Here is a 230,686-nt window from a genome sequence, read left to right on the forward strand (position 1 = left end):
CTGGGTATCTCGACTACGAGCAGGTGAAGTACGGTTGTTCTTTGCCGAACCACTACCTACTGAAGAAATTACACTTACTGCTACGAGTATTACTGATCTGCGAGGAAATCGTCAGCCAGAACCGTTAAGAACAACAATTAATAATACTCAAACCACACTTGGTCAGATTATCGTACTATCTCCTACTGATTTACAGCTAAGTTTTACCCAAGGTATTGATGAAACGGTGATGCTAAACTTCACTCAGTATTTGGTTAACGAGGTGTATTCGCCCACTGAAGTAACTGCGATTGGTCGACGACCTTACGCAGTGCATCTGACATTTGACCGCCCTCTTCAAGCTGATGTCAACTACCAACTAACCATCAGTGAACTGGTAAATGATGAAGGGCAGCGCGTAATTGGCGTTCAGGATTCTTTTATTTACCAAACCCAGATAGAACATATTGAAGCGGAAGAACGGGCATTACTGCTGCATTTTCAAGTTCCGCTGGATTCAAGTTTAGCGGTGCAGTTAATGCATTATCAATTAGGACAAACCCATCCGGCAGCGGCCATTTGGGTAGGTGAGCAAACTATTCGATTAGTATTTGAAGAATCGCTTGAGCCCCTGACTCGTTACGAGTTTTTGCTATCCGGTTTGAAAGACATTGATGGAGATGTGATTCCAGCATCAACGCACACGGTGGGGCTAGGCCGTACGCCCAATTTCAACGAACTGCTGATTACCGAGATTATGGCCGACCCCACTCCCGCCGTGGGCTTACCGGAAGTAGAGTACCTGGAATTGTACAATGCCTCGGATGAGTTACTTAGCACTAACGGACTGCGCTTAGCGGATGCTATGTCTTCTACCTTGTTACGATCAGCGTTATTACTTCCGGGTGAATACTTAATCGTTAGTGCCAATGCTGACCAGCCCAAGCTAGCCTCCCGGGGGCGCACAATGGGTATCACTAGCTTTCCTTCGCTGAATAGTAGTGGCGACCAGCTTAGCATTACTGATGCCTACGGAAGTGAGGTTTTCTCAGTATCATATTCGGATGACTGGTACAACGATGCGGAGAAAAAGCAAGGTGGCTGGTCGTTAGAAATGATTGACTATACGCATCCCTGCGGTGAGCAGGATAATTGGACTGCTTCCGTAGATGAAAACGGTGGTACTCCCGGCCGGGTAAATTCGGTAAACCAATCCAATCCCGATAATCAAGCCCCGGTATTGCAAACCGCCTTTGCTGAATCAGCTACCGAGGTAGCTCTTCTGTTCAGCGAAAAATTAGATCCTTCGTCTTTTGAAGATGGACAAATAAGCATCAGTAGCGAGGTAACAGTTGATACTATAGTGTGGAAATCTGACCGAAAATCGGCTACTGCCCACTTGATTGATTCACTGCAAACCCAAGTAGCGTATACCATTCGGGCGAACCAACTGTACGATTGCAGTGGAAACTTGATAGACGATCAAGCAGTGTCGCTAGTATTATCCGAAGAGGCTACTATGGGTGATGTTCTGCTGAGCGAATTACTATTTTACCCTCGTTCGGGTGGAGTGCGTTTCGTAGAAATTTATAACCATTCGGATAAGCCGATCAATCTCAAAGATTGGCAGCTGGCTAATTCAGAAGGCGACTCCCTAGCAAATCTTTCAGTTATTACTACAGAAAATTATCAGTTGAACCCCCAGCAGTACTTAGCCCTTACCGAAGATGCCACTACGCTGGTTGGTGATTATCCATCGGCATCGGAAGGAAATATTCTGGTAGTGGATGCCTTGCCGAGTTTACCTTCTGGTGCCGGAAATGTAGCTTTGCATTCGCTCAGTGGTGAGCGAATGCAGTTTTTGATCTACGACGAAGATTGGCACCATCCGATACTGGAAGATAAGCGGGGAGTTTCTCTGGAACGTATTCAGTGGAGTGCTCCGGTTAACGACCGTAATAACTGGCAGTCGGCGGCTCAGACGGTAGGTTTTGCCACTCCAGGTTACGTCAATTCGCAGTTGTCAACGGTCAGTCCGATACCGGCCGCACTATCAGTAGAGCCCCGAGTGTTTACTCCCGACCAAGACGGTTTTCAAGACTACACCCAAATTCTTTATCGTTGGCCCAATGCGGGTAACGTAGCTAATGTGATTGTCTTTGACAGTCAGGGGCAAAAAGTGAAACATTTGGCTCGGAACACTACTTTAGCTGAAGAAGGCTTTCTACGGTGGGATGGCACCGATGATGCTGGGCAGCAACTTGCTACCGGGTATTATATCATTTATTTTGAGGTGTTTCATACCAATGGGCAGGTTTCCGGGTTAAAAGAACGAGTAGTGCTGGGTAGACCTTTTTAATGATTAGTGAATGATGACTAATGAATAATGGCATATTCTGTAGTTATTATTCACCAATCATTATTCATTAATCATTGGTTTAAGCTATGAAGAAACTTAAGAAGCTGATTCATCAAGGTGAGGGAGAGCGGTTGGATTTCAAGCAAAAGATTACTGATCCTTATAAAATTGCTAAAACCATCGCATCATTCGCCAATACCAAGGGTGGTAAAATTCTGGTGGGGGTGCGGGACGATAAAACCATTATGGGCGTTGATCCCGAAGAAGAAAAATATACGCTAGAAACGGCAGCTCAATTCTACTGCGACCCACCGATAACTCTTCAATTCAAAGAAGTAGAAGATGAGGAAGAGGACATTACGGTACTGGAGGTAACGATTCCCGAAAGTTGGGAGAAACCGCATTTTGTGCGGGACAAAAACGAGCGACGGCTAGTGTACATCCGCCAGCGTGACAAAAGTATTCCCGCCGGAAAAACGATGGTTGACCTCATGCGAAAAGGGGAGCTGCCTGATAACCAAGTCAACCTAGCGCATTTAGACCATAACGAGCGCAAACTACTGTCTTTTCTAGAACGCCATGAACGAGTGACGCTTAAACAGTTTATGCAGATTGTGAACATCTCCCGTCGTCGGGCTTTACGAATTCTACATCACCTCACTCGAGAAGGTGCAATTCGTATGCACGAGCAAGAGAAAGAACCGTATTATACTTTGTGAGTCAGGACGAAACGCAGGTTTTTGCGTATCTCGTAAAGCAATAAATACGTCATATGGATTTTTAGAAACAGTTTGACCAATTTCAGCAAAACATAAATGCCCGTTTCTGGTGAATAGATAAAAAATTAGGAATTGTTGATAAGCGAGTGGGGCAAGCCGAGACCAGTATAGTTGAACTAAAAGCTCAAATATCACTAATGCGAGAAGGGGGCAATGACTTTCGGGATGAGCTACAAGAGTAAGGTGATGAAATGGCGGATTTTATGTCGTACATGGCAGAATTTAGCCGAAATCAGGGGCAGTATTACGTATAATTTACTACCAATATGCTCGAGATAGCTAAAAATATTCAGGTCAGTGTCTCTTCCGATCAAGCATTCCATAAGTTCTTACACGAATTTAATAATTGGTGGCCTAGAGAGTACACCTGGTCACGGGATAAGCTTATTGAGATTCGGATAGATGCGCGAGTAGGCGGACTGTGTACCGAAGTTGGCCCTTACGAGTTTCGTTGCGATTGGGGTAGGGTAACCGAGTTAGTTACCAATCAGAAAATTGGTTTAAAGTGGCAGATAAGCCCAAAGCGTGAACCAGTACCTGACCCTGAGCAAGCGAGTACTATAGAAATAAAGTTTGCTGAGAATCAGGGAGGAACGCTTATGGAACTTGTGCACCAAGATTTTGAGAGGCACGGGGCTGGGATAGAAGAATATCGGGATGCTATGGACAGTGAATACGGTTGGGATTATATCTTGAAATGCTATCAGACCTACTGCAAGCAAAGTTCCTGAAAGCTCCGGCATACGGTCGCTGAACAATTTACCTCTTCCACTTCCCCAAAAATTATGTAACTTAGAGGGATAACCTAAAACACTTTCCTTCATATGAGCGATAATTTCCTCCCCCCTGAAAATCTTCCTAAAAACGAATCTCGTCGGCAATTTATTAAAACCACTAGTTCGGCAGTGGTCGGTGGCAGCTTAGTCATTCCCATGATTAATACTATTCCCGCGTTTGCCAAAGGTAATGCCGATACGCTCAAAGTTGGCCTGATTGGTTGCGGAGGCCGAGGTACGGGAGCCGCTAACCAAGCAATGAAGGCCGACCCTAACGTGAAATTAGTAGCTATGGCTGATGCCTTTGAAGATCGATTGCAATCCAGCTTAGGAAATCTAAAGAAAGGACACGGCGATAAAGTGCAGGTTGATCCCGAACATCAGTTCGTTGGGTTTGATGCTTACCAAAAACTGATTGATAGTGACGTAGACGTAGTACTGCTAGCCACTCCTCCGGGTTTTCGTCCTCAACACTTAACAGCGGCAGTAGAGGCGAAGAAGCATGTTTTTGCGGAGAAGCCAATGGCGGTAGATGGACCTGGCATCCGTCAGGTAATGGCTGCGGCTAAAAAAGCTAAGGAAAACGATACCGCGATAATGTCAGGTTTTTGCTGGCGCTACCACGAACCTAAGCGGGCTATATTCGGTAAAATTCTGGACGGTGCGGTCGGTGATATTGGAACGATCTACAATACCTATAATACGGGAGTGCTGTGGTCTAAAGATCGGCAGCCCGAATGGACGGCGATGGAGTATCAGCTACGCAATTGGCTGTACTATAAATGGCTATCGGGTGACCATATTGCTGAGCAGGCGGTGCATAGTTTAGACATGATGGCGTGGGCACTGGGCGATAAACCACCGCTCAGTGCAGTAGGAACTGGTGGTCGACAAGTACGTACCGACGATAAATTCGGTCACGTGTACGACCACTTTGCAATTGTGTACGACTATGGCGACGGGCAGAAAGGCATCCATATGAGTCGGCAGCAGTTTAACTGTGCGAATAGCTACTCAGTGGAAGTCTCGGGCGACCAGGGGCACGCCTTAGTGGATTGTATCAAAGGGGTACACAAGATTAAAGGGAAGAATGACAAGTGGCGGTACCGAGGCGAAGAAAACGATATGTATCAAACCGAGCACGATGAGCTATTTGCCTCTATCCGCAACGGATCGCCGGTAAACGATGGTGATTTTATGGCGCAAAGTACCCTACTCGCCATTATGGGGCGCATGGCGGCTTACACTGGGCAAGTAGTCACTTACGATGAAGCCCTTAACTCTCAGGAAAAACTAGGGCCCGAAGAGTATAGCTGGGATTTAGAATATCCGGTAGCGGCTGTACCCATGCCCGGTATTCAAGATGGAGTAGGACGCTAAATGGTGAAGGGTTACAGGTTAAGAGGTTGAAAGTTTCTTAAGCAAATTAACTTTCAACCTTCTAACCTATAACTTTTAAACTTTTTCACCTTTAACCTCTCTACCCTTCACCTTCCCACCCTCTATCTTTTAGACCTATGCTTCGAAGAGACTTTATCAAAATTAGTGGTGCTACCTTAGCATCGGCTCCCCTAACTTCTGTGCCCTTACATTTTAATGCGGCACCCCAACTTAATATCAAAAAATCCCTGAAATACAGTATGGTCGATGCGCCTGGTTCGGTGCTTGATCACTTCCGAATGTTGAAGGAGGTTGGCTTCGACGGGGTAGAGATGGATTCACCTAGCGATATTAATATTGATGAGGTACTGGAAGCGAAAGAAGAAACCGGACTGGAAATACCAGGGGTAATTAACTCCGCTCACTGGAAGATGCCGCTCTCTGACCCGGATGCTAGCGTGCGGGCGAAATGTGTAGAGGCTTCCAAAACGGCTCTGCAAGATTGTAAGCGCTACGGTGGAACCACAATGCTACTCGTTCCCGGGGTAGTGAATGATAAAATTAGCTACGCCGATGCCTACCGCCGTTCGCAGGAAGAAATTCGGAAACTGCTGCCCGTAGCCGAAGAAACCGGAGTGAAAATCGCTATTGAAAACGTTTGGAACAATATGCTGATTAGTCCCCTGGAAGCAGCCCGATTTATCGATGAGTTCGAGAATTCAATGATCGGCTGGTACTTTGACGTAGGCAATATTGTTCGCTACGGCTGGCCCGAGCACTGGATTGAAGCATTGGGTGATCGTATCATGAAGCTAGATATTAAAGAGTACAGCCGGAAAAAGCAGCAGGACGAAGGCATCTGGAAAGGCTTTGACGTAGAATTAATGGAGGGTGACTGCAATTGGCCGAAAGTGAACAAAGCCCTAGATAAAATCGGCTACGAAGGCTGGGCATCCGCCGAAGTAAAAGGCGGCGACCGCGACCGCTTACAAACAATTTCTCAGAAAATGGATGCTATTTTTGGATTGGCTTAACATCTGGAGTTTTTTAAAGATATACTCGAGTAAACTTTAAAACTATTTAACTATGGATGCTGCAATCTTTAAGAGTTTTTTATCTTTTTCCTCTGTAGGATGGGAGACGTTAGCAATTTATATCTTTGGGGTAGGTGCAATGGAGGTAGTAATCTTAACTGCCCATTTTTCCCACTAAAAACACCGGACTAGCATTAGCGCACAGATTTTACATGATGTTCGGTTTTGCACAAAACGTTTCAGTAAAATTTACTGGGGAAGCATTGCTTTCACTATCTTAGAGCGTGTTTGAACTTTATTCTTTAGTTTTCTGATGGCTGTTTTCCGCCCATACTTCGCCTTTTTTTCGGACGATAGCTTAGGCTATCCTCCTCAAAAAGAGTCTCGTCTGTCCGAAAAACACCTCATAATAAATTCTAAAAATAAAATCCAAACACGCTCTTACTAGCAGAAAGTTTTAAAGCAGTGCTTTAATGTCTTTTCAATACTTAAGAAAGTACTCTCAATTCAGTTGGGAAGCGTCTGCTCAATAAACTGATCTACCTGCTGCTTCATCTTCACGAGCGAAGGCTGGTGGATGTACATCATGTGGCTCGATTCGTAGAATGACATACTGACGTTATTGGTCAGTTTCTCGTCTAAGAACATATGATTGAAGGTGTAGTCGGTGGCGAAGTAAGGCGTAGCCAGATCGTAGTATCCGTTGAAGACGTGTATTTTTAGAAACGGATTCTTAGACATGGCGCTACGTAGGGTTTCGGCTACATTTAGAAACTCATTTTCTACATTACTATAGCTCCAAGGCCGTACTCGCCCGGTCAGTATTTCGTAGGGGAGATCATTTTCGTAGTCTAGTTCAGCTTTCAGATAAGAATTGATCGCAGTGGTGTAAGGCCCGTAGATAGTGGCACTGTAGCTAGGGTCAAACTCGTAGAACTCTCCGGCATCGTCGTAATCCACTCCGGTCATCCGCCCGTCGAGCCGGCCAACCGTTATTCCTTCATCGCGCCGTAGCTCCTTCACGAAGCGGGAGATATGAATGCGGTAGTGGATACGTTCCAGGTATTCTTTGGATAGTCCGGTGTACTGGTGGAGCTTATTAATAATTTGGTTTTTCTGGTCTTCCGGTAGCTGATCGCCTAGCATGAGAGCCGAGGCGTAGTCGCCCATCGCAAACTCTTCTACCTCTCGCAAAAAAGGTTCGAGCGCATCCGGGCGATTGGGCAGTTGGTCATGGTACCAAGCAATAGCGGCGTAAGTTGGTAAAAACAGAATGTAGGGCAGATCATTACCTTTGGTGAAGCGAGCCGTTTGGAAATTCAGGATAGACGAAATTAACATCAATCCGTTAAGGTACATGCCGTGGCGGTCTTGCAGGTAGCCCGACAGTCCGGCAGCGCGGGTGGTACCGTAGCTCTCTCCCGCCAGAAATTTGGGCGAGCTCCACCGACTGTTGCGGGTAGTATACAACCGAATAAAATCGCCTACGCTGGAAATATCTTCCTCAAAACCAGTGAATTCGCTTTTCTCTACTCCTTCTGCCGGACGGCTAAAGCCAGTTTCTACCGGATCAATAAATACTAAGTCGGTTTTATCCAGCCAGGTATATTCATTGTCTACTAACTCGTAGGGTGGGGGTAATGACTCTCCCTTTTCACTCATCTTAATACGGCGTGGTCCCAGCCCACCCATATGCAGCCATACCGACGAAGAACCCGGCCCACCATTGAAGGTGTAGGTGATGGGGCGCTTTGATACATCCTCTACTCCGTTTTGGGTATAAGCAATAAAAAACATCTTAGCCCGGGCATCACCGTTTTCTTTTCGTAATACCAAATATCCGGTAGTCGTTGTATAGTTGATCGTCTGTCCGCCTACCCGAACGTTATGCTGGGTTACTGACAGTGGTGGGTCTTCCTTTAGGTTGGAGGAATCAGAAGATTGAGCGGTAGTTGCTGTTGATATAAGCAGGCAGACAATAAGAAGGTATAGGTTTTTGTTCATGGGGTTGATGTATTCTTGTATTCAAGTTAGTCTTACCATCATAGATGAGTACCATTTAGTATTTTTGAATGAATGTATATAGGAAAGCCTATCGATCTGGTATTAATTGATGCCTAAATCACTGGTGATAGAGTGGTGTTGCTCAATTTCATTTACTGGTATACCCATTTTATCGCTAATAATACCGACGATTATCCGCTCAACTTCGTATTTGCTAGAAATCTTCTCAAGATCTATCAACTCATTAAAGTTCAGTGAAATAATCCAGCCGATTAGTTTCTCAACCGAACTCTTCGTAAGAGCCTCAATTCTCGTAAAGATACGAATACCAAGCAACCTAACATCACGGTTCAGCTCACGGTCTATATCCATTCTCACCAGTTTAGGGAACTTGAGTTGAACCTGAGACTCAAGAAATTCCCACCCTACCTTGACACTGTTGTCATCAAGTAAATCAATAATCTTTGAAGCAGGGCGTACCTCAACTTCTTCTCCTCTCAATAGCATAAAGGCTTCTCTAATCCTGTAGAATACGATTTGGGTGAGGCATTTTTCACCGGGTACTAGTCTAACTTTACTAAATACAGCGTTCACAAAGTCGCCAACCGTTGCAATATTACCTGCTTCTTGATCAGAAATCTCTATTCCGAAAGCCTGTTCCACTTCAACCAACAACTCAACAGAATCTAATCCCATAGCTCTTGTCATCTACGTGTTACCTTCGCTCATCTGAAGCAACAAGTTGGCTGTTTTCAGTGCTGGTTAGAATCGTTGAACTGCCATAAGACATTAACAATTTGCCATTTTTCGTTTAGCTTCACAATGTGCATATAATCGACCCAGTCATCCGCAATAAGCTTGACAGAAGCTGTTTTGTCAAAAATATCAAGTATTACTACTTCCTTTTTAGGGTTTTCAGGAAACTGATCCCCAGCTTGGTTATACGTCTCGGCTAATAAGATCATAGCATCGGTAAAGGTCTCTCTCAAATATTCTTTCTGCGTTTCTTTATCAGTCCAAAAAGTTCTTTTAACCATTCTGGGGTGAGCAGCTCGCTCAAACTGTTCGGGTTTCACATTATGTTGCGATTCAATGTAGTCCAGTGCCGCTTGTCTGATAGCTAAAGAATCTTGTTGCGTTTGGGCATGGGCGTACTGGGTCAAGACAAGGGCAAGGGATACCAAAAGGAAAGCATACTGCTTCATGTTTGAAATATTAGGTTAGGTTCAACGCAATACAATGAGCTAAAATAAGAGAAGGTGTAAATTCTCATGCATTTGCTCACCGATATAGAACGACACCTAGCAGTATTGTTGTGCACAAAGAAGTATTCTTCTCCGATTGTAAATTGCACCCTGCACCCTGCACCCTGCTATTTCCCTCCAGCCTCAGTTTCTCCGTCACTATCAATACCCACAACTTCGTAATCTTCAAAGAAGGAAACATTCGCTTGCTCTACCGCTTGGCGGAACTGCATCCAGTCGGTAGCGAAGAACTGGTTAATGGTTTCTAGCGGCTCGCCCAAACTGGCTTTAGCCTGCTCTAGCACCGTCTTCTGGGTTTCGTTAGCCGAGTGATAGAATGACCAGAGGTAGGATGCTGCCGAACCCAGCTTGCCACTCACAATGTGGGGGTCACGTAGAATACCTTGTACCTCTTTCTGAGCAATCAGTTCTTTATGCCCCTTGATAGAATCTTTCAGGGCTTTACCCCGCTCTTTTAATTCCTCAGCAGTATCATCTTCCCGGTCACTAAGTTGGCCTATAATGAGTTCAATAGTGTTATTGGCTTCATCCAGTTGGTCAACGGCCTGGGTAGCCAGCGAAACGTACTGTACGTACTGCTCGGCAAGGGTATTACGTGCTGCAATCTCCGCTTCCGGTAGTTTGATACGCGGGTCGAGGTGGACATCCACCTCAGTAGAGTCTTGGTAGTCACCGTAGGTGAGGCGAACGGTGTAGGTGCCGGGCAGTACCGGAAAACCGGACGGCTCGGGGGCATCCTTCTGTTTAGGTTTAGCGGTATTGGGGCCACGTTGCCCTTTGCGTGATAAATCCCAGTTAAATCGGTTCAGGCCGGGTTTAGCTTCCGCTTTCAGGGTGCGGATCACTGCGCTTTGATTCAAAACTTCTACCAGTAGCGTATCAGTTTTAGCCTGGGTGCTGTCGCCTTCTTTCGGTAGAATTTCTTTGATAGAGAACGTCAGCATAGCTCCTGCCGGACGATTTTCACCATCGTAAATTGCATCGCCTTGGAAGCGGGTTCCGGCAGCTTGCTTATAGCCTGCCAAGAAAGCATCCGGGGCATCAAATACGTGCAGTGGTTCATCCGTAATAGAGGGTTCTTTCGCAAGTTCCCGTAGCGGACGAAGATCATCCAGCACAAAGGCAGCTCGTCCGAAGGTTCCGATGATTAGATCGTGCTCACGCGGATGAATTTTCAGGTCAACAGTAGAAACCGATGGATAGCTTTTGCCCCATTTATTCCAGTTTTCGCCCCCGTTTAGGCTAACGTATAGCCCGGTTTCAGTACCTAAAAACATCAGGTTAGGTTCTTCAATATCCTGTACAAACGATAGCGCAAAGCCATAGACCGAATCCTCCGGCTGCACCATATTCTTCCAACTTTTGCCATCGTTGGTAGAATGATACAGATAGGGATTCCAATCGTTGCGACGGTGGTTATCTAGTACCACAAATATTTCTTCGGGGTTGTGAGGCGACACGTGGACTTGAGGCACCCAGGTTCCTTCGGGCACGTCCTTCAGTCGGTCGGCTACGTTCTCCCAGTTCTGCCCGCCATCGCGAGTGACTTGAACGTTACCGTCGTCGGTGCCGACCCAAAGTACACCTTCTTGGTGCGGACTAGGGGTGATGGATACAATGGTGGTAAAGTTTTCGGCTTGGGTAGCATCGTAGGTAAGTCCACCACTTTCCAATTGCTTTTGCTTCTCGGGATCATCGGTCGTAAGGTCGGGAGAGATAATCTCCCAGGTTTCACCGCGGTCGGTGCTTTTATGTACGAATTGGCTGCCGTAGTAGATAGTTTGGTCATCGAACGGATCGTGGGCGATAGCCGCATTCCAGTTGAAGCGCAGAAATTTACCGTCGGGATGCTGGGGTTTGATGTAGGCGTTGCTACCTGTCTCTAAATCGACCCGCTGCAAATTACCACCCTGCCACATAGCGTAGAGGTAGCGACTGTCACTGGAGTCAGGCACCACATCGAAGCCATCGCCAAAGGCCACTTCTTCCCAGTAGGCGTTCCGAATACCTCCGGCTCGCCAGACGTAAGCCGGACCGCGCCACGAACCATTATCTTGCATTCCGCCCATCACGTGGTAGGGCTGCTCCATATCATAGTTGATGTGGTAGAATTGCGCCAACGGTAGGTTCTCCACAAACCGCCAGCTTTCGCCTCGGTCGCGGGAGATGGTCATACCACCGTCATTACCGTCCATCATCAGGCTGCCGTCTTCGGGATGAATCCACCAAGCGTGGTGGTCAACGTGTACTTTGTCAAAGCCCAGCAGCACTTCAAAATTCTTACCCCCATCTATACTGCGGTGGACGCTGGATTCCACAATATACACCCGGTTCTCGTTTTCGGGGTCAACCGCCACATCGGCGTAGTAGAAGGGGCGACCGCCAATATTGTCAGTAGCAGTCTGCTTCCAGCTAAACCCTCCGTCATTAGAACGGTAAAAGGCATTGTCTTTAGACTCTACGTAGGCGTACATCACCTGCGGATTATTGTGGGCGATACCCAGTCCAATCCGACCTAGCTCACCTTCGGGCAGTCCGCTATCGCTGCTGCGCTTCTGCCAGGTTTTTCCGCCATCAAACGTCACGTGCAAACCAGAACCCGCACCACCCGATTTGAAGAACCAGGGCCAGCGACGAAATTCCCACATGGCGGCAATCAGCTTATCGGGATTGCTAGGGTCGATAATCATATCGGCAATGCCCGTACGCTCGTTCACATAGAGTATCTTCTCAAAGGTCTGTCCGCCGTCGGTACTTTTGTACACGCCCCGGTCAGGAGTGTCTTGCCAGGCCGAACCCTGCGCCCCCACGTACACAATGTCTGGGTTTTCGGGGTGTACAATCACCCGATGGATGTTACGGGTGGCTTCTAGCCCTAGGTGCTGCCAGCTTTTTCCTCCATCAATCGTTTTGTACAAACCATTCCCTGCCGACTGGCTGTTACGGGGATTTCCTTCGCCCGTACCCACGTAAATGATGTTGGGGTTTTTCTGATAAATAGCAATATCGCCAATAGAGAGTACGGACTGGTCGTCAAAGATAGGTTCCCAGGCTACGCCACCACCCTCTGATTTCCACAGCCCACCCGAGGCGGTTCCGGCGTAAATAATATTGGGATTACTTTCTACCGCTTCAATAGCAGTAACGCGCCCGCTCATACCCGCCGGCCCAATACTACGGGGCTTCAGGGCCTGACTGATCTTATCCACATCTGGCTGCTGAGCGTGCGCCGAAATCAGCCAACTACTCGCCAGTAAGCAGGTTAGCGTGAGGATAGTGTATAAATTTCTCATAGGTTAGATAAATTTTCAAACGGTGAATATACGGATTACCAATGGACAATTGACAGTGGATAGTGGAAAATGCGTGTAACTTTAGTTAAATGGAAGACGGAAGAAAGGAGGGCGGAAAACGGAAAATGTTTAGAGGGCCGTTCTCCGTTTTTCCTTTTCCGTTCTCCGATCAACGAAAATCTACTACTTTAGCACCACAATCCCCCCGACCATGTGGACCTGTCCCCGCTGTGAGCGAAAGTTTAAAACTCAGAATCAATCGCACTCTTGTGAGAAGAAAGATATTGGCGAGCTTTTTCTGGACAAATCGGATGAACTGGTGCTGGCATTTGATGAGATTATGAGCCGAGTAATGGAGTGGCAGCCCAGTAGCGTAGGGGCAGCTAAGCACGCGGTGGTATTTACTAATAAAAAAGCTTGGTTGATTATCAAACCAATGACCAAGGAACTAGATGTGAAGTTTTACTACCCAGAGCGATTAGAAAGTGATATGCTCAAGAAAGTAGCCCCGTTTGGTAAAAAATTTGCCCACCACATCCGCATTAAAAGCGAGTTTGAGATAGACAGTGAAGTGATGCAGTTGCTACGATTGGGATACGATTATGCGATGGAGGAATGAATTGGTTGTTAAGTTAATACAGCAGGTTATAATCTAGCTATTACCAGACAGCTTTCCGATAGTACGCCCGAGATCAAAAAAAGCTGAACTCAATCAAAACTCAATTCTCGCGAGGCTTCTCGGCCGAACCCCTGCACTTCCAAATGATTGGGGTGAATGTGTATTACGGCAAAGGTATTCTTGTCGGGCGTGTCTACCATTCCTTTAAAGTTTAGGTAGTGAATGTCCTTTTTTCGTCCGTAGTTTCCGGCGTGGTTGTGGCCGTTGAAATACGCTACTACGTTACCACTTTGCTCTAAAGCAGTAATCACTTCTTCAGCATTCCATAGGTTGTGGGGGTCTTCAGGGTAGAGCGGATAGTGTCCCATCACGATTACTCTCTGGTTGGCTCTTCGGGCTTCTTTTAACTGTTGTTCCAACCAACGAATTTGCTGGTTGCTTATTCCTGCATTCCAGGGTTGCGCTTGCGGTCTATTTTCTTTTTGTAGCTGAGTAAGCAGGCTTTCCGCCCGCTGATGTGCTTCTGTACCGGGTGCGTGAGCGTAAGTACTAACTTCTGTACCATTGAGGACGATGAATCGCCACCCTTGGTGGATAAAACTGTAGTAGCCAGAAGCGTTTAGTCCTACTCGAGCCGGAACATCCGCTAGAAGTTTCGGGGCTACCGAATAGTCGTGGTTGCCCAGAGTGCGGTAGATGCGGGCACTGGCCTGTTGATATTCCTGAAGGATAATATCAAAACTAGCATAATCCCGTTCGATCAGGTCGCCTACATCTAATGTAAAGGCTAAGTCTTGCTGATTGAGCGTAGTGAGACACTCCGTCAGTTTATCGATTGACTTACGGTAAAAACGCACTTCAGTAGGGGGACAATCGCAGTACTGCACATCGGCAACAACTCCAAATGAGAATGAAGGTTCTGTCACAGGTTTGTTGATAATTGATGACGGATGAAGGTAGTGAATAATAATTGATGAATGCAGTGCAGTAGCAAGGTTTCTGCTGCTGATAAGAGGTTGCCACTCCTATTTCCCCCGATGGCAGTTGGGCAAGGTTGATTTCTGGTTCAGTTGAGAAGTACTACTGCTTTATGAGCGAGGTCTGATACGTCTCTCCACGTTGGGTGAAGATCACTACCGAATACATCCCGCTGGGTAAAGAAGCTACGGAAAGACGGAGGCTACTTGTCGGTAGCACTGTTCGGGTGTACAATTCCTGACCCTGACTATTGTATATTTTGATAGCCCGAACCTCGGCATAGTCTACCGTGACCCAGTTAACGGCCGGATTCGGGTAAATGCGGAACCCTTCGTCTACCGGAAGAGATAGCGTGGAAGTAACTTGATCAACTTTTAAATTGAATGTTAATGTAACGGAGTCTCCCGCTTGATCTTGGGCCTGTATTTGAATTGCTGTTTCGCCAAGCGACTGGGCTGTTATCCGCAGTGAGTCCGCACTAAGCTCCACCTGAGCCACGTTTGGATCGTCGGTCATTGCCTGAAACGTAAGTGTATCTCCGTCAGGATCGCTAAAAATAGTTGAAAGGCTAACTGCCCACTGCTGGAACTCTACCAAATGCTGATTATCGATTTCCTGCGTCACTAGTGGAGGTTGGTTGGGAGGTAGCACCGAAATAATTAGTGTGACGCTAGAATATTCACCTACCGGATCGTAGGCATACAGCACTACTTTCTGTTCGCCCAAAGCATTAGCCTGCCCAATCAGTAGCTTATCTTCAATTCGGAGATCGACCACAGTACTTTTTAGTATATTCAAGTCGTCGGCAGAGAACGAAGGACGAGTAAAACTATACGTCATAGAATCCTGATCAGGATCAAAAAACAGTGAATCCAATTGTAGTCTAGCCGATTCACCTTCTAACCGTATTGCTACCAGCAGCGTGTCCTGAATGGGTTGAGGCGATCGGTTTTCCGGTAGAATGGTTAGCACCAAAGTAGCCTGCGCCTTATTGTCTGCCTCATCAGTAACATTAATAATTCCTTTAGATATTCCCTCTTGCTGAGACTTTATTAATAATATGCTATCCGTCACACTCGCTGAGGCGCGAGCACTGCCTTCCCACTGAAAATTAAAGCGCAGCGAGTCACCTTCCGGGTCGGTCACAAAGTTAGCTAGATTAAAGCGAGATTCTGCCCGATTAATGACTACCGAAAGGTTAATTATTGAATCAGACCAAACGGGCGGCTGGTTTGGTTCAATAACGGTCATCGTGACAGGAAGCACCTCCGACTCATCAGCTCCATACAGCAAGCGAATATCGGTACGGTACTGGCCTAACTCCTGGCCTGCTGTCTGTAGTTTAATATTAATACTACCCGCTTCCCGAGGTGGCAACGTTCCTACGGGGGCTGACAGAACTAACCAATCAGGTAATACTTCATTGACTGACCAGCGTAGCGTATCGGTGAAACTGGTATTTTGCAGACGAATTGTTTGGGTGAGGCTATCCCCTTGAACTATCTCTGTCACTATCTCCGCCGGAGTAAGCAGCAACGGTGGAGGTTCTACTCCTACTCCTTCCAATAATACTATCGTGCTAGGTTGTTGCGGATCATTACTACTTACTGTGAGCTTTCCTTCCTGTTGATCTAAATTTTCAGGCGAGAATGTTACTTGTATTGTGTATCTTCCACGGGGGGGGATTACTACCTTCTCCTTTTCTACTGCGAATAAATCGTTATCTGATATTATGTTATCTACTATGAGTGTATCGGTTCCTGTATTGCGGGCGATCAGCTTTCTATCTCTTGAAAACGTACGGTAAACCTCGCCGAACAGTAAGCGACTACTAGACAAGTGCAGTTCAGGAGTTCCTGTAACGGTTAACTGTACCGGAATATTTACCGTTGGGTTGTCTGGATCATTACTGTCTATTCTCAGTTCAGCCTTTAAGTTACTGGCGTACAGTGAGCGGGCATTCCAGGAAATTCTTATTTCCTGAACTGATCCAGCCGCTACAGTTCCCGAATCGGTGGTCAACTGCAACCACTTGCCTAAAACTGCGGCACTATCCAGCGATAGCTGAAATGTAAGCGGACTCTTTCCTAGCGTATTGTCAATAACCAGCGTATCTACCCGTAATTGCCCGGCTTCTACTGTAGCAGTTAATGCTTCAGGCTGTACTTTGATGCGAGGCGGCTCGTCGGTAGTTGCTCGGATTGCTTTCGACCAGAGCGAAGCGTTTCCTAGTAGGTCAACCGCGCGAAGAGAAAAGTAGTACGGTGTAGTGTGCTGCAACTTAGCAATGGTAACGGTATCCGCTGTTCCGGCTACACGAGGTAGTTCGGTTAACTGGCGGTAAGCACTTCCTATCTCATTAGGCTTGATTGGTTTTTTCGATAGGTAAACCTCATAATAAGCCGCTGTCCCTTGCTGTCCATCAGTTCCGGGAGCCGTAAAATTCAGCTTGACTGAATTAAAAGTAATTGCACCTGCTGATAGGTTGGTGATGGTTGCCGGAGGCTGTTCGGTATCGACTGATAAGGCCCGATACGCATTTATGCGCCCCACACCCAGTTTAGCTTGATACGACGGATTGATGGAATCAACATTATCAGCTGAGACGAGTAGTATTTGGCTAAGGTGCTTGCGGGTGAATCCCTGGCGTTGAAACCGCGAGATGGCTAAGGCGGCTACCCCCGTCACGTGTGGAGCGGCCATAGATGTACCCGATAAATAACCGTAACTGTTTCCTGGAAATGTGCTTAGCACTTCCGAACCGGGAGCTGCAATATCTACCCAATCGCCGTAGTTAGAAAAATCAGATTTTTTATCGTTATGGTCAAGGGACGCTACCGCCATAACGGTTGCCAACGAAGCAGGATATGCTGATTCTGCCTTATTAGTCTTATTGTTACCGGCAGCAAACACCACCAGGCCTCCGGCCATTGGGCCTACTTGAATATTCTGATCAAATTTCTCATCTGTGTTATCGTAACCCGCTCGCTCGTTAAAGTAGCGGATGGCAGATTCTAGCACCTCGCTTTTGCCCCCACCTCCCCAACTGTTTTGGGCGATTACGGCTCCGTTGTCGGCAGCATAGACAAAAGCCGCGGGAAAGCCCCCTTGCTTCGACCGACCGAAGACTACACAACTCATCAGTTGTACGCCTGCGTTCTCGCCATCGCCTCCGGCTACTCCGGCTACTCCAATCCCATTATTGGTTACCGCCCCGACAGTACCCGCCACATGAGTACCGTGCTTGTCTGAATAAACCCTTCCTCTACTGGCACTGAAGTCGTAGCCGTATACATCATCTACGTAGCCGTTGCCATCGTCATCTACTCCAAATTCACCCGTTTTTTCTAACGGGTTTACCCACAAAGCTGGTTGCAAATCTTCGTGGTCGGTATCAATACCGCCGTCTATCACTGCCACAATTACCCGGCTATCGCCACTATTGAAAAAACGGCCCGCAGCTAGGCGTATATCGGATCCAGCACTTCCTCCACTTTGTCCGGTATTGTTAAAGTGCCATTGGTCTTCATACCGGGGGTCATTCGTCAAAACTAACGTATCAGAATCGTCAGTAGTAAAAAGCGTTTGTACCGGAATGGCTTCGGCAGTACTTACCCAGGTGTTCTTACAGAATAATGCGGCTAGTTCATTTTCTGGAGTAGATAAAGTGTCGGCGAACTCTACTTCGTACCACTGGTGTAACCCGTATTTCTGATGAGCTTTTTCAAACTTATGGGTGCGAGGAAAAACGCGACGGATGCCAGTCACACTGCAATTTTTACTGAGTTTATCTAGGGAGGGCTTTCCAGTAGTGATTGTCTCTGGTGCGCCGCAGTGTTCGGGAACGGCCTCTTTGAGCTTTACCCAGATCTTATGTTTGGCTACTTCATTTGTCTGAGCTAATACTACGGGTGCTGCCCACACCATAAAAATGGTGAGCAGAACAACACAATAAGCCTGATTTAAATAAAAACGTACTGATAAATGCATAAAAATCAGTGATATAGTACATGCCAAACAAGCCTATTCTCTCTTTAAATAATTGATGAAAGAGCAATTAAAAAGCTATATTTTTCTTACTAAAATTCTAAAATATGGAAAAAGTTACATTTAACCTAGAAATAAATTATAAAGGCTGCTGAGAAAAGAAGCTGCAGAATTGACAAAAGAAGAGAAAAAGCACATCTCGGTAGGATTTGGATTTTTCGGACTTTGTAGGCAAATTATGAGTTCCCGTTTACCATTTAATTCTTGACGTTATGCGGATTTTAGTCCTGATTTTTTTTCTATTCGGCACCGCTGCTTTTAGCCAGTCAAAAAAGGCGACCCGCCAGTTTGAGGAGATTCTTTCGTTGCGTAGTGCCTTCAATCCGCAAATTTCTCCCGACGGGAGTATGATTGCCTACCAAGTTCGGAGCACCGACTGGAAAGAAAATCGTTACGATGAGGAGATCTGGCTCTACAAAGAAGGATATAGTCCGTTTCAACTCACGTACACTGAGAAAGGGAGCAGCATCCAGCCGCAGTGGTCGTACGATAGCCAATGGATTGCTTTCTTGGCGGATCGGGACGGAGAAAACCAAGTATACATGATTCGGGCTGCGGGGGGAGAGGCCCAGCAAGTGACTTCGGTGGAGGGTGGTATTCAGCAGTTTTTGTGGTCACCTACGGAGCTACGGATTGCGTTCACCCAGGCCGATAAAGACCAAGAGCAGGAGAAAGAACGAAAAGAACGCTTCGGAGAATTTGCGGTAGAAGACGAAGAATACGATCAGTACCACTTGTGGACGTTGGCGGTGCAGCCCGACATGTGGCCCCGTCCCGAAGAAATGCCTTGTACCAGTGATTCTACCGATAATCAAGATTGCATTCAACATCCTAAGCCTGAACAGCTTACCAAAGGGAAATACTTTTCGGTAAGCCAGTTTTCTTGGTCGCCCGATGGTCAGCAAATAGCTTTTCAGCGGCAAGAGACATCACAATTGCTCTCATTTTTCTCCGCCGACATTGCGGTTATTCACCTAAAGGATCAGCAGGTTCGTACACTGGTAAACACGCCTGGCTACGATGGAAACCCGGTTTGGTCGCCCGATGGAGCGTGGATTGCCTATCAGTCGAGCGGTGAGGATACACTATCCAACTTCTATAAAAACGGTAAAATTCTCAAGATTTCGGCCAATGGCAAAGGGCAACCTCAACCCATTGCTACTGATATTGACGAGGAGGTTTTCAACCTGCACTGGAACCCGAACGGCATGTACGCTCTGGCTCGGCAGCGCACACAGCAGTACGTATACAAAATTGATCCTGAAACCGGAAAGTCTAGAACAGTATTAGAGAATCCCGATAATGTATACGCTCTCAGCTTTTCACACAACGGTGAAGACTTAGCCCTGCAAGGAAGATCAGCGACGCAGCTTACTGAGATATACACCACCAACACACAACAGTGGGAACCGATAGCCGTCTCCAACATGACTCAGCAAATTCAGAGTATGAAATTGGGCAGCAGTGAAGTAATTCAGTGGGATAGTCGTGATGGAACAACCATTGAAGGCGTACTCCACAAACCTGCTAATTATGATCCTGCTAAACAATATCCTTTACTGGTGGTCATTCACGGTGGCCCAACGGGAGTGGACACCCCAACTCCCGTTTTATCTTCGGTATATCCTGTTCACCAGTGGCTAGCAAAAGGGGCATTGGTACTACGACCCAACTACCGAGGGTCTGCCGGATACGGGGAGGCATTTCGTTCGTTGAATGTTCGTAATCTGGGGGTGGGCGATATGTGGGATGTAATGTCAGGAGTGGATTATTTGGCTGAACAAAATATGATCGACACTACCCGGATGGGGGCTATGGGTTGGAGCCAGGGTGGCTACATTTCCGCTTTTTTAACGACCAATACCAACCGCTTTAAAGCAATTAGTGTAGGGGCGGGTATCTCTGACTGGACAACCTACTACGTTAGCACCGATATTCACCCGTTCACTCGGCAATATCTACAAGCCACTCCCTGGGATGACCCGGAGGTTTACGCTAAAACCTCGCCCATGACCAATATTCGCCAAGCCCGTACTCCTACCTTAATTCAACACGGTGAAAATGACCGGCGGGTGCCTATTTCCAATGCGTATAAACTGTACCAAGGGCTGAACGATGTAGAAGTAGCCACTAAGCTTATTGTATACAAAGGTTTCGGACATGGTATTGATAAACCCAAGGAGCGATTGGCGGCGGTGTGGCATAACTGGGAGTGGTTTAACCAGTACCTATGGGAAGAGTCGGATGAAGATATTGTAGAGGCTACGGTAGAGAAACCGGAGAAAAATATGAATAAACCCGAACGTTGATTGACCTCTGTTTATACCGTTCAAATTCGCAGTAGCATTTCCTTTCATCCTTACCGCTTTTCTACTATATTGACTAGGGCGTGTTGACATTCATGCTAACGAGGGATTTCGGAGGTAGTTTTCGTCCGATTTAGGCCATCGTGGCGCGACACTTGAGAAGGCCAATGTCGCGCCACGATGGCCTAAGCATTGGCCGCCGAAAGTCGCCGGGGTCCGGTAACGAAAAGCAGGCGAAAAATAACCCGAAATTGCTGTTTAAGTTTGGATGTCAACACGCCCTAGAGACCCAATTGGCAACAGTTATGCTTATTTTCAGAGCCTATCCGTACTCGACCGTCATTACCCATTTTTCACATAAATTTTATGCTTATGGATCAGATGATTGCAGAATCTCAGCCAATGTCGATGGAACGCAACATTGATGAAATGTACCACAACAGCCTAGACTGGCAGTCGGAGGTATCATTATGGAAACAGGAACTAAAGTTCTTTCAAAAGATGCTCGATACCTATACTAGGAAATGCCTTTCGGTGCAGCAAAAACAGCGGCTGAGCCACCTTCAAAACTTACTTATCTACTATAACGGTGAACTACTTGACCAATTCAAACAACAAACCCGCCGTCATGTAAAATACCTCTCCCACCAAATGGAAGAGGAAAGCTCCCTAAACCTTAATGAGTATCAGCAAAAATTTGGTGGATTGAGCAACCACCTAGCAGCATTTGCTACTGAGTACCGCCGCTATAAGAAAGACTTCTTTACCTTGATGAGCGAACTTATTGACCAGTCGAGCGAGAAAGAAGCGTTGGCTGAACCCATTGGCACCGATTAAGTATTTTCTAGTACCAGAATAACCCGTACGTAAAGTGGACTTCTATCAAGTCCACTTTTTTTTTGCCTATTCAACGGCTATGTCGTCTGGCTTACACCTCACGTGCGAGCGTAGTGTCTACTTTGCACCAAGTAAAACATATGTTTAACCTAACCTATCACAACGCTATGGTATTATTTCGAACGTTAAAACTCGCCCTGGTTGCAGTATTGCTCAGTAGCACCTTCGGCTGTCGGGAAATTCTCCATGAGATTCTGGACGATATCCACAACGATGAAGAAGAACCTACCACTTTTGTAGTAACAATTGAGAACGTCTCCGAACCCGGGTTAATTGACACGGATCGGGCTAACGGCATTGTGCCACTATCGCCGGGAGTATTTGCGCTCTACAAAACTATTACCGGGGAAAAAGCGGTTTTTGCTCCGCATATGCCCGCTGACGAAGGTACAGAACTAATTGCCGAAGACGGAATGGCAATGGTAAAAGCTGACCAATTGGCTGGAGAAGAAAGTATCGGGATGAGCGGTATCATCAGTCCGGATGGCCCCATTCTTCCTGGTGAACCCTACTCATTCGAGGTAACCGCTTTGCCGGGCTACTATCTACAAATTGAAACCATGTTCGTACAGTCTAATGATTGGTTCTACGGATTTAATAATGGCGGACTACCGCTGTTTGACGGTGATAAGGCTATCTATGGTGACGTTACTAAGTACATATCGCTCTATGATGCCGGAACCGAAGAGGACACCGCTCCCGGCACGGGTCCTAACCAAGTGCTAGCCCAAGAGCCCGGCACTAGCAATATTGGTCCACACGACTCAGTAGATGTAATTAAGCCAGTTGCCGAGCGCGATTTTGATTTCCACGTTCCTGAAAACGCTTCGGTCATTAAGATCACCGTTAAGCCTAAATAGCTCTGTTGATTTTTTCCTCTTGCCCCTTGAGATGTTTTTCACAAGAGAAATTCCACGGGGCTTTTTTTTAGCTGACAGACAACCACACCTCTCCTCACTTCTTACCGATCAAATCGAGGAGTAAAATATTGCTTAACAAGCGGTCTACGCCTTAGTATATCAAGTCTCTCTGTAGATGTGCTATCTTCTTTTGAAGGAGAAACCTTGTCCAATAGGGGTACATCATAATTATGCGAAAGATTCCGAAAGGCTTTGATCAGCCCTCCGGTCGGCCCTGAAGAGAATAGTGTAATTCCTCGGGGTTCCTGAATATGCCAACGGTAGTTATCTTCGCTATTCATGGTAGGGACATAACCCGAAAGAAACAACTGATGGGAGTAGGCAAAATTAGTGCGGGCATGTATTTCTTCGGTAGTAATTGTAGGGCGAGTGCGTAATAACTGTCGCTTAAACCGTTCTTCGGAAGGTAGTCCAAGTACGGTTACCTCTTTTAGCAAAAAGTCATTTGTCTGGAGAAATACCCGTATTGTATCCGAGGAAGAATCAGCTAACACAGTATGTGTCTGATAGTTGATATGGGAAAACCGAAGGGTATCCGTAGGAAAAGTATGAATAAGAAAATAGCCATTTTGGTCAGAGAACGTTCCCTCTCGAGCGCCTATCACGTGAACAGAAGATACTGGTTCCAGCGTTAGCTGATCCTTAACAATGCCACAAACTACGCGCTCTTGCGACTGGGCAGTTAGCGCACTCATTACAAAGCAACTACTTATCAGAAGTTTACGGATCATACTATTGGCCATTTTGTCTGCTCATTGATCTATTCGTACCGAAGAGAATCAGTTGGGTTAGTCGCTGCTGCTTTTAGTGTGTGATAACTTAATGTGATGAGTGCCAGCAAGGCAACACCACCAATCGCCCACAAAAAGACCGGTGCTCCAATAGTCGTTCGGTAGGCAAAATCTTGCAACCAGTATCGCATGGCTAACCAAGCAACCGGAGTGGCTACGACTGCGGCAATCAGCAGAAGTACGGCAAACTCGCGGGACAGCAAGTACATAATGGCTCTTCGGTTGGCCCCTAGCACTTTACGAATACCAATTTCTTTCGTCTTTTGCTGCACGGTGAAGGCAGTGAGTCCAAGCAGACCGAGGCAGGCCACAAAGATACTAAGACCCGAAAAGTAGTTGAACAGAGTGAGCAAACGTTGCTCGGTACGGTACCGACTGTCAAGGGCTTGATCTAAAAACTCAAACTCCAGGGGAGCATTCGGAAAAAAGTTAGGCCAGATTGCTTTTATGGCTTCCAGGTCGCTCGGGGCAATATTGACTAGCAGATTAATTCCTACGCTGGTATCGTGGAATAAGATGAGTGGCTCGATATGTTCGTGCAGTGGAGCAAAATGAAAATCTTTGACAACTCCGATTACCTCCTTTTTATCGGTTTCTGAGAAGACTACTTCCTGCCCTACCGGATCATCCCAACTGGCCTGTTTGACAAAGGCTTCATTCACGATAACTTGTTGAGGTTGAATAGGAGTGAAGTTTTGTCCCGCTACGAGGGGAAGTTGTAAGACCTGGAGGTAGTCTTCGTCAACGTTGATTCCGTTGGCGGCCATCGTTTTGGTCTGCCCTTGGGCAGTTACAGAAACACTGCTCCACGACCAAAGGCCATCCGGGCGGCTTCCGATAGCCACTCCTTCTATACGACTATCTTGCTGTAACTGCTGTTTAAAAGCAAAAGCTTTTTGCGAGCCATCCGTATCATACGGAATAGTGACGGCCGCAATTTCTTGCTGTTGAAATCCCAGATCTTTGTGCCGCATGTAGAACACTTGTTCTCGAACGATAAGAGCACCCGCCACCAGACTAATTGCTACCGTAAACTGAAAAGCAATGAACACTTTTCGTAATCTTCCCCGGGAGCGATGAAGAAAACTGGGGCCTTTTAGTGCTACTACGGCCCGAGAAGAAGCCAGCACCAAGGCTGGATAGCTCCCGGCGAGAATACTAATTAGCAAGACTAAACTAAGCAGTATCCCTACTGTATCGCTCTGCAAAAATGTCTGCCAGACGATAGGCGTTCCTAGTAGATTAGCAAAAATTTGCCCCGCCAGCAGCACAATAGCTAATGCCAATATCAGTGCCAATAAGGTGATAATAAAGCACTCACTAATGTACTGCCACCCCAGTTGCCATTGGCTGGCCCCCATCGCCTTGGCAACGCCTACTTCTACATTACGACGGGTGACTTGAGCGATAAACAGATTTACGTAGTTAACCCCCGCTACGATCAGTATGATTAAAGCAATGAATGAGAAGATGTATACGTAGCTTTTATTACCTTTTTCTTCGGTATCGCCTAATAAGTTGGTAGTATAATGAAGTTCGGTTAAGGGATACAGATGATGGCGCACTGTTATGGTAGAGGTGCCCCAATCTTGCGCTACGCGAGGCGCAACGATTTTCTGGTCGAAGGCTTCCAACTTTTGGGCAAACGCCTCTGGCTTTATATCAGGTTTCAATAACAGATAGGTAAAGCTACCCACCTCTAGCCATTCATCGGGATTATATTCCCATGAGAGCAATGCATCAAAGCGCAGGTCGGAGTTTTTGGGTACATCTTCTATGATTCCCGTCAACTCGTACGTTTGCCTGTCAATAACCAAATGACTACCGATGAGCGAGGTGGGGGGAGCGTTTCCTAAATATTTTTTCGCCATCGACTGACTCAAAACAACCGAATTTGGACGCTGCAAAGCCTTGTTCGGATCGCCGGCTAACATCGGGTGGGTGAACACCTGAAATATTTCCGGGTCGGCCAAGAAAAAGTAATCTTCGCTGGCTACCGTGCCATCTTTTTGCTGGATAATCGCAGTAGTAGGTACTAAACGAACGGCTGCTTCTACCTCATCATAATTCGCTTGCAAAGTCGGAGCAAGACCGTAAACCGCCGGAGCAACCTTTTCTTCTGAGCCATCAGAGTAAATGTTGGTACTAACCCGATAGATTCGTTGAGCGTGGACGTGCGACGTATCGTACCCTAGTTCGAAGCGAACGTAGTGCATGATGGCTAAGCAAGTGGCTATTCCTAGCGCAAGTCCTAACACGTTAATTAGTAAAAAAGCTTTATGCTTGAGTAAGTAGCGAGCCGACAGCCGGGTGTATGTCCAGAAAAGCTCTCCGCGGGAAGCAGGTGGGTGATGTACTCGCAAGTGCGTTTGGGAGGCCGGACGTAAAAAAGCTAAAGTTTCCCAAACGTATCGCCATCGAGCGTACGTAATGCCACGATGGTTTACACGATCAATAAATGATTCGTACAGGTCGCCTTGTATTTCTTCGACCAGCTCGGGGTTACCGTAGCGACGAAGCAGACGTAATGGCCACTGAGGTGGTTGAGGTGAAGGATGACTCATAGTATTTTTATTAGTTACTTTCCCAAACAATGGTAGGTACCAAGTTCCACATGCGCTGGCGTACCTGCCGGGCTTCGTGCAACGCCGATTTTCCAGCAGTTGTCATAGCAAAAAAGCGTCGTCGTTTGCCACCCCTTTGCGTAGTGGCTCCGGCCAATTGTGAGGCCAGAAACCCTTTCTTTTCCAATCGGTGCAGTGATGAATGTACAGCACTCAGGCTCACTTGCCGTCCGGTTTGGACTCCGATGGTTTGGCTAATAGCGTAACCATAGGCTTCGGGATGCAGCATGGCCACTGATAACAGCACAAGTTCCTCAAATTCACCGAGATATGATCCTTTCATAATATTTACAATTACGTATTACGTAAATGTAGAAAAAATAATTTTACTTTTATTACAATCCTGAAATAAAAATTGGATATAAGAAATTGGGAAGGTATTATTTGAAACAGGCGAAGCCAACTGAAATGGTGCTATACCTTCAAGCTTCTCATTCAACAAATGCTTTCATTTTCGTAGTAGCGTGCTACTGAATTGTTGCTTATCTTTGAGGAATAACCCAAGTTGAAACTCACACCTTAACCCATGTATCGCATACATCTTCTCCTCCTATCTCTGCCATTTTTAGCAGTTAGTCAAGATTACGAAAACCCGCTTTGGATGCGCTATCCGGCACTTTCTCCCGATGGGCAAACTATTGTACTGAGCTATCAAGGCGATTTATACTCCGTGCCCAGCTCCGGGGGAGAGGCGGTTCCGCTCACCCTACACGAAGCGCACGACTATCATCCGGTTTGGTCGCCCGATGGGCAGCAGGTTGCTTTTGCTTCCGATCGTTTTGGTAACTTTGATGTTTATCTGATGCCGGCTCGGGGCGGCAGAGCGGAGCGACTTACTTACCATTCGGCTCACGATCACCCTTCAGGTTTCGGGTCTGATAGCCAAAGTGTACTCTTCACTTCTTCTCGTACTCCTAGTGCCGAAAGTGCGTTGTTTCCCTACGGACGGTTCAACCAACTGTACCAGATTCCCACTACCGGCGGGCAACCTACGCAAAAACTTTCGTTGCCAATGAATCACGCTCACCCGTCTTCTTCAGGTGACAGAATATTATATCAGGATTTGAAGGGTTACGAAGATATTTGGCGTAAACACCACACCTCCTCCATTGCCCGCGACATCTGGTTGTACGATGCTAACTCCGGTGAGCATACGCAGCTTACTACGTTTACCGGAGAAGATCGTAATGCCTGGTGGAGTGCTGACGAACAATCGGCGTATTATCTGAGCGAAGAAAGTGGCAGCTTCAATGTTTGGAAGATGAATGTGGATAATCCGGCACAGAAAACGCAGCTAACTAATTTTGATCTGCATCCGGTACGTTTTCTGTCGGTTGCCGATGACGGCACGCTTTGCTTTGGCTACCACGGAGAAATTTATACCATGAATGAGGGCGAGCAGCCTCAAAAAGTGAGTATCAACATTCGTACCGATGATAAGTACAATGCCCGCCGACTAGAAACTTTTACCAGCAAAGCCACCGAAATGGCTCTTTCACCCAACGGCGAAGAGATTGCCTTGGTGGTGCGCGGTGAGATATTTGTGACGGATGTAGAAAGTGGACTGACCAAACGAGTGACCAACACTCCTGAGCAGGAGCGATCTATCAGCTTTAGCCCCGACGGACAAAAAATTCTCTACGCCAGCGAGCGCGACAGTAGCTGGAACCTCTACGAAACCCGTATTGCCCGTGATGAAGAACCGTATTTCTACGCGGCTACGGTGCTGGAAGAAACCCCTATTCTAGAAACTAAGGCCGAAACATTTCAACCAGCTTACTCACCCGACGGTAAAGAGGTCGCTTTTCTGGAAGAGCGCACTACGCTGAAAGTAATCAACCTAGAAAGCAAAGGTGTGCGGACCATTCTGCCCGGTGATAAAAATTATTCCTACTCTGATGGCGATCAGTGGTACCAATGGTCGCCGGATGGTAAGTGGTTTTTGGCGCAGTTTTTAGACCGGGGACGCTGGATTCCTGAAGTAGGATTAATAGCTGCTTCGGGCGAAAGCGAAATAACGAACCTTACCAATAGCGGTTATGCCGATGTATTACCCAAGTGGCAAATGGACGGAGAAGTAGCTGTCTGGTTTACTGATCGGAGCGGTATGCGTAGTCACGGTAGCTGGGGCTCGCAGGATGATGTGTACGCTATGTTTTTTGACCCGGCAGCTTGGGAAAAGTTTAATCTGAGTAAAGAAGAATATGCACTACTAAAAGAGAAGGAAAAAGAAAAAAAAGAGGATTCTGAAGAAAAAGATGAGAAGGACAAAAAAGAGAAGGAGGTAACTGATCCGATTAATATCAAATTAGAAGATATTGAAGACCGTACCGCCCGACTGACGATTCATTCCTCCAGTTTAGCCGACGCATTACTTTCGCCTGACGGAGAAAAGCTGTACTACATGAGCAGCTTTGAAAAAGGCCACGACGTATGGGTGACTGATCTCCGAGAACGTTCTACCGAAATTCTGGTAAAGCTCAACCAGCGCGGGGGGCAGCTAGCGATGGATAAAGAAGGGAAGAACCTGTTCGTGCTGAACGGGGGCAAAATCACTAAAGTAGATATTGAGAAGAAGAACAAAAAGCCAGTAACCTTTAAGGCTGATATGCAGCTAAAACCGCTAGCCGAGCGGGAGTATCTTTACGAGCATATGTGGCGACAGGTACTAAAGAAATTCTACGTGAAAGACCTGCACAATGTCGGTTGGGATAGTCTGAAAGTAGCCTACGCTCAGTTTCTACCCCACATCAACAACAACTACGATTTTGCAGAGATGATGAGTGAGTTGCTCGGTGAACTCAATGCTTCCCACACCGGTTGCCGTTATTATCCCGACACCGAAGGAGCCGACGAAACCGCTTCTCTAGCTGTTTTCTACGATGAAGCCTACGAAGGCGATGGGCTAAAAATTCAGGAGATTATGGACAAAAGCCCGCTAGCTGATCCTGAGTATAACATTCAGGCCGGACATGTTATTGAAAAAATTGACGGTGAAACTATTTCGGCTGGCATGAACATAGCTCCGCTGCTCAATCACAAAAAAGATCAGTTTACCTTGCTTTCTATGTACAATCCTGATGAGAACCAACGCTGGGATGTGCGAGTAAAACCCGTGAGTACGGGACGAGAGAGCGAACTGCTGTACGAACGTTGGGTAAAACAACGTCGGACGGAAACCGAACAGCTATCTGACGGCAAGATTGGCTACGTACACGTGCGGGGCATGAACGATGCTAGTTTCCGAGAGGTATTTAGTGAGCTACTGGGCCGGTATTCCGATAAAGAATCTGTAGTGATTGATACCCGCTTTAACGGTGGCGGGTGGTTGCACGATGATTTGGTGACGTTTCTGAACGGACGAGAGTACATGACCTTCTTACCCCGAGGTCAAAAGATAGGAGCTGAACCGCAGTTTAAGTGGACACGGCCCTCTTCGGTAATTATGGGCGAAGGTAACTACTCCGATGCCCACATGTTTCCCTTCGCCTACAAAGCCCTCGGTATTGGCGAAACCGTTGGAATGCCGGTGCCTGGCACTGGAACTGCGGTATGGTGGGAACGACAAATTGATCCCAGTCTGGTATTTGGCATTCCCCAAGTAGGGATGGTAGATACGGACGGCAACTTCCTGGAAAATCAGCAACTGGAACCCGACCATTTGGTTAAGAATGATCCGAAGCCAGTATTGGAAGGCGAAGACCAGCAACTGAAAAAAGCCGTAGAAATTCTCTATCAACCTACTGACATTCCGATGGGGAAGTAGCAATCAAAAGAGGCAATGATTCTAATATTCCTTTTGTCTTACACCGTTTGAGTCTAGAACAGTAAGGGTTTGGGCAAAATTTAGTTCAGTATTATTAACGATATTCTCTACGATATGAGCAGTTTCGGTAGGAGTAGTAGGTTGTTTCCGAATGTAAATTACGCCCACAGCAGGGTGATAGCCGTGCTTAAATATTAATTCTCCGTAGTCACTATCGTGGGTAACAATAGTTCGGTTCTCCTCAATGGCAATATCCATTACTTCTTCATCGGAAATGCCAAGGTGGTCTATTCCAATTGACTTGATATCAAATCCTTGTGATCGAAGATAGATTACACTGGCTAGCGGGATATTTTCGTTGGCTAAAAGTTCCAAGAAAGATATTATTGAATATTAGTGTACAGCACCCCGTCTTTCATACAGTCTTGGACGTATGAAAATACAGCCCGTAATGACTCTTTAGAGAGACGAGGATAGTTTTCCAGAATCTGCTGTTCGTCCCATCCTTCAGCTAATAGACCAACAATATGCTCTACCAAAAGTCGAGTGCCTTTAACGGTAGGGTTCTCTAATAAAACCTTATTATCTGATACAATATGGTCTTTCCAATTCATATTTTAATAAACGAATAACTATTGTGTAAAATACAAATATCTATTGTCATAGTGATCGTGCATAAATTCATCTTGATACTACGGAGTGTCTCTGAATTTCGGTGGAGTTGTAGTATGTAAAGAATTTTAAAACAAAATTAGAGCATTATAATGAACAAGGTAATGAGAAGGTTACATTATTCATTGCCAACTTCGCCTGATACTCAGTTCACTACAGATTACTACGCAAATAGCTCATGCTCTGGTTGATGCTGGCCACAGGGTTAGGCGATTGGTCTTGTTCTACAAAACATTGTTCTACACCAATCTCCTTGGCCAGTTGCATAATCTTGGTAATCTCTACCACCCCATCGCCCAATTCCTGAAAAGTATCGTGGGGCACTTGGTTATGGTCAAACATGGTGGGGGTATTTGGCTTTTTGTCTTTCAGATGAAGCAATTTAATGCGTTTCGGCATTTCCTTCATTAGTCCAATGGGATCATGTCCGGCCAAACTAGCCCAGAATACATCCAGTTCAAAGAATACGGTACTCGGTTCAAACTCTTCCATCAGAATTCGGAAAGGTACTTGTCCTTCCATTGGCTCAAATTCAAAAGCGTGGTTGTGGTAGCAAAGGTCAATGCCTGCCTTCTGGCAAAGCTCACCCGCCCTATTTAATTGCTCGGCTACTTTCCGATAATCATCCAGCGTTTCTCGCTCTCCTTCTACCATGTAGCCAAATACTAAGTACTTAAAGTTGTACTTTACTGCATCATCTACCATCTTTTCAAACGAGTAATTTTTAGGCTTTTCTTGTTCTACTAAATCCCACCGTCCGGTAATAAATGACCAGGGGAAGAAGGTGCTACTGGAAGTAAGGCCTAGGTCTTGCATTATGGGAGTAAGCTCCTGATAAGCACGAACATCTCCTCCCTCAATCTGGGCGTAACCGGCTTCTTTAATTGCTTTTAGAGTGGCTACCGGATCATTCTCCATCTGATCGCGAACGGTATACAATTGTACACCCATCTGGGCTACGTAAGGATTGTTAATAGTCAATGCAGCCGAACTTAAAAAGGGGATACTTACACTAGCAGCCGCAGTAGTTTTTAGGAAGTTACGCCGTTTCATCATTGTTAGGTTATATATGTTAATGTAGCAAGATAGTATTTTTTCTATATATGAGATAAATAGCGTAGTGTAGTAAAGGGTTTTCTCGATTGTTAGATTCATATTTTAAAGCGCGCTACATCTTGCCATACTCCTTGGTAAAGTACACGCACTTGCTCGTAGCCTATGGCGCTCAATCGCGCGGTTACTTCGGCAAAATGACTACTGATTTCCCTCGGGTGGTGAGCGTCTGAATTAAGCATAATCGGAATATTACGTTCGCGCATTCGTTCTAAAATCCAGTAGCTGGGATAGGGTTCAGGGGTAAGTTGTTTGTATATGCCACGGGTATTCACTTCCATAATCAGTCCAACCTCGGCAATGCTGTCTAATGTTTTTTCTACCTCGGCTTCGTACCAAGTAGCGCGTTCGTTGAAAAGTTTACTCCCTTCGCTTTGTATTTTGATTTTGTCCAGGTGACCAACAATATCGGGTGGGTCTTCTCGCACCATTTGCCGAACGAGAGCATAATACCGACAAATGGCAGCTTCAATATTGTTGGCGAAAATTTCTTGCAGGCCTTGCAGAAATACCTGATGCCTACCATCAATCTCCCAGGGGAAGCCATTGGTAAAAAAGTCTACAAAATGCACCGAGCCTATCGTATAATCTAGGGAGAACGTATCTTTTACCCAGCTTGGCCCCACCACCCCGGGAATAAAGTCTACTTCCAATCCCCGGTACACTTCAATCTGATTTGTGTACTTTTCTTTTAGCCGCTCTATTTCCCGTACGTAGCTTTCTCGGTCAGCCTCTTTCATTGGCCACGAAAGCTCGTAGGGCAACGGAGCATGAGAAGAAATACCGTAAGCGGGCATTCCTAGCTGAATTGCCCGCTGAAGATAAACTTCCGGAGTATCTTTGCCATCGCAAAAATAGCAGTGGCTGTGATAGTTAGTGTAGGTCACTGATCTATTGTTTTCTTGTTTGGTAGAGATTCAAGTTCAGATTAATAAATCTATCAATTTAGCTGAAACTTCGGTACTCAAACTCGTTAACTCTACATTAATAATTAGCTGCAAAAGCAACATAGGGCAATGATGGTGCCCTCAACAGCTTTTCGCTAGCTTTTTCATAAAAAGATCAGTTCTCTGTAACCTTTTACCCCCCGATACCTACTAGGGTAATAAACGCACCTGGGATTTAAACTGAGCCAGTGAATTCATCATTAGAACGAGAGTACGTAGATCAGGCAACGCAAGGAGACAAGCGGGCATTTAATCAGCTAGCCGAACTTTACTATAACGACTGCTTTCAGAAAGCAAAAGCAATTTTAAAGGATGAAGTGCTATCGCAAGATGTAGTTCAAATCTCACTATTGCAGGCGTACCGTAGTCTGCATAAACTTCATTCTCCTGCCCGATTCAAATATTGGCTGCTCGGAATTGTCCGCAACATAAGCCTCAATTACACGAAGGAAAAAAGTCGGTTATTCTTCTCATTAGACAGTGTTCTAACAACATCTCAGTATTCAGAAGAAAGGCCCCATCAGATCAGCGAGCTAATACGCTCTTCGGTACAATCGTTAGATGAGCATTATCGGGCTGTGATTCTGGCCTACTACTACGATGGTTTGAGCCAAGCGGAGATTGCATTACAACAAAAGCTTACTCTTTCTACCGTAAAGGTTAGACTGCACCGGGGGCGACAGTTACTTAAGCAAAAGCTCGCCACCCAAAAGGATTTATTCTACTATTATCAACAATCAATAAAGCCAGCAGCTATGAAAAAAATGACTATTGCTGACCTTTACGTGAAAAAAAGCGGGGGGGCGACCCTATTGCTTCAGACGGAAGAAGGAGAATACTTTTTGCCCATCGTTATCGGAATTTTTGAGGCAGATGCCATATTTCTCGGACTAGAAGGTTTTAAGCAGGGTCGTCCATTCACGCATGATTTAACGGCTTCTATTATTGAGGCTGCTCAAGTTACACTAGTGAATGTTTGTATTCATCAAATTACCAATGGCGTATTTATTGCTGATCTTACGGTGAAGCATGGAAAAGAAGAGCTAAAAATAGATGCTCGTCCGAGCGATGCCATTGCTTTGGCCGTGCGATTCAACGCGCCCGTACTCGTTACAGATGAAGTATTGGAGAAGGCGGGCGTTCCGGTTCCAGAAATGTATCGGCAAACCGTTCCGCAGGCAAAAGGGCTTAATCAAATTGCCCGCTACTTTGCCCAAGATAAAATAGGCCAAATTGTGCGTGAATCTGTTCAGCAGAAGGAAAGTAAAGTGGAAGAAAAGCAGGCCGCCAAAGAGCTAGGTGAGCGGCAGAAATGGTTAGTGGATCTAGTGTTTGGCGATGGCGATCTACCCAAAGCAGATTTAAGCTGGCAACCGCATCGGTACACTACCTGGAGCGATGCTTTGAGCAACCCGGATCAAGTGGATTGGTTAGACATAAAGAATCAAGATCTCACTGACTTTTCCGAAAAGATTAAGTTTCTCCCGCAAATTGAAGTATTGGAATTGGCTGGACACGAACTAGCCGAGTTGCCCTCAGGAATTGAACAACTAGCGAAGCTTCGCCAATTAAATCTGGCTGATAATCAGCTTCGCAGCCTGCCCGATACTATGGAGCAACTGCCGCAGTTAAAGGGCTTGAACCTACGAAATAATGCGTTCAAGGAGTTACCGGAAGTAGTTAGTCGGTTGCCCGCACTGCGGCAAATGGATTTATCTAAGAACCCTACTTTAGATATGTCGCAAGCCTTTAGTGTTTTAGGTCACGCCAAATTTTTGCATCACCTTGAACTCCGAGAAAGTAATCTGACTAATCTGCCGGAAGAAATTACTCGTTTGCGCGGTTTAGTAATTCTAGATTTGGGAAATGACCCAGCACTAAACCTATCACAAGCGTTTCCGGTTTTGAGTCGGCTGCCTTCGCTAAACATGTTAGAAATGAAAGCATTCCAGCTAAATGCTCTGCCGGAAGAGGTTACCTTGCTGCAACAGCTTACCGGGCTTAGCTTAAATGATAATCCGCAGCTAGACCTGGAGCTTCTCTGCCATCAACTTAGCCAGCTTAAAAATTTAAGAATACTAGCGTTGATGTGCTGTAATTTGTCCGCACTTCCTTCAGAAATACAGCTACTCAATAAACTGGAAGTGCTTGAGCTAGGTAATAATACTATTCCAAAAGAAGAACAGCAGCGAATCAAGGAACTACTGCCCAATACCACCGTTATTTTCTAGCTAGCTAGAGCTGTAGTAGAAGTAGCAATGTATTTTTGGCAAATTGGCAACTACTTACTGGCAAGCAATCGTTCTGAAGTGGAAAAATGCATATTTTAAATAAGCTGCCAGGCTCACCGCCTCACCAACCATCGATTAAACGTTTAAGCGACGGATAAACGCGCGAACAATTTTCGTATTTGCCAACTAAGTACGTATCTTACCCATTTAGCAGTCCATATTATAGAAATGATTGAATAGATATTGCATAGTTGACCCCAATTGGCATTTGAAACCAGTGAATTGTATTCAAAACGCCCTGAAACCCTCCGGACTAAGACAAAGAAGGCTAAAGATATATGACAAATAAACGCAATAGTACGTATGTATAGTTGTTCTATGCCATTGAAATGAATGAAAGGATTGAGAATAGAGATAAAAGAAATTCCACTTCCCCAGAAGAGTTCAAAAATAGAAAACCTATTCGGAGGAGGACTATTGATTTTGATAGGTATCCTGTCACTTCCCCTGATTTTAATTTTTTGGATTGGTGCAATGATTATCAATCTCTTACCCTCAAGAAAAGCAGTTACTATTGCCAATGAATGGCAAACGATCGTTTCTGATAATCATTGGATATTAAAATTCAGATGGATTAACGCGGATGATCTAACAGATTATTTACACGGCTACTTCGATATTCAACCCTTGATTGAATATAGGTCTGATCCTGAAATAGATTTCTTCCAAGGTTACTTTACGGATTTCAGATTAGAAAGAACCGACGGTATCTTCGTTCAAAAAGTCAACCATGATCCAATCAAGGAAGAAGTAACCTCATTGCCTCTTTGCTTTTTCAACTATCAGACAAAAGAAGTTGAAGAAATCAAGGATTTAAAAGATTATGAACTTGATACCAAAGGAAATCCAGATGACTTCATGATTTCAGCCATTGGAGACGGACACGAACTACAGATTCGATTGAAAAGAAAGTGAAAACAGCATAGAACATCGTGCAGCCCTCAGCCTAGCGAAAATAAACTAGAACGTCAGTTGCACCAAGCACGGAAGTTGATGAAAGAAAGTAAAACAGCCAGCAAGCCGGCCGAGGGCTAGCACTTGGCGTTGTGCCTCATTAAATTAAACAGGAAGTAGTGAAATATTATTTGGTAATTTTTGGACTAATAATCTCTGGTTGTAAACATTCAGAAAATGGAACCTTAATCGAGGTTAATACAATTGAAGCTGAGAATTTAGCAAGCGATATTCAGAGAGGTTTGGAAGAGGTAGATTTTTTGATCAAATTCTATAATAATCCTTCACCCTATGTAGATCTTGGTCAAAAATTAAGAGCAGCGTTAGACTATATTGACTCAAGTAGTCCTAGTTCATTTGATTACGATATGGTAATGAAAACAATGAAGAGGACATCTAACAAACTTGAGGAACAAGCAGAGTTGATTCAAAAGCTTAGCGAAGCCGAAAGCAGTGCATTAGTGGAATCATCGCTAACCTTAGAATTCAATAAACTGAAACAGCGATTAGTGGAAGAATCACTACTTGAATTTGAATTACTAACTTTTAGGTTAGATGAACCGATGATTATGATTGAAACAGATAAAGACGCTTATGACATAGGCGAAGTAATTACTGGGGAAGTAAGAATGGTATTTGGAAGCAGTAATGTGGGAAGGTCAATCGACTATATCAAAGTTAATGGGGAATTTATCAAGATAAACAAAGAAGGCATAGGTCAAATTCAAACCCAAGTTACCAGGAGTAATCTCAATCTGGCTGTAGAGATGAAATTGAAGGACCCGATTGAAGGAAAATTCGTCTTTGAGAAGAATAAAAATGTTATAATGAAGTGAAAACGAGGCGCAACAATACATAAGCGCTATGCTTCGGCTAAAAGCCTCGCCAGTGCCTGGAGTTTCCCCTCATTGAAAACCCTTTCATAGGTATGGCTTCGCTGAATTAGTAAATTCGTATCTTTAACCCAAAAAGATAGCTATGGAAGAGCGAAGAGAGAAATATATCAACCCTTTCACTGATTACGGCTTCAAGCGACTGTTTGGCGAAGAGCCAAACAAAGATTTATTACTGGACTTTCTCAATGAACTGCTCAAGCACGAGCAAGGTAGAATCACCGCACTGACCTACCTGAAGTCTGACAAACTAGGTACTAGCGAAGAAGACCGGAAGGCGGTTTTTGATCTGTATTGTCAGAACGAACGAGGTGAGAAATTCATTGTAGAATTACAGAAGACCAAACAGAAATTCTTCAAGGATAGGACTATATATTATTCAACGTTTCCGATCCGAGAACAGGCTCAGCGAGGCTCGGACTGGACATTTGAATTGAAAGCAGTATATACGGTTGCTATCCTAGATTTCGTGTTTGATGCTGATAAGGATGAACCGAATAAGTTCAGATATGATGTGAAACTAACGGACATTGATACTTGCAAGATATTCTACGATAAACTGACCTTCATTTACTTAGAAATGCCTAAGTTCAATAAATCTGTAGAACTACTGGAATCACGATTTGACAAATGGATGTACGTTATTCGTAACCTGAACGAATTAGACAGAATACCGAACGAATTACGTGAGGGGGTTTTTGAGCGCTTGTTTGAAGTGGCTGAGATAGCCAAGTTCAGCAAAGAGGAAGCGAAGGCTTATGAAGATAGTTTGAAGTCGTATAGAGATTTGAAAAACTCGCTAGATACTGCGTTTGAGGAAGGGATAGAAAAGGGAATAGAGAAAGAGAGAAAGGTGGTGGTTCGGAATTCATTAAATGCAGGATTGTCACTTGAAATGATAGCTAGCATTACTAGATTGAGCCAAGAGGAAATTAGGAGGATAAAAAACGAGGGTAACAACAGCTAAATTTCATGTCCGCCCTGTGAGACAGCCACACCATTTAGCTAAACCGTGAGCAGGCATAGAGTAAATGAAAGAAAAATAGGTTCTAAATGATTTTATGTGGATGGTTTATCTTTGCGGAAAAAGCCGTATGCAACTTAGCGAGATATTAGAAGAACTACTGCCTTTGGCTGATCCTCTACAGGTTCAACGAGTAGAAAAAGACGAAACATTGCAAGAGGTGCATATCCATCTGGAAGTAGATGCTACGCACCAGCCACCCACTGGTCAAGTAGTGCATCAGTATTATGATCGGAAATGGGAACACCTGCCCTTGTTTCAGTACCGTTGCTTCATTCACTGCCGCCTGCCGGTCTATCAAGATACGCAAACCGGCAAAACTCGTGCTTTGCAGGTAAGTTTCAGTCGGGAGCAGTCCCGCTTTACGCTACTCTACGAACGCTATGTGATGGATTTGTTGCAGCTATATCACAATGTTACTAAAGTAGCCGAGCAGTTAGGGGTATATCCGCAACGCATTGCCAATATCTATCATCACTCTACCGAAGCTGCTTACCAATCTCATAGCGTGTCAGTCTGCCCGCAGGTAGGTATTGACGAAACATCTACGCGCAAGGGCCATGATTATATCACTGCGTTTGTAGACTTGGATACTCATCAGATTTTAGCCCTAGAAGATGGTAAAGGGGCTGATACCATTGAGCGGTTCTTCCAAAATCATCCCAACCCGGAGGTAGTACAAAACATCTCCTCTGACATGTCCCCAGCCTTTGCTAAGGGGGTGCAGAGCTACTTCCCCTGGGCTAAGGTGACCTACGACAAATGGCATGTGTTCAAACTACTAAGCAAGCACTTGGACAAACTTGCCGACCGACACCCTGCCAAATGTGCTTACGTGATGCTACTGCAAGGTATCCCTACGGTGAAACGGACTTGATAAACAGCCGAGTGCGCCATTATCTTTGAAGAAAAAAGGTTATGGCACATTTTCGTACTGAGCAAAAGATGTTTCCTGTAGTGGAAGCTTGGCAGAGCAGTGGACAAACGCAAAAAGCGTTCTGCGCTGCGCATAATATTTCTGTTTCGGTGTTGGCCTACTGGCTACGGCGTTACCGCGATCACCACGTTGATGAGAGCGATGAGTCCGTTGGTTTTGTTCCCGTCCGTATGGATGTATCCGGTCCGGCAGCCCTGGAAGTGAGTTTACCTTCGGGGGCGGTGTTGCGTTTTGCACAAGTAGTACCGGTGGGGTATCTGAAAGCTTTGCTGTAGATGTTGATGAGCTTAGCCAAGCGAATATTCTTGTATTCGCACAGCGTGGACATGCGCAAAGGGTTTGATGGGCTATCGGGCATCGTATCTCAACAGATGGGTGCGGATGTACTGTCGGGGGATGCCTACGTGTTTGTGGGGCGCCGGAAAGACCGTTTAAAGTTACTGGTATGGGAGTCTTCGGGCTTCGTATTATACTACAAACGCCTAGAGGCGGGTACGTTTCGTTTACCTAACGGTAAGCAGTCTGCCGTAGAGCTGTCTTCGGCTGAACTGTGGGCGTTATTGGAAGGGCTGGACGTAGAGGTGAAGCAGCGACGAAAACGCTACAAACTATCGGCCTGAGTGTTTGCATTTACCATGCACCTACTTATGTTTGCTGCTATGGATTATGCCGCCCTACAAACTGAGAATCAAGCTTTGCGTGAACAGAACAAACTGTTGCGACAAGAACTGGCTGAACTGAAGCGGCTGGTCTATGGCCTAGGCGGCCCCGCAGCAAAAGGGAACGTTTCGTAGGAACCGCTACGCCGGGGCAACTTAGCTTGCTCTCTAATGAAGAGGTCGTAGCGAAGGACGGTGTTGAAAAGCAAACGTATCAACGAACGATAGCCAAACCTGCCGCATCCATTGCCCCTTCACGCAAACTGCTACCGGCTCACTTGCCGCGTATAGAGGTAGTGCTGGAACCCGAAGAGGATACCTCAGCGATGAAGAAGATTGGTGAGCAGGTGAGCGAAGAACTGGATTATGAACCGGCTAAGTTGTTTGTGCGCCGTTACGTCCGACCGCGCTACGTGAGTGCCGAAGAAGACTTTTATGTAGCTGCTTTGCCCAACCGGCCCATTGATAATCATTCCATGACGGAGGCATCCCTGGAGCCGGACTACTGGCTCAGATTCTCATGGATAAGTTCTGCGATCATTTGCCCGTCTACCGGCAAGTACAGTGCTACCAACGATTGGGTATCAGCCTCTCAGAAAGCACATTGGGCGGTTGGTTGAGTAGCGCTTGTGAACTAATCAACCCCCTCTACGCGGCTTTGCGCAAATGTGTACTCGGTCAGGCATACTTGCAAGCTGATGAAAGTCCAATACCGGTGCTGGATAAAAAGAAAAAAGGCAAGACTCACCGAGGCTATCAGTGGCCGGCACCCCGGTGGGCCTACCATAGTCCGGAGATTAGACTGGTGTTCTTCGACTACCAGTCCGGACGAGGCAGAGAGGGACCCAAAGAATGTCTGAAAGCCTTTTCCGGTTACTTACAAGCCGATGGCTACGAAGCCTACGAATGGCTCAACGCCCAGCGCAATGACATTACCCTACTGCATTGTATGGCGCACGCCCGCCGTTACTTTGAAAAAGCCCTGGACAGCGATGCCGAACGGGCCACCTATGCCCTGTCCGAAATACAGAAGCTCTATGCAGTGGAACGTCACGGCCGACAAGAGGATCTCTCAGATGAACAACGCTACGTGTTGCGGCAAGAACAGGCGGTGCCCATTCTGGAAGAGCTACATGCTTGGTTGCTCGAACAAGCGGCCAATGTATTGCCTAAAAGTCTGATCGGTAAAGCCGTTGCTTACTCACTGCGCCGTATCAAAACTTTATCGTTGTATACCACTGACGGGCGGCTGGAGATCGATAATAACCTGATTGAAAATACCATCCGACCTATTGCCCTGGGCAGAAAAAACTACCTGTTCGCCGGGAGCCACGCGGCCGCCCAACGTATTGCTGTCTTCTACAGCCTGTTGGGCAGCTGTAAACTGCACGGCATTGAACCTTACAGCTATCTGAAAGACATCCTGGAACGACTACCCGATCATCCCATCAATGAAATAGAAGACTTGCTACCCCACCGATGGAAACCCCGGCAAGCTGACCAAAAAACTGAGCCGATCACCGTCGCCGTCTAGTTCACCGGAGGGATACACTGCAAGAACACTTGACAGACTTCTATCAACAGTGCCACTTTGATACTGCCCGAGCGCAGCTATGCTTTGTGGCTGATCTGGCCGAAGACGTATTCGGAAAAAACAGCTTTTCTAAGTCTATCCGTAAACACTTTACCGGTATTGTGGAACATATCCGCTCGCAACTGACCAACGGTATTTTGGAGGGTATCAATTCCAAAATTCAGACTATCAAGCGGGTAGCGAAGGGCTTTCGCTACACTGATAACTTCAAAAAAATGATCTTATTTGTCTTCGGAGCTATCAAACCCCAGTGTAATACCACATAAAATCATTTAGAACCGAAAAATAGGACTTAATGAAAAACGATGAATTTAAAAACCGTTCAGATGAAGAAGTTTTTGAGCTCATTTGGAAAGCCAATCAACTTGAGGATGAATTTGATCCCACGTTTAATCATTTACCAATTTTGGATAATTCCATATGGGCAGCCTGTCATATATCAATTGACGAAACAACCGATGCATGGTTGATTACAATGATTGAAGAAAATGATGAATTAAAATTGATATGGAAGGGCTGGCGAAACCCCTGTCCTGAAGAGAGAATAGGTAAACTATATGCTGTTAGCATAGACAAAGAACTTGCTGTAAAGACGATCAAAGAGTGTATTGATCAAATTGAAAATGATTATAGACATTATCCTGAAAAGGGATGAATACGCCTGCTAACATCAGCTAGCCCCGACTGGGCAGGAAAACGAACGTGATCACTTGTCGCACCAACTAAAGAAAATTGTAAATTGAAAAGAAAGCGCCCATAAGGCTCGGTATGATGGTTAGCCTTGGTGTTAAGGTAGCGCTAAGTGCGGCCTATATCAGGTAAAAGCCTGATATTTGAACACAACTAACATACATTTTGGCACATACGTTTCGCTGTTTTCACTGAGTTTTATAAAACAATTCAGAAATTAAAAACAGCGAAAAATGAAAATCACACTGACAGGTTCACTAGGACGTATTGGAAAACCATTGGTACAAAAGTTAATGAGTGAAGGCCATACGGTTACGGTTATTAGTAGTAATTCGGCCAGAAGTAAGGAGATTGAAGCATTAGGAGCCATTCCGGCTATTGGTGCCCTACAAGATACTGACTTTTTAGCTTCTACTTTCACCGGTGCCGACGTTATCTACGCAATGGCACCCCCCGCCAATTACTTCGACCAAAGCTTGAACCTGTTTGAGTATTTTAAAGAACTCGGAAATAGCTTTGACGAAGCTGTTCAGAAATCGGGAGTGAAACGAGTTATTAATCTAAGCAGTATTGGGGCGCACCTAGAGAAAGGTAACGGTATTTTGGAAGGTACCTACTACGTAGAAAATAGCCTAAACAGCCTACCGGAGGATGTGGCAGTCACGCACATACGCCCCACCGAAATTTACTATAACCTATTTCAGTTTATTGACTTGATTAAAAACCAGGGAATTATGGGCAGTAACTTAAATAAAAATGGCGTGAACGTGTGGGTATCTACTGAGGATATTGCCGCTGCTGTTGTGGAGGAAATTAGCAACCCATTCTCAGGACGCAAAGTACGGTACGTAGCTAGTGAAGAGTTGACCTACCAAGAAGTGGCCGCTACTTTAGGTTCAGCCATTGGAAAACCCGATCTAAAATGGGTTACGATTACCGATAACCAACTGTATGAGAGTTTAAAAAGCGTGGGGATGCAACCCGCAATAGCGGAGAAAATGGTGGAAATGTATGCGGCCATCCGCAGCGGATTATTATATGAAGATTATAACTTGCATAAGCCTGAAACACTTGGTCAGGTTAAAATGAAAGATTTTGCTCAAGAGTTCGCCGCAGTTTATCATCAGAAATAGAAAATAGCATGCAGCCCTACCGATTAAAAACCATTAGTCAATATCATAAGTTTAGAGGATTATCCGGGCCCGCTCATCCTTTAATTAGTGTTTTTCCTATTGGAGATATTTCTCAACTGAGGGACGATGAACCGGATCATATCATACAGGATTTCTATTCGGTGGCATTGAAAAAAAATGTGAACGCCACGCTGCATTACGGACAGCATGAATATGATTTTGATGGGGGGAGGATGATTTTTATCGCCCCCAATCAAGTTTATTCTCTTCGGGCGAAAAAGAATTTGACCCATTCGGGATGGATGCTACTGATTCATCCTGACTTTTTTTGGAATACTTCCTTACTCAAGAAAATCAAGCAATACGAGTATTTTGGGTACTCAGTACACGAAGCACTAACTTTATCAGAGAAAGAGGAGGAAATTGTAATTAGTGTTTTGCGAAGCATTGAGAGAGAATGCCATTACAATATCGATAAATTCAGTAAACCCGTAATTATTTCTCAGGTTGAATTGCTACTGAATTATGCCGATCGGTTTTATCATCGGCAATTTATCACGCGGGAAAAGGAGCACCATCAAATTCTAGTCCGGTTAGAGCAACTACTGGCTGACTATTTCAACGATAAAAACTTAATTGACAGGGGCTTACCCTCAGTTGTGGATATAGCTAATTCGTTGCATGTATCACCCAACTACTTAAGTGGTTTACTTAATGTGTTAACTGGAAAAAGCACTCAGCAACATATTCACGACAAGCTGATTGAAAAAGCAAAAGAAAAATTATCAATCAGCGAATTATCTATTAGCGAAGTCGCTTACGAGTTGGGCTTTGAGTATTCCCAGTCATTCAGTAAATTGTTTAAGTCAAAAACGGGTCAAACGCCTTCAGCATTTAAGCGATCTTTCAAACTGTAAAATACGATTGCTTATACTTTTGTATATCACTAAGTAAGCAGTAGGACAGAATTAAATTGATAATAACCATTTAGATAGAGGGGAAACATAAATGCTGAAAATCCCCTAGCCCCCTTTTCCAAAGGGGGAACGTATAATGTATTTTTGTCTTAGTGCTTACCCAGTCAAATTAAAGTATAACTTTTACCGTCACCGCGCCACGCGGTGGGCGAGGCTCTGCGAAGTGGCCGACACCCGTCGGTCTCCCGCAGCATGAGATCGTCGAGCACCGAGCGCTTCGTTGCGGGCAACCCTTGCTTCGCGCCCCGCGAGGGTCGCCCCGCGAGGGTCGCCCCGCGAGGGTCGCCCCGCGAGGGTCGCCCCGCGAGGGTCGCCCCGCGAGGGTCGCCCCGCGAGGGTCGCCCCGCGAGGGTCGCCCTGCGATGACGCATTTGTTATCATTAATTTTGGCCTAGTACTTATTTTCTAAAGATACGCCCGCTCAAAAACCTACGCGATATACAGTTATCAGAAACATTGGTACGGCAGCAAAAGCTTAGCTAGAACGGTAAGTTAACCTACTTAGCTGATTTATTTCAATGAGATTGATACGTATCCACTGTGGTGAGTATACGTACCAATCTCACTGTTTTATATTGGAGTAGATTATCTAGGAGGAGTTTTTAAACGGCTTTTGGGGGGAATAGCTTGAGGTTCAATATCGTCGGATTCACAGGCTACTTGAAACAGGGGCAGTACAACAATACAAGCGATCATAGCGATGGATTTCATCTTTTTCATAAGGTAGTTTATTTGTTTTTGTTGCTTCAAAACTAATAGAACTTACCCCAATATTAAAAATGACTATTTGCTATTTGAACAGCTAATTGTGTAGTAAAAATGTCACTTTGTTAGGAAATAAATATAATGTATAGTATTTAATAAATATGGCTTAATACCTATAAAAGACAAAATGAGTAAATGTGCAATAGTTGAATTTTTGAGTTACATTACTAGCCATGTAGTGTCTTTGCTAAATTTGCGAGCAGTTAGCGCGAGTTTACTGAAGCTCTTCGTATTTTCTTGCAACATGTTCTACTGATCGTTTTAAGTCTTCTAGCTCTTGAAGAGCATGATCTCTATACGGTTCTTTCATATCTGAGATTTGTATTAGCCCTTCAATCCGGCAGATAGAGCCTAAGAAACGACTGTGGTGCAGATCGTGAATAATGTCTTCGCACTCAGCTTTATAATCGTATCCGGGCCTTACGTAGTTTTGTATATAAAAAAGGAAAGCGGCCAGCAGCATGGTTATAATAGCAGTCACCAATATTTCAAAACTAAGTGGAGTTGTATCGGTCAGGGGAAGTGTACCAAACGACATAAAAACCCCGTAAGCTACTAATGTTAAAGCTAAAAGCTGAAGACCTAAGTCTTTTCGCCCTACAATTAAAAACCAGGCTACTCCAATCATTACAAAAATGAACTGGGTAGCAAATGTAAAGATAAATACATCCAGGTATTCGTAGTGTCGAAATGGAATATCCGCCGGTATTACCTTCCATAGGTTACCCACTACCGGAATCATAGCTACCAAAAGAAAGGCGGCACGCTTTCTTTTATCATTGAAAGTAAACTTAAGACTAGCCTGAACATAGGTCCAGGGAAACAATACGGTTCGTGCGGTTTTAACTTCCATAATTTTACCGATTAATTAAATCACTAAATTACTCACATTAACTGCCTGATGGATAATAAAAATAGAAAAAAAATATTAATAATTTCACTAAAACACCAAAATTGGAATCTACTAAAATAGTATTTGTACTAATATTGAATCACTATAGTGCTTTTAGTAGGCAGGCACTGGACAATCCTCCTGTGGAGAAGGGAATAGGGGGGCGAATCTTTCTAAGAAAGTGGACTAATCAACCAATATTGGTATTGTATTAACTGTTCCGTACAAGAGTGGAGAGTCTTAACCGACACTCTAGACTATTCTTTAGCAGAAGATGTATTCGTTCTATTAAATTCATGCTAAGAAGCTGTTTTGAAACTTCTCACTGACCGAAAATACCACTTCTACTTATTTTTCTTTTCTAGCCACCAGTCAAGTCGGGTTTCGGGTTTGTAATTGGTTGGCTTAGGTTTGCTTTCTGCCCGTTCAATCTTTAGTTCGTTCAGATTGGCAACGACCGACCAAATTGTGCCAAACTTTTCCTTTTTCAGATCTAGGCAAACGCATTTGTCTGATAATATTTCTTTGGCTTGGGATAAATCCATTGTTTGAGTAGCTGCTAAACGATCTTGCAGGCTACTATATCTTTCCGCACTTTTGCTCCATTCTACGCCACCTCGGTCAAAGGCTTTCATGTCGGGAGTAATGAACTGATTGGTGATGTAAATGAAACGTTCGTCTTTCGTTGGCCGCCTAACTACTTTCTTTTGCGGTGCCGATTCTACTACGGCAATGTCACCCGATTGGTCAGCAAGTAGAAAGTTATTGGCTGACGACACCTTGGCCTGCTGGATAATTTCTATTGCCTGTTCGGTAGTGCTACAGTTTTCCAATACCTTTCTTACCACAAAGTGGAATCCCACGCCGGGTTGTACTTTCGTTCCGTTGACAAACGACATGGCTACGGAAAGGCCCTTCTCATTTATTCCGTCGGAGCGACCGATGAAAACATCTGATTGACTGATGTAGGCGTATTTATCTTGGGGGGCGATGAGGCTGCTTTCGGTAAACTTTTTGAAATCAAAAAGCATATCGTAATTTCTTCCGACGATTGTGGTGTCATCGTTGCGGAAAGCGAGTACGCTACATTGCCCAGTAGTATCAAAAATACCGATGCTCAGGAGAAAGGCTCCTAGTTTTTCAGGTGTATCGTTAATTCCTTTGGCAAATCCTTTAATTTCTTCAACTACTTCGGGATAGAATGATTGCAGCTCATAGTAGGATTCTATTCCGAAGTCCTTTTTTTCTTTAGATATTTTCGGGATTACAAAACCAGCTTTATCGTAGAGCAGCTTTCCGTACTTTAATCCCATTTCGTGAAACTCTCCGTATAGTCTTGGGTGGTACATGCTAAGTTGTTTTAGTTTGAAGGTTAAGGTTAAAAATTGACACCTAGTACTAGCTCTACTCCTATATCTCTTCGGTATACTTTAGACGTCTCAATTTGCTGAAAGAAGTCTGCCCCAAACACAATACCTCGTCTTTCCCACGGAATAATTCGCAGCCCCTGACTGGCTCCAACCCCAATCACGAAGTTGAAAGAATTACCTCCGTCAAGGTTCTCCAGTAATTCGTAACCCACAGGGACGTTAGCACTCAGCGATACATAAACGCCTTGAATTATCCTTTTATAGAAAAAGTACAATTCTGGTCTGAATACAAATGACTCCATATCTCGGTAGCCATTATCAGCGGCAACTCCTGGTCGGGCCCAAGTCACTTCAAATGAGGTCTCGTAAGGTCTTATAAATCCTTTTTTGCTATCGACAAAACCCGTATAGCTTATGGCGTATCCTTCAAAGTAAGTACTACGCATTCCTTTGACAGTCACTAAGTTAAACCATTGTCCTAGTCGGGGATCTACTCGGTAGCCTCCTTTTGGTACATTGAAATGGGTGGCTAAAGTATCAGGCTCACTTTCTTGGTAGTTATCTAGAAATGCTAGCATGCAATACTCCAAGGCAGCTCTGATTCTTCTTTCGTGTGTGGCATATAGGCCTATCTTATCGTACAGTCCGAAAACCTGATCTTCATTATGTTGAATACTAAATATTTCAACTAACTCGCCCTGACGTTGCTCCAGAAACGCTAGTTCTACGTGCGCCCTAGCCGCTCGGGCAATAAAGCTATTCATTCTTCTCTTAGACTCTTGAACATTGAGTGCTTTGATCTTGATGACGATCGGACGCTGACCCGCTTGCTGAGGTAGTGAGGTTTCGTAGAAATTCTTAACGGCTTGCTCAGCCCCTTTGTCCAGATGCAGCTTTACTTTATCGCCCGCCAGGTTTTTATGAGTTCCCAGATGTTTATTTGGTCGCTCATCGTAAACGTTGGCGATATATACTCCTTTGGAAGGAACATCAAACGGCACAGAGCGTAGAGCAATAACTTCCTGGCTGAAAACATTAGTGAAAGCAAAGACGGGGAATATAAACGAGAATAAAAAAAGTAGTTTCATCTTCAACGACTTAGTTACACGATACATAATGAGCTTCCCAGATTCGGTACTCGTCTACATCGTACGTAAAGACCATCGATTGAGTCGAGAGGAAGTATAGGTACAATTTTTCGGCTTCAGCTCCTTCGCTCTTTAGTTCTAGGTAATTGCCGTTGGTGTTAAGCATCCAAGTGCCTGAATCTAGTTCTCCTTCTGATTTCACCTCGTAGGTCATGTCTTTTTTCAGGCTGATATAGTCTCCTACTTCCTTTTTAGAGGGTTCATAGTACGCCTCTTCATCCGAATATTTGTCTAAGCACCAAGTTCGATAAAGGTCTTCTTTTTCAAATTTTTGAGCGTGTAAGTGGTTGGTTATCAAAAAGGCAGATAATACGAAAAGTCTTTTCATATTATTATTTAATTATGCTAGCTAATTATGTCATTCACACAATCCTGGGCTGATTCTACGGCATTATGAACATTGCCCCAGTCCTTACCGGAGGTGTAACAATCACCGGCAAAGTAGATTTTGTCATCTATCGGCTTTTGTAGTTGGCGCACTGTTTTTACCTCAGAATAGTCGCTGATATACGCACTTTCTATGTACGGCTCTTCCGACCAGTTTTGCACAACGTGTCGCAGATAGTTCGGAGTGGCCCGGTTAGAAAAAATTTCGTCTAATTCGGTCAAGATGTAACTCTTCAACTCGTCGTTATTCAGCTCTCCGCGTTCTTTGGCGGGTTTTCCTACCGCGAACATTCCGAGCACATTGCTTTTGGTGTTTTGCCCGAATGATGCGTCGTAGTACGATACCTGCCCATCAGTTTCAGGGTTGATCATTAAGTCTACAAAGGCTGGGTAGAACTTTTCCTGAAACTCAATGAATACTTTCAGTCCATCCCAAACTACCGCACTATCAATCACTTTCAGTTTCTTGCTTGGCAGTGCCGGATTGAATTGTATCTTCTTATCCTGAAGTATTTTTAACGGCACAGTCACAATTACCTGATCGGCAGTAAACGCTTCGTCGGCCGTATTCGCCATAATCTCTTTGCTAGAGTAGTCTATGGAATGTACCACGCTTTGGCAGCTAATCTTGTCGGCTACGGAAGGGAGAATAAACTCCTCGAAGAAATCCAGCCAAGAGCTATTGATAAACTTTCGGTAGAGCAGGGTTCCTAAATCGCCTCTCACCAACTTGCCATCGTTCCACACTCCGTATTCATCATCTTGAGTATACCCAACGGTGTGGATTTTCTCAGAAGCAGAATTATTACCTGCTATTAGATTGAAGGGAAGCGTACTGGAGGTAATCCACTCAGCTCCTAAAAGTATCGGGTAGTCAACGAAATCATTAAGTGTCTTCATTCTTCCGCCGTATCCGGTGCTAGCTTCCAGAATCTGGAAATCAATACCCCGCTGCTTCAATAAGTGTCCGGCTGAAAGTCCAGCGGCCCCCGCTCCGATAATGAGGACTTTCTTAGAAGAATTGCGTTTGGTGAAATTGGATTGGTATTTACTATAAGCAGGAAAAGCAGATAGGTGAACTCCTAGAATAGAGGCTATCTTCAGAAATTTCTTTCTGTTCATATTGATGAATTGATTTGTGGTTAGTTATTCTCGTTCTAAAAACTACAACGATTACTCTGGTGGTACTTAACGCTAAGTAATGGTCATGGTTTAGTGTTTTGCCTCTTTAATTTGCGCGGTATAAACGGAAGGAATATCCCATGCTTCGGTAATTTTACCGTTAACTATACGCCACACAACCACCACGTCAATTTCTATCGGTTGGTCTTCCATTACCATCGTATTTTTACTATGCACAACAACAAGTTCATCGCCAATAGCAGTAGCAGAAACCGGATTAACTTTAAAGGTGCCATCAGTACGTCCACCTATTCTTTCGAAGAATTCTTGAAAACCCTTCAAACCAATGTAGTCTCCCTGAACATCAGGTAGTAGTGGATTGAAAAAATGCCAGATCGCATCTTCGGCCAGTATATCCGACGCCTCGGCCACATTTGCCGGGTTGAATTTATTTAAGATAGCGATATTCGGATGCTCTTGATTCATGGTATAAGTATTATATGGTTGGTTGATAATTTTTTTGCCTGGAAACGCTTTGACCATTTCATAGACGGTTTCATCTCAACGATGCTGGTTTTTGCTAAATCGAGGTATTAGCGTAAGAGGATGCTTCGCAAAAAAAGCCAAACACGCGCTATTTAAAAGCCTCTTGTAACCGAAGGTGTCTAGCAATAACATATCATCTTCCTAGACACCCCAATGATCGCTTTGGTTGTACTCAGTAGTGTTAATTTTATTACTGGCTGGAGTTAGTACCTTCAAAAGTATCCAGCCGTAAATCAGCCTTCCGATTGCTAGAATCGGAGCTGTGGCCAAGGAAACAATTCTTAACTAAAATGGGGTGGAATGAAAGTTAACGTCAATCGTTTGAGGCAGAGTAATTGAGGAAGGTTCGGAATACTAGGGTTACTGTCAGCAAGAACCAGATTGTTCCGTTGGCTTTTATACAGGTAGATAGGGTTAGTAGCGTTTCTCTGCTATTGCTATGATGATATTGCAACCTGGTTACAAACTGAATTAGCTAATGGCTAAGAGATCATCTCCAGACATTTATCTACTAAGTTAGCCGAACCAATAAAGAGTGGAGTACGCTGGTGAAAATCTTCGGGCTGAATATCCAGAATACGTTGTTTTCCATCGCTGGCTTTACCACCCGATTGCTCTACAATCATGGCGAGGGCATTGGCTTCGTACATTAACCGTAGCTTACCGTTGGGGTACTTAGGGAACGGAGGATATATGTAAATACCACCTTTTAGCAAGTTGCGGTGCACATCGGCCACCAGCGAGCCAATATAGCGCGATGTTAGTTTCTTACTACGGCAGTTTTCTATAAACGAATGTAGTTTTCCGGACATTTGATCCCAGTAGCCATCATTGATAGAGTATATTTTACCGTCAGGAATGCATTGAATATTAGGGTGGGAGAGGAAGAACTCACCAATGGTAGGGCCGTGGGTAAAACCATACACTCCCCGTCCGGTGGTATATACTAAAATAGTAGACGAACCGTATAAGACATAGCCTGCTGCAACTTGAGCACTGCCGGGCTGCAAAACATCTTCTTTGGTTACTTGACTACCTTTCTCACTTTTACGACGATAGATGGAAAAGATGGTGCCAATTGACACGTTAACATCAATATTACTGCTACCATCTAGCGGATCCATCGCTACCAAGTAACTAGCATCAGGGTTAATAGTGATTACTTCTTGTTCTTCCTCGCTAATGAGGGCACAAACTTGTCCGCCATTTGTTAAGGCACGCTTGAAACGGATATTCGCTACCACATCAAGCTTTTGCTGGGCTTCCCCCTGTACATTTTGCGTGCCGAAAGCTCCTTCTAAGTCTAACAGCCCAGAGCGGGTGATTTCCCGGTTCAGAATCTTAGCTGCCAAGCCAATGTCGCGCAGTAGCTGGGAAAGCTCGCCTGTAGCGTAAGGAAAGGAATCTTGTTTCCGTTTAATGAAACGGTCGAGGGTGACCCCAACGGGCTTACCCAGATCAGTAGATGATGCCATAGGTTGTATTCGTGTGTTTATGTAATCTTGAGCAGTCATGAACACCGCACGACGGTCATCTGGACGCATCAATACATTTTAGACATAGTTACTCAACATAACGGGCATTACCAACATGAGTACTTCTTCGTTTTCGCCTCCCTCGCTAGGAACAATTAGTCCGGCTCGGTTAGGTTGGGAAAACTTGAAAGTTACTTCTTCTGAGTCAATGTTATTGAGCATCTCAATCAGAAATTTAGCATTGAACCCAATTTCTAAATCTTCGCCCGGATGATCGCAGGCTAGGGTTTCATTGGCTTCATTAGAGAAATCTAAATCTTCTGCCGAAATGTGTAGCTTATTTCCGTCTAGCTTTAGGCGAACTTGATGGGTAGTCTTATTGGCGTAGATAGCAATTCGCTTAAGAGAACTCAGAAAATCCTGACGGTTAATCGTCATCTCATTCTGGTTATCTTGCGGAATCACATTTTCGTAGTCGGGATACCGCTCATCTATGAGGCGGCATACCATCTGGATGTTGGCTCCGCCGGTTCCGGAGAATTGGAAAAAGGCATTAGAAGCATTGTATCGCATACTCACCTCCGTGTTTTCTGAGGGTAATACGCTCTTCAGCAAATTTAGTGCTTTGCGAGGTACAATAATCGATGATTTTCCGTCTATACCTCCCGAAACATCGGTGCGACGGTAGCGAACTAGTCGATGACCGTCGGTAGCTACAAAGGTGCTGCCTTGTCCGTTTAAGTTGATAAAAACCCCGGTCATGGCCGGACGCAACTCATCGGCACTGGTAGCAAAAAGCGTATTGCTTACGGCGTGAGCCAGCACATCGGCTGGTACGTCTACTGTATTACCATCTTCCACAGCTGGTACTTTCGGGAAGTCGGTAGCATTTTCGCCTGACAGGCGGTAATGCCCATTTTCCGAATGGATTTCAATATTGTAAGAAGACTCATCGATGGTAAAAGTGACCGGTTGCTCAGGCAGGTTTCGCAGGGTTTCAATAAGAATTTTAGCTGGCACGGCAATGCTCCCTCGTTCCTGGGCATCTACTGCCAATTCAGTCATTACGGTGGTTTGCAAATCGGAGGCCGTTATTTTCAGGGAGCCGTTCTGGATTTCACATAAAAAATTCTCCAGAATAGGAACGACTGGGTTAGAGGCAATTACGCCATTGATAGCGGAAAGCTGCTTGAGTAAAGTAGAAGAAGAGACAACAAATTTCATAGGACAGTTGCACTTAATGTGAGTATTCAGAGAAGCATGTTGTATGCGTTTCCCGAAACAATTTTTTGAGAAGTTCGGAGAGTAAATATAAAAATTTATCCGACAACCTAGCGGACTGAATCCTTATTTTATTCCCAATAAGAAACAAAAAGCCCAACCGGGTGAGGCTGGGCTGTAAATAGCTAAAATAAGCAGTGAAGAAAGTGCTTACGCACTCACTGAAACGCGCTTAAATTTAGACACTTTCATGCCTTTATTCACACTATCCAGGTACTGAGAAACATTCATACTTGAATCTTTCACAAATGCCTGGTGTACCAAAGTATTGTCTTTAAAGAACTTCTTCAATTTTCCCTGGGCGATTTTATCCAGAATATTCTCAGGCTTGCCTTCGGCTTTGGCTTGTTCGCGACCAATTTCCAACTCACGGTCAATAGTAGCTTGGTCTACTTCACTCTCATCTAGGGCAACCGGGCTCATGGCCGCAATTTGCATGGCTACGTCTTTCCCGGCTTCTTCACCTTTGCCATCGGTATTCTCCAGAGCAACTAGCACACCTAGCTTTTTATTAGCGTGGATGTAGGGAACAACAATTTCTCCGCTCATTATTTCGTAAGCACCAATGTCAATTTTCTCTCCAATCTTTCCTACCAGCTCAGTCAGCTTTTCCGCTACGGTCAAGTCATCCAGTTTGAGTCCTTTCAACTCTTCGGCTGAAGCGGGTTTCTCGCGGAAAGCCAAATCGACGATGCTATCTCCGATGCTTAAAAACTCTTCGTTTTTAGCCACAAAGTCAGTCTCGCAGTTTAATGATACCAGCACCGCTTCGGTCTGGTCGTCGCTAGTTTTTATAAATACTACGCCTTCGCTAGTTTCTCGGTCGGAGCGAGAGGCGGATACTTTCTGTCCTTTTTTTCTTAGTATTTCAATTGCTTTATCAAAATCTCCGTCGGCTTCTACCAGTGCCTTTTTGCAGTCCATCATGCCGGCTCCGGTCATTTGGCGAAGTTTGTTCACTTCTTGTGCAGTAATTGCCATAGTTATATAGAATTTAATTGAAAAGTGATAAGTGAAAATTAATAATGGAAAGCTCTTGACGATCCAGTTAACAGTAAGTTGTCGTAAGGCAGTATGCTACTTCAGTGTATTCTGCAACACGCAACTTTTAAACGAAAAGAACATTGACCAGCCTCGCCCGCGAAGAGCCGACAACGATCAATGTTCTGGACGTATATAAATTTGTTGTTTTACTATTGCTTAGGAAGCAGATTCTTCGCTCTTAGCTTCCTCCGGCTTTTCGTCGGCTTCGCGCTTCTTGGCTTCTTCTTCTTTCAGCTTGGCTTCTTCTTTCTGCTGCTTACGCTCTAACAAGCCTTCTTCAATAGATTTGCCAATGTGCTTCACAATCAGCGAGATTGACTTAAATGCATCATCATTTGCCGGAATCGGGTGCTCAACTTGCGTAGGATCCGAGTTGGTATCTACCATCGCAATAACCGGAATATTCAGCTTGTGTGCTTCTTTAATCGCAATATGCTCGCGCTTGATATCTACCACGAACAATGCTGCCGGTAGGCGGGATAAATCAGCAATTCCGCCCAGAACGCGCTCTAGCTTCTCCTTCTCACGGGTAAGCATCAGTCGTTCCCGCTTCGCTAAGTTTTGGTAGGCTTCTTCTTTCATCATTTTGTCAATAGAAGAAAGCTTACGTAGCGATTTGCGGATGGTAGAAAAGTTGGTGAGCATACCACCCAGCCAGCGGTGGGTCACGTAGGGCATTCGCAGTCGCTTGGCTTCTTCCGAAACCACTTCTTGCGCCTGCTTCTTGGTAGCCACAAACATAATTTTCCGACCAGAACGCACAATGTTTTTCACTGCGTTAGAAGCTTCGTCTAGCGAGGCTAGCGTTTTATTCAGGTCAATAATGTGAATGCCATTGCGCTCCATAAATACGTAAGGAGCAATCTTCGGATTCCACTTGCGGGTAAGGTGACCGAAGTGGACTCCGGCATCCAATAAGTCTTTATATTCTATATTTTCCATGAATGTCGATGTTAAAGATGGTGAAGAAATTATCGTTTACTGAACTGGAAGGCGCGACGAGCTTTACGACGTCCGTATTTCTTCCGCTCCACCATACGCGGGTCGCGGGTAAGAAAACCTTCTTTCTTCAGCGGGCTGCGGTGCTCTTCGTTTACTTTAACGAGTGCCCGCGAAACCGCCAGGCGAATAGCTTCGGCCTGCCCTTTGGGGCCACCTCCACCGACATTGACACTAACATCGTAGTTGCTAACTTCTTCTACCAGGGTAAGCGGTTGCTTTACAATGGTTTGCAATATTTCTGAAGGGAAGTACGCTGCAATATCTTTCTTATTGACCGTAACTGCTCCGCTGCCAGGTTTCATATAGATTCGGGCAACTGAGGTTTTGCGTCTTCCGATGGTGTTAATTATATCCATAATTTGTTAGTCAATGTTATTTAGTGATGCTGATTTTCTCAGGCTGCTGAGCCTCGTGCGGGTGCTCGCTACCTTCGTACACGAACAAGCTTTTAAAGACCTTGCGACCTAAGCGGTTTTTAGGCAACATGCCGCGTACTGCTGATTCAATTACGCGAGTAGAAGATTTCTGAATCTCCTGCCGAGGAGTAGAAAATCGCTGTCCTCCCGGGTAACCGGTGTGGCGGATGTACTGCTTCTGATCCATTTTTTTGCCGGTCAGAATTAAGTTGTCCGCATTAATCACAATAACATTGTCTCCGCAGTCTACGTGAGGTGTGAAGCTGGTTTTGTGTTTGCCACGTAAGATACGTGCCACTTCGCTGCACACCCGGCCTAACGGGGCGTCGCCCGCATCAACCACATACCACTGCTTTTCGATGGTCGATTTGTTGGCCGATTGAGTTTTGTAACTTAAAATATCCAATTGTATAATAATTAAAATAGGTAAAACACCTCTCTTGCTAAAGAGGCGACAAAATTAGAAACTATTTATCTTTTTAGCAACTCCTTTTTCAGACTAATCAGAGCTTTTTTTGAATTTGATAACTCGATTGTTCAATGGCTAAATTATTAGTTGCAAAAAGCAGGGGGTTTGGCATAGGGGTATGAACATTTGCTCCCAGCACCGCCCCTCCAGCCGAACCACGGTGACCCTTAGCTTTTCACCTTTCATATCCCATATCTTTTCCTGTTATCCATTATCAGATTTCCATTGTCAACTATCAGTAGCGGTTTTTTTCTAACTGTTTCAGTAGTACGGTAAAGTCCTTGGGGTAGGGAGCCTCTACACCAACCCGTTCCTGGTTTAAAAGTTCGATTTCCAGAGCCTGGGCGTGCAATGCCACCCGTTTGATGAGTGGAAGCTCTTCGGTATCCCGTTTCAGATTGAATTTTCGCTTGACAGATGATAGGTAAAAGGGTTTACCTCCGTACTGCTCATCGCCCACAATAGAAGCATTTAAGCTAGCCAGGTGAACTCGAATCTGATGCATTCGGCCAGTGATGGGTTGGCACTCTACTAGCGTATGCTGTTTATACACTTCTAACGTATTAACTTCCGTTTGGGCCGCCTTTCCACCCCGGTGACTGATACGAACACTCCCTTTGCTATTGGCGTAAATGGGTAAGTCTACCTGGATGTTTTGGAAATTATGAATTCCATCGCATACCGCATGGTAGACTTTCTTCACTTTGCGGTGTTCAAACTGCATGGCTAGTGCCCGGTATGCTTCGGGGTGCTTGGCAATGGCTAAGGCACCGGAAGTTTCCTTATCCAACCGATGACCCACTTGGGCATCTTCAACATAGCCACGAGCCATCTCAATAATACTAAACGGATCGTTACGATCCTCTAGCGTAGATAAGTGCGAAGGCTTATTGATGATAATGTAATCCTGATCTTCGTACAGAATTAGATCTTTAAATTGAATTTTTGCCATAGTGTCCTTCTAACACCCGAGAGTGGGAAATAGTTGAGTAGCTTAGTGCTATAGTTCATGGTGTTACGGTGTTAGAGTATTTGGGTGTTCATGCTCTGATTTTCTCAGTTCAAAATTCTGAGTTTTGCAATTTTGAACACCGTACGATGGTGGGCGGTACGCGATCGCCTGAACATCATCCTACGACGACAGGAACACATTAACACCATAACACTTTAATACTCAAACACTCAAATCACTCCACTTCCTCTGATTCGGGTTGGGAAATTTCTAGAGCGGGTTGGATAGGTTTTTCGCCTCGGGGCAACATAAAGGAAAAGGTAGAACCTTCTCCTACTTTACTTTTAACCTGAACCTCTGATTTATGCGCCTCTACAATGTGTTTGACAATAGCCAATCCTAGCCCAGTACCCCCTTTATTGCGAGCCCGGCTTTTCTCTACCCGGTAGAAACGCTCAAAAATACGCTTAATATCTCCGGTCGGAATACCCCGGCCTTCATCTTGTACTACAATATCGACTCCTGTATCACTCTCGGTAAATAAGATAGTAACAATTTTGCCATCTTGCTTAGTATATTTGATGGCATTTCCTACCAAGTTGATCATCACTTGGTAGATACGTTGCCGGTCGGCGTACACGAAGGTAGCCGGTTGCGTGTTCTCTAATTTTAACGTGATTCCTTTCTTCTCAGCTTCTGACTCTAACTGGTCAAATACTTCCTGTACCGTTTCTTGGATATTGAAATGCTCGTAGTGCATTTTAATACCGCCCGTTTCCATTTGCGATAAAGTGAGCAAGTCTTGCACCAACAGGTCTAATCCATCGAGGCTACGGGCCGCTTTCTTTAAAAATTTCTTACGGAGCTTAGGCTGTTCAGCCGCTCCATCTAGCAACGTATAGACAAAACCTTGCGCGGCAAAAATGGGGGTTTTAAGCTCGTGCGATACATTGGCAACAAACTCCCGCCGAAACTCCTCCATTTTTTTAAGATCGTTAATTTCTTTTTGCTTATGGGCCGCGTAGTCCAGAATCTCCCGATTAATCCGGCGCAGCGGGTTTACGGAACTTTCCAGCTTTTCTTCTTCTACAAAAGATAAATCTTTACGCCTCAATTTATTAATCATTGTGTAGATTTTTTTGATCTCCCGAAAAACCAGAAAATCTAAGGCAACCTGAATAAGGATATAGGAAGAGGAAAAAGCCAGTAGCGAGCCTACCAGTAGTGCTTGGGTAGAGACTCCTTCTACTAGCGATAAAAAAGCGGTGGTAACCAGCGCGATAGAAAACCCCAACAACAGAGCAACTCTTTTTGAACTAAAAAACATGCAGTGTTAACGTGTTATTCTTCCCCACCAAACTTATACCCAACCCCTTTGACCGTAACAATATAGTTGCTTCCGATTTTTTCCCGCACTTTCCGAATGTGAACATCTACGGTGCGTGCTAGTACGTATACGTCTGATCCCCAGATATTTTGGAGTAGCTCATCGCGGCTGTGTACTTTATCAGGGTTTTGAGCTAAGTAGTACAGTAGCTCAAACTCTTTCTTCGGTAAGCTAATCTGCTCATCTTGTACAATGACCATATAGCTAGATCGGTCAATGGAAAGACCATTGACATTAATTTTATTATTTTTCTTCCGTTTTTTCGCTTCCCGACGAAACAGGGCACTAATCCGACTCATCAGTGCCCGAGGTTTAATCGGCTTAGTGATATAGTCATCAGCGCCGGTATCAAAGGCGGCCACTTCGGAGTATTCCTCCGAGCGGGCGGTCAGGAAAACAATAAAAGTGTTGTATAGATCGGGATTTTCGCGCAGCTGCCGACAGGTTTCTACCCCATCTTGGTGGGGCATCATAATATCTAGCAAAATTAGATCGGGAGCAAATTTGGCGGCAATATTAACTGCTTTTCTACCGTCTAGGGCGGTTTTCACTTTGTAGCCTTCCTTAGACAAATTATACTCCAGTAGATCAAGAATATCGGGTTCATCATCTACTACCAGTATCTTATGCTGTTTGGCTGACATAGATTTTTATAATTGGTTATTCAAAGATACAACAAAATTGGATAATGAAAATGCTGCTAGCTACAGCCACAACGTAACTAGTTTGATACGAAACTAGCTGTATAGCAATTTATGTTTGCTCAGTAGATGATTTAGCCTATCAAGCATGAGCCACATTATCTGGTTTATCTTACAAATTTCTATCTTTGCACTATGGCGATCAAAGAGCGGTATATTGATCCTTTCACAGATTTTGGGTTTAAGAAGTTATTTGGTTCTGAACCTAATAAGGAATTACTCATTGATTTTCTAAATGAACTACTTCGGGGTAAAAAGAAAATCAAAAATCTCACGTACGCAAAGAATGAGCAGCTGGGTCATACTTCTGATTACCGGCAGGCCATCTTCGATCTGTACTGCGAAGGTGAACATGGTGAGAAATTTATCATTGAGCTTCAGCGGATTAATCAGCTTTTCTTTAAGGATCGAAGCGTTTACTACTCTACCTTTCCGATTCAGGAGCAAGCTCCAAAAGGCCAGGGCTGGAATTACCGGCTACCGGAGATATTCATGATCGGCATTATGGATTTTGCTCTTGACGATACTCCGTCTGAGCAGTTTCATCACGAGGTAAAACTCATGGAAACCAGTACTAAAGAGGTTTTCTATGAAAAGTTGACATTCATTTATCTAGAAATGCCGAAATTCGAGAAAGATGAAAGTGCAGTACAAACTCACTACGAGAAATGGTTGTTCTTATTAAAAAACTTGAATCGTTTCACTGAAATACCTACCGTACTTCAAGAACGTATATTTAGAAAAGTGTTTGAAATTGCCGAAGTAGCTAACTTAAATGAAAAAGATATGGAAATATACGAAGCAAGCCTGAAACAACGTCGTGATTGGCAGAATACGATGGATTATGCTATACGGGAAGCTGAAGAGAAAGGAGTAGAAAAGGGAATGGAAAAGGGAATGGAAAAGGGAATGGAAAAGGGAATGGAAAAGGGAATGGAAAAGGGAATGGAAAAGGGAATGGAAAAGGGAATGGAAAAAATGAGGGAAAAGCAGCGGGAAATTGCTGCTAATCTAAAAAAAGTAGGAGTATCGGTGGAGATAATTGCCCAATCTACTGGACTAAGTGCTGAGGAAATAAATCGATTGTAATAAATACTCGCAACAGAAAAAGAATAATTCACTACATAAATTGCAAAGTTTCCTCCATGGCCTTGTCCAGTAAATATAATCCACGCGAAGTAGAAGATAAATGGTACCAGCAGTGGCTGGATAAGAAGTTCTTCCATTCCGAGCCGTATCCCGATAAAGAAGCCTACACCATCGTCATTCCTCCGCCTAACGTAACCGGAGTGTTGCATATGGGGCATATGCTGAATAACACTATTCAGGATGTGCTGATCCGCAAGGCTCGGATGGAGAGGAAAGCAGCTTGCTGGGTGCCAGGTTACGATCATGCTTCCATTGCTACTGAAGCTAAAGTAGTAGCAATGCTGAAAGAACGTGGTATCAATAAGTATGACTTGAGTCGCGAAGAGTTTTTAGAGCATGCCTGGGAGTGGAAGGAAAAATACGGTGGAATCATTCTGGAACAGCTAAAAAAGCTGGGAGCTTCCTGTGATTGGGATCGGACTCGTTTCACGATGGAAGGTCATATGACGGAGTCCGTCATTAAAGTCTTTGTTGATTTGTACAACAAGGGGCACATCTACCGAGGCTACCGAATGATTAACTGGGATCCGCAGGCCAAGACATCTCTATCTGATGAGGAGGTTTTGTATAAAGAAGTACAGTCTAAATTGTACTATGTCAACTATCCTATTGAAGGTGAAGACGGTCACGTCACCATTGCTACCACTCGCCCCGAAACCATTTTGGGCGATACGGCCGTTTGCGTGAACCCCAATGATGAACGGTATCAGCATTTGCGAGGGAAGCGAGTTCGAGTTCCCCTGATTGACCGCTCTATTCCAATTATTGAAGATGAGTACGTGACAATGGAATTTGGAACAGGTTGCTTGAAAGTAACCCCGGCTCACGACGTGAATGACTACGAACTAGGGAAAAAGCACGATCTAGAAACCGTAGATGTAATTGCGGATGATGGCACCATGAGCCAGGCCGCACAACTGTACGTGGGTGAGGATCGCTTTGTAGTTCGGAAGAAGATTGGTAAGCAACTGGAAGCCGAAGGGTTTATTCACAAAATTGAAGACTATCAAAATAAGGTTGGCTACTCGGAGCGAACCAGCGCAGTGATTGAGCCCAAGCTTTCGGTACAGTGGTTTGTCCGAATGGATGAACTAGTAAAACCTGCTTTAGAAAATGTGTTGAATGACAACGTTCAGTTTTATCCGGCTAAGTTCAAAAATATGTACCGCACCTGGATGGAGAACATCCAGAACTGGAACATCTCCCGCCAACTTTGGTGGGGGCAGCGCATTCCGGCTTACTATCTTCCCGATGGTGAGATTGTGGTAGCTGAAACGGCTGAAGAGGCGTTGAAACTAGCCCAAGAAAAATCTGGTAATACGTCGCTGGCGATGGATGACTTGAAGCAGGACGAGGATGTGTTGGACACTTGGTTTTCGTCGGGGTTGTGGCCCATCACCGTTTTTGACGGAATCCGTAATCCCAATAATGAGGAAATCAAATTCTACTATCCGACCAATGTACTAGTGACTGCTCCCGAGATTATCTTTTTCTGGGTAGCCCGGATGATTTTATACGGCTACGAATACCGGCAAGAAAAACCCTTCCACGATGTGTACTTCACTGGAATTGTACGCGACCAGCAGCGGAGGAAGATGTCCAAGTCGCTCGGAAATTCTCCCGACCCGCTCAAGCTGATTGAAGAATACGGTGCCGACGGAGTACGCACCGGGATGTTGTTTAGCTCCCCCGCAGGGAATGATCTGCTGTTTGATATCAAACTGTGTGAACAAGGCCGAAACTTTGCCAACAAAATCTGGAACGCCTTCCGGCTAGTAAAAAGCTGGCAGGTAGACGAACAGAAGAAAGATCAAACTAATGCTACGGCTATCGCTTGGTTTGAGGCAAGTTTTAATCAGTCGCTGGTGGAGTTGAAAGATCATTTCGCTAAGTACCGCATGTCGGATGCGCTACAAACGGTCTATAAGTTGACTTGGACGGATTTCTGTTCTTGGTATCTGGAAATGGTAAAGCCAGCTTACGGTGAGGCAGTTGACGCGATGACTTACGAAGCTACCATCGGTTACTTCGAAAAACTAGTCAAAGTGCTGCATCCGTTTATGCCGTTTATCACTGAAGAGCTGTGGCACCAACTGGCCGATCGGGACGAAGACGATTATGTAATTGTTGCCGAATGGCCGCAAGCGGATAAGCAGAAGGATCGAAGGCAGACCGATAAAGTATTACTGCAAGGTGGCGCAGCCGTATTTGAGGTCGTTGGTAACATTCGTAATACTCGTAACACACGGAAAATTGCTCAGAAGGAAGCCCTATCGCTGTTCATCAAAACGGATACCTCGGAGGTTTATCAGCAATTTGATAGTACGATCAGAAAGCTGGCTAATTTGTCCTCTATCGAGTTTGTTAACGATAAGGTAGAAGGTGCTGACAGTTTTCTGGTAACTACTGCAATGGGACAGCCCGATACTTTTTTCATTCCACTGGGTGATGCTATTGATATAGATGCTGAGATAGACAAGCTGGAGAAGGATTTAGAATATCAGTTAGGTTTTAAAGCTTCGGTAGATAAAAAGCTAGGTAATGCCCGCTTCGTAGAGAATGCCCCCCAGTCGGTAGTAGATGCCGAACGTAAAAAACAAGCCGATGCCGAAGCTCGCATTCAGGCCATTCGGGAGCAGTTGAAGAGTTTGCGGGGAGAATCGTAATTATTACATACCATAGCAATAACTAATCACTTGCAATTGGGTAATATTTACAACAACGCCAATGAGAACAGGCTGCCGGTGAGTAAAATCGGCAGCCCTATCTCAGAGTAAGCAAAAGATGCAGGCCCCCCCCGGGGGATTATTGGTCGGGTGATATTATCGCTTTGAAATATTCTACTCTATCCTTCGTAGTTATTCGAATCATATAAACACCACGATCTAACGTACTGGTATCCCAGGAATACTGCTGCTTACCTGCCGTTTGTTTCTCATCAACCAGCATTTGCAATAATGTTCCATCTGTGGAGTAGACCCCCAATTGTACGTAGCTTTGGTTGGCTAATAGGTATTGTATTTTGGCTTGTTGCCTTATTGGGTTTGGAAAGCAGGTCAATGGGTATATTGTCTGATTTTCTTCACCCAACCCAAGTACAGTTTCTACCTTCACATTAAAATTCAATGGCACTATTTTTCCGTATTCGTTGGCAATACTTACTTGAACATTAGTCTGACCGGGATTTCTGGCCTTTAGTACCAGAGAGGCATCGCTGATAGAGGCACTAACGACAAAAGAATCTTCTACCGCGCTATGAAAAAACAACCGTTGATCTGTTGGTTCTACGATAGTCTCCTTTAAGTTAATAGAGTAAGTTTGATTGTAGATCAGTGAGATGTCTTCTAGCTTTCCAGATAGCTCTATTGATGGTACCACTATGATTTTGATACCGAGTGCCCTACTCGTTTCAAGTGAATCGGAAGCGGTTAGTGTGAAGGTTACGTCGCCTATAGTCACTGTCTCAATAAGCAATACGTCTTCCGTAATATTACCCTTAGCTACAGCACTATCACTATTTGTGATATAGTAATGCAAAAGATCACCATCCGGATCGGTAAAGAGTGAATCCAAACTTAGAGTGAGCAGTTGACCTCTTTCTAACAAATGTATTAGCGATTCGCCACTGGCTAATGGAGCTTGGTTAGCAATTGGTGACTCATCTGAGCCTTCGGGAGTGACAATTACCTCAACACTGTATTTTAGCTGTTGACCTAAAATATCTTCAACTACTAACTCAAGGGAGGTAGTACCTATTTCTTTAGTAATTAGTTCTAATAGACTACCCTTTACGTTAACAAACGCTATATCGGTATCTTGAATATACCCCGTGAATTTTAGAGGAAACCCTTCGGGATCCGCAAAATGCTTCGCTAGGTTAATCTGATAGGGTTCACCATGAAGCGACAGATGCTGATTTTGTAGGGAGTCTTCAACGGTAGGAGGCTGATCCTTGGCAACATCCTTACTAGACACATCAAAGAAAATAGGTAATTGCTTTTGAGGTTCTTTTGGGTCATTAGTAGTAAAGTTTATAACCGCAGCATACTTTCCTTCTGTCAATTTATTTCCCTCAATAGACATGGATAAATTGACACTTTCTGATTTTGCAATAGTACCACCATTTGGATCTATGGTAAGCCAGTGTACATGAGGCCTTGTTCTAAATTGAGCAAAAGTGTTACCATTTGAGAAGTATACCCCAGTATATTTATCCTTTCCTAGGTATGTAAAGTTTGTGTAATTATAACGGTTTCCCAAGGGGTTTTGCGCTATGTACCATTTGTCCTTTTGGATATCATATAAATTCCAAGTAGCGCCGGAAGCAACGTACACTAGTTGAGCGTAGGGCTCTACCGTAGACTCGGACGAAAGATTATTAGGAGGCCTTTCTAATGAAGTCCACCGGTTGTCATCGATATTGTACTCCAGAAAAGTGTTTGATGTATGCACAAACAGTCGCCGATTGAAATGAGTCATGCCCAAGTAATTTTGCCAACCATTAATGCTGGTCGCTAAGACAAGCCGCTTATTTTGAGCAGGGTCATAGCGAACTAATTCTCCTTTCGTGTATAATACGTACAAATACGTGCCATCAGAGGCTATTTTACTAGGATAATCACCTGGTTGGCTATTGCCTATATTTAGTTCTGACCATTGATCTTTTGCTATGTTGTATACTGAGATGTTGTTGTTTCGCGGGAAAGTGAAATAGATTAGTTTCTTCAGATACGTGCCATCACTGTGTGACGAAGATGAATAATAAGGTGCATCGGCTACCTTCTCCCAAATGCCGGCTGAAACATCGAATTTATAGAAATTTGCGCTCCTGGTCTCTTTCGCAAAAATGACCCCATCGTTAGGTGCGGCAACGATAGTAGCTGCCTCCTGAAAAGGAGATGATTTAGCTATAAAATTTTCTTTATTTCCAAAAGAATAGTCAGTACTATCGGGGTGAGCTGGTTTGTACTTAGTGTACGTGATGTACGAATCCCAGGATAATGTACTTCCCCCTTTATTTAGAAGCTGTATGGTTCTATTTGCTTCTTGCCCTTCTAATAGTTTTAATCGGATTGAATCTTCGGATAGCTTAACTACTGGTGGGTCTATTCCCTGCCCGGTAAGAAGTATTTTGATGGCTGAACCATCTTTACTATTAGATTTTACTACGATTTCACCATCTATGTTTCCTGCTTGGTTCGGCGCAAAGTTGATAATTACGGATTGCTTAGTAAGCGGTAAAAGTGCAAACTGAGTAGTATTTGTCGAATAGGCATCGTCGGTGCTAGATAATGAACTAACCTTTAGTGTATCGGTGCCTCTATTGTGTATCCACACCGTATCACTTTTACTTAGCCCAGTGTATAGTCCACCAAAGTCTAGCGAGTCTTTAGATACTTCTAGCTTAGGTACTCCTTTTACTTTTATTGTGATAGGTACGGTTATCTCGGAATTTTTAGGGTCATTGGAAGAGATGACTAGTTGCCGATAGTAGGTTCCCGAAAAGAGCTTTTGCGATGTTATAATTAGTGGTATTTCTACTGAAGATCCTTCTGCTATCGTGCCACCCGCCGAATGTTCTATTTGAAGTTGGGATTTAGAAGCGTGTAAAGCGTAGTTCGTAGCATTGTAAAGAAACGGTCTTCCGTTCGTATTTTTGTTCTTATAGAAATTTTCCCAGTACATAGTACTAGCAATAATTTCTCCCTGACCTATGGAGTAAACTGCTGTAGTAGAATGGTTATTTCCCACGGCTGATGTTAAAATCTGGCTAGTGGAAGGTAAATTTAGGATCCTTCCACTACTGGTACGGTTGTTAACATGAGTGACTACATCAGGTATTTCTTGGGTAATAATGTGCTCGAGTAATTTTCGGTCGGCAGAACTGTAGAACCCATTATCCAGTAGTACTCCGCTAGGAGCTTGCACATCATATCGGCCTACGATCATGTACTGAACTACTCCGCCCTGAGCTACATAAGTTTCAAACTTATCCTTATGGGTATTTAGTAAATTGCTGTTGGTGTAGTTTTGCCCACCGGTGACCATAATCAAGTCATAGATAGAGAAATCCCGCTGACTAATTTGCTGATGGCTGATTACATCTGGGGTGACTCTGAATTCTTTCTGTAAAAAATCTTTCAATGAAACCCCCCAATTGAATTGCGCCTGAATCACCAGCACTTTAGAGGTAGTATCCGAAGTATGATAGGTTAGAGAGTCTGGTGTAATTCTAGTACTCATGTTAAAGACGAGCGTACTTTTCCCTTGACTATTGTCTATGGCCACTTTCTTTTCCAAACTTTCACCGTCTGACATGGAAACAAACAGTGAATCGGGAGTTACCTGAATATAGGGTGGCTCCAAAGTGGTAGAATCAGCGATATTAGAAAGAGATGAAACCAGTCCGTGATAGTCAATCACTTTAATAGCCCAATAAAGTTTCGTGCTATATGGTAAATCTGGAAAGGTATGCACTTCCTTCTCCCCGGATGCTTTGGGATTTATGGACTGAGAGACCGGAGTTGCCTCGTCAAAGTTTTTTTCGGTAATTGCCTGGGTAGAGTACCGGATATCGTAAGCTCTAGCCACTCCTTTCTGACCATCAGCTCCACTAGCTGTCCACCGTAAGGTCATGCTTTCTACCGCTACCGAGCCAACAGTTAGATTAGTGATAGCCGCTGGAGCCACCTGACTGTCATCTAAATTGATGGCTCTAAAAGCATTTAGTCGACCAGCCCCCTAGCTGTCCTACGTAAGTAGGGTTTTGTTCGTCAATATTATCAGCTGACGATAGCAAAAGCGTTTTTACTTGGTCGGGTTTAAAACCTTCTTTACCAAAGTGAGAAACCAGCAATGCTGCCACTCCGGATACATGGGGTGCGGCCATAGAAGTTCCCGATAGATAATTGTACGAATTATTAGTATAGGTGCTCAAGACCGAAGATCCCGGAGCAGAAATTTCTACCCAATCCCCGTAGTTTGAGAAATCCGACTTTTTGTCGTGATGATCGGTAGAAGCCACCGCAAAACAAGATTCGTAAGAACTAGGGTATCGAGGGTTAGATGATCGGTTATTGCCCGCAGAAAATACGACCAATCCACCGGCCATTGGTCCGATTTGAATATTCTTATCGTAATTTTCGGTAGTATTATCGTAGCCCGCCCGTTTCACAAAGTAGTCAATTGCATCTTCCAGCACTTTACTTGGTAATCCACCGCTCCAGCTATTCTGGGCAATTACGGCCCCATTATCAGCCGCATATATAAATGACTCTGGAAAACCACCCTGTCCTCTACTTCCGAATACCGCACACGACATTAACCTTACGCCAGCATCTGCATCGGTTCCACCCGCAATTCCAGATACTCCTTTTCCATTATTATTAGTGGCTCCTACTGTTCCACCCACGTGTATTCCGTGATAATGAGGAAAAAAATCACCTCGTTGATCGCCAAAGCCGTACCCATGAATATCATCAATGTACCCATTGTTATCATCATCCACCCCGGGTTTGCCCTGCTGTTCTTGTGTATTTACCCACATACCACCTTGAAGGTCTTCATGGTTGATGTCCATACCACCGTCAATAATGGCTACCACTACTTCACTGTCTCCTGTTTCTACGCTCCAAGCTGAAGTAAGCTTAATATCGGCTCCTTTCGTACCACCCGACTGCCCCGTATTTTCGTAGTGCCACTGATCCTTAAATCGGGGATCGTTCATAGTGGCTTCTGGTAATTTAGTAACTTCCAAGCTCATTTCGTAAACAGGCTCAGCCCACTGAACTGAATTAATCTGCTTATACGCCTGAATCAACTGCTGAATATCTTGCCTCACCGTATCCTGAAATACAACCTCGTACCACTGATGAAGCTGATGCGAACGATGAGCGTACTCGTATTTTCCGGCGGAAGGAAAAACGCGCCTAATAATGCTCACACCAAACAGTTGATTGAGCTGATCTAGTTTAGCTTCTTGGGTAAGCGTAATATCTTTTTTGGATAGGTTCTCCAACCTATTAGCGAGTTCTTCTTCCAGTTGTATATAAAGCCTGGTAGGATTTACCGTGGTTTCCTGAGCATATAAAGTCAAGTTGAGATGTACTAGTGGGAGAGCGAAACACACGATAAATACGGCACGTAATATTTTTTTCATTTATAGCGATTTTCTAATAAAAAAGTACATTGACACAATTAGTGAAATAGTAATAAATAGCTATATTATATAGGTAATAGTTATATAAAAAGTTATTTATTACAATAATATGCAATTTTATAAATTATAAATATAAATAAAAGGTACATTAACTATATTGAGAAAAAATATTATTTTTATGATTTTATTTTTATCTTGCTAGGTTTGTTTACGGCTATGGATGATATTGATCAGTTGGGAAGGTGACTGCTAAACACCTTACTTAGTAGTGTATCTCTAGATTGCTGCTTCTATCTCAGAAAGAAACATAAGACAGAAATTAGGCGAGGAAAGCTGCTCGATAGAACATGATTTGGAGAAGGGTTATGGTTTCAGTCAATGAAAGCTTAGGTGGCCAGTAGCATACGAAGAGTTATTCTTAGCAGATAGTGTAGGCGGAATAGAAGATGTAAACAGATACTGAAACTCGCATATGAGCCATTCAGGAGCAATCGAGCAGATTACTAGGCGAATTGTAGTACGATTGAATAGTATTCATACTACCCAATTGTACAGACACTTTGTCTTGAGATAGAATTTCTCCGGGTGAGCGATAGCAAATTCCGGGGTCTTTGTGGGAGGTACCGGAATTTGCCGAGCATTAGTTGCTATTGCTTACCTACTCAATTTTCATTGTACCCAAATGTTTTGGATCCAAGTACCTTCTTCCACCAAGATTCTCTTTTGATTATAATATTGTCTTCGATTGTAGATTTATAAATGTCTAGTATTGAATAGTAAAAATTGCTTTTTATATGATCGAAGCTCAACTTTTTTAGCCCCTCATTCCCTCCATGACCATTATTCAAATATTGTGACCATCTCCCGTGTAGCATGTTAGTTCCGTAGGCAGAGCCAACGTACATCTTACCATTGCTGCTATCCGTTATCAAGTAAACACCTTTCTGATTTTCTAAAGCAGTTTTCCACACATTCTTATGTAGTACCCTTTTTAAGTCCTGCCAAGACAGATACACGTTTTCATAACCTGGGAAGAGGTCATCGTCAAAGGTGCTTTCCAATATTTGGACAACTTTGCACTTATCAATTACACTTTCAGCTTTTCTGATTACTTGTCTAGTATTCTCCTTAAATTCAATAACAATTCTGCCAAAATACTTTTCATACTCACGAATTGTCTGGTATTCGTAACCAACTTGGTTGAACTTGTTCAAGTCCTTTGTGATCCGACTGATGTCAAATAATAGCCATTTGTAATTCTCGATAAGTACGAATCCGATCGTGACTTGACCTTCGTAATACGACCGTTTGGATGAGTTCCAAAATTGCCACTGCAAAAGCTCTTCTCTGTTCTCTTTAAAAATATCTATTGGATCTTTAACCCCATTTGATACGTTAAATTTGACTTTGGTATTCTCGATTTCGCTTAATTGCAATATGTCGTTTAGTAGAATATCCATTGGGAAGTATAGGTTACTATTAAACTGAAATTTTAAATTTCATTAAGGTACAGAAGATAAATAGGATATTAAAATTTGTTGCGATTGCTGCCGGAGAAACTAAGTTATCATTCGTCAGCACTTGATTCGGCAAGTGTATCCTTAAACCCTGGTGTTCTGCGGTGCCGGGTAGCTTGCTCGAAGGCGTAAGCAATTTGAATAAGCTGCGGTTCCTGATAAGCCGAAGCAAAGAACGATATGCCCACGGGCAACCCGTGAACAAACCCTGCCGGAACCGTAACGCTAGGGTAACCCGCCATCGCTGCCGGAGAAGAGCTTCCTCCTAGAAAATGATCTCCGTTTACCACATCAATGGGCCAGGCAGCACTGCCACTGGGAGCAGCGATAGCATCTAAATTATGTTCATTCATTACTTTATCGATACCATCCTGGCGGGATACGCGCTGAACCTTGGCTAAGGCTTCCTGATAGGCACCTTCGTCCAACCCACCTTTTTCTTGGGCTGACTCAAATATTTCCTGCTGAAAATAAGGCATCTCATCGCTCGAGTGTTCCTTGTTGTAGCGAATTAAGTCTTCCAAGGTTTTTATGGTGGGGTGATTACGTTCGGCTAGGTACTGATTCAGATCGTATTTGAATTCATAGAGTAGTACTTCATAGCCAGCTCCGCTGAGTTCGCTTTGAGGCATTACCGTTTCTAGATCTATTAAGGTAGCACCCTGTTCTTTCATCGCTGCTAGAGCTGCTTCCAGTCGCTTGTCTACCACTTCGTGAAAACCGAAGTAAGATCGTCCAACTCCGATTCGTTTACCTTGCAATCCGTCTGCGTCTAAAAATTGCGTATAATCCTGGTAAACCTTTCCTTCACTTTCTTGGGTGATGGGATCACGAGCGTCAGTTCCAGTAAGTGCACTCAGCAAGATAGCTGCATCAGTTACGGTGCGGGTCATCGGCCCGGCGGTATCTTGGCTGTGGGAGATAGGAATAATTCCTGAGCGACTGACTAATCCAACCGTAGGTTTGATACCCACAATTCCGTTAGCCTGAGAAGGACATACGATAGAGCCATTGGTTTCGGTGCCAATCGCGACTGTGCATAAATTAGCCGATACGGCTACACCGGAACCAGAGCTAGAGCCGCAGGGGTTACGATCTAAAACATACGGATTTTTTACCTGTCCGCCCCGCCCACTCCAACCACTAGACGAACGGGTAGAACGAAAATTCGCCCACTCACTGAGATTGGTTTTTCCCAGCAATACTGCTCCGGCTTCTCGTAACTGTTGTACCAAAAAGGCATCTTGAATAGGTTTTGAACCTACCAACGCTAGCGATCCAGCAGTGGTTTCCATTTGGTCGGCAGTGTCAATATTGTCTTTAATCATTACCGGAATGCCGTGCAATGGGCCACGAACTTGTCCCTGTTTCCGCTCTTCGTCCCGTTGGTCGGCAATAGATAGAGCCTCAGAATTTACTTCAATCACTGAACGTAGGGTTGGGCCTTGCTGGTCAACTTCTTCAATGCGCTGAAGATAGCTTTCTACGATAGCACGGGAAGTAAACTCTCCAGACTCCATCCCAGCTTGTAAATCAGCGATGGTAACTTCTACCACATCAATAGTATGGGGAGTGGTTTCTGAGGAGCAAGCGAGCGGTAAGTAAGCTAACGTGGCAGCAGCACTGCTTCGTTGAATAAAAGTGCGTCGATTCATGTGAGCAAGATATTGCAGAGAGGGCGTAATGCCAAACTCACTCGATCAGGAGACGACGCTGAAGAACCCGCTGAGCAGTCTGAATCTCCAGTAAGTAAAGTCCGGCAGGCAGTGCAGCTACATCAATACGACTTTTGTTTTGGTTCGGTAGAGATTGATTCCGTATTGTGTTTCCCTGCGGGGCGAGCAAACGATAGGCAATCGGGCGTTCGGCGGTAGCTTCGCTCTCTAGAAACAACGTCTGGGAAGCCGGAATGGGGTACAGACGAATATCATCAATCAAATCATCGTCCAAGCTGGTAACGGTTTTACCAGCGTCTATAGTGAGTACAAACTCATCACTCACGTTGGCTGCCGAAGTGTCGGTAGCGGTTACTTTAATTGTTAGTTCTCCGGCTTCAGAAGACGTACCACTCAACGTATTGGTAGACACATCAAAAGCAAGCCAATCGGGTAGGGGAGTGTCATCGGCGAGGGTAGCAGTTAAGATAAGTGTATCTCCGGGGTTAGCATCCTGAAATGTGCCCGCCGGAATCACGAAACTGAACGCAGAGTCTACTGTAGATTGCTGATCGTCGATGGGTTGCGCTACGGTGGGGGGAGTGTTTTCTACGGGCTCGGTAGTCTCACTTTGGAGAGCATTATTGCGGTACCAAGCTAGTTCAGTATCATTCAATACCACCAAGTCTGTATCGGTGTCCCGATCAATATCGTGCTTGAATAGTAATACATCGGCACTAGTGAATTGCTCAATCACGGTATACTCTCCGAATCTGGTACTGCCGTTTAGATTTTTCAGATAAGCCAACTCTTGCTCCCCCTCAGTATCATTCACTAGTACCAAATCTTGATCTAGGTCATCATCAATATTGAGAAAGAGCCAGGGAATGGCGGTAAAATCGTAGCTATCGTCAAATGTTAAGGTCTGTTCTTGGTAAGTGCCATCATTGTTGGCAAGATACAGCGTGATTTCAGCTTCAGAAGCTAGTAGAAAGTCAGCCAAGCCATCGCCATTGATATCTTCAATACGATCGAAGGGAAAATCAGGATTTTGCAGTACATCAAAGCCACCTTCCGAAGATTGGGTGTAGATGATACCATCAACAACCAAATCGGTGATTCCGTCTCGGTTCAAATCGTAGACCTCTTCTAAGATTCCAATAATTTGCGTCTCAACCAATTCGTACGCGCCGTCAAGTTGGCCTGCCAGCAAAAACACTTCACCATCTACACTAAGCGAACGATCGGTAAAGGCTACATCTGGGCGAGCGTCACCGTTGAAGTCGCCAGCGTAGTACGTAGCATCCAACGTTCCGCTGTACAGTGTATCTTTCGCACCTACGCTACCGTCTTCTTGGAGTGTATAGCGAAAAATACTTTGTCCTTCGCGGGCATCGCCCCCCATCAGTAGTAAATCGGTACGCTCGGGTGTTTCTAATATGGCTGCATCGCCGGGAATGAGGGTATTGAGGGCGAGTAGCTTGGGCAGAGCGGTTAGTGTACTATCTTGGTTCGCAAAGCTTAGCACCCGGTTGCTACTACCTTCGGTCACCATCATTTCGGGGAAACCATCCTGATTGAGATCGCCAAAATTAACGAAAGTGCCCACTTCGCCGGAAGACGCTAAGGGCAACGCTCGGCTATCGGTCAAGTACCGGGGAGTAGAGAAATTGGCTTGCCCCAGATTTTCTTGCCACACTAACTCGCTAGGAGTACGCAACAAAATGTCTAACTGCTGATCGTTATTGAAATCAACGTAGGAGCCGGTAAGAAGCGCGTCATTTAGCAGGCGAGGAGTAAATTGAAGATCGCCAGTATTTTCGTACCAACCCACGTATTGATCGAAATCAGACTCTGCACGAGCGAATGCCAGTGCAAATGTAAAACTGGCGAGTATATCCAAATCCCCATCTTGGTCAATATCGTTGATTTGTACGTTCTGAGGCGAGAGGTCAAACGCTTCCAATTCAACCAAGCTGCCTTCCAGTACAAATTCATTACTTGCGTTAAACGAGTAGAGCTTAGGCGTAATAATACCGTCGTCTCCAGCGGTGGCGTAAGAGATTACTAATTCGTTGGTATCATCTCCGCCCAGATTACCTACTGTTATATCGGGAATAGAAAGGGAAGTTTCGTTAGTAATAGCCGTGGTATCAGAAAAAAACGTGCCGTTTCCGGTATTGCGTAGCCACACCACTCGGTTGTCGGTCACGTTAGTGGTAAACAAATCGTTTTGCCCATCTTGGTCAAAATCGGTAATCTGGATTAGCTCACCTAAGGCTATCAGAGCAGATTCTGCAAAATTAAGCTCACCCTCGTTGCTGATTAAAAATAGCTGATTCTCAGTATCAAATGCCGAATAAACGAAATCAACCAGCCCATCACCCGTAAGGTCAGCCACTTCAAACGTTTCACCAGTGTATTCGGTAATGAGCGGTGCTACCGCCGAAAATCCATCAGCCCCCTGGTTCTGGTACCAACTAATAGTGTTATTTGCTGCTTGGAGAATCACGATGTCTAGGTTACCATCGTTGTTGATATCGCTCACCCGAGTATTCTCCCATTCTTCTACGTTCGTGGCTACGTCAATTGATTGAGCAAAGTTACCACTACCCTCGTTGAGGAGTACGCGGTAATTACCAGTGCAGCATTCCTCGCCTTCGTTAGATTGAAAGGTTAGCAAATCGGGAGCGGTATCTCCGTTAAAATCAGCAGTGAGCACTACGTTTTGTTGGTCGCTACTGCTGATTAAGCTCACTTTGGGTTGAAAGGTGTTCTGGGCTAGTGTTCCAAAATGAGATAATAAAACAATAGCTATAATATAAATAGTGATACGTCGCATACAGGTCAGTGTTAAAAATGCAGTAAGTAAACCGCAAAAATATACAAATTTTGAATTACGTCATGTTTTTCTAAAACTGTCAGTTTTAGAAAACACAGAGTACTCTTACTGATCTGATAAGCGGAAATATGCTGCAAAACATACTTTGCAGAAAAAAATAACCCTCACTCCTAAGAATAAGGAGTGAGGGTAAATTAGTGAAATAATCCAATACTGCCAAAAAGCCTGGGAGTAAGTTAGTTTTAGTTACTCGATCAGAATCCGGGTTTGGTGCAATTTTCGGTTAGTTTGTAATTCTAGCAAGTACATGCCTCCGGTCAGGGCCGATACATCAATGCGAACATCATTACTCACTCCCGGGCGAAGCTGTTGGGTAGCTACCACTTTTCCCTGTACATTAATAAGTCGGTACGATTGGAGCTGCATCATATCCACTTTGCCTTGAATGAAAAGGGTGCGGCGGGCTGGTATTGGATAGATATTCCACTGGCGGGATATGTCATCTCCAAGAGCTGTAACTCCCTCTACTGATAGCACAAACTCATCACTAACACTTTCTCCCGCAGTATTGGTAGCCGTGATGCTAAGCGTAAGCGACTCATCATTGGGTGGAGTGCCACTGAGGGTATTCGTCTCCGTATTAAAAGTAAGCCACTCCGGCAGTGCTGTGCCATCAGCCTGAGTAACCGTGATCTGCAAATCGTCTCCACGAAACACATCATTCGGGATTTCTAAGGTGAATGCTTCATTAATCGCTGCTTGCTGATCGTTAACGGGGTTAATTACCCCGAGCACGTCGATACTACCTGCCGGAGCCACCGAAATGGCTAGGGTTCTAACGTACACTCCACCCTGGCCGTCGTCGGATTGTACTTCGACAAGATAACTGTTCTGAGCAGCAACATCGAGGCTAGCTGTACTCACTAATGTATCTCCGTCAATTGAAAAGGGAACCTGTCCGTTACGGTTCAGCACCTGATACTGGTGCTCGTTGTCTGTATCGGGGTCAGTGGTGCTTAATACTCCTACCGGGGTTCCCGAAGGTTGACCTTCTTCAATGCTAGCGTTACTAATCACAATATTGGTGGGTACCCGGTTAGGCTGATCTTCTAGATTGTTGATGACTACGGTAAACTCTTTGCTAAAAGTACCGCCTCGGCCATCGTCGGACCGGATACGAATGCTGCGCTGGCTTAGCGTTTCGTAGTCGAAGCTGATTGCCGACCGCAACTCATTCCCCTGGATGAAGAATGAGCTATTATCGGTGCTACCGCTACCATCAACTAATTGGTAGGTAAAGATCGCGTTATCGGGGTCTTCCGTGAGCAGGGTGCCTACCAGGGTACCCGCTGGCCGGTTCTCGTCAATGGTATTTGCATTTAGGATAATATCGGTGGGGGGCTGGTTGGGGTTATCAGCTTGATTGATTACTTCAATAGCAAAGACACTAACGAATTCACCACCTTTTCCATCGTCGGTTTTTACCCGAATAGAGTATTCCTGCTGCTCTTCATAATCCAAACTTTTTACGGTTTGTAACTGGTCATCTTTAATCTGAAATAAGCCATTACCGGTATCACCTTCCCCTTCTACTAACATGTACGTATGCTCATCTTCAGCATCGGTATCGGTGGTAGTGAAGGTGCCCACTACAGTATTGGCTGGTTGATTCTCTTCTATTTCAGTTTCATTAAGCTCGATCGCTGTAGGGGTACTGTTCGTGCTTTCGTCCAGATCGTTAACGGTAATGGTGAAGGCTTTCGACAATCTACCACCGTTGCTATCATCAGCCTGAATGCGAATTTCATACTCGCTTTGCGCTTCGTAGTCAAATGCTTCGCGGGCAATGAGCTCTTGACTACTGCCAATTGCAAAAGCATCATTGTCATCACTGCCTTCACCACCCACAAACGAAAGCGTATGATTATCTTCGGGATCAGCATCAGTAATAGTAAATTCACCTATCACCACACTCGATCCGCTATTTTCGTCTACGCTAGTAGCCGAAAGTGTAATGTCGGTAGGGGAGTTATTCGTATCGTCTACATTGCCTATTTTAATGGTGAAAATTTTAGCGAACGTCTTTCCTCGGGTATCCGTGGTTTGCACTCGGATGCTGTATACCGAATCAGTCTCGTAGTCAAAAGTAGCCTGGGTGATTAGGGAATTGCCATCAATGCTAAATGAGCTGTTGTCATTATCGCCTTCCCCATCTACGAGTGCGTACACAAAGCTATCACTAATGTCGTCATCATCCGTATTGAATTTTCCCACTTCGGTACCCACCGCCTGATTTTCGTCTACAATATTCTCAGTCAAACTAATGTCGCTGGGAGCTTGGCTGGGGTTAATGGTAATTTGGGTGTTTTTGGTAGTAAGCGGAATGGTCTGCCCTTCGGCGTTCGCGGAAGCTTGCCCTACCGGATCGCTAGTGAAGGAAACATCGGTGCCACTTTCTTCATTCCCGACCAGTACCAGCTGGAGCGAAAGCAAGGTGCTACCATCGGCTTTGGAGGCTCCGCCCGGATTGTTCCAAGTGATACCTATTTTTCCGTTTTCAGTACTGTTAAGTTCTAGCGTAAAGTTTTCATTACTTTCTATATCAGCATAAGTGGCTATTTCGGAGTCCCACGCCAGGGAAAATGAAAGAGAAGCAAGTTCAGCAAAACCACTTTCAACTTTTAGCGGAATAGCAATAGTGTCTTGCTGTAAGCCCTCCTTACCCTCTAAGGCAAGCGATAACTCGGTAGGGGCTGTGTCAGTGAATTGGTTTTCATACTCATAAATAAAGCCATCCCCGCCTACTACCAAATCACGATCGCCATCATCATCCATATCGGCTGAGCGAATAACGGTGGTGGATATAGCTTCAATAAGCTGATCGGCGGAGAAAGTGCCCTGCCCGTCGGTATTTTCTTTCCAAACTAGGTTCCCCACATTGTTGTACACAAAGTCGGCATCACCATCGTTATCTATATCGGTAAAATGATAGGCATTTTGGGGAGAAAGGTCTAAGGCTTGCTGCTCTCCAAATGTGCCCTCACCCAAGTTCTGGTACCAGTACGAAGTACCTGAAGTAACGGAAAGAATATCATCCCGCCCATCTCCGTTCAAATCAAGTACTTGGTTACCCCCAATGCTGAGTACCTGTTCTACCGTTCCATCACCTAAGCTTCGGTAAGTGGCATTGCTACTAATGAAATCATCAATTCCATCGTTATCGTAGTTGATGATTGCATTGAATACTGGGATTTCACCTTCTCGCGTGTAGCTGCCGTTACCATCATTGGTGTACCACTGATTATACCTAGAATCTGACAATATCACATCTATGTCATTATCCGAATCAAAATCGGTGAGCAGTAGGTCGAGGGGAAGTGGTTCGCCGAGGTAGGCAAGGGTATTATTTTCTTGATAATAGTTTGATGTCTGATTGTACCAGGAAAAATATACATAAGAAAGTTGTTCGTGGGTTACAAATAAATCTCGAGTACCATCACCGTCAGCATCAGCTGAGTTTAATCTCGAGCTCCCTTCATAGTCGTATTCATAATACTTGACAGTTGTGGCAGCGTATGTACCCTCACTCTTGGCATGGTTCATTACTTTGGCACCACTCGTAGATACAATGCTGATACCGTTCCCATCTAAGTCATCTATCAGTAAATCGCTAATTGGTAGCTTAATATCCTGGTCAATAGACTGGTAGTTATGCACCAACGTTTCTTTATTATTCAATACACCTGCTTCAATCCAGATAAAATCGCTATCGAAGTTATTCTCTTCCAGTGAGGAGGAGGAACCTCCAAACCACCAAGGGGCTATGAAAAAATCTACTTTGTTATCTGAGTTGAAGTGAGCAAACCTGACGGTATGATGCTCAATGAGTCTGCGAGCCGCAGTTTCCGCCCAGTTATTTATATTTTCAATCCATAGCAATGTTTCATTACCGCCAAGATCAGCGCAAGCTCCGTACTCTGAGCTTATGTACAGATCCAGATCACCATCGCCGTCAATATCTTCCGGATAATATTCATCTATGTAGTCAACATCTAAGAAGGTTCCTTCATTAAATCCAGTAATGTAATTTGGTGAAGGGGAAAATTGATTACCCGTATTTTTGTAGAACCACAAGTTGGAAGAAGCACAGCCCCAACTATCCGTTAAAACCAAGTCTTCCGTACCATCGCCATCCATATCCGCGAACTGCGGTTCCCGTATCTCATCAAAATACTCTGCTTCTAACTTCTGAAATGTATAAGTGCCATCGGTTTCTCTTCGGTAAACACTCACAAAATTACCTAGTAAGAAAATATCTTCGTCGCCGTCCTGATCAAAGTCATAAGTAAAGATAGAAGTAAGGTTTTCATCTTCTGGGTTTAGTAGGGCAGTAGGTGAGCTAAAGGGGTCGCCAAAATTATTTTTACCCCACAGCACCCCAGTTTCGGTTAATATCAACAGGTCAGCGTACTGATCATTATCTACTCGGCTTAGTGTGTAGTCAACCACCCCGTAAGAATCAAAGTTGTTTAGTATGTTCGCTTCCCATTTAAACGAGGCCCCCTGATTTCTTAACCACCCCAGTTTGTTCGCCTCTTCCTGGCGTAGTGTTAGATCAATTCGTCCGTCACCGTCAATATCTTGAGCTCGTAAATCTAACCAAGGTTCCTTTTTCTCTTCTTTTATTAACTGCCCAGTATTGAAGTTTCCGCTTCCATCGTTGGAACGGATAAGGTAGCGAAGCAGGGTTGAGCCAGATGTGCTTTCATCTTCTACTACGATGACATCACTTACTCCGTCTTGATTGAAATCGGCTACCAGAACAGGGGCTTGTACTTCTTGCTGAGAAGAGACTACCTGCCGTCCTCCAAACTGAGCCACCGCTGGAAGGGTAAACAGAAAAAGTAAAAAACAGAATAGTGAACAGGTAAAATTGTGTATCATAAGGTTAGTTAGTAAAAAAGTTAAATTCTATTTTGAATTAAATATATAAGTAACTTTATCTCGAACAAAGTGTACGTCAAAATTTCCCTGAAAATACGGTGAAGAAAAAGATAGTAGAGATTTGAGCCAAACATTTAGGAAAAGTTTTTTCAGTAAAACTACGAGGCGTAGGGCGATTGAAGCAACCTTGCAGCTGATGTTATTAGTACCATCAGACTAATAAGTTGTAACCTCTTCAAGCTTGGTGAAGAGCTTTTTTTGCGAGATAAGTTGATTCCTCATCTACCGGAGTGTATCAGTAGCTATCTTTAAAGACCTCGCCGTCCGGATGATAATCAAAGAAGCCTCGAGGAGCGTAGAACTAAATTGTAGCAAGTCAACCTAACTTATTAGCAATTCGCAGCAGGGTATTCCAGTTACGAGTTGTGATGTTTTTACCAAATAGTTGCTCCAATGCTCCCATTCCCTTGGTAGTTTGGGTAACAGATAGATCTAGCAGGCTGCAAACTGTTCTATCTCTTATATCAAAAATGCGGTACGAGTCATCTTCCGTAGTCCAAGGTAACGTCAGATCATTGGAAGGTTCCTCTTTCAGAAAAGAAACATATTGCCGAATGTTCTTCGTCACTTCAATATTTTGAAATGGATTTGCTTCTAGCAGATGGGTAATTACTGCGGCACTTCTGACCAATACTGGAACAGGAAACCCAAAAGATTGCTTTAAATCCTCGGCAATCATTTTCTCTAAGGTGTCTTCCTTGCTTTCGGCAGTGGAGAAAATGACGTTGCCCGAATTAAGAATCGTGACTACTTGGGTAAAGCCTAAAGCTTCCACTTGTTTCCGAAGATCAGCCATAGGTACTTTTTTGTGTCCGCCCACGTTGATACCTCGCAGAAAGGCAATATATTGGTTAGTATGGTTCATTTAATTCAGCAGTTTTTGGATAAAATGATTGAGTCGGTAATACAAGCTTACTATTTTCGGATGAAAAATGGTATTTGCGTATCAAATTCCAATTTTTAACAGATAACTCAATTAATCCTCTGTCCATTTTCAACGGTCATGCCTTTACTATTCTTATTAGCAAGCCTGGGTGTGATAAACGGTAGCTTGGTAGGACTGTATCTCATTGTTAAAAGGCCAAGAGCAGTAGTAGACAGCTATTTTGGGGGACTACTGTTGGCACTGAGTATCCGTATTGGCAAGTCAGTATTTTTCTATTTCAGCTCTGAGGTAGATCAACTAATTCTGCAAATTGGTCTTTCAGTCTGCGTATTCATTGGTCCCTTTTTCTATCTCTACTCCAGAGCACTGCAACGGCAGGAGCAAAGCTTCCAGCGAAAAGACATACTGTTATTGCTATTTTTAGTATTAAGTGTCCTGATGGTAGGGCTAGTTTATCCTTATCGTACCTATCCTGAAATCTGGAACGGATACATCATCTACGGAATTTATACAGTCTGGCTGTCTTTCACTTTGTTAGGTTTATACTACAACGGAAAGATGCTGCACAGATTGATTTTCCAGCCTTGGGTTATGAGCCATAACCAGCAGTATATTGCGGCTATCGCTCTGGCAATGCTATTAATTACAGCTACTTATCAGACGGCTTTATTCGTAGGGTTTACCTACATTTGGGGATCTCTCATCTTTTCATTTACCTTTTATTATCTGATGGGCCGGGTTTTTATTTCCCGCAAATCGGTGACACCGCAAGTCCCGGCTCGTCCGCTGGAGAATGGCTCGGCACTATTAAATCAAGTAGATAAGCTGATGGAATTAGAGAAGCCATATACAAATCAGAAACTAAAGCTGGATGAACTGGCTGCCCAGGTTGCTATTCCTAAGCACACACTCTCGCGAGTACTTAATGAAGTGTACACAAATGGTTTTTCCCACTACATTAAAGAGTATCGGGTAAAGGAAGCTCAGCGACTCATTGCCACTCGTCATGATTTATCCCTCGAAGGAATTGGGTACGAAGCTGGGTTTAATTCTAAGTCAGCTTTCTTTGAAGCCTTTAAGAAAGTAGCTAATTGCACTCCTGCTGAGTATAAAAAATCAAGATAATGATTGCCGAAGATCGGGAAAGTTGTCCAGAATGATCGTTCAGGACTTCTTGGCCACCCAATCGCCTGGCTAAGAAAGGTCTGGTCCGTATTCTTGGGTGAATTTTAACTCAATACATCCATGAAACGAGCAACCTTCTCAAGTATCTTACTTTTATTATTCAGTCTATCTGCTTTAGGACAAACTGATCAGGATTTGATAAAGGAGGTCATAAACAAATTTATTGACGGCACTACCTACAACTATCCTGATACTATTACATCGGCATTTCATCCGGGCACCTCTATGTTTCTGTACAATGGCAGCGACACAGTTTGGTCAGTTACCTCTGAAGAATACGCCTCTTGGTATTCCCGAAGAGCCCCCGGCACTCCCAATGACCGAATTGGTAGTATCAGTAGTATCGATGTGGTGCTCGATGTAGCCTTTGCTAAAGTACAATTTATCATTCCTTCTTTTGGTAACCGTTACTATGACCTACTACTACTGAAGAAAATCCAGGGCGAATGGAAGATTGTGGCTAAGTGTACTTCGGCAGAGCCTATCCCTCAAACCCCACAAGAAATGAGGGCTCAGCCTGTGAAAGAAACAGTCATGGATGGCTTCGATAGACCTTGGAGTATGGCCCTTTTATCGGAAGAGGAAGCAATTATTGCTGAAAAGGATGGTGATTTGCTAAAAGTTAATACAACTACCAAGAGGCGACAGAAGATTAGTGGCTTGCCTGATGATGTAGGGCGGGAAATACTGATTGATACGACTATGCACCAGCCAGGAGTGTTTCCGTCTAGCACCCACGGGCAGCACCATAGTTTTAATGCCGGATGGTTTCAGGTACTGCTTGATCCTGATTTTGCGGAGAATAGCTACATCTATCTATCCTACGCTGCTGAAAACGAGGAACGGGCTAGCACTACTAAGGTAATCAGAGGCAGATTATCAGGAACCCAGCTTACCGATGTGGAAACGTTATTTCTAGCTGAACCGTATTCACACGGATTGTTTCACTACGGGGGTGGAATGATATTTGGATCCGACGGAAAGCTCTACATCACCATTGGTGAGCGAAATTTCTACGAGCACCTCAACCCGGTGCCTCCACTCTCGCAAGATATTACTGATAAGCGAGGTAAGATTATCCGAATCAACCCCGACGGAAGCATTCCCGAGGATAACCCTGAATTTGGGCCGAATGCCATTCCCGGATTATACGCTACTGGAATACGGGCATCGCAGGGATTAGCCATCAATCCGGCTACGGAGAAGATCTGGTTTAGCGAGCACGGCACTATTCAGGGTGATGAACTCAACATACTGACTGCGGGGGCCAATTACGGTTGGCCGCACCGTACCACCGGGAGCTACCGAACCGAAAATTATAGCCCACCAATTATTCCTGGCACCGATTTTACTAATCCGGTATATTTCTGGGATCAAACCGTTGCTCCTACAGGGCTTACTTTTTACACCGGGCGGGAGTTTCCTCAGTGGGAGGGTAACCTGATTGTACCTGCACTAAGTAAGGGCAGCCTATGGCGGATTACCGTAGAAGGTGATACCGTCATTAGTGCCGAAGAACTGTTTATTGATGACCGGGTACGCCTCAGAAAAGCGGTGGTAAGTCCCCAAGGGCAACTCTATCTACTAACTGATGAAGAGAATGGTAAGCTAATACGAGTAAAGAATGCTAAACGGTAGATCGTGTTATTCCAAGGTGGCTATATCGGTCGCAATTCTTTGTGTTTTTTTTAGCAGTAGAGGGTAAGCAGGTTCCATCGTGCAGTGGCCTTAGAACATATTTGAACTTTACCCTTTAGTTTTCTGCCAGGTCACCCGGCGATGGCTTAGACTATCCTAGTTCCACTGCAACCCTCAGAAAGAGTCCCGTTTGGTCAAAAAATGGGGCTTGGGCCTTTACTCTAGTTTTTTTTCTATATTTTTTGTCGAATAAGCTGTGGATAAGCTATTGAACCTGTTATTCTATCAAGTAAATTAATGAATTGCAGGACGACGTTGATATTGTAGTTGTCAAGTTTAACGATATGCATCTGGTCAACGAACTAGAGAGGAGGGGAAAAGACCAGGGGGTTGTCAGCGAAGTAGCGCGAAAACTTGCTTAAAATACTGTGCACCAGTTGGAGGATTTTCTCTTGGCTGTAGATACCACTGTCTAGTTTCTTCAATGTATCGGCCAGTAAATCTTCTAAGTTAACAGTTCTTAAATCAGGGCCTGATAAGTAGCGCATATGCCAGTTGACCAAGTATTGCTGGGGCTGGTCGGGAAGTTCGATCAGTTTAACTACCGTATGTCTACTGTCTTGCCGGATAGTATTCATCAAACTAATTACGGTCTTTTCTTCACCTTCCAGATACTGGAGAAACTGACCATCCTTGTAAGTAAGAAACCCGGTGATTGAAAGTAGCTTATTGCGCCAATTGGCCCGCTTGGCTAGCGTCCGCAGCTCGGCCATGCTGAAGGATTGGTTAGCCTCGCTGATGTAAACTAGAGCGTACATAAGGAATATTTCTCGACAATTCTTTAATTAACGGTAACACCAAGGAGAATGTTGTTTATGGTTTTTATGAGTTACAGCTACTTCATCAGTTGCTTGGCAACCAAGCGGCTTACCTTCAACACCGTACCGTGGCGCATACCTTCCGGATGCACTAGCTGCTCGGATTGATCGATCCACTTCACTAAATCGGGTGAGGTCATTAGTCCGTACTCCTGCTTGCGGTAGCGGTCAAAATACAAGTGCCACAGTGTATCCACCTGAATAACTGTGGGGCCTTCCACCCAATCGCGACCACTAATTGCGTTGGTCGGGTGGGAGTAGGGGCCTTCGGCCGCGGTGCTAAAGGCCAAACGAATATTTTTCTGCGGACTGAAGGGACGATTGGTCTCATCCTTTAAAAACATCACGTATTGGCCCCGGTTTTCTATTAGGGTAGCATCAATCACATTGAAGCCTCGCTCGTAGAATAGCTTCGTATCAGCAAAGGTGGTAAAATCTTGGGTGGTGGTGTAGTACATCCGATGGTTGTTACCCGGAGCGGGCGGACCCTCGTTGCTTTGATTGTCGGTGTCAGGAAACCGCCCCGGAATGGTGGTAGCCCAGAAAATCAAATACTGCTGAGTAGCTTCATCGTAAAACAGTTCGGGAGCCCAGCAGTTTTTCGCGTCCGGCTCGTGCTCCATCACCGGAATATACTGCTGCTCTGACCAATTTACTAAATCGGGAGAATGCGCGTAGCCAATGCCTTTTTCGTTCCAGCTAACCGTCCACACCATATGAAACTTACCATCTGGCCCGGCAATAATGCAAGGGTCGCGCATAAGTTTATCTTCTCCTACCTCCGGCTGCAAAAATGGTTTACCATCGTTGAGCGTTGTCCAAGTAAAACCGTCTTCACTGTAAGCTAAGTGCAACCCATCTTCTCCATTTCTGGTGAAATAAGAGAATAAATACACTGAATCTGAAGCGGGGGCTATTTGAGCGTAAGAGTGTTCAGAAGCCGACCAAACAATTAGTAAAACAAACGCTAATAAAGCGGGTAATTTATGCATAGCTAGTGAAGATTGATGGTAAACCTTACGTTCTTTCGGGTAAAGCATCAAATTTGATAGTTTGTAATAGAATTTCATACGTTAAATTCGTATTATTCACGGTGTGTTTAAGTGTTACGTAACTCTGTGCTGACTATTTTAACCAAGTTTATGCCGCGAAGTATCCGGGGGCTGTTGGTGCTCCTGCTGTTGTTGCCTTCCCTCGTTAGTGCTTTCAATGATGAACATTTTACAATTGTGGAGAAAGACCACAAGAAAGGGCTGTTTGATGAAAACGGCAAGGTAATTATTCCGGTTGCCTACGAAGATTTGGGCTGGACCGAAGGTCTTCCGCAGGTTTATCATAAGGTAATTGGCTACCGCGAAGCTGGTTTGTGGGGGCTAATCAGTACCAAAAACAAGAAACTATGCGAAGCCCGCTATTCAGTGCTAATTCCTCATCAGGATAAGCTGCTGATTGCTGCGAAGGCTACTCCCGAGTCTAAGGGAAACACTCGCTACGGGCTGATTGATACGAAGGGCGAAACCGAACTATCATTCCGTTACTATTCTCTGGAAAAACACCAGAGTCAACTCATCGCCTCCGTGCTCCGAAACCATAAACCTTACTACGGCTTGCTCGATGCTGATGGTGATGCGATTGTTGGGTTTGAGTACCAAAGCATCTCGGTTCGGGCTACTGACCGCTATGAGGTGATGGACTTCGCTGGTAATGCGGCGTTGTTCTCAGCCGAAGGGGAAGCACTTTCGGCATTTAGCTATGATAGTATTTCTACTTTTTCTCATCAATTGGCGGTTATTTATCGGGGTGGTAAGCAAGGCATTATTCGGCAAGATGGTACTGAACTAGTTTCTCCGCAGTACTACCGAATTAAGATCGATGGTGCCCAGCAAGTTAGTGTGCTACCGTTTAATACTTGGCACGTATATTCGGCCGAGAACCAGTGGATGCGCGATTATACGTTTGAGCACATTCAACCGATGGGCACTAATCTGTACCAAATATCTCTGGGTAAGACTAAGACATTTGTAAACCAAGAAGGCGAGCCCATCATACCTCCGCACTGGCGAGTAGAAAAGCTGGTAGGAGAATTTGCGGTTCTGTCCGAAGACAACCAATACGGAGTGCTACGCAGTAGTAAGTCATCCGAACCCCGGCACAGCGTTGTTCTTCCACCCGAATTTGATTCTTTGCTCATTGATGGGCGGTTTATTCTAGCCGCTCGGCAGCTCGGCGAACAAGATGATAACCTAGCCTGGTCGTTGTTCAACAATCAAGGTACAAGCCTTACTTCCTTTACGTATCAGGCTATGCTACCTCAGCAGGAGGGACTATTTTTGGTAAAGCGTAAAGATCATTGGGGCTATATTGACACTACCGGATTGGAGGTAATTCCTTGCCGTTATGTGAAGGCCACTTCGTTTAGTGGGGGAGTTGCTAGTGTAGATTTTATTGAAGGTCAAGGCGTAATTGATCGGAGAGGGCGGTGGAAGATTCGTCCGTTTAGCTACAAAGGAGCCAGACTATCGCTGGAGCGGGTACACGATGATCTGTATATTTTTAAAACCGAGGCCCGTCACTACGAGCCGGTGCGCTACGGGCTAATGAATAGTCAGGGGGAAACTTTATTTACCTCTTTCAACAAACTAATTAATAACGGGCATAGCATTTGGGAGCGCGATGAACAGGGAAAATACGGCTTGGTGAGTTTTGAGGGTAAGCGAATGATGAAGGTACAGTACGATACTATTTCTCCGCTTCAGGAAGAAATGGTGTACGTATTTCAAAAAGAAGGCAAATACGGCATTCTCAGCCGGGATGGTCAGCAACTGCTGGGGCTGGATAATGAATTGGAAGAATTGCACCCTATGAGCGATGGTTTTTTGGGAGTGATGATTCATGGGAAGTACGGGTTTGTGGATGAATTAGGACGATTGCGGATTGCAAATCGGTACGATTCTATTACACATTTTCAGAATAATATGGCCGCAGTGAAGCTGCTGGGGCGTTGGGGTTATATTAACAAAAGCGAAAAACTGATTGTGCAGCCTCACTTCGACCGGGCTAGCCCCTTTCAGGGTAAGCTGGCGGTAGTGCAGAAAGACGATCGCTTAGGGATGGTAGATCGGCGGGGTAAGGAAGTGATTCCGGTGGCGTACAATCGCATTGCTCCGGCTCAGCAGTCCCGCTTTACGTTGGAAGAGAATCGGGAGGTACGGGGAAAGAAGATGCCTCAAGTAGGTTTGGTGAGTGCCAACGGTAAAATTCTAATTCACCCTAAGTACGATGCCTTAGAAGATTTAGGCAACGGCTACGTTATCATCCGCCGAGGAAAGCGCCACGGATTGGTTACGCTGAACGGACGAAGTACTATTCCGCTCAAGCACGATGATTTGATCTACGATTCTTTCAACGATGTGTATCTGGCTCTGGAGAAACCCACTTGGCAGTCGCTTGATCTGCCGTAGTAGTTTTTGATAGCGCGTGTGTCTATTGATCGGAAGAAGTAGTTCCGGGGGCGTCGTATTCCTCACTATCAATAACCAACACCCAGTCGTGCGCTTTACCCGAAGTGGGTGCTTCTATTTCAACCCGACCGGCTTTCTCTAACTCTTCGCCCGGAAAGCTATTACCCGTTCGCGGATCGTACCACCACGTAGACAACTTCTCGCCAGACAAGGCGGTTAAATCCAGAAATCTACTGCTTCCGTGGGGCAAGTAAATCATCGCGTAGCGGCCTCCCTCATCGCGGGTAGCACTCGCGTATTCGGTGTAATCCGTTTGGGTTCCAACAACCATTGCTTGATCCGGCACTCGGGTTAGAAAGGGGCGAGAGAGCATCAGATTTTTCAGATGCTTTACTTGGTTGGCCATAGGCAGATCAAGTGAAGCAGACCACGGACCTAGTGGCTGGTTGATGGGTTCGCGCTCTGGTTTCCACATTTGCCATACAGCGTGGCAACCGTAGGTTTGTCCGAATGCTCCCGCAAACACATTCCAGTACATTGTTCGGCGGATATCATCGTGGGTGCTGTATCCCCTTTCCTTAGCATTGAAGCAGTGGGGGTGATTTTCGTACAGTGGCTCTCCGTCTAGTACGGGCTTGGTAGGGGAAAGAGCGTAGTCGTGTTCAATGTGCTTATAGGTGCCTTTATTGGCGCAGTGCCCCGTTTGATGCATGTTAAAATCCAGCCACTCTTCGTTATGAAACCAGGTAGAAGAACCGCCTTCTCCCTCTTCAGTGGGCTGAGGGTGAAACGTCATTAAGGTATTGTCGTAACCACCGGCGGTAGCGGCAATCCCTTCGGCCATACTGTTCCAGATAGCCACGTCATCCGAATTCTCGCGCGGATTTCTATCACCGCCAATCACCCACACAATGTTATCGTAGTCTTGGTAGCGATCACCCATCCACTCGCCAAATGCCCGAGCATTGTCAGGATTAAAAACTACGGGGCCAACGCCCCAGCTCTTAGTGTTTACTTTATCTCCCCAAGTAGGAAGCAGCGCAATATAAATCCCTAACTCATCTGCTTTACTGATAATAAAATCTACGTGCTCGAAGTACGCATCGTTAGGTTTATTGGGATCATTATTCAGTAGTGGCTTATTGCCGTAAGGGTTTGGGGTATTAAGTCCATCAATCTCGGCCAGGGCGACCGCCTGTACTACATTGAATCCTTGGGAAGCTCTTTTCTCTAAATAGGTGGTAGCTTCCTCTCTATCGCAGCGATGGAATAGCTCCCAGGCAGTATCGGCTAGCCAAAAAAATGGTTCACCATCTTCTGTTACCAGATAACGCCCGTTTTCGTGAACCATCAGCCGCTGAGCGTTGAGGTGAAATGCATTAAACAAGAAAAAAGCTAGTACGAGAAAGCGGTTCATTGTTATTTGAAAGGTTTAGGTTGCTTTTAAAAGTTAATAAGATTGATAACGAAATAGGCTCTTTTAATCTAATCCGGAGAGGGCAAGTATTGGTATTTTCCTAGTGATAATACTTGTATTGTGAATAACCCATTTATTTAATTTTCGCCAACGCTTCTCAGTATTTGTTCTTGAAGCTTTGTGCCAATCCAAACTCCCTTATGGCGCAACTCTTCGAGTAGTGGCTTAAGTTCGTTAATGAACCCTTTCGTCTTAGCCTTCATAAGTACACCGATAGTACCAGTAACTTTCAAATTGGCATGTTTAGCGTGAAAACGCCCGAGAGTTTCATCAAGAATAATAAGGTCGGCGTTCATTTCGGTAGCCAGTATTATTGCTTCTGACTCTCCCGCATCTAAGTCGAGGAAATATTTAACTGCTTGCTCGTCTTGAATCCGACGGATATTTACCTAATTCACTTTTGCTAGATCTCGATAGTAACCTTTTGCCTTACCAGCTTCAATTTCATTGTATACAGCGAAGGGAACATAAATTTCCCGATACAGCTGTTGCAATAGATCTAGCCTATCAAGTTTAAGTAAAGATATGATAGGGGTTGTATTTGATACAACATTAAGCATTCAACATATCTTCGTTCAGACTTTGCGCGCTACCGTCACCAAAAAACGTCACTTGATATTTCCCTAATAGCTCTAGAAAATCGATTCTTGATAGCTCCAATGCTTTGGCCGCAGTGCCAGAAGATACTTTTCCCAGTTCATAGAGCTTTATCAATGCACTGATTTTTATCTCCGACTCAAAATCTTTATTACTAAGTCGCAATGAGTTAGCTAGAAATTCGGGATATTCTACATTTATAACTTTTTCCATTTACGCTTTCTTTCAAATACCAAAATGGTTATGCCTATTTGGTACGTAAACTACCGAATGTACGTTTACAGCACTGAGCAATAATTACCTCTTACTTACTAGATTTGCCACTATCGCCCTGACCGGAAATGGATTCTCGCATGTCGGTATCAGCCTGGATATTCTGCATTTTGTAGTAGTCCATCACTCCCAAGTTTCCACTTCGGAACGCATCCGCGAGGGCTTTGGGTACATCCGCCTCGGCTAAGATTACTTTGGCTCGGGCTTCCTGCGACTTAGCGCGCATTTCTTGCTCTTCGGCCACAGCCATCGCCCGCCGCTCTTCTGCTTTGGCTTCGGCTACTTTCAAATCAGCGTTAGCCTGATCGATCTGTAACTTAGCTCCAATATTTTCGCCTACGTTTACATCGGCAATATCAATAGACAGAATCTCAAAGGCGGTTCCGGCATCCAATCCCCGTTGAAGCACAAGCTTAGAGATCTTATCAGGATTCTCCAGCACATCGGTGTGCATCGCTGCCGAACCGATAGAAGTTACAATTCCTTCTCCAACGCGCGCCAAAATAGTTTCTTCCCCTGCTCCACCTACCAGTTGAGCAATGTTAGCTCGCACGGTCACCCGGGCTTTGGCCATAAGCTGAATTCCGTCGGCCGCTACGGCGGCTACTTCAGGAGTGTTAATCACTTTCGGGTTTACTGAAATCTGAACCGCTTCAAAAACATCCCGACCAGCCAGGTCAATCGCCGTAGCCTGCTTGAATGTTAGCCGGATATTGGCTTTATCGGCCGAGATAAGTGCTTTAATTACCGTAGGGACATTTCCTCCCGCCAGATAGTGAGTTTCCAGGTCGGAAGTAGTAATATCCAGTCCAGCTTTAGTGGCGGTAATCAGCGAGTTAACCACGATGCTCGGCGGTACTTTTCGAAGCCGCATAAACATCAGCTCAAACAAGCCTACCCGTACCCCAGAAAATTGAGCCGTAATCCATAGGTTTACCGGAATAAAGTAGAGAATGGTAAAAAACAGAATAACTCCGGCAATAATGATAACAATAAGTGCAAGTCCTTCCATGAAAATGTGTTATGGTGTTAGTGTGTTAAGGTTCTAGGAGAATATATGGGTAATATTGAACTGCTGATGATAAAAATCAACAATTGTACATTGTACACTGTTCATTGCTAATTTTTGACCGGTTCTACTACAATTTTGTTGGGTTGTACATCAACAACTTGTACCTCAGTACCGGCATCTACGTACTGACCTAACGTGCTGACTTCTACCGTAGTTTCTTTAAATTCTACTTTCCCGGATGGACGTAAAGTAGAAAGTGCCACACCCCGGTCGCCTTTCCAGATATTATGCTTCACCTCTTCATTCACCCGGCTTTGATTAGAGCTTTTTAGCGATAATTTATCCCAGGCTCCGGTTCGCAAGCTGAAGAATAAAGTAATACCCAGCAGAGCAAAAGCAATCCCTAGTACGCCAAATCCTAGTGCATTACCGTAACCGACAAAACTAATAATTACCGCCGCGGCAGTAAGCAGTAAGCCGATAATGCCGAAGATGGTGGTACCCGGAATAAAGATAAGCTCTACCACAATCAGCACAATGCCTACCACCAATAAAATGACTATCGAGAACCAATCAAGCATAGTTGAAAGGTAGGAATAATCTAACAATTAGTGCTACAGTGCGAGGTGTTAATGTGTTATGGTAGGCAAAATTTGGAATCCGTAAGGGCAGTAGCCATAACACTAAGCACCGTAATACTATAACACTAAAGTTAATACGCCTTCGCAAATAAAACTCTACGGGTAGACGGTTTACCAGAGTAGATGCACTGACCTTCTTCCGCCTCAGCATTGAGTGGAATACAGCGGATGGTTGCTTTGGTTTCTTCTTTGATTTTAGTTTCGGTCTCTTCGGTACCATCCCAGTGAGCGTACACAAAGCCACCGGGTTGCTCAATTACCTTTTTAAACGCTTCGTAGTCATCAACTCTTTGCGAATTCTCCTGCTGAAATGTGTGCGCTTTCTGGTAGATACTATCCTGCATTTCGGTGAGTAAGTCCTGAATCTTCTGAGGAAACTGCTCATCCATCGCCATCGTCTGCTTCTCCAGCGTATCGCGACGAGCCACTTCTGCGGTATTGTTTTCTAAATCGCGAGGGCCAATAGCCAAGCGAACGGGGACCCCTTTCAGTTCGTATTCAGCAAACTTCCAACCGGGCTTATGCGTATCTCGGCTATCAAATTTTACCGAAATGCCCAGTTGCTGTAGTTCAGCTTTGAGCAAATTCACTTTCTGGGAGATAGCATTAAATTGCTCTTCGGTTCGGAAGATCGGAACAATCACTACCTGGATAGGAGCGAGTTTAGGGGGGAGAACCAAACCGTTATCATCGCTATGCGCCATAATTAGCGCGCCCATTAGGCGAGTACTTACGCCCCAAGAAGTTCCCCAAACGTGTTCTAAGCCACCTTCTTTGGTCGCAAATTTCACATCGAAGGCTTTAGCGAAGTTCTGTCCTAAAAAGTGAGATGTGCCCGCTTGCAGGGCTTTACCATCTTGCATGAGCGCTTCAATACAGTAAGTTTCTTCCGCCCCGGCAAAGCGTTCGCTGGGAGTTTTTAGTCCTCGAATAACCGGAATGGCCATAAATTGCTCCACAAAGGTAGCGTACACTTCCAGCATTTGTTCGGTTTCATCAACAGCTTCTTGGCGGGTAGCGTGCGCGGTGTGGCCTTCCTGCCACAGAAACTCAGTGGTGCGTAAAAACAAACGCGTTCGCATTTCCCATCGCACTACATTCGCCCACTGATTAATTAACAGCGGTAAATCGCGATATGACTGGATCCAGTTGCGGTAGGAGTTCCAGATAACGGTTTCGGAGGTAGGGCGAACAATGAGTTCTTCCTCAAGTTTGGCGGCTGGGTCAACCACTACGCCGCTACCATCTTCAGCATTTTTGAGCCGATGGTGGGTCACTACTGCACACTCTTTAGCAAAACCTTCTACATGCTCGGCTTCTTTGCTCAAGTAGGATTTTGGGATAAACAGCGGAAAGTAGGCGTTGGTATGCCCGGTTTCTTTAAACATTCGGTCCAGCTCCGCTTGCATCTTTTCCCAAATAGAGAAGCCGTAGGGTTTAATTACCATACAGCCCCGCACATCTGAGGGCTCTGCAAGGTCAGCTTTTTTCACTAATTCGTTGTACCAGGCCGAATAGTCCTCCTGGCGGGATGGAATTCCTTTCCCCATAAATCTGTTATGTTGGTATAGTAATTGCTATTTTTTGTGTAGATTTGGTTAGTTTCTTACGTGCAAAGATATTGATAAGAAATCTTTTTCGGTGGTTTTGCCGTATAAAATTAGACATGCAACCAGAAATTGAAGGAGGATATTTATGAAAAACTTACTTGCCACATTAACGCTCGGACTTAGCGGTGCAGTACTGTTCACGGCTTGCGCCCCCGACCAGTACGCCCAGCAGGGTGAATATGATCCAATGTATCGTACGGCAGCTGACCGTGTTTCAGTACCAATGACAGATACTGACCCCGGAGTGAAAGCTGCTTATGATAAAGATGGTTCTTACGTTTATCAGGAGGAAGTAGCTTCTAGAAACTTTAACCCAGATGCAGTAGATGTCAACCGCTATACTAGCGATAATAATATTGAAGAACCCCAGAACGAATATTACCGAACTGAGCAAGAACGAGCTCTAGATAATAACCAATTCAACGGAGCGCGCGCCAATAACGCTTCATTCGGTAATCCGGCCTTTAATCAGGCTCGGATGTGGAACGATCCATTCTTTAACCCTATGTGGGGTGGAGCTGGCTTTGGCCGTATGGGAATGGGTGGTTTCGGCAATCCCTACTGGAACAGTATGGCTTTCTACGACCCGTTCTTTGATCCCTTTATGATGGGTGGGCCCATGGGCTTCTACGATCCTTTTTGGGGACCCGGATGGGGAATGCGTCCCGGATTTAATGTTAGCGTAGGTTTTGGCTTCGGCTTCGGAAATGCTTTCGCCTTTGGGAACCCTTGGGGCTTCAATCGCTGGAATAGATGGAACCGATTTGGAGGCTTTGGTGGTTTTGGAGGCTACAATGCTGGTTTCTACGATGGCCTCGCCTTCAATCCTTATTTTAACCGATTTGGTTTCTGCCCGCCAGCAGTGGTAGCAGTGCGTAACGATTTTGTTGCGGCTAATCAGCGTAGAGTAACCCGAGGTACAACTGCAAGGAGTTCTCGAGCAACCCGAAGCACTGGTCGCCAACTTGATACTCGTACTCGTAACAGTTATACGGCTAACAGGACTACTCGAGACGCCTACAGTGCTCGTAGTAGAAATAGTCTTTATCAAGATCAGGGACGAGCAAGAAGCAGAGTTGCTACTCCTACCAACCGTTCGCGTGTAGCTCCTTCTGCTACAAGAAGCAACCGAGGGTACGATCCTAATCGAGTACAACGGCAAAGAAGTAATAACTATAGTACGCGGCAACGTAGCACTACTACAGCGCCTAGTAGAAGTAATTCTACCTACAACCGTTCAAGTAGCCGCTCCCGATCATACGGAAATAGTAATAGTCGTGGTTCTTCTTATGGTAACAGCCGAAGTAGAAGTTACGGAAGTTCTTCTCCTAGTAGAAGTTATTCTTCTGGAAGCTCAAGCCGCTCTAGTAGTTATAGCCGAGGTAGTAGTAGCCGTAGTTCTTCTTCTCGCTCATCAGGTAGCCGAAGCAGAAGACCATAATTTTGGCAAACAAGCTTAGCTTAATTTAGTACTAAGAGTGTAGTGAGAGCGTTTTCTCATTACACTCTTTTTTTTATCTATCCTATTATAATGAAAACTGTATTTCGTAAATACTTTGTCATGATCGGACTACTGGTAGTAGTTAGTCCGGTGTTCTCTCAGATTGCTGAAGATGCTATACTATTTGGTCAATACTCTCCTATCGGTACGGCTCGCATTCAAGCTATTGGTGGTGCTGGATTTGCTCTGGGGGGGGATGCTAGTGCTGCTGCCCTAAACCCAGCAGGGTTGGGCTTTTATAATCGCTCGTCAATAGTAGTGACTCCCAATGCTTATGTGCGTACCACCAATACTAATTATTTAGGAGCTTCATCAGAAGTATTCGGCAATCAGTTCAATATTGCCAACTTCGGAATTGTGATTAACAATACTAAAGATGATCTTATTCCGGCAGACTGGCGAGGTGGTTCCTTTGCGGTTACTTACAATCAGATTAACTCACTAAATTTTGAAGCTGAGTATGGCTCGGCAACTACCGGCGCTTCTATTCTGGATGCGTTTGCAGGGGAAGCTAATTTTCTGGTAGATGAATTTGGGGAAAACTTCGGCACTATCCAGCAGCGAGTAAATAACGGAGACATTATTGGCTTTGCCGAAGCTGCGTTGCAAAACTTTCTGATTAGGCCTGATGATACTGGGCGAAACTTCTTCCGATCTACTCCCGATGATGCTACCACCAATCAGGCAGGAACTATTTCTGCCACAGGTAACCTCTCGCAATGGAACTTCGCCTACGGGGGAAATTATAAAGATAAAATCTACGTAGGAGTTAGTGTCGGTTTCCGTGGGTTTAGCTATGAGCTTGAAAAAGAATACCGCGAGACTTACAATTATACGCAGCAGTATCAAGACTTTATCGATGGAGATAACTTCTTCTATCCGGGTGGGGAAGGACGTGATAACGTGTCGGTTGACTTCGTTGACTACAATCAACTGAATGAAGTTATAAATATTAGCGGTACTGGTATAAATGCTAATTTAGGAGTCATCTATCGCCCGCTTACCGAGCTAACAGTGGGGCTATCGTACCAAACTCCAACATACTATAGTGTACGTGCTGAAGAATTCTTCGACTTATATTCAGAGGTAGTGGGTATTTTGGAGGTAGATGACGTAGACCAAATTTTTAATATTGGCGATGGAACTGGTAATTCTGGGTTAGTACAAGGAAATCAAGTGATAAGCGAATATAACCTTTCTACTCCTTCCCGAACTGGTATTGGCTTATCTTATTTCTTTGAGAAATCTGGTTTCATCACATTAGATGCTGAATACGTGAATTATGAGGCAAATCGGTTTTCAACGAACGAAAACTTTTCAGTAAACGAAGTGAATAATGATGTAGAAAATCTGTTTAAGTCGGTTTTTAACTTCCGTGCGGGGGGCGAGTTTCGGTATAAAATTTTGCGGTTTCGGGCGGGATACGCTTTTTACGATGACCCAACTCTCTTTCCCGACGACCGGCTGAACCGGGATCGTACTATCCTATCGGGTGGAGTAGGGATTGGTTTGCCTTCTTTTTTCGTTGATCTTACAGTAAGTCGCACCAGTTTTGATTCAGATTTCTCTCCTTACCGAGGTGCTGCGTTCATCCCTCAAGAAAATACCCAGACTCGGGCTTTACTTACTCTTGGCTTCAACTTTTAAGTTGATCTAAAATAGAATCCAAGTCATCTTCAGCGGTAACGATAAGCTTCGCTTGTCGATAGTACGGTAACCGATGGGCAAATTTATGGTAGTAGGCATTCGCAAAATTGTCAGTATCTAATTCGTGTAATAGAGGGCGAACGGCTACGCCTTCTTTTTCCATTCTCTCCGTAATCACCTCAACGGGAATATCCATAAAAATGGTCGTCCCTGCTTGGTTCATGTGGTACATATTATCAAAGAAGCAGGGAGCACCTCCTCCGGTAGCCATTACAAAATCTGATTTCTGGGAAATAGTATCTACTAATGTTTTTTGTTCTAGCGAACGGAAGTAATCTTCGCCCTGCTGAGCAAATATTTCCCGGATTGGTTGCTTGGCTTCTGCTTCAATGGCATCGTCCAGGTCAATAAATGGTAGTTCAAGCTGCTCCGCTAATTGCTTCCCCAACGTACTTTTCCCCGAACCAGGCAGGCCAATTAGAAAGAGTTTCATACTACTGGGCAACTGCTAAACCAGAATTTAAACGCTGCTGTAAATCGTCAGCCGAAGGAGTATCATTGTAATGCCACTTGCCTTGAACCACCCCATCGGATAATAAGACTATCCCCGGATTAGCCCGGATAATTGTTTTGAGAACGGTAGTGTAAGTGAAGCAGTGCGTAGTCGTAAAATCAAGATAGAAACGCCCTAAAATCATCATATCTCTATTCATCCTGATTTTTATTTGACACCTTCCAGGTATTCTCTGTGTACAATCACTAGCTTGTAAGTATATATCATTTCTTTTACTTCATCCCAACAACTATTTATTAAGCGATGAAAATCCTTCATACTCATATTGCCAGTACGAATGTGAATAATTTTAGGAGGTGGTTCGGTAACTATAATTCGATTATAAAAATCACTGTCTTTAGTAATGATGATGAGATGGTTGTCAATAGCATATTGCCATATATCTTTGTCTTTGGCCTGAGGTTCAATATCTATCTGATGAACGTATTCCTTGTTGTTCCAAAGACTGAAATAATAAGGAAGGTTCACATCAATTAAATACTTAGGCATACTACGCAGCAAGGTCGCGAATGGTGAAACTGCGCTCCATCATGCGATTAGTAAACTGCCGACAGGCTTCAATATCTTCCTTCTCTAATATAGGATATTGATGTAACAGTTCTTTTTCGCTGGTTCCAGCTAGTAGAAACCCCACAATGGTCTGTACCGTGATTCTCATGCCCCGAATAATTGGCTTACCATTGCAAATTTCATCATCAATAGTAATTCTTTCTAATAGCCTACTCATATTGCTAAGTCTTTCTATACGTACTTATTTCTAATCTAGACGATAAGTCCCCTCAGGTAGTTACGTAGATTGCTACACCAGTTATTATTCATTGTAAATCGTCAACCGAAGGAGTATCATTGTAATGCCACTTGCCTTGAACTACCCCATCGGATAATAAGACTATCCCCGGATTAGCCCGGATAATTGTTTTGAGAACGGTGGCGTCGGCGTAGTAGTGCGGAGTGGTAAAATCAGGATGCGTTGCTAGAAACTCACTGTATACCTCCTCTCCAGAAGCTGTGAGTATGATCGGTTCTACATTGTCGGGTAAGGTAGCAATTAGCTGCTGAATTTCAGCAATAGCCTCTTGGTTGGCTTTATTCACATCGTACATTACAATCGCCAGCTTATTTTCTTCAAAGGTGCCTTGGGTAAACTCGCCTTCATCGTTCCACACGCTATAGTCGGTAATTTTGGGCTGGGCTTCAGGGTTGAGCAATACCATTTCCTTGAACTCGTAACCGCCTTCGGTAGGGTATTCGGTAAACTCGGCAGTTTCCCCATCTTTTTCCATGATGTATTTATAGCGTAGAGCTTCGGAAGGCTGCATTAGTTGGGGAATATTAGCTCCGACGTAATACGCCCGAAAATCAAAGTAAGGAAGGTGTCGAATGGCGTAGATGCCTAGAAAAGTGCAAACTACTGCGGTAATCGCCACAGTAAGGTGGCTGGCCTTTAATGAAAATACTTCGTTAAAACGGTTTCGGTTAACGAACAAGATGAGGATAAGCACTAACAGAATAATATCTTTAGTAAACGATTCCCAAGGCGTGAGTTTGATAAAATCGCCGAAGCAGCCGCAGTCGGTTACTTTGTTAAAGAACGCTGAGTAGAACGTTAGGAAAGTAAAGAAGACGATTAATCCTAGCAACACCCAGGTGGTGATTTTCATGCGATAGTTAATCAGCACGGCTACGCCCAACGCTACTTCTAGTACGCTTAGAAATACCGAAAGTCCCAGTGCCAGCGGTACAAACGCACTGAAAAAAGAGGCAAAGTCCACAGCGAACACTTCAAAGTATTCTTCCAGCTTAATCGCCGTACCTACCGGGTCGTTCAGCTTCACCAAGCCGGAGAATATAAACAATCCGCCGACCAATATTCTAGCAATGTGCTTCACCATAACGATTTAATGATTAATGACTGATGAATAATGATGAATGAGTAGTTTTGCATTACTCATTCGTCATTATTCACTAATCATTACTTTTCAACTTTATAAGTGAAAAAACCGAGTAATTTATCATATCCTGATAGTTGGCTTTTACTCCTTCGGAAATCAACGTTTTGCCGTCGTTATCTTCAATTTGTTTGGTACGCAACAACTTCATTAGAATAATATCAGTCATGGAGCTTACGCGCATATCGCGCCAGGCCTCGTCGTAGTCGTGATTTTTACTTTTTAGCAGATCTAGTGTTTCTTTAGACATACGGTCGTAGAGCGGTTCAAGTTCCGCTACCGATATGTTGAGGGAAGTATCTTGCGGGAGTTCTAGCTGGATTAATGCCATAATGCAGTAGTTAATAATCCCGATAAACTCATCAGCTACCGGGTCTTGTACCTGCTGGGTGCCCTTTTCTTGAATAGACCGGATGCGCTGCGCTTTGATAAAAATCTGGTCGGTGAGCGACGGCAGACGAAGAATTCGCCAGGCCGTGCCATAATCTCGGGTTTTCTTTATGAAAATCGCTTTACAACGGTCAATTACTTGACTATATTCGCGATAGGTTTGCTCTTTCAAGATTTTTTTCTATTTATTCTTACTTGGGTACGGTAATTGAATTGGAAGCAGAAAGTAACATCTTTTTTAAGAAATTAACACTCAATCTGCGGGGAAAATTGGTAGACCTGCGTCAGCCCCACGTGATGGGGATTCTCAATGTCACTCCTGATTCGTTTTACGACGGTGGAAAATACCACCGAAGTGAACAAAAGCTACTCAGCCAAGCTGAGCAAATGTTGCAGGAAGGGGCAACAATACTAGATGTAGGAGGCTACTCTTCCCGACCGGGTGCCACTGATATTACGTTAGAAGAAGAGAAGTCGAGGGTTATTACCGCTATTGAACTGATTGCAAACCAACTGCCGGAGGCCAATATATCGGTCGATACGTTTCGAGCTGAGGTGGCCGAAGAAGCACTGCTGGCCGGAGCTTGCATGGTAAATGATATTTCGGGCGGAGAGCTTGATCCGAAAATGTTTGAAGTAGTCGCCCGGTATCGGGTTCCCTACGTGCTGATGCATATGCGGGGAACACCCCAAACAATGAAGCAGTTGACCGATTATGATAATGTAGTTGTTGAACTGCTAGATTATTTTCAGCGGAAAATCGCGCAACTGCGGCAACGTAACGTAGCTGACATTATTCTTGATCTGGGTTTTGGTTTTGCTAAAAACATTGACCAAAATTACTTTCTGTTGAAGAACTTGCGTGCGTTTCAGGAGTTAGGGCTTCCGTTACTGGCTGGCTTGTCGCGTAAATCAATGATTTACAAGCGGTTGGGAGGTAGCCCCAACGAAGCCTTGAACGGCACCACCGTGCTAAACACAATAGCCTTGATGAAGGGGGCTTCTATTCTGCGAGTGCACGATGTGAAAGAAGCAAAAGAGGCTATTCAATTGGTAGAATATATGAAGAACGAATAAAAGAAATTGATTTATCTTTTTTACATAGGGTTTTTAGAAGTTAACTGGAACGATATCTTCGATATACTGCTGGTAAGCGTACTGTTGTACCAAGTATACAAGCTGATGCGCGGCAGTGTGGCTCTAAGTATATTCTTCGGATTTTTAACCTTGTACCTTTTTTACCTAGTAGTAAGAGCCGCTCAGATGGAGTTGCTATCTACTATTTTGGGTCAGTTTATGGAAGTTGGGGTGTTGGCCGCCATTATTCTGTTTCAGCAGGAGATTCGGAAATTTTTATTGCTGCTGGGAAAAACAACGACTATTAACCGCGACAATTTTTTTAATACCTTTTGGCGAAGAAAAGAAGAGCAAGGCAAGCTAAATCTCACTCCGATTGTTGATGCTGCTAAAAGCCTGAGTGGTTCCAATACCGGAGCACTGATCGTTTTCTCTAAAAATTCTCCTCTAAAATTTTACGCTAAGTCTGGCGATGAAATTGATGCAACGGTATCAAAACGCTTGTTGCTGTCTATTTTTAACAAGTACAGTCCGTTGCACGATGGAGCTGTTATCATTTTTGAAGGAAAGATTAAAGCGGCTCGCTGCATACTACCGGTTACGGAGCAGGAAAACCTCCCAGCCGAACTGGGACTGCGCCACCGAGCCGCTATTGGCATGACAGAAATAACCGATTCACTGGTGCTGGTAGTTTCGGAAGAAACCGGGCAGATGTCGATAGTGGTGAACGGGGAGATTTACCGCAACCTTTCTACCAAAGAACTACGGCAGCGTATTAATCAGTACATGCTGGAAGAGCGCGATGAGGAAGAGTTCATCATCGATCAGGCCAAAGCGGAAGAGGAAGCGTTCATTCAGAAGAAAGAAGAAAAGCTGGAGAAGAAAGACAAGAAAGCCAAGACTGATACCAAGGTAAAGGTAGATGATAGTATAGAAGCTGAGACCACTAGCTCTTCGTAACTTCTTGCGGAAAACGCCGCCGAATTTTATTGATTAGAAATAACTTTTGAGCAGTAAAACTATTGGGGTGCATGGTTTGAAATAGTGTTTCCCATTCTTGCCACAAACCTTCTTCATCCCGCCTAAACGCCTCATGATCTATCTTTTTCTTAGCTAAATATTCTTCAAAAGTGTCCATAGCGTGGTGTTAAAGTGCATGATGCAAAGTGTTATGGTGCCTAAATAAATCTGTGATTATGTATTGTGAGCTGTAAACGAGAAGCACGCTATATCAAATACGATAACACTATGACACCTAGTATCATAACACTAAGCGACAAGAAAGGTAAAGTTTTTGCAGTAATTAAGAAAAAGGCTGGAATGGAAGTAGCTTCAAATATCTCGTTAAAAGACTATAATACCTTTGGAATAGACGCTGTTGCCCGTCATTTGGTGAAAGTTAGCTCCGTAGAAAAACTACAGGATGTACTGAAGCAAGATCGGTGGAAAGAAACTCCTAAGCTGATTTTGGGAGGTGGGAGCAATGTGCTGTTTACTTCGCCTGAGGTGGAATTAGTCGTGAAGATGGATATTCGAGGTATTGAGGTAATAGAGGAAAACGATGACTTTGTGTGGATTAAAGTTGGAGCCGGAGAAAACTGGCACGAGTTGGTGATGTATTGCATCGATCAGGGATGGGGTGGGGTAGAAAACCTCTCGCTAATTCCGGGAACGGTAGGAGCGGCTCCCATGCAGAATATTGGTGCCTACGGAGTAGAAATTAAAGATGTTTTCACTCAATTGGAAGCCGTGGATATTGAAACGGCTACCCTAAGAACCTTTAATCCTGAAGAATGTAAGTTTGGTTATCGGGAGAGCGTGTTCAAAAATATTTACAAAGAAAAGTACATTATCGCCTCAGTGAACTTTCGCTTGAATAAACGCCCTCAAATCAACACATCCTACGGAGCAATTGAGGAAGTACTCACCGAACGACTAGGGTCAACCGGAGCAAAGTCAGCGAGTATTCGCGATGTGAGCGAAGCGGTAATTCATATCCGCCAGAGTAAGTTGCCCGATCCTAACAAAATTGGTAATGCCGGAAGCTTCTTCAAGAATCCGGTTGTTCCTCGAGCTAAATTCGAGGGCTTGCAGCAACAATTTACTAGTGTTCCTGGCTATCCAGTATCGGAAAGCAAAGTGAAGGTTCCGGCGGGTTGGTTGATTGAGCAAGCGGGGTGGAAAGGAAAACGGTTCGGCAATGTAGGAGTCCACAACCGCCAAGCACTAGTGCTGGTAAACTTCGGATCGGCCCAAGGAGAAGAAATCAAAAAATTGGCCTACGACATTCAGCAGTCAGTACAAGAAAAGTTTGGTATTCTAATTCAGCCGGAGGTGAATATTGTATGAGAGAACGGAGACCGGAATTTAAAACCGATCGTTGATGGAACCAAAGAACGGATGAATAATATCCGAAACTTTGTAACCTTCAACCTATCAAACCGTGCGACGGCCGCTTGTAACTCAATGACCATTAAACAGCGAACACATGAAACAAACTACAACCCTAAGACGATAAAATACACTTGAACAAGCTTATATTTACTTTGTTCTAAGTTCATAACTTAATCAATTAATAATGAAACTAAATTCTCTTTACATTGCTCTTTCCCTCACTCTCTGTTGTTTTCTTAGCCAAACAGCATTTTCTCAAAAAGCGTTAGAAGCCAAGCCTAGTCCGTTAAATGTAGCGGCCATGAAGCAAGGTGACACCTACGTTAAAGTAGTATACTCTCGTCCGCATAAGCGCGACCGTAAAGTGTTTGGTGGTTTAGTGCCCTACGGCGATGTTTGGCGATTGGGTGCTAACGAAGCTACTGAAATTACACTTACTCAAGATTTAACCCTCGGTGGGCAAAAGCTGGCAGCCGGAACATACTCAATGTATGCTATTCCGGAAGAAGATAAGTGGACGGTGATTTTTAATAACGCTCTTGGTGAGTGGGGACACTACAATTACGACGAAAAGAAGGATGCCCTTCGGATAGAAGCTCCTACTTCTAAAACCGAGGAAACCTACGAGCCATTCACCATCATGTTTAATGAGGCCGGCACCGAAATGATTATGGCTTGGGAAGATACCAAAGTAGTTGTTCCGGTTAGTGTTGCTGCTTAACTTCTTAGGTGAAGGGTAGAAGGTAAAGGGGTAGCGAAAATACACTTGCCAAAAAGTACCCTCAACCTTGTACCCTTCACCCTTATTTTATTCTACCGTTACTGATTTGGCTAAATTTCGGGGTTGATCTACGTTGCAATTGCGTAACACGGCGATGTGGTACGAAAGCAATTGAAGCGGAATCACTGATACCAGTGGTGTAAGCAACTGATTTGTAGCTGGGATTTCTAACACATGATCGGCCATGTTGGCAATCAAACTATCTCCTTCCGTAACTACGGCAATTACCTGTCCCTTACGAGCTTTCACTTCCTGAATGTTGGAAACCACTTTTTCGTAGGAGCTATCTTGGGTAGCGACTACTACTACGGGCATTTCTTTGTCAATTAAAGCAATGGGACCATGCTTCATTTCTGCTGCCGGATACCCTTCGGCGTGGATATAGCTAATCTCTTTTAATTTTAGAGCTCCTTCCAGTGCTACCGGAAAGTTATGCCCTCTTCCCAAATAAATAGCGTTAGTAGCATCTTTATAGATGTCTGAGATATATTTGATGTGGGCGTTTAATTCGAGAGCTTTTTCTACTTTTTCCGGTATTTCATCCATCTCCTGCAACAGCGTCTGATAAAATGCTTCATCTAAGGTTCCTTTCTTACGACCAACCAGCAGGGCAAACATAGTAAGTACAGTGAGCTGAGCAGTAAACGCCTTCGTACTGGCAACGCCAATTTCAGGGCCGGCGTGGGTGTACGAACCAGCGTGAGATGCCCGAGCAATGGATGAACCTACCACATTGCAAACTCCTAGCACAATGGCTCCCTGGGCTTTCGCTAACTCAATGGCCGCCAGGGTATCCGCAGTTTCTCCTGACTGAGAAATAGCAATCACTACGTCGCCCGGATTGATAACCGGATTGCGGTAACGGAACTCCGAGGCGTACTCTACTTCTACCGGAATGCGGCACAGGTCTTCAAAAATATACTCAGCTACCAGTCCGGCGTGCCAAGAAGTTCCGCAGCCGATGATGATAATGCGGTTGGCATCCACCATATTATCAATGTACTCGCGAATGCCCCCCAGCATCATAGTACTGGTTTCGGCATTTAATCGCCCGCGCATACAATCGCTAATGGATTTGGGCTGCTCGTAGATCTCCTTGAGCATAAAGTGCTCAAAACCACCTTTCTCAATCGCCTCCAGTTCAATATCTAACGTTTGAATATACGGAGCAGTCTCCAATTCGGTGTGAATGTCTTTGATAGTAAACTTCTCGTTCTTGATGACACAAACTTCATTATCATTCAAATACACTACATCGCTGGTGTACTCTACAATCGGGGTGGCATCCGAAGCCAGAAAGAACTCACCTTTTTCTTTTCCCAGTCCGAGCACAAGGGGACTGCCTTTCCGGGCGGCAATCAGCGTATTGGGTTCCGAGGCAGAAACTATACAGATGGCATAAGCTCCAATCACTCGGGTTAAGGCTACCCGCACAGATTCTTCCAACGAAAGATTTTCGTGTTTTTTGATGTCTTCAATAAAGTGGATGAGTACTTCGGTATCCGTCTCACTTTCAAACTGATGGCCTTTATTAATAAGCTCCGTTCGTAGCGAATCGTAGTTTTCAATAATGCCATTGTGGATAATAGCCAACTCTTTATTGCCGGAGTAGTGAGGGTGGGCATTTACATCATTAGGCTCGCCGTGGGTAGCCCAGCGGGTGTGCCCAATACCAAGCGAGGCGTGCAACGTATCTTGCCCTACCTCATGTAGGTAATTCTCTAAATCTGATACTTTTCCCTGCTTTTTGTATACCGATAAGTTTCCGTTCATCAGAGCAAGGCCGGCACTATCGTACCCGCGGTATTCTAGGCGTTTTAAGCCTTTTAGTATAACTGAATGAGCGTGTCGGGATCCAATATAGGCTACAATTCCACACATAGACAATAAAATTTAAGTGGCTTGGGAAGTTATTTCTACCAAAATCAGTGCTACAAATCAATAAAGAGCTAGATTAATTCAATAAGTTATGTGAATAAATTATGAGAATTGACTAGCCAATGAGCGCGCTCACTGATCTACGAACCTACTCGGGTTCGGCTAAAAAAAAGGAAGAGCTAACAGGTAAATACTACACATGTACTATTTACCTCATAAAACGTAACTAAAAGATTTATATTGGAGATTGCGCTACAACGTGATCAACTCGTTCTCACCTGACATTACCACGAAAAATCAATCACAATGCCTATTGTTGGCAATGTAGCACTGTTATCAGTTTCATCTACCTCTACCAGGTTGCGAGGTTGAGCAATTTGCCCGGCATCAGTACGAGCCAATACATAAGAAGGAGGTTGAGGTAAATTACTTCCTAGCACATTCTGAATTTCAAAAAATAAGTTGAGTGTCCAACGGGTAAAGTTCCACTTTTTATCTACTCTAATATCAGTCTGGTTAAATGCACCTAAACGCGTATCGCCAAGCAGATCGTAGTCAAAAAAGAAAATAGGGTACGTATCGGTAGAAGTTTCTATATCAACCGGAGCGAAGGGAGCAGGTCCTAAGTAGCGAACCCGTAAACCAATTTCCCAGTTGCGCGGTAGCTTATACCCTCCGGTGAAGGTCAGTAAGTGACGGTTGTCCCAAAGCGACGGGCGAAAAATTCCATCTACCCCAGTGAACTCGCTCCAGTAGAGGGTGTAGGCTAGAATACCGTAAAAGTTGCGAGCTAGCTTTTGCTGTAGTAAAAATTCCAGTCCGTAAGTTCGTCCCTGACCATCGGTGGTTATTTCTTCGTTGCCCAGTACCGAAAAATCTCCGCCAAGGTTAGCCAGTGAAACGCCGTCTCGTACCGATACCGGATAATTGGCGTAATCTTTATAGAAGCCTTCCAGGGTTAAGCGAGTAGATCGGCGGGGTAAAAACTCTAAACCGGCTACGTAGTGGTCGCTTCGGGTGTAATCTCCGTCGCGGTTAGCAAATTCACCGTCTTGGTTCTGAAACCCTAATACGGTGTAGGGCAAAATTTTGTAGTACCGCCCCCAAGAAGCATTAAGTGTCCACCGAGAAGAAGCATTGTACGCCAGCGAAACGCGGGGCGAGAAGGTATTTAGCACGTTATTGCCGTCGTCAGTAAACGTATTACCGTCTACCCGAAAGCCAAACGATGGGGTAAAACGCTCATTGAAAAACGAGCGAGAAGCCTGAGCAAATACTCCGTAGCGAAAGAAGTCCAGATTGGTTTCGAAGGATACATCGTTTGTCACGTCGGTGGTAGTATTTTCGTAGCGAGAGTATTGCGCCAGAAAACCGCTGTTAAGCGTCCAGTCGTTAAGAAAATTGGTTAGCTCAAAACGCAACTTGTTTTCATCTTCTACCGATTCATTCCTGAAAACCAAATCCGTTTCATTCACATTATCGGCAAACTGCCGGAAGTTATTGTTCAAAATATTCCCGCTTAGGGTAGCTCGGAAGAACCCTTTGCCTTCTCGGAACCGTTTGCGCCAGCTTACTCCAATTGTACTAGTCCACTGCTGAATGACGGGCACTTGATCTAGCGTAGCCTGTTGATCCTGCGTAATGTCATCGGGAGGGTTAATCCGAAAATCGTCCAGCGAACCAACTCCAATCAGGTTGATTTCGTTGCGGTCATCAATTTTATGATTGATTTTGTACTGATAATCCCAGTAATCGGGTAAAAAAGGTAAGTCAATGAGTTGAAACAGAAACTGAAGGTAGGAGCGACGCACCGAAAAAATGAAAGTAGTATTCGCTAAAGAATCTTCGGCCGGTTTCTTAAACAGTGGCCCTTCTAACGTGAGAGCGGCTTCGCTAGCTCCTAACCGAAAGTTCAGCCGTCGATTCTGAGGATCACCATTCCGCTGATCGAACTGGAGCACTCCCGATAGCACATTATCGTACTGAGCGGGGAAGGAACTGGTACTCAAAGTCACTCCTTCAATGAAAGAAACGTTGAGCAAACCGACAGGGCCTCCGGCACTGCCCTGAGTAGCAAAGTGGTTAATATTGGGAATTTCCACCCCGTCGAGGTAATACACATTTTCGTTGGGAGCCCCGCCCCGAATAATCACATCATTCCGAAAACCTACCGACCCTGATACGCCCGGAAGCGACTGTACTACCCTGGCAATATCATTGTTACCTCCCGGATACGTAGCGATTTCCTCCTGCGATAGCCGCTGAATAGAATTTGGAGTTTCTTGGCGTTTTTCAAACGGGCTGGCTTGCACCACCACTTCGCTTAGCTCATCCACGGCTTCTTCTAGCGTAAAGTTTAAGTTGGGGTTTCCACCCGACCGTACTACCACGTTGTAGCGGGTACTCGACTGATAACCTACGTAAGAAGCCGTAATATTGAACGATTGCGTAGGAATATCTTTAATTGTGTAGAAACCATTGATGTCAGTGGTGCTTCCTAGCGTGCTGCTTTCCAAACGCACGGTTACCCCAATAAGCGGTTCTTCGGTTCGGGCATCGCGCACAAACCCGCTAATCTCTCCGGTATTTTGAGAAAATACTGAACTAGATACCGTTGCTAGCACAGAGCAAATGAGAATAAAAATAAAACGTTGAGTCATAGGAGTCAATCCTGCAAAAGTGTGGGTGTTACGAAATTATTCAGACTACTAAAATTAGCTTAGGATTGTTAGGGAGAAGTAATGTTAAATGAAAAGAAGTAGTGTGAGTTGTTGTTTTTTGGGAATCAACCTTTGCTAAAGTTGCCATAGAGTAATAATATCAGTGCGGTTCATTCCGGTCTTAATCTCTTCACTGAGTTGCCAGCGAATAAGTTGTTCATCAATATCAGCGTACCGAGGAGTGCATGTCCACGGCTGATAGAAAATACTGGCAAGAAAATCATTTGTATCCTGCATTAACCCTAGCGATTGGGTTAGCTCTTCTCGAAGTAAATGCTTTTGACAGACAAGTGATTCGGTTCGCTCAGTATCTACGTACATGCTGCCCCGATTAATACTGTAACCTGCGTTCCAGTAAATCCAAAAAATACCCCAGTTTTCTTCCACCAATGGGGCTGCTGCCGGTTCGTATTCAGTAGCGTAGGTTTGGGCATCGCCGAAGTAGATAAGGTAATTAGACTCAGTGCGTGTTGCTACCAGATTTAGTGAGATTGTAGTGCTTAAATCGTTAATTTCGGCTATTATCTGGTTCAACTCTTGCATTAATTCGGTATACGTGGTATCAACCACAAATATTCGAATATCCTGATTCCACTTTTTAACCACTGGAGGAATATTCGCTAGTTCACCACCCAAACTGATCTTTAAAAAATATTGCTGCTCTGCCGTTAGTTGAGGTTTTTTAATAGATGATTGGGGGGAAGCATCATCATCTGAATCGCATCCAACGATGACTAGAAAAATGAAACACGTGTAAACCCACCCAGTGGATTTGAATTGGATAAGCTCCTTCATTATCAAGGTACCAAAATACTTGTATTAAGTTAATAAGATATCTTGCCGTTACTAGCACTTAACTAAGAAAACTCGGAAGAACGATGCTGCGATATATGTTTCAGAATATCCAAATCGTTCGGGTCAGGCCGTTGATTGCGGCGACCTAGTACCCGTTCTAGTACCTCTACCGCTTTTGCAAACCGAAATTCTACCAACGATTCGCTACCACCCCAGGAGAATGAAGGAACAAATTTGGGCAAAAAGCCCCCACCAAATAAGTTAGCGAACACTCCTACGGTAGTACCGGTGTTGAACATGGTATTGATCCCACATTTGCTATGATCGCCCATCATCAGTCCGCAGAAAGTCTGCCCACTATCGACAAGTTCACGGGTACGATAATCCCACAGTTGCACTGGTTGGTAATTATTCTTCAAGTTTGAGGTATTAGAATCAGCCCCAAAATTGCACCACTCACCGATGACTGAATTGCCTACAAAGCCTTCGTGCCCCTTATTGCTATTGGCCTGCACCACAATATTTTTCACCTCGCCACCAATTTTGGAGCTGGGACCGATAGTAGTAGCCTCCCGTACTTTAGCCCCCATATTTACGTGGGCTCCCTCTAGCATAGCAAATGGCCCTTTGATGACTGCATTTTCGTGAATAGTTGTATTCTTGCCTAAATACACCGGGCCACTTTCGGCGTTGATGATGGCGGCTTTAATATTCGCTCCTTCCTCCACAAATATTTGAGAGTCGCCGTAGGTGCGCGTGTATTTATCGGTAATCGTTGCGGAAGAGCGGTTTTGGGTTAGGTGCGCGTAATCCGCTTCAATCTGGCTACCGTTCTGCTGGAATATATCCCACACCTGCTGTATTTTGACTATTGACTGAGCGTAGGTAATACTCCGATAATCAGAAAGCAGTGCAGGTAAATTACCTAGCTGAAGGTTACTACTACTGAGTGACTGTAAATCTTCACCGGGCACCCGGGCGGCAATAAAGCAATCACCCTGAAAAAGAACGGTGCGAGACTCTAGTATCTTAGCACGCTGAATGAGATCGGTATTTGGACAAACCGCTGGGTTTACTAGTAAGTTATCTTCCTCAATAATCAGCGAATACTTGGATTGCAGATAATCCACGGTGAGATAAGAAGGATTAGTCAACACCATTTCTTCCGCTAGATACATCTGCCACTTCTCACCCAAAGTGCGAATACCCACTCGCAGCGTAGCCACCGGACGGGTAAGCGTAAACGGCTTCAGCGAGTCCCGAAAGTTGGGCAGGTCAACAAAAACTAGCTGCATAATTCTAAAGGGTAAAAGGTAGAGTATAAAGGGTTAAAGGCAATACTGGTTGATAATTTAAACTAACTCTATGAGAAACTCTTGAACAACGATACCCTTCAACCATCCACCCTTCACCCGCGCCGCGTCGGCTTCTACCTTTTCAAAAGATGTGTCGGACAAACGCCTCAATGGCTTCGTATTCGGCTAGGCCCAGGTCGTCGTAGGCATTAGCGGTAGCTTGGTTACGATCTTCGGCACGTTGCCAGAACTCCCGTGGATCAGAACCAGGAAATAGCGGACGGTCTTTTTGCGATTGGTGCTTAAAGATAGCACGGCGCTTTCGCATCAGTTCCACCGGACTGATCGGTACGGCCATCTCAATCTGATGAATATCCCACTCTTGCCAAGCCCCCCGATAGAGCCATACGTAGCAATCATCTAGCCAAGCTTCGCCCTTTAATCGATCCAGCGCCGCAAAAATGGCGTTTAGGCATACCCGGTGCGTACCGTGCGGATCAGAAAGGTCACCCGCAGCGTAGATCTGATGAGGCTTAATCTTTTGTAGTAAGTCTACAGTTAGCTGAATATCTTCTTCCCCTAAGGGCTTTTTACGTACTTTACCCGTTTCATAGAACGGCATATCCATAAAGTGAGCGTTCTCATCGGGAATACCACAGTAACGACAAGCGGCCTTTGCTTCACCCCTTCGAATGAGTCCTTTAATTAATTGAACCGGGCGCGGGTCAGACTGACCAGGCTCTTTGCTCTCCATAGCCTCAAATACTTCATCAAATAGTGAATCAATACGTTCGTTCTGCAAGCTGAAGACTTCTTTAAAATCTTTAGCAAAATCGGCAAAGCGTAGCGCGTCATCGTCAAATACCGCGATATTACCCGAGGTCTGGTAAGCTACATGAACCTCATGGCCTTGATCTACCAGCCGAAGCAAGGTGCCTCCCATAGAAATTACGTCATCGTCGGGATGGGGACTAAAAATAAGTGCCCGCTTAGGGAAAGGTTGCGCCCGTTCGGGACGTTGACTGTCATCGGCATTAGGTTTGCCACCTGGCCAACCGGTAATGGTATGCTGTAGTTCGTTAAATACTCGGATGTTAATATCGTAAGCCGGACCGTGGTCGGCAATAAGATCGCTCATACCATTCTCGTTGTAGTGTTCTGGAGTGAGCTTAAGAATGGGTTTATCCACGCGGCCACAGAGCCACACCACTGCTTTACGAGTCAGTGCTTGAGTCCAGTCGCAAGGGCCTACCAGCCACGGGGTTTTTATGCGGGTAAGCTCGGCGGCGGCTCCTTCGTCTACAATAATTTCAGCATCAGCATGGTTCTGGAGAAAAGTGGCGGGCACCTGATCGGTGATAGGGCCTTCAATTGCCTTTTGAATAACCACGGCTTTTCCTTCGCCCCAAGCCATGAGAATAACCTTACGAGCCTCCATAATGGACTTTACCCCCATAGTAATGGCTCGGCGGGGAACAAATTCTTCCCCAAAAAAGTCGCTGGCAGCGGCGATACGAGTGGTCTTATCCAGGTTAATAAGGCGAGTACGAGAGGCTTCACGGGAACCAGGTTCGTTAAAGCCAATATGTCCGGTACGCCCAATCCCCAGCAGTTGAATATCAATTCCTCCGGCATCTTGTATCATTTGTTCATACTGAGCGCAGTACTCACCAATCTGCTCAATAGAAACAGTACCATCGGGCACGTGTACATTACTTTTGTCAATGTCTACGTGGTCGAAGAGGTACTCATTCATGAAGCGTACGTAGCTTTGCAGCTTATCAGGCTCCATAGGATAGTACTCATCCAAATTGAATGTGATTACATTCTTAAAGCTCAGCCCTTCTTCTTCGTGCATTCGCACCAGCTCATCGTATACTCGGGTAGGTGAGGAGCCGGTAGCCAAGCCTAGTACACAATTTTCACCTGCCTGCTGCTTCTCTTTAATTGATTGCTGAATGTTTTTAGCAATCTCTAAAGAAGCCGCGCCAGCGTCTTCATAAATGGTAGTCGGTATTTTCTCAAACTGTCTCTCCAGCGTAGTAGCAGGGTTCATAGAAGGTAGAATTAGGTGTTAACAAGTACCCTGCAAAATTAGGCAGGATTTTATCAATCTGCAACGCGCTTTTGCCAACTGTCTATTTTAGGGCGTTAACTAATTGAGGCAGTTCGCCATTGGCGAAGGGTACGGTAATCTCTCGCTATTCTCCGTGAATAATTCTCTCTACCGTAGTCACTAATCATTAGCGCGCCAGATAGTCCTTTTAAAACAAGTGTTATATAATAAACCTTATTCTGATAATTATTTACTCCGAGGTTCGTGACATCACGAACCTTAGGAGTTTATCGGAATACCCTCTAATATTTTAGGCAGGAAGTCTTAGAGTTGATAGCGCATCGTCTAAGAAAATATCTCAAAGCCACCAGGTGTTGTGCAACAAAAAAGCTGACGGTTGTCTAATAAGACAGCCATCAGCTTCCAGCTAACAATAGCTATTTGTAGAATACTGCTAAAGCTAAAGTGATTCAATATCTGGGGGAACCACAAACCATACATCATTCACTCCCTGACCATTGATCGCTCCCCGGTTCATATTATCGTTCACAAAGAAATAAAGAGGGCGGTGGCGGTACATGGTAATATCGCCTTCTTCGGTAGTGGTTGTGCCAAAGTCATCACCAGATAATAATGAGGGTACGGTAACTCCATCAATCAAAAAGGGAGGCCAAGCATCCAGGCAACCACCTGTACAGTTAGATTGCTCAGCAGAATCTACGGTAAACAAATACAGGGTTAGCCCATCTTCATTCACCAAATAATCGGTCATTTCACCGTCTATCTCCTGTCTTCCTAAGAATACGGTGTAATCTTTGGCAACAAACCATACATCGCCTAAACCATCTCCTTCAACATCTCCGGGTGCAGTATCATTTTGAAAGAAGTATAAAGGCCAACCTTTGTAGGTAGTCTGCGGGCTTCCATCCTCTCGGGTAATAGTACCAAAGTCGGTGGTGTTTAATCCTGAACCTACCGTAAGTTCTTCAGCGTAAAATACTGGCCAACGTTCAACACAGCCTCCGGTGCAAGCACTTTCTCCGTTAACGTCGGGGGTAAACAAGTAAAGCGTATTGCCTTCTGCGTCTACGAGGATTTCACCAAAAGTATCATTTTGACTAAGTTGAACGGCTGGGGTACTGGTAGTGGGTGGTAGCAATACTCCTTCAATAGTGTGAACAATACCGTTGGAGGCCTCCAAGTCAGTATCCAGCACTTTAATATTGTTGATAAATATGTACCAATCGTCTAGCGTAACGGTTACGTTCTGTCCCTGGAGGGTTTCCAGCATAAGGCCATTATCAAGTGTAGCTCGGGTAGCTCGTAGGTTTACTACATGATACAGTAGTACGTTGGTAAGCACATCCTTATCAATCTCTTCTAGCCCGCTCACTCCGAGCTGCTCAAATAAATCTTTGAAAGCTTTGTTAGTGGGAGCAAATACCGTAAATGGTCCACGTTCGTTCAAGGCATCAACTAAATCAGCTCGCTTCAGTGCATCTACCAATATTGAAAGGTCTGGTGACTCTTGAGCAAGTTCAACAATGGTAACCTCAGTGTTATCTCTATCATCAATTTCATCAATAATATCTTCAAGAATTCGCCTACAGCTACTAAACGAAAAGAGAACGGTTAGCAGAATAAGTGATGCCAAGGTGGGGTGTGCAATGCGTTTCATATCAGAATGTTAGTTAGGGTGTAGATCGAGAACTTAACTTAAACAGATATGTTTTTAGGGCATTTAAGAATATGTTAAACAATTGTTAAGTAATATGACAAAATTAATTTAACAAGATATATCTTTACACTATGAAAGGTAAGAAAAGATATATTACTTTGGATGAGAAGCAACGCAAAGAATTACTGGCGGGCTTCAAAACTGGCAAAAAACCCGTCTTCAGAATGCGTTGCCATTTGATTCTGCTCAGTGATCAGGGGCATGGTGTCCAGCAGATTGCCGAGCTATATCAACTAAGTCGGCAAAGCGTGGCGAACTGGTTCACACGCTACGAGCAAGGAGGCATTACGGCTTTGCATACAATACAAGGTAGAGGTAGACGGCCTATTTTACGTATTGACAATGCGGTAGAAGTCCAGCAGGTTGAACAGTTGGTTGATCGGCATCCACAAACACTTCGGCCGGTCTTAGTTGCTTTGAGTCAACAAGGGAAGGTGCTATCTAAGCGAACGTTGCAGCGATTTTTAAAAAGATTGGACGGAAATGGAAGCGGTTCCGAAGAAGTCCGTTAGGCCAACCCGATCAGAAAATATATGAACAGAAGTGTCAACAACTCGTGATATTACACACGTTAGCTGCCTTGGGCTATATTGATTTGCGATTTGGCGATGAAACTGGCTTTTCCATGGCTCCCTCCGTTCCTTATGGTTGGCTGCCAGTAGGAAGCCAACGGGCGATCCGTTCCGACAGTGAGCGGGTCACCAATGTGTTTGGTCTGATGAACAGGCGCCAGCAATTGAGCAGCTATCCTACCCAAGGGCATATCAATGCAGAATTTATCATTCAGTGCCTAGACAATTTCTGCACCACAATCCCCCAACTGACAGTTGTGGTACTAGACAACGCTTCATGGCATACGGCCCGAGCTATTCAAGCTAGAAGAGAAGCATGGCAAGAGCAAGGGCTTTTTCTGTTTTATTTGCCTACGTATAGTCCGCACCTGAACCCCATTGAGATACTATGGCGAAAGATCAAGTATGAGTGGCTAAAGCCTGAAGCCTATAGCTCCAAAGAACAGCTACAGCAAGCGATCTTCAATATCCTGAGACAGTTTGGAACCGAGTTTCAAATCAACTTCTCACTCACCTAAATGTTGTTACACTAATTATGTTACACTACTTAGTGTAGTCTGCCTTACATTTCTGAGATTAATCTTGCGTCCTCAGGAGCCTCAAAATAAGTGTTGGTGATGTCTGGCGTAAATTCTACTCGGCTAACCGCTATCTTGGTAATATGCTCAGCCGGTTGTTCGCCCTTCCACCAGTAAGTATCAAATCCAGTAGCTAAAGTAATGCCGTCAACAGTTTGGTGCCCGATCCAGGCCATAAACTTTTCCGGTAAATGACCACCATCGGGAAAGTAGCCAGGGTAAGAGACAATGTAGCGAGTCACATCTACCCGTTTAGTTTCCCGATCAATATACACCACGTAGTAGTCATCGGGGGCATCACCCACGTTCTCGCCAAAGGTGATTTTTACAGCATCGTAAACACGGTCTTGGTAGGTTTGCTCACCCAAGAGTTCAAAGTTAGTGCCTTCATCTGCCAGTACGAAGGGAATACCCACAAAGTAATAGGGGGTGAGTGACCAAAAACGGGTATTGTAGGGCATTTCCGTATCAGCCGGATGTATCCAGGCTTGCGTGCCCGTCCAGCCGTATTCTCCAGTAGTATCTATTCGCTGGTGGCGCGTGCGAGCCGACCAGTAATCGGCCACTTCGTAAGTATTACGAGGAGTGCTGCCATCCAGTGGTTGATAGTTAAACTGAAAAGCCAGTGGCCCATTGCTAAACCACTGGGTTAGTCCCCCGTGAGCTTCGATAGCCTGCCACACGAAAGTACCAGCATTAGAAGAATTCAGTCGCTGCTGGGCTTTAGCTACTCGCTCATCAATCCACGAAGATGGTACACGAGCCAGTGAATCCAGTGCAGCACTTTCAGTCTCGGCGGGGGGCGAGGGAGTGGCGCAGTTGGTTAGTATTAGTATAATTACTGTAAAAAGGAGAAGCGGTAATTTCATGAAATATGAGTTTAGTTAATTGTCGCTTACGGCAAAAGTCGGTTATTGAGCGACAACTACCTCAAACATATGGTGCTCATTATCGGCGTAAGGCTCCCAGTAGGGTCGGTCACCAAACGTATTGTTTTCACTAAATACTTCAAACCCCTCTTCGGTATTCCAGATTCCAAACAAAGAAATAGTAGAACTATCCGTACTGTTGAGGGTCATAATAAAGTCTAGGGTAGGTTCCGATCGTACCATTGCGGTAGTCATGCCTTTAGCAATGGTAGATAAGGTGTCTACTGCTGATTTTCGTTTCATTAAGAACTCAGAGTACTGAACGGAACTGGTAGTATCTAGCGCGGCAAGCTTAGCGTCTTTAGATCCGTGATTTACAACTTTAGAGGTAAGTATCTTGTAGCTGTCGTCAGGCATTGCATCCGTAGCGTACTCTTCAGCCGCCGCTTCCGAATTCCAGGTAGTAATTTGTACTACTCGTCCCTCGTTACGAGCTTTAAGTACCATACGGCTTGCTAAATCAGGTTTATTAATGACAGCTGTACTAGCGGATAGCGTGCTATCGACCGTAGTCGCGTCAGTATCCCATACCTCGAAAACATATAATTGGTTAATAGTGGTGTCTACGGTAACCGAAGCTGACGACGATTCTGACTTTTCTGCCGTTTGATCTTCAGTAGTTTCTGATGCGCCACAAGCCGACAATAGCAGAGCAGTTATTGAAGCTAATAAAAAAGTGAACTTCATAGCAAATAGGGTAGGTTACAGGTTAATTTCTAGTGTCCTATACTTCTCGCCTACGGCAAAAAACTTGGAAAAGTTAGGGTAAAATAACGTAAACCTTATCAAGTTTAAGTTGGTGTAGTATAGTCTTACTATCCCTAGTCAAAATTGTAAGCAGCTTGCTTAAAACATAACACTCAAACTCAAATAAATGAAGTTAAAGCACTTAATAACAGTACGGAATACAAAATGACCATTAGGAGATTGAAATTGATGGTTAACCAAACCGCTTAAAACAAAATGTACGTAATTGGATAAAGCAGGTAACGGCTATTAATTACATTGACTTGCTTCTACAGTATCATCATAAGAATCTCCGTCATCTATTCGGGAGCTTCCGGCACTTATCACCTGATAAGTGGTAATAGTCAGACAAGAACGAAAGTAAAGTAGGGCTTACTTGCATACTCATTCATAAAGTTTCAACCCAAAAGGTAAACGTTTTGGTATGCTGCGTTAGCTAAATTGTAGCCGATCACTCTCTTTACTAAAGTTTATTCTAGCAGAAACACCAATTGAATAGTACCACTAAAAGGCAGAGCCAGTGTAAAACGATAGGGTTCCTTGGCTTACCAATAGCAAAGAATAGTCGAAACAACGGAAGTAAATAGCTCCTCACCCTGAAAATAACAAAATTTACTACTGAGAAGTGACTTACCACGCTTGTAACCACCGTAAAACGTCATTGGTTAGCGGTACTGACCGACAAAATTAAAAGAAGATATGATTGAGGAGCCACTCCTCAATACATTGTATAAAATAATCAGTACGTAGGATACGAATAAACTTACCAAAATAACAGCATAATACTGCTTGCTTGGTATAGCATCTGGCTAGTTGAATGTACGTTTAAAGTAAGAAAAGCTAGTGATACTTAGTAACAATTAAGCAAAACAAAGGAGACGGCAGTAAAAATTACTTAATAAACTAACTAGGCTTTTTAGCGTGGTGCCAGTAGAAACTGGGTACTACCTTTACAGCAAAGAGATTACTATGAAGATTGAAGATTTGCTACGGAAGTCAGACAAGGCCATTGACGGGGTACTGAAAAATAATGCTTGGCAGAAAAAAGTGAATCCTTTAGGGTTTACCACTGCCGAGCTACAGAAGGGAAAAGCGATGAGGGCGGAGCTACAGCTACTGTCGGTAGCTCAGCAAAAAGAGTACGGTGAGCAGTACTCGGCTACCGATGCGCTACACCAAGCCCGGCAAGCAGCCTGGAAAATATATAAGCATCACCTACAGGTAGCTCGCTTAGCTCTGGCAGATGATCGAGGACAGTACAAAGCATTGCAGTTAGACGGAACGCGGGAAAAAGGACTACTAAAATGGGTAAAGCAAGCGCGGACCTTTTATGCTAACGCGCAATTGGCGTCTACCAAACTTAAAGCCTATGGCATCAAATCTGAAGATTTAGCGCAGGGGGCATCCTTAATTGAAGCCGTATATGAAGCTTACGATCGCCGCGATAAAGAACAAGACGAAGCCCGGCAGAGCACTCACGCTCGCCGTCAAAAAGAAATGCAGCTTACTCGTTGGATGCGTCGCTACGTGCGGGCGTTAAATTTTGCCTTCGAAAACCAACCGGAGGTGCTTCAGGAACTGGGGCTAAAGGTAAAAGAGGAAACTAACGCGTAACAATATAGTAGCGGGAAAATGGCGTGCTATAAATAGCTACCGTAACGATGCATAATTTGAAGTATTTAGTTCTGCTAGGAATTTTGAGTATTGGATTAAATCAGCCTCTTCATTCTCAAGATACTCTGTACTTAAACGCTAACTGGCAGGTAGTAACGAATTATAATTTAGCCAAATATAAACGTGTACTTCAGAAGGAGGGTAATGGCTGGTATGTAGAAGATTACTACTATCCTGCCAATACTTTGCAAATGAAAGGTCACTTATCTTCTCTTTCTCCCGATGTGTTAGAAGGCTCAGTTGTATTTTACTATAAGAACGGAAACATAGAGAAGCAAGGCAGTTACGTAAAAGATCGGCGGATGGGCGTGCACAAGGAGTATTACGAGAGTGGTCAGATTCAGTCGGAGATAGACTATCGTTCTGAGGGACTACATTTTATTCAGATGTGGAATGAAAAGGGTGAGCCTCAGTTGAGTAATGGTACTGGCTCTTACCAAAACGTGACTTCTAACGGAGATATTCAGTTTGCTTTTATTGAAGATTATAAGATGGTAAAGAACTATACAGTACGCCAGCAACAGCAGGATACAGTGTATAGCATGGTAGAAGTATTACCGGAATACCGGGGAGGGATGGAGAAATTCTACCGAATCATTCAAAAACAACTAAAGTATCCGAAATCGGCTCGGCGCAAAGATATTGAGGGCGTGGTCTACGTTCAGTTTACAGTTGACAGACAAGGGCAGGTAACTGAGGTGAAGACACTTAAAGGAATTGGCAATGGCTGTGATCAAGAATCGGAACGAGTGGTGCAGCAAAGTAAACGATGGTCGCCAGGTTTGGTAAACAATAATCCGGTGAAATGCCGAATGGTACTCCCCATTACTTTTAAGTTGCGCTAATAGAAACACCTCGAGCAGTAGGTAAAAGCTGGCACTCCTTGTGTACACCTGAGCTAACCTATTCTATCTGAGGATCCTGATCCGTATTTTTCTTATTTTAGGTGCGTAATCATGATCCTACATGAAGTATTTATTTGTATTTGGATTATGCATCGCAAATAACCTATCATCCTGGGCGCAGGATACCGTTTACTTCAATAAAGATTGGCAAGAAGTAAGCGATTGGAAAGATGCTGCTTACAAACGCTTAATGAAGCGGACGGCTGTAGGGTGGTATATTAATGACTTTTATTACCCTAGCGACAGATTGCAGATGGAGGGAGAAGTGTCTTCCTTAACCCCTCCTATTCTAGAGGGCTATTGTGTTCACTATTACCATAATGGAAATAAGAAAAGAGAAGGAGGGTATAAAGGTGGAAGACCAATAGGATTGCATAAGGAATATCACCCTTCCGGACAAACTAAAACAGAAATTGATTACCAAACTGATGGTTTATATGTTGACCAAGTATGGGCAGAGACGGGAGAACCGTTGCTTCAGGAAGGTAACGGAGAGTACGAAGACGTAAACGCAGATGGGGATAAGGTCTACCAGAAAATTCGTAAGCACGGCGTAGCATTGAGTTATACTGTACGAACTCAAGAGCTGGATACTTTATACTCTGTGGCTGAACAGATGCCTGAGTATCCGGGTGGGTACGATCGTCTCTACCGGTTCGTTCGAAAAAAGTTAAAGTACCCCAAAGTAGCACTCAGAGCTAGAATACAGGGGGTAGTTTATGTACACCTTATTGTAAACAAAACTGGAGAAATCACTGAAGTAAACGTAATAGAGAATATTGGAGCTGGCTGCGGCAAAGAAGCAAAACGGATAATTGAAAGGCTGAAAACCTGGAAACCCGGAGAGGTAAACGGTAAGCCAGTAAAAACTCCAATAGTGCTGCCTATCGCTTTCAAGTTAAAGCAAAAGCGTATATTTTTTGTAGGTAACATTTAAGACTACTGATTCACAGGGGAGAGTGATGCTCATCGAGCGCTTGAGCTATTTTCTACTCTGCTCATCTGTTATCATCATGAAAAAGTGATAGCTGTTATTTCAACTCAACTTGAATAGCAGCGATAAACAAGACGGTTAGAGTGGAAGTGACCTTAGATTAGCTACATTGATCGTGATCGGTTAAAAGCCCAATTTCAGGAGTGTAAGCCCTCACTCTTAGCACTTGCACAATAAAGAGCAACTATCACGTACCTGTTCATAAAGTGTCTTTAGTGAAGGTTGCCAAATCGATAAACAATCCCTACCTGCGCTGGAATAAAGAAAATGTTATCTTCAATAAGCTCCCCAACCAATGGTAGGGAATCACCTCGGGTAAAAATACCTTGTACGCGGACATCAGCTTGTATTCCCCAGTGGTCGGTAATGGGCCACTCAGCCCCCACCAAAGGAGCCACTCCCCAGTAACGGCGTGCGAAGCTTAGTCCTAATCCTTCAGCATTGATACGGTTAGTACTTACCGTAAATCCAAAGTAGGGAGCAATCCGCTGGGCAGGGATTTGGTAGCGTATGCCTCCACTCCAGGTATCTACCTGAAGGTCAAATAAGAGGGCTTCGGGTAGGTTCAGAAAATCCAGGAGTTCCTGGCGGATATTAAGATCATCTAAGCCCGCAACCAACTCCAAGTGATACTGACCGTAGGCAGCTCTTACCGACCAAGAATCAGACAAATCATAACCAATTTCTAATCCGTAGCCCACATCAGGATTAGTATACTCGTTGATAGAACCTAGTGGTATACTAGTATTGAATTGGGGTACAACCGAGAACTGGGCAAAAGCTGGTAACGCCAACCCAACTATTAGGCTAATAGTTAGTGTGTATCTTAAAAGTGATAGCATAGCTATCGTATAACGAGGTTGAGTCGTATGTGTTATGTTAAGCGTTAGATTTCGAGGATGAGTAATGCTTAATATTTATCTATCAGTCATTTACTGTTACGGATTTCGGTATGGCGAATTTCACCGCCACTGCTGCCAACACGGAACATCAGGCCAAGTACTACTATGCCGAGTACAAAAGTGACAATACTTAACAGCCGACCAGGACCATAGATTGTTTTACGAGTAAAGAAAAAGCTGGCTAATGCCAGTAGACCTAAACCATCCATAAACCAAACAGCAGTTTCGGCAATCTCTTCGTGCCGGTGAATAATGTCGTGGTCAATCCCAAGTTCTTCTACAATCTCTTCGGCTCCTTCCCCGCTTAAGTACACCGGAATAGTAACAAGAGTCATCAAAATCAAAATAATGAGTCCAGTATTGAGTAAGCTTTTATTTTTACCGAACACTCCAATACCTAGTAGCACCGTGCCAAACAATGTACCAATAATTGGGAAGTGGTTAAGCGCAAGGTGGATTTGGGCGTCGTTCATATATTAGGGATTGGGTTTTAAATCACCGGAGACCGAAATTAGTAATCATTTTTCAGTACAGATAAGGTTAAGTCTAATTTTTGTGTGCGGTCGCTAACGATTTATGATTCGTTGATGTTGTGTAATTGAAAAGCAGTAACCAGCTTATGGCAGAAGAGCATTCGCATGATTGTAAGCACGATCATGATCATCACCATCACGGGGGCACTCACGTGCATCCGGTGACTAGCAATCTGAAGGTAGCTTTTTTTCTGAATCTGCTCTTTACCATTATTGAATTTATTGGTGGGGCACTTACCAATTCGGTGGCTATTTTGGCCGATGCCGTGCATGATCTGGGAGATACGTTTGCTATTGGCTCCGCTCTGTTTCTAGAAAATTACTCAGAAAAAGGGCGTAGCAACACATTCTCGTTTGGTTACAAGCGGTTCTCCCCCCTTAGTGCGCTTATTAACTCTATCATTCTGTTGGTAGGCTCTATCATTATTGCGTACGAAAGCATTCCCCGGCTACTCAATCCTGAACCAGTGGCCTCCGAAGGAATGCTGTACTTAGCCATACTGGGTATACTAATGAATGGGGCCGCTGTGCTTCGGTTGAAGAAGGGAGGCAACTCTATTAATCAGCGTACTGTAATGTTGCACCTGATGGAAGATGCCTTGGGTTGGGTAGCGGTGCTCATTGGCAGCGGAGTGATGCTATTGACCAACTGGGTAATTATTGACCCAATCTTATCAATCGGTATTGCTTTATTTATTCTCTGGAATGCATTTAAGAATTTACGAAAGGTACTGATGATTTTTTTACAGGCCACTCCTGAGAACCTAGATATTGAAAATATCCGCCTGACACTTCGTGCTATTGAGGGGATAACAGACGTGCATGATATTCACTTGTGGACGATGGATGGGCAGTACCACATACTGTCGGTACACGTGGTTGTAGAAGAAGATAAGCGACTAAATGAATTAGCTGATTTACGGGGCAGGGTACAGCAGCAGCTATCTAGCTATCACATTAATCATATTACTATCCAGTTTGAAGTAGTAGGGGAGAAGTGCGTGTTAGAAACGCATTAATCGGAAACCGAAGACCGGAGTCAGGAAACCGGAGGTAGCAAGATAAGGGGATAGATAGTGTACGCGGCTGACGCTTACCTATAAACTAAAGATAAATTGATAACTATATGCGGACTCCGGTCGGCCGCCGACGCGGTTTCCGTTTTCGGTCTCCTTTAATAATTATGAACAGTACAGCTCAAGAGAAATTCAGTGAACAGGTAGATCAGAAGCGATGGCTACAGATTGCTTTCTGGCTGAGTATGGTTACAATCTTTTACAATGCCTTGGAAGGAATTATCTCTACCTACTTTGGTCTGCAAGACGATACACTGGCGTTATTTGGTTTTGGTATTGATAGTTTTGTGGAAGTACTTTCTGGTATCGGAATTGCCCATATGATTTACCGGATGCAAAATAGTTCTGAAGTGAAGCGCGACCAGTTTGAAAAGCAAGCCTTACAACTAACGGGTTTTTGTTTTTACTTTCTGGCGGTAGGAATGATTCTAACATCAGGACTAACGATTTGGGCGGGTGAGCAGCCGACGACCACCTTAGTTGGAATTATCGTGGCCCTCGCTTCCATCGGTTCTATGTATTTTCTGGTAAAGTATAAACTAAGAGCCGGGCAAAAGCTTAACTCTCAACCTATTATTGCTGATGCCAACTGCACCAAAACCTGCTTGTACTTATCAGTGCTGCTACTAATATCCAGCGGATTGTATGAGCTGTTCCGTATTCCCTACATAGATGCCATAGGTGCTTTAGGTATCTCCTGGTTTGCCTTCAAAGAAGGCCGGGAAGCCTTTGATAAAGCGAAGGGTAAGGAGTGTGGGGATTGTTGTTAACGGAATCCGGAAACGGGAGTCTGAAGACCGAAAATAATAATCATTTATCAGTACAGTTATAGACTACGGTTATTCTTTTAAAATTAAACTATTACAGTACTATTCTGCTTTTACGGATTCCGGTGTCCGGTCTCCCGTTTTCGTATTGTGCTTGTAAGATTTAGCTGTAAATTGTCTTTTATTGTCACGGGGTAATTTGTAATTCGCATCATGGTTCATTTAGTTGTTGATGCCGATAAACGATCGCGATTGCTCAATCTCAAAGAGCTGTTGCATTACCGTGATTTATTTTATATTCTGGCCTACCGCGACCTGCGGGTACGCTACGCTCAAACTTTTTTGGGGCTGCTATGGGCAATACTGCAACCACTGGCAACACTCGCCATTTTTACAATCGTTTTCGGTCGGGCAGTGAAGGTTGATACAGGCGGAGTACCTTATCCTTTGTTTGCGATCACCGGAATGGCAGCCTGGACGTATTTTGCCTTTGTAATGAAGGAGTCGGGCAACTCAATTATCAGTGCTCAAGGGATGGTAAAGAAAATCTATTTTCCCCGATTGGTGATTCCACTCTCTAAAGCAGTAGTTGGCTTCGTAGATTTTGGTATTGCTTTGTTGTTTATGGTCATTCTAATGCTGGTGTATCAGTATCCGCTTGTGCCGCAACTGATTTTTCTGCCGATTTTTATCTTACTTACTATTTTCTCGGCTTTATCAGTAGGTATCTGGCTTAGTGCTCTTACCATCCGCTACCGCGATTTTCAGCACGTAGTCCCTTTTTTAGTACAGTTCGGTCTATACGCTACTCCAACGGCTTATCCAGCATCAGCTATTATTGATAATCTTCCGAAGTGGGCTACCGTTATTTATTACCTTAACCCAATGGCCGGAGTAGTAGAAGGATTTCGTTGGTGCTTATTGGGAGGCGTGCCCCCTAGTCAGTATGCTTTTCTTTCTTTTAGCCTAGTGGTAGTGCTGTTTATCTCTGGCTTATTCTATTTCAAACGAGTAGAGCGGGTAATGGCCGATATTGTTTGATTGCAGTTCATCTGTTAAGGGGTGAGTAAACATCAGTCATTAACCACTATTTACTATCAATTATCCATTGTCACTTATAAACTACTCTATTGTTCACTGCTAAATGTTCTTTTGAGCTAATAGTAGTATTGGGCAAGCAATGTAAAATGTCCTCTCGGGATAGTTGAAGATAATGGAAGTGTCTTTAAACATAGTATTACCTATCGAACCCATCCGGGGTATTCCAGGGGTAAGTTCTCGCTGTGGTAGGCTTTGAGTGAAAGGTGCTATTGTGGTTACTTCTTCGTAGTAACCAGGGCCAATAAGCACGGAAGGAATCAACCCTTTTTTGCCTCTTAAAATACCGTTGTACCCCACACCTACTTTGGCGGTTTTCGCTTTAGTCATCATCTTTTGGAGAAGCGAGTCGGACAGTTGAAGTAGTAATGAGTTATTAAACCCTAAATCTAGCATTAAGTTCATTTCCACTGTCGCTGTTTGGCCTTGTACTAAAGCCGAAAGGTAGGGTCTACCCGTTATTACCTGCATAGGAACTGCCTGATAGTTTGCAGCGGGCGAAAAGCTTTTGTGCTGATGTAAGCGTAAAACTTGATTGGGGTAGTCTATCTCCACAATAAAACTACGAAACAAGGTAGACCCCAATACACCATGAATAGTTTTCTGATTTCCTTTTAGTTTGGAGAAAGGGTTTCTGTCTAGTACCACCATTCCAATGCGGTCTGTTGCTACCCCTGATAGATGAAGCGATGTTCCTGAGATCGTGGTTGCCCCTACTGCCTTACCATCCCCAGCCCCCCGTACAGAGATTTTATTTCCTAATGCTAAAGACAACCCTTTAATGTAATTCTTATGGAAAATTATGGGATTGCTAGTAGCGTTATCCAGAATGAAGTTCATAGGGCGTTTGCTGGCAACAACTACTTCTACCACAATTAAATTGTTTACCAAAGTGAAAGGGATTTCAGTGGAAGTTTGTCCATTGGTTAGTAAAAAAATGTGTTGAGACCCTGCTGATGTTGAAATGTGAGGAAACGTAATAATGATAGCAAGTAAAGAAACCAATCTTGGTAATAGCGGAATAGAGGGCAGCATAATAGGGTAATTTTGTTTTTAATAACATACGGTAATTGTATCTGGCAAGGTATCACCTGATTGTAGGGTTATTTCTAGCGTATTTAGTTGGTGCCGAAAAGTGCAAAAGCGGAAAGGAGTGCGGTATTAGCTCAAAAAACACATCTTTTCACTCAAGTTGAGAGTAGGAAAGGTATGAATGCATCACCCATAATGGGGGAACGTATTATTCGAAATTGGTTTACTAAAAGCAAATCCCCCATTTAGGGGGAATTCTTAAATAAAATTCGTTGAATTATTTTCAGAACGGCTACTATAAAAGGTAGTAGGCTAGCGATCTTGTTGTCAAATTTGTACTTATTATTAATTGAAATGGCGTCTGATAACAGAGGTTGAGAGTTGTGAAGCAAGATAAATGCTGCAATAGGAAAAAATAACAAAGAACAGATTTAAATAACCCTTCCCTTGGCAAGGTGACCTAAGAAAATACCCAGAATAGCGGGATGTATTAGCTGCCCAAGAATGCCCAAATTTGCGTACTGGCATACTCGGCTCGCCGATCAAACAGGTATGCTCAATCTCCATACTTCTTAATAACCTAATTTCTCTTTTTATGAAAGTACATTTTTACCAAATGATGTGCCTGCTGGGGTGCTTATTTTTGGCTATGAGTGGAGCATATGCCCAGTCAGTAGTTTCAGGACAAGTAACTTCCTCAGAAGATGGAAGTGCTTTACCAGGGGTAAACGTAATCGTGAAGGGGAGCTCTTCCGGTACGGTTACAGATATTGAAGGCAACTATCGTTTAAGCGTGCCTCCCGATGGATCAATTCTCACTTTTTCTTTTATCGGTTTTCAAAGTCAGGATGTAGAAATTGGTAATCAATCTACTGTGAGTGTTGCATTGCTACCGGATACTCGTCAGCTTTCCGAAGTAGTAGTTACTGCTATCGGAATTGAACGTGAAGAGCGGGCATTAGGCTACTCGGTAGAAACTCTGCAAGGAGAAAAAATTCAACAGGTTTCGGAACCTGATCCGCTACGGGCACTGCAAGGAAAGGTACCAGGAGTGAACATTAGTGGTTCTACCGGAGCACCGGGCAGTGCCACCCGAATTACCATTCGGGGCCAATCGTCTTTTCTGGGCAACAATGAACCGCTCTACGTGGTAGACGGAACCCCGTATTTTGCCGAACAATTTGATACGTATAATCAATTAACCGGAGGGGCTTCTTACGCTTCACCACTGGCAGCATTAGATCCTAATGCTATTGAATCAATCTCGGTGCTGAAGGGAGCTGCGGCAGCTTCACTCTATGGTTCGCGGGCGGCTAACGGAGTAGTGGTGATTACTACCAAAGCCGGAAGCCCTAATCTTTCTAAAAAAGGGCTGGAAGTAACGTTTAGTAGCTCGTATTCAGTGGAGCAGATTGGAAATCTGCCCGAATATCAAAACCTATACGGCAATGGTACTGAATTTCAGTATCGTCCGGGTTCTAACGGTTCCTGGGGAGCGGCCTTTGCTTGGTTTGATTCAGTAGAAGTATGGCAGAATTATAAAACGGCTTACCCCGATTTATTTACCGATAGTATTCCTTACGTAGCCCAACCGAATAACGTAGAAGATTTGTTTCGCAACGGTCATGTTTGGGATAACTCTATTACTATTCAGGGAGGTTCTGGCAACACATCGTTTAGTTTGACCGCCTCCCACTTAGAAAACGAAGGGTACATTCCTGAAGCGAACTTTACCCGAACCAGCCTTTCGGTAGGGGCGCAAACCACGCTAGAGAACGGTCTCCGGGCGGGAGGGAACCTCTCGTATTCGGTTTCCGAGCAAAACGGGCCAATCTTTGGATCAAGTGGGGCGGCTGATCCAGGGGCTGCTTCATCCTTTGCGCGGACGCTCTGGCTCGGACGTACCTGGAACATGGACTTACCCTTCGAAACCCCGTCGGGCGCATCGCTCTTCTTTACCAGTCAGGATAATCCAATTTGGTCGTGGCGCAACAATGGCATCACCAGTAACCTAGACCGTATTACGGCGAATGCCAACCTGGGCTACGATATTACCGATTGGCTGAGCGTGGATTACCGGATTGGTATCAATCAGTTTACGGATCGGCGACAGCAGGTCTGGAACGAAGGCTCAGTTGCCTTCGGCGGTTCCGGGGCCATCGTAGATGATGATATCTACCGCCAGGAAATTGAGTCGAACTTCATTATTACGGTGGAGCGTGACCTCAGCGAATCGTTATACTTCAAAGGCTTGATCGGCCATAACATTAATCAGCGAAAAGAAGACCGTCAGCAAAATCAGGGGGTTGATATAATTGCCCCCGGTATCTTTGACTTAGACAACACCGTGAATGTTACCGCTACGGGACAGGGTAATTTTGAGCAGCGTCGCCTAATGGGAATCTATTCCGATATTACTTTGGGTTACAACGATTATGTGTACTTCAATCTTACGGGGCGTACCGACTGGTCATCTACCTTGCCCGAAGATCAGCGTAACTACTTTTACGGTTCCGCGAGTGCTTCCGTCATATTTACGGAGTGGCTACAAACCAATGAGAGCTTATTCTCGCAGGGAAAACTACGGTTGAGTGTAGCCCGGGTAGGTAACGATGCTGATCCGTACCAGTTGACTAACCTATTTTCCATCAACCGAGGAAGTAATACCAATTTAATCGGTTCAGTACCAGACAATGATCTGCCGTTTAACGGCCAACCGGGTATCACCCGCGACCCTACGGCGTTCGACCCTAATCTAAGCCCGGAGTTTACCGATGAATTTGAGGTAGGAACGACTCTCGATTTCTTTTTGGGGCGCGTAGTGCTGGACTTCACCTACTACAACCGGGTAACCCGCGACCAGATTGTAAATATCAGTGTGCCCGAAACTTCCGGCTTTCAACGGCTGGTAACCAATGCCGGAAGCATGGAGAACCGAGGAATAGAAGTGGGGTTAAACCTAGTGCCTATTCAATTGAATAACGGGCTTCGGTGGGATATTTACACGGCTTTTACCCGCAACAGGAACGAGGTGCTGGAAATCCCGGATGGGCTAGATCGGTTTAATGTGCGTAACCTCTTCGGGGGAGGTGTAACCCCAGTGATTGAGCCGGGCGAGCCTTACGGCATATTGCGCGGTTCGGTAAGTGCCCGCGACGACGAAGGCAATCTACTGATTGACCCAGCTACCGGAGTGCTGTTTCCGGCACTGGAATTCGATAAAATTGGCGATCCCAACCCTGACTTTTTGCTGGGCATAACCAACACGGTTAGCTTCAGAGGCTTCACCATTAGTGCACTGATTGATTACCGCCACGGGGGTGATATTTACAGTACTACGATAGAGCGACTACTCGGCCGGGGGGTAACCCGGGATACCGAAGATCGGGATGCCTCCCGGGTTATTCCGGGCTTCTTAGGCGACCCCAATACCGGACAGCCTATCTTAGACGAGAACGGTAACAAAATTCCGAATACCATCCAAGTCAGTACCAACGACTTGTACTTCCAGAACGGCAACGGCTCCTTCGGAATTAATGCTGAGGATGAGTGGACAGTGTACGATGGCACCGTCATTCGCTTGCGGGAGGCTTCTGTTGGTTACACCTTGCCTCAATCTTTGTTGGAGCGAACCCCATTTGGTCGGGTAACGCTCACGCTTACCGGGCGCAACCTGTGGTACAACGCCCCCAATACTCCGGAGTACACTAATTTTGATCCCGAAGTAAACGGCTTCGGCTCTACCAATACCCAAGGTATTGAGTATGCTTCAGCGCCTACCACCCGCCGCTTCGGAGTCAACCTAAACGTTACATTCTAGCCCTAAGAATTAAAACTATCATGAAAAAAATACTTCCACTATTTCTCTCAGCCGGAATGCTACTAACGAGCGGCTGTAATGATTTCTTTGACATTAACGATGACCCAAACAATCCCACTGAGGCATCGGTAGATTTACTATTGACTAATACCGAGTTGACCTTAATTAATAGTCTGGGAATGAGCACCTCCGGCTTATCAGCTATTCTATCGGTGTATATGCACCAGATGACTCGTCGGCAAGGGTTTGATGCTTACAATGTGCAGGGGACGGATTTTCCAATCATTCAGGCCTGGAGTCAATTTTACAGCATCGCGCTGGAAGACCTTCGGGAAATGAAGAATATCGGTACTGAACAAGAAGCTTGGCACTACGTAGGTATTGCTCAGATTTTGGAAGCCTACACCTACAGCCAAATGGTAGATGTGTGGGGGGATGTTCCTTTTCAGCAAGCCAACACAGCTCCCGAAACCTACACTCCTTCACCCGATGAAGATGCTAATATTTACCCCGAAGTACTAGCCATGTTAGACGAAGGAATTGCCAACGTAGAAAAAAGCTCTACGCAAACTCCCGGGGCCGATGATCTGATTTACGGAGGAAGTATGGATAACTGGCGTAAGTTTGCTAAAACCGTGAAGCTAAAGCTGTATAACCAACTACGGCTAGTGCAGGATGTATCGGGAGAGGTTAGTGCTTTATTGGCCGAAGGTGACCTTATTAGCGACCAAAGCGAAGATTTTGAACTCGCTTACGGACAAACTCAGTCGCCCGACAGCCGTAATCCGGGCTATATTGCCGATAATTTGGGTCAGCGGGTTTACTATATCAGCGTATGGTTTTACGAAACCCTTACCGGGCAAAACCCGGCGATTCTGGATGGTGTTACTGATCCTCGGGTACCCTACTACTGGTACAACCAGCTTTCGGAAACTGGTACCCCTCAAAGTCCAGCCGAATACCGCGATGGGGAATTTTTGTCAATCTACTTTGGCTCAACCGGACCCAATCAGGCCGGATTGCAAGATCAGTCGCAAACTATTTTAGGTATGTACCCGGTAGGAGGTAGGTTTGATGACGGAGGAGCTATATCACCTACCCAAACTCAGGCTCCCGGTGATGCACCTCAGCGTATTTTAACGCACTACGCCCGCTTATACATTGAAGCCGAACTAGCCCAAGCGGGAGTTACCTCCGGTGATCCCCGCGCGTTGCTAGAAAGTGCTATGCAGGCTTCATTTGCTAAAGTAAACGAAGTGGTAGCCAACTACGATGCCAAAGGGCAAGATTCCCCTCCGCCTATTTCTAATGATGCTATTAGTGCGTATATCACTACCGTGCTGTCTCGCTACGATGCGGGGGACAACAACGAAAAGTTGGAAATCATTATGACTCAGAAGTGGATCGCTTCCTTTGGGTTTGCGGTAGATGCTTATACCGATTATCGCCGAACCGGCTATCCCCAACTGTACGATCCTGATACGGACAACCTAAGCTTTACCAATGCTTCCAGAGCATTTCCTACCGTGCTACCTTACTCGGCTACAGAAGTGGAAGCAAACCCAAATGTACAGCAGCATAATCCTTCTGAAGTAAGGGTATTTTGGGATGCTAATTAGTGGCAGCCCGACTATTGAAAACTGAAAATTAAAGTACAATGAAGTTACCAAAGATATTAAGCACCAGTTTAGCCTTACTAGTAGTTTTATCAGCTTGCGATAATGAAAACTTTGTAGAAGAAAATGTTGATCGGGGGGCAATGGTATTCATTAGCCAGAAAGATCAGGATACCGGACTGGTAAACTTTATCGATCCGGATCAGACCCGGTTGAATTTTGAAGTGAGTATGACCGATGAGCAAGGTCGTAATCTAGAGTTTGCGCCAGTAGAATCTATCGATGTTACGGCTACGTTTACCAACGGCTCAACGGGTACTACCCACAAAGCGATTATAGCCACTATCACCGAGTGGCCCCAAACCCTTGATCTGGGAATTAACGATCTGGTTGGGCCGTTTTCTGAAAATACTCTAACGCGCGATAGCCTGGATCTGGGAGACAGTTTTTTTATTACGGCTGATTTCAATATGCAAGACGGAAGGAAGTTAAGCGGATGGAGTCCATCACTGCTGGATAATTCGGCAGCGTCTATCTACCGAGTATTTGTTAATTACTTAGTGGCCTGCCCCTCCGAAATTCCCACGGGAACCTGGGTTGAAATCGGCGAAAATGACGTGTCAGAGGCTACATTGACGGAGCTGAATCCGGGTATTTATGAGTTTTCCGATTTCAATGTCAACTATTATGGTGCCGGTTCTAGTCCAATCCGAGGGGTGTTTGCTGACATCTGCAATACGCTTTCACTGCAAGGGGCTACTGACTTTGGGGTTCAGTGGCGGGGAACGGGCGTATACGATCCGGTAAATCAAACCATCACGTTCCAACAGGTGGAAGATGTTGCGTTTAGTCCGGGATCTTTTGCTGGTCCGTACGTATTTGAATTTAGAGGCGAGTAGATATATGCCCGCTTCAATGTACAGAACCGCTTTAAGAGCGGTTTTTTTTATATTTAGCCCTTGCGATATTTCTGGACTTTCTCAGAAGTTAAACTTTAGTTAGGAAAGAAGCGTGTTCTCAACATATAAGTTGTAAAAACTGGGGGAAACAGCTTATGAAAAGCAATGAGGGGGGATAAAATCCCCCTGGTTTTCTGAGTTTTTTATCGAAAAATCCCCAATCCGGGGTGATATTTTACCATCCAAATATTGCGGATATTAGCTGGTACAAAAGTACAGTTTTATCGCTTATCCATATAAAATTTCAACCTATGATTCGTATTCAGTTTAAAGAAGAAGATATTGAAGCTCTACGCTACGAGCGTTTTCACAACCCTAGTGCCAGGGTGCAGCAAAAAATGGAAGCTGTTTATTTAAAAGGAAAAGGACTACCCCATAATGAGATTTGCCGTATTTGTGAGATTTCTAAGACAACGCTTATTGCCTATCTAAAGGAATATAAACAGGGTGGAATTGATAAGTTGAAAGAAGGTACTAAGTATAAAGGTCGAACCAAAAAAGTGAAAAGCACTACACTGGGCTTTTCGGAACGGCTGCGTGAGCAATCAGATTCTAAGGAGGAACCCCAGCCGGCATAACCGTTCAGTACCTTCATAAATTAAAGGCTACTTATCGCTCCTGGTAAGTGGTCTTTTTTTGTTACCTACCGGAGACTAGAATATTGAGAGAAAATGTAGAACTTTGCACGCGCAATAAATTCTACCTAAGCCTACGTGTTTTGAAAATATCCGCTTCGCTATATTCCAATCAACATAAACCACTGAAAGAACTAGTTCAAGAGCTAGATAGTCTTCGTATTGATTCCTTTCATATTGACTGTAATGATAATCCGGCAGTATTTGACGATATTCGGAAAATCCGCCAGATAAGCCGTACTCCTATCGATCTGCATATTATCTCTTCCGAACCGGAAAAGTATTTTCCCTTAATTGCGGAGCACCAAATTGAGTACGTACAGTTTCAGTACGAACCGATGGAAGGGAAGGAGCTACCCTTGCCTCCAGCCGGTACGGAATACGGTTTGGCAGTAGTATCCGATACTCCGCTGGAAGTCTTCTCAGCTTATCGAGATGTTTGTTCGTTCATTCTGCTGATGACAACTACGCCCGGGCAGAGTGGCGGAGTTTTTCGTAAAGACAACTTTAATCGCATCCGTCGGTTCGGTAAGCAATTCCCGGATAAGAAAATTCACGTAGACGGTGGGGTAAACGATGAAGTGTCGTTCATTCTACGAAGTCTGGCAGTCGATTCGGCAGTGTCGGGTTCTTTTTTAGTGAACCATACTTCAATGGGGGCCGCATTACTCGGACTAAAAATGCACGAAGTACGTTCGCACTACCGGGTGCAGGATTTTATGATGAACCTGCGAGATGTGCCGAAGCTGCTAAAAGAAAAAGTAACGCTAGCTTCTGCATTGCAAACCATCGAAGACTACGGTTTGGGTTTTACTACCATTGTAGACTCAGAAAACAAATTGATTGGCATTTCTAGCAATGCCGACGTGCGTCGTGCCCTCCTAACACACCTCGATCATTTGCCCAATATTCCTTCTGCCGAATTAATTAACTCGAATCCAATATTTATCTCAGAAGAGGCTACCGTAGAAGATATGCTTAAGCTAGTTACCAGTGTATCGTTCCCAGTGCTATTTCTACCCGTAGTAAATCAGCAGCAACAACTAACCGGAACACTAATGTTTAACAACCTGATTCGGAGTGAAGGCTAACTTAATAATAGTTCAATCACCATCAGATGAGCAGTTCAAGTACCAAGCGGTCTTTATGCTGAATCCCCGATTCAAATAAGGGTTCGTCGTAATTATTAAGAAAATAATCCCGCTCTACGGCTACTACCCGAAAGCCCATCCGCTGGTAGAAAGTAAGCTGATAGCCAAATGTTCCCGTTCCAAGGCGCACTTGCGTAACTTCTGTTGGTAAAGCCTGATGAATAACATACGCTAGCAATTGAGTACCTGTCCCTTTACCCTGCTGGTTGGGGTATACGGCAACATTCATAATCTCAACAGCCGATGCACTACACTTTTTTACCACGCACGCCCCAATCACTTGCCCCTTGTTTTTGGCTACGTAGCAATCAGTCTGCGGCAAGTATGAATTGATTAGCTTTTCCGAAGGATCGGCTAGCAGTAGTAGATCGATGGGTACTTGATTGGCAGGCACTTTCCGAATAACTAGATCTTTCATAGATGCAAATATAAATTATGCTGACTGACCCAAGTTCAAGCCTGTACAGTTTTTTTCAGTTAGCCCCACTTGGTCTACTTGCTTATTAACGAGTGAGCCAGTACATTTCTGTGAAATTAGGTTTATGAACAAATTTCTTATTTCTGCAAGTATCTGGTTCAGCACCATTGGTTTTGGGCAAGCAGCCACCGTAGATACCGTTCAAATTTTCAGTGAAGCTATGCAACGGGATATACGGGCGGTGGTGATTACACCCGAGGCCTACGCAACTAAAGAAGGTCAACGGTTTCCGGTCGTTTATCTACTGCACGGCTACAGTGGTAACTACGCCGACTGGATTAGCAAAGCACCTGATGTGGCATCGCTAGCAGATCAACACGATGTGATTCTGGTTTGCCCCGATGGGGGATTTAACAGTTGGTACCTAGATAGCCCAATAAATGATAGCAGTCAGTACGAAACCCATGTCGTGCAGGAAGTAGTCAATTTTGTGGATGAGCAGTATCGCACGTTAGCACAACCCACGGGGCGGGCAATTACCGGATTGAGTATGGGCGGTCACGGTGCCTTATTCCTAGCGATTCGTCATACTGATATCTTTGGCGCGGCAGGTAGCATGAGTGGAGGGGTAGATTTGACGTATAATGTTGATAACTGGGGTATCAAAGATCAGCTAGGAATTTATGAGCAAAGCCCACTACGCTGGGATTCGCTCTCCGTCGTCAATATGATTCCTGATCTTTCTTCCAATCAGCTTGCTTTAATTATTGACTGCGGTACCGATGACTTTTTCTTTAGAATTAATCAACAACTGCATCAGACCTTACTAGATCACCAAATCCCGCACAACTATATCGTACGACCAGGAGCACATAACTGGGACTACTGGTCAAATGCCGTAGCCTATCAATTGGTATACTTCGCCAACTTCTTTGAAGAAAATGGTTTAGCCGAAAAACAAACGCCAGTCAACGGTCAAAAATATGGACAATAAAAAGCTACTAACCATTATCGGAATGGGCGAAAAGAACGGATTAGCCCTTGCCCGTCAGTTTGGTAAAAACAATTTTATTGTGGCTATGCTAGCCCGAAGCGAAGATAAGCTGGAAGACTTTCAGCAGCAGCTCGAGCGTGAGGGTGTTGAAAGCTACTACTATCTTGCTAACGCTGATGATGCTGACTCTATTCGGGAGGGGCTTCGCTACGTAAAGGGTTCGCTGGGAGAGACGGATGTGCTGATCTACAACGCCGCCGTGATTGGAAAAACTAATTTATCCGAAATGGCTGTTAATAAGCTGGTGGATGATTTTCGGGTGAATGTCATCGGAGCAATTGTCGCGGCTCAGGAGGTGCTCCCAGCGATGGAAGCGCGCAAAGCCGGCAAAATATTTTTTACCGGAGGGGGGTTATCTATCAATCCTGACTCCCGCTACGGCTCGTTAGGTATCGGCAAAGCCGGGTTACGCAACGCTGCCTATAGTCTCCATCAAGAGGTACGAGCTAAAGGCATCCACGTAGCTACGGTAACCATTCAAGGGTTCATCCAGGAAGCGGACGAAAAATACAATCCGGCAGCCATTGCCGAGCAGTTTTGGCAACTCTACGAGCAGCGCGAAGACTTTGACATAGAAATACAGTACTGATGGCTGATCCCGTTGTAGACTCCTGGAGTGCCAATGCCTCGGCTTGGATCAGCACTATTGAAAATGAAGATTTAGAGAGCCGCAAGCTGGTAACCAACCAAGCGATTGTCGAGACTATTGCCAAGTATCAACCGAAAAAAGTGCTAGATGTAGGCTGCGGGGAAGGTTGGTTATGTCGGGCTTTGCAGCAACAAGGCATAAAAACTCTGGGAGTAGATGCTGTGGCGGATTTTATCACCTATGCCCGTCAGCAGAAGCAGGGGCAGTTTGAAGTAGCAAGCTACCAGGATTTGATTCAGCGCAAACTACTACCGTTGGCTCCGTTTGATGCCGCAGTTATCAATTTTGCCCTACTCGATCAAGAAGTGACCGAGCAGCTACTGCCGGCCCTGCACCGCTACTTATCCCAACCAGGCTGGTTATTCATCCAGACCCTGCACCCTCACGCACTAGGCAATGAGGTTCCCTACCAAAGTGGCTGGCATAACGAAGACTGGAGCCTAATGAAACAACCGTTTACCCAGCCCTACCGCTGGTACTATCGCACTTTGGAAGACTGGGTAGTACTCTTTTCTCAATCCGGTTACCGTCTGAGAGAAATACGGGAGCCGCTTCATCCTAAAACGCAGCGACCGCTATCTATTATTTTCGGACTGAGATATCATATCTAATTGTTTGAAATTGAGATTCAGAATTTCTTTTTCTTTCTGATTTTATGTGACTTTTCCTACAGGTCTCCGTCTCAAGTAAAAAACTTCTAGCTATGAAAAGACTGATATTCGTCCTACTACTATTAGGGCTAATCCTGACCTTTATTTTACAAAACACTTCGGTCACTTCTGTTAACTTCTTGTTCTGGTACTTTGAAAGCTCACGGGCGGTGCTACTGCTTCTAGTATTCCTAGCCGGACTTACTGTAGGAACTTCATTCACGCTTTACTTACGGCGGAGAAAAGCAATGAGTAGCGAGGGGCGGGGCGCAGGGAATCAGGGAGTGACAACCCGTGATTCTAATCTGGTTCATTAGCTCTTCAGTCCTTATCCTCTTCAATTTTTGTATTAGAACTATGGAAACCCAAGAAAAACTACATGAACTAGATAAAGCCATTACTTGGTGGCAAGCATCATTAGAAAATGAAGTGCTAGCGCTTCAGCGGGAAGCTAAAGAAGCAATTATCCGCAAGCTAAAGTACGAACGGCGTAAGCTAATAGAAGAAGAAAGTGGTGCTTCGCTAGAGGGCATTTTGCTAAACCTGCGGGATACTGCTATTGATACTTTTGATGGTCTGACTGGGCAGTTAGCTGAAACAGTCAACGAGTTGCTTAAAGAAGAAAAGTCTTCTCAGCCTTCTAGTCTACCCACTATCTCCGAACCAAATAAAGAATCGGTTGACGAGGTTTAAGATACTATAAATCTGAATGGATAAGCGAGGGGTTTGGTGTAAGGAGTTTGATGTTATGATCACTTCTCTCACTGCTCCCCGCCCCAAGTACCCACTCCTTCGCTCACGATGTTCACCCTAACTTCTCAACTCGCTTATCAATGAGAAAGCGGACGGGAAAAACCACCTCTTTATTCTGCGTCTTGATGGCTACTGATACACTGTCAATTCGAGCGACTTCGCCCTCTACGTCGTCTAATTTAATCCGGTCGCCCACGGCAAAATTGCGACGGCTGTAGAAGGACGCGAGAATATTTTCCAACACATGGCGGGAGGCAATGGCAAAGCTCAGGGCAAAGGCTCCCACGGCAGCCCCAATTATCAGCGTAAGATTGGCCGTAATGATGCTGGTGTCGATTCCGGCTTGCTCCAAGGCAGTTAGCACTACAATGATAGCGAGCACGTAGAATAGTAGGCTGCTGACAATTTTTGCCGCCCCAATTTGCATAGATTGTAGAGCCGCCCGTACAAAATTACGTACCGTTTGCGCCAGATATAAGCCAATAAGCGCAATCACCAAAGCACTGAGCAGGGCGGGGAGATAATTAATCAGGTCATTCAGGGTGCGGGATACGGCGGTCCAGCCTAGAGTTTCGGAAGCTGCCACGAAAAATAAAAGTAAAATTACCCAGTACACAAAACGACTGATGATCTGTACACTATCTAGCGATATTTCCGAACGCTCGAGAATTGATAGTTGATTTAGGCGTTCCGTAACCCGCTGCATAGATTTGGATTGTAGCAGTTTCTGAATAGCGTAGGACACCACTTTGGCAATAAGCCAACCAACGAATAGTAAAATAATTGCCCCAATCACGTTGGGCAGGGCGTTCATAATGGTTTGACCAAAAGCTCGCAGAGAAGCAGCTACGGTTTCTTCCCAATGTTGTAGATTTTCCATAATTCAATACGAGGTTTGAAGAGCTGAAGGTGATAAGAACTGAAGAAGGATAAGGATTAACAGTCTAACCATTTCATCAATCATCAATCATTAATCATTATCGTTCTTTTTAGTTTTAAAGAGGTCAAGCATGGTTTTACCCATCTTATCGGTGAATAAGTCCGCCATTTCTATCATTAGCTGACTGAACTCTACACTTTCCATTACTTTTTGCTTAAGCCTTTCGGGAGCGGGGTTCGCTTCTTCTAGCTTTTTAAAAGGGTTCGTTTCTTCGGCCATCGTTAAAGTATTAGCAACCAGCTTAACAATAGAATAAAAAGTATAACAATCGCTCTAGCTCGGCTCAGGGAGATAACTTTCTCTTTCGCCCGTTTCAACCGCATCTTTACTGCACTCTCACCTAATTGGGTGTGCGCCATAATCTCTTCAACACTCGCCCCATCTTGGTACTTCATAAGTAGCAATGCTCTTTCTTCGGGACTAATTTTTTCCAACAACCGCTTAAGCTGGTTGATCCTAAGTTCCAGCAGAGCAGCCTCACTTTCGGCCTCATCAATCTGATGGGTTTGCTCACTGCTGTACGCTTCTTGTTCTTTCATCGCTTTCTTATTTTTTCGGGCGTACTCTACGCACTCGTGGTAGGTAATACTGTACAGCCAGGTAGAAAACTTCGCCTGAAAGCGAAACTCTGATAATTTCAAGTATACTTTCAAAAATACATCATGCGCCAGGTCTTCGGCCTCGGCCCGGTCGTGGGTAAAACTTACGCATTTGGCAAACACCTTGTCGGCGTAGCGGTCGTACAGTCGCCCAAAGGCAGCGGTGTCTTTATGCTCAGTAATTTTTCGGATTACCTCCTCATCGCTGATGGGGTGGTTGGCCGAGTGTCTAACAGTCAATGTACTATGGGATATACTATAAGTAGTCTTAAGACGGTAAAACTAAACCAAAGTCACATTTTTAGTAGAAAAATTTAGTTAAGAAAAAATTTTTTAAAAACATGTGACCTCACCATTATTCTTTCGTCACAAGGGTGTAATTCAAAAAAAACAAACACACATAAATTACACTATCATGAGAACTATATTATCATTCTTTGTCGCTATTTTGTTGGTTGCCAGTACTTCTACCTTTGCGCAAAAGTACCGTCCGGCGGAGTATAAAGTCCAGTTTGACAAAACTACTGCTTCGGCTTGGGTAGTTTCAGTAGATGAAGAACCACTAGATGCTTTGAAAAAAAGCTGGTCAGCTTACGTTCGTCAAGAGTTGAATGTAAAAAGCAAAAAAGACGGACGCAGTGCTTTAATTGCTAAGGAAGTAACCATACCGCGTATTGCCGAAAGCACCGGCGACCTACGAGCCAGGTTCTACACCGAAAATAACGAAAGCCAAATGGCAGTAGCCTTTACTACTGGGTACAGCACTTCTATCAATACCGAAGACAGTCCCGAAGAGGCCGAAAATCTGCGTCAACTAACTAAAAACTTCGTTAAATACTATAAGACGAACTCGTTGAATGGTCAGATTGCCCAGTACGAAAAGCGGGAGAAATCGCTAACATCATCTTACGGGAAAAATGAGCGGGAGCAAAAGCAACTGACCAAGCGGGTAGCCAAAGTAGAAAAGCAGATGAAATCCGACAAGTCTGATGAGAACAAGAAGTTTGACCTGAAAAATGAGAAAATTGCCGACGAATCGCGTATGGCTGCTTTGGATGCCATTATGGTGAACCAGAAGAAAGAGTTGATAGCAATTAATAAAACCATTCAACAACTACGCGCCGACATCAGCTACTTGGAAACTTTGTTCGCTGAGCCGGTTGCTAAGAAAAACGTAGGTCAATAGTTAATTGATCGGTTGATAGATAGAAAAGGGACGGTAACTCACCGTCCTTTTTTGTTTTATTTCAGCGGTACTTTTTTAATATGCTCGATTTGGTACAATCCATTGAAAGTTAATACAACTTGAGCTACCGCTAGGATTTCCACATTCACCCGCTAATTTTGTATTATTCTCCCGGGTCAGTAATCAACCTAAATGGATAAGATACAAGCGTTTCTACGTCAGCTTCTTTCAGAAATTCGGCAACAGTGGTTTCAGCTTACTTTTCGACAGCAAATTATAACACTAGCGGTGGGCGTAGGCGGTATTGTACTACTGATAGGGCTAGTCATATTTTTGGCTTCGGACAAGTTTCCTGAAACTGATTCGGTTGACCCGGCGTTTCAGGCGTATATTTCTTCGTATAGTTCAGGAGTTCTTTCGGTAGAGTCGCCCGTTCGGGTTCGGCTTACCACCCCAGCAGTTGATAGCACTCAAGTTGGCCAACTTGTTCGCCAGCGATTGTTTCAGTTTGCGCCTGAAGTAGAAGGAGAAGCGTATTGGGCTGACCAGCAAACGATTGAGTTTCTTCCAACTGAATCCCTGAAGAGCGGACAGCGGTATCGAGTGAACTTTGACTTGGAGGAAGTGCAAGAAGTACCTGATGCTTACGAGTCGTTTGCGTTCAGCTTTCAAACCATCCAGCAGAACTACTCAGTAGAATTGGTCGGCCTGACGGCCAAAAACGAAAACGAGTTGGTAAAACAAGAGTTGCACGGCATACTACTTACTGCCGATGCTGCTCCGGCTACCGCTGTTGAGCAGATGCTCTCGGCTCAACAAGCTGATCGTCCGCTTTCCGTTCGGTGGGAACATGCAACTGACAACCGCAGTCATTCTTTTGTAATTGATGAAGTAGTCCGTCAAGAAGATCAATCTTCGGTTGTGGTACAAAGCTCGGGTGAACCGCTGTCACTACAGAAATCGCCCTCTTTTACCGTAGACGTGCCCGCCCGCTCTACGTTCAAACTGCTTAACTATCGGGTAGTAGAAGTACCGGAACAATATCTGGAGCTACGTTTCTCCGATCCGCTTCAACCTAGTCAATCTTTAGATGGCTTAATCCAGCTAAATCAGCGAGAAAGGGATGAGGAAGACTTCAGGTTCATCGTAGACAAAAACATCGTAAAAATGTACCTGGCTGATCGATTAACGGGTACGAGAAGTATTATTGTTAACGAGGGAATCCGAAACACCGAGGGAAAGTCGTTCCCAACTACGGTAGAGCTAGATGTGGAGTTTGAAGCGGTGAAGCCCGCCGTGCGTCTGCTGAAAGCAGGGGTGATTTTGCCTACTACCCAAGGCATGGTGTTGCCGTTTGAGGCGGTTAACCTAAAGTCAGTAGACGTGACGGTAGTTCGTGTTTTTGAAAAAAATATTGCTCAATTTTTTCAAGTAAACCAGTACGATGGACAGCAGGAGTTACGGCGGGTAGGTCAGCCCGTGGCTCAGCAGGAAATTCCGCTCAATGGGTCGGGAGTTACGGATTTGGGCAAGTGGAATCGCTTTACGCTGGATTTGCAAAAGCTGATAGAAGCAGAGCCGGGAGCTGTATATCAGGTGATTATTGGTTTTCGTCAGCATCAGGCGATTTCTAGTTGTGAAAACCAATCTGATCAAAATGAGGAATATTCATTCTTTGCTTCTGATGACTGGAGTAACGCAGATCGAATGTTCTGGGAGAGTTACGGCGACTACTACTACACCCGCAATTATAATTGGGAAGAGCGGGATAATCCATGCTCATCTTCTTACTACGGAGGACGGCGTAGCGTGCGAAAAAATCTGCTAGTCTCTAACCTGGGGCTTATCGCTAAGAAAGAAGGCGATCGTCAGTATCGTATTGCAGCGACCAACTTGCAAACCACCGAGCCACAGTCAGGAGTAGCAATCAAACTGTTAGACCTTCAACAGCAGGTGTTAGCCGAAGGAAGCACCGACAGCGATGGCTGGTGGCAGGTAGCAGTAGAGAAGCAACCCTTTCTGGCCGTGGCTGAAGAAAACGGGCAAAAGAGCTATTTGCGATTAGATGATGGCACCGCCCTTTCGTTAAGCAACTTTGATGTGGCAGGTCAGTTGGTAGCTGAAGGAATTAAGGGTTTTTTGTACGGTGACCGGGGCGTGTGGAGACCGGGCGATTCACTGCATCTTAACTTTATTTTAGAAGATCGCACTGAGCGCTTACCTCCAAATCATCCGGTAGTCTTTGAGTTATCTAACCCCCAGGGGCAGACCGCACAACGCATTGTGCGTACCGATCATGTAGGGGGTATTTATAACTTCAGTACCGCTACCGATCCGGGTGCAATTACGGGCAGTTGGTTGGCTAAAGTAATGGTGGGAGGAGCATCATTTACTAAAACGGTGAGAATTGAAACAGTCAAACCCAATCGCCTGCGGGCTGATCTTGATTTCGGAACATTCCGTCTACTAGCTACCGATCAGCGACTAACGGCCGACTTATCAGTAGCTTGGCTCAACGGAGCAACCGCTCGCAACCTCCGGGCGCAGTACGAGCTACTATTAACCCCTCGGCCTACTACTTTTGCTCAGTATCCCGGTTACCACTTTGATGATCCGACTGCGGAGTTTGAGCGGGAACGAAAAGAGGTATTCGACGGACGAGTGAATTCCGAGGGAAATGCATCCTTTCAAGTGGATTTGTCTACCGAAGGATCACCTCCCGGCAGGTTAGATGCCACGTTTATCGGAAAAGTTTTTGAGGAAGGAGGAAATTTCAGTACCGATCAGCAAACGCTACCGTACTATCCGTACCGCTCTTACGTAGGTATGAAAGTACCTGAAGGGCAGGGGTGGGGTGGTTCACTAAACGCCAATAAAGCCCACCCAATTGATGTAGTAGTCGTTGATGCATCGGGCAGATCAATCTCTGGAAATGATCTAGAGGTGAGTCTGTATGAACTGGAATGGCGATGGTGGTGGGATCAGTCAGACCGATCGTTAGCTCAGTACGTAAATAACACTTATCGGAAACCGATACAATCCGACATTATTGACGCTTTGGACGGAACAGCTACTTGGCAATTGAAAGTGGCTGATAATACCTGGGGAAGATATCTGCTCCGCGTATGCGATCCAGAATCAGGACACTGTACCGGAAAAATTATTTACTTGGATTCACCTTACGCACGAGAGGGAGAAGACCAGTCCGATGGAGCTACAATGCTTACTTTTTCTTCCGATCAAGATAGCTATCAGGTAGAAGAAGAGGCTACGCTATACCTACCCGCTCAGGCCGGAAGTCGCTTTCTGATAAGTTTGGAGAACGGTAGTCAGATTTTGGAAACAAATTGGTTGGAAGTTGAAGAAAGTGATGTGGCGAGCGATAGCAATGCGGTATTTACCTTTGAAGTGACCGAAGCAATGGTGCCCAATGTATACGCTAACGTAACCATGCTACAACCCCACAAGCAGACTGCTAACGATTTGCCGATTCGGATGTACGGAGCCATCAACCTTAGTGTAGAAAATCCTGAAACCCATCTTGAGCCAATGATTGAGATTCCTACTGAATTAGAACCGGAAGGAGAGATGACTATCAATGTTTCTGAAGCGAACGAGCGGGAAATGGCGTATACCGTAGCGGTGGTGGATGAAGGACTGTTGGATATAACCAACTTTGCTACTCCCCAACCGCATACCTACTTCTACGCCCGAGAGGCACTAGGAGTAAAAACCTGGGACTTATACGACTACGTAATCGGAGCCTACGGAGGTGAGCTAGAGCGAATTTTGGCGGTAGGTGGTGATGCGGAATTGGCAGAAATAAGCGACCGTAAGGCGAATCGATTTAGCCCGGTGGTGAAATTTTTAGGGCCATTCTATCTGGATGATGATGAAGTAAACGAGCATACCTTCACGCTGCCTAATTACGTAGGTTCGGTGCGGGTAATGGTAGTAGCCGCTTACGAAGGAGCCTACGGCAGTGCCGACACTACCACTACGGTGAGCAAGCCACTGATGGTACTCGGTACACTACCGCGCGTATTAAGTCCGGGAGAGGAAGTACAGTTGCCAGTTACAGTGTTTGCGATGGATAACTCGGTGAAAGATGTGCGGATCAATGTGAATACTAATACGCTCATCAATCACCAGCGAACGAATAGTAGGGAAATGTTTTTTTCGGTGCCGGGCGACCGGATTACTGATTTTTCTTTGAAGACCACACCGCAGGTGGGGATTGGAGAAGTACAGATTAATGCGGCGGCTGGCCCTAACCGAGCAGACTATACCATTGAACTGGACATACGAAATCCTAACCCACCAATTACGCAAGCCATCACTAAGATTATTCCGAAAGGAACCAGCTGGAATGCTGCTTACGAAGCCATTGGAGTAGCCGGAACCAATCAGGCGGTATTGGAAGTGTCTAACATTCTACCTCTCAATCTAAGTCAGCGGTTAGAATACCTCATTCGCTATCCGCACGGTTGCATCGAGCAAACGGTTTCGGCAGCATTTCCGCAGTTATACCTTAACCAGATTGAAGAACTCGCCGAAGAAGAGCAGCTACGGATTGAAAACAACGTAAAACAGGCTATTGCCCGACTCAATTCTTTTTTAACCAATGAAGGGGCCTTCGCCTACTGGCCGGGTAGCCAAGATGCCGATGAGTGGAGTACTAGTTATGCCGGACACTTTCTGCTAGAGGCTCAGCAGCAAGGCTACGCAATTCCGGTTGGGCTGATGCAAGCCTGGCAGAACTACCAGCGACGACGGGCTAACCAGTGGGGAGCTGGTTCGGGTTACGTTCGGGAAGAGCTGATTCAGGCGTATCGCTTGTACACCTTGGCCTTAGCGGGAAATCCGGCACAAGGTGCTATGAATCGTTTAAGAGAGAAGGGAAATTTATCATTAACTGCGGTGTGGCGATTAGCCGCTGCTTACGCCCTCATCGGTCAGCCGGAAGTAGCTACTCAGACGATTAACGGTTTAGAGACAAACGTACCCAAGTACCAAGAAAACTATGGTACCTACGGTTCGGCCTACCGCGATGAAGCAATGATACTGGAAACGCTCACGATTCTAGAGAAAAAAGTAGAAGCACTACGGCTGTACCAGCGAATCTCTACTGCGTTGGGTAATGAGTCGGTGTGGATGAGTACCCAGACCACTGCTTTTTGCTTGTTGGCGGCTAGTAAGTACACTCAATCGGTGAATACCGATCAGGAAATACAGTTTACGTACCAGATACCCGGTCGTCCGCTGAGCGAGGTTCGCTCGCAGATGTCGCTTGTGCAACGCCCACTAGATGTGCAGTCCGGACGTCGTTATACAGCAAATGTTACTAACCAAACCGAGGGTGATTTGTACGCTCGGGTGGTTTTGCGGGGTACTCCTCCAATGGAAGAAGCTGAAGCTGTTGAAAATGGATTGCGGTTACAGATTAACTACAAAGATACCAATGGTGAACCCATTGAGCCGGAGAACATACTACAGGGTACCGATTTTTTAGCAGAAATCACGGTGATTAACCCCGGCACCCAGGGCGATTTACAGCAATTGGCGTTAACCCATATTGTTCCTTCTGGCTGGGAGATCATCAACACTCGCTTGCAGAATACATCATCATTTTACCAACAAGATAGTTATGAGTATCAGGATATTCGCGATGATCGGGTGTATACCTATTTTGATCTATCGGCTGGAGAACGTAAAACATTCACACTGGTACTGAATTCAGCTTACGTCGGGCGGTTTTATCAGCCCGGGATTTATTGCGAAGCTATGTACGATAATACGCTGAATGTGCGCTCTGAAGGCCGTTGGGTAGAAGTACAGCAACCGTAGTAGTTTTATTGCTTATCGCGCATTTTTAAGATCGCTTTAAAACAAAAAAACCTACTTCGCAATGCGAGCAGGCTTTTCCAAAACTACCTAAACTATGAGAAACAATTCTACTGTCCTACTTAGGACTAACCGTAAGTAGAACATGTCTTCAGCGATGAAGACGTAACAAAGATGAGGGGTTTTCCTGGAATTGTATAATCATTTACTAGCTTTGCCTTACGGGTGTAAGAATTTTTTGAAGCCTGTTAATTTTTACTACGGTACACACCAAACCCTACATGAATGCTAATACCGCTACACCCTTGGAACGTTAGCCCCACTGAAGCAGTGAAGATTCAGCGAGATATGCGGGAAAAGGTACGGCTCGAGCCTTTATTTGATTCTGTTCAATACGTAGCCGGGGCTGATATTTCCTTTGATCGTGGTTCGGATGTGTTTCATGCGGGCATTGTTATTTTGCGATTACCCTCGCTTCAGGTGTGTGGGCACTCGCTAGTTACTACCAAATCTACCTTTCCCTACGTGCCGGGCTTGTTGTCGTTCCGAGAAATGCCGTCTTTGCTAGAAGCCTGGGACCAATTGCCCACTAAACCGGATGTAGTAGTACTAGATGGGCACGGAATAGCGCACCCTCGTCGCTTAGGAATTGCTTCTCATTTTGGGCTTTGGGTCAATAAACCTACCATTGGCTGTGCAAAAAAAATGTTGGTTGGCATGCACGAGACCCTAGCAACAGAAGCAAAATCACACGCACTAATTCACGACAATCAAGAAATTATCGGGGTTGCGCTGCGGTCGCGGGAAAACGTAAACCCTATTTATATTTCGCCGGGACACCTTACGAATTTAGAAAGTGCGTTGTCTGTTGTAAGTGCCTGCCTCACCCGCTACCGTCTTCCTGAAGTAACTCGCCAGGCGCATCAATTGGTCAATCAACTACGTAGAGGCGAGGTACAGCCCGGAGTTCGGTTGTATCAGGAGATGTGATTTTTGGGTCTTATCTGCCTACTTTTTACGTGCTAAATACTATCTTCACCCGTATAGCTGACTTAATACTACCATGAAAACACAGTCTCAACCTTCTCGCCGTCAATTTATTAAACAAACTGCTTCAGCTAGCGTTCTGGCGATTACCCCCGCCATCTGGAGTAAAAACATTAGTCTAATCGGGCTGAAACCTAAAGAAAAGATGGGGATCGCTTTAGTAGGTTTAGGCTACTACAGTGGTCAAGTATTAGCTCCGGCCTTGCAGGAAACGGAAAATTGTTATCTGGCAGGAGTGGTTACGGGTACTCCTGAGAAAGAAAAAGTTTGGGCCGAGAAATATGGTATCAAAGATCAGAATATCTACAACTACGAAACCTACGATCAGATTGCTGATAATGATGATATTGATATTATTTACGTAGTACTGCCCAACTCTATGCACGCGGAGTACGTAATTCGTGCGGCTAAGGCCGGAAAGCACGTAATCTGTGAAAAGCCTATGGCATCGAGTGTGGAGGAGTGCGAAGCAATGATCAAAGCCTGCGAAGATAATAACCGTAAACTTTCTATCGGCTACCGAATGCAGTTTGAGCCGCATACGCAAGAAATAATGCGCTTGGGGCAGGAGAAAGTATTTGGCTCCGTGAAACTGGTGAATGCTGGAGCGGGCTACCGTGAAGCCCGAGCCGACCATTGGAAACTAAACCAAGAAATGGGAGGCGGAGCAATGATGGATATGGGAGTATATGCCCTACAAGCAGCTCGCTACGTTACGGGCGAAGAGCCAATTGCCGTAACTGCCCAGTCTTTTACTACTCGTCCTGAAATCTTTACTGAAGTAGACGAAACTACCATGTTTCAGTTAGAATTTCCGAGTGGCGCACTGGCTAATCTGCACACCAGCTTTGGTATGGGAATGAATTACCTGAACGTAACGGCTGAAAAAGGTTGGTTTAAGCTTGATCCGTTTTCGGCTTACGGAGGTATAAAAGGAGAGAGTAAAAATGGGCCAATTGACTTTCCGCAGATTAACCAGCAGGCCGCGCAAATGGATGGGCAAGCCATGAGTGTAATGGAGGATAAACCAATGCAGGTACCTGGTGAAGAAGGGTTACGTGATATGCGGGTGGTAGAAGCTGTGTATCGCGCTATTGAATCTGGCGATCAGGAAAAAGTGTAATTTTTAGTTGAAACCGCGTCGGCGGCCGATTGATAATGGATAACGGCCGCGCGGTTGATAATTACTAAAACGACCCATTATCAACCTCGGAACTTATCCGGGATCAAATTTTATTTTTTTATGAGTAAAGTAACCTTGCCACCCGTAAGAATCAGTCAGTCAGTGGCGATTTTAGTTGACGGGAACAATATTGAAATTAGTTTGCACAATCTGTTCAGTAAGAATAATATCATGCTGAACTACGACACGCTAATTCCCCGTTTGTTAGGTGAACGAGGGTTAAACCGTATCATTTACTTTCGGGAGGGGAGTAGCATCTCTTCTAAGCTGGCGCAACGCTTACGAAAAAACTACCACGGCTCAGTAGTGCCTTGCTACAAAGGAGCCGATATTCCACTGAGCATTAAGGCAACCCAACTAGCGCACAAAGTAGATGCTATTGTAATTCTTTCCGGCGATGCCGATTACGTAGAATTAGTTCGCCATCTGAAATCGGAAGGGGTACGGGTAGAAATTGCGGCGGTAGAAAAAACCACCGCCGCCGTACTATTGGAAGAAGCGGATTACTTCACTCCTATCACCAAAGAAGACTGCTTTGAATACACCGGATAGCAGCATAATTAACATCTGTTACTACTAATTTAATCGCTTATTCTCATTCCGTAGGGGTGTGTGACAGCGCAAGGGACGCGAGGAGAACCACCACAAAATTACAAAGAAGCCTTAAAAAGAACGTGTCCCCTAAACAGGTTCGGGGTCTCCTGCTTAATAGGATGGGATGCCGTAGTTCTACTAGGAGAATAAATCCGGCAAAATAATAGACACTTTTGTCGTACACCCACCCTACAGTCAAAGAGGAGTTAAGCCGCGAACTGCTACATGAATTGATATTTCTTGAGGCTCCAAAGGTAAAGTTGATATGCATTTACAATTGATGAATATATACCTCACTCTTTTCAGTAAGCTGGGGAAATAATACCCCAAGTGATTTACCGAACATACCCCCAGCGGTTTTTATCGCGTTTGCACTAAATTTGATAAGATAGTGTGACAATGATAGGTATTAAGTGGTGAAAGTCTGAATTAGCTTATTGCTGGTATAGATTGCTATAATTTCGGAACTAGCTAGCAGGTCACTAATTTATCATTACGCTTGGGGCAATGTTGTTTGCCGGTTGATCCATCATTGTTGACATTGGTTATAAGTTTTTGTCTGGTTTTATTATTGGGAAGAAAATAATTGCACATCCAAAGCCATGAAAATAATAAACATCTACATACACGACGCGATGGCTTTGATTGAACAAAGCAAAAAGCAGTGTCACCAAAGCAGAAGCAGAATTACCAAGGCACGTACTAAGCTGCACCAGCTTAAGTCACTTCCTAAAAAGCAAGCAGTCTAGTAGTTTTTACTTTAGCTACTGCTCGTCATTTCTAAGAGTATTATTTATCTAGGGTAAGTACTGGTTCAGGTTTAAATCTGCAATAGAAAAGTGGGTAAAAAGCTAATCCACACTTTGGTAATGTTTCCGTTTCATCGTTTTACTCAACGACCACCTAAGGGTGGGTTTGATTTATGCGCCCGGTACCCGACGATATCAGATACCCGTGCTTTTGCTACAGCCCCGGTACCGATAAAGTACGTCTACAACACAATTTTAATGAGATGCCCGCGTTTCGGGTACTACAGTAGTTCCTTCGGTATACGTTTTGGTGGAATAAGTCTTGGAACGTATAGGTAGTTATGTCTACTTTTGGGGTGCAGATAAGCGAGAGAATAGACTATAGTTTAGCTCTTCCGTTCTGCACTACATTGATACGTTATGCACTACGAAGACCTGCGCTACCACCTCGACCACCATGTAGCCCTGCGATTTGTCAGGAAAGATCACGCGCCACTAATCGGCTCGTTCCTGCACCATGCGTTTAAAGCCGAGAATCACTTTAAAGTACTGGAAACCGAGCTGACGAATCGCTTGTACGATTTTCTATCAACCCTCAATGCGGGGCATGATCCGGCTTTGTATCCGTTGAGTCCTAAAGAGTACCTTAAACAGTGGACGCAGAATGGCTTTCTGAGTAGAGCCTACGAAGAAAACTGGGACGTACCTATTTACCAATTGACATCCGGCAGTGAAATGGCTCTCCGTTGGCTAGCTGATCTGGATAAAAAATCGTTCGTTGGTACCGAAAGTCGCTTGCTTCAGATCATTCGCCTGCTGGAAGAAATGGTGCAAAAAACGCAGATTGACCCGGCAGAACGAATTAAGCTACTAGAAAAACAGAAGGAAGCATTGGATCAGGAAATTGCCGAACTGTCGGTTCGCGAAGAACCGCTAGAACCGGACGAAACCCAGCTCAAAGAACGATTCTTTGAGCTAGAGCGTATGGCACGTGATCTAATGGCTGATTTTCGGGAAGTTGGCGAAAATTTTCGCTCGCTTGACCGTCGCGCCCGAGAAAAGCAACTGACCAAAACTACCACGCGTGGAAAAATGGTTGGCGAGGTGCTGGATGCCTACGATGCGCTTTGGCAATCAGATCAGGGTAAGAGCTTTGCTGCCTTTTGGGAGCTACTGATGAATACCCAGCAACAAGAAGCACTTGACGGCATGATCCGGCAGGTAAAGCAACTGCCTCAGGTAGCCTCGCTCAGCAGCAATGCCGTGATTAGTCGGCTCAAAATCAATCTCATTAACGTAGGCGATCAGGTCAATCAGTCAAATCACCAACTCGTGGCTCAACTGCGGCGATTTTTAGACGCTCAGGTGCTGCTGGAGAATCGCCGGATTGCCGAAACCATCGACACCATCCAGACCGAAGCCGTAGCCCTCAAAGATACGATCAACTGGCGGAAGCCATTTTTCTGGCTCGACGACAAGCCGACGACGGACTTTACCATGGCCCGTCCGCTGTTCACACCTCCCACCCGTCCAGTAATCGCCACCGAGGTGATCGAAGAAGGAGTATCCGATCACCAGACTGATGTACTGTTTGAGCAGGTCTACGTTGACCCACAGGAGCTGCAACGGAGAATCAGGAAGCTACTGCGGCAGCACGGTCAGGTATCGTTACAAGAGGTGACCCGCCACTTTCCGATTGAGAAGGGCTTGACCGAACTGCTGACGTACCTGAATCTTGCTTCGCAGGACAGTAGGACGGTAGTGGATACCGAGGTGGTCGAAGAAATTGAGGTGCGGGATAAAAAGTATTCTGAAGAACCATTTTTAGTAGATGTGCCGCAGCACATATTTTCGCGCTGATGCGCTACTTTTACAAAAACTAATTCGTATGACCGATACCGATCTGAAAAACGTCCCTAGCTATAGCAAAGTACTCGCCCACTTGCTGAAAGCACCGCTCTACGCCCATGATAAAGACGGTTGGCATCAGTTGCTACAGCACCAACGTAGTATCCAGCAGCATTTTGGAGCGGTGGCTCTTACCCTTTACGTGGATGAACAAGAGGGCTACGCCTTCTTAAAGCCACTATCGGCCGAAGAGGAAGAAATGTGGCGCGAAGAACGGGGCGAAGACCCACCTCGCTTGGTGTCTCAGCGCAAGCTCAGCTACGGACATACGCTGATTCTGGTGCTGTTGCGCAAACGGCTGCTGGAGCACGATGCTCAGGGAGGCGATACCCGCCTAGTCATTCCGCGAGACGAAATCCAGGAAATGATGCAAGTCTTTTTGCCCGACGAAACCAACCAGGCCCGACTGACGGAGAACGTGGAAAGCGGTATCAACAAGATGATTGACATTGGCATCCTACGAGCTCTTAACAATGATCGCGAACACGTGGAAGTAAATCGAATTCTGAAAGCCAAGATTACACCGACCGAACTAGAAAGTATTGTAGAAAGCCTTAAAAAATACCGCCCATGAGTACCACCGAAACCGCCATGTTGGATGTTGAAACCGGCCGTGAAGCTCAGCGGGATACCGCCTCGGTCGGGTATGACCACGGCTATCGCCTGGATGCGTTAGAAGTGTACAACTGGGGCACCTTCCACCGTAAAATATGGGCCATCCAGCCATCATCAAAAAACGCATTGCTCACTGGCGACATTGGGTCAGGAAAGAGTACCCTGGTAGATGCCCTCACTACGCTCTTGGTACCGCACCACCGTATTGTGTACAACGCGGCTGCCGGAGCCCAGGCGAAAGAACGTTCGCTCCGCTCGTATATACGAGGTGAGTACCGCAGTGTACGCGCGAGCACCAGCACCCAGGCCAAATCAGTAGCTCTGCGCGAAGACGGTAAGAACTACTCGGTACTGCTGGCTCGCTTCACCAACACCGGGCTACGCGAGCGGGTAACCCTGGCTCAGGTATTCTGGATAGAAGACCATAAAGAGAAAAAATTCTTCATCGTATCGCGTGACCGACTTACCATCAAAGACCACTTTACCGGCTTTGGGTCAGACCTGCTACAGCTCAAAGCGCAGCTACGTCGGCAGGAGCACACCCAGGTGTTCGATGCTTTTAAGGACTACAGTGCCCGCTTGCGACAGCACTTCGGCATGAGCAGTGAAAAAACGCTACAACTGTTTTACCAAACGGTCTCGATGAAGTCGGTGGATAACCTTACCACTTTTGTGCGCTCGCACATGCTGGATCAAACTGACACTCGCGAACAACTGCTCGAGCTGCAACGCAATTTCGAGAATCTCCAGCAAGCCTACGAAAGCGTGCTCAAAGCCCGCCAGCAAACCGACCTACTCAAACCAGTAATTGACGAAGGGAAAAAGTACGAGCGGATTATTGATAAAATCGGGCAACTGGAAAACCACCGCGATGCTCTGCCCAGCTTCATGGCCGAACAACGTTACCGTTTACTGAACGAAGCCCTGGTTGACATCCAGCAACAGCAGGAGGAAGTCAGTCAGCAACGGCAAGAAAAAGAGCAACGCTTGGCTCAGCTGAGCGACCAAAAGGAAGGAGTCACGAAGGCGTACTACCAGAGCGGAGGCAACCGCATCGAAGACATTAAGGGTGAAATCAAGCAGGCACAGCAAGAGAAGGATCGTCGGGCGGGTCGTTGGGATCAGTACCATCGGCTCACCGATATGCTACAGTATCCTCGCGCAGATACGCCGCCACTTTTCGAGAGCAATCAGCAGCAGGCGCAGCAAGCCCTATCAGATGTACGGGAACGGAAGCAGCAACTGCTGCGGGAGCGCGACGATAAAGTAGTGCATCGAAACGAACTGTGGAAGCAGAAAGAAGAAGAGGAGCAGGAGCTGCACTCGCTGCAACAGCGGCAGAGCCAAATTCCCCGCCAGCAAATTGATATGCGGCAACACCTCACTGAGGCCTTGGGGTTGCGTACCGAACAGCTTCCGTTCGTCGGCGAACTACTGCGGGTACGACCCGAGGAGGCCGCCTGGGAGGGAGCGATTGAACGTGTGCTACACGGCTTCGCCCTGAGCCTACTGGTGCCTGATGAACTGTACGCGACGGTGAGCCAGTACGTAAACAACACCAACTTACGGGGGCGACTGGTCTATTACCGTACGTTGGCCGATACGGGTACTCCGTCCATTCATCCGGTTGCGGATCAGTCGATGTTGCATAAAATTGATATCAAGCCGGATACACCGTTTGAAGATTGGCTGGAACAAACACTGGAGCAACGATTCAATTACCTCTGTGCCGATACGGTGGATCAATTTCGTTCGCTTCCTCGCGCCATCACGCGCCAGGGTTTGGTGAAGCACGGGCGCGCCCGACACGAAAAGGATGACCGTCATGCTATTGATAACCGCCGGTTTTACGTGCTGGGTTGGTCGAACCAAGAAAAAATTGGGGCGATGCAAAAAGTGGTCAACCAATTGAAGCAGGACTGGCAGTTGGCAGGAGATGAGCTTGCCACACTGGAAGCAGCCACGGAGGAGCTGGATCAGCGGGCGGAGGCTGCGCGCGATCTGTTGCTGTTTGCAGAGTTTAATGACATTAACTGGTCAGAGGTAGTTCACCGCATTCAGGCACTGCAAGAAGAGATGCGCTCGCTGGAACACTCTTCGGATCAGTTGAAGCAGCTCAAGTCCGAAATGGATCGGCTTGCCGAGCAGATTACGATGCAGCAGCGCGAGAAAGAAGACCTACTCACCCGGCAAGGAGCACTCACCAGCCGACGCAGCGACTGTGAGCGTGATATGCATGATGCCCAACAACGTAAAGACCTGATCAGTGAGGAAGAGAAAGCAGCCAACTTTCCGGCCCTGAAAAAGCTGGCGGGTACGGCGACCATCCGCCTGAGCGACTTGGAGAACGTGCGGCAGCGGATGCAAACCACCATTCAGAAAAAGCTAAACAAGCAGACCGCTGAGCGCGATAGTCTGGGCAAGCGGCTAGGGAGGTTGATTCATCAGTTTATTCAGCAGTTTCCGGCGGAGTCAGTAGAAATTACCCCCTCGGCGGATTCGCTGCCCGAACTCCGTACCCTGCACCGCCGCCTGGTGCGCGACGACTTGCCCCAGCACGAGGCTCGCTTCCGGGAGCTGCTCCGCAAAGGTACCATCAATGACATCCTGCTATTCAAAAACAAGTTGGAAGCAGCTAGCGAGGAAATTGAGGAAAAGATTAATTTGATTAACGACTCACTGCGGGAGATTGAGTACGATCCGGGTACCTACATTCGCCTGGTGCCTGACAAAGAGCTGGATGCCGAGATTCGTAATTTTCAAACCGATCTTAAAAACTGCCTGAAAAATACGCTGGGGCAGGAAGATTACTATAACGAACAAAAGTACGTGCAGGTGAAGCAACTACTAGACCGCTTCCGCAGTGAGGAAAGCGCCGAAAAGCGATGGAAAGAAAAGGTGACCGATGTACGCAACTGGTATTCTTTCGGAGCATCGGAGCGCAACCGCGAAACGGAGGAGGAGGTGAATTACTACAGCGACAGCGGGGGCAAGTCCGGGGGGCAGAAGGAAAAACTTGCCTACACCGTACTAGCCTCGGCCTTGGCTTACCAGTACGGCATTCACGATGTGCAGAAAAGTGCTAAAGCCTTTCGGTTTGTGGTCATTGACGAAGCCTTCGGGCGAGGTTCGGACGAGAGTACTCGGTTTGGCCTGGAATTATTCAAGAAGATGAACCTGCAACTGCTGGTGGTGACTCCGCTCCAGAAAACGGGTATTATTCAGCACTACATCGACTTCGTTCACTTCGTAAGTAACCCTACCAAGATGAACAGCGAGGTGATTGACCTGACCAAGAAAGAATACCTGGAACGGAAGAAAGAGTATGATGAACAGCGGTTTAGTGCTTACATGGATGGTTAGCGACCTCCAATGACGATGGAATATGTTAAGACAATCAGGGGCTAAAGAGCTGAAGAACTGAATATTGGTGGTTTATTCAGCTTTTCAGTCCTATGTCGCGTTATACGATATTCACGAATGATTAGTCCCGAAGATATTAAAAAGCAGGCAGTTCGCTGGTACACCCATTTTTTGCGCGCTGAATTGCGAGGGGAAGACTTATTTCCGAAGGAAGTTCGGTTTGCCAAAGTACAACCCGCTTAGGTGGCTTCCCGCTTCGAAGAAATTCATCGCGGACTGCTTCGGCTTCGGCAACACAGCAAAGAAGAAACCGGAGCGGGCTACTCAGTATGGTGGGAAGAAGTTAATAGTCATAGCATCGGAAAAAACCTGTTTCCCGCTAGCATCTGGATTCAGAGAAAGGTCGACTATCTCGCGTTGCTCTCTCCTGAATTGCAGGAGCATTATCGGCGATTCACCTTAGCTTCGGCTCAGTTACTACGGGAGTTTCCCCAACTGGAAGAGTGGGTTTCCAATCAAGTACGTCGGGTGGGCGATTACGGACCGCAGTGGCCCGACTTGATAAAAGTTTGTCAGTGGTTTGTACACCATCACCGGAGAGACTATTACTACATTCGGGAGCTGCCGATAGCGGTTCCCACTAAGTTTATTGAGCAGCATAAGCCCATTTTGAGCGAACTGCTTCTCCAGCTACTGCCCGCCGAGCAAGTTGACGCTACCTTCGGGGGTAATCGGGAACACAACTTTGAGAAACGCTTTGGGCTAAAGTACGACGAAACCCTGGTACGTCTTCGGTTTCTAGACCCTGCGTTGGCGGATGGTATTGATGATATGGCTATTCGTCATACCACTTTGGCGAATCATCCATTTGGCGGAACGAAGGTTATCATCACCGAAAACAAAATGAATTTTCTGACTCTGCCACCCCTACCTCAAACCATTGCTTTGTGGGGTGGGGGCTTTCAGGTGCATTTGCTGAGAACAGCTCGGTGGCTCAGAAACCGACAACTATATTATTGGGGTGATTTGGATACCCACGGGTTGTCCATCTTATCACAACTTCGTCAGCAATTCGGCCACGCTGAAAGCCTGATGATGGACAGAACTACTTTTGACCAATTTTATACCGACGATCAGGCACCGCCCATTCCGCAGGTAAATATTGACAACTTGCATGATGATGAACGAGCATTGTTCTACTACCTGAAAAAGGGCAATCTTCGGTTAGAGCAGGAAAAAATACCGCAGTGGTACGTACAACAGCAATTGGAAAGCGTAATAGACCAGTAAGTAGCTAACCTTGCCACTCGTCATCGTATACCACCGTTTATCCTAATTCTCAAGTACTAATCGAGTGGTTAGCGTAAATAGCGAATAGAAAGAATAATTTTCCACTCGTATGTTGAAGCTATGAAAACGCTAACCATTTTATTTTTATTAATGAATCCATTTATTCTCCAAGCCCAGTCAATTGTTGGCACGTGGCAAGGAGTGTTGGATGTGCAGGGCACTTCACTCCGTATTGTTTTTCATATTGAAGAAGCCGATGGAACATTTACTACGAAAATGGATAGTCCTGATCAGGGTGCTACTAACATTGCTACTTCAGAAACTACTTTTGCCGACAATCAACTAACGATTAAAGCTGCCCAATTGGGGATGATTTACGAAGGTAATTTGGAAAACGATAGTACCGTAGCCGGAACCTTCACGCAAGGGGGAATGGCTATGCCTCTTACGCTAAAGCGAGGTGGCAGTAAAGAGGAAGCTGTGGTTCGTCCCCAAGATCCTACCGGGTTCCCGTATCGGCAGGAGGAAATCTATTTTACGAATGCCGAAGGGCACAAATTGGCGGGTACGCTGACTATCCCTAAGGGTAAATCGTTTGATAAAGCTGTAGTACTTATTTCCGGTTCGGGTCCGCAGAACCGTAACGAAGAATTGGGCCCAATGAATCATCGCCCCTTTCTGGTGCTCTCCGATTATTTCACCCGGCGGGGTATTGCCGTACTACGCTACGACGACCGCGGTGTGGCCGAGTCAGAAGGAGATTTTGCTTCGGCTACTTCTGCGGATTTTGCCGAAGATGTCCAGGCAGCGGTAGCATTTCTACAACAACACCCCGCAACCACGGGCAAAAGTATCGGACTAGTGGGGCATAGCGAAGGTGGTATGATTGCCCCAATGGTAGTCAGTGAGAATGAAGGTGTAGGCTTCATCGTGCTGCTGGCCGGTCCGGGAATCCCCATCATAGAGTTGCTTAAGTTACAATCGGAACACGCATCACGGGCAGCCGGGGCAACTTCCGAAGCTCAAGAAGCGAACGCAAAAGCACTGGGTGCAGCTCACGAATATTTACTGGCTAATGCAACAACGAACAGGAATAGCCTACGTGATGGTTTGACGGCGGTGCTGGAAGAATATTGGACAGTGATGCCCGAAGAGACTAAGCAAAGCATCAGCGATAAATCAGCGTTCTTTGAGCGACAAGTGAAGACCTTAACCAGTGATTGGTTTCGGTATTTCTTAGCGTTTGATCCATCGGAATACTTACAGCAGGTGCGTTGTCCGGTTTTGGCGATTAACGGAGCCTTAGACGTGCAGGTAACCGCTGATGAGAACCTAGCGGGCATTGAAGCCGCCCTACGAAAAGGGGGAAACCAAAATGTGACTATCCAAAAGATTGAAAATCAAAACCACTTATTTCAAACGGCTACTACCGGAGCTGTTGCGGAGTACGGGAAGATTGAAGAAACCTTCAACGAAAACACCATGAACCTAATTATTGACTGGATACAGGCACTATGATGGCTACCTCGGAACGTAATTTCTGGGTGGCACAGTCAGTGGGTTGGTCACTGGTGGGTATCACCAATCTACTGGTTCAATTATCATTGCCACTGCCCCCTACTGTGCGTTTGTTAAATACGCTGCTGCCTATCATGGGTGGTCTGGCGATTACTACCGTAATTCGGCTTATTGCTCGGCGATACCGTAGTTATTGGCAAAATTGGAAGGGAAGTAAGATGATTGGGCTTCTGCTAGGTGCTTCAGTTATCAGTACGCTACTCTTCACACTGCTGATTATAGTTGCTTTCCGGATATTCTTCGGAAGCTTTTTGCCGCAGGTAATCATACTAAGCAACTTTTTTATATTCTTCGCTATCTTTTTAGGTTGGAGCACTATCTATCTGCTCGTTCACTACATTAATCGCTGGCACACAACGGAAGTAGAGAAATGGCAACTGGCCAGCGAGGTAAAAGATGCCCAACTGAGCTTGCTAAAATCGCAGATTAATCCTCACTTCGTATTCAATGCTATCAATAATATCCGCCCATTAATTTTAGAAGACCCGCACCGCGCCCGCGATATGCTACTGCACTTTTCCGAACTACTCCGCTACGCTCTCAATTACTCCGAGCGTGACATGGTTTCGCTGGGGCAAGAAGTAGATGTGGTTAAGCAATACCTGGCGCTGGCAGCTTTGCAATACGAAGAGAAACTGCAATTTCAAATTGAAGTTAACGAGTGTTTGTCTGCCTACGAAATTCCGCTGATGCTGCTACAGTTATTGGTGGAAAATGCAATCAAACACGGCATCTCCCAGCATCCTGAGGGGGGCGAAGTACATATTTCGGCACAAAATACTGACCAGATGCTACACCTCTGCGTTAAAAACAGCGGAAGCCTGACCGTTTCCTCCACCATAGATGAAAAAACTGGAATCGGGTTACCCAATATTGAGAAGCGACTGCGATTAATTTATAACCACAAAGCCCATTTTTCTATTCGCGAGGAGCCGGGATGGGTGACGGCCTCAGTACAAATCCCAATTTTATGAACTGTTTGGTAGTAGAAGATTCCCGATTGGCCCGCCAAGAATTGGCGCATCAGCTCTCGGCTACGCAGGCTTTTGGCGAAATCCGAGCTGTAGCCAATGCTGACGAAGCACTAGCGGCTATTGCCGATTCAGCCCCCGATGTGATTTTTCTGGATATTCACTTGCCGGGTAAAAACGGCTTTGAGCTATTGGAAACCCTAGATTTAGTGCCGCGTGTTATTTTTACGACGGCTTACGACCAGTACGCTATCCGCTCGTTTGAGCACAATACTATCGACTATCTGCTCAAGCCAATTAGCCCGGAGCGTCTCCGGCAGGCTGTCGGGAAACTGCAATCAACTCAGCTTTCCAAGGAAGTTAAGTCCTTAGAAAATAAGGTATTTGTTCGGGATGGTGAACGTTGTTGGTTTGTCCCGTTGGGCGAAATTCGCCTATTTGAGTCAGTAGGCAACTACGCCCGAGTCCATTTTGATGAACATTCGCCACTCATTCAGAAATCGCTTAGTGCGTTAGAATCCGTATTGGACGAGCGTACTTTTTATCGGGCCAACCGCCAGCAGATTATCAATCTCACTTACGTAAAATCAATTGATGCTTGGTTTAGCGATACACTCAAAGTTACATTACAAACCGGCGAAGAGATAGAAGTATCGCGACGACAATCAGCGCGACTCAAAAAGCTGTTTAGCTTGTAATTTGCACTAATGAAAAGTGGATAATTGACAATTGATAGGTATTTAAACTAGAGATTCAGTTCTATTTTTATTGAAACTAAAGTGGTCTGATAACAAATAAAGAAAGCTGCCGAAGCAGCTTGCAATGTTATTGTGAAGCCTAGCTTTTATTCCGTTTGGCTATTACAAAGCGTAATATCTTTTACCGAGCCAACATCAGCCATACTATAGTTGGTACCAATATTAGTCGCCCCCAGAAGCACGTCTTTCAATGCACCTTCTTCCTCAAAGTGTACTTTAATGCTCCCGTCCATGTCTATTAACTGGTCGTAGGTAATAGTGGTACCATCGGCTAGCTGAGTAAGGTGAGTTAAACTTTGACTACGGTTGTTACCTGCATCTTCTAAGTTACTTAGAAACTCTGCTACCAAACCATCGTCTTGAAGACTGCCGTAGTGCAGGTGGACTGGATGTATCGCACCATTAAGCGTACCTTCCATCAGTAATTGAATTTCTACCGATTTATCAGTTCGTTCTCTCACGGTGATAGAGCCAGAAGTAGTAGTTTCCAGATAAGAACCTTCCAGCAAGTTGTACTGGGTTTCTCTTCCAGTATAAACAGAGCTTTCCTCACCTTCATTATTGCAAGCACCTAAGATTCCGCCTACAACCAAAAACATTACAGATAAGTTAACCAGACGCATACGATGAATAATTTTGATCTATTGAAGTTACGAAAAAATAGCGGCATCTACTTTGTTACATTACTATAAAGTTATAACCAAAGATTTAGTATATAATACTCAATTTAATTCAATATTCGCGTAAAAGTACTATTTTTTGCACTTTTGTAATAAAAATTTTTCATGTCGGCAGAAGTTATCAAAATAAAACCAACCAGCGGTTGGAAAGTAATCGACGTAGGCGAACTGTGGCAGTACCGTGATTTGCTGTATTTCTTAACCATTCGAGGAATCAAAGCGAAGTACGCCCAATCAGTGCTCGGAGTGGGTTGGGCAATTATCCAGCCATTAGTACAAACATTGGTTTTCACGGTCATCTTCGGAAACTTAGCGAAGATTGGCTCCGACGGTATTCCCTACCTACTGTTCAGTTTTGTGGCAATGGTACCCTGGAACTATTTCAGCAGTATCTTAACCGAAAGTACCGACTCACTCGTCAAGAACCGGAAGATGCTGAGCAAGGTCTATTTTCCTCGGATGGTCTTACCCGTTTCGTCAGTGTTCTCTAAACTACTCGATTTCTTCATTGCCTTTATTGTACTGATTGGCTTGCTAGTCTATTATAAATTCATTCCTACGACTAATATCGTCTACTTTCCAATGCTTCTGCTGATTCTCGTTCTGACATCATTGGGTATCGGAATGATATTTTCTGCCATGGCCGTGCAGTACCGTGACGTAAAATACGCTATGTCGTTTTTGGTTCGACTATTGATCTACAGTGCCCCGGTGGTGTATTCCATCAGCATTATCCCGGCGGAATACGTGTACTTCTACGCCCTTAACCCAATGGTGGGAGTGATTGAAGGAATGCGGGCCGCTTTTCTGGGAACCAAAGCCATGCCCTGGGATTTGATTGGGATTGGTGGGGCAGTGTCGGTAGTACTGTTTTTATTTGGTGCGTTTTACTTCCGACGAATGGAGAAGGCCTTCGCCGATATTGCCTAATTATCTATGAGAGACGCAGCCATTAGTGCCCAGAATATTTCCAAACGCTACCGAATAGGCTTGCGAGAACGGGCTGATACCCTAGCCGGACGGATCAAACAAACGCTTGCATATCCCATTCGTAACCTGCGAAATATTGCTAAACTCAACTCTTTTGATGAAAGTGATAGCGACCGCTCTATATTCTGGGCACTGCGCGACATTGACTTCAGTGTGAAGCCGGGCGATGTACTTGGTATCATTGGTCACAATGGAGCGGGAAAGAGCACCTTACTAAAAATCCTTAGTCGGATTACTGAACCTACTACCGGAGAGATTGAGATCCGGGGACGGGTTTCTTCGCTACTGGAGGTCGGCACTGGTTTTCATGAAGAGCTAACCGGACACGACAATGTGTACATGAACGGCACCATTCTGGGTATGACCAAGTGGGAGATTGATAGCAAAATGGAGCAGATTGTAGACTTTGCTGGAGTTGAGCAATATATCCACACTCCGGTGAAGTTCTACTCGTCCGGGATGCGCGTTCGCCTCGCTTTTTCGGTGGCTGCCCACCTCGATCCCGAAATTCTGATTATTGACGAAGTACTAGCCGTAGGCGACCTAGGTTTTCAACAAAAGTGCCTAGGTAAAATGGACGAGGTAAGTCGCAGCGGGCGGACAATTTTATTTGTAAGTCATAATATGGGTGCGGTAGAAGGACTGTGTACCCGGGCTATGTTACTGGACAAAGGACGAATTGCGTACGATGGTGGAGTAACCGAAGCCATTGACCTCTACCGTGATGCTACGCTGAGCAAAGCCGACGAGCAAGAACTCGCCCAACGAACTGATCGTGACGGAGTGGGAAATTTCAAATTCACCCACGTAGTACTCAACGGTGGTGATGTGGTACTGACCGATCGCCCATTGAAGATTGATCTGTACTACCAGGTCAAAGAAACCCTTCAGAATTTGCAGCTAGTCATTAAAATCAGTCGAAACTACCGGGAGATTGTGATGACGATTGACTCTAAAGCCCAGGGCGTAATAATTGATGTCGAAAAAGGCGAGGGCATGATCTCAGTAAAAGTGCCTAATTTGCCATTGCTACCGTACCAGTACGTAATTGACCTGTGGTCAGGTATTAGTGGCGGAGTAGAAGATCGAATATTTAATGCAGCGAAAATGCTAGTGGAGGAACGCGATATTTATGGTACCGGAAATATTCCTAACGCCAAAAAACACGGTCTACTGGTAGCACCTAAGTGCGAGTGGGTAGCTCAAGAAATTTCAGTTAACTCATGAACTTAGCCCGAACCATACGGAAAATTGGTAAGAAAACGGGAGTGCTCACTACCCAGCGATTTGTCATCATGTGCCACCAGCGCAGTGGGAGCAATATGTTTACCAGCATTTTAGATCAACATGCTGATATTAAGTTTTACGGCCAACTGTTTAAAGATGACCCCCAGTATCGCCAGAAAATTAATCGGATGGGAATAATACCCTTTAGCGGTACACTGTTTGATGACGAGATAGGATCTCGCAATCGCTTTGACGAATTGGAGCACCAGCCGAACCAACGAGAGAGCCGGAATACAAAGGCATTTGTGGACGATTGTTTCCAGAGGTTCAACCAGCATACGCAAGGAACCTGTATTGGCGTAAAATTTCACGGGGGGACGCTATTTCGCGAGGAGATTGAGTCGGTTTTTCTGAATGGTAACTATAAAGTGATCTTGCTGCGACGCGAAAACCTCCTAGTGGCAGCTATCTCTTGGTACCAAGCCCGGGAGCTGGATCAGTGGCGGCGGGATGCGAAAGACAAAGTAGAGAAGCCTAAAATGACGATGGATATTGATACGCTAGCTTGGTTTATAGAAAATACCCGGCAAGATATTGCGCTTTGGAAGCAACTCATTGAGAAAAATGGTATAAATCATCTGGAGCTAACTTACGAAGAAATGGTGCAACCCGGTTTTTCAATGGAACCTGTCTGGCAGCACTTGGGCATTCAAAATATCACCAGTACTCCACCTAAGACGAAAAAACTAATAAAAAAGTACGATCATATTACCAATTTAGAAGAGATTCGTGGAACATTAGCTTCCGATGAGAATGGGTATATCTAACTAATTTGATAGTTAAATATCCGATTAATATTGTGAAATTTATATTTTCAACCTTATTTGTTTACTTTTATCTTCGATTATTGATAAATAGCTACACCAAACTCTCTCTTTATTTCTGCATTTACCTCACATATTTTTTCGAGAAATACGCTCTACGGTCTGTTAGCATTAATACTAGTGCTGATTGGGCAGTTGGTACTATTTGACGTGTTAGAAATCCCTATCCAGGAAAGTTTTTACAATGGCGAATTATTGATTACCAATTTCTTCGTGTTTGGCTGGAAACGAATCATCGCCATCTTAGGCTTAGTAGCTATCACCGGACTACTAACTTACTTCCATCCGGTTCACTGGAAACATGTCGATCCCTTACCCCGCTACGTGATACTCACTTTACTGCTGATTCAAACCTATGCCATTACTTTTTTGGAGTATAATCACTATCACGATAAGTGGTTTTGGGCAGATCGGATCTTATTAGCTGTCTTGGCGATTTACACTGCTTTCAACCCCTACGCCCTCGTGATTTATTTGGTAGAGCTGGTGCTGTTAGTGGGGCAATTGGAGTTTCCTAGTGTGATCGGCTACGACCATACTCATAAGTCATTGGTAATGCCATTGCTTATTTCGTTTTGGGTGTTTTTAGTGATTCATCGGCTATCGGGACGGCGGGTAAAGTGGCCGTTGTACACCCTGTTTATTTTCTCTTTGCTGGCAAGTTGGTATCTACAGGCGGGTATCGCTAAAGTGAAATTGAATTGGCAAACAGATAATAATCTGTACAATATGCTGGCGGCATCAGTAGACGCAGGCTGGCTCCACAATCTTTCAGAAATCGCTTTGCAGTCGGTGGCTACGTTGGTGCAGGAAAACTATCTACTGTTACAGTACGGAGGACTGGCAGTTGAATTGATTTTTCCGTTGTTACTGGTTATTAATCGGAGAATTGCAATATTCTGCTTTATCAACTTCATCATTTTTCATCTGATGGTCTACGTCGTGAGTGGTATCTTCTTCTGGCAGTGGATTATTATGGAGACGGTCATTATCGCGGTGCTGCTATACCGCCCGCAGTCCACCGCCGTGCTATTCACCCGACCATACTGGGCATTATTTGCCTTACTGCTAATTCTTAATCCGCTTTTTATTCACATCACCCCGCTGGCTTGGCTTGATTGTGGATTTATCAATAGTTACACTTTCTATCTGCGTAACGACACAGGAGAAAAGCAACGGTTAGATAGCTCCTTTTTCTCACCCTATGACGTAGGTTTTGCTAAAAACCGCTTTACCTATACCAACCCGGATAATGTGGTGGCCAAAACGTTAGGGCAATGCCACGATGCCCAGGTGGTACAATTGGTAGAGCAGTGGTCAGAAAATTCGGAAGCTGATAATCGTGAGAAGGTGCGTAACTACAAAGCTGAGTTTGGTATGAACAACTACAATGAGCAAAGGGCGGAGAAATTTCGACGGTTTCTGACTGAGTTTACCCAAAATAAATTGCGTTACGATCCCCAGTTTATCAGCCAAGTGGATGTGCCTATCCACATGCAGCAGGGCAAAAATCAGCAAAACTTTTCTTTTGATGAGGCTAATCAGCTAATAATAGTGTACGAAGAAAAAGTTGTACGACCTGATCTGAAATTCTTCTCGCTCAAAACCGACTCGGTTCGTATGGATGTTTCACCCCAACAAGCAGTGCGGTAACCATGTGCGGAATCGTTGGGCAAATCAAACAAAACGGGGTAATTGACCCGGCAGTATTCCAGCGAATGCGGGATACACTGTACCATCGGGGGCCCGATGGAGCCGGAACCAAACTGCTTGGGGATGGGCGAGTGGCCCTGGGTCATCGGCGATTATCCATCATTGATCTGAGCGAAAGTGGGAAGCAGCCAATGAGCAATGAGGATGGTACCGTTTGGCTAACTTACAACGGGGAAATTTACAATTATCAGCCACTACGGACGGAACTACAAAATCGCGGTCACCGCTTTGTTTCACATACTGATTCCGAAGTACTAATTCACGGCTACGAAGAATGGGGTATTCAGAAATTGCTTTCCCGTTTGAAGGGAATGTTTGCTTTTGCCCTTTGGGATGATAAGCAAAAGCAGTTGGTAGCAGCACGAGATCGGTTTGGTATTAAACCATTTTATTACTACGCGGATAATACACAGTTTGCGTTTGCCTCCGAGATCAAGGGGATTATCGCAGATCCCACTGTGCAGCGGGAAATCAATCCCGACGCGTTGGCGGATTTCTTTCTGTATTCCTACGTGCCCCATCCGCATAGTATCTGGAAAAATTTGTATAAACTGTCGCCCGCCCATTATCTGGTTTACGATCAAAAGAGCCATCATTATCAAACCAAACGCTACTGGCAACTTTCGGTAGGAGATAGATTTATGCCCGAACAAGAAGCGGTAGAGCGGGCTAATGAATTAATTCAGCAGGCGGTGCGGGAACACATGGTCAGCGATGTTCCGGTAGGGTTATTTCTGAGCGGTGGTTACGATTCGGCTACGGTGCTCAAGCACATGCGGGCCGAAGCCAACGTAGCTACGTTTTCTATAGGCTTTGAGAACCACCGGAAGAGTGAGCATCGCCAAGCAGCAGGCATTGCCAATACCTTCGGCTCTCAGCATCATGAAGAGATTGTCGCTGAAGAAGTTGATACTTTTAAAATTTTAGAGACGCTAGCATTTCACTACGATGAACCCTACTCAGTATCAGCTATGATTCCCTACTACCACGTATCAGGCCTAGCCGCTCGGCATAGCAAGGTGGCCTTGTCGGGTGATGGGGGTGATGAAGCGTTTGCGGGGTACAACTGGCACTACGGCATTCATGAGCAAGAAAGTCAGCTGGTTTCTGCGTATCGGTTAAAGTCTTTATTCCGAGGACAAAGACAAGCTTTGCTGGACTACTACATTCAGTTTATGCCGGGGGTAGCCCCCGATATTCAGGAGAACCAAGCATTGTCATCTGACGTGTTGGATTTAATTGGAAAGCGCGGGTTTTGGTACTATCAGCAAGCTTACGAAAACGGACTAGATGCGGTAAAGACGATGCAGGTGCTGGATTACAAAACCTTTATGCTAGAGGCGTGTCTGATGCGGGCTGATCGGTCCAGCATGGCGCATTCGTTAGAGGTGCGGGTACCGTTTATTGACCACGAAATTTTTGAGTTTACTTTCGGTTTACAAACCTCAGTCTATTTTAAAGAAGGCTATAAGAAGTATTTGATTTACAAAAATATTCAGCAAGACTTGGACACGAACATTCTAAATATGCCCAAACGAGGGTTCAGCTTTAAACACCTGCGAACGTTATTTTCTCACGACTATACTGATTTCTTTCGGAAAGGTGCCCTAGCCGAGACAGGAATTTTATCCGAATCATTTAAACTGAACAAACTTACTAACAAAACCAAACTACATCTGCTAGTGCTAGAACTATGGTACCGACAGTACGGACAATGAACAATGGAGACCGGAGATCGGCCGCTGTGGGACAGCCCCTGTGGGACAGCCCCTGTGGAACAGCGACCGGAATTTAAAATTGATTGTTGGTAGAACCAACTGGCTAATGAATAATGAATAAAGCTAAACCCCTGTACATCAAACTACGCTAACACTTTAACACCTGAACACTTCAACTTTCTAACCCGTGCGACGGTCGCCTGTAACTTAATGCCCGTCGACTGTAGACCAATTAACAATTGAGCAATGACCAATGACGCAATAAAAAAGCAAGCCGTATTTGCGGTGGGTACAGGACGCTGCGGTACGCAGTTCTTGTCTAAAATAATGAAAAAAGAGCCCTGGGCAGCTTCGCACCATGAGCGACAGCCGCTGAGCGATACCTTTCATCGGTTTTGTAAATGGTACAATCTGCCGATTGACCCCGCCGGGTTTATTGCAACAAAGCGAAAAGATATTGAAGCCGATTGGACTAGCCATCCGGTTTCTTTTGAGGCTAGTGCCTATCTTTCTATGTCCATTGAAGAGCTATACCAGCACTTGAACGCTAAGTTCATTCTACTCATTCGCTCACCCGAGCAAGTTATCAATTCTTATATTAAAAAGGGGTGGTACAGTGAGGAGATACATCTAGCTGATCCTGATAAAATTCCTTCCTATCAGCCACACGAACCCCGGTTCTATCATTTTTTAGGAAGGACATTGCCCCAGGGTGAAGCGTTCGCTAAGTGGAAAGCGATGTCGCTGGTGGGTAAGTTGGCTTGGTACTGGCGCACCCTGAATGAACGAGTAATGCAGCAGTTTGAGCAAATTCCTGAGTCTCACTGGCGCGTGGTACGGCTGGAAGATTTGGACTATAGCTACTATCAGGAAACCTGTAATTTCATAGGTTTTCCCTCTAAAATAAGCCAGTATGACTACGAAGCAATTGCCAACTCACGGCCAAACGCTAAAGGGCGAAGCAAAACGCTCGATCAGTGGACCGAACTAGATATACGGGAATTCCAGCAACAAATCGGAAATTCGTCGGTTTCGTTTAAATATCTGACTGATATTGACACACTGCGGAAATCAGCATTGCCGGTATCCTCAGAAGAAGAGAAGAAGTCATCGGGGGTAAAGCAGGTATTTACCCAATTTTTTTTCCGACAGTAATACACTTTTTTATCGCAGTTTCTACTTCAGTATGACCCATAAAACGCATTCTCCTATCCAAAACACCCTCTGTCTGATTCGCTCTGTAGGAGAGCGAACTACCAGCTGGTGCGAACACTTGTTGAAGCAGGTGTTTCCAGCAGACCACGTGCAGCGTATTGGGGAGGTGCCGTTTAGTGCTACCGTTCGTAAAGGTTTTGAACTAGGTGGGGATAGTGGGTTAAAGTGGACACTCTGCATAGATGCTGATGTGCTACCTAACCCAGATGGGGTGCGGGAATTAATACAGTTTGCCGAAACTGCCGAAGAGCAGGTCTTTGAAGTTCACGGTGTAATTCTTGACAAATATATTCCCTGTAAACGCCCGGCGGGCAACCACTTGTACCGAAACGCTTTAGTAGATAAAGCTATTGGCTTAATTCCCGAAGAGGGAACAGCAAAACGCCCTGAATCGGCGACTAAAAAAGCAATGGCCAAAGAAGGATTCCCCTGGTATCAGACTTCGGTATACATGGGGCTGCACGATTTTGAGCAGTACTACGCAGACATCTATCGCAAAGCATTTTTGCACGCAGTAAAGCATCGCAAGGCATTACCGTTGGTAGAGAAATACTGGAGAAATCGTAAGTCAGATGATCTGGATTACGAGATCGCCCTGGCGGGGGCTTTAGCTGGGAAAATTTATGATGGTACAGTATTCGTAGACAAGCGTTTTTTGGAGGAAGAGAGCTTATCAGTGCTAAAGGCCAAAAATATTCAAGAAAAAGTGTCATTGACGGACTTGAAGAGTTCTGCCCGCTTGGTAGAGGATATTGAGTCCTCCTTTGCGATAGATCCGGTTGTTCAACAAAAGCAGTGGCCACGTTACCAAGAAAGCTTTTTGCGTGGAGTGCCCCTTTCCAAACATAAGCAACTAACTAAGCACGCACTAAAACGGCTTGGCTCACTCATGATTGCCTCTGGCACTCATCTAAAACAGCTAGCCAAAGATATTCACTAACGAACCAAACCGACCTATGAATGCAGTCCGAAAATACTCTCAATATGACTACAACAATACGAGTTCAGTACTGATGCCTGCAACTGATAATCGATATTCGGATAGCATAAATCACAAAAAAGCGTTGCCGAAAAAGATTTTGATTTTTGTGCTTCGCTACAGCACCCCTTCCCAAACATTTATTCGCAATGAAATTGATCAACTAAGCCGGCACCAAGAAATTAAAGTACAAGTACTTACTACGGAAGTAGATGACCCAAAAAACTTGCCTGATTACGTAAAGATAATTCCGTTCAGTGCTCCCAGGGAAAGGATGACCGATAAAGTTTCTCGTCGTTGGCGACGTATAACCAAGCAGAAACCAGCGAAGGGTAAAATGTACCTGAATACTAAATCTGTAGAATTCTCACAACGCCTGAATCAGGAGATTGAACAGTTTCAGCCAGATCTGATTCATATTCATTTTGGCTACGAAGCTCCTACGGTTTTGCTAAATACCGAAGCATTCCGCCAAATTCCTACGTTGATTGCCTTTAGGGGGGCAGATGCCTCTTCGTTCTTAAGTTTACGCAGGTACCGGGTATTTTTGCGACGCTATTTGAAGCATCCTATGCTCCATACATTATCGGTTTCCGACTCACTGCGGGAGAACCTAGAGCGTTATCGTATTCCTCTCAACGATCATCATATTCTTTATTCAGGTACCGATACTGATTTTTATCGACGACGAAGCACCAACCGCGCTCGCGAGCCTCATATCTTTTTGCAGGTAAGTAGTTTCCGGGATAAGAAAGGGCATGAATATACTCTGCGAGCCTTCCAGAAATTCCAGAAACTACGTCCTGATGTATCCTTTCGGTTGATTTTAGCCGGGGGAGGTAAGCTTCAGAAGAAGATGGAGCGGTTAGCAGCTGAACTAGAAATAGCTGATGTTGTGGAGTTTCCGGGGTGGGTGAATAAATATCAGGTGCGAGATCTAATGGAGCGTGCTCATACTTTTGTGCATCATAGCGTAACGCCGCCCGTTTCCCAAAAAATGGAAGGGATTCCGAATGCCATTATGGAGGCGATGGCTATGGAACTGCCTATTCTTTCTTCCTACCACTCGGGTATTCCGGAATTAGTAGAGCATGGCACACACGGCTATCTGGTGAATGAGTATGACGTGGATATGTATGCCAAGCGCATTGAGGACATTCTTTCGTGGAATTACCAAACGCAAAATCGGGAGCGGGTAATAGCTGGATTTGAGAAGCAGAAGCATCGTGAGCACTTGCTAACTATTTATGAAAACGTACTCAGCCAACATTGTTTAGCCTAAGCTGCCGACAAGTTCAAATGGATACTTTACGGTCGCTGCGCGATTGTGTTATCGTTCCTAAATTGAACGATCATGAATTTGTCGCCAGTGGCTTAGGTCTTTATTCATGATTTTTTCTAGAGCATCAATTTCTAGGCGCAGCATTTGCAGAATCATCCGCTGAGTGGCTACACTAAGCGTAGGACGTTGGTGAAAGGCTCGGTCTTCATTACGGGTAAGTTGATCCCACACTCCCGGAAGATATTTGCGTACTGCTTTCTGCGCTAAGTTAGGTTTGTCCCACCGACGGTGCTTTTTATTTCCCCCCAGCGATACATTACTGCGCGTTTTTTCATAATCTTTAAAACCAGCGAAATCAACGGATAAAAAGGCCGCAATACTTCGCATTGCTTTGTCCCGATTATCGTTGAAGTCGTCAAAATCGATAATCAATACGTACTCTCGGCCAAAACGCTCAATGTAGGGTGTAATTTGTGTGGCGTAGCGAGAAACATCAATGTACTTCCGGTTTTGTACGATTACTTCCTCAATGGATAAATCAGTAATGCCTCGCTCGTAGGAATGCATGTAGCTAGAGATAATGCGCTGAACAGGATCCCTTACTAGATATATGAATTTCAGCTCGGGGTTGTACTCATATAAGTCGTCCCAAATATGCCAGTTGGTAAGCGGAAAGAAGGTATAGGTAGTTGATGCTTCAAAGTAAAGTGCACCTTCTTGCTGGATAAAACGCTGTTCGTACTGCGACAGCTCTTCTCGCCAGTTTTTTGATTTACTGAAGAAGTGAGGCTCTTTAGGGCGGCTGCCTACCAGCGATGGATGACTGTCTAAAATAGAATACAATGAGGTAGTTGCGGCTTTCTGAGCGCCGATAATCATGAAATCTACCTTCATAAGATCGTATCGTGGTGTTGAGTTCAGAGTTTTGAGTTCATATTTATACACTCAGAACTCAGAACCCTCCTAACCATAACACTAATATATTACCGCTCTATCTTTCGCTCATTGTAGCCAGTATAGATTTGGCGAGGACGACCGATCGGCTCTTTGTTCTCGCGCATTTCTTTCCATTGGGCAATCCAGCCCGGGAGGCGACCCAGGGCGAACATTACCGTAAACATATCGGTGGGAATACCCATAGCGCGGTAGATAATTCCTGAGTAGAAATCTACGTTCGGGTACAGCTTCCGCTCTTGGAAGTAATCATCATTCAGGGCGGCTTCTTCCAAGCCTTTGGCAATATCCAGTACGGGGTCATTCACTCCCAAACCGGATAGCACTTCGTCGGCATTCTTTTTGATGATGCGGGCGCGAGGGTCAAAGTTTTTGTACACCCGGTGGCCAAAGCCCATCAGCCGAAACGGATCTTCTTTGTCTTTGGCTTTATCCAGATATTTTTTCACATCGCCCCCATCGGACTTAATATTTTCTAGCATCTCAATTACAGCCATATTGGCTCCACCGTGTAGTGGCCCCCATAACGCATTAATCCCGGCAGAGATAGAAGCGTATAAGCTGGCCTGAGAAGAGCCTACAATTCGAACGGTAGAGGTAGAGCAGTTTTGCTCATGGTCAGCGTGCAGAATGAGCAACTTATCCAGGGCGTCGCTTACTACGGGATCAACCTCATACGGCTCAGCCGGCAGGGCGAACATCATCTTCAGAAAATTACTACAGTAATCCTGACGATTGTCCGGGTAATTTACCGGATGACCAATTTTATGCTTATACGCCCAGGCGGCAAACGTAGGAAGCTTGGCAATAATACGGATGATACTCAGCTTAACTTCTTCTTTAGAACGGTTGGGATCGAGTGATTCAGGGTAGAAGGCCGTTAAGGAGCATACCAACGAAGAAAGCACACCCATAGGATGGGCACTGGAAGGAAACCCATCCAGAATTTTCTTATAATCTTCGTGTACCATTGTGTGGTACGTAATTTCTTCTTTGAAGGCAGAGAACTCATCTGCCGAAGGAAGCTCGCCATTAATGAGTAGATAGGCTACTTCTAGAAAAGAAGACTTGGAGGTAAGCTCCTCAATAGAGTAGCCCCGGTAGCGAAGAATACCTTGCTCGCCATCTAGGAAAGTGATAGAACTGGTAGTAGATCCGGTATTTTTGAATCCGGGATCAATAGTAATGTACCCACTTTGCCCACGCAGTTTACTAATATCAACCGCTTTTTCTTCTTCTGATCCTTCAACAATAGGTAGTTCGTAGGTATCGCCGTTTATTTTTAATTCAGCAGTATTATCAGCCATAGGAAAAGTTTGTTAGGAAATAGATGATTTATATTATAAAAAAGCTTTACAGTATAAATGTAAATTCAGCTTAATTGTTACCAAGAATTAGCGGTAATCCACCTTCTCCCCCCCCAATTACTACCACTTTACTGTTACTTGACTCAGAAAGTTGGGTAGTAGCTTCAATACCGCGCATTTTTAGCAGTTCCTCAGTTAAACTGCTGTTGATGATTTTGTTAGCCTGGGCTTCACCCTCAGCGGCAATGCGCTTCCGTTCGGCTTCGCTCTTTTCCCGCTCTAGCCGGAATTGGTACGCCAAAGCTTCTTGCTCCTGCTTCAACTTCGACTCTATAGCCGTCCGGATTTGGTCGGGTAAGTTAATTGACCGGATCAGTAAGGCGCGCATCTGAATATTATTTGCCTCGCTCTGGAGAATTTCTTCGGTTTCTAGAATAATAGCCTCTTCCACTTCAGCACGCTTGGTAGAATAGATTTCCTCGGCAGTGTAGCGACCCATTACTCGCCGTACAGTAGAGCGCACCTCGGGAACGATGAGTTGTAGTATAAAGTCCTTGCCGAAGTTCTCGTGCAGAAAGCCTACTTTGTTGTACATAGGATGAAAGCGGACTGAGACATCTACGGCAATGTTCAATCCATTTTTATCTAATACGTCCATGGTTTCCTCTACGTTCTGCTCACGCACATTGTACACGTGCATCTCATTCCAGGGAGCCTTTACCACAAATCCTGGTTCAAACACTTTATCTTTTTGTAATCCACCACCAAAGGGCTTAAACAATACGCCCCGTTCCCCGGCATCAATTGTGAGAAATAAGCTGGACGATAAATAAATAATGGCAAAAAATAAAGCAACACCAATAACAATGAAAGGAAGAAATTTTCGATTATCCATAAGTTTAAATACAGGTTTTTGGTTGTTTAGAAGAAATCTGATTAAACCTTTTCAGCAAAACAACAGTATGTGAAATAGAGCAGTTAGACTACTAACAACATTCATTTTGTTCATCTTCACGAAGCGAAGGTAGTAAAGGTTTTCGCATCCTATTCAAGAATTTATAAAAATCGTCTTCATTACGGTGGTTTTTACATTTTGATCGCAGATATTGGTAATTTTATACCAGAATATAATACGCTACAATTTAAACTACAGCTCCTGTAGCATCCTATATGTAGGCTACAGGAGCTGATTTATGTGCAATACTTAAGTAAAGAGCTTTATGTACTACAACTCTATTATAGAAACCATCGGCAACACCCCGCTCATTAAACTTAATACGTTGAACGAAGGAATTGAAGGGACAATTCTGGCCAAAGTGGAGTACTTCAATCCGGGTAATTCGGTAAAAGACCGCATTGCCATTAAAATGGTAGAAGATGCTGAGAAAGATGGACGGTTACGCCCTGGCGGAACCATTATTGAAGGAACCTCCGGCAATACGGGCATGGGATTGGCCCTGGCAGCCGTGGCGAAAGGCTATAAGTGTATTTTCACCTTAGCCGATAAACAATCGCAGGAGAAGATTGATATTTTGCGGGCGGTAGGGGCTGAAGTAGTGGTGTGCCCTACCAATGTGCCACCTGAAGATCCGCGCTCATATTACTCCGTAGCCAAGAAGTATAATGAAACCATCCCTAACTCTTTTTACCCTAATCAGTACGATAACCTCTCCAACCAAGCAGCGCACTACGAGACTACGGGACCAGAAATTTGGGAGCAGACCGAAGGGAAGATTACACACTTTGCGGCAGGAGTTGGTACCGGTGGAACCGTTAGTGGGGTGTCTAAGTACTTGAAAGAACAAAACGCTGATGTGTTCACACTAGGCATTGACACCTACGGATCGGTATTTAAAAAATATAAGGAAACCGGGGAGTTCGATGAGAAAGAAGTGTTTCCGTATCTGACCGAAGGAATTGGCGAAGATATTTTGCCCAAAAACGTTGACTTCGATCTGATTGACGAATTCATTAAAGTAACTGATAAAGATGCGGCCATTATGGCTCGCCGACTAGCTCGGGAGGAAGGGTTGTTTATTGGATGGTCCTGCGGTTCAGCTATGCACGGAGCACTGCGTTGGGCACGAAAAAATTTAAAGAAAGACGACCTAATGGTCGTACTGCTACCCGACCACGGCACCCGCTACTTAGGAAAAATCTACAACGATAGCTGGATGAAAGACCACGGCTATCTGGAAAAGCGGGAGTTTGCCACCGCCCAAGATATTCTTCGTAATCGCAATGGTTCTAGCGAATTAACAACCATCCCAGCGGATACTTCGGTAGGTGAGGCTATTAAAATTTTAAACCAACAGGCAATCTCTCAAATTCCGGTGACCGAAAACGATGAGTTTGTGGGCAGCCTGACGGACTCTAAGTTGCTGCACAAACTTATTGAAGAACCGGAGCTTCGAAGCGAACCCGTTTCCAAACTAATGGATAAACCCTTCCAGTTTGTTTCCCCCCGTGATACGCTGGATGTGCTTTCGTCACTCATTGACAAAGAAAATAAAGCTTTACTAGTGCGCGATCAACTCAACCAGGTACATATCATTACCCAGTCTGACCTGCTGATGGCGATGAGTAGTTAGGCTAAGCACTGTGCGGTTTCGCACACCAACTGTTCAATTTTGGTCAGTAACAGTGAAGTAAATCTACCTTAGAAGCACTGTGAGGGTAGTGGCACGTCTTTTAATGACTAATGATTGATGACTAATGATTAATGCTCCTTCATTATTCATCAGTCATTAATCATCAATCATATATGATACGAAACTATCTGCTCATTGCTCTGCGCAACGCTCGTCGCAACAAAGTATATTTAATCATCAACGTGCTGGGTTTAGGACTCGGTTTAGCTTGTATGCTTACCGCTTACACATTTTTTGCCTTCAATCAGGAGTTTGATAGTTACTTCTCAGATACCGACAATATTTACCGGGTACAGCGTACGCTGGCGGGTGAACGAGCATCTCAGGGCATAGGCGAGCGTATTCCGCTACCATTGGCAGTTACCGCGTCTGAGGAAATTTCGGGAGTACAGGAGGCTACCAGAGTATTTGCCGCTAGTGAACTGCTTCGTACCGATGACGAGGTGTTTAGCGAATATATTGGCTTTACCGACACTAACTTCTTTACGTTCTTTCCTTTTCAGATCAAATTCGGTGAAACTGGTTCGTACACCGGAACGGACAAGGTTATCCTCAACGAAGAATTAGCGAGCAAATTTTTTGAAGATAAAAATCCGGTAGGGCAGACACTCACCTTGCGGTTCGGCGACGGACAAGAAGTGTCGCTTACCGTGGGGGCAGTAGTTACTTATCCTGAGAATACTAGTTTCTACTACGATGCCTTCGTTCCGCTTTCTCACTACTTAGCTATCGGAAACCATAATCAGGACGATTGGGCGGCGGGTATTCGTTCCAATACATTTCTTAAGTTGAGTTCTTCGCAGGCCGTTAATGAAGTTAATACTCAACTAGAAAAGTTTGTAGCTACGGCTAATGCTACAGATATAACCTATAAGTACCGCGATTTTTGGGTAATCCCTTTCCGAGACTCTCGAGTAAACGAAAACGAAATTCGGGGAGATGCCACCTACACCAATCGCCGCATTAACCCGGTAGCCACTATAATTTTTGGCACATTGGCGTTTTTGATTTTGCTATTAGCCTGTTTCAACCTCACTAATACCTCAATTGCGCTAGCTTCTCGCCGGTTGAAAGAGATTGGTATTCGCAAAGTAATGGGGGGAATGCGCCACCAGTTAGTGGTACAGCACTTGTTAGAAATCATATTGATTGGAGTATTAGCAATCGGAGTTGGATGGTTGATAGCGCAGTATTTATCTGTCGCCTTCTTCAATCTATGGGACACGCCTTTTTCCCTAGACGATGTTAACCTATGGAATATGAGTTTGGCATTGGTGCTACTGCTGGTGCTGGTTGCTATGATTGCCGGACTGTATCCCGCTATTTACAGCACGCGCTTTCATCCGGCTACTATTTTGAAGGGAAACCTAAAGTTGAAGGGCTCTAACTGGTTCACTCGTAGTTTGCTCAGTCTGCAATTTGCCTTGTCCATCGCCTTACTTATTGGCGGTTTCGTGGCAATTAGCAATACTGAATATCTGCAAAACCTGGATCTTGGTTACGATATTCATGAGGTTATTAGCCTGGGAGGTTTGGAACCACCGGAAGCCCAGATGCTGCTAATAGAAGCTCAGCAGCATCCTAAAGTGAAAATAGTATCGGCACTTCGTGGTAGCGATATTTGGGGCAATGGTTCTAAAGAAGTACAAGTGGATACTGCTACCTTCGCTAGTCGTATTTTTCAAGTGGATGCTAATTACTTGGAAACGGTCGGTATGGATATATCAGTCGGTCGGGGTTTCAACGCTGACCGCGCTTCTGATTATACCGAGGCCGTGCTGGTGAATGTAGCCTTTGTCGAGAAAATGAATTGGGATGATCCGATCAACCAGCGTATTCTTTATCAAGATACCGCTCGTTACGTGATTGGCGTAGTCCAAAATATTGTAAACAACCTTTACGATAACGAACAACGTCCGAGTCTTTTTCGTCAGATACAGCCCGAGCGATATTCTAAGGTGATGATTAAAGCCGCACCCGATGATCTGGCCGAGATAGATGAATATTTGCAGAGCCGATGGAAAGAAATTGTTCCCTTTGAGCCTTACGAATCCTCTTATCTTACCCAGGCGGCGATGTACTACCCCATACGTGAGATGCGAAACCTTAAGAAAGTATATTTCTTTCTGGCGGTACTGGGTGGTTTGCTTGCCGTAGCTGGTATCTTTTCGCTGGCGCAAATCAATATAGCCCGACGCAATAAAGAAATTGGCGTTCGTAAGGTACTGGGCGCTTCGGTCGCTAAAATCATCAACACGCTCAACCGGGAGTTTGTCTGGATACTGGCCGTTTCGGCGGTGCTGGGGGGTGGAATAGGCTATCTGTATAATTGGGCTTTTTTAGAAAATTTTTACGCCTTCCATATCGAGATCGGACTATTTCCGCTGATCGTTTCCGGGGTAATCATTGTGGGTATCGCGTTGCTTACCACGTCTCTCACTATTCGTAGAACGGCAAATACAAATCCTGCCCAGGTTCTGCGGGATGAATAAGCATAACCCTTCCCTTAGTGGGAAGTCGCGGAGAGGTTAAGGTTCTTTGAAAAGGCCAGTATTACCTTCTTCCCAGACCAGCAACAGAGATTCTACCAAGTCAGGAGACTGATCAGCAATATTTTCATTCTCGTATGGATCGCTCTGATGGTTATAGAGTTCGGTGATTGGCTGTTCCTCTCGGAAGTATTTAGTGAGACGATACTGGTCTGTCCGTACGGTAATTCCTTGCCGGAAGTAACTATAGGCAGTGTTTCTCCAATCGGCATTGGCGTCAGACATTACATTGACTAAGCTGCTTCCGTCAACAGATTTGGAGGCTTTCATCTTGCACAGTTCCATCAGGGTGGGGTAGATGTCGACCGTGCTAACGATCTCATCGTGTTGCTTGCCTTGGCTATCTGGGGTTTTAATCATAAATGCACTGCGGAGGGCGTACTCAAAGTTGGTGTGTTTACCCCAGATGCGGTCATCACCCAGGTGCCAACCGTGGTCGCCCCACACCACCACAATGGTGTTCTCATCCAACCCGAGTCGGGCTAATTCATCCAACACTTTTCCTACTTGGGCATCAATGTAGCTAATGCTGGCGTAGTAACCGTGCTTTAGTTTGCGGGCGTACTCATCCGAAACAGGTTGCTCCAGCGTCGCGGATTCATCACCCAGTTGATATTGGTTAAATTCGCCGTTATTGTGCAAACTGGCCGGATGAACGTTAGCGGGTATATCGGGCGAGTTAGTTAGCAGAATATCGGTTCGGTCGTACATATCCCAGTATTTTTTAGGGGCATTGAACGGCAGATGCGGTTTAAAGAAACCAACTCCCAGAAAGAAAGGCTCGTCTCTAGTTGCAAACTCCTGTAGCTTTTTCACAGCCAGCTCGGTAGTTAACCCGTCGGGATAATCAGTATCGGCAACATCTGCTGCCTCGTAGGGCTTCACCTGTTTGTTTTTACCCTGCCGATTCGATCCGTCAGCGTAGCCGAAGAAAGCGTTCCAGCCGGTTCCCCATTTCCCGGCATCAAACAACATTTCGTCCCAGCTATCGGGCATTTCCCACTCGGTGCCTACCGGGTCAGTGTAGCCGTACAGCAATCCATCCACGTAGTGACTGATTTTACCGATGCCCACTGTGTAGTAGCCGTCTCTTCGGAGCTTGGCTATGAAGGTTTCCGGGCGGTCTTCTTCGGGCTTTTCCGCAATCAGCTTACGAATGGCATCGTTGGAAACCGCTGTCTTGGTGCGAGGATACAAACCGGTAAGCAATCCGTAGCGGGAAGCCCCGCAGGTAGGCACCGTTACAAAGTGGTTGGTAAACAAATGCGACTGCGAAGCTAGCTTATCTAGATTAGGCGACTGTACTACCGAATTCCCGTAGCAACCCAGCTCGGGGCGCAGGTCGTCAATACAGATGAATAATACATTTGGCGGAGATGTAGTCTCCTGCGACCACACCTCCGTAATTTGAAGAAGAAATAGGCAAAGAAAGGTGAGTTTAATGTTGCTTCTCATATATTCAAGGTTGTCTGCTTTAGCGAATATACAGAGTTTGCCATCATAAATTACCTTCTTATACTCATAAGCTAATTTGCCGAATAACCTGGGTTCTGCTCCAGCGTAGCTCCGGTATTACTCTCTATCTCACTGAATGGTATTGGAAATAAATTGTGATAGGGCTGTACATCGCAGCCAAAATTAGTAGCCACCGGGTTTCCGTTGCAATAACGACTGGTTCGATCGTACAGTAGACCCAATCGATTCAGCGTAAGTCGTCGTTTTTCTTCTACTCCCAACTCTCGCATTCGCTCGTCCAGAATGTAGTCAATATCTATTTCACCGGGGGTAACCGGAATTGCTCGTGCCCTTCCCCGGACTACGTTGATGTCAGCGGCAGCACTGGTGGCATCGCCGTTGCCTAAATGGGCCTCGGCCCGGAGTAAATATGTTTCGGCAAGTCGGATGAAGTACTGATCGGTGTAGGTGCTACCGGTAGCGGAGGCATTCATCGTTTGTAATTCAGGGTCGACAAACAATTCCGGCGGATGATTACCGGGAGTAAATACCTTGGACTGAAATGGGTAGAACCGCCGGATCGTATCTTCGTTGGTTTGCCGAAACAAATCCAGGTACTCCGAGATCATCTGGCCAAACCATTCCGATTCAGGATTATTGAAAGCCACATCCCGGATGAAGTTGTATTCAGAGTTTCGCATATCGTTCGGGTCACTCTGCCAAATGCCGTAGTTCAGATGATCGGTACCTCGTAAGCGGCCAATTCCTCGTCCGGAAGTATAGGAAACCCCTAAAGGGAGAAACGGGGTTACCCCCGAGGGGTCAGTCACACTAAAGGTATACGGACGGGGCGCATGGTCTCGCTCTAGCTGGGCACCATCTCTGCTTCCAGACTGTAGTTCACCGCCCAGTATATCTACCTCCTGCTGAAATACCCAAATGCCTTCGGTATTACCCGATCCACGGTTTTGGTTTTGCCTTCGGAATAAGTCCCAGTATACGTCGCCCGGTTCGCTTTGCCGGGAACCAAACCGTTCGGTCATCAGGGCGGTAGCGGGGTCATCAATAACTATAGTGGTAGCATTGATGGCATCTGTCCAACGTTCCAGCGCTACATATACGTCGGCTAACAAATGATAAGCTGCCAGATTAGAAACCTGTCCATCTTCAACTTCGGTGATTCCGGGGAGATTTTGAGCGGCAAACGCTAAGTCAGCTACCGCTTGCTCGTACACCTCTTGTCGGGAAGCTCGTTGGTAGTCCGTTTTGGGAGAACTAACCGCTTCTAATTCAATGGGAACGCCGCCGTACAGATAACCTAAGTTACGGTAAGAAAGCCCCCGGAATAATCTGGTGTCTGCCTCTATGCTAATCTTTTGTTCATCAGTTAATTCGGAGTCTGATAAACGATCCAAAATAATGTTAGCCGAAGAGATGATTCCGTAATACTCCCGCCAGTGATAGGTGGTTTGAATAGAATTAGGAGTCAGCGTGGCTAAGTAGCTACCGAAGCGTTGATTGAGTTGCTGGGCACCATTGTAGCCAATATCGGTTCCGTACAGATAATCCAGCGGACGGTGTTCACTAGCGGAGAGCATTACTCGTAGATTATCGTACAGTGCGTAGACCGATGAGTTGAAATCATCTACGGTAACAAAGGCGTTATCTGGACTGGCGAAATCCAGCGGTACTTCCCGTAAAATCTCAGTTTCGTTGCAGCTCAAGGTCAGCAGCATCATTAAGGGCAATAAGAAGGTTCTGAGGTATATATTAGTTGTCATAATTATCGAATTTGAAGGTTAAAAGCTCATATCTAGTCCAACCGAAAAGCCACGCAGTACCGGACGGCCGTTGGCAGCGAAGCCCCCTTTGGATTGTTGTTCTAGGTTACCATTTGGTTGACGTTCCCGGTCTATCTCTGGGTCCCAGCCTTCCCAGTCGGTCCAGGTAAATAAGTTCTTACCACTGACGAAGACTTTTAGGTTCTGAATACCCAAGCGTTCTACTAGCGATGAATTTAAGCGGTAAGCTACCGTTATATCCTGAAGCCGGACGAAGCTACGGTCACCGTAAAATATGTAGTCAAAAGCGGGCTCTTGGTCTAGCCTGCGGTAGCGGGCGTTGGGGTTAGCGGGTGTCCAGTAATCGTAGCCGTTCCACATATTGTTTCGCCGAATGTTATCGCCAATACCAAAGCCATTCAGCATATTTCTACCTCGGTACCCGTCTTTTCCTCCCTGCACCGAGTTAATAAAAAAGCGCAAAGTGAAGTCCTTGTAATTGAATTCGTTTAGAATACCAAACTGATAAGCGGGTTCTTCTCTGCCCAAAATGACCCGGTCATTAGGGTCAATAAACTCATCACCATTTTGGTCGACAATGCGGTGGGTACCTACGAAAAAGCCATCGGGGGCTTCTTCACCCAACTGAATAATTCCCGCCGATTCGTAATCAAAAATTGACCCGATAGACTCACCGATGAACAAACCGCTGGCTTGCAAATCATCTTCCTGCCCGTCTCCATTAGCATCTAAGCCTACCAGCGATACGATTTCGTTATTATTGGAAGCTAGATTAAGATTTAGGTTCCAGGAGAAATCACCTTGCTGAACTACCTTGCTGTTGATGGCTAGTTCAATACCTCGGTTAGCTACTTCCCCCACGTTGGAGGTGATCTGATTAAAACCAGTAACCTCAGGAATAGCAACATCGAAGATCAGGTCGTTGGTAGTGGTACGGTAGTAATCTACACTACCGGTAATCCGGTTGCTGAGTACTGAAAAGTCTAAACCGAAATTAAACCCGGTGGTCGTTTCCCAGGTGAGATTGGGGTTGGCTAGATTTTCTACTTCCTGTCCGAATAGGGTAGAACCCCCGTCGCCAAACACGTAAGCTGCGTAAGTATTCAGTACCGCCAGTGAAGCGTAACGATCAACCAGATTTCCATTGGTGCCGTACGACCCTCTCAATTTCAAATTGTTCAGCCAGGGTAGATCCATGAAGCTCTCTTCACTTAGTACCCATCCTATGCCAACAGAAGGAAAAAGTGCGGTCTTTTCGTTACGGGCAAAACCCGAGAATCCATCCCGGCGTACGGTAGCGGTAATCAAATACTTGTAGTCAAACTCGTAGTTGATTCGCGCCATCTGGTAGAGGTAACTTTCGTCCCAGGCTTCGGATTCTATGGTCTGAATAGCGGCTAGGCTTAGGTCGTTGTAGCTTAGTCGCAGATTGTTGTAATTAGCCCCCGTAGCTAAGGTTTCTTCGTAGTTTCTTTCTCGTTGTCCGGCTACCAGGGTTACATCCAGTTGGTGCTTTTCGGCGAGTGTCTTTTTGTAAGTAACAATATGGTCTAGTGTCCAATCGTACCAAGTTCGATTTCTCTTAAAGGCGCCACCGGAAGCACTATTGTCAAACTCGTTGCTACTGTAGTGACGATCCCAGGAGTAGTTATTGCCGAAGTTGAGGCGGTAGTTTAGCCCTTCCACGAACGGTATATTCAAGTCGGCATAAAAATTTCCGAATAAGCTATTACGTTTATCAAAATCATCGGCAGTAGCCACCAAAAAAGGATTGGGAATATTTGCTCCGTTAGGATTAAGAATAAATTCTCCGTTCTCAACCGCTGGTTGTACTAACGGGGCCATCCGGGCTAAGCTGGCAATAGAAGGAGAGTTGCCGGAATAGTCTGAAAATGATCCGAATGTCTGAGCACCAATGGTGAGCCAATCAAAAATATCATTCTCTAAGTTAATACGCGTGGTAATCCGTTCAAACTCATCGCTAATAATGTAGCCTTTCTGCTTGGTGTATCCACCCGAAAGAAAGTACGATATCTTACCACTGGTACCTCTCACACTTAGATTGTGGGCATTGATGTAACCAGGGTCGGTAGCTGCATCCCACCAGTCAAAGTCAGTTCCATTATCGAAGCCGGCCCGTAGTTCAGGGTCGCCGACAACATCTGCGTAACTCCAACCCGGTACCAACTCCGTATACTCGGGAGCTTGAAAAGAGGCTTCCCAATCTACATCAAATGATTTTTGAATGAATTCCTCTCGGTTCATTAGGGTGAGCGTATTGGTGGGGGCTTGGGTAGTGAATGAACCGGTGTAGCTAAAAACCGGTTTGTCGGAAGTACTTCCCCCTTTGGTAGTAATCAGAATCACCCCATTGGCTGCTTGAGCACCGAAAATCGCCATACTACTCGGATCTTTCAACACATCAATTGCCTCAATGTCGTTAGGGTTCAAATCGCTTAAGCTTCCGGTATAGATGATTCCATCCACTACCAAAAGTACGTTTTGGTTACCGTTAATTGTAGAGCGTCCTCGTACTGATATAGATGGGTTTTCGCCTGCCGCGTCTACCTGACCAATATTTAAACCGGGTACACTTCCTTGTAGCGACTGGGCAATATTCACATTAGGTGATTCCCGAAACGACTCAATATCAGCACGAACTACTGCCCCCGTTAAGTCAGACTTTTCTTGGGTTCCGTACCCGACCACCACTACCTCCGACAGCGATTGAATGTCAGGAGATAGGGCAAGATCAATCGTTGATCGTCCGTTAATTTCTACTTCAATCGTTTCGTAGCCAATGGACGAAAACACTAGGGTAGTTACGTCGTCATTCACTGTCAGGCGATAATTTCCTTCTACATCGGATACAGTGCCGCTAGCCGTTCCTTGCGCCAGAATATTCACCCCCGGTAGTGGTTCGTTAGTTGATAAGTCCGTCACTTGGCCACTAATTGTCTGGGCAACAGCTGGTTGTGTCGGCAAAGGCTGGGAAAGCTGTATTTTTTTTGGTATTAACTCTCTGGAGACACTTCCTTCCTCATAGAGGAGCTTCTGTTTTATCTTTTTCGGCTGAATTTGACGAGCTAAGTAAATCACGTAGGTATTGTCCTCGAAACGTTTTGCCCGCAACCGATAGCCTCGGAGCAGTGTGTTCAGATACACTTCCACATTAGCTGGGTCTTCCTTTACTTGAGTAGCTTTTACCGTTTTACCTTGCAGCATAGACGCATCGTAATCAAAGGAGATGTTTAGGTCTTGCTCAAGTTTAGTCAGTACGTCAATCAGCGATTCTTGCTGGTTTTGTTGGGTAACTGCCGGAGCAGTGTAGGCTATTTGCTGGGCAATAGCCGCGTACGAAATGAGACAACTCAGTAGGAGAAGTCGGGCTTTGAGAGAAGGGTAGAGGAGATGATTCATAGCATAGGTGTTTGTTTGAAAAAATTAAGGTTATTTAATAGTGACTTGCCGGTCTTGATACGCAATGTCCAGTTCGTAGAGTAGTGAGAACTTGTCGAACAGTAGCTCGGTACGGTCGGTAGGTACCGAGCCAGTGTACTTTTGCTGTAACCAAGAAGAGTCCTGAACTGCAATTTGCCAGCCGTAGGTGTTTTCTAACCGGTCAAAAATATTTTTTATGGGCTCTTCACTAAAGGTGAGCACTTGGTCCTTCCAGGAAATAAAATGTTGAGCATTTACCGTTTTCTTCTGAATACCCCGGTGGGCATCGGATTCAGCTAGTTCATTTGGGCGAAGTAGAACCGAGTCTTGTTGCTCGTTACGGATTAACACTTTTCCCTCGTGCAATACTACCTGCGTATTTTCGGGGCGGTTCTGCACATTGAACTGGGTGCCGCGCACTTCTACCCGAAGCTCATTGGCGTGCACCGTGAATTTAGTGAAGTGACCTTGACTTTTATTTTGTTGTTTGGTAACCGAGAAAAATGCTTCACCCTCTAGCCATACCTCACGTCTGTTCGGCTGTTCTTCCCAGTCGGTAGAGTAGCGCAATGTAGAATTTCCGTTTAGGATTACCTCCGACCCATCCGGAAGAGTAACGGGTTGCTGCTCACCGTACTGCGTGCGAACAGATGTCCAATCCGAGGCAGTAGGTTCATGTAGGTACAAGGCTATTCCTACACCCAGGATCAATAATACTGAGGCCGCCGCTACCCAGGTTCTGAGGGTGCGAATGGGACGGTCGGATTTAGACGGTAATAATTCAGAAGGAGCTTGCCGAGCTATTTTCTGCTGTATTGCTTTCCAATCTTCGGCTTTGAAATGAGGAGGAGGTGATTCTTCATTTTCTATGATAGACTTCAGCAAACGTTGGGCTTGGTCTACGATCTTTCTCTTTTCAGGGTGCTGAATTAGCCAGGACTGCCAAAAGGCATGGTGTTCGGGAGTAGGAAAGCGTACCCATTCGTAGAAGTAGGGATCTTGCAAAAAGTCGTCTACGGAAAAATCCGCATAAGAGTCTTTCATATTAGAGGTATTTGCCCTTATAGGGAAGCCCGGACAAAAACCTCACGGCTTTCTGTGAATAAATTCGAAGAATTATGATACGTTAAATAAAGGAGGTGTATTTTTTGAAATCAGATAAGCATATGATCTGAAAAATGTCACATTAGCAAAGAGACTAGCCAAATAAGGATGGTTTTTTCCGCGTAGTGGCTGCGAAGTTTGGCTAAGGACAGAGAAATGATGTTATACACTGTTGCTACCGATATATTTAGCGTACTGGCAATTTGCTGATTGCTCAAGTTGGCAAAGAAGCGAAGATGAACTACCTCACGCTGGTGCTTGGTCAGTTGAGCTAAAGCCTGTTGCACCTGTTTTTGACTTAGGCGGTTCGTTTCCTTTTGTATAATTTCTTCTTCCCGCGAGGGGACTAAAATAGGTGCGGGTACGGTTCGTCTCCTTTGTTCCTGCAACTGTCGAATAATGACTCGGCGGAGAGCCTTAAATAGATAACCCTGCACGTTGGAAGTGATAGACAAATACTTTTTTCGTTGCCACAAATCGACAAACAGAGTTTGAATGCTATCGCGTACTACATGCTCATCGGGGGCAAGATGCCTACCGTACTGATACAAACGCTCGTAGTACCGATTGTAAATTTCTTCGAACGCAACCTTGTCCCCCTGAAGAAAACGCTTCCAATGGGTAGTGCTATCAATCTGAGGGTCAAAATGCGATTGGGTAGCCAATGCTTAGAGTTGTATAGTAGATAATGCTAGGTACTAAATATGAGTAATTGTTATAAGTTTAAAAAATATGTATCCAAAAATTATAATTTTTATACAATTATTTTGTGCCAAGTAGATTAACTTCATAAATATGTGATACAATTATCTGTTGTGCTTTCGCGCTAGTCAACCTTCGATCCTATTTACTTATGTTTGTACGTATTGCAGTTTCTGTTTTTTTAATCTCGCTCTGTTCTTTCTGCTTATCGCCTCAATCGGAATCTACCGAAACTCCTCCGAGCACTTCATCTGCTCCTAATATTGTGTTGATCTATACCGACGACGTGGGTTACGGCGATGTGAGTAGCTACGGAGCTACCGAAATTAGTACGCCGCATATTGATCGGCTAGCGGAGGAAGGACTGCGGTTTACCGATGCCCACACCACTTCGGCTACCTGCACTCCTTCGCGCTACGGATTACTTACCGGGCAATACCCCTGGCGAAAAGATGGCACCGGCATTGCCCGGGGTGATGCCGCCCTGATTATTGACCCCGATCGTTTTACACTCCCTGATCTGCTGAAGCAAGCGGGTTACGCCACATCCGTAGTAGGCAAGTGGCACTTAGGACTAGGGCCAGCGGGTGGTCCTGACTGGAACGGAGAAATTAATCCTTCGCCGTTAGACATTGGTTTTGATGAATCTTTTCTGATTCCAGCAACAGGCGACCGAGTGCCAACCGTCTATGTAGAAAATCGTCGGGTCGTTGGGCTTGATCCCGCTGACCCGATTGAGGTAAGTTTCTCTGAGAAGGTTGGCGATGAACCTACTGGGCGGGATAATCCTGAACTGCTCAAGATGCACCCCAGCCACGGGCACGACATGACTATTGTAAACGGTATCAGCCGGATTGGATATATGACTGGAGGCCAAGCCGCTCGCTGGGTAGACGAAGACATGGCCGATACCATCACCGCCCGAGCCGTTAGTTTTATTGAAAGAAATCAGGAGCAGCCGTTCTTTCTCTACTTTTCTACTCACGATATTCACGTACCTCGGGTACCGCATCCCCGCTTTGTCGGAAAAAGTGGGATGGGTTCTCGGGGCGATGCCATGCTACAACTGGATTGGAGTGTGGGGCAACTTCTGCAAACGCTGGATAGCCTACAACTTACTGACAATACAATTGTCATTTTTACTAGCGACAATGGACCGGTGGTAGACGACGGTTACCACGACGAGGCAGTGGAGAAACTAGGCAATCATACACCCGCCGGACCCTTTCGCGGGGGAAAGTACAGTGTGTTTGAAGCCGGAACCCGCGTACCCTTGCTCATCCGCTGGCCCAGTGAAATAGCACCGAGCGTATCTGGTGCTCTAGTTAGTCAGATTGATTTTTTAGCCTCTTTGGCAACGCTTACTGAGCAATCAGTTCCATCCGGTGCGGCTACTGATAGCCAGAATAATTTAGATGTACTGTTAGGGGATAGCGAAGAAAATCGAGAATTTCTGATAGAACACGCGGCTTCTGGTGCGCTTTCTCTGATCAAAGGAAAGTGGAAATACATTGAACCCAATGATCGCCCTTTTTACAATGAAAATACGGATACTGAGCTAGGTAATATGCCCGAACCCCAACTGTACGATTTGTCGGCAGACCAAAGCGAACAGCAAAACGTTGCTGATCAGCACCCTGAGGTGCTAACGGAGATGCAAACGTTGCTAAAGAAAATTAGAGATATATAATTGAGACCAACGGATACTCACACATTACCGCAGAGTGATAAAAAAACAGCCCAATGCTTTGAAACTGTAGTACCATTAACATAATTAGCCCATGAAACAAATTGTATTCAATACACCCGGAAATGCTGAAGTTCTTACTGTAAAGGACATACCAGTACCTGAACCAAAAGCCGGAGAAGTTCGGGTAAAAGTAAAAGCGGCTCCGGTAAACCCTTCGGATGTAGTATTCATCCAGGGAGTGTACGGTATTCAGCCTCAGTTTCCCGATAGCCCGGTGGGTTTTGAGGGGGCGGGAGAGATTGATGTAATTGGAACAGGAATTGGTCCTGATTTGAAAATAGCTCAGGGACAGCGGGTAGCATTTGCTACGCTGGGAACGTGGAGCGAATATGTGATAGTGCCAGCTACCAATGTGTTACCTATTCCAGATAATTTATCCTTCGAGGAAGGAGCGCAGTTCTTCGTAAACCCATTCACAGCCGTTGCTATGTTGGATGAAGTGAATCTGCAAAAAGGTAACTGGTTACTCGTAACGGCTGCCTTTTCATCGCTTAATAAAATGGTGATTCAACTAGCTAAGAAAGCGGGTATTCGGGCAATTGGAACAGTACGTCGGGCTGAACAGGTACAACCACTACTTAATTTGGGGGCAGAAGCCATAGTAAATACCAAAGAAGATTCACTGACTGATCGAGTGAAGAGCTTAACTGAGGGCAAGGGAGTGCAGGCTTGCTTTGAGTCGGTGGGGGGAGAGCTTGGCACCCAAGCGATTGCCAGTTTAGGCAAAGATGCTACTATGCTGATTTACGGTTTGATGAGTGGGGAAGAAGCTAAGATCAGCTATGGCCCAACTATTTTCAGTACCCCCACTATTAAAGGTTTTTGGTTAAGCCGCTGGATGGAAGAATCTAGCGTAGTTGATAAAGCTAGAGTAGCTAAACAAGTGTATAGCATAATGAAACAGGGCGACGTAAAATTAGATGTAGAAAAGACTTTTCCCTTAGCACAAGCAGCGGAAGCCGTTACCTACAGCACCCAATCTGGTCGAACCGGAAAGGTGATTATTCAGTGCGGTTGAGCAAGTTTTTCAAATTTATTTTCATGTGTTTTAGTGTTCCTGTGTTCGGGTAGCTACACCATTTATTCCAATAACATGAGCACTAAAACACGCTAACACTCTCATCATGGTATCCACTTAATATCCTTAAAATCCGGTTTGCGCTTCTCTAGAAAGGCATTGCGGCCTTCTTTGGCTTCGTCGGTCATGTAAGCCAAGCGGGTGGCTTCTCCGGCAAATACTTGCTGCCCTACCATACCGTCGTCGGTGAGGTTGAAGGCGAATTTGAGCATTTTGATGGAGGTAGGTGATTTTTCCAGAATCTCCTGCGCCCACTGGTAAGCAGCATCTTCCAGTTCATCGTGCGGCACTACGGCGTTTACCATCCCCATGTCGTACCCTTCCTGAGCGGAATAATTTCGTCCCAAAAAGAAAATTTCCCGGGCTCGCTTTTGCCCCACCATCTTAGCGAGGTAAGCCGAGCCGTAACCGCCGTCGAAGCTGGTGACATCGGCATCGGTTTGCTTGAAGATGGCGTGCTCTTTACTAGCCAAGGTTAGATCACAAACGACGTGTAAACTGTGACCACCGCCAACTGCCCAACCGGGTACTACCGCAATTACCACCTTAGGCATAAACCGAATCAGCCGCTGTACTTCCAGAATATTGAGCCGGGGCATACCGTCGTCGTCTACGTAGCCTTGGTGCCCACGGGCTCGCTGGTCGCCCCCACTGCAAAAGGAGTATACTCCATCTTTGGTAGACGGCCCTTCGGCAGAAAGTAGTACCACTCCAATAGAGGTATCTTCCCGGGCATCCAGAAAGGCTTCAAACAATTCGCCCACCGTTTTAGGCCGAAAAGCATTCCGCACATTAGGCCGATTAAACGCAATGCGAGCCACACTACCGGATTTCTGGTAGGTAATATCTTCGTATTCTTTAACAGTTGTCCAGTTTGCTTGGGTCATGATAGTTAGGTTTATTTTTACAGTTGCTTGATCTGATTGTTGTATCGCTCGTGTGAGCCAACCCAAAACCAAACAATCGTTTCATCCTGGATAACTCCTAGGGCGCGGTAGGATGATCCGACTCTTACCGAGTAAATAGGTTGTGTTTGGTGAACTTGCTTGAATTGTAAACTGGTATGATGATGATCTTGCTTCCACAGTTGGTAGGCTTGTCTAGCTCTCTTTTGAGTGCCTCTTGGCAGCCTTACCAGCATTTTTCTAAATTTCTCAGTCGTTACTGATTTCACTACCAGTCGGCCTGTTTGGTTTTTCCCGCCTGATATTCTTGCAGTGCTTCTTGGGCTAATTTAGTCAAAGCCTCTTGAGAGTTTTCTAAAGATTTGTCCCACTGCATCTCATCAGTCAATAACTGGGCTAGTCGACGCTGTTCTTCTTTAGATAATTTTTCAGCTTTCTCCACAGCTTTTTTAAGTTCAGTAATCATTAGAATGCCAGATTTTTATTAAAGATAGTAGTTCTTCTCAGTTGTCTGATGTCAAGATAGTACTTTAATTAAACATACGACAAATGATAATGGTTTAGCGAATCGCTGGACAAATCATTTCTGAAAAAAGGGGTATTATTGTGTGACTTCATCGTAACCAGTAAAGTATGGCAAAATCTTTTAAAAGAGCAGGTAAGGTATTCGGAAAAATCAGTCTTGATCTAATTCCGGTGATTATTGGCATTCTTGCAGCCTTACTTATCAATGATTACCGACAGAAGCTACAGGAGCAAAAGCGACAGGCTATCTTATTGAATAATCTGGTTGATGAGTTTGCCAAGCGACGCGATGAGTTGAACAATGTCATCAAATATCGCCAGTTACCATTATTAAATACCCTCGAGGTTTACATCAATAACTCAGAGATCCCACTGCGCGAGATATTTCAGAAAGCAGGAGGCTTTGGGTTTCCTGAGGTCTATGTACTTTCTTGGGAATCAGCTCTGAATAGCCAAGATACTAAGAGCTTAGATTTTATTCTGCTTAATTCATTGTCGAGGATTACCTCTAATCAACAAGATATAACGTCTAGAACAGAAACTATCTACGACTTTCTGTACTCACCTGGAGTAACATTGTACGATTCTCGTCCTGAAGCTAAAGAATTACTAGACATAATGCTTAATGACTTTGTAGAAAGTGAAAGAACTTTAATTAGTCGCTATGATGAGTTCATCCAACTGGCCGATAGTCTATATGATGGCGTAACAGTAGATTCCATCGCAGTAGATAGTTTAGCTGCTGAAGTGGATACCGTCTCGTCTGAGTAGAGCATAATAGCTATTCACTCCGCAAGCTGTCTACCGGATTAGCGGTGGCGGCTTTGACCGATTGATAACTTACGGTAATCAGCGTCACCAGTAGGGCGAAAGCGATGGCTAGCACAAATACTAACAGACTGATATTCGTTCGGTAGGCGAAGTCAGCTAGCCATTGGTGCATGAGATAATAGGCTAAGGGGGTAGCAATCAGAAAAGCAATCACCACTAACTTGATATAATCGCGGGAGAAAAGCAGTAAAATACTACTGACTGAAGCACCTAGCACCTTCCGTACTCCTACTTCTTTGGTTCGCAATTCGGCAGTGTAAGCCGCTAGTCCGAACAGGCCGAGGCAAGAAATAAAAATGGCGATAAAGGCAAAATAGTTAAAAAGATCGCCCGTGCGTACTTCGTTCTGATACAACGTATTGAAGCTTTCGTCCAGAAACTGATATTCAAACGGATACGCTGGGTTCATCTCTTGCCAGACCGATTCCACTTTAGCGATTGACTCGGCCATGTTTTGATTATTAACTTTGATGTACAGATTGCTTCGCCAGTCGGGCGAGACGAACAGCACCAGGGGTGCAATAGCTTGGTGTACCGACTGAAAGTTAAAATCTTCAGCTACTCCAATCACCGTTCCTTCCACACCGTGAGCACTGAACGCCATTCCTACCGGATTTTCTACTCCCATCTGTTTTACGGCTTCTTCGTTCAGAATAAACGCAGTACTATCGGTACTTCGCTCGCGGGAAAATGCTCGGCCTTTGGCCATTTCAATCTGAAATGTTTCAATAAAATCTAAGTCAACCGAAAGCTGATTCAACAGGATGGTTTGGTCTTCTGCTTTTCCTGCCCAATCGGCTCCCGAAGTAGAACTGGCAATATTGGTCAGATTCTGACTAGCTGACGTAATACGGAGAATGTTCGGACTAGATTCTAACGCGGTTTTGAAGGTATTGACGGCTCCGTAAATTTCTCCGCTCATTGGCACGACCAGAATATGCTCTTTGTTGTAGCCTAGCTTTTTGTTCTGAATAAAATTGATCTGATCGTCAATTACGAGTGTGCCCACAATCAGAATGATAGACAGCGTAAATTGAAGTACGACCAATCCCTTCCGCAGAAAAACCCCCTTTGATCCGGCCTTGAAAGTTCCTTTAAGGACTTTGGTGGGACTGAACGAGGAGATAAACAGCGCAGGGTACAAACCCGCGGCCAGAGAGGTAATTAACGTAATGACTAACAATGCTCCGATGAGACGGAAGTCCAGCAGTTGCAAGCTAATCTGCTTCTGAGCCAAATCGTTGTACACCGGCAGTACCGTTTCAGCTAATAGTACGGCAATCGCGATAGCAATGACGGTATACAGCAGTGCTTCACCTAAGAACTGTCCAACGAGTTGACGTTTAATCGCGCCAATAGACTTCCTCAGCCCGATTTCTTTGGCTCGTTTGATGGAGCGGGCTGTAGCCAGGTTGGTGAAATTAATACAGGCAATCAGCAGAATGAATATTGCTACGGCAGAGAAAATGTACACATAACGAATGTCTCCTTTTCCACTGGCGTCTAAGGTAAAATTAGAATAGAGGTGGATTTCAGTAAGTGGTTGAAGGTAGATGTTATCGGTGCTTTCGGGAAAACGCTCTCGAAACGAGGCCATAATCTTATCGCCTACGGCTTCCGCCAAAACACCCTCTTGCAATTGAAGGTAGGTATAGTAATTAAAATCGCCCCAGTTATCCTCCCCAATATTATGATGCTGCAAAAAGAGTTCAAACGGAAGCAGGTAAGAGAAGCGAAGGTGGGAGTTCTTAGGCATATCTTCGTATACTCCGGTTACCGCTAATTCATGTTTATTATCCAGTCGAATAGTTTTACCCAGCGCGGATTCCGATCCAAAATATTTATCCGCTAGCGGTCTTGATAAGATCACCGAGTTAGGCTCATTTAGGGCCGTAGTCGGATCGCCTTCTTGGAACTCAAAACTAAACATCTCTAGCGTAGCTGGGTCAGCATACGCTCCTTCTTCTTCCTGATAAGGCACATCATCGTAAGTAAATAGCGATTGGCTGATAAGATTGTATCGAGTAGTATTTTCTATTTCAGGAATATTGTCTTGAACGAAATCAGCAAAGGGGGCGGGAGTAGTGGGGTAGGCTACCTCCTGGCCTCCCACCTGCCATTCTACAATAGCGCGATACAGATTATCGGCGTTAGTGTGATAACGGTCGTAGCTAAGTTCGTCCGCTATCCATAGTAAAATCAACAAAAAGGTAGCCACTCCTACCGACAATCCTCCGATATTGATAAGGGAGTAGACTCGGTTACTAATTAGATTACGAAAGGCGACTTTGAGATAATTCTTTATCATAATGATTAATGATGAACGACTGATGTCAATTATTACTCATTATATTGAAAAAGCTATGCCACGGTCAAAAAGCACGTTTCTGGCTCAAATAGGAAGAATAATTAGCAAAAAGCGTTCATTATCGGACGCCTATGTTAGGAATCGGACACTGAATTAGGATAATGTGAAACCTGTCAAGATAGGTAGTCTTTATTGATTCAACATCAGCACTTGCCCATCTTCTGTAAGTCGCGTTTCCAACTGTTCGTAATCAACTTCTTGAACTGGAATATTATTGTCAATGGCTAGTGCCGCTCCGGTAGCGGCACTTTGACCGAGAATCATAAAGACGGGTTCCATCCGGATGGAGCCGAAGGCGATGTGGGAGCTGGAGACACAAACGGGTACCAACAAGTTTTCACACTCTTCTTGTTTAGGGGTAAGTGCATCGTAAGAGATACTGTACGGTCGGTCGGGTTTTACGCCGATGTCGCCTTCGTTTTGTACGTAGCCATCGGGTTTAATGTAACGTTGCGTATTGTGCGAATCCATCGCGTAGGAACCCATACCGACGGGTTTAGGCACTTCCCGCTTACCTAGCACCTCCTGTTCGGTCATCACGAAGGGGCCAATCATGCGACGGGCTTCGCGCACGTAAATTTGGTGGGGCCAGTTACCATTGTCGGTAAACTCATCGGCGGCCAAGCCCCACTGGCTCATATCTTCTCGCACTTCTTCGGGCACCTGCGGGTCGTTAGCGATAAAGTACATCAGCCCTTTCTGGTAGTCTTCGTGCTGTTTAATAATTTCTTTACGACGTTCGTAGCTGCCTTCGGGGTAATCGTAGTTTTTACCAATATTATCGGTGCTTACCGGACCGTGATTATTCGTATCCGTTTTTCGGTTAGGAATAGGATCAAACTTGTTGAAGGTATCGCGCCATCCGCTATCAAATACGCGAGCCAGCAGTGCGTACTGACCAGGATCATAATTATCCGGCTTAGGAAAAGCCACCCGATTGTCGGGATGGTTAGATAAGCACATGCGAAAACAGTAAGCCTGAATTTTATCATCTCCCGAACCGTATTCGCCCGGATGTTCGGCTGAGATGAGTGGTAGTAAGCCACTAGTGGAATCGCCCGGAACCACGTAGGGGCTGATGTCGGTGGCAAACCAATGTTTATGATGCAGCACACCGGTTTGTACACCGTTCCATTCTTCGTCGTATACACTGTTGGCCTCCCGCCCTACGTGGTAGCTCACTCCGGCTGCAGCCATTAGATCGCCTTCGTAAGTGGCATCAATGAACATTTTCCCTTCGTAGCGTTGCCCATTCAGCGTTTCAATCGCGGTGATTTCTCCGTTTTCCATCGTTACTCCGTTTTCGCGATTCAGCCAGGCATCGCGGTAAACTGGAATTTCATACTCTCTTATCAAATCCTCGAAAACCCGTTCAGCCACGTGCGGTTCAAAAATCCACATGGTTCGCTCCTCACCATCCATCGCGCGATTGCCTTGCCCTCGGTTACCATATTCCGATTGCTGTTGCCATTGCCAGGCCGAATCCTCGTCGTAATGTTGAAACACTCGATGATAAAATTCCCGAGCTAGTCCGCCGATGACGGATTTGTCACCTGTATCGGTCCAACCTAACCCTCCCGCGGTTAATCCACCCAAATGCTTATCTGGTGAAACTATAATCACTGATTTATCCATCTTAGTCGCTTGAACCGCTGACGTGACGGCGGCGGAAGTACCTCCGTAAATAATAATATCGGCGGAGCGAACTGCTGCTTCTTCCGGTGTTTCTTGGGAAGTTTCAGACGGGCTGGAGCAGGAAAAGGTAAGTAGCGTAGAAAGTAATCCACTGAGAAGAAAGGAAAGAAATCTGGTCATAGCGTAGTTAGGTTGTTAGCCAATACTAATCAAATTGATCCATTTTTAATAGTCGAGAACTGATTTGTCGTTGGTTGCCTTACAGAAAATTCTTCCGTAAGCTTGCAGCATGGAGTGGAATTGGATCGAGTTTTTTGCCGTGGTCTTTGGATTAATTCCAATTTATTTAAATGTTAGAGAAATAGTTTGGGGATGGCCTACCAGTATTATAGGTTCTATTTTGTTGGGATTAATTGCTTATCAAGCGCAATTATATGCCAGTGTTGGACTCAACGTAGTTTATGTAATAATGGGATTTTATGGCTGGTATCAGTGGCTGTACGGTGGTAAGAATCAGTCTAAATTGCAAGTAACACGTACGGGCACTTCGCTTTTGTTTTTGCTAATTGTACTAGGAATTATCGGCACGGCCGGAATCGGCTATTTTTTCCAACGTACTACCGACGCTGATATACCCTATTGGGATGCATTCGGTACAGCTTTTAGTCTAGTAGGCACATATATGCTAGCTAAAAAAAAGCATGAAAACTGGCTACTGTGGATAGTAGTAGATGCGATATTTGTAGGTATTTATTTTACGAAAGAGTTGTACCTGTTGGCACTTCTTTATTTTTTGTACCTAGGGCTGGCTACTTACGGTTACTACCAATGGCGTCAATCCTTAGCTATCGCTCATGATTAAAATAGTGACCACTGGCCCCGAATCCAGCGGGAAAACTACGTTAGCAAAAGCGTTAGCCGAGTGTTACCAAGTGGCCTGGGTGCCCGAATACGCTCGCGACTATCTCAACGGTCTAGACCAGGATTACCAAGAGAAAGATTTGCTAGAAATAGCGAAAGGGCAAATTCAGCGAGAAGACGAAGCAGCAAAAAACAAGCCTGATTTGCTGATCTGCGATACTAGTCTGATAGTGATAAAAATCTGGAGTGAATATCGCTACGGTCGTTGCCATCCCTGGATTCTGGAGCAGGTTGAACAGCGTTCGGTTGATTTATATTTGCTCTGCTCCCCTGATATTCCTTGGGAGGCTGACCCACTACGGGAGAATCCGACTGACCGGGATGAATTGTTTGAATTTTATGAGCGGGCTTTAGCGGGTAAACCTAATCTGATAATTCAGGGTAAGCCTTCGGCCAGATTAGCTCAAGCTACAAATGCGATTGATCGCTTGCTTTCTTGACATTTCTCTTCTACTTTCGTTTTTCAGTTAGCTATTCGCCGTTCGGCGGTAGTTACAGCAAGGGGTGCCTCAATATAACGGGCTGAGATTATACCCTTACTACCTGATCTGGGTAATGCCAGCGCAGGGAAAATTGAGAAGGCAAAATGCCTTCGTTGTTCAACATTTTTATTAAAACGTATTATGAGAATCCTAGCTACTTTTTTGCTAGTGGGTTGCCTGTTCTCCGTGTCTGCCTGGGCGCAGACCACGGTATACGGCATGGTAACCGATGCTTCCTCCGGCGAACCCTTGGTAGGGGCCAATGTTCAAATTTTAGCTACCCAACAAGGTGCCACTACTGACCTTCAAGGAAAGTATCAACTAGAATTAGCCACCGATACCGCCACCCTACGAATCAGCTACGTCGGTTATCGGGTGCGCGAAGTTAAGATTACCGGATCAGGTGAAATTCAACGTTCGGTTTCATTATCTCCATCAACCTCTCTAGAAGAAGTAGTAATTCAGGCCATCCGGGCTGACCGGCAAGCTCCGGTAACGCAGACTACCGTGGAAAGAGAAACCATTGAGCAGCAGTACGTGGGGCAGGATGCTTTGTTTGTACTGGAAGAAACTACTCCTTCCATTCTAACCTACTCTGAATCGGGCACGCGGTTGACTAACTATGGGCAGATGCGGTTGCGAGGTATTGACCAAACCCGTATCAATATAACGCTGAACGGAGTGCCGCTCAATGATATGATTGACCAAGGAGTGTTCTTCTCTAATTTTACCGATTTTGGCAATAGTATTTCTTCGGTGCAGGTGCAGCGGGGAGTGGGGACTACTACCAACGGAACGGCATCCTACGCTGGTTCTATCAACTTCGAGTCAGTGAATCTGGATGATAGTGTGACCAGTGCCGAAATTCAACTGACGGGTGGTTCTTTCAACACCTGGCGGGCGAGTGGCGAAGTGAAAACTGGCAAACTCGCCAACAATATGGCATTCTACACCCGCTTTTCCCGCACTACCTCCGATGGCTACCGTAATCATACCGGTTCTGACTCGTACTCATTTTTCTTCTCCGGGGGATACTTCGGAGACAAAGACCTGATTAAACTGACGGCATTCACCGGGCGAAGTCAGAATGAGTTGGCGTATTTGGCGGTGGCGCTGCCGGATATTGAGCGTGATCCAAAGAGAAATTACGTCTCCGAGAATGATATTGACGACTTTGGGCAGCAGTTTATTCAGTTGCAGTACACCCGCATTATCAGTCCGCGCACTTCTTCGGTTTCTTCGATCTACTACGGCGGAGCGGGTGGCGATTTTCCGGCAACCTTTCCTGATGGAAACGGAAACCTTTCCCAAACTAACTTCCCTTTGTTCAACGATCATTACGGGTTCATGACCTACCTCAACCATACTTCTTATAATGGTCAATTTAACCTAAATGGTGGGCTACACGCGTATACCTTTCAGCGGGAAAATATTGAAGCGGTAGTTCCTAATATTTCTGAGCCGTACTATCAAGATCAGTCCCGAAAAAATGAACTCAGCCTGTTTGGGAAAGTAGACTACGAATGGAATCAATTGATGCTGTTTGCTGATCTGCAACTTCGCACGGTCAGTTTAAGCCTGACACCTGACGAAGTATTCCTCGGTCAGAGTGCCAGTATTCCTGATCGAAGTTGGACATTTCTGAACCCGAAGGTAGGAGTTACTTATCGTTTCACTTCGCTGATTGATGCTTACGCTTCGTTTGGGCGCAGTGGCCGGGAACCAACCCGTTTTGATATTTTGGGTTCTACCGTAATTCGTGCTTCCAATCTAGCAAGCGTGCAAGACGAAAATTCAGTACAAGCCGAGTATGTGAATGACTTTGAAGCCGGGGTGCGAATTCACCGGGGGAAATTGGTCGGACAAGCTAACTTATTTTATATGCAGTTTGAAAATGAGATTGCCCCGATTGGTGAACTTATTCCCGAAGGCTTCGTGCAGTTGCGAAAAAATGTTCCAAGCAGCTATCGGCGCGGCATTGAGCTAGATGGTAAGTACGTCCCGACAGCTAAGTGGACTATCACGGGTAACCTGACTTATATGCAAAGTAATATCGACAAATTTGCCCCCGAAGGTGGCGATCAGGTTTTTCGGGATGTAGAACCCGCCATTAGTCCTGAGTGGTTAATGAATGCTTCGGTAGGTCATAAATTTACCGATTGGCTATCGGCTACCGTGAGCGGGCGCTACGTCGGTGAATCATTCCTGGAACCAACCAATCAGCCCGATTTAATTTTGCCCTCGTTTTTTGTAATGGATGCCCAGCTAACCGCAAAATTCCGTAAGCACGAATTGAGCATTCATGCTAACAACCTGTTTGACACCGAATACTACAGCTTCGGTCAACCTGTGCAATACGAAGGGCAAACTGTTCCGGGTTATTTTGTGCAACCCCCTCGCCACGTATACGCCATTTTACGCTTACGCTTCTAAAAATGAATGATTGATGACTGATGAATAATGGAAAAATGGAGAAAAGAAGTAGTAAGCAATGCACAATCGCACGGTGACCGTTTGAATTTCCAACAATTAACAATCAGGCATTCAGTAATCAACTAATTCCTTCACTCCTGGAACCATAACACCCTAACACCTAAACACCCCAACATCATGAAGCTAAAAGTAGCCCTAGACTGGACACCCAACGTAATTCATGCCGGAATGTATCTGGCTCAGATTGATAATTTGTGGGGAGGTAGCGATTTGGAAGTAGAATATATTTCCGTAGAAATTGATAACTATCAGAAGAAAACAACTCAGCGATTAGCTGAGGGAGAAGTGCATATTGCGCTAAGTCCTTCGGAGCATCTGCTGGATTTTCGACTGCTACAAAAAGAGCAGCATCCAATTAAAGCCATCGCTACGGTAATGCAGCAAGAAACCAGCGCGTTTGTGACTTTACCGGATAGTGGAATCACCCGCCCAGCTCAGCTAGATGGAAAAACCTACGGTGGCTACAAAACGCAGTTGGAAAAAGAGTTGCTTACTAACCTAATTCAGCAAGATGGGGGACAAGGTGATATTGATTTGGTTACTCCACCGAGGTTAGAAGTCTTTGAAGCCTTTCTTCAGCAGCAATTTGACACCGCCTGGGTATTTGTGCCCTGGGAAGGCGTAATTGCGGAGCGAAGAGGTAAAAAATTGAACGCATTCCATTTGCACGATTATCAAATTCCCTACGGCTATTCACCTATTCTAATGGTACGGGAGGACGTACTGGAAGCTGAGAAAGAATCCTTTCAAGCTTTTTTGACAGCAGTAGGAAAAGGGTATCAGCAGGCGGCGAATAACCCGGAAGAAACTGCCCAAAAGCTGGTAGAAAATGTAAATCACCCGAATTTTGAAGATATAGATTTTATTACCCAAGCCATGCAAGTTATCGCCCCTAGCTTCTTGAACGAACAGCAACAGTGGGGAACAATGAAACCTGAACGCTGGAGTGCTTACGTTCAGTGGCTAAGCGACCACAAACTGCTCAACCGCTACGATAATAGCCCACTATCCGCCGAACAAATTACTACACGCTCACTTTACACTAATAAATTGCTAAATGACTGATTATTAAATTGTTATTTATTCAAACTAACATAAGCACTACCAATTCTTCACTAGTCATCAGCCACCAATTATCACCTATCAATTATCAATTTTTATGAAACTATCCCTAGCCCTAGATTGGTCGCCCAACAGCTTACACGCCGGTTACTTGGTAGCCGAAGCTCAAGGATTATATAAAGAAGAATCGTTGGACGTTACCTTCATCAACCCTGAAGACGATAATTATGCTACCACTCCTGCCAAGAAACTAGCGAACAAGGAAGCGCATTTAGCAATTACTCCGTCGGAGAGCGTAATTAGTTTTAATACACTGAAAGAATCAATCCCACTAACGGCAGTAGCGGCGGCTTTACAGAAAGATGCGAGCACGATTGTTGTTCGGGCTGATAGTACTGTTGAACGTCCGGCTCAGCTCGATGGGAAGGTTTTTGCCTCGTACAATGCCCGGTTTGAAGATGATATTGTGCGTCAACTTGTCAAAAGCGATGGTGGGCGGGGTGATATTCAAATTTCCAATCCGGCCTATCTGGAGATGTGGCGTACCGTGGCAGATCGGTCAGCGGATGCTACCTGGATATTTTTACCCTGGGAAGGCCCCAAAGCCGAGCTTGAGCAAAATTTATCGTTTCGGTCATTTGTTTTGAGTGACTACGGTATTCCCTACGGTTATTCCCCCTTGTTAATTACCCATACTGACTTTGTTACTGAAGAAGCAGAAGCAATTCAGGCATTTTTACGAGCCGCTGAGAAAGGTTGGCGTTATGTTGCCGAAAACCCAGAAAAATCAGCTGAATTATTACACGAGCATTTCGATCATGCTAACTGGCAAAACCTGCCGATGATCAAAAAATCACTGCAAATGCTGGCTCCGTACATTTTATCTGATGATGGTCAGTGGGGTTTTATGGATGGTACTCGTTGGCTGGATTTTGTGGCGTGGATGATTAAAACCAAAGTTCTGAAGGATGTGAACGGCGTTCCGATGAACATTGGGCAGATTGATACCTCCACGTTCTACACCAATGATTTCTTCAAGTAGGTTTGCGTAAAAAAGTGTAATCTTACGCCAAACCTTTCACGAGCCAGTCGTTGGGTTGTATTTATACCTGCATTGTTCGACTTTTAGTAATGGTAAAGCAATGACTTTATCATTACTTAGATCCAGCGATCAACCGAATACATGCGGGTTTTAATACTCACTATAACGTATTGGCTTACCTTAGGAATCAGTGTGGCCACTGCCCAATGGCAATTGCAGATAGAGAGCAGCGAGACCGAATTGGCACTGTTACAGCCTTATTTTTCCAAGGAAGGTTTTCCCAGTCAAGCCGAGGCCCATCAGGCGGCAAAAGGTGTAATTGCTGATCTACAACAAGCAGGCTACTTTCAGGCACATCTTGAACCGCTTCCCCTAACGGATAGTCTGGTTTACCGAGCCAAAATTCATCCTGAAAAACCGTTTCGGTGGGCGTATCTCCAACCGGGTAATCTAGATCCACTCATGCAAGCTCACTCGGGTTACCGTGATGAGCTTTTTTTGCAGCAGCCCTTTCGCTACGCTGATTTTCAAAAGCTAGTAGAAAACTGCCTGGAGTATTCCGAAAATAATGGTTATCCATTTGCTTCAATACGATTGAGAAACGTCGAAATCAAGCATCAAGAAGTTTCCGCCACCCTAGACTATCAATCTGGCCCACTGATCCGCTTTGGCGAATTGAACATCCAGGGTACGGATAAAATTAACCCGGAATTTCTGGAAGCTTACTTAGGCATTCGTACCGGAACGGTTTACAGCGAAAAGAAAATTGCTCAGCTTACCTCCCGATTGCAAAAGCTGCCCTTTTTATCGTTAAGTGGACCCATCGAAACGCAGTTTCAGAACGAAGTGGCCGACATCTTTCTGTCACTAGCTTATCAAGCAAGTAGCCAAGTAGACGGTATACTTTCGGTACTGCCTGCCGAAGGACAGAGCAGAGGATTGCTCTTGACAGGCGAGTTAAACGTTTTACTGCGCAATCTGGGGCGCTCGGGTAAAGTGTTTGCGCTGAACTGGCAGCGGCTGCAAATAGCTTCCCAGCAGTTATCATTAAGGTATAGTCACCCCAATGTATTACGGTCACCTTTAGGGGTAGAGATCAATTTCAATTTGCTGAAGGAAGATACGCTTTTTTTAAATCAGCGAGCGAATTTGGCTCTTTCTTACTTAGTAGGTGGAAATCACCGCATTGAAGTGTTCGGCGACTGGCGTAGTAGCCGACTCATCGGGGAAAATACGGCAATCACTAACAATCTTGTTCCATCGCTGGCCAATACCGCGGTTAGGGGTGGGGGAGTGGGTTATAGCTACAGTCAGGTTGATGAGCAGCTATTTCCCCGACGGGGGCACCTTTTGGCAGTAAAGGGACGACTAGGACAGAAGACTACCTCATTTTGGATGACTGAACCCATTCAAGTTGGTCAGCTAACTCAGCAATCGCAAGCTAGTTTACAGTGGGCGGGCGAACTTTCTTTTACTCAATATTACATGCTCGGAACATCGTTAGGAATATATAACCGATTGCAGGCTGCGGGTTTGGCCGATGCTCAACTATTTACCAATGAACTATATCGGTTGGGTGGTCTGAGAAACTTGCGAGGATTTGTTGATAACGCATTTTTTGTATCGCAATACGCACTTAATAATCTCGAATTACGTTGGCTACTGGAACCCGAAAGCGCGGTTCCTTCGTATTTGTTCGCATTTTACGATCAAGCTTGGCTTAAGCAGCAGGGACAAGAACATGATACGACAGATATTCCTTTAGGAATAGGAGCGGGGGTTAGCATAAGCACGCGAGCAGGCTTATTCAGTTTGGTGTACGCTCTGGGGAAATCCCAAAACCAAACATTACACTTTTCGGCTTCTAAGGTACATTTTGGCTATATTAGCCGTTTCTAAATCACGCTTTGCGGAAAACTTACGTGCATGAATAAAACAACTGCCAGGTACGGTACGGTTCGTGTGACACACAAAGTAATGACCACTAAGAATAGCCTGTTATTGAGCGTTTTATTTTTCCTGAGTATTCCACTGTGGGGGCAGTCACCAGAGTTGGCATCCGAATACTTTGTGGTAAAAGATCTGCGTCAAGATTGGCTTACAGTAGATGAAGCCAACCGCTACGTTCCCTACGTTGCCGGACAGAAAAAAGGGGCGGTAGTAGGTTTGCCCCTAAACTTGACTCGTTTTCGCGGAAATCAGCTTCGCTGCTGTGTACCGCGTAATAGCTCCTTGCTGATTAACCAGCAATTAGTTAAGAATTTTGATCGTTCTGACTGCATATTTCTTGACATTGACAGTCTGCGAAACCATCATGCCGAAACGGTTTTCCTCACCATTTTCCAAGGGCAGAAAGATTTTGACCACGTAAGTGTAGAAATTATAAACTTCGGTCAGGACTTGGCTGAAGAAAATCCGGTGGTGGCGCGAGCGGCAGCTATTAAGATGAACTTCTTCGGAATGGGACTGCTAACCTTATTGATTTTCTACGCGATACTTAAACATCAGTATGGAAAGAATTTCAAGATAATATATAATATTTCACGTATTTTTTCTTCTAAAGTGCGGGAAGATGATACTCGGGTTAGGTTAGTAACGGAAGCAAATATTGCCTTTCTTATTCATTACTGCCTATTGATTGCTTTCCTACTAATTATTGTGGTTCCGCCTACGATTGAACTCCCTTTTACTACCTCCTATATTTCATTTCCTCCGGTTAGCTTTTCCCAGTATCTATTGCTCTGGGTAGAGCTTGCAGTTATTGTGCTCGTTATCATCTTAGTCAAGTACTTGCTGCTAATGCTGCTAGGCTCTTTGTTTCGCTTACGAGCTATGAAATATTTGCATATGTTTGATTTTATGCGAATGTCGCTAGTGTTCTGGACAGCAGTATTTATCGCTGTGATCTGCTTCTTCCCCAATCTTCAGTTCAACACCGAAATCTATCTACAAGGCTTGATTTATGGGTTTTTGCTATTTGCACTAGTCCGGGTAATCATCTTATATTTTCGCTTGGCTCAGAATGCCTCGTTTAGAAATATATATTTATTTTCATACATTTGTGTTGCAGAAATCCTGCCGCTACTGGCTGGGCTTGAGTTACTTATAGGTTAAGTATTTCTTCCATAAATAGTAGAATTAATTTAAGCTGGGTTGCGTTTCATCACTGGTGAAACGTCTGCCCTGCCACGGAGTTTTTCCGCATTTTACGTAGTGCTGCATTACGTTACCGACTTGATTAATCATTGAAAAATTGTAATAAAATAAGAGGTATACGCATGAGTGATAGTAAGATTAACAGTGAAAGACTTTTTCCAGTAAACAGTATTCTCGTATCCCAGCCTGAGCCACAAAACGGTAAATCACCCTACTTTGACCTAGCTGAAAAATACGATATTCAAGTAGACTTCCGCCCTTTTATTGAGGTAAAACCAGTTAATGTAAAAGATTTTCGCAAGCAAAAGATAGAGATACTTGATCATACGGCAATTATCTTTACAAGTCGCAATGCGGTAGATCATTTCTTTAATATTTGCGCGGAGTTGAAAATAGAGATGCCCTCCGATATGAAGTATTTTTGCATATCGGAGCAAACGGCCAACTACTTGCAAAAGTATATCGTTATTCGCAAGCGCAAGATTTTTACTGGTTTTCGCACCGCGCAAGATTTAATCGAGATATTGAAGAAGCACAAAGATGAAAAGTACTTGTTTCCGTGTTCTAGCATCCGAAAAAATGATATTCCTGATTTTCTGAAAAATGGCGGTTACAAACATACGGAAGCCGTTATGTACGAAACAGTCGCTGCTGACTTATCCGATTTGGAAGATGTTTATTACGATATCATTGCGTTCTTTAGTCCGTCAGGTATCAACTCTCTTTTGGTAAATTTCCCGGATTTTAAGCAGAATAAGACCCGTATTGCCGCATTTGGCCCTACCACCGCCAGTGCTGTTCGTGATGCAGGTCTGGTTCTGGACATTCAAGCCCCCATGCCCAATGCCCCATCTATGACGGGAGCCCTCGAAGTTTATATAAAAGAAGCAAACAAAAAGCTACAACAAGAAGTGGGAAAATAATACTGAATGGCTAGTACAATTCTGCGGATAAGCATACGTTGTATGGAAAAGTACGTTTCTGCCTGAAAAAAATAAGAGTAGAATTTTACTTTTAGGCCTAATTTTGAGTCTTTTAGGTATGAAAAAATCGCTTATTGTACTTGTTTTCCTGAGCATTGGTTATGGTACATCCTACGGACAGCAAAGTGCCCAGTTTAGCCAGTACATGTTTAATACCTTATTTTATAATCCTGCCTACGCCGGCGTAGAGGGGGTTACGACTATTACCGCGTTTCACCGCACCCAATGGGCAGGCTACCAACCTACCACCGGCGATATTGGTGGAGGTATCAACACCCAAGTAATTAGCCTTAACACCCCAATTCTAAAGTTAAGAAGCGGTTTTGGACTGCATGTTGTCAACGACCGAATCGGACCACTCACTAATCAAGAAGCTCAAGCCTCTTTTGCTTATCATTTAGGAGTAGGGCAAGGCAAGCTTAGTTTGGGTGTTCGCGTGGGAGCTTTCTCCCAAACTATTGATTTTGACCAATACCGTTGGGTAGACCCTGATGATCGGCTTCGCCGGGCTGGTCGGGATTCGCAGATGCGCCCCGATTTTTCGGCAGGAGTGTTTTATCGTGCCCGTCAATTCTACGCCGGAATTGGCTTCAAACATCTGGTAGATACGCAATTTAATCTCGGAGGAATAGATACGCTGAACAATCCACTACAAAATCATATGACAGTTATGGGTGGTTTCGACTATGAACCAACCTATAAATTGCGATTGACACCATCATTCTTAGTACAGTCTGATTTGAATACCTTCTCATTTGATATTGGGGTAATGGCAACCTACGATGATACTATGTGGGGAGGATTATCGTATCGACAGCAAGAATCAATAATAGGTATGATTGGGTACAGCTTCTTCAAAGAGAAGTCACTGAAGTTAGGATATGCATTTGATTATACTGTGGTGGCTCCGGAAGCTAAAGCTACCGCATCCCATGAGATTATGGTTAGCTACAGCCTACCGGTTTCTTCTGGTGGCGAAAAGAAAATAATAAGAACCCCACGCTTTAGACAATAACTATATTATTTAAAATGTACAAATAATTATTGGTATATTTTAATTTTGTGCTAAAAACAGGAAAATATTACAGCGCAGGGATTCTTGGGTTTTTAGTTCGTTCTTATTCCAAACATTTACAATATTTGTGTTCGTGTTAACGTGTATGTTATAAACAATTTGTGTTATGTGTAAAATTATTCGATGCAGCAGTGCTGTCTTATCCATCTGTGCGCTATTTGCGTTACAGGGCTGTGGCCTCTTCGGAGGTGGAGGTGATGACTTCGGACAGCTGGTTGGCGTACAGGGCCGCGAATATGATGGCATGCCTACCCCGTACGGCATGGTGAAAATTCCGGCCGGAACGTTCCATATGGGACAAGCCGACGAAGACCCTATTGCTACGCAAGTGAGCTTTAATAAGCAAATCACTATCGGGGGCTTTTTTATGGATGATACCGAAATTACTAATAATGAGTATCGTCAATTTATCCAAGAACTTCAGGAGGGCGAAGGTGAGTACGAATTCCTAGTAGGAAAAGGTGCCAACTTTGTTGAAGAAGAGCTTTATCCTGATACTACAGTATGGCAGCGCAATTATACCCACCACATGGGTGATCCGCTGGTACAGTACTATTACTCTCACCCTGCTTTTGACAATTACCCAGTAGTGGGAATTGATTGGGAAGCTGCTAAAGTTTTCTGCCAATGGCGAACAGCTTATCTAAATGAGTATCGGGAGAGCAATGGTATGTTCATCATGCCGAACTTCCGACTTCCTTCTGAGGCTGAGTGGGAGTACGCTGCCCGCGGTGGACGCGATATGGCGAAATACCCTTGGGGTGGACCCTATATCCGAAATTCAAAAGGTTGTATGCTGGCAAACTTTAAGCCGGGGCGAGGAAACTACTTTGATGATGGTTTTGCCTACACTGCTCCAGTAGCTGCTTACTTCGCCAACGATTTCGGCTTATACGATATATCCGGTAATGTAAGTGAATGGTGCGAAGATGCCTGGAATCCGGCTTCTACCGCTATTGTGTGGGATTTGAACCCAACCTACAACGACCCTAACGAATTCCGGAAGGTAGTCCGTGGTGGATCTTGGAAAGATGTATCGTTTTTCCTACAAACCGGAGCGCGTACTTTTGAGTACAAAGATTCTACTACCGCTTACATCGGCTTCCGTTGTGCAATGACGTACATTGGCCGTTCATCAGGTAATGAATTCAACTAATTATATAATCAAATATTAACATTCTATTTCTAAAACTCTAAAAATCATGGCAAAGAAAAAAGGTGGATTTTCAGAATTATTATACGGTAGCATCATGCCCAAAATTTACGGAATTGGAGCGGCTGTCGTAATTGTTGGGGCAATGTTTAAGATTCTACACTTGCCCGGTGCAGGAATTATGCTCGGGGTAGGTCTTACTACTGAGGCAATTATCTTCTTGTTTAGTGCATTTGAGCCTAAGCACGCTGAGTACGATTGGTCACTGGTTTACCCTGAATTAGCGGGTGATACCCAAGCGACTACCCGTAAGCAAATTTCTAACGGAAAAGGCGACTCTGTTTCTAATAAGTTAGATAACATGCTGGAGAAGTCTAAAGTTGGTGGTGAGCTAATTGACAGCTTAGGACGAGGTATGAAAAACTTGTCTGAGTCAGTTAACAAAATCGGTACTATTACCGATGCTGCGGTAGCCACGAACGATTACGCGAAAAACGTGAAAGCTGCTTCTCAGTCACTAACAAACATGAACAAGTCGTACGAAACTACAATTACGGCTATGTCAGAAATGACTACAGCTAGCAAAGATGCTAAGGAGTATCACGCTCAGGTACAAACTGTAACGAAGAATTTAGCTTCGCTAAATGCAGTGTACGAGATGGAGCTTCAGGATGCCAATAGTCACTTAAAGTCAATGAACAAGTTCTACGCTAACTTGAGTGGGGCTATGGAAAATGTGGCTGAAGCGAGTAAAGATGCCGAGCAGTTCCGTACTAACTTCTCATCGTTGACTGGCAACATTGCTTCCCTGAATAAGGTGTACGGCAACATGTTGAACGCAATGAAGGCGTAATTAAAAGAAATTAATTTTTAAACGCTAAAACAGGACAACATGGCAGGAGGAAAAGAAACCCCCCGGCAGAAGATGATCGGTATGATGTACTTGGTACTAACCGCCCTTCTCGCCCTACAGGTAAGTAATACGATTCTAGATCGATTTGTATTCATTGATCAGAGTCTTGACCAGTCAGCTGAAAGCTACAAAGTGAAGAACAGCGGTACAGTAGATCGTATTCGCACGGCAGTAGAAGAAGCTGGAAATCGTGAAGAAGATGTCGTCGTACTTAAGAAAGCGCAAGAAGTTCGAGCTAAGACAAATAATGTAGTAAATAAGCTAAATGAGTATCGCGCTGCATTCATAGAAAAGACTGGCGGTGAAGAAGAAAACGGTACGTACGCCGGTGGTAAAAACGAAGATGAAGTCGCTAATCTGATGATACGTCAGAAGAAGGGCGATGAGCTGAAGAAAACGTTAAACGATTACGCTCAATTCGTAGCGAAAGAATCAGGTACTGAATTTGAACCATTAGCACTAGACGGACGGGAGAATCCGGTATTTAAGGATAATCCTGATCAGAATAAGAAGAGTTTTGCGGAGCTTAACTTCCAAAACACTCCAATGGTAGCCGGCCTCGCTACATTAAATGATCTGAAAACCAAGGTGTTGGCCCGAGAAACTTCGGCACTTGATGCGCTTGCGCGTCAAGTAGGAGCGGCTGACCTTAAGTTTGACGATATTAAAGTAATGGTGCGTCCTAAGTCAAACGTAGTGGCGGCTGGTACAACGTACGAAGCTGATTTATTTATTGCGGCTTCTTCTAGCGCAGTTACTCCCAAGATGCTGGTAAACGGTAAACCCGTTCCGGTAGAAGGAGGTATGGGAAAAATTAAGTTCCCGGCCAGTGCTAGCAAGTACGACAAGGACAATCGGGCAGAGCAAAAGTTTAAAGCGACTATCCAGATTGATCAGGGAGCAAACTCGGAGACGTACGAAGAAACGTTTTCCTACTTTGTAACTAAGCCTGTAATCCAGGTACAGTCGCAGGCAATGCAAGCATTGTACTTGAACTGTGCTAATGATCTGCAAGTAAACGTACCTGCTTTAGGTTCTACCTACAAGCCGTCGTTTACGGCTAGTGGTGGAACGGCTATTGCCGGAGCTAAAACTGGCCAGGTGACAGTAATTCCCAAAGCAGCTAAGGTTAACTTATCAGTGAGCAGTAATGGGTTTAAGATTGGTACGGAATCTTTCCGAGTGAAGCCAATTCCTAAGCCAACTATTGAGGTATTAGGGCCAGGCAACAAGCCAGTGAACTTAAAGCAAGGTGAGGCTGCTAATCGGTTGCGTAGCATTACTTTAAAGGCTATGGCTGACGAAGATTTTGCCAGCGTATTACCAAAAGAAGCCCGCTACCGAGTAGTAGATGCTGAGATTTTCTTAGCGCGTGGAAGCCGGCCAATTGGTAAAGCTAAGTACAATGCTAGCAACGGAACAGCGAGTCTTAACGATATTATCGGCAAGGCGAAGGCAGGCGACCGAATTGTGGTGGATGTGAAAAAAGTACAGCGTATGAACTCTCGCAACGAACGGGAAGATGTACGACTTGGCTCATCAGCCTCAACGATTACTGTTCCTATTAAATAGCAACAGAGGATAAATAGAAAAATAGTAGACCAGGCTAAAACTGGTCTACTTCATTAAAAACAGGTGTTATGAAGAGTATTAATCAAATTGTAAAACAGCTTACCGGAGCAGCCATCATTGCACTAAGTACAATGGGGGTATCGTACGGGCAAGCGAACGATGGTTACAATGAGGAAGGATACAATGATAATTCTATCCGACCTATTCACACTTCTGATCAGCTATACCGAACTCGGGTATGGCGACGGATGGATTTGAAGGAAAAGCAAAACAAGCCATTCTTCTCGGAAAATCGCTGGATGACCCGCGTGATAGTTGAGTCGGTGATGAACGGAACGCTGTATCCTTACACGAACGATTCAGTGACTACTCGTATGTCTAAGGAGCAGTTTATTGAAAACATGACTATTCCGATGGATGGCCCCGCGCTGAGCGAAGAAGAAATTGCAATGGGTTTCGGCCAGGATAACTCGGCTGATGATGGCTGGGGAGACAGTGGTGACGATGGATGGGGTGACGATAGTAGCAACGATGATGGTTGGGGCGATAGCGCAGGGCAAGGAGCGGAAGGAACCGACATGGGCGGAGCCGAAGCTGCGGCACCTCAAGCCGAGAGCTACTTATTCGCTCCTAAAGATGTATCGGTGGTTGAGATTGTTGAAGATGTAATCTTCGATAAAGAGCGAGGTCGACAGTACTACGATGTGCAAGCCGTTACCCTGATTTTACCTCCCGAAAACTTCCCGAATACCGGACTATTGAAAGAAGTTGCTTCTTTCCGATACAAAGATTTGCTCCGCGTGTTTGAGGAAAATCCGGAGATTGCGGTTTGGGTAAACCCTCGTAACAGTGCCAAAAATCTTAACTTACAGTATGCGTTTGATCTGCGTCTATTCAACGCTCATATTGTAAAGTATTCTAACCCGGATGATGAGCGAATTGTGGATATGACTGAGGGGAATAAGCGACAAGCTTTGTTGAAATCGTTAGAGTACGAATACGATATGCTAGAGCGCGAACACGAACTTTGGGAATATTAATAGCTTTCCATAACACAAATGTTTTTAAAGAAGGAGCCCTCGGGTTCCTTTTTTGTTTGCCCTCAACTATTTGCTCAAAGCTTCCTTAAGTGTTTTCGCTTTAGAAGAACCCACCAGTTGAGCTAAGTCCTCTTCTGGGGCCTCTCGGATATTTTTCACTGATTTGAAGTTTTTTAGCAGCGAAAGAGCCGTCTTTCGGCCAATCCCCTTAATGTCTTCCAGTTCGCTACGTAGGGCAGCGTTGGATCGCTTTTTACGGTGAAAGGTAATGGCAAAGCGGTGGGCCTCGTCGCGCACCCGCTGAATTAGCTTGAGTGATTCTGATTTTTTATCGATATGTAGCGGATACGGATCACCGGGAGTGTAAATCTCTTCCAGTCGTTTAGCAATACCGATAATGGGAATATCGCCGTAAACGCCTACGTCTTTCAGTGCTTGGCAGGCGGCTTTCAGTTGGCCTTTCCCTCCGTCAATAACAATCAGATTAGGAAACTCCAGGTCTTCTTCCAGCAAGCGTTTGTACCGGCGAAACACAATCTCGTACATAGAAGCAAAATCATCTGACCCAACCACCGTTTTGATATTGAACTTACGATAATCTTTTTTGGAAGGCTTCCCGTTTTTAAAGCACACCATAGAAGCTACCGGATTAGAGCCTTGCAAATTGGAGTTATCAAAACACTCAATATGCATAGGGGGCTGCTTTAGGTGCAAATCTTCCTGTAATTTAAGCACTACCCGACTAACCCGCTGCTGATATTCCTGCACCCGATTAACTCGTTCTCGTTTGTAGTACAGCGCATTTTTAATGGATAAATCAACCAGCTTACGCTTGTCACCGATTTTGGGTACAGTTATCGTAACACCTGCTAGCTCAATAGGAACCTCAATATTCGCTAAAATCTCCTTGGTTGCACTCAGGTAGCGTTCCCGAAGTTCTACGATCATCAGGGCTAAAATATCTTCGTTGCTTTCGTCCAGTTTTTTCTTTACCTCAATGGTTTTAGTCAGAATGATACTGCCTTTGTTAGCCTTGAGGTAGTTGATGTACGCAATCTGATCATCCGAAACAATAGTGAATACATCGGTATCGCCCAAGTGGGTATTGACGACAATGGATTTGGCTTGGTATTTTGTCAGTAAAGAAAGTTTGTCTTTAAACCGTTGCGCTTCTTCGAACTCCAGATTTTCCGCCGTCTGCTGCATTTTATCCTTAAAGTAGGTACGGGCTATGCTCATATTCCCCTTCAGAATATTGGTAGCCTGCTGAATGTCTTGGTTGTAGCTTTCCTCAGTCTGCAGACCTTCACAGGGGCCGAGGCAATTACCAATGTGGTATTCCAGACACACTTTATACTTTTTGGATTTGACATTTTCTTCGGACAAATCGTAACGGCAGGTGCGGAGTGTATACAGATTACGAAGCAAATCTAGTATATTGTTCATGGCCTTCACACTGGCAAAGGGGCCAAAGTAAGTACCCGCATCGGGAATACGCTGGCGGGTTGGGATCACCCGGGGAAACCGTTCGTTGGTTAGTAAAATAAAGGGATAACTTTTATCGTCTTTTAGCAGAATGTTGTACTTCGGCTGATTCTTTTTTATCAGACTATTTTCCAGTAGCAGCGCATCAAATTCCGAATTCACAATGGTAAACTCAATGGTCCGAATCTCCCTTACCATTTTTACCGTTTTACGGTTGGTATTTTTGGATTTGGTAAAGTAGCTACTAACGCGCTTTTTCAGGCTTTTGGCTTTACCTACGTAAATGAGGGTGCGGTCAGCGTTATAGTATTTGTAAACTCCCGGTTGGTCGGGGAGTAAATTCACTTGATCGGGCGTGTAAACCGGTATTTCCATAATCAGTCTGAAAAGATAAGGAAGCTATGGTTGTCTTGCAACGCTAGAAATGTAAAACAAAACCATGCTTTTTCCTTCTAAAAACGATAAACGAAGCCTATCCCACCCGGGGTAATTTGCACCGAAGACAGCAGCGTAAATAGTTCGCTGCTAGGCTGCTGTACAATGGCGTATAACACCGCGTCGAAAAGCAGCAGGAAGCCACCTTGCAGCAGCAACGATTGTCCGTAGCCTTTCCAGCGTTCTGCCTGGTCTGATTCCCGACGGCTACGCTCCAGCAAGTAAAATCCTCCCGCTAAGTAAGCTACATCCAATCCGGCGTTGAATAACAAGAGCTTTTCTATGCTGTGCTGTTCTTGAATAGTTTCGGCTAAGGTAAAAGCCGAAGGGTCAGCCGTGGCTGCATTGTAGTATCCAAATCCGGCTAATCCAATATTAATAACATTCCAGAATACGTTCATCTGATGAAAGTAGTAGCGACTACCGGACGTATTGCTCATCAGTGCCCCACTTACCCCCATGTTGCCGATTGCCCATCCGCCCAGCGTGAGCATACCAATTCGAGTGATTTGCAGTCGTTGTTCATTATAATTTGCTAGCGCATCTGATTGAGCCTGCACTTGGTCAAAAAGTAAGAACAGCAGTAGTAGTAAGAAGCATTTTTTCATGAAAATAGAGCAAAACGGTACGAAAACTGCCCAGATAGAACTCATTCCAGTTCTAATTGTTACTTAAAAAATTTGATAGCTTTGTGTATGAATATTGCAGAAAATGTGCAGCAGTTGCAGCAAGAGCTAGCTCCTAGCGAGTGCAAACTGATTGCTGTGAGTAAAACCAAACCGGTAAGTACACTGATGGATGCTTACGAAGCTGGAGTGCGAGATTTTGGGGAAAACAAGGTGCAGGAGATGGTGGAAAAATACGAGCAAATGCCGAAAGACATTCGGTGGCATATGATTGGGCATTTGCAACGGAATAAGGTAAAGAACATCGCTCCGTTTGTTCACTTGATTCACTCAGTTGATAGTATACGGCTAATGGAAGAAATTAATAAGCAAGGAGCGAAGCACCACCGGGTGATTTCGTGCCTGCTACAGGCGCATATTTCGGAAGAAGAAAGTAAATTTGGCTTTACCGACGAAGAAATCTTTCGCCTTATTCGGGATGAGACTATTCAGCATTTGAAGTACGTGCAAGTAGTGGGACTAATGGGCATGGCTAGTTTTACTTCCGATGAAGCTAAAGTACACAAAGAGTTCGAGCACCTAAAACTGCTGTTTGACGCACTAAAGTACAATGATGATTTACCCGACCAAATCCGGATGGAAGAAGTTTCGATGGGCATGAGTGGTGATTACCGTATTGCCATTGAAGAAGGCAGTACGATGGTGCGAATTGGTACGTCTATTTTCGGTGAGCGTAATTATCAAAAGTAATGCAGAAATTTATTTTAATTACTGCGGCCAGTTTGGGCGCATTATCGGTGATGATTGGAGCTTTTGGCGCGCACGCCCTGCAAGCAACACTAGAAGCGGGAGGCCGAACGGCTACGTTTGAAACCGCGGTGAAGTACCAATTTTATCACACGTTGGCGCTGTTGCTCATTGGTTTACTGATGTTTCGGGTACAGGATAAACTGTTAGATTACGCGGCTCTGTCTATGATGGGTGGTATTCTGATCTTCTCCGGTTCGCTGTATATTCTGTGCCTAAGTGGGGTGCGCTGGCTGGGGGCGGTAACTCCCATCGGTGGACTGCTCTTTATTGTAGGCTGGGTACTGTTGCTAGTGGCTGTGGCCAAGAGTAATTTGTAATTATCCTTCGTACGCTTTTCGCCCCACAATACTCCTTCCCAAAGTAATTTCATCGGTATACTCCAATTCGCTACCAATCGGTACTCCTCGGGCGATGGAGGTGATTTTCACATCCAGTGGTTTGAGCTTTTTAGTAATAAAAAAAGCGGTGGTATCGCCTTCCATGGTGGCACTCAACGCGAGTAATACTTCTCTCACTTCCGAATCATCGGCATTCATCCGCTGAAGCAAACTGTCAATGGCAAGATCGCTAGGTGAAACTCCGTCTAATGGCGAGATCACTCCCCCTAGCACGTGGTACAAGCCTCGGTACTGCGAAGTATTCTCAATTGCAATTAAATCCGTAGCAGTTTCTACTACACAGATGATACTACGATCGCGCTGTCGGTTTTGGCAAATAGCGCAGATAGGAGCATCCGCAATATTGTGGCAAACCTGGCAGTACTGCGTTTTAGTCCGTAAGTTCACGAGTGAATCGGCTAAGGATTGGGTACGATCTTCATCTTGCTTAAGTAAGTGCAAAGCTAATCGTAATGCCGATTTTTTACCGATACCCGGTAGTTTGGATATTTCGTTAACCGCGTCTTCAATAAGTTTGGAAGGGTATTCCATAGAAAAGGTTAGGTGGATAACTGAGGCTATAATAACATGCTTTCGGCTAGAAAAGTGCAGTGAAAACCGCTACTGTATTTCCGCGCCAATACCGGCATCGTGAATAGCATCCAGCATGGGTTTTAGCTCTTCTAGCGTGCCCTTTTTTACCGCACATTTACCTTTGTAATGAATAATTAAGGTGCACTGTTCGGCTTGCTCATTCGTATGCTTGCATACCCGAATAAGCGTGTTAATAACGTGCTCAAAGGTATTATAATCATCGTTCAGCACTACCAGATCCCGTAGGTCCAGTAATTCTTCGTATACTTCGGTCTCTACTAAAACGTCTTCCTGTATTTCGTAATCCATCTTCTGAGCGTTTTCTCAGCTAGCAAATTTAAAAAAAAACAGCCACTTTTACGCGCTTATAACCTACTAACTCATGTCGCCAGAATTAGTTTTCATTGTTATTGCGGGGTATTTTCTGCTATTGATATCGATATCTTACTTCACTTCGCGAAACTCCAACAGCGAGACATTCTTTACCGGTAACCGGCAGTCTCCTTGGTACTTGGTGGCCTTTGGTATGATTGGGGCTAGCTTGTCGGGTATCACCTTTATTTCGGTGCCGGGCGAGGTTGGTAATTCTCAATTTACCTACCTTCAATTTGTGTTGGGTTTTATTCCGGGCTACGCTTTTATCGCGCTAGTACTTATGCCGTTGTACTACAAATTAAATCTAGTGAGTATTTACGGGTACCTGGAGCAACGATTTGGGTATCGTGCCTACAAAACCGGGGCTTTCTTTTTTCTGCTATCACGAGTAATTGGTGCTTCGTTGCGATTGTTCATTGTGGCGGGAGTGTTGCATATCGCATTTTTTAAAGCCGTGGGGTTACCGTTTTGGTTAACCGTAGTGGTTGCAATCGCGCTTATTTGGTTGTACACCTTTCGGGGTGGAATTAAAACCATTGTGTGGACCGATACCTTACAAACCTTTTTTATGCTTGCCTCCCTCGTGGTAAGTATTCTGTTAATTAAAAGTGAATTAGACCTTTCGTTCGGTGAATTAACAGCGGTAATTCAGGAGAGCAATATGTCGCGGGTCTTCGTTTGGGATTGGCAAGAACCCACTAATTTCTTCAAGCAGTTTATTGCCGGGGCATTTATTGCCATTGTGATGACGGGGCTGGATCAGGATATGATGCAGAAAAACCTGACTATTAAAACCCTGAAAGATGCTCAGAAAAATGTGTTTTGGTTTACCGTAATACTAGTTCTTGCGAATATCTTATTCCTTTCGCTAGGTGCTTTATTGTATATCTACGCTAACGAAATTGGGTTCACTATTCCGGAACGATCTGATAATCTCTTTCCAGCACTGGCGGTTAATCAGTTTCAGGTTTATGCGGGCGTGATTTTTTTGCTGGGAATTACCGCGGCGGCCTATTCTAGTGCCGATTCAGCCCTTACGGCCTTAACTACTTCGTTCTGCGTAGATTTTCTGGGTATTGGACGTAATCGTGACGAAGTACGGGATGCAGCCAAAGAAAAGATTGACCAACGCACGCGCAAGTGGGTTCACGTAATGTTTTCATTTATACTGCTGATTGTTATTCTCATTTTCAACTTCATTAACGATGAGAGCGTAATTATGGCGGTGTACCGAGTAGCTACTTACACCTACGGCCCACTGTTGGGCTTGTATGCTTTTGGGCTCTATACTAAGTGGAAAGTGAAAGATCGATGGATTCCTTGGGTAGCGGTGCTTTCCCCACTTATTTGCTTTGTGCTAGATACTAATTCGGCGGCTTGGTTTAATGGCTTCAAGTTTGGTCATTTTCTTTTAATCATAAATGGAGCAATCACCTTTCTAGGCTTGCTACTGATTCGCGACCGTTCGGTATCCGAATCGGTTTAATCTAGACGGTGCCACTTTTTCTGATGCAGTTTATTCACCGCTAGCTCTCGGTTAGAATAGAGTATTTTGTAAGTCTCGTGATCTTCCAGTAATGTTTTGTCCTTACTCATGTACTGAAATATCTGCTCTACCATATCTTTCGACTGATGCCGAATGCGGTAATACACAAACTGGTCTACCTGCCTACTGTACACTAACCCGGCGTTTCGCAGGTAGCTAAGGTGGCGCGAGGTTTTCGTTTGCGTAAAATCGAGCACCTGCTCTAAATCGGTAATGCACATTTCGGTTTCCTGATACAATAAGTGGAGAATGCGAATGCGCGACTCTTCTGAGAAAGCTTTAAATAGTTGTAAACCAAATCCTAAACTAAAATTTTTAACCCGCATAGGCTCACCATTGAAACTCGAAAGTTGTAGTTTTTTGTGTTATCTTTAACATTATACTCGTACGAATTGTGAGGATAGTTAGTCGTACAAATTAACTAAAAGAGCTTCAGCCATGAAAAATGAGGAATAGAATTATTGAGTTATTAACCGAAATGGTTTAAAAGCAAGGTCAGTATGAGGAGCTACTTAAAAGCCATTCAGATTCATTAAGTAGGATGGTGCGTATTCTAGAGACATTCGCGACCCGATTACCGGAAGTTGATGAATTAAGAGGTAGAATTCGAAGAATTGAAAAACATATTGGGCTAAACTGAGTAGAAATGAAGACAACTGAGTAAATAAAAAGATAGCTTTTTACTTACTATCATGACCATTTAGCCTAAAAAACCGTTAAGAAGATACGAAGAAAAATAATTTGGTTTGAAATATCTCATTGTTTTAGGAGGATTACTACTGATACTGACTGCCAACCAGTCAACCTACGCTCAAGGGCGTAGCCAGGTAGTTCAACTCTCCGGATTGGTATTGGGCGAAGATAGCACCTACGCTTTGCCCGGAGTAAATGTTTACGTACCTACCGCCGGAAGAGGAACTACCACCAATCAGTACGGCTATTTTTCTATGCCCGTACTACCAGGCGATAGTGTGCTGTTTAGTACCGTTGGCTTCAAACGGCAGTATTTTCTGGTACCGGAAAACCGGGTAGAGAGTATGACGATTATTGTAGAATTGCTGGCCGATACTACCTATCTTCCGGCAATCACGGTGTTTCCTTACCCGAGTGAAGAGCTATTCAAGGAGGCATTACTGGCTCTTAATCTGCCTAATGAAAATCAGTACGCTAACATGCGTGATAACTTAGCGGAAGATCTTCTGGCGCAGATGTTTCAAGCCATGCCGATGGATGGTAGTATGAACCACCGCTATTTCATGGATCAGCAGTTTAACTATATCCAGAATCGGTCGGGCCCTCAGCCTATTCCCTTCCTAAACCCCTTCGCTTGGAGCGAATTTATTAAATCCATTAAACGGGGTGACTTCAAGCGTAAAAAGGAGTGACGGGTTACGCTACCTTAGACAGTCCCGAAGCTATTCCCCGAGTGTTTGTAGAAGCCTGGAACCAGCGGGATGCCCGGCAGATTGCTAGATTATTTGATTCGGACGGAGAATTTGTTAACGTAACGGGCTTATGGTGGCATAGACAGGAAGATATTGAACGCGCTCACGACTACGGTCTGCGTACCATATTCAATAAGTCTACCTTAACGTTAATTCGAACCAAGACGAAGTATTTGGCCAATCACATTGCGATAGTACACGCCAAAGTAAAACTCACTGGGCAAACTCCTACTGCCGAAGTACCCAATCCGGGAGCGCGACATACAATATTCACTTTTGTGGTGCACCAATCGGGTGAAGTGTGGAGCTGTGCTGCTGCTCAGAATACCGATATTGTTCCGGCAATGGAAACGCATATTCGGGACGAACAAAACCAGCTACATGCCGTAGACTACCGAAGATCAACCCGATAATTTACTTTCCTCCTATGGATCAGGGCAACCAACTTTTTCCAGTTTTTTTCAAGTTGCACGAATTAGATGTACTCGTAGTGGGTGGCGGCTACGTAGGACTGGAAAAGCTGGAAGCTATTCTGAAAAATAGCCCGGAGACTTGCGTAACGCTGGTGGGGCAGGAGATTCTGCAACCTGATATATTTCGCTTGGCCGAAGAACACCCGAACGTGCGTGTGGTTGAACGGCAATTTCGCTGGCGTGATCTACGTGGTAAAGACTTGGTTTTTCTAGCTACCAATGATCGAAAATTGCACGAACGCGTTAAGGTGCGAACCCGCCGACGTCGCATTATGACCAACGTAGCCGATACGCCCAATCTTTGCGATTTTTATCTAAGTTCAGTCGTCAAGAAAGGTGATCTGAAGATTGCCATTTCCAGCAACGGTAAATCACCTACCCTGACCAAGCGTATTCGACAGTACCTAGAAGAAGCCATTCCCGACGATGTGCAGTCGCTGCTGGATAACTTGCTGGAAGTACGCAACCAACTACGCGGTGATTTTGAGTACAAAGTAAAAAAGCTCAATGAAGTAACCGCTGATTGGCTTTCTCAGGAGCGGAGTAGAACCGATAAATAGCTAAGCCAATACTTATTGATCTTAAGCTACTATTTTGGTAGTAGACGCTAGCCACGCTTGGGCTTGTCCCTTATCCGCAAAGTAGCCCGTAGCTGACTTATGCGTTTTTCCGTTGGCTTTGCGGGAGACAAAGCGTCCGGCCATTTCGTCGAAAATATTATTGGCCAGCACAATGGCAGTTGAGCTTTCACTAATTTTTTGTTCAAAGCGAGGTTTCCACTCTTCGTTTACCCATTGCCAGTCTTCATAATTCACCCCTTTAAGTTTGGCTTGGTCAATTAACCAGTGAGTAAGCTGATGCTGCTCAGCAATTTTTAGTGATTCGTCCCAAGCTTGTCGGTACTCATCTCCCTTGGCAAACCCACTCCAGGTTTGCACTAAAGTCTGTAACTCCGAGTCAATTTCCACGGTTACATATTGATTTTGAAAGCAGATCATAGGCTTGCTTAATAAAAATTATTTAAATAGTACTAAGCAAAGATGTGGCTATGATAACTGTAAAATATGATGGAAAATCGGTAAATCTTAGATGGTAAGAAATTAGAAGAAAATTGTGTTAATATGTTCAGGTGAATATCGTGCGGTGGTCACATATTTATATGTTTAGGTTCCGACCTATAAGAAAGTTATTTACCAAAGCAGTTTGACTGGATATTTAGTAAAGTGCGGATCATTGAAAATCAAAGTCATATTTTCCGTCATGGCTTGGATGATAATCAACCGATCAAACGGGTCACGATGTTTATCTTGGTAAGGCAAATTTTCCAGTGTTTCTAAATGATCGGTTGTAATTGGTAGGGTGCCTACTTGTTTAGACGCTATCCGCTCTTGAATATCACTTAATTCGGTTTCCAATGTAAGTTTGCCAATGCTACGTTTGATCGCAATTTCCTACAAACTGACCATTGTAATAGAAACTGTGTTTTCAATATTCCTGACTTCGTTTTGAACTTGCTCAGATAGGCGATTATTACCATGTTTTTAGCTCAATAACATTCATGATCTAATTATACGTTATTTTTGGCTTTTACTCAAGCTTCGCTAATACAGCCATACATTGATGTTATTTAGTAAAACTGATTCAGGGCTATTTAAGTATTAAACCTTGCTAATTACACTCTAATACCATAACACTATCTATCCTTCCTCACTCACTACAATTTTCTCAATTTTATCATCCTCTCGAATGTCATCAATTACTTCTAATCCTTCCACTACTTTTCCAAACACGGTATGATTACGATCCAGATGAGCCGTGTTGTCGCGACTGTGGCAGATAAAGAATTGACTGCCTCCGGTATTTCGTCCGGCGTGAGCCATTGATAATACTCCCCGGTCATGGTACTGATTGTCGCCGTCTAGCTCACAGTCGATAGTGTAGCCGGGTCCACCCGCACCCGTGCCATTGGGGCAACCACCCTGAATAACAAAGTTAGGAATTACCCGGTGGAACGTAAGTCCATCGTAAAATCCTTCTTTCGCTAGTTTAGTAAAATTATCTACGGTGTTGGGGGCATCTTCTTCAAAGAACTCTACTTTCATCGTGCCTTTTCCAGTAACAATCTCAGCGGTTTTCATATAATTTGCTTTAATAAAAATGATAGAGCGCGAAGTTATGAAAATTATGATAGAGCAGTAGTGCTGTAAAGTAAAAACCGTAGGGAATTTGGTTTATCCCATTTTTCATCAGAAATTAAACATTCGTATTTTCTACTATACTATAAGTACTATTCATGCAAATTATTGAATCTTCTAAAGAGTACGATGTCATTATTGTAGGCTCGGGGGCTGGGGGTGGCATGTCTGCGAAAGTGTTGGCGGAATCAGGGCTCTCGGTAGCCATTGTAGAAGCTGGGCCATTCTTCGACCCCACCGACCCGGCTCAAATGACTCAACTTAAGTGGCCTTATGACTCGCCTCGCCGGGGGGCTAGCACGACCCGCGCCTTTGGTGATTTTGATGCTGCCTACGGTGGCTGGGAAATTGATGGCGAGCCCTACACTCGCGCCGAAGGAACGGAGTTTGACTGGTTCCGGTCACACATGCTAGGGGGAAGAACTAACCACTGGGGGCGTATCTCCCTCCGCTTTGGTCCCAAAGATTTTAAGCGGAAAGATGTTGACGGACTAGGTGATAACTGGCCTATTGGTTACGATGATGTAAAGCCTTACTACGACAAAGTAGATAAGCTTATTGGAGTATTCGGAAGTAAGGAAAATCTGGATAACGAACCGGATGGTTTCTTTTTGCCGGTTCCCAAACCTCGCTTACACGAACTGTACTACGTAAAGGCTGCCCGTAAAGCGGGAGTTACCGTAATTCCTTCCCGCTTATCTATTCTAACTAAGCGGGTAAATAAAGATCGGGGAATTTGCTTCTACTGTAGTCAATGTTCCCGGTCGTGCTCAGCGAAAGCGGATTTTTCATCTAGCTCGGCTTTGGTTTTTCCCGCTCAGAAAACCGGTCAGGTTGATTTATTCGTCAACTCTATGGTGCGAGAAGTAACCACTAATGATGAAGGACGAGCCACCGGAGTTTCTTACGTGAATAAAGAAGACCGACAGGAGTATCAACTAAAAGGGAAAACCGTGGTTTTGGCGGCTTCAGCTTGTAGCTCGGCTCGAATTCTACTGAACTCCAAAAGTAGTCAGCACCCCAATGGCTTAGGTAACGGCTCCGGTATTGTTGGTAAATATTTGCATGACTCTACCGGAAGTAGCCGAGCCGCCTTTGTTCCTGAGCTAATGAACCGCAAAGTTTCCTACAACGAAGATGGGGTAGGCGGACTTCACGTGTATAGCCCCTGGTGGCTGGATAATAAGCAGTTGGATTTTCCCCGAGGCTACCATATTGAAGTGTGGGGTGGCATGGGAATGCCTTCTTACGGCACTGGTTTTGGTATTACCGAAATGAATAAATTAATTGGTGGGCAGACGGGTGGATACGGTAATAAACTGCGCGATGATGTAAAACGATTCTACGGAGCAGTGATGGGCGTATCGGGTCGGGGCGAGAGTGTGGCTCAAAAGGATAATTACTGCGAAATTGATCCCAACGTAGTTGATGAATGGGGAATTCCGGTACTGCGGTTTCACTACAATTGGACGGACTACGAGCGATTGCAAGCCAAGCACATGCACGAGACCTTCGAGGAGGTTTTCCATGAAATGGGAGCTACTCCACTCGGGGATGTTCCGGGCAAAGATCAGGACTACGGTTTGGCTGCTCCCGGACGAATTATTCACGAAGTAGGAACTACCCGTATGGGCAATAACCCCAAAACATCGGTAACCGATAAGAATCAGCAGTTGCACGAAGTGGATAATGTATTCGTGGTAGATGCTGGGCCGTTTGTGTCGCAGGCGGATAAAAATCCTACCTGGACAATTCTGGCACTTTCCTGGAAGACATCTGACTATATTATTGATCAATTCAAAAAACAAAATATTACCTAATGGACCGAAGAGAATCCATGAAAACCATGCTAGTCGGCTCCCTGGCCGGAGGACTCGTTATTGGTTGTACTCCCGAAGAAGAAGTGGCCGAGCAGGTAGCCACTCCCGTAAAATCTGATGCCTACGGCCGTACCGAGGAAGAAAAGCTCCGTGACGAATTGCTACATGAGGCTGAGTTCTTTACCGAAGCGGAAGTAGGCACCATTGCCACGCTCTGCGACCTGATTTTGCCCGCTACTGATAAATTCGGTTCGGCGACCGATGCCGGAGTACCCGAGTTTATTGCCTTTATCGCCAAAGATATTACTGAACATCAGCTTCCGTTGCGCGGTGGTCTGATGTGGCTCAACCATCGGGCAATCAAGAAATTTAGCCATACTTTTGATGAGTGTACTCCCGCGCAGCAAACCGAATTACTGGATGAAATTGCCTATCCGGATAAAGCTACTCCCGAAGTAGCCCAGGGTGTAACATTCTTTAACCGAATGCGAAACCTGACCCTGACCGGTTACTACACTTCTAAAATGGGAATTGAGGAATTAGGCTACCAGGGCAATCGCCCTAACGTCTGGGACGGCGTGCCCGATGATGTGCTAAAGGAGCACGGCATGGCCTACGACGAAGAATGGCTCGCCAAGTGCATCGACCAAGAAACCCGCGACGTAATGGCTGAGTGGGATGATGATGGTAATTTACTTACGTAGAAGATAAAGTCAGATTAAAAACACTTTTTTGCCCTATGTTTCTGAATAAACAACGGACTAACGCACTTATTAGATTGTGTGAGGCTAGTGGAGTAAAATCGCTTTATGCTTTTGGTTCAGTTACCCGAGCCGATTTTAGTGAGCATTCGGATATCGATTTAGTAGTTGATTTTAATGAGAATGATCCCTACAAGTACGCTGATCTTTATTTTGCTCTCAAAGATGATCTAGAGCAACTATTCAACAGAGAAATTGACTTAATTGAGGAAAGAGGAATAAAAAATAAATTCTTCCGGAAGGAGCTGGAGAGAACCAAAGTTCCGATTTATGGATCTTAGAATAAAAGCCTGGTTGCTAGACATCAAAAGATCGATAGAGGAAATTTACAGTTTTCTTCCCGAGAGGAGAGATTTTCTTGAATATCAACAAGATCTGAAAACTAAAAAAGCGGTTGAACGAAACCTAGAAATTATTGGTGAGGCAGTGAGGCGCATCTTAAATGCAGAAGATAGCTTCCCTATCATAAATGCGAAAAGAATTATCGGTACCCGAAATCGGATCATTCACGATTACGATAATATTTCAGACGAGATTATTTGGGCAATTGTGACGCGAGAGTTACCTAAACTCGAAGAAGAAATTGAAGGTTTGATTAAGGAATAGCTATGAGCAGAAACCAAATCTACCATTCTGACCCAGATATCCTCGGTGGTATTCCCGTATTTATTGGTACTCGGGCTCCCGTTGATACTCTGTTAGTTTACCTTCGTAAACGGTTTCTTTGAATATCTTCCTCAGCTTTTTCGGCTCGCTGCACAAACCTTTCTCGCCAAGCTATATCCGGTTGCTTTTTCTGTAGTATGGTTTTAATTGCTTGGAGAATATCTACATCACTTTCCTGAGCAATCAGTTCTTGCACTTCCGCTTTAACATCGGTTATTTGACTCATAAGTACAAAGGTCAGATTTATAAATGCCTAATAAGCCCTTACCGTTTTACCCTCCATAAAGTTGATGAAGGATTTGTTGACCACTAGGTTGCCGCCCAGGGTTGGATAGTCGCCGGTGAAGTACCAGTCGCCTCGGTGGTCGGGGCAGGCTTGGTGCAGGTTTTCTACGGTTTGGTACACTACTTCATAATCGCAGGTAAGATCATCGGGCCGGGTAATCTCAGCAATCATGTTGGAAATCTGCTTGTAGGAGAAGGGTTCGTATAGCTTCTTCACAAAGTTAGGAGCTCCCTTCTTCAACCCATCGGCTACGCACATTTCGTACACTTTATCAATCAGGTTATCCAATCCGCTGTTCTTCAGTAGCTGAAGCACCGCTCGGAAGGCCACAAACTCGTTCATTTTAGACATATCGATGCCGTAGCAGTCGGGGAAGCGAATCTGAGGAGCCGATGAAACAATCACAATCTTCTTGGGATTGAGGCGGTTGAGCATCCGTAAGATGCTTTTCTCCAGCGTAGTGCCGCGCACAATAGAATCATCAATTACCACAATGTTATCTACACCTTTCCGAATTACTTCGTAGGTAGTGTCGTATACGTGGGCTACCAAATCATTTCGTTGGTCGTCGCCCGTAATAAACGTGCGGAGCTTAGCATCTTTTACCACTAACTTCTCAACCCGGGGCCGGAATGAAAGTAACTTGTTAAGGTATTTTTCGTCCACTTCACCTCCTTTAGAGCGCTCGCTAATGGCCTGAATGCGCTCATTGCTGAGATGATCTTCTAGGCCTTCCAGCATACCTAAAAAGGCGGTTTCGGCACTGTTAGGAATGTACGAGAAAACGGAGTTCTGTAAATCGTAATCAATAGACTCCAGAATTTGCGGAATCAATAGCTTGCCTAAATCTTTACGTTCGCTGTAAATATTAGGGTCAGAAGCCCGGGAGAAGTAGATGCGCTCAAAGCTACACGAGCGCTTTTCCAGTTTGTCGATGAATTGCTTTTCCTCGTAGTTACCGGCTTTGTCGATAATCAGCGCGCTACCCGGCTGAATTTCTTTAATCTCTCCATAAGGAACGTTAAATGCCGTCTTAATCGGCGGTTTTTCCGAAGCCACTACTACTACTTCATCATCAGCGTAATAGTAAGCCGGACGAATACCAGCCGGATCGCGGGCCACGAAGGAAGAACCGCTACCAGTGATGCCCGCCATCGTATAGCCTCCATCAAAATCTTTGCACGAGCGTTGCAGCACCCGTTGTAGATTCAGGTTCTCCTCAATAATTTCGGTGATCTGCTGATTGGTGTGGGTGAATTTAAACTGATCGAATAAGTCTTGGTTTTCCTGATCTAAGAAGTGGCCGATCTTCTCCATCACGGTAATAGTATCCGCTTTCTCTTTAGGGTGCTGTCCTAAACTGACTAGGATATCGAAGAGTTCGTCTACGTTAGTCATGTTGAAGTTGCCCGCCATCACCAAATTACGACTACGCCAGTTATTTTGCCGGAGCATGGGGTGGCAGTACTCAATAGAGTTTTTTCCGTGGGTGCCGTAGCGCAAATGCCCTAACCATACCTCTCCAGTAAACGCTACATTTTCTTGCAACCAGTCAGCATCTAGCAAACGTTCGGTACCCCAGGCTTGGCGCACCTTCTTATACTTCTTATTAATTTTTTTGAATACATCTGAAATAGGTCGTTCCGATACTGAGCGGTAACGGCTGATGTAGCGCGAACCCGCCGGGGTATTGATCTTAATGTTGGCGACTCCCACGCCATCTTGCCCCCGATTATGCTGCTTCTCCATCAGTAAATACAGTTTATTAACTGCGTAGAGTGGAGTGCCGTACTTGTCGATATAATACTGTAGAGGCTTACGAAGGCGGATCATGGCAATTCCGCACTCGTGTTTGATAGACTCGCTCATAGATATGGACTAAATAGTATTAAACAAGAAGGCTGCCTAGTTGCTACTAAGGTACGCTGATTATTTGACTAATGATAGCCATCAACCAATCTGCTTTGAAAAACAATATGAGTAACGGAATGGTAAGCAAAATTGTCCCAAATTTCCCGAAAAATTGTGAGGAATGTTTTGGCGAAGTTAAAACGGCTGACTCAGGGCTACTTTTAAAGAACAGATAGTACGGAATCTTTAAATAGTAAAATAAAGCAATTACCGTATTAAATAATCCCACTACCAGAATATACAGCAGTTGAGGTTCTTGCGTTTGTTGGTGATAATCCCAGAGAGAAGAAAAAATGAGCAGCTTGGCGGTAAAGCCCGCCGTAGGAGGGAGGCCAGTTAAGGCGACCATTACAATCAGCATAGCAACTCCGAGCACCGGAAAGCGTAGTCCCAACCCCCGGTAGTCAGGAATGTGTTTGGCACCGGTATGCGCTTCAAATAGTTGAATCAGCCAAAAGGCAGCCAAATTCATACACAGATAGGTGGTAGCGTAAAAAAGCACACTGTAGGTGCCCCACTGGTTTGCCACCAATATACCTACTAGCAAAAATCCGGAATGAGCGATGGAAGAGTAGGCTAACATTCGTTGGGCGTTGGTTTGGTGTAATGCCGCCACGTTCCCGGCAATCATGGTTACCATTGCAATGAGGCCGATCAGCCATTCGCCAGGAAACTCAGAAGCTGCCGAAAACAACAACGGAGCTACTCGCAGTAGCAAACCAATTCCGGCTATTTTGGGTACTACCGAAAAGAAGGCTGCTACGGGTGTAGGCACGCCTTGGTAGATGTCAGGAGCCCAAATATGGAAAGGAACGGCTGATATTTTAAATAAAAAGCCAACGAGGGTTAATCCTATCGCCAAGCTACTAAGGAGTAGCGGAGCTTCACTTAATCCTTGAGAAAAAGTAGGTTCGGTTAATAGCAGAGTTCCGGTAAGACCGTACAGCAGTGATATACCGTAGAGCATTAGCCCGGAAGCGGCACTGCCGTACAGTACATACTTCAAACTTGCTTCGGCACTTTTACGGTCAAAATTGAAATTAGCTAGTACGTAGGAGCTCAGCGAAACCAGTTCAATAGCCAAGTAGATGGTGAGCAGATGGGTGGTGCTCACCATTAGCGAAGCCCCTAGCCCTACACCCAGCAGCATAATATAGTATTCGCCAATTTGGTCTAACCGCTCAAAACCGGCTTGTTTCGATCCGCTGCGAGTACGGATACCCATCAAGCCCACAAAAAATAAAGCTAGTCCAAATAATCCTCTCAGATAAATGGCTAGTCGATCTACTTGTAAGGTGTTGAGAAATCGAGGTAGTGTCTCGTCTACCGTTAGTAGGTTCCATTGCTGCAAGAGGAAAAAACTATTGGCTACTACCGCGACTGCTAATAACCCGGTGAACACCAGACCGGACTTTCTTCGGAAAATCAGATCGGTTAGGAGTACCACGACAATAGCAACTACCCAAACCACCTCCGGCCACAGCCAAGTAGCACTGCGTAAAATTACGCGTAAGTCATTTGCTAAGGTAGTGGTGATTTCCATAAAATCAATTTCGCGTCAAGCAAGCTGTTTAGCAACTCTTGCAACATATTAGCTCAAATCCCCCTTAACCCCTTTACGAAAGGGGGAATAGAACTCTGGATATTTAAATTGATAAAACCAATAATCAGGAATATTATCTCAGCTTGACTTCTGGATACTCTTTGTTTAGAATCCTTTTAGTAAAATAAACTTCTCATGCCCCCTTTAAAAAAGGGGGCAAGGGGGATTTCATCCAAAGTATTTGTAGTTTCTGCATCTAACTGCATGATTGAATTGGTTTTGATACTTTATCGCTGATTCATAATCTGTTCCAGATGCTGTGCTCCCTGTTCGTTCATATACGCTGTCCAGTGACGAACTGATTCGCCCACCACATCCAAAAATAAACTAGGTGCAATTCCAAAGACTAAGGTGGCTACCGCCAGCGGAACGAGCATAATATATTCGCGCCAGCTAAGGTCAACCAGTTTTTCATTCCACCCTTCTTCCCGCACGTAGTATTTTCCGAAAAACATGCGTTGCAACGTCCATAAATAGTACCCAGCACTCAAAATTAAGCCGAGAGCCGCAAATACCGCCATCCAGCGGGGCAATAGTTCATTCACGGTGGCCGAATTAAATGCACCTAATAAAGTCAGTACCTCGGCGATGAAGCCGGAAAAGCCAGGCAGTCCTAGCGAAGCGAAAAATCCAATAATCACCAGCACGGTAAAATAGGGCATCTTCTGGGTAAGCCCTCCGTAGTGAGCAATCATCCGATTGTGGGTACGATCGTAAAGTACTCCGGCGAGTAAAAACAGCAACGGAGAAATCAGGCCATGACTAAACATCTGGTATAAGCTTCCGCTGACTCCTTCTGAAGTTAGTGAGGCTAAACCGAGCAAAACGAATCCCATATGCGATACCGAAGAATAAGCAATCATTTTCTTGAGATCGCGCATGGCTAAAGCATTGAAGGCGGCGAACAGAATGGAAATGACCCCCAGAAAGCCAACCCACCAAGCAAACTGCAAGGCCGCTTCGGGAAACATGCTGTAAGCCGTGCGGAAGATGCCGTAGCCCCCAATTTTTAGCAGCAGCCCAGCCAACACTACCGAGATAGCGGTGGGAGCTTCTACGTGAGCATCGGGTAGCCAGGTATGCAGTGGCACCGACGGAAGCTTAATGACGAAGCCCAGCAGTAGTGCCCAAAAGGCTAGCCAACGAAGGGGAACGTTACCCCAGCGAGTGCCTTCCGCCGCTAGAGTGCTATTAGGTAAATAATTTCGAATGTCGGTCATTGCCACCATATCAAACGTTCGCACTAAATCTTGACCCGCAATTTGCCCTTCCCGTAGTTGATCCTGTACGTAAGTAACCTCTTCAGTAGATGGGTGATTGCCCAGCAAACCCGCCATTTTGCCGGTAGCAATTGGGTCAATTACACTGAGGTACAGCCCGATCATGGCAATGAGAATGAAGATAGAACCAGCTAACGTGTACAAGAAAAATTTGATAGAAGCGTACTCCCGCCGCTCTCCTCCCCAAATACCAATGAGGAAGTACATCGGCAGCAGCATAAATTCGAAGAAGAGATAGAACAGGAAAAAATCTAAGGCCACAAAGCAACCTACCACCGACGAACTCAGCAGAAGAAACAGCAAGGCGTACCCCTTCACTTGCCGTTTGATTGTCCAGGAAGAAATAGCGGCAATCAGTAAAATGAGCGAAGCTAGTACGACCAACGGCAGACTAATGCCATCTACCGCTACAAAATAATCAATGGATAAGTGGCCCAAACCGCCCAGATTCAAACTAATCCAATCGAACCGCTCTACCAGTTGCAGATTATAGTAAGCATCATCGGTTAAGCTGGTAGCTTTGTTGGCGTCAAACTGGGTGTAAATAGTGATGGCAATTATAAGCTGTAATCCGGTGGCGACAACCATGCCAATCCGGTGAATCAGCGGTCGGGTAGGGGGAATAAATAGCAGCACCAATGCTACGGCCAGCGGGCTAAAGATCAGAAGAGTAATGAGGTTATTGGTCATGCTGGCGGCAAATTTCTTATTTTACCGAACAAATGCGAATACTTATCCAGTAAAAATGCGGACAATCCTCGCTAACACCCATGTTTCTGAGACTTCAA

At 45.0% G+C, this 230,686-nt stretch carries 191 protein-coding genes, 3 pseudogenes and 1 riboswitch (1 of these 195 running past the window's edge); of the genes and pseudogenes, 103 read left to right on the plus strand and 91 right to left on the minus strand.

The window, feature by feature from the left end:
* From P0M28_RS21695 to P0M28_RS21715, 5 genes are all read left to right on the plus strand, one after another.
* On the plus strand, positions 1-2,338 hold the 3' portion of the coding sequence (locus tag P0M28_RS21695; protein WP_302205062.1) for a lamin tail domain-containing protein. The gene continues 2,690 nt to the left of window position 1, outside the view; the window shows 2,338 of its 5,028 coding nt (coding positions 2,691-5,028); its start codon lies off the left edge, out of view; its stop codon occupies positions 2,336-2,338.
* 86 nt (positions 2,339-2,424) lie between these two features.
* A complete protein-coding gene (locus P0M28_RS21700; protein ID WP_302205063.1) occupies positions 2,425-3,057 on the plus strand; it encodes an AlbA family DNA-binding domain-containing protein in 633 nt (210 codons plus the stop codon).
* Positions 3,058-3,383: 326 nt separating this feature from the next.
* Positions 3,384-3,848 carry an SRPBCC domain-containing protein gene (locus P0M28_RS21705; RefSeq protein ID WP_302205064.1) on the plus strand — a complete coding sequence of 155 codons (465 nt, stop codon included), beginning with the start codon at positions 3,384-3,386 and terminating at the stop codon, positions 3,846-3,848.
* Positions 3,849-3,941: 93 nt separating this feature from the next.
* Entirely contained in the window at positions 3,942-5,273 is a 1,332-nt protein-coding gene (locus tag P0M28_RS21710; RefSeq protein ID WP_302205065.1) for a Gfo/Idh/MocA family protein, read from the plus strand.
* 137 nt (positions 5,274-5,410) lie between these two features.
* Entirely contained in the window at positions 5,411-6,307 is an 897-nt protein-coding gene (locus tag P0M28_RS21715; RefSeq protein WP_302205066.1) for a sugar phosphate isomerase/epimerase family protein, read from the plus strand.
* 507 nt (positions 6,308-6,814) lie between these two features.
* Here P0M28_RS21715 and P0M28_RS21720 read toward each other — a convergent pair.
* The 4 genes from P0M28_RS21720 to P0M28_RS21735 form a co-directional block, all read right to left on the minus strand.
* The gene (locus P0M28_RS21720) at positions 6,815-8,311 is read right to left on the minus strand and encodes a S10 family peptidase (protein ID WP_302205067.1); all 1,497 of its coding nucleotides are present in this window, start codon (positions 8,309-8,311) and stop codon (positions 6,815-6,817) included.
* Between the two features lie 102 nt (positions 8,312-8,413).
* Entirely contained in the window at positions 8,414-9,007 is a 594-nt protein-coding gene (locus tag P0M28_RS21725; RefSeq protein ID WP_302205068.1) for an acyl carrier protein, read from the minus strand.
* 56 nt (positions 9,008-9,063) lie between these two features.
* Positions 9,064-9,516, minus strand: coding sequence for a nuclear transport factor 2 family protein (locus tag P0M28_RS21730; RefSeq protein WP_302205069.1), 453 nt, complete (start codon positions 9,514-9,516; stop codon positions 9,064-9,066).
* 167 nt (positions 9,517-9,683) lie between these two features.
* On the minus strand, positions 9,684-12,869 hold the full coding sequence (locus P0M28_RS21735; protein ID WP_302205070.1) for a WD40/YVTN/BNR-like repeat-containing protein: 3,186 nt from the start codon (positions 12,867-12,869) through the stop codon (positions 9,684-9,686).
* A gap of 211 nt (positions 12,870-13,080) precedes the next feature.
* Between P0M28_RS21735 and P0M28_RS21740 the strand changes: the two genes are divergently transcribed.
* Positions 13,081-13,488 (plus strand): DUF5655 domain-containing protein, encoded by a 408-nt coding sequence (locus P0M28_RS21740; protein WP_302205071.1) that lies wholly within the window; start codon positions 13,081-13,083, stop codon positions 13,486-13,488.
* Between the two features lie 89 nt (positions 13,489-13,577).
* Here P0M28_RS21740 and P0M28_RS21745 read toward each other — a convergent pair whose 3' ends face one another.
* Together P0M28_RS21745 and P0M28_RS21750 are read right to left on the minus strand one after the other, a co-directional pair.
* Positions 13,578-14,414, minus strand: a complete 837-nt coding sequence (locus P0M28_RS21745) for a metallophosphoesterase (RefSeq protein WP_302205072.1) — start codon at positions 14,412-14,414, stop codon at positions 13,578-13,580.
* A gap of 154 nt (positions 14,415-14,568) precedes the next feature.
* Complete coding sequence (locus P0M28_RS21750; RefSeq protein ID WP_302205073.1) at positions 14,569-18,456, minus strand: S8 family serine peptidase; 3,888 nt, start codon at positions 18,454-18,456, stop codon at positions 14,569-14,571.
* Between the two features lie 269 nt (positions 18,457-18,725).
* On the opposite strand from P0M28_RS21750, the gene P0M28_RS21755 reads away from it, so the two are divergent.
* The 3 genes from P0M28_RS21755 (at position 18,726) to P0M28_RS21765 (ending at position 22,576) form a co-directional block, all read left to right on the plus strand.
* Positions 18,726-20,822, plus strand: a complete 2,097-nt coding sequence (locus tag P0M28_RS21755) for a S9 family peptidase (protein WP_302205074.1) — start codon at positions 18,726-18,728, stop codon at positions 20,820-20,822.
* Positions 20,823-21,191: 369 nt separating this feature from the next.
* Complete coding sequence (locus tag P0M28_RS21760) at positions 21,192-21,656, plus strand: hypothetical protein (protein ID WP_302205075.1); 465 nt, start codon at positions 21,192-21,194, stop codon at positions 21,654-21,656.
* 167 nt (positions 21,657-21,823) lie between these two features.
* Positions 21,824-22,576 (plus strand): spondin domain-containing protein, encoded by a 753-nt coding sequence (locus tag P0M28_RS21765; RefSeq protein ID WP_302205076.1) that lies wholly within the window; start codon positions 21,824-21,826, stop codon positions 22,574-22,576.
* 101 nt (positions 22,577-22,677) lie between these two features.
* Here the strand turns inward: P0M28_RS21765 and P0M28_RS21770 are convergent, their stop codons facing one another.
* The 3 genes from P0M28_RS21770 to P0M28_RS21780 are packed head-to-tail and all read right to left on the minus strand — an operon-like array spanning position 22,678 to position 26,334.
* Positions 22,678-23,367 carry a carboxypeptidase-like regulatory domain-containing protein gene (locus P0M28_RS21770; RefSeq protein ID WP_302205077.1) on the minus strand — a complete coding sequence of 230 codons (690 nt, stop codon included), beginning with the start codon at positions 23,365-23,367 and terminating at the stop codon, positions 22,678-22,680.
* Positions 23,368-23,396: 29 nt separating this feature from the next.
* Entirely contained in the window at positions 23,397-25,991 is a 2,595-nt protein-coding gene (locus P0M28_RS21775; RefSeq protein ID WP_302205078.1) for an ABC transporter permease, read from the minus strand.
* 10 nt (positions 25,992-26,001) lie between these two features.
* Positions 26,002-26,334, minus strand: coding sequence for a PadR family transcriptional regulator (locus P0M28_RS21780; RefSeq protein ID WP_302205080.1), 333 nt, complete (start codon positions 26,332-26,334; stop codon positions 26,002-26,004).
* Between the two features lie 243 nt (positions 26,335-26,577).
* On the opposite strand from P0M28_RS21780, the gene P0M28_RS21785 reads away from it, so the two are divergent.
* Positions 26,578-29,817 carry a S41 family peptidase gene (locus tag P0M28_RS21785; RefSeq protein ID WP_302205082.1) on the plus strand — a complete coding sequence of 1,080 codons (3,240 nt, stop codon included), beginning with the start codon at positions 26,578-26,580 and terminating at the stop codon, positions 29,815-29,817.
* A 21-nt stretch (positions 29,818-29,838) separates the two neighbouring features.
* Here P0M28_RS21785 and P0M28_RS21790 read toward each other — a convergent pair whose 3' ends face one another.
* The 4 genes from P0M28_RS21790 to P0M28_RS21805 all read right to left on the minus strand — a co-directional run bounded on the left by P0M28_RS21790 (position 29,839) and on the right by P0M28_RS21805 (position 32,489).
* On the minus strand, positions 29,839-30,192 hold the full coding sequence (locus P0M28_RS21790) for a DUF5615 family PIN-like protein (protein WP_302205083.1): 354 nt from the start codon (positions 30,190-30,192) through the stop codon (positions 29,839-29,841).
* 8 nt (positions 30,193-30,200) lie between these two features.
* Positions 30,201-30,431 carry a DUF433 domain-containing protein gene (locus P0M28_RS21795; protein WP_302205085.1) on the minus strand — a complete coding sequence of 77 codons (231 nt, stop codon included), beginning with the start codon at positions 30,429-30,431 and terminating at the stop codon, positions 30,201-30,203.
* A 211-nt stretch (positions 30,432-30,642) separates the two neighbouring features.
* On the minus strand, positions 30,643-31,644 hold the full coding sequence (locus tag P0M28_RS21800) for a sugar phosphate isomerase/epimerase family protein (protein WP_302205088.1): 1,002 nt from the start codon (positions 31,642-31,644) through the stop codon (positions 30,643-30,645).
* On the minus strand, positions 31,641-32,489 hold the full coding sequence (locus P0M28_RS21805; RefSeq protein WP_302205090.1) for a histidinol-phosphatase: 849 nt from the start codon (positions 32,487-32,489) through the stop codon (positions 31,641-31,643). The genes P0M28_RS21800 and P0M28_RS21805 overlap by 4 nt, the downstream gene beginning before the upstream one ends.
* A 248-nt stretch (positions 32,490-32,737) precedes the next feature.
* Here P0M28_RS21805 and P0M28_RS21810 point away from each other — a divergent pair, with 248 nt between their 5' ends.
* The 13 genes from P0M28_RS21810 (at position 32,738) to P0M28_RS21870 (ending at position 43,641) form a co-directional block, all read left to right on the plus strand.
* Positions 32,738-34,780 carry a bifunctional nuclease domain-containing protein gene (locus P0M28_RS21810; protein ID WP_302205091.1) on the plus strand — a complete coding sequence of 681 codons (2,043 nt, stop codon included), beginning with the start codon at positions 32,738-32,740 and terminating at the stop codon, positions 34,778-34,780.
* 393 nt (positions 34,781-35,173) lie between these two features.
* Positions 35,174-35,755, plus strand: coding sequence for a hypothetical protein (locus P0M28_RS21815; protein ID WP_302205092.1), 582 nt, complete (start codon positions 35,174-35,176; stop codon positions 35,753-35,755).
* Positions 35,756-35,913: 158 nt separating this feature from the next.
* The gene (locus P0M28_RS21820; RefSeq protein WP_302205093.1) at positions 35,914-36,630 is read left to right on the plus strand and encodes a hypothetical protein; all 717 of its coding nucleotides are present in this window, start codon (positions 35,914-35,916) and stop codon (positions 36,628-36,630) included.
* 142 nt (positions 36,631-36,772) lie between these two features.
* Complete coding sequence (locus P0M28_RS21825) at positions 36,773-37,654, plus strand: Rpn family recombination-promoting nuclease/putative transposase (RefSeq protein ID WP_302205094.1); 882 nt, start codon at positions 36,773-36,775, stop codon at positions 37,652-37,654.
* A gap of 100 nt (positions 37,655-37,754) precedes the next feature.
* Positions 37,755-38,588 (plus strand): transposase, encoded by an 834-nt coding sequence (locus P0M28_RS21830; protein ID WP_302205095.1) that lies wholly within the window; start codon positions 37,755-37,757, stop codon positions 38,586-38,588.
* Between the two features lie 41 nt (positions 38,589-38,629).
* On the plus strand, positions 38,630-38,923 hold the full coding sequence (gene tnpA, locus P0M28_RS21835; RefSeq protein WP_302205096.1) for an IS66 family insertion sequence element accessory protein TnpA: 294 nt from the start codon (positions 38,630-38,632) through the stop codon (positions 38,921-38,923).
* Positions 38,924-39,268, plus strand: a complete 345-nt coding sequence (tnpB, locus tag P0M28_RS21840) for an IS66 family insertion sequence element accessory protein TnpB (RefSeq protein WP_302205097.1) — start codon at positions 38,924-38,926, stop codon at positions 39,266-39,268. It begins immediately after the preceding gene.
* 200 nt (positions 39,269-39,468) lie between these two features.
* Entirely contained in the window at positions 39,469-39,927 is a 459-nt protein-coding gene (locus P0M28_RS21845; RefSeq protein ID WP_302205098.1) for an IS66 family transposase zinc-finger binding domain-containing protein, read from the plus strand.
* On the plus strand, positions 39,828-40,841 hold the full coding sequence (gene tnpC, locus P0M28_RS21850) for an IS66 family transposase (RefSeq protein WP_302205099.1): 1,014 nt from the start codon (positions 39,828-39,830) through the stop codon (positions 40,839-40,841). The genes P0M28_RS21845 and tnpC overlap by 100 nt, the downstream gene beginning before the upstream one ends.
* A 29-nt stretch (positions 40,842-40,870) precedes the next feature.
* Positions 40,871-41,167 (plus strand): transposase, encoded by a 297-nt coding sequence (locus tag P0M28_RS21855; RefSeq protein WP_302205100.1) that lies wholly within the window; start codon positions 40,871-40,873, stop codon positions 41,165-41,167.
* A 29-nt stretch (positions 41,168-41,196) separates the two neighbouring features.
* The gene (locus P0M28_RS21860; RefSeq protein ID WP_302205101.1) at positions 41,197-41,556 is read left to right on the plus strand and encodes a hypothetical protein; all 360 of its coding nucleotides are present in this window, start codon (positions 41,197-41,199) and stop codon (positions 41,554-41,556) included.
* Positions 41,557-41,824: 268 nt separating this feature from the next.
* Positions 41,825-42,724 carry an NmrA family NAD(P)-binding protein gene (locus P0M28_RS21865; RefSeq protein WP_302205102.1) on the plus strand — a complete coding sequence of 300 codons (900 nt, stop codon included), beginning with the start codon at positions 41,825-41,827 and terminating at the stop codon, positions 42,722-42,724.
* Between the two features lie 8 nt (positions 42,725-42,732).
* The gene (locus P0M28_RS21870) at positions 42,733-43,641 is read left to right on the plus strand and encodes a helix-turn-helix domain-containing protein (protein ID WP_302205104.1); all 909 of its coding nucleotides are present in this window, start codon (positions 42,733-42,735) and stop codon (positions 43,639-43,641) included.
* A gap of 1,039 nt (positions 43,642-44,680) precedes the next feature.
* Here P0M28_RS21870 and P0M28_RS21875 read toward each other — a convergent pair.
* The 15 genes from P0M28_RS21875 to P0M28_RS21945 all read right to left on the minus strand — a co-directional run bounded on the left by P0M28_RS21875 (position 44,681) and on the right by P0M28_RS21945 (position 58,601).
* Complete coding sequence (locus tag P0M28_RS21875) at positions 44,681-45,319, minus strand: hypothetical protein (protein ID WP_302205105.1); 639 nt, start codon at positions 45,317-45,319, stop codon at positions 44,681-44,683.
* A 383-nt stretch (positions 45,320-45,702) separates the two neighbouring features.
* Positions 45,703-46,707 carry a C45 family autoproteolytic acyltransferase/hydrolase gene (locus P0M28_RS21880; protein WP_302205106.1) on the minus strand — a complete coding sequence of 335 codons (1,005 nt, stop codon included), beginning with the start codon at positions 46,705-46,707 and terminating at the stop codon, positions 45,703-45,705.
* A 29-nt stretch (positions 46,708-46,736) separates the two neighbouring features.
* Positions 46,737-47,816, minus strand: a complete 1,080-nt coding sequence (locus tag P0M28_RS21885) for a hypothetical protein (protein WP_302205107.1) — start codon at positions 47,814-47,816, stop codon at positions 46,737-46,739.
* A 10-nt stretch (positions 47,817-47,826) separates the two neighbouring features.
* Positions 47,827-48,204, minus strand: coding sequence for a hypothetical protein (locus tag P0M28_RS21890; protein WP_302205108.1), 378 nt, complete (start codon positions 48,202-48,204; stop codon positions 47,827-47,829).
* 17 nt (positions 48,205-48,221) lie between these two features.
* The gene (locus tag P0M28_RS21895) at positions 48,222-49,385 is read right to left on the minus strand and encodes a flavin monoamine oxidase family protein (protein WP_302205110.1); all 1,164 of its coding nucleotides are present in this window, start codon (positions 49,383-49,385) and stop codon (positions 48,222-48,224) included.
* Between the two features lie 90 nt (positions 49,386-49,475).
* Positions 49,476-49,928 (minus strand): nuclear transport factor 2 family protein, encoded by a 453-nt coding sequence (locus P0M28_RS21900; RefSeq protein WP_302205112.1) that lies wholly within the window; start codon positions 49,926-49,928, stop codon positions 49,476-49,478.
* A 485-nt stretch (positions 49,929-50,413) separates the two neighbouring features.
* Positions 50,414-51,406: a class 1 fructose-bisphosphatase gene (fbp, locus tag P0M28_RS21905; RefSeq protein WP_302205113.1), complete on the minus strand. Its 993-nt coding sequence runs from the start codon at positions 51,404-51,406 to the stop codon at positions 50,414-50,416.
* A 78-nt stretch (positions 51,407-51,484) separates the two neighbouring features.
* Positions 51,485-52,630: a DNA polymerase III subunit beta gene (dnaN, locus tag P0M28_RS21910; protein ID WP_302205115.1), complete on the minus strand. Its 1,146-nt coding sequence runs from the start codon at positions 52,628-52,630 to the stop codon at positions 51,485-51,487.
* A 207-nt stretch (positions 52,631-52,837) separates the two neighbouring features.
* Positions 52,838-53,668 carry a translation elongation factor Ts gene (gene tsf, locus P0M28_RS21915; RefSeq protein WP_302205117.1) on the minus strand — a complete coding sequence of 277 codons (831 nt, stop codon included), beginning with the start codon at positions 53,666-53,668 and terminating at the stop codon, positions 52,838-52,840.
* 219 nt (positions 53,669-53,887) lie between these two features.
* On the minus strand, positions 53,888-54,673 hold the full coding sequence (gene rpsB, locus P0M28_RS21920; protein ID WP_302205118.1) for a 30S ribosomal protein S2: 786 nt from the start codon (positions 54,671-54,673) through the stop codon (positions 53,888-53,890).
* 29 nt (positions 54,674-54,702) lie between these two features.
* A complete protein-coding gene (gene rpsI, locus P0M28_RS21925) occupies positions 54,703-55,089 on the minus strand; it encodes a 30S ribosomal protein S9 (protein ID WP_302205119.1) in 387 nt (128 codons plus the stop codon).
* Between the two features lie 16 nt (positions 55,090-55,105).
* The gene (gene rplM / locus P0M28_RS21930) at positions 55,106-55,555 is read right to left on the minus strand and encodes a 50S ribosomal protein L13 (protein WP_302205120.1); all 450 of its coding nucleotides are present in this window, start codon (positions 55,553-55,555) and stop codon (positions 55,106-55,108) included.
* Positions 55,556-55,853: 298 nt separating this feature from the next.
* Positions 55,854-56,570: an RluA family pseudouridine synthase gene (locus P0M28_RS21935; protein WP_302205121.1), complete on the minus strand. Its 717-nt coding sequence runs from the start codon at positions 56,568-56,570 to the stop codon at positions 55,854-55,856.
* 235 nt (positions 56,571-56,805) lie between these two features.
* A complete protein-coding gene (locus P0M28_RS21940) occupies positions 56,806-57,897 on the minus strand; it encodes a sensor histidine kinase (protein ID WP_302205126.1) in 1,092 nt (363 codons plus the stop codon).
* A gap of 14 nt (positions 57,898-57,911) precedes the next feature.
* A complete protein-coding gene (locus P0M28_RS21945; RefSeq protein WP_302205127.1) occupies positions 57,912-58,601 on the minus strand; it encodes a response regulator transcription factor in 690 nt (229 codons plus the stop codon).
* 192 nt (positions 58,602-58,793) lie between these two features.
* Here P0M28_RS21945 and P0M28_RS21950 point away from each other — a divergent pair, with 192 nt between their 5' ends.
* The gene (locus tag P0M28_RS21950) at positions 58,794-59,747 is read left to right on the plus strand and encodes an Rpn family recombination-promoting nuclease/putative transposase (protein WP_302205128.1); all 954 of its coding nucleotides are present in this window, start codon (positions 58,794-58,796) and stop codon (positions 59,745-59,747) included.
* Positions 59,748-59,803: 56 nt separating this feature from the next.
* A complete protein-coding gene (locus P0M28_RS21955; RefSeq protein WP_302205129.1) occupies positions 59,804-62,473 on the plus strand; it encodes a valine--tRNA ligase in 2,670 nt (889 codons plus the stop codon).
* A gap of 139 nt (positions 62,474-62,612) precedes the next feature.
* Here the strand turns inward: P0M28_RS21955 and P0M28_RS21960 are convergent, their stop codons facing one another.
* The 7 genes from P0M28_RS21960 to P0M28_RS21990 all read right to left on the minus strand — a co-directional run bounded on the left by P0M28_RS21960 (position 62,613) and on the right by P0M28_RS21990 (position 79,848).
* On the minus strand, positions 62,613-66,497 hold the full coding sequence (locus tag P0M28_RS21960; protein ID WP_302205130.1) for an Ig-like domain-containing protein: 3,885 nt from the start codon (positions 66,495-66,497) through the stop codon (positions 62,613-62,615).
* A 25-nt stretch (positions 66,498-66,522) separates the two neighbouring features.
* On the minus strand, positions 66,523-67,965 hold the full coding sequence (locus P0M28_RS21965; protein WP_302205132.1) for a S8 family serine peptidase: 1,443 nt from the start codon (positions 67,963-67,965) through the stop codon (positions 66,523-66,525).
* A 662-nt stretch (positions 67,966-68,627) separates the two neighbouring features.
* Entirely contained in the window at positions 68,628-69,425 is a 798-nt protein-coding gene (locus tag P0M28_RS21970; RefSeq protein ID WP_302205134.1) for a GIY-YIG nuclease family protein, read from the minus strand.
* Between the two features lie 107 nt (positions 69,426-69,532).
* On the minus strand, positions 69,533-71,137 hold the full coding sequence (locus P0M28_RS21975; protein ID WP_302205136.1) for an amidase: 1,605 nt from the start codon (positions 71,135-71,137) through the stop codon (positions 69,533-69,535).
* 37 nt (positions 71,138-71,174) lie between these two features.
* Positions 71,175-73,979, minus strand: coding sequence for an FG-GAP-like repeat-containing protein (locus P0M28_RS21980; RefSeq protein ID WP_302205138.1), 2,805 nt, complete (start codon positions 73,977-73,979; stop codon positions 71,175-71,177).
* Between the two features lie 246 nt (positions 73,980-74,225).
* Positions 74,226-78,923, minus strand: coding sequence for an FG-GAP-like repeat-containing protein (locus tag P0M28_RS21985; RefSeq protein ID WP_302205139.1), 4,698 nt, complete (start codon positions 78,921-78,923; stop codon positions 74,226-74,228).
* A 376-nt stretch (positions 78,924-79,299) separates the two neighbouring features.
* Positions 79,300-79,848: a DUF1697 domain-containing protein gene (locus P0M28_RS21990; protein ID WP_302205140.1), complete on the minus strand. Its 549-nt coding sequence runs from the start codon at positions 79,846-79,848 to the stop codon at positions 79,300-79,302.
* Positions 79,849-79,986: 138 nt separating this feature from the next.
* Here P0M28_RS21990 and P0M28_RS21995 point away from each other — a divergent pair, with 138 nt between their 5' ends.
* Positions 79,987-80,994, plus strand: a complete 1,008-nt coding sequence (locus P0M28_RS21995; RefSeq protein ID WP_302205142.1) for a helix-turn-helix domain-containing protein — start codon at positions 79,987-79,989, stop codon at positions 80,992-80,994.
* 120 nt (positions 80,995-81,114) lie between these two features.
* Positions 81,115-82,692: a PQQ-dependent sugar dehydrogenase gene (locus P0M28_RS22000; RefSeq protein WP_302205143.1), complete on the plus strand. Its 1,578-nt coding sequence runs from the start codon at positions 81,115-81,117 to the stop codon at positions 82,690-82,692.
* 362 nt (positions 82,693-83,054) lie between these two features.
* Here P0M28_RS22000 and P0M28_RS22005 read toward each other — a convergent pair whose 3' ends face one another.
* Both P0M28_RS22005 and P0M28_RS22010 read right to left on the minus strand, forming a co-directional pair.
* Positions 83,055-83,510 carry a BLUF domain-containing protein gene (locus P0M28_RS22005; RefSeq protein WP_302205144.1) on the minus strand — a complete coding sequence of 152 codons (456 nt, stop codon included), beginning with the start codon at positions 83,508-83,510 and terminating at the stop codon, positions 83,055-83,057.
* Positions 83,511-83,587: 77 nt separating this feature from the next.
* Complete coding sequence (locus P0M28_RS22010) at positions 83,588-84,562, minus strand: glycoside hydrolase family 43 protein (RefSeq protein ID WP_302205146.1); 975 nt, start codon at positions 84,560-84,562, stop codon at positions 83,588-83,590.
* A gap of 150 nt (positions 84,563-84,712) precedes the next feature.
* Between P0M28_RS22010 and P0M28_RS22015 the strand changes: the two genes are divergently transcribed.
* Positions 84,713-87,031: a WG repeat-containing protein gene (locus tag P0M28_RS22015; RefSeq protein WP_302205148.1), complete on the plus strand. Its 2,319-nt coding sequence runs from the start codon at positions 84,713-84,715 to the stop codon at positions 87,029-87,031.
* A gap of 22 nt (positions 87,032-87,053) precedes the next feature.
* On the opposite strand, the gene P0M28_RS22020 is transcribed toward P0M28_RS22015, so the two are convergent.
* The 6 genes and pseudogenes from P0M28_RS22020 to proS form a co-directional block, all read right to left on the minus strand.
* Positions 87,054-88,448 carry a glycoside hydrolase family 140 protein gene (locus P0M28_RS22020; protein WP_302205150.1) on the minus strand — a complete coding sequence of 465 codons (1,395 nt, stop codon included), beginning with the start codon at positions 88,446-88,448 and terminating at the stop codon, positions 87,054-87,056.
* Between the two features lie 137 nt (positions 88,449-88,585).
* Positions 88,586-89,068, minus strand: a pseudogene (locus tag P0M28_RS31290) (PIN domain-containing protein).
* Entirely contained in the window at positions 89,061-89,318 is a 258-nt protein-coding gene (locus P0M28_RS22030) for a UPF0175 family protein (RefSeq protein WP_302205154.1), read from the minus strand. Before P0M28_RS22030 ends, P0M28_RS31290 begins: the two are co-directional and overlap by 8 nt.
* A gap of 91 nt (positions 89,319-89,409) precedes the next feature.
* Positions 89,410-90,390, minus strand: coding sequence for a flotillin-like protein FloA (floA, locus tag P0M28_RS22035; RefSeq protein ID WP_302205156.1), 981 nt, complete (start codon positions 90,388-90,390; stop codon positions 89,410-89,412).
* A gap of 107 nt (positions 90,391-90,497) precedes the next feature.
* Entirely contained in the window at positions 90,498-90,971 is a 474-nt protein-coding gene (locus tag P0M28_RS22040; RefSeq protein ID WP_302205157.1) for an NfeD family protein, read from the minus strand.
* Positions 90,972-91,102: 131 nt separating this feature from the next.
* Positions 91,103-92,581 carry a proline--tRNA ligase gene (proS, locus tag P0M28_RS22045; protein ID WP_302205158.1) on the minus strand — a complete coding sequence of 493 codons (1,479 nt, stop codon included), beginning with the start codon at positions 92,579-92,581 and terminating at the stop codon, positions 91,103-91,105.
* Between the two features lie 145 nt (positions 92,582-92,726).
* Here proS and P0M28_RS22050 point away from each other — a divergent pair, with 145 nt between their 5' ends.
* Both P0M28_RS22050 and P0M28_RS22055 read left to right on the plus strand, forming a co-directional pair.
* Positions 92,727-94,082, plus strand: a complete 1,356-nt coding sequence (locus P0M28_RS22050) for a hypothetical protein (RefSeq protein ID WP_302205160.1) — start codon at positions 92,727-92,729, stop codon at positions 94,080-94,082.
* Between the two features lie 90 nt (positions 94,083-94,172).
* Positions 94,173-95,789 carry a hypothetical protein gene (locus P0M28_RS22055; protein WP_302205161.1) on the plus strand — a complete coding sequence of 539 codons (1,617 nt, stop codon included), beginning with the start codon at positions 94,173-94,175 and terminating at the stop codon, positions 95,787-95,789.
* Here the strand turns inward: P0M28_RS22055 and P0M28_RS22060 are convergent.
* From P0M28_RS22060 to P0M28_RS22085, 6 genes are all read right to left on the minus strand, one after another.
* Positions 95,779-96,282, minus strand: a complete 504-nt coding sequence (locus tag P0M28_RS22060) for a shikimate kinase (protein ID WP_302205163.1) — start codon at positions 96,280-96,282, stop codon at positions 95,779-95,781. The two genes, P0M28_RS22055 and P0M28_RS22060, sit on opposite strands and share 11 nt — an antisense overlap.
* A 1-nt stretch (position 96,283) precedes the next feature.
* Positions 96,284-96,502, minus strand: coding sequence for a hypothetical protein (locus P0M28_RS22065; protein ID WP_302210973.1), 219 nt, complete (start codon positions 96,500-96,502; stop codon positions 96,284-96,286).
* An 8-nt stretch (positions 96,503-96,510) separates the two neighbouring features.
* Positions 96,511-96,852 carry a DUF5615 family PIN-like protein gene (locus tag P0M28_RS22070; protein WP_302205165.1) on the minus strand — a complete coding sequence of 114 codons (342 nt, stop codon included), beginning with the start codon at positions 96,850-96,852 and terminating at the stop codon, positions 96,511-96,513.
* A 1-nt stretch (position 96,853) separates the two neighbouring features.
* Entirely contained in the window at positions 96,854-97,090 is a 237-nt protein-coding gene (locus tag P0M28_RS22075; RefSeq protein ID WP_302205167.1) for a DUF433 domain-containing protein, read from the minus strand.
* An 88-nt stretch (positions 97,091-97,178) separates the two neighbouring features.
* Entirely contained in the window at positions 97,179-98,255 is a 1,077-nt protein-coding gene (locus P0M28_RS22080) for a BT_3928 family protein (RefSeq protein ID WP_302205169.1), read from the minus strand.
* Positions 98,256-98,328: 73 nt separating this feature from the next.
* Positions 98,329-98,874, minus strand: coding sequence for a DUF1599 domain-containing protein (locus P0M28_RS22085; protein ID WP_302205171.1), 546 nt, complete (start codon positions 98,872-98,874; stop codon positions 98,329-98,331).
* 23 nt (positions 98,875-98,897) lie between these two features.
* Here P0M28_RS22085 and folP point away from each other — a divergent pair, with 23 nt between their 5' ends.
* Both folP and cdaA read left to right on the plus strand, forming a co-directional pair.
* Positions 98,898-99,779 (plus strand): dihydropteroate synthase, encoded by an 882-nt coding sequence (gene folP, locus P0M28_RS22090; RefSeq protein WP_302205174.1) that lies wholly within the window; start codon positions 98,898-98,900, stop codon positions 99,777-99,779.
* A 6-nt stretch (positions 99,780-99,785) separates the two neighbouring features.
* A complete protein-coding gene (gene cdaA, locus P0M28_RS22095; RefSeq protein ID WP_302205176.1) occupies positions 99,786-100,739 on the plus strand; it encodes a diadenylate cyclase CdaA in 954 nt (317 codons plus the stop codon).
* Here the strand turns inward: cdaA and P0M28_RS22100 are convergent.
* Entirely contained in the window at positions 100,726-100,917 is a 192-nt protein-coding gene (locus tag P0M28_RS22100; protein ID WP_302205178.1) for a hypothetical protein, read from the minus strand. The two genes, cdaA and P0M28_RS22100, sit on opposite strands and share 14 nt — an antisense overlap.
* A 110-nt stretch (positions 100,918-101,027) precedes the next feature.
* Here P0M28_RS22100 and murB point away from each other — a divergent pair, with 110 nt between their 5' ends.
* Complete coding sequence (gene murB / locus P0M28_RS22105; protein WP_302205180.1) at positions 101,028-102,128, plus strand: UDP-N-acetylmuramate dehydrogenase; 1,101 nt, start codon at positions 101,028-101,030, stop codon at positions 102,126-102,128.
* Positions 102,129-102,357: 229 nt separating this feature from the next.
* Positions 102,358-102,894, plus strand: a complete 537-nt coding sequence (locus P0M28_RS22110; RefSeq protein WP_302205181.1) for a DUF2911 domain-containing protein — start codon at positions 102,358-102,360, stop codon at positions 102,892-102,894.
* An 87-nt stretch (positions 102,895-102,981) separates the two neighbouring features.
* Here the strand turns inward: P0M28_RS22110 and glmS are convergent, their stop codons facing one another.
* From glmS to P0M28_RS22140, 6 genes are all read right to left on the minus strand, one after another.
* On the minus strand, positions 102,982-104,835 hold the full coding sequence (gene glmS, locus P0M28_RS22115; protein ID WP_302205183.1) for a glutamine--fructose-6-phosphate transaminase (isomerizing): 1,854 nt from the start codon (positions 104,833-104,835) through the stop codon (positions 102,982-102,984).
* A 281-nt stretch (positions 104,836-105,116) separates the two neighbouring features.
* Complete coding sequence (locus P0M28_RS22120) at positions 105,117-107,492, minus strand: TonB-dependent receptor (protein WP_302205185.1); 2,376 nt, start codon at positions 107,490-107,492, stop codon at positions 105,117-105,119.
* A gap of 135 nt (positions 107,493-107,627) precedes the next feature.
* Positions 107,628-108,347, minus strand: coding sequence for a DUF2927 domain-containing protein (locus P0M28_RS22125; RefSeq protein ID WP_302205186.1), 720 nt, complete (start codon positions 108,345-108,347; stop codon positions 107,628-107,630).
* 62 nt (positions 108,348-108,409) lie between these two features.
* Entirely contained in the window at positions 108,410-109,642 is a 1,233-nt protein-coding gene (locus tag P0M28_RS22130; protein WP_302205187.1) for a putative sugar nucleotidyl transferase, read from the minus strand.
* A gap of 142 nt (positions 109,643-109,784) precedes the next feature.
* The gene (gene nagB / locus P0M28_RS22135; protein ID WP_302205188.1) at positions 109,785-111,698 is read right to left on the minus strand and encodes a glucosamine-6-phosphate deaminase; all 1,914 of its coding nucleotides are present in this window, start codon (positions 111,696-111,698) and stop codon (positions 109,785-109,787) included.
* Between the two features lie 460 nt (positions 111,699-112,158).
* Positions 112,159-113,376 (minus strand): fasciclin domain-containing protein, encoded by a 1,218-nt coding sequence (locus P0M28_RS22140; protein ID WP_302205190.1) that lies wholly within the window; start codon positions 113,374-113,376, stop codon positions 112,159-112,161.
* 131 nt (positions 113,377-113,507) lie between these two features.
* Here P0M28_RS22140 and P0M28_RS22145 point away from each other — a divergent pair, with 131 nt between their 5' ends.
* Together P0M28_RS22145 and P0M28_RS22150 are read left to right on the plus strand one after the other, a co-directional pair.
* On the plus strand, positions 113,508-113,948 hold the full coding sequence (locus P0M28_RS22145) for a helix-turn-helix domain-containing protein (RefSeq protein WP_302205191.1): 441 nt from the start codon (positions 113,508-113,510) through the stop codon (positions 113,946-113,948).
* Positions 113,909-114,526 (plus strand): IS630 family transposase, encoded by a 618-nt coding sequence (locus tag P0M28_RS22150; protein ID WP_302210860.1) that lies wholly within the window; start codon positions 113,909-113,911, stop codon positions 114,524-114,526. The genes P0M28_RS22145 and P0M28_RS22150 overlap by 40 nt, the downstream gene beginning before the upstream one ends.
* 44 nt (positions 114,527-114,570) lie before the next feature.
* On the opposite strand, the gene P0M28_RS22155 is transcribed toward P0M28_RS22150, so the two are convergent.
* Both P0M28_RS22155 and P0M28_RS22160 read right to left on the minus strand, forming a co-directional pair.
* Positions 114,571-115,455, minus strand: a complete 885-nt coding sequence (locus P0M28_RS22155; protein WP_302205192.1) for a DUF6503 family protein — start codon at positions 115,453-115,455, stop codon at positions 114,571-114,573.
* A gap of 42 nt (positions 115,456-115,497) precedes the next feature.
* A complete protein-coding gene (locus P0M28_RS22160) occupies positions 115,498-116,202 on the minus strand; it encodes a hypothetical protein (protein ID WP_302205194.1) in 705 nt (234 codons plus the stop codon).
* Positions 116,203-117,231: 1,029 nt separating this feature from the next.
* Between P0M28_RS22160 and P0M28_RS22165 the strand changes: the two genes are divergently transcribed.
* The 3 genes from P0M28_RS22165 to P0M28_RS22175 all read left to right on the plus strand — a co-directional run bounded on the left by P0M28_RS22165 (position 117,232) and on the right by P0M28_RS22175 (position 119,778).
* Positions 117,232-117,876: a PQLLE family protein gene (locus P0M28_RS22165; RefSeq protein ID WP_302205195.1), complete on the plus strand. Its 645-nt coding sequence runs from the start codon at positions 117,232-117,234 to the stop codon at positions 117,874-117,876.
* Positions 117,877-117,932: 56 nt separating this feature from the next.
* On the plus strand, positions 117,933-118,781 hold the full coding sequence (locus tag P0M28_RS22170; protein WP_302205197.1) for an energy transducer TonB: 849 nt from the start codon (positions 117,933-117,935) through the stop codon (positions 118,779-118,781).
* A gap of 121 nt (positions 118,782-118,902) precedes the next feature.
* On the plus strand, positions 118,903-119,778 hold the full coding sequence (locus tag P0M28_RS22175; protein ID WP_302205199.1) for an energy transducer TonB: 876 nt from the start codon (positions 118,903-118,905) through the stop codon (positions 119,776-119,778).
* Between the two features lie 269 nt (positions 119,779-120,047).
* On the opposite strand, the gene P0M28_RS22180 is transcribed toward P0M28_RS22175, so the two are convergent.
* Positions 120,048-120,677 carry an outer membrane beta-barrel protein gene (locus tag P0M28_RS22180; RefSeq protein ID WP_302205200.1) on the minus strand — a complete coding sequence of 210 codons (630 nt, stop codon included), beginning with the start codon at positions 120,675-120,677 and terminating at the stop codon, positions 120,048-120,050.
* 86 nt (positions 120,678-120,763) lie between these two features.
* Positions 120,764-121,210: a hypothetical protein gene (locus P0M28_RS22185; protein ID WP_302205201.1), complete on the minus strand. Its 447-nt coding sequence runs from the start codon at positions 121,208-121,210 to the stop codon at positions 120,764-120,766.
* 146 nt (positions 121,211-121,356) lie between these two features.
* On the opposite strand from P0M28_RS22185, the gene P0M28_RS22190 reads away from it, so the two are divergent.
* The 3 genes from P0M28_RS22190 to P0M28_RS22200 all read left to right on the plus strand — a co-directional run bounded on the left by P0M28_RS22190 (position 121,357) and on the right by P0M28_RS22200 (position 124,154).
* Positions 121,357-122,289: a cation diffusion facilitator family transporter gene (locus P0M28_RS22190; RefSeq protein ID WP_302205203.1), complete on the plus strand. Its 933-nt coding sequence runs from the start codon at positions 121,357-121,359 to the stop codon at positions 122,287-122,289.
* A gap of 164 nt (positions 122,290-122,453) precedes the next feature.
* Entirely contained in the window at positions 122,454-123,116 is a 663-nt protein-coding gene (locus P0M28_RS22195) for a cation efflux transmembrane domain-containing protein (protein ID WP_302205205.1), read from the plus strand.
* Positions 123,117-123,326: 210 nt separating this feature from the next.
* Positions 123,327-124,154, plus strand: coding sequence for an ABC transporter permease (locus tag P0M28_RS22200; protein WP_302205207.1), 828 nt, complete (start codon positions 123,327-123,329; stop codon positions 124,152-124,154).
* A gap of 99 nt (positions 124,155-124,253) precedes the next feature.
* On the opposite strand, the gene P0M28_RS22205 is transcribed toward P0M28_RS22200, so the two are convergent.
* Positions 124,254-125,102: a hypothetical protein gene (locus P0M28_RS22205; protein ID WP_302205208.1), complete on the minus strand. Its 849-nt coding sequence runs from the start codon at positions 125,100-125,102 to the stop codon at positions 124,254-124,256.
* A gap of 736 nt (positions 125,103-125,838) precedes the next feature.
* Here P0M28_RS22205 and P0M28_RS22210 point away from each other — a divergent pair.
* The 5 genes from P0M28_RS22210 (at position 125,839) to P0M28_RS22230 (ending at position 133,364) form a co-directional block, all read left to right on the plus strand.
* Positions 125,839-129,063: a SusC/RagA family TonB-linked outer membrane protein gene (locus P0M28_RS22210; RefSeq protein ID WP_302205209.1), complete on the plus strand. Its 3,225-nt coding sequence runs from the start codon at positions 125,839-125,841 to the stop codon at positions 129,061-129,063.
* A 20-nt stretch (positions 129,064-129,083) separates the two neighbouring features.
* Positions 129,084-130,682, plus strand: a complete 1,599-nt coding sequence (locus P0M28_RS22215) for a SusD/RagB family nutrient-binding outer membrane lipoprotein (protein ID WP_302205211.1) — start codon at positions 129,084-129,086, stop codon at positions 130,680-130,682.
* A 38-nt stretch (positions 130,683-130,720) separates the two neighbouring features.
* On the plus strand, positions 130,721-131,578 hold the full coding sequence (locus P0M28_RS22220; RefSeq protein WP_302205213.1) for a hypothetical protein: 858 nt from the start codon (positions 130,721-130,723) through the stop codon (positions 131,576-131,578).
* 311 nt (positions 131,579-131,889) lie between these two features.
* On the plus strand, positions 131,890-132,216 hold the full coding sequence (locus tag P0M28_RS22225) for a helix-turn-helix domain-containing protein (protein WP_302205215.1): 327 nt from the start codon (positions 131,890-131,892) through the stop codon (positions 132,214-132,216).
* Positions 132,217-132,356: 140 nt separating this feature from the next.
* The gene (locus P0M28_RS22230) at positions 132,357-133,364 is read left to right on the plus strand and encodes a CBS domain-containing protein (RefSeq protein WP_302205217.1); all 1,008 of its coding nucleotides are present in this window, start codon (positions 132,357-132,359) and stop codon (positions 133,362-133,364) included.
* Positions 133,365-133,386: 22 nt separating this feature from the next.
* Here P0M28_RS22230 and P0M28_RS22235 read toward each other — a convergent pair whose 3' ends face one another.
* Positions 133,387-133,842, minus strand: coding sequence for a GNAT family N-acetyltransferase (locus tag P0M28_RS22235; RefSeq protein ID WP_302205218.1), 456 nt, complete (start codon positions 133,840-133,842; stop codon positions 133,387-133,389).
* 124 nt (positions 133,843-133,966) lie between these two features.
* Here P0M28_RS22235 and P0M28_RS22240 point away from each other — a divergent pair, with 124 nt between their 5' ends.
* The 5 genes from P0M28_RS22240 (at position 133,967) to P0M28_RS22260 (ending at position 136,888) form a co-directional block, all read left to right on the plus strand.
* A complete protein-coding gene (locus P0M28_RS22240) occupies positions 133,967-134,836 on the plus strand; it encodes an alpha/beta hydrolase (RefSeq protein ID WP_302205219.1) in 870 nt (289 codons plus the stop codon).
* Positions 134,826-135,485, plus strand: coding sequence for an SDR family NAD(P)-dependent oxidoreductase (locus tag P0M28_RS22245; RefSeq protein ID WP_302205220.1), 660 nt, complete (start codon positions 134,826-134,828; stop codon positions 135,483-135,485). The genes P0M28_RS22240 and P0M28_RS22245 overlap by 11 nt, the downstream gene beginning before the upstream one ends.
* The gene (locus P0M28_RS22250) at positions 135,485-136,156 is read left to right on the plus strand and encodes a class I SAM-dependent methyltransferase (RefSeq protein WP_302205222.1); all 672 of its coding nucleotides are present in this window, start codon (positions 135,485-135,487) and stop codon (positions 136,154-136,156) included. The genes P0M28_RS22245 and P0M28_RS22250 overlap by 1 nt, the downstream gene beginning before the upstream one ends.
* 92 nt (positions 136,157-136,248) lie before the next feature.
* Positions 136,249-136,512 (plus strand): lipopolysaccharide assembly protein LapA domain-containing protein, encoded by a 264-nt coding sequence (locus P0M28_RS22255; protein WP_302205224.1) that lies wholly within the window; start codon positions 136,249-136,251, stop codon positions 136,510-136,512.
* 40 nt (positions 136,513-136,552) lie between these two features.
* Positions 136,553-136,888, plus strand: coding sequence for a hypothetical protein (locus P0M28_RS22260; protein ID WP_302205225.1), 336 nt, complete (start codon positions 136,553-136,555; stop codon positions 136,886-136,888).
* A gap of 112 nt (positions 136,889-137,000) precedes the next feature.
* Here P0M28_RS22260 and P0M28_RS22265 read toward each other — a convergent pair whose 3' ends face one another.
* The 3 genes from P0M28_RS22265 to P0M28_RS22275 all read right to left on the minus strand — a co-directional run bounded on the left by P0M28_RS22265 (position 137,001) and on the right by P0M28_RS22275 (position 138,727).
* A complete protein-coding gene (locus P0M28_RS22265) occupies positions 137,001-137,828 on the minus strand; it encodes a mechanosensitive ion channel family protein (RefSeq protein WP_302205227.1) in 828 nt (275 codons plus the stop codon).
* A 90-nt stretch (positions 137,829-137,918) separates the two neighbouring features.
* Complete coding sequence (locus tag P0M28_RS22270; protein WP_302205229.1) at positions 137,919-138,107, minus strand: hypothetical protein; 189 nt, start codon at positions 138,105-138,107, stop codon at positions 137,919-137,921.
* A gap of 2 nt (positions 138,108-138,109) precedes the next feature.
* Complete coding sequence (locus tag P0M28_RS22275; protein WP_302205231.1) at positions 138,110-138,727, minus strand: RNA polymerase sigma factor; 618 nt, start codon at positions 138,725-138,727, stop codon at positions 138,110-138,112.
* A gap of 175 nt (positions 138,728-138,902) precedes the next feature.
* Here P0M28_RS22275 and P0M28_RS22280 point away from each other — a divergent pair, with 175 nt between their 5' ends.
* From P0M28_RS22280 to P0M28_RS22340, 13 genes are all read left to right on the plus strand, one after another.
* The gene (locus P0M28_RS22280) at positions 138,903-139,673 is read left to right on the plus strand and encodes a hypothetical protein (RefSeq protein WP_302205233.1); all 771 of its coding nucleotides are present in this window, start codon (positions 138,903-138,905) and stop codon (positions 139,671-139,673) included.
* Between the two features lie 192 nt (positions 139,674-139,865).
* Positions 139,866-145,520 carry an alpha-2-macroglobulin family protein gene (locus P0M28_RS22285; protein WP_302205235.1) on the plus strand — a complete coding sequence of 1,885 codons (5,655 nt, stop codon included), beginning with the start codon at positions 139,866-139,868 and terminating at the stop codon, positions 145,518-145,520.
* 282 nt (positions 145,521-145,802) lie between these two features.
* A complete protein-coding gene (gene nfi / locus P0M28_RS22290) occupies positions 145,803-146,507 on the plus strand; it encodes a deoxyribonuclease V (protein WP_302205237.1) in 705 nt (234 codons plus the stop codon).
* A 73-nt stretch (positions 146,508-146,580) separates the two neighbouring features.
* Positions 146,581-147,687: a Gfo/Idh/MocA family protein gene (locus P0M28_RS22295; protein ID WP_302205238.1), complete on the plus strand. Its 1,107-nt coding sequence runs from the start codon at positions 146,581-146,583 to the stop codon at positions 147,685-147,687.
* A 120-nt stretch (positions 147,688-147,807) separates the two neighbouring features.
* The gene (locus P0M28_RS22300) at positions 147,808-148,299 is read left to right on the plus strand and encodes an NYN domain-containing protein (RefSeq protein WP_302205240.1); all 492 of its coding nucleotides are present in this window, start codon (positions 147,808-147,810) and stop codon (positions 148,297-148,299) included.
* A 1,211-nt stretch (positions 148,300-149,510) separates the two neighbouring features.
* A complete protein-coding gene (locus P0M28_RS22305) occupies positions 149,511-150,950 on the plus strand; it encodes a DUF3375 domain-containing protein (protein WP_302205242.1) in 1,440 nt (479 codons plus the stop codon).
* Between the two features lie 28 nt (positions 150,951-150,978).
* On the plus strand, positions 150,979-151,572 hold the full coding sequence (locus tag P0M28_RS22310) for a DUF4194 domain-containing protein (RefSeq protein WP_302205244.1): 594 nt from the start codon (positions 150,979-150,981) through the stop codon (positions 151,570-151,572).
* The gene (locus tag P0M28_RS22315; RefSeq protein WP_302205245.1) at positions 151,569-154,976 is read left to right on the plus strand and encodes an ATP-binding protein; all 3,408 of its coding nucleotides are present in this window, start codon (positions 151,569-151,571) and stop codon (positions 154,974-154,976) included. The genes P0M28_RS22310 and P0M28_RS22315 overlap by 4 nt, the downstream gene beginning before the upstream one ends.
* A gap of 117 nt (positions 154,977-155,093) precedes the next feature.
* Positions 155,094-155,219, plus strand: coding sequence for a hypothetical protein (locus P0M28_RS22320; protein WP_302205246.1), 126 nt, complete (start codon positions 155,094-155,096; stop codon positions 155,217-155,219).
* On the plus strand, positions 155,220-156,266 hold the full coding sequence (locus P0M28_RS22325; RefSeq protein WP_302205247.1) for a Wadjet anti-phage system protein JetD domain-containing protein: 1,047 nt from the start codon (positions 155,220-155,222) through the stop codon (positions 156,264-156,266). It abuts the gene before it with no gap.
* A 120-nt stretch (positions 156,267-156,386) separates the two neighbouring features.
* On the plus strand, positions 156,387-157,784 hold the full coding sequence (locus P0M28_RS22330; protein WP_302205249.1) for an alpha/beta hydrolase family protein: 1,398 nt from the start codon (positions 156,387-156,389) through the stop codon (positions 157,782-157,784).
* Positions 157,781-158,818, plus strand: a complete 1,038-nt coding sequence (locus P0M28_RS22335; RefSeq protein ID WP_302205251.1) for a sensor histidine kinase — start codon at positions 157,781-157,783, stop codon at positions 158,816-158,818. Before P0M28_RS22330 ends, P0M28_RS22335 begins: the two co-directional genes overlap by 4 nt.
* Positions 158,815-159,513, plus strand: coding sequence for a LytR/AlgR family response regulator transcription factor (locus P0M28_RS22340; RefSeq protein ID WP_302205253.1), 699 nt, complete (start codon positions 158,815-158,817; stop codon positions 159,511-159,513). Before P0M28_RS22335 ends, P0M28_RS22340 begins: the two co-directional genes overlap by 4 nt.
* 146 nt (positions 159,514-159,659) lie before the next feature.
* On the opposite strand, the gene P0M28_RS22345 is transcribed toward P0M28_RS22340, so the two are convergent.
* A complete protein-coding gene (locus P0M28_RS22345) occupies positions 159,660-160,196 on the minus strand; it encodes a hypothetical protein (RefSeq protein WP_302205255.1) in 537 nt (178 codons plus the stop codon).
* 162 nt (positions 160,197-160,358) lie between these two features.
* On the opposite strand from P0M28_RS22345, the gene P0M28_RS22350 reads away from it, so the two are divergent.
* From P0M28_RS22350 to P0M28_RS22385, 8 genes are all read left to right on the plus strand, one after another.
* Positions 160,359-161,183 (plus strand): ABC transporter permease, encoded by an 825-nt coding sequence (locus tag P0M28_RS22350; protein WP_302205257.1) that lies wholly within the window; start codon positions 160,359-160,361, stop codon positions 161,181-161,183.
* 6 nt (positions 161,184-161,189) lie between these two features.
* Positions 161,190-162,470, plus strand: coding sequence for an ABC transporter ATP-binding protein (locus P0M28_RS22355; RefSeq protein WP_302205259.1), 1,281 nt, complete (start codon positions 161,190-161,192; stop codon positions 162,468-162,470).
* Positions 162,467-163,297, plus strand: coding sequence for a Stf0 family sulfotransferase (locus tag P0M28_RS22360; RefSeq protein WP_302205261.1), 831 nt, complete (start codon positions 162,467-162,469; stop codon positions 163,295-163,297). Before P0M28_RS22355 ends, P0M28_RS22360 begins: the two co-directional genes overlap by 4 nt.
* 177 nt (positions 163,298-163,474) lie before the next feature.
* Positions 163,475-165,007: a hypothetical protein gene (locus tag P0M28_RS22365; protein ID WP_302205263.1), complete on the plus strand. Its 1,533-nt coding sequence runs from the start codon at positions 163,475-163,477 to the stop codon at positions 165,005-165,007.
* A gap of 2 nt (positions 165,008-165,009) precedes the next feature.
* Positions 165,010-166,785, plus strand: coding sequence for an asparagine synthase (glutamine-hydrolyzing) (gene asnB / locus P0M28_RS22370; RefSeq protein ID WP_302205264.1), 1,776 nt, complete (start codon positions 165,010-165,012; stop codon positions 166,783-166,785).
* 246 nt (positions 166,786-167,031) lie between these two features.
* The gene (locus tag P0M28_RS22375) at positions 167,032-167,940 is read left to right on the plus strand and encodes a hypothetical protein (protein WP_302205265.1); all 909 of its coding nucleotides are present in this window, start codon (positions 167,032-167,034) and stop codon (positions 167,938-167,940) included.
* 31 nt (positions 167,941-167,971) lie between these two features.
* Positions 167,972-168,940 carry a hypothetical protein gene (locus P0M28_RS22380; protein WP_302205267.1) on the plus strand — a complete coding sequence of 323 codons (969 nt, stop codon included), beginning with the start codon at positions 167,972-167,974 and terminating at the stop codon, positions 168,938-168,940.
* Positions 168,941-168,956: 16 nt separating this feature from the next.
* The gene (locus P0M28_RS22385; protein WP_302205269.1) at positions 168,957-170,261 is read left to right on the plus strand and encodes a glycosyltransferase family 4 protein; all 1,305 of its coding nucleotides are present in this window, start codon (positions 168,957-168,959) and stop codon (positions 170,259-170,261) included.
* Positions 170,262-170,318: 57 nt separating this feature from the next.
* Here P0M28_RS22385 and P0M28_RS22390 read toward each other — a convergent pair whose 3' ends face one another.
* From P0M28_RS22390 to P0M28_RS22400, 3 genes are all read right to left on the minus strand, one after another.
* Complete coding sequence (locus P0M28_RS22390) at positions 170,319-171,155, minus strand: sulfotransferase family protein (protein WP_302205271.1); 837 nt, start codon at positions 171,153-171,155, stop codon at positions 170,319-170,321.
* A gap of 89 nt (positions 171,156-171,244) precedes the next feature.
* Entirely contained in the window at positions 171,245-172,522 is a 1,278-nt protein-coding gene (locus P0M28_RS22395) for a citrate synthase (protein WP_302205272.1), read from the minus strand.
* Positions 172,523-172,592: 70 nt separating this feature from the next.
* Entirely contained in the window at positions 172,593-173,417 is an 825-nt protein-coding gene (locus P0M28_RS22400; protein WP_302205273.1) for a prohibitin family protein, read from the minus strand.
* Between the two features lie 325 nt (positions 173,418-173,742).
* Between P0M28_RS22400 and P0M28_RS22405 the strand changes: the two genes are divergently transcribed.
* Together P0M28_RS22405 and P0M28_RS22410 are read left to right on the plus strand one after the other, a co-directional pair.
* Complete coding sequence (locus P0M28_RS22405) at positions 173,743-175,113, plus strand: cystathionine beta-synthase (RefSeq protein WP_302205276.1); 1,371 nt, start codon at positions 173,743-173,745, stop codon at positions 175,111-175,113.
* A 173-nt stretch (positions 175,114-175,286) separates the two neighbouring features.
* Positions 175,287-177,665: an ABC transporter permease gene (locus P0M28_RS22410; RefSeq protein WP_302205278.1), complete on the plus strand. Its 2,379-nt coding sequence runs from the start codon at positions 175,287-175,289 to the stop codon at positions 177,663-177,665.
* Between the two features lie 36 nt (positions 177,666-177,701).
* Here P0M28_RS22410 and P0M28_RS22415 read toward each other — a convergent pair whose 3' ends face one another.
* From P0M28_RS22415 to P0M28_RS22435, 5 genes are all read right to left on the minus strand, one after another.
* The gene (locus P0M28_RS22415; protein ID WP_302205279.1) at positions 177,702-179,177 is read right to left on the minus strand and encodes a sulfatase; all 1,476 of its coding nucleotides are present in this window, start codon (positions 179,175-179,177) and stop codon (positions 177,702-177,704) included.
* Positions 179,178-179,248: 71 nt separating this feature from the next.
* Positions 179,249-180,958: a RagB/SusD family nutrient uptake outer membrane protein gene (locus tag P0M28_RS22420; protein ID WP_302205280.1), complete on the minus strand. Its 1,710-nt coding sequence runs from the start codon at positions 180,956-180,958 to the stop codon at positions 179,249-179,251.
* A gap of 18 nt (positions 180,959-180,976) precedes the next feature.
* Entirely contained in the window at positions 180,977-184,399 is a 3,423-nt protein-coding gene (locus P0M28_RS22425; protein ID WP_302205282.1) for a SusC/RagA family TonB-linked outer membrane protein, read from the minus strand.
* A 30-nt stretch (positions 184,400-184,429) separates the two neighbouring features.
* Positions 184,430-185,464, minus strand: a complete 1,035-nt coding sequence (locus P0M28_RS22430; RefSeq protein WP_302205284.1) for a FecR family protein — start codon at positions 185,462-185,464, stop codon at positions 184,430-184,432.
* Positions 185,465-185,601: 137 nt separating this feature from the next.
* On the minus strand, positions 185,602-186,189 hold the full coding sequence (locus P0M28_RS22435; RefSeq protein WP_302205286.1) for an RNA polymerase sigma factor: 588 nt from the start codon (positions 186,187-186,189) through the stop codon (positions 185,602-185,604).
* A 188-nt stretch (positions 186,190-186,377) separates the two neighbouring features.
* Here P0M28_RS22435 and P0M28_RS22440 point away from each other — a divergent pair, with 188 nt between their 5' ends.
* Both P0M28_RS22440 and P0M28_RS22445 read left to right on the plus strand, forming a co-directional pair.
* On the plus strand, positions 186,378-187,916 hold the full coding sequence (locus tag P0M28_RS22440; protein ID WP_302205288.1) for a sulfatase family protein: 1,539 nt from the start codon (positions 186,378-186,380) through the stop codon (positions 187,914-187,916).
* Between the two features lie 91 nt (positions 187,917-188,007).
* Positions 188,008-188,994 carry a zinc-dependent alcohol dehydrogenase family protein gene (locus tag P0M28_RS22445; protein ID WP_302205289.1) on the plus strand — a complete coding sequence of 329 codons (987 nt, stop codon included), beginning with the start codon at positions 188,008-188,010 and terminating at the stop codon, positions 188,992-188,994.
* 104 nt (positions 188,995-189,098) lie between these two features.
* On the opposite strand, the gene P0M28_RS22450 is transcribed toward P0M28_RS22445, so the two are convergent.
* The 3 genes from P0M28_RS22450 to P0M28_RS22460 are packed head-to-tail and all read right to left on the minus strand — an operon-like array spanning position 189,099 to position 190,425.
* Positions 189,099-189,941 (minus strand): 1,4-dihydroxy-2-naphthoyl-CoA synthase, encoded by an 843-nt coding sequence (locus P0M28_RS22450; RefSeq protein WP_302205291.1) that lies wholly within the window; start codon positions 189,939-189,941, stop codon positions 189,099-189,101.
* A 17-nt stretch (positions 189,942-189,958) separates the two neighbouring features.
* Positions 189,959-190,228 (minus strand): type II toxin-antitoxin system RelE family toxin, encoded by a 270-nt coding sequence (locus P0M28_RS22455; RefSeq protein WP_302205292.1) that lies wholly within the window; start codon positions 190,226-190,228, stop codon positions 189,959-189,961.
* Positions 190,228-190,425, minus strand: coding sequence for a hypothetical protein (locus P0M28_RS22460; RefSeq protein WP_302205293.1), 198 nt, complete (start codon positions 190,423-190,425; stop codon positions 190,228-190,230). The genes P0M28_RS22455 and P0M28_RS22460 overlap by 1 nt, the downstream gene beginning before the upstream one ends.
* A 167-nt stretch (positions 190,426-190,592) precedes the next feature.
* Here P0M28_RS22460 and P0M28_RS22465 point away from each other — a divergent pair, with 167 nt between their 5' ends.
* The gene (locus P0M28_RS22465) at positions 190,593-191,255 is read left to right on the plus strand and encodes a hypothetical protein (protein ID WP_302205294.1); all 663 of its coding nucleotides are present in this window, start codon (positions 190,593-190,595) and stop codon (positions 191,253-191,255) included.
* 20 nt (positions 191,256-191,275) lie between these two features.
* A pseudogene (locus P0M28_RS31145) lies at positions 191,276-191,320 on the plus strand (hypothetical protein); the annotation flags it as partial.
* Here P0M28_RS31145 and P0M28_RS22470 read toward each other — a convergent pair.
* Both P0M28_RS22470 and P0M28_RS22475 read right to left on the minus strand, forming a co-directional pair.
* Positions 191,302-193,623: pseudogene (locus P0M28_RS22470) on the minus strand (ABC transporter permease); the annotation flags it as partial. The pseudogenes P0M28_RS31145 and P0M28_RS22470 overlap by 19 nt on opposite strands.
* A gap of 189 nt (positions 193,624-193,812) precedes the next feature.
* On the minus strand, positions 193,813-195,498 hold the full coding sequence (locus P0M28_RS22475; protein WP_302205297.1) for an FAD-dependent oxidoreductase: 1,686 nt from the start codon (positions 195,496-195,498) through the stop codon (positions 193,813-193,815).
* 109 nt (positions 195,499-195,607) lie between these two features.
* Here P0M28_RS22475 and pnuC point away from each other — a divergent pair, with 109 nt between their 5' ends.
* The 13 genes from pnuC to porN all read left to right on the plus strand — a co-directional run bounded on the left by pnuC (position 195,608) and on the right by porN (position 211,210).
* A complete protein-coding gene (gene pnuC, locus P0M28_RS22480) occupies positions 195,608-196,180 on the plus strand; it encodes a nicotinamide riboside transporter PnuC (protein WP_302205299.1) in 573 nt (190 codons plus the stop codon).
* Complete coding sequence (locus tag P0M28_RS22485) at positions 196,173-196,679, plus strand: AAA family ATPase (protein ID WP_302205301.1); 507 nt, start codon at positions 196,173-196,175, stop codon at positions 196,677-196,679. The genes pnuC and P0M28_RS22485 overlap by 8 nt, the downstream gene beginning before the upstream one ends.
* Positions 196,680-196,729: 50 nt before the next feature.
* Positions 196,730-196,827: riboswitch (TPP riboswitch) on the plus strand.
* 35 nt (positions 196,828-196,862) lie between these two features.
* Complete coding sequence (locus P0M28_RS22490) at positions 196,863-199,154, plus strand: TonB-dependent receptor (protein ID WP_302205303.1); 2,292 nt, start codon at positions 196,863-196,865, stop codon at positions 199,152-199,154.
* A 177-nt stretch (positions 199,155-199,331) separates the two neighbouring features.
* Positions 199,332-200,279 (plus strand): ABC transporter substrate-binding protein, encoded by a 948-nt coding sequence (locus P0M28_RS22495; RefSeq protein WP_302205305.1) that lies wholly within the window; start codon positions 199,332-199,334, stop codon positions 200,277-200,279.
* 94 nt (positions 200,280-200,373) lie between these two features.
* Positions 200,374-201,318 (plus strand): ABC transporter substrate-binding protein, encoded by a 945-nt coding sequence (locus P0M28_RS22500; RefSeq protein WP_302205307.1) that lies wholly within the window; start codon positions 200,374-200,376, stop codon positions 201,316-201,318.
* Between the two features lie 141 nt (positions 201,319-201,459).
* Positions 201,460-203,217, plus strand: a complete 1,758-nt coding sequence (locus P0M28_RS22505; RefSeq protein WP_302205309.1) for a BamA/TamA family outer membrane protein — start codon at positions 201,460-201,462, stop codon at positions 203,215-203,217.
* Between the two features lie 27 nt (positions 203,218-203,244).
* Positions 203,245-204,432, plus strand: coding sequence for a DUF4271 domain-containing protein (locus tag P0M28_RS22510; protein WP_302205310.1), 1,188 nt, complete (start codon positions 203,245-203,247; stop codon positions 204,430-204,432).
* A gap of 164 nt (positions 204,433-204,596) precedes the next feature.
* Complete coding sequence (locus tag P0M28_RS22515; protein WP_302205311.1) at positions 204,597-205,397, plus strand: uroporphyrinogen-III synthase; 801 nt, start codon at positions 204,597-204,599, stop codon at positions 205,395-205,397.
* Positions 205,398-205,515: 118 nt separating this feature from the next.
* The gene (locus tag P0M28_RS22520; RefSeq protein ID WP_302205314.1) at positions 205,516-206,472 is read left to right on the plus strand and encodes a PorP/SprF family type IX secretion system membrane protein; all 957 of its coding nucleotides are present in this window, start codon (positions 205,516-205,518) and stop codon (positions 206,470-206,472) included.
* Positions 206,473-206,638: 166 nt separating this feature from the next.
* Positions 206,639-207,688, plus strand: coding sequence for a T9SS ring complex lipoprotein PorK/GldK (gene porK / locus P0M28_RS22525; protein ID WP_302205316.1), 1,050 nt, complete (start codon positions 206,639-206,641; stop codon positions 207,686-207,688).
* Positions 207,689-207,734: 46 nt separating this feature from the next.
* A complete protein-coding gene (gene porL, locus P0M28_RS22530; RefSeq protein WP_302205317.1) occupies positions 207,735-208,538 on the plus strand; it encodes a type IX secretion system motor protein PorL/GldL in 804 nt (267 codons plus the stop codon).
* 39 nt (positions 208,539-208,577) lie between these two features.
* Positions 208,578-210,170, plus strand: coding sequence for a type IX secretion system motor protein PorM/GldM (porM, locus tag P0M28_RS22535; RefSeq protein ID WP_302205318.1), 1,593 nt, complete (start codon positions 208,578-208,580; stop codon positions 210,168-210,170).
* A gap of 68 nt (positions 210,171-210,238) precedes the next feature.
* A complete protein-coding gene (gene porN / locus P0M28_RS22540) occupies positions 210,239-211,210 on the plus strand; it encodes a type IX secretion system ring subunit PorN/GldN (protein WP_302205319.1) in 972 nt (323 codons plus the stop codon).
* A gap of 66 nt (positions 211,211-211,276) precedes the next feature.
* On the opposite strand, the gene uvrC is transcribed toward porN, so the two are convergent.
* Both uvrC and P0M28_RS22550 read right to left on the minus strand, forming a co-directional pair.
* A complete protein-coding gene (gene uvrC, locus P0M28_RS22545; RefSeq protein WP_302205320.1) occupies positions 211,277-213,070 on the minus strand; it encodes an excinuclease ABC subunit UvrC in 1,794 nt (597 codons plus the stop codon).
* 77 nt (positions 213,071-213,147) lie between these two features.
* On the minus strand, positions 213,148-213,738 hold the full coding sequence (locus tag P0M28_RS22550; RefSeq protein WP_302205321.1) for a DUF6992 family protein: 591 nt from the start codon (positions 213,736-213,738) through the stop codon (positions 213,148-213,150).
* 87 nt (positions 213,739-213,825) lie between these two features.
* Between P0M28_RS22550 and P0M28_RS22555 the strand changes: the two genes are divergently transcribed.
* Complete coding sequence (locus tag P0M28_RS22555) at positions 213,826-214,506, plus strand: YggS family pyridoxal phosphate-dependent enzyme (RefSeq protein ID WP_302205322.1); 681 nt, start codon at positions 213,826-213,828, stop codon at positions 214,504-214,506.
* Positions 214,506-214,883: a DUF423 domain-containing protein gene (locus P0M28_RS22560; RefSeq protein WP_302205323.1), complete on the plus strand. Its 378-nt coding sequence runs from the start codon at positions 214,506-214,508 to the stop codon at positions 214,881-214,883. Before P0M28_RS22555 ends, P0M28_RS22560 begins: the two co-directional genes overlap by 1 nt.
* Here P0M28_RS22560 and recR read toward each other — a convergent pair whose 3' ends face one another.
* Positions 214,884-215,495, minus strand: a complete 612-nt coding sequence (gene recR / locus P0M28_RS22565; RefSeq protein WP_302205325.1) for a recombination mediator RecR — start codon at positions 215,493-215,495, stop codon at positions 214,884-214,886. It lies immediately after the preceding gene.
* Positions 215,496-215,564: 69 nt separating this feature from the next.
* Positions 215,565-215,846, minus strand: coding sequence for an ATP-dependent Clp protease adaptor ClpS (locus P0M28_RS22570; RefSeq protein WP_302205327.1), 282 nt, complete (start codon positions 215,844-215,846; stop codon positions 215,565-215,567).
* Between the two features lie 73 nt (positions 215,847-215,919).
* On the opposite strand from P0M28_RS22570, the gene P0M28_RS22575 reads away from it, so the two are divergent.
* Positions 215,920-217,398 (plus strand): sodium:solute symporter, encoded by a 1,479-nt coding sequence (locus P0M28_RS22575; protein ID WP_302205329.1) that lies wholly within the window; start codon positions 215,920-215,922, stop codon positions 217,396-217,398.
* Here P0M28_RS22575 and P0M28_RS22580 read toward each other — a convergent pair.
* Positions 217,395-217,784 carry an ArsR/SmtB family transcription factor gene (locus P0M28_RS22580; protein ID WP_302205330.1) on the minus strand — a complete coding sequence of 130 codons (390 nt, stop codon included), beginning with the start codon at positions 217,782-217,784 and terminating at the stop codon, positions 217,395-217,397. The two genes, P0M28_RS22575 and P0M28_RS22580, sit on opposite strands and share 4 nt — an antisense overlap.
* A gap of 420 nt (positions 217,785-218,204) precedes the next feature.
* On the opposite strand from P0M28_RS22580, the gene P0M28_RS22585 reads away from it, so the two are divergent.
* The 3 genes from P0M28_RS22585 to P0M28_RS22595 are packed head-to-tail and all read left to right on the plus strand — an operon-like array spanning position 218,205 to position 219,936.
* Complete coding sequence (locus P0M28_RS22585) at positions 218,205-218,843, plus strand: carboxypeptidase-like regulatory domain-containing protein (RefSeq protein WP_302205331.1); 639 nt, start codon at positions 218,205-218,207, stop codon at positions 218,841-218,843.
* The gene (locus P0M28_RS22590) at positions 218,840-219,316 is read left to right on the plus strand and encodes an SgcJ/EcaC family oxidoreductase (RefSeq protein ID WP_302205333.1); all 477 of its coding nucleotides are present in this window, start codon (positions 218,840-218,842) and stop codon (positions 219,314-219,316) included. Before P0M28_RS22585 ends, P0M28_RS22590 begins: the two co-directional genes overlap by 4 nt.
* A 14-nt stretch (positions 219,317-219,330) precedes the next feature.
* The gene (locus tag P0M28_RS22595; protein WP_302205334.1) at positions 219,331-219,936 is read left to right on the plus strand and encodes a precorrin-2 dehydrogenase/sirohydrochlorin ferrochelatase family protein; all 606 of its coding nucleotides are present in this window, start codon (positions 219,331-219,333) and stop codon (positions 219,934-219,936) included.
* Between the two features lie 21 nt (positions 219,937-219,957).
* On the opposite strand, the gene P0M28_RS22600 is transcribed toward P0M28_RS22595, so the two are convergent.
* From P0M28_RS22600 to P0M28_RS22610, 3 genes are all read right to left on the minus strand, one after another.
* Complete coding sequence (locus tag P0M28_RS22600) at positions 219,958-220,344, minus strand: hypothetical protein (RefSeq protein WP_302205335.1); 387 nt, start codon at positions 220,342-220,344, stop codon at positions 219,958-219,960.
* A gap of 222 nt (positions 220,345-220,566) precedes the next feature.
* A complete protein-coding gene (locus P0M28_RS22605) occupies positions 220,567-220,791 on the minus strand; it encodes a type II toxin-antitoxin system VapC family toxin (RefSeq protein ID WP_302205337.1) in 225 nt (74 codons plus the stop codon).
* 282 nt (positions 220,792-221,073) lie between these two features.
* A complete protein-coding gene (locus P0M28_RS22610; protein ID WP_302205338.1) occupies positions 221,074-221,514 on the minus strand; it encodes a peptidylprolyl isomerase in 441 nt (146 codons plus the stop codon).
* A 155-nt stretch (positions 221,515-221,669) separates the two neighbouring features.
* Between P0M28_RS22610 and P0M28_RS22615 the strand changes: the two genes are divergently transcribed.
* The 5 genes from P0M28_RS22615 to P0M28_RS31150 are packed head-to-tail and all read left to right on the plus strand — an operon-like array spanning position 221,670 to position 224,880.
* Positions 221,670-223,391, plus strand: a complete 1,722-nt coding sequence (locus P0M28_RS22615; protein WP_302205340.1) for a GMC family oxidoreductase — start codon at positions 221,670-221,672, stop codon at positions 223,389-223,391.
* Positions 223,391-224,095, plus strand: coding sequence for a gluconate 2-dehydrogenase subunit 3 family protein (locus P0M28_RS22620; RefSeq protein ID WP_302205341.1), 705 nt, complete (start codon positions 223,391-223,393; stop codon positions 224,093-224,095). The genes P0M28_RS22615 and P0M28_RS22620 overlap by 1 nt, the downstream gene beginning before the upstream one ends.
* Before the next feature lie 35 nt (positions 224,096-224,130).
* Positions 224,131-224,433: a nucleotidyltransferase family protein gene (locus tag P0M28_RS22625; protein ID WP_302205342.1), complete on the plus strand. Its 303-nt coding sequence runs from the start codon at positions 224,131-224,133 to the stop codon at positions 224,431-224,433.
* The gene (locus P0M28_RS22630) at positions 224,423-224,758 is read left to right on the plus strand and encodes a HepT-like ribonuclease domain-containing protein (RefSeq protein WP_302205344.1); all 336 of its coding nucleotides are present in this window, start codon (positions 224,423-224,425) and stop codon (positions 224,756-224,758) included. The genes P0M28_RS22625 and P0M28_RS22630 overlap by 11 nt, the downstream gene beginning before the upstream one ends.
* 2 nt (positions 224,759-224,760) lie before the next feature.
* Positions 224,761-224,880: a DUF433 domain-containing protein gene (locus P0M28_RS31150; protein ID WP_367281879.1), complete on the plus strand. Its 120-nt coding sequence runs from the start codon at positions 224,761-224,763 to the stop codon at positions 224,878-224,880.
* Here P0M28_RS31150 and P0M28_RS22635 read toward each other — a convergent pair.
* The 4 genes from P0M28_RS22635 to P0M28_RS22650 form a co-directional block, all read right to left on the minus strand.
* Positions 224,856-225,044, minus strand: coding sequence for a hypothetical protein (locus P0M28_RS22635; protein ID WP_302205346.1), 189 nt, complete (start codon positions 225,042-225,044; stop codon positions 224,856-224,858). The genes P0M28_RS31150 and P0M28_RS22635 overlap by 25 nt on opposite strands.
* A 27-nt stretch (positions 225,045-225,071) precedes the next feature.
* Positions 225,072-226,973, minus strand: coding sequence for an amidophosphoribosyltransferase (locus P0M28_RS22640; RefSeq protein ID WP_302205347.1), 1,902 nt, complete (start codon positions 226,971-226,973; stop codon positions 225,072-225,074).
* 46 nt (positions 226,974-227,019) lie between these two features.
* Complete coding sequence (locus tag P0M28_RS22645) at positions 227,020-228,558, minus strand: NADH-quinone oxidoreductase subunit N (RefSeq protein ID WP_302205348.1); 1,539 nt, start codon at positions 228,556-228,558, stop codon at positions 227,020-227,022.
* A 287-nt stretch (positions 228,559-228,845) separates the two neighbouring features.
* On the minus strand, positions 228,846-230,588 hold the full coding sequence (locus tag P0M28_RS22650; RefSeq protein ID WP_302205350.1) for a complex I subunit 4 family protein: 1,743 nt from the start codon (positions 230,586-230,588) through the stop codon (positions 228,846-228,848).
* Positions 230,589-230,686: the final 98 nt, after the last annotated feature.

Source organism: Tunicatimonas pelagia (assembly GCF_030506325.1).
Lineage (GTDB): Bacteria > Bacteroidota > Bacteroidia > Cytophagales > Cyclobacteriaceae > Tunicatimonas > Tunicatimonas pelagia.

What these genes read in the sequence shown, in the direction of transcription:
- P0M28_RS21900 (WP_302205112.1), bottom strand. Translation starts at nt 49,928, where the DNA reads ATGGTCAAAGCGTTTCCAGGCAAAAAAATTATCAACCAACCATATAAT.
- P0M28_RS21720 (WP_302205067.1), bottom strand. Translation starts at nt 8,311, where the DNA reads ATGAACAAAAACCTATACCTTCTTATTGTCTGCCTGCTTATATCAACA.
- P0M28_RS22260 (WP_302205225.1), top strand. Translation starts at nt 136,553, where the DNA reads ATGGAAACCCAAGAAAAACTACATGAACTAGATAAAGCCATTACTTGG.
- P0M28_RS22050 (WP_302205160.1), top strand. Translation starts at nt 92,727, where the DNA reads ATGAAAAACTTACTTGCCACATTAACGCTCGGACTTAGCGGTGCAGTA.
- P0M28_RS21830 (WP_302205095.1), top strand. Translation starts at nt 37,755, where the DNA reads ATGGTTTATCTTTGCGGAAAAAGCCGTATGCAACTTAGCGAGATATTA.
- P0M28_RS22510 (WP_302205310.1), top strand. Translation starts at nt 203,245, where the DNA reads ATGAATAAAACAACTGCCAGGTACGGTACGGTTCGTGTGACACACAAA.
- P0M28_RS22225 (WP_302205215.1), top strand. Translation starts at nt 131,890, where the DNA reads ATGATTCGTATTCAGTTTAAAGAAGAAGATATTGAAGCTCTACGCTAC.
- P0M28_RS21815 (WP_302205092.1), top strand. Translation starts at nt 35,174, where the DNA reads ATGAAAGGATTGAGAATAGAGATAAAAGAAATTCCACTTCCCCAGAAG.
- P0M28_RS21825 (WP_302205094.1), top strand. Translation starts at nt 36,773, where the DNA reads ATGGAAGAGCGAAGAGAGAAATATATCAACCCTTTCACTGATTACGGC.
- P0M28_RS22460 (WP_302205293.1), bottom strand. Translation starts at nt 190,425, where the DNA reads ATGATTACTGAACTTAAAAAAGCTGTGGAGAAAGCTGAAAAATTATCT.
- P0M28_RS22385 (WP_302205269.1), top strand. Translation starts at nt 168,957, where the DNA reads ATGAATGCAGTCCGAAAATACTCTCAATATGACTACAACAATACGAGT.
- P0M28_RS21885 (WP_302205107.1), bottom strand. Translation starts at nt 47,816, where the DNA reads ATGAAACTACTTTTTTTATTCTCGTTTATATTCCCCGTCTTTGCTTTC.
- P0M28_RS22405 (WP_302205276.1), top strand. Translation starts at nt 173,743, where the DNA reads ATGTACTACAACTCTATTATAGAAACCATCGGCAACACCCCGCTCATT.
- P0M28_RS22030 (WP_302205154.1), bottom strand. Translation starts at nt 89,318, where the DNA reads ATGGAAAAAGTTATAAATGTAGAATATCCCGAATTTCTAGCTAACTCA.
- P0M28_RS21975 (WP_302205136.1), bottom strand. Translation starts at nt 71,137, where the DNA reads ATGAATCGACGCACTTTTATTCAACGAAGCAGTGCTGCTGCCACGTTA.
- P0M28_RS21755 (WP_302205074.1), top strand. Translation starts at nt 18,726, where the DNA reads ATGCGGATTTTAGTCCTGATTTTTTTTCTATTCGGCACCGCTGCTTTT.
- P0M28_RS22560 (WP_302205323.1), top strand. Translation starts at nt 214,506, where the DNA reads ATGCAGAAATTTATTTTAATTACTGCGGCCAGTTTGGGCGCATTATCG.
- P0M28_RS22195 (WP_302205205.1), top strand. Translation starts at nt 122,454, where the DNA reads ATGAACAGTACAGCTCAAGAGAAATTCAGTGAACAGGTAGATCAGAAG.
- rpsB (WP_302205118.1), bottom strand. Translation starts at nt 54,673, where the DNA reads ATGGAAAATATAGAATATAAAGACTTATTGGATGCCGGAGTCCACTTC.
- P0M28_RS21965 (WP_302205132.1), bottom strand. Translation starts at nt 67,965, where the DNA reads ATGAAAAAAATATTACGTGCCGTATTTATCGTGTGTTTCGCTCTCCCA.
- P0M28_RS22010 (WP_302205146.1), bottom strand. Translation starts at nt 84,562, where the DNA reads ATGCATAAATTACCCGCTTTATTAGCGTTTGTTTTACTAATTGTTTGG.
- P0M28_RS22295 (WP_302205238.1), top strand. Translation starts at nt 146,581, where the DNA reads ATGAAAACACAGTCTCAACCTTCTCGCCGTCAATTTATTAAACAAACT.
- P0M28_RS22625 (WP_302205342.1), top strand. Translation starts at nt 224,131, where the DNA reads ATGTTTCTGAATAAACAACGGACTAACGCACTTATTAGATTGTGTGAG.
- P0M28_RS22375 (WP_302205265.1), top strand. Translation starts at nt 167,032, where the DNA reads ATGACCAATGACGCAATAAAAAAGCAAGCCGTATTTGCGGTGGGTACA.
- P0M28_RS22335 (WP_302205251.1), top strand. Translation starts at nt 157,781, where the DNA reads ATGATGGCTACCTCGGAACGTAATTTCTGGGTGGCACAGTCAGTGGGT.
- P0M28_RS22475 (WP_302205297.1), bottom strand. Translation starts at nt 195,498, where the DNA reads ATGACCAGATTTCTTTCCTTTCTTCTCAGTGGATTACTTTCTACGCTA.
- P0M28_RS21985 (WP_302205139.1), bottom strand. Translation starts at nt 78,923, where the DNA reads ATGATACACAATTTTACCTGTTCACTATTCTGTTTTTTACTTTTTCTG.
- P0M28_RS22550 (WP_302205321.1), bottom strand. Translation starts at nt 213,738, where the DNA reads ATGAAAAAATGCTTCTTACTACTACTGCTGTTCTTACTTTTTGACCAA.
- P0M28_RS22350 (WP_302205257.1), top strand. Translation starts at nt 160,359, where the DNA reads ATGTCGGCAGAAGTTATCAAAATAAAACCAACCAGCGGTTGGAAAGTA.
- P0M28_RS22330 (WP_302205249.1), top strand. Translation starts at nt 156,387, where the DNA reads ATGAAAACGCTAACCATTTTATTTTTATTAATGAATCCATTTATTCTC.
- P0M28_RS21995 (WP_302205142.1), top strand. Translation starts at nt 79,987, where the DNA reads ATGCCTTTACTATTCTTATTAGCAAGCCTGGGTGTGATAAACGGTAGC.
- porM (WP_302205318.1), top strand. Translation starts at nt 208,578, where the DNA reads ATGGCAGGAGGAAAAGAAACCCCCCGGCAGAAGATGATCGGTATGATG.
- P0M28_RS22190 (WP_302205203.1), top strand. Translation starts at nt 121,357, where the DNA reads ATGGCAGAAGAGCATTCGCATGATTGTAAGCACGATCATGATCATCAC.
- P0M28_RS22070 (WP_302205165.1), bottom strand. Translation starts at nt 96,852, where the DNA reads ATGCCTAAGTATTTAATTGATGTGAACCTTCCTTATTATTTCAGTCTT.
- P0M28_RS21740 (WP_302205071.1), top strand. Translation starts at nt 13,081, where the DNA reads ATGTGGACCTGTCCCCGCTGTGAGCGAAAGTTTAAAACTCAGAATCAA.
- P0M28_RS22220 (WP_302205213.1), top strand. Translation starts at nt 130,721, where the DNA reads ATGAAGTTACCAAAGATATTAAGCACCAGTTTAGCCTTACTAGTAGTT.
- P0M28_RS21765 (WP_302205076.1), top strand. Translation starts at nt 21,824, where the DNA reads ATGGTATTATTTCGAACGTTAAAACTCGCCCTGGTTGCAGTATTGCTC.
- P0M28_RS21935 (WP_302205121.1), bottom strand. Translation starts at nt 56,570, where the DNA reads ATGGCAAAAATTCAATTTAAAGATCTAATTCTGTACGAAGATCAGGAT.
- murB (WP_302205180.1), top strand. Translation starts at nt 101,028, where the DNA reads ATGACACCTAGTATCATAACACTAAGCGACAAGAAAGGTAAAGTTTTT.
- P0M28_RS22020 (WP_302205150.1), bottom strand. Translation starts at nt 88,448, where the DNA reads ATGAACCGCTTTCTCGTACTAGCTTTTTTCTTGTTTAATGCATTTCAC.
- P0M28_RS22015 (WP_302205148.1), top strand. Translation starts at nt 84,713, where the DNA reads ATGCCGCGAAGTATCCGGGGGCTGTTGGTGCTCCTGCTGTTGTTGCCT.
- P0M28_RS22080 (WP_302205169.1), bottom strand. Translation starts at nt 98,255, where the DNA reads ATGGTGAAGCACATTGCTAGAATATTGGTCGGCGGATTGTTTATATTC.
- P0M28_RS22410 (WP_302205278.1), top strand. Translation starts at nt 175,287, where the DNA reads ATGATACGAAACTATCTGCTCATTGCTCTGCGCAACGCTCGTCGCAAC.
- P0M28_RS22355 (WP_302205259.1), top strand. Translation starts at nt 161,190, where the DNA reads ATGAGAGACGCAGCCATTAGTGCCCAGAATATTTCCAAACGCTACCGA.
- P0M28_RS22005 (WP_302205144.1), bottom strand. Translation starts at nt 83,510, where the DNA reads ATGTACGCTCTAGTTTACATCAGCGAGGCTAACCAATCCTTCAGCATG.
- P0M28_RS22645 (WP_302205348.1), bottom strand. Translation starts at nt 228,558, where the DNA reads ATGGAAATCACCACTACCTTAGCAAATGACTTACGCGTAATTTTACGC.
- P0M28_RS22575 (WP_302205329.1), top strand. Translation starts at nt 215,920, where the DNA reads ATGTCGCCAGAATTAGTTTTCATTGTTATTGCGGGGTATTTTCTGCTA.
- P0M28_RS21725 (WP_302205068.1), bottom strand. Translation starts at nt 9,007, where the DNA reads ATGGGATTAGATTCTGTTGAGTTGTTGGTTGAAGTGGAACAGGCTTTC.
- P0M28_RS22465 (WP_302205294.1), top strand. Translation starts at nt 190,593, where the DNA reads ATGGCAAAATCTTTTAAAAGAGCAGGTAAGGTATTCGGAAAAATCAGT.
- P0M28_RS22310 (WP_302205244.1), top strand. Translation starts at nt 150,979, where the DNA reads ATGACCGATACCGATCTGAAAAACGTCCCTAGCTATAGCAAAGTACTC.
- tsf (WP_302205117.1), bottom strand. Translation starts at nt 53,668, where the DNA reads ATGGCAATTACTGCACAAGAAGTGAACAAACTTCGCCAAATGACCGGA.
- P0M28_RS22215 (WP_302205211.1), top strand. Translation starts at nt 129,084, where the DNA reads ATGAAAAAAATACTTCCACTATTTCTCTCAGCCGGAATGCTACTAACG.
- P0M28_RS21880 (WP_302205106.1), bottom strand. Translation starts at nt 46,707, where the DNA reads ATGTACCACCCAAGACTATACGGAGAGTTTCACGAAATGGGATTAAAG.
- P0M28_RS22130 (WP_302205187.1), bottom strand. Translation starts at nt 109,642, where the DNA reads ATGCAGCTAGTTTTTGTTGACCTGCCCAACTTTCGGGACTCGCTGAAG.
- proS (WP_302205158.1), bottom strand. Translation starts at nt 92,581, where the DNA reads ATGGGGAAAGGAATTCCATCCCGCCAGGAGGACTATTCGGCCTGGTAC.
- nfi (WP_302205237.1), top strand. Translation starts at nt 145,803, where the DNA reads ATGCTAATACCGCTACACCCTTGGAACGTTAGCCCCACTGAAGCAGTG.
- P0M28_RS22185 (WP_302205201.1), bottom strand. Translation starts at nt 121,210, where the DNA reads ATGAACGACGCCCAAATCCACCTTGCGCTTAACCACTTCCCAATTATT.
- P0M28_RS21950 (WP_302205128.1), top strand. Translation starts at nt 58,794, where the DNA reads ATGGCGATCAAAGAGCGGTATATTGATCCTTTCACAGATTTTGGGTTT.
- P0M28_RS22640 (WP_302205347.1), bottom strand. Translation starts at nt 226,973, where the DNA reads ATGAGCGAGTCTATCAAACACGAGTGCGGAATTGCCATGATCCGCCTT.
- P0M28_RS22315 (WP_302205245.1), top strand. Translation starts at nt 151,569, where the DNA reads ATGAGTACCACCGAAACCGCCATGTTGGATGTTGAAACCGGCCGTGAA.
- P0M28_RS21895 (WP_302205110.1), bottom strand. Translation starts at nt 49,385, where the DNA reads ATGAACAGAAAGAAATTTCTGAAGATAGCCTCTATTCTAGGAGTTCAC.
- P0M28_RS22165 (WP_302205195.1), top strand. Translation starts at nt 117,232, where the DNA reads ATGAAGATTGAAGATTTGCTACGGAAGTCAGACAAGGCCATTGACGGG.
- P0M28_RS22395 (WP_302205272.1), bottom strand. Translation starts at nt 172,522, where the DNA reads ATGGCTGATAATACTGCTGAATTAAAAATAAACGGCGATACCTACGAA.
- P0M28_RS22505 (WP_302205309.1), top strand. Translation starts at nt 201,460, where the DNA reads ATGCGGGTTTTAATACTCACTATAACGTATTGGCTTACCTTAGGAATC.
- P0M28_RS22485 (WP_302205301.1), top strand. Translation starts at nt 196,173, where the DNA reads ATGATTAAAATAGTGACCACTGGCCCCGAATCCAGCGGGAAAACTACG.
- P0M28_RS31150 (WP_367281879.1), top strand. Translation starts at nt 224,761, where the DNA reads ATGAGCAGAAACCAAATCTACCATTCTGACCCAGATATCCTCGGTGGT.
- P0M28_RS21945 (WP_302205127.1), bottom strand. Translation starts at nt 58,601, where the DNA reads ATGTCAGCCAAACAGCATAAGATACTGGTAGTAGATGATGAACCCGAT.
- P0M28_RS21730 (WP_302205069.1), bottom strand. Translation starts at nt 9,516, where the DNA reads ATGAAGCAGTATGCTTTCCTTTTGGTATCCCTTGCCCTTGTCTTGACC.
- P0M28_RS22255 (WP_302205224.1), top strand. Translation starts at nt 136,249, where the DNA reads ATGAAAAGACTGATATTCGTCCTACTACTATTAGGGCTAATCCTGACC.
- P0M28_RS22570 (WP_302205327.1), bottom strand. Translation starts at nt 215,846, where the DNA reads ATGGATTACGAAATACAGGAAGACGTTTTAGTAGAGACCGAAGTATAC.
- porL (WP_302205317.1), top strand. Translation starts at nt 207,735, where the DNA reads ATGGCAAAGAAAAAAGGTGGATTTTCAGAATTATTATACGGTAGCATC.
- dnaN (WP_302205115.1), bottom strand. Translation starts at nt 52,630, where the DNA reads ATGAAATTTGTTGTCTCTTCTTCTACTTTACTCAAGCAGCTTTCCGCT.
- P0M28_RS22420 (WP_302205280.1), bottom strand. Translation starts at nt 180,958, where the DNA reads ATGACAACTAATATATACCTCAGAACCTTCTTATTGCCCTTAATGATG.
- P0M28_RS21890 (WP_302205108.1), bottom strand. Translation starts at nt 48,204, where the DNA reads ATGAAAAGACTTTTCGTATTATCTGCCTTTTTGATAACCAACCACTTA.
- porN (WP_302205319.1), top strand. Translation starts at nt 210,239, where the DNA reads ATGAAGAGTATTAATCAAATTGTAAAACAGCTTACCGGAGCAGCCATC.
- P0M28_RS21955 (WP_302205129.1), top strand. Translation starts at nt 59,804, where the DNA reads ATGGCCTTGTCCAGTAAATATAATCCACGCGAAGTAGAAGATAAATGG.
- P0M28_RS22345 (WP_302205255.1), bottom strand. Translation starts at nt 160,196, where the DNA reads ATGCGTCTGGTTAACTTATCTGTAATGTTTTTGGTTGTAGGCGGAATC.
- P0M28_RS22125 (WP_302205186.1), bottom strand. Translation starts at nt 108,347, where the DNA reads ATGAAGGAGCTTATCCAATTCAAATCCACTGGGTGGGTTTACACGTGT.
- P0M28_RS22000 (WP_302205143.1), top strand. Translation starts at nt 81,115, where the DNA reads ATGAAACGAGCAACCTTCTCAAGTATCTTACTTTTATTATTCAGTCTA.
- P0M28_RS22175 (WP_302205199.1), top strand. Translation starts at nt 118,903, where the DNA reads ATGAAGTATTTATTTGTATTTGGATTATGCATCGCAAATAACCTATCA.
- P0M28_RS21760 (WP_302205075.1), top strand. Translation starts at nt 21,192, where the DNA reads ATGGATCAGATGATTGCAGAATCTCAGCCAATGTCGATGGAACGCAAC.
- P0M28_RS21940 (WP_302205126.1), bottom strand. Translation starts at nt 57,897, where the DNA reads ATGTTTTTTAGTTCAAAAAGAGTTGCTCTGTTGTTGGGGTTTTCTATC.
- P0M28_RS21795 (WP_302205085.1), bottom strand. Translation starts at nt 30,431, where the DNA reads ATGAATTGGAAAGACCATATTGTATCAGATAATAAGGTTTTATTAGAG.
- P0M28_RS21980 (WP_302205138.1), bottom strand. Translation starts at nt 73,979, where the DNA reads ATGCGACGTATCACTATTTATATTATAGCTATTGTTTTATTATCTCAT.
- P0M28_RS21775 (WP_302205078.1), bottom strand. Translation starts at nt 25,991, where the DNA reads ATGAGTCATCCTTCACCTCAACCACCTCAGTGGCCATTACGTCTGCTT.
- P0M28_RS22635 (WP_302205346.1), bottom strand. Translation starts at nt 225,044, where the DNA reads ATGAGTCAAATAACCGATGTTAAAGCGGAAGTGCAAGAACTGATTGCT.
- floA (WP_302205156.1), bottom strand. Translation starts at nt 90,390, where the DNA reads ATGGAAGGACTTGCACTTATTGTTATCATTATTGCCGGAGTTATTCTG.
- P0M28_RS21990 (WP_302205140.1), bottom strand. Translation starts at nt 79,848, where the DNA reads ATGAACCATACTAACCAATATATTGCCTTTCTGCGAGGTATCAACGTG.
- P0M28_RS22360 (WP_302205261.1), top strand. Translation starts at nt 162,467, where the DNA reads ATGAACTTAGCCCGAACCATACGGAAAATTGGTAAGAAAACGGGAGTG.
- P0M28_RS22390 (WP_302205271.1), bottom strand. Translation starts at nt 171,155, where the DNA reads ATGAAGGTAGATTTCATGATTATCGGCGCTCAGAAAGCCGCAACTACC.
- P0M28_RS22580 (WP_302205330.1), bottom strand. Translation starts at nt 217,784, where the DNA reads ATGCGGGTTAAAAATTTTAGTTTAGGATTTGGTTTACAACTATTTAAA.
- recR (WP_302205325.1), bottom strand. Translation starts at nt 215,495, where the DNA reads ATGGAATACCCTTCCAAACTTATTGAAGACGCGGTTAACGAAATATCC.
- P0M28_RS22445 (WP_302205289.1), top strand. Translation starts at nt 188,008, where the DNA reads ATGAAACAAATTGTATTCAATACACCCGGAAATGCTGAAGTTCTTACT.
- P0M28_RS22110 (WP_302205181.1), top strand. Translation starts at nt 102,358, where the DNA reads ATGAAACTAAATTCTCTTTACATTGCTCTTTCCCTCACTCTCTGTTGT.
- P0M28_RS22240 (WP_302205219.1), top strand. Translation starts at nt 133,967, where the DNA reads ATGAACAAATTTCTTATTTCTGCAAGTATCTGGTTCAGCACCATTGGT.
- P0M28_RS22415 (WP_302205279.1), bottom strand. Translation starts at nt 179,177, where the DNA reads ATGAGAAGCAACATTAAACTCACCTTTCTTTGCCTATTTCTTCTTCAA.
- asnB (WP_302205264.1), top strand. Translation starts at nt 165,010, where the DNA reads ATGTGCGGAATCGTTGGGCAAATCAAACAAAACGGGGTAATTGACCCG.
- P0M28_RS22450 (WP_302205291.1), bottom strand. Translation starts at nt 189,941, where the DNA reads ATGACCCAAGCAAACTGGACAACTGTTAAAGAATACGAAGATATTACC.
- P0M28_RS22280 (WP_302205233.1), top strand. Translation starts at nt 138,903, where the DNA reads ATGAGAACTATATTATCATTCTTTGTCGCTATTTTGTTGGTTGCCAGT.
- P0M28_RS22380 (WP_302205267.1), top strand. Translation starts at nt 167,972, where the DNA reads ATGACCCATAAAACGCATTCTCCTATCCAAAACACCCTCTGTCTGATT.
- P0M28_RS22615 (WP_302205340.1), top strand. Translation starts at nt 221,670, where the DNA reads ATGCAAATTATTGAATCTTCTAAAGAGTACGATGTCATTATTGTAGGC.
- P0M28_RS22140 (WP_302205190.1), bottom strand. Translation starts at nt 113,376, where the DNA reads ATGAAACGCATTGCACACCCCACCTTGGCATCACTTATTCTGCTAACC.
- P0M28_RS22040 (WP_302205157.1), bottom strand. Translation starts at nt 90,971, where the DNA reads ATGCTTGATTGGTTCTCGATAGTCATTTTATTGGTGGTAGGCATTGTG.
- pnuC (WP_302205299.1), top strand. Translation starts at nt 195,608, where the DNA reads ATGGAGTGGAATTGGATCGAGTTTTTTGCCGTGGTCTTTGGATTAATT.
- P0M28_RS21970 (WP_302205134.1), bottom strand. Translation starts at nt 69,425, where the DNA reads ATGGATATTCTACTAAACGACATATTGCAATTAAGCGAAATCGAGAAT.
- P0M28_RS22595 (WP_302205334.1), top strand. Translation starts at nt 219,331, where the DNA reads ATGGATCAGGGCAACCAACTTTTTCCAGTTTTTTTCAAGTTGCACGAA.
- P0M28_RS22250 (WP_302205222.1), top strand. Translation starts at nt 135,485, where the DNA reads ATGGCTGATCCCGTTGTAGACTCCTGGAGTGCCAATGCCTCGGCTTGG.
- P0M28_RS21785 (WP_302205082.1), top strand. Translation starts at nt 26,578, where the DNA reads ATGTATCGCATACATCTTCTCCTCCTATCTCTGCCATTTTTAGCAGTT.
- P0M28_RS21710 (WP_302205065.1), top strand. Translation starts at nt 3,942, where the DNA reads ATGAGCGATAATTTCCTCCCCCCTGAAAATCTTCCTAAAAACGAATCT.
- P0M28_RS22300 (WP_302205240.1), top strand. Translation starts at nt 147,808, where the DNA reads ATGAGTAAAGTAACCTTGCCACCCGTAAGAATCAGTCAGTCAGTGGCG.
- P0M28_RS22425 (WP_302205282.1), bottom strand. Translation starts at nt 184,399, where the DNA reads ATGAATCATCTCCTCTACCCTTCTCTCAAAGCCCGACTTCTCCTACTG.
- P0M28_RS22630 (WP_302205344.1), top strand. Translation starts at nt 224,423, where the DNA reads ATGGATCTTAGAATAAAAGCCTGGTTGCTAGACATCAAAAGATCGATA.
- P0M28_RS22270 (WP_302205229.1), bottom strand. Translation starts at nt 138,107, where the DNA reads ATGGCCGAAGAAACGAACCCTTTTAAAAAGCTAGAAGAAGCGAACCCC.
- P0M28_RS21870 (WP_302205104.1), top strand. Translation starts at nt 42,733, where the DNA reads ATGCAGCCCTACCGATTAAAAACCATTAGTCAATATCATAAGTTTAGA.
- glmS (WP_302205183.1), bottom strand. Translation starts at nt 104,835, where the DNA reads ATGTGTGGAATTGTAGCCTATATTGGATCCCGACACGCTCATTCAGTT.
- P0M28_RS21750 (WP_302205073.1), bottom strand. Translation starts at nt 18,456, where the DNA reads ATGCATTTATCAGTACGTTTTTATTTAAATCAGGCTTATTGTGTTGTT.
- P0M28_RS22180 (WP_302205200.1), bottom strand. Translation starts at nt 120,677, where the DNA reads ATGCTATCACTTTTAAGATACACACTAACTATTAGCCTAATAGTTGGG.
- P0M28_RS21800 (WP_302205088.1), bottom strand. Translation starts at nt 31,644, where the DNA reads ATGAATCTAACAATCGAGAAAACCCTTTACTACACTACGCTATTTATC.
- P0M28_RS22245 (WP_302205220.1), top strand. Translation starts at nt 134,826, where the DNA reads ATGGACAATAAAAAGCTACTAACCATTATCGGAATGGGCGAAAAGAAC.
- P0M28_RS22400 (WP_302205273.1), bottom strand. Translation starts at nt 173,417, where the DNA reads ATGGATAATCGAAAATTTCTTCCTTTCATTGTTATTGGTGTTGCTTTA.
- P0M28_RS22145 (WP_302205191.1), top strand. Translation starts at nt 113,508, where the DNA reads ATGAAAGGTAAGAAAAGATATATTACTTTGGATGAGAAGCAACGCAAA.
- P0M28_RS22075 (WP_302205167.1), bottom strand. Translation starts at nt 97,090, where the DNA reads ATGAGTAGGCTATTAGAAAGAATTACTATTGATGATGAAATTTGCAAT.
- tnpB (WP_302205097.1), top strand. Translation starts at nt 38,924, where the DNA reads ATGTTGATGAGCTTAGCCAAGCGAATATTCTTGTATTCGCACAGCGTG.
- P0M28_RS22055 (WP_302205161.1), top strand. Translation starts at nt 94,173, where the DNA reads ATGAAAACTGTATTTCGTAAATACTTTGTCATGATCGGACTACTGGTA.
- P0M28_RS22285 (WP_302205235.1), top strand. Translation starts at nt 139,866, where the DNA reads ATGGATAAGATACAAGCGTTTCTACGTCAGCTTCTTTCAGAAATTCGG.
- P0M28_RS21715 (WP_302205066.1), top strand. Translation starts at nt 5,411, where the DNA reads ATGCTTCGAAGAGACTTTATCAAAATTAGTGGTGCTACCTTAGCATCG.
- P0M28_RS21865 (WP_302205102.1), top strand. Translation starts at nt 41,825, where the DNA reads ATGAAAATCACACTGACAGGTTCACTAGGACGTATTGGAAAACCATTG.
- P0M28_RS21770 (WP_302205077.1), bottom strand. Translation starts at nt 23,367, where the DNA reads ATGATCCGTAAACTTCTGATAAGTAGTTGCTTTGTAATGAGTGCGCTA.
- P0M28_RS22520 (WP_302205314.1), top strand. Translation starts at nt 205,516, where the DNA reads ATGAAAAAATCGCTTATTGTACTTGTTTTCCTGAGCATTGGTTATGGT.
- P0M28_RS22650 (WP_302205350.1), bottom strand. Translation starts at nt 230,588, where the DNA reads ATGACCAATAACCTCATTACTCTTCTGATCTTTAGCCCGCTGGCCGTA.
- P0M28_RS22060 (WP_302205163.1), bottom strand. Translation starts at nt 96,282, where the DNA reads ATGAAACTCTTTCTAATTGGCCTGCCTGGTTCGGGGAAAAGTACGTTG.
- P0M28_RS21780 (WP_302205080.1), bottom strand. Translation starts at nt 26,334, where the DNA reads ATGAAAGGATCATATCTCGGTGAATTTGAGGAACTTGTGCTGTTATCA.
- P0M28_RS22555 (WP_302205322.1), top strand. Translation starts at nt 213,826, where the DNA reads ATGAATATTGCAGAAAATGTGCAGCAGTTGCAGCAAGAGCTAGCTCCT.
- tnpA (WP_302205096.1), top strand. Translation starts at nt 38,630, where the DNA reads ATGGCACATTTTCGTACTGAGCAAAAGATGTTTCCTGTAGTGGAAGCT.
- P0M28_RS22610 (WP_302205338.1), bottom strand. Translation starts at nt 221,514, where the DNA reads ATGAAAACCGCTGAGATTGTTACTGGAAAAGGCACGATGAAAGTAGAG.
- P0M28_RS22440 (WP_302205288.1), top strand. Translation starts at nt 186,378, where the DNA reads ATGTTTGTACGTATTGCAGTTTCTGTTTTTTTAATCTCGCTCTGTTCT.
- P0M28_RS22430 (WP_302205284.1), bottom strand. Translation starts at nt 185,464, where the DNA reads ATGAAAGACTCTTATGCGGATTTTTCCGTAGACGACTTTTTGCAAGAT.
- nagB (WP_302205188.1), bottom strand. Translation starts at nt 111,698, where the DNA reads ATGAACCCTGCTACTACGCTGGAGAGACAGTTTGAGAAAATACCGACT.
- P0M28_RS22340 (WP_302205253.1), top strand. Translation starts at nt 158,815, where the DNA reads ATGAACTGTTTGGTAGTAGAAGATTCCCGATTGGCCCGCCAAGAATTG.
- P0M28_RS21735 (WP_302205070.1), bottom strand. Translation starts at nt 12,869, where the DNA reads ATGAGAAATTTATACACTATCCTCACGCTAACCTGCTTACTGGCGAGT.
- P0M28_RS21860 (WP_302205101.1), top strand. Translation starts at nt 41,197, where the DNA reads ATGAAAAACGATGAATTTAAAAACCGTTCAGATGAAGAAGTTTTTGAG.
- porK (WP_302205316.1), top strand. Translation starts at nt 206,639, where the DNA reads ATGTGTAAAATTATTCGATGCAGCAGTGCTGTCTTATCCATCTGTGCG.
- P0M28_RS22305 (WP_302205242.1), top strand. Translation starts at nt 149,511, where the DNA reads ATGCACTACGAAGACCTGCGCTACCACCTCGACCACCATGTAGCCCTG.
- P0M28_RS22490 (WP_302205303.1), top strand. Translation starts at nt 196,863, where the DNA reads ATGAGAATCCTAGCTACTTTTTTGCTAGTGGGTTGCCTGTTCTCCGTG.
- fbp (WP_302205113.1), bottom strand. Translation starts at nt 51,406, where the DNA reads ATGGCATCATCTACTGATCTGGGTAAGCCCGTTGGGGTCACCCTCGAC.
- P0M28_RS22120 (WP_302205185.1), bottom strand. Translation starts at nt 107,492, where the DNA reads ATGACTCAACGTTTTATTTTTATTCTCATTTGCTCTGTGCTAGCAACG.
- P0M28_RS22200 (WP_302205207.1), top strand. Translation starts at nt 123,327, where the DNA reads ATGGTTCATTTAGTTGTTGATGCCGATAAACGATCGCGATTGCTCAAT.
- P0M28_RS22065 (WP_302210973.1), bottom strand. Translation starts at nt 96,502, where the DNA reads ATGAATAGAGATATGATGATTTTAGGGCGTTTCTATCTTGATTTTACG.
- P0M28_RS22100 (WP_302205178.1), bottom strand. Translation starts at nt 100,917, where the DNA reads ATGGACACTTTTGAAGAATATTTAGCTAAGAAAAAGATAGATCATGAG.
- P0M28_RS22620 (WP_302205341.1), top strand. Translation starts at nt 223,391, where the DNA reads ATGGACCGAAGAGAATCCATGAAAACCATGCTAGTCGGCTCCCTGGCC.
- P0M28_RS21700 (WP_302205063.1), top strand. Translation starts at nt 2,425, where the DNA reads ATGAAGAAACTTAAGAAGCTGATTCATCAAGGTGAGGGAGAGCGGTTG.
- P0M28_RS22210 (WP_302205209.1), top strand. Translation starts at nt 125,839, where the DNA reads ATGAAAGTACATTTTTACCAAATGATGTGCCTGCTGGGGTGCTTATTT.
- uvrC (WP_302205320.1), bottom strand. Translation starts at nt 213,070, where the DNA reads ATGGAAATACCGGTTTACACGCCCGATCAAGTGAATTTACTCCCCGAC.
- P0M28_RS22515 (WP_302205311.1), top strand. Translation starts at nt 204,597, where the DNA reads ATGAGTGATAGTAAGATTAACAGTGAAAGACTTTTTCCAGTAAACAGT.
- P0M28_RS21875 (WP_302205105.1), bottom strand. Translation starts at nt 45,319, where the DNA reads ATGGAAGTTAAAACCGCACGAACCGTATTGTTTCCCTGGACCTATGTT.
- P0M28_RS22500 (WP_302205307.1), top strand. Translation starts at nt 200,374, where the DNA reads ATGAAACTATCCCTAGCCCTAGATTGGTCGCCCAACAGCTTACACGCC.
- tnpC (WP_302205099.1), top strand. Translation starts at nt 39,828, where the DNA reads ATGGATAAGTTCTGCGATCATTTGCCCGTCTACCGGCAAGTACAGTGC.
- P0M28_RS22265 (WP_302205227.1), bottom strand. Translation starts at nt 137,828, where the DNA reads ATGGAAAATCTACAACATTGGGAAGAAACCGTAGCTGCTTCTCTGCGA.
- P0M28_RS22155 (WP_302205192.1), bottom strand. Translation starts at nt 115,455, where the DNA reads ATGAAATTACCGCTTCTCCTTTTTACAGTAATTATACTAATACTAACC.
- P0M28_RS22320 (WP_302205246.1), top strand. Translation starts at nt 155,094, where the DNA reads ATGATTAGTCCCGAAGATATTAAAAAGCAGGCAGTTCGCTGGTACACC.
- P0M28_RS21705 (WP_302205064.1), top strand. Translation starts at nt 3,384, where the DNA reads ATGCTCGAGATAGCTAAAAATATTCAGGTCAGTGTCTCTTCCGATCAA.
- P0M28_RS22235 (WP_302205218.1), bottom strand. Translation starts at nt 133,842, where the DNA reads ATGAAAGATCTAGTTATTCGGAAAGTGCCTGCCAATCAAGTACCCATC.
- P0M28_RS22160 (WP_302205194.1), bottom strand. Translation starts at nt 116,202, where the DNA reads ATGAAGTTCACTTTTTTATTAGCTTCAATAACTGCTCTGCTATTGTCG.
- P0M28_RS22495 (WP_302205305.1), top strand. Translation starts at nt 199,332, where the DNA reads ATGAAGCTAAAAGTAGCCCTAGACTGGACACCCAACGTAATTCATGCC.
- rpsI (WP_302205119.1), bottom strand. Translation starts at nt 55,089, where the DNA reads ATGGATATAATTAACACCATCGGAAGACGCAAAACCTCAGTTGCCCGA.